This is a genomic window from Algoriphagus jejuensis, from assembly GCF_039523455.1.
Lineage (GTDB): Bacteria > Bacteroidota > Bacteroidia > Cytophagales > Cyclobacteriaceae > Algoriphagus > Algoriphagus jejuensis.
In genome coordinates this window covers 57,672-250,902 of record NZ_BAAAFI010000001.1, presented here as the reverse complement: position 1 = coordinate 250,902, position 193,231 = coordinate 57,672, and the positions used below count along the sequence as shown (strand labels likewise).

The following is a 193,231-nucleotide window of genomic DNA, read 5'->3' as shown; positions in this document are numbered from 1 at the left end:
TGTCGTAAATAAGTTGTGGTAACTCCTTTTACGACTTTCATGGCTGCGGGTGAATTTCCCCTATTCATGAATGTTTTATAGACGGCACACGTCAACTTCGAATTAGGTTTTTAAAAAAAGATGCAAGCGCGGAAAGTGGTGCGCGGGAAGGTTGGCAGGAGGAAAGTTGACAATAGTGGGTGGCAAGGTTTGAAAGCGGGGAGTGATAAAAAGTATGTCGTCAGTTTATCAAGTAATGTAGGGTTCATAGTGATTTGCAGCTATTGATTTTCATAGGTAATCAACCGATAAAAAATGGCCAGTAAATCAGTAGTGCGATGATAAAAGCCGTCAATGCGGCAAAAGCGACGGCACCCGCAGCAATGTCCTTGATGAGCCCGATTTTTTCGTGATGGTCAGGGTGGACGAAATCGCAGACTTTTTCCACTGCAGTGTTGAGACTTTCGACCGAAAGTATCAGACCCAAGGCAAATACCTGCAAAGCCCAATCCACTCTATTGATTTCAAAGTAAAAGCCCAACCCTGTAAAAACCAGAGCTATAGCGCTTTGGGTTTTGATAGAGTTTTCGGTGGAGAGCAAAAGAAAAAATCCCTTAACGGCATATTTGATGCCTTTGATACGACCGATGATAAATCCTGACATGACGTTTGATTTGGTGGCGAAAGTAGCGAAAAATGGGGGATTCAATTCCCAATAAGCTTGTTCTGTGCGATGACTTTGAATAAAAATGGATTGAAAGTCGCTTAGGTAACATACCTCGAAGCCCATTATGAGGAGATAGAAGAGTCTCAACTATTCCAAAGTTTGGAACTTTGGAACAGTTCTTCCGGCACACCTTACCACAACAGCTTCCTCAGGTCAATAACCTTTCTTACTTCGGGAAGAGTTTTGGGAGGCAGTATTTCGGAATCTGAGAACAAGGAGCATTCGGAGAAATTCCCCAAATGTGCCACTACGAACACCTGCTCCAGATAGTGCCTAGGTCTCCGTCCGGTCAGAGAAAAGTCCGTTTTTCCGTTGATACGTATTTCGTAAACTTTGTTGCGAACCAATTCACAGAGTTTCATCGATTGGCGGCTTGGATCTCCAACGTAGAAATAACTCCATTCCAAATGCAGTTCGGGCGGATTGCCTCCCCTAATCTTGAAAATCTCGACTGAATTCAAACTGGCGGAATGCAGAAAAAGAAGTTCCTCCCGCTTTTCAGAGATCACATTGTCCACCAAAATCATCAAATCGGCTTCGGCAAATCCGGTATGTTCTTTGACATTCTCAGGTAGAAAGAGCGCTCCGTTTTCTATAAATCCGACGTTGGAAGACACCTCTTCGGCTGCCAAAAATGCGTTCAGGTCAAACGATTTCTTTTCCTCTTTTCCAAACCGGGATTGCTTCCGGTAGATTTGGATGACCTGTATCGGTCTTGAAAAGGAATGGGGCACTGTTTTCATGTCGACTAATATTGGCAAAAAGCCTGAATGGATGAGCTTGGGTGCCAAAATAAAAGGAGTTGAATCTTTTTTCGATCAGGTAAATCCCACTCGATTGATCGTTGAAACATTTAGATACCCTTTTGCTAACATTTGCATGACCTCTATCGCAGTTTGACGGCCTAGTTTTGGGACAGTAAAATCCCAGCCCATGAATAGCCTGTTGAAATTCCCTTGCTCACTTTTTATCCTTTCCCTGATTTTGACCTCTTGTGGGGAATCTCTGGAGGATGAACCTTCCCAGTTGCAGGGGTCGCTTACCGAAATCGACGTGGCATCGAAAGGCGGAACTCAGACATTGGACGTCAGCGGAAACGTTGCCTGGACGATTTCTTTAAATGCCGATTGGGTTCACGCCGATCCCTCCCAGGGTCAGGGGGACGCTCGGGTCACTTTTACCATCGATTCAAATTCTGCAGAATCTGCCAGAAATACAGAAGCCCGGCTAGTGGGCGGAGGAATTGTCCGTACTGTACGAATCTCGCAGGCAAAGTACGTCCCCGAATTTCCTGCTTATCATATCCCGGCAGATCAGTCCGGTATGCGGGATATCAGCAGTCTGGCGCTTGCCGCTGAGATGGGAGTTGGTTGGAATTTGGGAAACTCGCTGGAGGCGATTGGTGGAGAGTCCGCCTGGGGCAATCCCGTGGTGACCAAGGCTTTTGTAGACGAGGTAAAGGCGGCCGGATTTACTTCGGTAAGAATTCCTGTGGCTTGGAGCAAATTTACCAATGCAACCAACTTCACAATCGATCCGACATGGATGAACCGGGTGCAGGAAGTAGTGGATTATGCGATTGGCAACGGTATGTATGTCCTCCTGAATAACCACTGGGATGAAGGCTGGATGCAGCCAACTTTTGCGCAGCAAGTCTATGTAAATGATCGGCTGGAGAAAATGTGGATTCAGATTGCGCTTCATTTTCGGGATTACGACGATCACCTGCTTTTTGCCGGAAGCAATGAAGTGATGGTAGACGGCGACTATGGTGTGCCGAAGCCGGAGTATTACACAGTTCAGAATTCTTTCAATCAGACCTTTGTAGATGCGGTCCGATCCACGGGCGGGCGAAATGCCTACAGAAATCTGGTTGTGCAGGCTTTCAATACCAATATTGACAATGCAGTGAGCTTTTTTGAAATGCCAAGCGATCCTACCGAAGATCGGTTGATGGTCGAGGTGCACTACTATGACCCCTATGAGTTTGCACTTAAGGAAGATGAGGTAATTACCCAATGGGGAAAGGACGCGACGGACCCGGCAAAAACAGCCTCTTCGGGTGGGGAATCATTTGCCGACGGGCAGTTGCAAAAGATGAAGGTGAATTTCATCGACAAAGGGGTGCCGGTCTTGTTGGGAGAATATTGCGCAACTGACAAGAAGGCTGAAGACAATGACATCTATCGGGAAGACTTTCTCCGATACATCAGCAAAAGTGCCAGAGGACATGGACTGGTTCCGTTTTATTGGGACAATGGCTTTGCGGGAGATTATGGCTCAGCGCTTTTTAATCGCACCACCGGAGAGCAGATTTATCCGGACTTGGTGAAGGCAGTGGTCGAGTGATCAGCCCTTCGCCTTGTCATTTCGACCGCAGGGAGAAATCTTATCATGTGGAGTGGTAATAATTAAAAGACCTCTCCTATCGTCGAGGTGACCGGGAACACCGATCACTACTTTTCAAAAACATCCCGAATCGCTTCCAGATAGTCGAATCCGTGCCCTTCGGTGGGTTCGATGTAGTTGCCTTCGAGGTATTCGTTCCAGCAACAGATCATGACGGTGTTGCCGTTACTGGGTCTGTATTTTCTTGATACCTGTTGGGCCTCTTTCAACTTTGCGGTGAAAGAAGCTTTGTCGCTGTGGACGAGATCCTTATAGGGTTCGGAAGGAAAACCGGTTGGCTGGGGCCAAGTGCCTCCTGCAGGCCGCATATCCCAACCCATGGCCACAGGAACCTGGTACTCGAAATTGGGGTCGTTTTTATATTTTTCTTCCCACATTTTCCAATGACTCCGGTAGGTTTCGCGCATGTCAGCATAGGAGCGGTTGTCCTTTTCCATAAAGTTGTGATAGACGTAAGTCGTCATTCCATGGAAGCCCATTCCTTTCAGCCTCGGTACATATTCCTGCAAAAGCTGCCGCTTCTGATACTCACCGCCCTCCCAGGGTTTTTTGGGATCCTTTGGCTTCCAGGTGGTCGGGAGGCCATACATGCGCTCATGCTCCTGCATAGGACCCGCCATTACGGCAATGAATTTGATCCCTGGCAGCCCTGCTTTTTTGGCAGTTTGCTGTGAAAGCTCAAGAAGATCCTTTAGCGTGAGCCCGTAGTAAGCCGCTCGCGACTCGGCGTCCTGAGGGAAATAGAAATAGATAATCGGTCGACCATCCGAACCGTACAGATAGTCGTCTCGGCTGAAGTATTTGTCTATCCACAGCTGGGTGATTTTTTCGTGGACTTTCAGATAAAGCTCCTTTGTGGGCTTTTCGCCATCGAAATTCGCCTTACGGGCAAGCTCATCAGGGGAGCCGATTTTCAACCAAAGTCTCCAGCGCTCGTCACTGTCATCACACCAGTTAATGGCAAATTTCATCTGCTCAGCTTTTGGTAGTTTTGCATTTTCAGCCAAGAGAATCTCCAACTGATCTCCCCATTCGATCAAACCGGGAACGGCAACCCGTCCAGCGTTGTTGGGGTCATTTTTCCAGCCTTTCGGATAATAAATGTTCGCTTGTGGTGCAAAATTCAGGTGATGGAAATAGTGCCTTCCAAAGAACCAATCGTAGGCGAAAAAATCTATCCCGTAGCTTTTCATGTACTGGAGTTGCTTTTTCGCCACTTCCGCATCGGTCCGGCTGTAAAAACCCTTCAGTTCTGGAATCGGTTTACGGTCGAGGTAGGGGCCTTCATAGGGATACTTGGCATTGTAGATTCTGCCTTTTGGCCCCCAGATCCCCGGATTTAACAAGCTGGAGCAATTGGCGGGGTCCTGCATGCAGGACCAAAAGCTGTCCCGGTCGACCGCAGGATCAGGAGAAGTATTCCAAGAAGGCATGAAGTAGACTCCGACTAGTTCCTCTTCGTCCGGCTGCTGCTTTTGCGCTGGCAAGGCAAGAAATCCTGCAGTTTGGGTGTCTGAGACTGCCTCTTGTTTTTGCTTGCATCCAGGGGCTAGGAATAGGGAAAGAGCAAATAGTGACAAAAAGAAGTTGGAGAGTTTCATAGAAAAAGCGTTTCGACCAATTTAGGCTTTCTATCCAAGATGGAGCCAAAATGGATGAAAACTTAAAGTTTTCGTCTTGCGAAGGACTCGACTTCGTAAAAGACTAGAACAAGGTTTAAGCCAAGAAGGAATCCGCTAATTTGGAAATCAGTCAAAAAGATTGCTTCAGGGTCTTGATGTTTTCGTTGGATTTTGTGCGTTGTCCCACCCTTCGCAATGACGTGGAAATTCGCCGTTGCGAAGGGCTCGACTTCGTAAAAGACTAGAACAAGGTTTACGCCCAGAAGGAATCTGCCAATTTGGAAATCAATCTGTTAAAAAGGAATAATGACTGAAAGATTGCTTCCTCGTTCCTCGTCGCAATGACGAGACCGAACAGCAATGACGGCGATATTCGTCATTGCGAAGGGCTCTTTTTCTTAAAAAAACAAGAGAGAATTATACGCCCTGAAGCAATCTGTCAATTTGGAAATCAATCTGTTAAAAAGGAAAAATGACTGAAAGATTGCTTCCTCGTTCCTCGTCGCAATGACGAGACCGAACAGCAATGACGGCGATATTCGTCATTGCGAAGGGCTCTTTTTCTTAAAAAAACAAGAGAGAATTATACGCCCTGAAGCAATCTGTCAATTTGGAAATCAATCTGTTAAAAAGGAAAAATGACTGAAAGATTGCTTCCTCGTTCCTCGTCGCAATGACGAGACCGAACAGCAATGACGGCGATATTCGTCATTGCGAAGGGCTTCTTTTCGCAAAAAAACAAGATGGTTTCTACGCCCTGAAGCAATCTGTCAATTTGGAAATCAATCTGTTAAAAAGGAAAAATGACTGAAAGATTGCTTCCTCGTTCCTCGTCGCAATGACGAGACCGAACAGCAATGACGGTTCATCCTTTCCGTCTCACACCCCTGACCGCCTCGGCGCTGATCGGATCCTCGGGCCATTCGTGCTTGGGATAGCGTCGCTTCAGTTCTTTTTTCACTTCGAAATAGCCATTTGCCCAAAAGCTCTTGAGATCCTTTGTCAGCTGAACAGGTTTATATCCGGGGGAAAGCAGCTCAATCAAAACCGCGATTCGGCCTTCATTCACTTTGGGGGTTTCGAGCAGTCCAAAGAGTTCCTGCAAACGTACCGAAAGGAGAGGGGTCTCGCCATCTGAGCGATATTCTACTTTGATCTTACTTCCCGAAGGCACACTGATCGTCGCCGGGGCAAGCTGCTCTAGCTGCTTCTGGAGTTCAAAATCCAAACTGCTCATCAGGATCTGAACCAAGTTCAGTTTTTTGAAATCCTCGTTTTTGGTGATGTTTTGCAAGTAAGGAGCGATCCAGTCTTCCGGCTTTTCACAAAGCGAAACGACCGACCAATTTGGCCATTGTTGTTCTGGATTCCAGGTTTTCAAGCTCTGCACCCGTAAGATCAACTGCTCCACTTCTTCATTAAAATCCAACAAGAGATCGGCTTCTTCTCGGATAGCATCCAAAACAGCTTCGGTGACATCCCCGGCCGCATACTTTGCCAATGGTCTTGTGCCCAAAATTATCGAGCCGATTCGAATCTCAGAATGCGCCTGCAAACCGCCCTTTCTCCGATCCCATTTCAGAACTTCTTTGGTCTTGAGCATCGGTGCGAGATCCTTTGGATTGATCGGTGCTGCCATCCAGATCTTGCCCATTCCTTCTCGGGCGTCCACGTGAGCGACGGCTAACCAAGACTCGTGAGCCAGATCATCCCGATGACCGATCTGCGCGATTTTTCCATTCGCCAACTGGAATTGGGCATTATTGCCGGGGCGAGCTGCGGCGATTCGCTCGGGGTAAGCGTAGGCTAGGAGGAGACCGGTCTGCCAGGGATCTACTGGATCATTCACCGGCTGGATCGAAAACATCCGACGATACTGAGCGGCAATCTTTTCTATCTTTTTGATTCGGTCCAAGTTCACACCTCGGCTTCGGAATCGTCTTAGAGCTTCAATTCTCAGGTTTAAATCCACGCCAGAATCTTGAGGAAGTGGATCTCGCTCTTCCAAAATTGCCGCGATGTCCGTGGCCAAACCCAGCTGCTTGGCCTTTTTAGCATATAGGAGCATGTGGGCGATCCGAGGATGACAGGGCACCTGATGGATTTCTCTGCCGTGTTCGGTAAGGTTCCCATCCGACAGCGCTTCGATGGCTTCCAGTGTCTTCTCTGCCAAAGCCAAAGTGCCTGCCGGAGGGGGGGTGAGCCAAGTCATGGAGCGGATATCCTGTTTTCCCCAGGCTTTCATATCCAATACCAAAGCCGTCAAGTCAGCCTCCATCAGCTCAGGAGTACGATATTCTGTAAGCTGGGCTTGGGTGGCTTTGCTCCAAAGGCGATAGGAGTGACCCGCAGTCAATCTGCCGGCCCGTCCGCTTCGCTGGTCGGAGGAGTCCTTGCTGATGCGGTGCAGAACCAGCCTGGAAAGTCCCGAACGCGCATCAAATCGATTGGACTTTGCAAAACCGGAATCGACCACGACTTTGACTCCTTCGATGGTCAACGAGGTCTCGGCAATGTCTGTGGAGAGGACGATTTTTCGCTTTCCTGAAGGGAGGGGAAGGATCGCCCGATTTTGCTCGACAGGGGAAAGTTGGCCATAGAGCGGTACCACCAGATCTTCGGGGAGTGCTCGACGGAGGATTTCCTCGGCTTTTTTGATTTCGCCCTGACCGGGAAGGAAAACAAGAAAATCCCCTGCGTGTTTCCTGGTCAGGGGGATGATCTGCCTCGCCGTATCCTCGCCTATGGCATATTCATCGGTCTCCTGTAGGTAATTGACTTCCACGGGATATTGTCGGCCATCGCTTTGGATGACTTTGGCACCCAAAAGCCCAGATAGCTGCTCCGCGTCGATAGTCGCAGACATGAGCAGAATCCGAAGATCCGGTCTCAACACTTGCTGAACTTCCCGACAGAGTGCCAAAGCAACCTCGGAGTGGAGATTTCGCTCGTGAAATTCATCAAAGATCACCAGACCAACTTCCTGCAGTTCATTGTCCGAATGCATCATGCGGGTGAGGATGCCTTCGGTGATGACTTCCAATCTAGTCTTGGAGGAAATGGCCGACTCGAAGCGGATGCGATAGCCAACCGTGTCTCCTGTGTTTTCTCCGATCATACTGGCCATACGCTGGGCGATGCTTTTGGTCGCCAAGCGGCGAGGTTCGAGCATGATGATTTTCTTGCCTTTCAGCCAGGGTTCTTCCAATAGTGCCAGCGGCAAAAGCGTACTTTTTCCCGCACCAGGTGGCGCTTGGATGATCAGTGAATTATTCGTGGCAAAGTGCTGGATGACTTGTGGGATGATCTCCGCAACGGGAAGGTCAAATGAAAAAGGATTGAAATCGAGCATCGGGGGCAAAAATAGCGGATTCTGGGAGTAGATGGAAATTGAAAGAGAAGTAGTGAAAAGTCAGCACGATAGTGAAATACAGGGTTAGTCATTTTGACATATTTTTCTATTTTTAACTAACACTCAACCTACTCCTATGAATCAAGGGATGAAGCATGTCTTTAATGCTGCAAAAATCGGTCTGTCACTGGGTTCCTTCTTCCTTCCGGGTTATTTGAATCCAGAGAATCCATTGATCGCTGAAATAATAAAAGGACTCTCCACCACTTTTTTAGGGAATATTCTTAACCAGTACGATCCGGTCGAACTGCTAAAAAGTCTGGACAAGAATAACACCAACCAAAACCACGACATTGGAAAGCTGATGACTGCATCAGTTCCAAGAGCAGTAAGGTTAGTGTCAACTAAATTTCAGCAGGAACATAATTGCGACAAAGCCACAAAGAAGTTTCTGGACGAACTTGTGGAACGTGCTGAGGTCAGTGGATGGCAATTTGAAGACGATGCCTCATTTCTGGCTGATAAAAACGAATGGATAGATGAAATTCAAACATACGTATTTGGCAGGCAACAGAACGTAGCTAAAGAAACGATTGAGCGAGTCGATCCTTATTTCAAAGATAATCTGCCAGCCTGCTACGAACTGGTATTTACCGAAGGCCTGAAAAACAAAGAAGATGAAAAGCCGCTCAAGGCTTTTCTGATCAAAACACTGACGGGCTTGGAAGATCAGCTCAAGGGACAAACTAAACTAAGCGAGCAAATCTTGGAGGAGGTACGACTTCTTAAGGAAGACATGCCCTGCCGCTCGTTGGGAATCGCCCAAGATTATTTTAAGGAAGAGTTTGAGAGGGTACATGCCAAGCTGGATCGTATTTTAGACGATCTGGAGGAGCTCAAAAAAGGCCAAGGGGAACTCAGAAAGGGACAGGAAGAGATTCTCGAAGTCCTACAGCGGCCCGGAAAAATCGAGATAGCCCGCCACTTGAGTGAACCTCCCTTCGTAACTGAAACTTTCTTGGGTAGGGAAGCGGAGCTGGAAAGCATCTGGAACAAGTTTCATAGCGCCAGCCATGCGCTCGTGCTGGTCAACGGTGACGGTGGGGTGGGTAAGACTTCCATAGCCTCTACCTACTACCACAAGCACGCTGGCTACTACAGGCATCTGGCTTGGGTATATTCTGAAAAGAACATCGGCAATGCCCTGCTCAGTCTGGCTACCGGCCTGCAAGTGGAGTTTGAAGAGCAAGAACAAATCAAAGAACGTCTGGCTAAAATACTGACGGCACTGGCCAATCTCGAGCCCCCTGTATTGCTGGTGATAGACAACGCAAATGAAGTCGAGGATCTGGACAAATACTATCTGGCGCTGAAGAGACTGCCAGGCTTGCATCTACTTCTGACCTCGAGGCTACGAAATTTCCAACAGGCAGAAATGCTTCCAATCGAGGGTTTGCCGGACGAGCAGGCCATCGAACTGTTTACGAAATACTATAAAAAACACAAACCGGATGAAGATCCGCTTCTTCTGGCGATCTACGAGGCCGTAGGCCGCAACACATTGGGCTAGAGCTCTTGGCCAAGAACCTAAACCTGCTCAACAAGCTCAGCTCCAAATACAGCCTGCAAAACCTCCTGGAAGATCTGCAAACCAAGGGAGTCTTGGGTCTGGTCCAGACCAAAGAAGTGGACTTGGGTTATCAACAGTTTAGAAAGGCCAAACCCGAAGCGGTAGTGGCCGCCATGTATCAATTGGCGGACCTGAGCGAGGGAGAGTTAAGGCTTCTCTCCATGCTGGTGCTTTTGCCAGCTGAGAGCATACCTGCATCTATGCTGACCCTACTCTTCGAGGGAAGCTTGGACGAGTGGGAGGACGTCTTGGTCGAGCAGCTGGCAAAGAAGGGATGGGTGGACTACAACGAGGCGGAGGAAAGCCTCAAGACCAGTCCCGTAATCCAGGAAGTAGTACTGAAACTAAATCCTGAGCTTCGCCGTCAGGCACAGCCTCTGATAGATCGGCTCGCTGATTTAATGAAAACGGATGAGTCAGGCCACCTTAGCGGACTTGCCTTCGAGACTGGCCTGCTACTGTCTCGATATGCCGAGAGTATCGAGTCTGCGCTGGAGCTGAATGATAGCGCTGCGCTTTATTTCCTTCAAAATCTGGGTGATTATTTTTCCCAATATGGAAACCTGGAAAAAGCTGCGATTTACTATGAGAGAATGAAAAGCGCAGCAGAGACAGCGGTGAAAAGCGACGAAAATGAAAGCTATCCGAAAGAATATCTCGCCATTTCCTATTCCAAATTCGGAGACCTCCACCAAAGCCTGGGCAATCTGGACCGGGCGCTCGAATTCTTTGAAAAAAGAAATACGATCGGTGAAGAGCTTTTCCGGGACTTCCCCAACCAGGTCGGATTCAAAAACGGACTCGCCATTTCCTATTCCAAATTGGGGGAGCTTCACCAAAACTTGGGAAATCTGGAAAGGGCACTCGAATTCTTTGAAAAAAGAAATACGATCGGTGAAGAGCTTTTCCGGGACTTCCCCAACCAGGTCGGATTCAAAAACGGACTCGCCATTTCGTATTCCAAATTGGGAGACCTCCACCAAAACTTGGGCAATCTGGACCGGGCACTCGAATTCTTTGAAAAAGAAACCATCCTGTTTGAAGAGCTTTTCCGGGACTTCCCCAACCAGATCGGATTCAAAAACGGACTCGCCATTTCCTATTCCAAATTGGGAGACCTCCACCAAAGCCTGGGCAATCTGGACCGGGCGCTCGAATTCTTCGAAAAATACTTGCAATTGAATGAAGAGCTTTTCCGGGACTTCCCCAACCAGGTCGGATTCAAAAACGGACTCGCCATTTCCTATTCCAAATTGGGAGACCTCCACCAAAGCCTGGGCAATCTGGACCGGGCGCTCGAATTCTTTGAAAAAAGAAATACGATCGGTGAAGAGCTTTTCCGGGACTTCCCCAACCAGGTCGGATTCAAAAACGGACTCGCCATTTCGTATTCCAAATTGGGAGACCTCCACCAAAACTTGGGCAATCTGGACCGGGCACTCGAATTCTTTGAAAAAGAAACCATCCTGTTTGAAGAGCTTTTCCGGGACTTCCCCAACCAGATGGGATTCAAAAACGGACTCGCCATTTCCTATTCCAAATTGGGAGACCTCCACCAAAGCCTGGGCAATCTGGACCGGGCGCTCGAATTCTTCGAAAAATACTTGCAATTGAATGAAGAGCTTTTCCGGGACTTCCCCAACCAGGTCGGATTCAAAAACGGACTCGCCATTTCCTATGAAAAATTGGGATACCTCCAACAAAACTTGGGAAATCTGGACCGGGCGCTCGAATTCTTTGAAAAAAGAAATACTATCGGTGAAGAGCTTTTCCGGGACTTCCCCAACCAGGTCGGATTCAAAAACGGACTCGCCATTTCGTATTCCAAATTGGGAGACCTCCACCAAAGCCTGGGCAATCTGGACCGGGCACTCGAATTCTTTGAAAAAGAAACCATCCTGTTTGAAGAGCTTTTCCGGGACTTCCCCAACCAGGTCGGATTCAAAAACGGACTCGCCATTTCCTATGAAAAATTGGGAGACCTCCACCAAAGCCTGGGCAATCTGGACCGGGCACTCGAATTCTTTGAAAAAGAAACCATCCTGTTTGAAGAGCTTTTCCGGGATTTCCCCAACCAGATCGGATTCAAAAACGGACTCGCCATTTCCTATGAAAAATTGGGAGACCTCCACCAAAGCCTGGGCAATCTGGACCGGGCGCTCGAATTCTTTGAAAAAGATGCCAATATCAGTGAAGAGCTTTTCCGGGACTTCCCCAACCAGGTCGGATTCAAAAACGGTGTCGCTATTTCCTATTTTAAATTGGGAGGACTCCATGAAAGCCTAGGCAATCTCGACCAGGCCCTCGAATTCTTTGAGAAATATAATCAATTCAATGAAGAGCTTTTCAGGGACTTCCCCAACCAGGTCGGATTCAAAAACGGTGTCGCCATTTCCAATTCTAAATTGGGAGACCTCCACCAAAGCCTGGGCAATCTGGACCGGGCGCTCGAATTCTTTGAAAAAAGAAATACGATCGGTGAAGAGCTTTTCCGGGACTTCCCCAACCAGGTCGGATTCAAAAACGGACTCGCCATTTCGTATTCCAAATTGGGAGACCTCCACCAAAACTTGGGAAATCTGGACCGGGCGCTCGAATTCTTTGAAAAATTCTGGCAATTGAATGAAGAGCTTTTCCGGGACTTCCCCAACCAGGTCGGATTCAAAAACGGTGTCGCCATTTCCTATGAAAAATTGGGAGACCTCCACCAAAGCCTGAGCAATCTGGACCGGGCGCTCGAATTCTTTGAAAAAGAAACCATCCTGTTTGAAGAGCTTTTCCGGGACTTCCCCAACCAGGTCGGATTCAAAAACGGACTCGCCATTTCCTATTTTAAATTGGGTCTGTATTACGAAAGACTGTCCGATCTCCAACTAGCCAAGACCTATTTCCGAAAATGTGAGACGCTGTGGGAGGAATTGGTTCGGGATTTTCCAAAGCACGCTGAGTTTGCCAGTAACCTTAAATGGGTTAAGAATAAACTGAAGAACTACTAGGATCCACACAAGACGTTTAATCCACTCGCTTCATCTCTTTCCAGCTTTGATCCTGAAAAACTGAAGATGGATCGAAATTTGGACTGTCGGTCATGAGAAAACTGCTACCGTCTCCTCGACTCCAAGCGTGATTGTATCCAGAGCTCATCTCATAGGTACCGGTCTCATCCTGGAAGTTTTCCACCTCCTTGATCGCCTTTACAAAGTCGGTGTGGATGCGATCTTGAGAAGTTTGGGAAGCCTCCCAAGTCCTCATGCTGGCGTTCATCCTCGCAGCATTTTCCTTGCCTGCTGCAATGGTCTGTCTTCCGATTTCCGCAGTCTGCTCATCGATTTGCTGGATTCTACCTATATGTTGAATATTGCTTTGAGTCCTCACTGCAAGCCAAAAATCATCGACTGTTTTTTTCCAGGCGGTATTTGTCCGAAAGCTTCCCACGATCACCGAGAGCATATTCGTTGCCTTTTCTTTCTCACCGGCAGGATAGCTAAATACTACCCGCTCTGAGGCCGCACTGGTATAGGCTTTACTCATACTTCCATTATAGACGTTCGGGATGAATGTCTCTATGACCACTACACCGCAGAGGACCAATGCTTCCTGACCGTTGTTCCAGTTGATATTGGCACTGATGCCACTGGGATAAAAATTGACTTGGCTGGCCCCGTATTTCATCATTTCCTGCCGGGTCTTTGCCGCACTTTCCTGCAGAGACTGAGTGCCATGCGAGTTCTCTGTCACGCTTAGGATGTTTGGATTTCCGAGATCATAGGGAGCAAAAACTTGCCTAAAGTAAGTTTCGGCATTCAGGGGTTCTCCATAGGAGCAGTACTTTGGAAACTGCTGCTGACGCTGGAATTGCCCAATCTGAGGGTCAGAGGAAAATCCCCAGATGTAATTTGGCATGATCTCAAAACTGTACTTGCCATCCGGAGAGCTGGCTTTCATTCCCATGTTGGTTCCGGCACAGGCAGTTCCGGGTTGATTCCACAGGACACCTCCATCGACTTTCCAGCCCTTTGGCACCAGCACACTGAAGGCCTCAACCGGCTGAGCAAACCCCACCTTGTCCATGATTCTGACTCGGTCAAACTGGATATAATCCTCCTGATTTGCAGAATTGTTCATGACTTTTTGATTTGTTGAATTTGGGAAAACTGAGTTTTCAGGATTGTAGGCCAGTTGGCCGTAAGAGCATGTGAGGATGAAAAGGGAGTTTAGCCCACATAGAAAGACGAGTTTGGAGAGCTGATTCATGGTTTGTCGGTTAAAGATGATTTCTGGAGAATGTATCTGCTGGTATATCGAGGGAAGGCACGACAAGTCATCAATTTTTATTTCCATTTTTTGATTTTGTTATTCGCTTCAGTTCCTTCCTTCTTTTGGAGGGATTTTCGATACCATTCCAATTTTCTACCCCTATGCGAACCCGATAAGTCCATGTTGGACGATTCCGAGTCTATTACTAAAAAGTTCTATCTGAACTGGGGCCTCGTGCCGGTAGGAGAGAAAGAATTGCTGGGAATTAGCCTCGAGCATCTGCAGATGAAAGTCGGTGGCGTAAAACTGATTGTTTGAATGAGCTTCCAATCTAGCTTCAGGAGAAGCAAGACAACCTAGAATTTATAGAGTCCAGCTTCCGCAGAAGCAGGACAACATGGATTGATTAGAAATACACACCGGCTTCCCGAACAAAAAAACTCTGAACAAAAAGTTGATATCTATCTGATGGTAACTGTTTAGAAGCGCTAAATTGGTTGAAAATATAGCCCGGCATGAACTCTCCAGACTACACCGCAACCATTCTTGTCGACCAAGGTCCTTCAACGGTTTTTGACTGTATTAAGAACTTCCGAGCTTGGTGGTCGGAAGAGATAGAGGGCGAAACTGGGACATTGGATAAAACCTTCTTTTATCACTATAAGGATGTTCATCTGTCCAAGATCAAACTGATCGAAAAGATCCCAAACGAGCGATTAGTATACCATATTCTGGACAATCAGTTCAGCTTTACCAAAGACAAAAACGAGTGGACCGGAACCAAACTGATTTTTGAGATTAGCACTAAAGGTGAGAAAACCAAGGTGAAATTCACCCACGAAGGGCTGACGCCGGAGGAGGAGTGTTATGATGTTTGCTTCGAATCTTGGAACAATTACATTAAAACCAGTCTCTACAACTTGATCACCACGGGGAGAGGAAATCCCAATCCAAAAGATAGTGACGGATTTAGTGCTGAGGTCGTAAAGAAGTGGAAATTGAAGTGAGTTCGGGTAGGCTGACAAGTCCGTTGACTGATCATCTGGATTTTTAGAAGACCGCTTTCCCGAATTAACCGGTCAAAGCCTTACCTCGAGAATACCAACCGCATAGCTCAATCCTCCAACGCAAACGCCACATACTGGTCTCCCGATTTTGATTTCAACTTGCCACCACCACAAGCGATCACGATATACTGTTTACCATTGATGCTGTAGGTACTCGGGGTCGCATATCCCGCTGCAGGAAGGTCGTGTTCCCAGACGAGTTCGCCGGTGGACTTTTTGAATGCCCGGATCTTTTCGTCCGGAGTACCAGCCATAAATACCAAACCGCCAGCCGTTAGCAGCGGGCCGCCATAATTGTCCGTGCCGGTGGGAGGAATTCCTTTCTCAGTCAGTTCTTTATACTCACCCAAAGGGACCTGCCAGCGTCTTTCCCCCGTATTTCCATCGATTGCCGTGAGCGTGCCCCAGGGCGGCGTATTCACCGGATAGCCCTTGGTGTCGTACCAGCGATTGTATCCCGTGTGTTGGTAGGGTGAGACGTTTTGTTGTGAGAGTTCTATTTGTTCGTCAATCTCATTATCGCTCAAGAAGTCCACAATCGCATCTTGCTCGGATTGGGAAATATGCGAAAATGAAGGCATCATACCTTTGCCACTCTTCATCACAGCGAGTACTTGATCCCGTGACAGCCGAGCCTTTAGGTTAATCAAGCCAGGATAAGCGCCGTCATGGCTACCATTGAGATCATTGCCATGGCAATTGGAGCAATACACCTTGTAAAGCGAAACTCCACCGGAAATTGCCGGATTGTCTTCCTGTGACCTCAACACCAAAGAGGTATAGACCGGGATTTCTTTTGCAGGGACGTACATCATCCCGTCCGGATCTGTCGCGGCTCCGCCCCATTGACCACCGCCGTCAGTTCCCGGAAAAATAATTGTCATCGTACCGGTAATGGGAGTGTAGGGAGATCCTGTTTTGGCTTGAGCGAGAATCTCCACCAAAGAGTCCCTATCCGCCACAAAAGAATTGAAATCAGCTGCAGTAAAGGTTTGCCGGGTAAATGGCGCTGGTTTGACTGGAATGGGTTGAGTCAGGCTCGGATATTCCCCGGGTGCAGCATCCTGCGGAAAAGCAACATCGTTGATCGGATAGATGGGTTTTCCCGTGACACGGTCAAAGATGAACGTATGACCTTGCTTGGTGATGACCGATACTACATCGACCTTTCTGCCCTCACGGGTGATCGTAAATAAGTTGGGCGGAGCAGGCAAATCGCGATCCCAGATATCATGACGGACGATTTGGTAGTGCCATAGAAGTGCTCCGTCGCTTGCTTTTAGCGCAAGCAGAGAATTTGCGTACAGATTGTCGCCTTTTCTGTTGCCACCATAGAAATCAAATGCGGCTGAACCCGTCGGGACGTAGACGATTCCTCTTTCCCGGTCTATGGCCATCCCCATCCAAGAGTTTGCTCCTCCGAGTCTTTCCCTTGGGTTTGCGGGTGACCAAGTATCATATCCGGGTTCATCGGCTTCTGGAATCGTGTGAAAAGTCCAGGCCAAACTTCCGTCGCGAACATCGTATGCCCGAATGTCACCGAGGAGGGCAGTTTCAGATTCTGAAACCCGTGTTCCGGTGATGATTAAGTTTTTATAGATAGTATTGGGCGTATTTGACGTGACATAATTATCTGCACCCGGACGCTCAATCCCTACTTTAAGATCAATTCGTCCCTCTTCTCCAAAAGTCTCTATCAGTTTTCCTGTAGCTGCGTCGATCGCATATAGCCAGCGACCGACTCCGAAGAAAATGCGCTTGTCACTTTTCTCAGACCAATAGGTTACTCCCCGGCTAGTCGTGCCTTCGTTGTCTGACAGATCGGTTTTCCAAAGCTCTTTGCCCGTTTCTGCGTTTATTGCAAAAGCTTGTGTGTCCGCAGAAACCCCATAAAGCACACCATCGATGATGATGGCGTTGGACTGGATTTGAGAGCGATTACGGAGGGTATCGGCGCCGCCCGAAGCATAAATCCATGCTGTCTTTAGCTTTGCAACATTTGACGTATCGATCTGATCTAGCGTGGAGTAGTGGCTTCGGGTACCGTCACCGTTGTACTCCGGCCAATCGATATTTGAACCAGATGAGCAAAAAGTAAAGAGCGGCGCAAGTGCTAGCAGCGCAACAGTTGGGATACAAGTCTTCATCTACCAGAAATATAAATCGAAAATAGTTGTAACGGGCTATTTTATAAGACAGAATGAAAACTGAATCTTTGTGGAAATTGGTGAGAACAGCTATGTATTCTTAAGTGTATGAATTGTACCCTTTTACCCAGATTTCGAAAGACTTTTACATTAAATAAGTCGTAAAAAAACCACCAAGCTTTCACCTGGTGGCCAATTGTATTTTGAGTTCAGATCAAGAACCGATCTTTGCGCTAGCCATTCCGTACTCCCATCTCACTTCGAAGCTGTCGGCCTTTACTTCATAGACTAAGCGCTCCTCCATGGAAGAACCCTGTCCAGATGGAACATTGACACGAAGCTGATCTTCTTTGGAGTCGTAGTTGAACGCTCCCCACTGCTTGGCAACTTTGTTGAAGATGAAGGTGGATTCAGTTTCGCCAGGGATGATAAAGAAGCTGTAGGTTCCCGCAGGGAGTTTCTTGCCTTGGACGGTGATGTCCTTTGAAGTCGTGAAGGTCGTTGCATCATTGGCGCCCGCTCTCCACACTTGGCCGAGTGGCACGAGGTCTCCCCAGATCACACGTCCTTTGACCGCAGGGGAGGAGTAGTTGATGGTGATCTTGGAACCCGCTACAGTACCTTCTGCCACTTTAGCAGGGCTTGCTTTTTCTTGTGCGAAAGTTGCGATTGACCCAAGTGCCACGAAGGCCATTGCAAATAGTGCTTTTTTAAAGTTCATTGTTTTCATTGATTTGGGATAACGTGTTTAAGGTTTTAATATAGTCTAAATCTGCATACTGATTTTCACAGCCAAAAGTTATAAAATCTAAAAAGCCTTTCCATTTGATTTGAAAAGGCTTTTTAGAAAAACTTAGATCGCAACCCAAGCTTGTTTTTTGTTGCTTTCGACGATTCGCTCACCGATGATCAGCTCCCTCAAGCCGCTGGCAAATGTCGGGTAGCTCGGATTTTCTGGCTGCTTACCCACGGCAACGGCAGCATACACTTCCTTAAACATCTGCTTGGAGGTATCTGGGAAGCCTTCATTGTGCCCTCCGGGAAAGCTGATCAAGGCAGAAGCTTCTGGATGGAAGAGGGAAGGATCTTTCATCAGCTGCTCGTTTGCTTTCTCACGCTTGCCGATCCATAGCTCATTTGGCCGTTCTGAATTGAATTCAAAGTTGGACTTGGAGCCGGAGATCTCGATGTTTAGTCTGTTTTTGCGACCTGCCGCTACTTGGGACACCGTTACTGAACCTTTCGATCCGTTGTCAAAGCGAAGCAATACCGTCGCATGATCTTCCGTGTTGATCGGAACTTCAGCATAGTCCGAAGCTTCGAGCATCTTGCCGGAATAGGTTTCGATTGCCTTCAATGGCTTCAGACGAGTCTTATGTACGGTAGAGAAATCAGCCATCACTTCGATGATCTTCAATCCGGTCACATACTCGGTGATGTCCAGCAAGTGCGATCCGATGTCGGCAATCGCTCTGGAATCGCCCGATTTGTCCGGTTCCAATCTCCAGTTATAATCCGTATTCAGATATAGCCAATCCTGGAGGTAAGAACCCATGATCGAATACACTTCACCCAATTCGCCTTTTTCACGCATGGTCTTCATCTGACGAACCATAGGGTAGTAGCGGAGATTGAAATGGACGGCATTGACCAGTCCGGTGGCAGAAGCGATGTTCACCAGCTCCTCTGCTTCATGGATTTTGACTGCCAAAGGCTTCTCGCAGATCACGTGCTTATCAGCTTCTAGGACTGCTTTTGCTTGCGCAAAGTGCAGGAAGTTGGGCGTACAGATATGGACTACATCGATGTCGTCCTGCTTGAGCATTTCTTCGAAAATGTAGGCTCTGGGAATTCCCAAGGCTTTTGCCTTGTCATTGGCAAGCTCCTGAGTGACTTCGCAAAGGGCTACTACCTCGACATTGGGTAATCGTCTAAGTGCCTCTAAGTGTGCAGGCCCGATAAATCCGGTGCCGACGATGGCAGCTTTGATGGTTTGAGACATAGGTCTATTGATTTATTGTGCTTTGAAATTAGCTAAAATCGCCAAAAATGGAAGAGGTTTGTCAGTGAGTATATGTATAAAATATCCTAAAAGAGCGCTGCAGAATCTGATTTCAGGCTCTTGAACTCGCGACTCAGGGCTTAACCCACCAGGTTTCCTGAGTTTTGAGCTCAGAGGAAAGCTCAATTAACTCTCCAATTTTGGGCACAAAAACCGGTGCGTTAAGTTCCTTCGATTTCTTGATCACCCGCTCCACCGGATCGGTCCAGGAGTGCATCGCCAGCGTAAAGGCTGCCCAGTGGATCGGCATGAAAACCTTCGCATCCAAGTCCACAGCAGCCTGGGCTGTTTCCTCTGGAGCCATGTGGATGTCGGTCCAGTTTTCGTTGTACTGACCACACTCTAGCATGGCAAAGTCGAATGGGCCAAACTTTTCTCCGATTTCCCTGAAATGCGGCCCATAGCCACTGTCACCGCTGAAATAGATGTTCTCTTCCGAAGCCTGTATCACCCAAGATCCCCAGAGTGTCGAAAAGCGATCGCCCAAGCCTCGGCCCGAAAAGTGTCGGGATGGCGTGAAAGCCAAGTGCAGGGAATCGATTTGCGTTTCTTCCCACCAGGCAAATTCCTGAATAGCCGACTTGTCCACGCCCCAGTGCTCGAAATGCGCACCTACTCCCAGAGGCACCAGAAAACGGTCGGTTTTTCCCATCAGCTTTTGGATCGAACCATAGTCCAGGTGATCGTAGTGGTCGTGAGAAATGAGGATGAGGTCAATCTTGGGCAGCTTTTCTATCTCAATAGGCAGCTCCTTCGAGAAACGCTTCTTGCCCAGCAGGGGATTGGGTGCAGGCACATCGCCCAGCATGGGATCGATCAGGATGTTTTTCCCGTCTATCTGAAGGAGAAAAGCAGAATGTCCAAACCACACCAATCGGGTAGCCTCCGGATGGCTTAGCTCCAGACTGTCGCGCTTCTCGATCGGAATCTCAAAATCCGGCTTTCGGGTTGGGTCATTTTTGAAAAACTCCGGAAGCATTCGAATGGCCTTGCCCGTACCCATATCCATATTGGTAGGGATGAGGTTGGAGAATTTTCCGTTGGAATAATAGGGGAGTTGCTGGTATCTTGCTTGGCTGTCTTGGTCTGGTGCCGCCCCAAACTCGGGACTGAACTTGAGGAAAAGAAAAATCAAAACAATGAGCAATACGAGAATGGTCAACAAAGTCATCGTGGTGTATTTGAGGAAACGCAGGAAAATCTTTCCCATGGATTAGGTACTTGGAGGGTTTTTCAAAAGATTCTAACTGATTCAGAGGGAAAAAGGTGCCGCATTTTTCCCATATTGGCGCTTCCTCCAGCTATTCATCAAATTCCCAAGCCGTTAAAAACCTAAAGCTGTGCGGACAAGGCTATTTTTTTTAACTTATACAAAAGCTAATAACCCAATTGACTATGGCAAACTTTAACCTCAAAATCAATGGAAAATCCCATGCCGTCGATGTCGATGACGACACGCCGCTGCTGTGGGTGTTACGAGATCACCTGGGATTGGTCGGAACCAAATTCTCCTGTGGGATCGCCCAATGTGGAGCTTGCACAGTTCATTTAAACGGAAACGCCACTTTCTCTTGCGTCACCCCGATTTCAAGTGTTGGAAATGCTGCGGTGGTGACGATCGAAGGGCTATCAGAAGACGGAAATCATCCCGTTCAAAAAGCCTGGGCTGAAGTCGATGTCGCGCAATGTGGCTATTGCCAAGCCGGTCAGATTATGACTGCGGCAGCTTTTCTGAAAGACAATCCACAGCCAAGCATGGATGAAATAGACAATGCGATGAACCGGAATATCTGCCGCTGTGGAACCTATCATAAGATCCGCGAGGCCGTTTCACTAGCCGCTAACACCAAATAATCATGGGAACTGTCACAAAAGCAAGCAGAAGAGACTTCCTCAAGATTGCGGGAAGTTCGGTCGGGGGATTAGTCATTGGATTCAGTTGGTTTAGCTGCGATTCTCCAAAGATGGAAGTGGTGAGCACCGAAGAGATCCTGGCAAATGCAAAGTCATTTAACAGCTTTTTGTCCATCTCTCCAAGTGGAGACGTGGTGATCTATTCACCGAATCCCGAATTGGGACAAAACATCAAGACCTCCTTCCCAATGGTGGTAGCGGAGGAATTGGAAGCAGACTGGGAGAAAGTCCGAGTAGTTCAAGCAAACTTGGATGTCGAAAAATTCGATCGTCAGTTGACAGGAGGTTCGGGTGCTATGCCGCATAGCTGGGAACGGCTCCGAAAAGCCGGGGCAACTGCCAAGTTTGTATTGGTTGCTGCTGCCGCAAAAACCTGGAACGTGCCCGCCGGAGAGATCACAGTCGAGAAAGGAATTATTTCCCACAAAAGCTCAGGCAAGAGCGGACATTTTGGTGAATTCGTGACAGAAGCTTCGACGATGACGGCGCCTGAGGAAGTGACTCTGAAGGATAAAAAGGACTTCAGGATCATCGGTACGCCGGTCAAGAACGTGGATGCGATGGAGATGTACACCGGCAAGCCGCTATACGGTTTGGACTTCTATAGGGTAGGCATGAAGCACGCGATGGTTCAGCGGGCACCGTTTGGGAAGAAAATCAAGTCTGTCGATGATGCCGCTGCAAGAGCAGTTTCGGGCATCTCGGATGTGGTGACTTTTGGAACCAGCGTCGCGGTTGTCGGTGAATCTACTTGGCCACTGATGAAGGCCAAGAAGCTGCTGAAGGTCGAATATGAAACCGACGGAGCCGTGGAAAGCACTGCAGATCATGACCGGATCTTCGCTGATTTGATGGCTAATGGAAAAGCTGAAGTAAAGAGGGAAGATGGCGATGTAAATCAGTCGTTTAAATCAGCTGCTAAGATCGTGACTGCGGAGTACCAATGCCCTTTCCTAGCTCACTCTCCAATGGAGCCGGAAAACTTTTTCGCTCACGTACAGGCAGACAAGATCGAGCTGATCGGACCTACTCAGACTCCAGATCGAGCCAGAAGCGCAGCTGCTGAGATTACTGGTATTCCAAAAGAAAATATAACAGTCGAAATCACCCGACTGGGTGGGGGATTTGGCAGAAGGCTTCGGGCGGATTATGTCGAGGAGGCGGTTCATATTTCTAAGGCGATCAATGCCCCGGTGAAGGTCAGTTGGAGCCGGGAGGACGAACTCACTGGGGGAGCATATCGTCCTGCAGTGAGGTATCGCTTTGAGGCCGCCTTGGATGCTGGGGGAAATATGATCGGCTACAAACTACGAGGCGTCGGCATGAATACGGGGAACACGACGCGGGAAAACAATTTTCCCTGCGGCGCGGTCGAAAATGCATTGATAGAATCGATCAACTATGAATCCACCATCACCACCAACGCCTGGCGAGCACCGATCACCAACTTCTTGGCTTATGCGGAGCAAAGCTTTCTGGACGAAGTGGCTCTGGAAGCCGGAAAAGACCCGGTTCAATTGCGCTTGGAGTTGTATGAAAAAGCCAAATCTAATCCAATCGGAAAGACAGACTACAATGTCAATCGGATGATTGCAGTAACCAAAGAAGTGGCCGAAAAATCAAACTGGGGTAAAAATCCGAATGTGAAACAGGGTTTGAGCGTGTATTTTTCGCACCGAACCTACGTCGCCCAAGTCGCAGATATTGAGATGGATGGGGGCACGCCGACCTTGAAAAAAATCACTGCGGTGACTGATTGCGGCATGGTAGTCAATCCAATCGGAGCCAATCATCAAGTTAGAGGCGGTATCGTGGACGGCATGGGCCATGCGATGTACACCAATCTTACTTTTGAAAACGGAGTGCCCAAACAAAAAAACTACGATTCGTACCGGCTGATCCGTCTTAAGGAAGTTCCGGAAATCGATACCCATTTCTTGGATTCTGGATTTGATCCAACCGGTTTGGGAGAACCTGCCTTGCCGCCAACCGGAGGCGCTATTGCCAACGCGATCTTTGCGGCAACGGGAAGAAGGCTAAGAAGTCAGCCCTTTATCGAGCAAAAAGAGTTTTCCGATATCAAGTTGGAGATCAGGAGGGCTTAGATGTTGGTCGTCATTGCGACGAGGCACGAGGAAGCAATCTGTCAATTCGTTTTCGGCAGATTACTTCTTTGTGTTAACGTCATTGCGAACGCAGTGAAGCGATCCTTTTGAATCCCTTTCCATTTTTAAAGATTGCTTCAGGGATTCGAGCTTCTTTCAAATATTGATTGGTACCGAACCCTACCAATGACGGCCCATTCGTCATTGCGAAGGGTTTCAACTACGGGTATATGAGGATTAACGTCAAACACCCTGAAGCAATCTGTCTAATAATTTCTCATTTTGTCAATGTAATACTCAGGACGAAACCCGTCAGGTTTTATGAAAATGGGAGGCGCTGTTTATATTATGACCAACAAAAATAATACGACTCTCTACATCGGTGTGACTGAAGAATTAATCAAGCGAGTATATGAACACAAATCGAGGATTGACTCCACCAGTTTTACCTACAAATACAACCTAGATAAACTGGTTTATTATGAGTTCTTTCACAGCGTTGAAGAAGCAATTCCTCGTGAAAAGCAGTTAAAGGCTGGAAATCGAGAAAAGAAGTTGAAATTGATCAATTCCATCAATCCCGGCTGGAAAGATTTGTGGGAAGAAATTCAGAATTGGTAATTTTAGAACCGTCATTGCGCAGGAAGCAATCTGTTCTTTTCCCTTTTAACAGATTGCTTCAGGGTTTTTGGAGCCGATTCTTATTTTTAAGCGGAAAGACACCCTTCGCAATGACGAATCAAATTTCATCCATCCCGCGCTCCGGCCAATACGGGCCGACAAGTTTTAGCTTTTCATCGGATTGATCAATTTCAAAAGTCAATTTCATCTCCTCCCGCTTCTGCTCATGGATCGCCAGGCAGGCATTGAAGTGAACCAAGTCGAAGTCAAGCGTGAGATTGCCTTGGAATTTATCCCCGAACTCAGGGGTTCCTTTGAGCCGGACGTTTTCCGTTACAGCTCCTTCTTTTTTGTAATAGTAGGAGAGGAAAATCCCCAGCTCTTTTTGAGCATTTTGAAGAGTCTGGATGAGTTGGTCTGCCAAGGCATCGGTTTTTGGAAAATCAAGTGTCCAAGTCTCTTGCATCGTTTTTGTTTCAAGTTAAGCATTTCCGAAAGAAGGCGCAGTTTGAATTTAGTAAAGGGAGTTTCTCGGCGATCTGCTATCTTGAAACTATGAATTACCCAATCTACCTCGACTACAACGCCACCACTCCCTGCGCTCCCGAAGTGATCGAAGCAATGCTTCCATATTTCGGAACTCACTTCGGAAATGCAGCCAGCAAAAGCCATCCCTACGGTTGGATGGCCGAGAATGCCGTGGAAGAGGCCCGGGAAAAAGTAGCGCACCTAATAGGGGCCAAGTCGAAGGAAATCATATTCACCTCCGGCGCGACTGAGTCAATCAACTTGGGAATCAAGGGCATCTTCGAAAATTACGCTGGAGAAAGGCAGCACTACATCACCTGTCAGACGGAGCACAAGGCCGTGCTAGACACGTTCGCTGAGCTTGAGAAGAGAGGTGCGGAAGTCACCTATCTGCCTGTCAATTCCAAAGGGGAAATCAGCCTCAGCGATCTGGAAACAGCCATTTATCCGCATACCAAGATGATCTGCCTCATGTGGGCAAACAATGAAACCGGTGTGATTCATCCCATCCCGGAGATCGCCCAGCTCTGCGAAAAGAATTGCATTATCTTCTTTACCGATGCCGTGCAGGCGGCGGGAAAAATCCCTGTTTCTGTGAAAAGTGTTCATCTTATGGCATTGTCTGCCCATAAGTTATATGGGCCAAAAGGCGTCGGAGCTTTATTTGTCCGTCACAATCATGAACTCCCCAAGCCGTTGGCACAGATTCATGGCGGAGGACATGAAAAGGGCATGCGTAGCGGGACCCTCAATGTGCCTGCGATTGTCGGTTTTGGAAAGGCCGCAGAGCTACGGTTGGGAGAAATGACCCAAGACGCCCGGCGCTTGGAACTACTTCGAAACCAACTGGAAAAGGCACTTTTGGAGATTCCTGGAGCTGTTCTGAACGGAAGTCAGGAGAACCGACTTCCCCATGTGACCAACATTGCCTTTGCAGGAGTGGAAGGGGAGGGGCTGTTTCGAAAGGTCAATCTCAAGGTGGCCGTCAGCTCTGGTTCGGCATGTACTTCCATATCTCCCAAACCCAGCCATGTCTTGCAGGCGATGGGGTTAGATCCTGACTTGGGAAGGGCTTCGATTCGGTTTAGCTTGGGGAGAATTACAACTGAAAAGAATATAGAGGATGCGATAGCCTGGGTGAAAAAAGTGGTTGAGGAGGTGATAAATGTCTAGTCTTTTTTCAATCAAAAGGGAGACAATTATTTTGAATTTTAACTCTTATTTTTAGGTATGGAAAGTGAAAAGCCATCCACAGTAAACGAGCCCGATGTCCGCTATGGATATTATTCTTATGCCGACTATTTGACTTGGCAGATGGACGAGGTCGTCGAATTGATCAAAGGAAAGGTATTTAAAAGAGCAGCCGCCGCGCCAAAAAGAATTCACCAGCGAGTGTCAGTGAAATTGGCGTCCCGGCTTTATGTTTTCCTCGAAGGAAAAAAATGCCAGGTTTACGATGCACCCTTTGATGTCAGATTTCCCAAGAAATCTAAAGAAGATCGAAAGATCCACGATGTGGTTCAACCTGACATCTGTGTGATTTGCGATCCTTCGAAATTAGATGAAAGAGGTTGCATTGGCGCTCCTGACCTAATAGTAGAGATTCTTTCTCCAGGCAACAACAAAGTCGAACTCCAAAACAAATTCGAACTCTATGAAGAGAATGGAGTCAAGGAATACTGGGTAATTCATCCAGAACAGCAGACCTTCTTTATTTATACTTTGATAGACAGCAAGTATCAACCTTCACACTTGTTGACTTCTGGCGATGTCGTAGAATCTGTTGCAGTTCCGGGATTTGTATTGGACTTGGAGGAGTTTTTTGGAGATATCGAATAGTCAGAAATCAAATTAGCTACACGTTTCTCAGTTAAAGACAAATCAAAACCAGCCTCGGGTTCGCTCAACAATGTAAAGAAACCAACATCGGTCGTCGGTCGTCGGTCTTCGAGCCCAGTTGACAAAGAGATTACGGCAACTGGCAGAATAGCGCACAACAGAGCTTAAGAATTCAACTCCTTCAAATCCTCCTCCGTATCGATATCTACTTTGCCTTTTGGAAAGGAAATCGTCACCAGATCATCCTCGTGGGCTAGCGCGATTTGCTTGGCTCCTTCATCACCTTTCAACTCCATCAATTCCTTAAAATAAGCGCTTCCAAAGAGAATAGGCACTCCGACCGTCTTGGAATAAGCACATGCAACGATTCCTTTTCCTTCTTTTTCTTGGGTAGCGATTAACTTATTCAGAATCTTCGCGTCCACAAAGGGCTGATCGCAAAGCATGATAATCACCTGATCAGGTCGGTCGAATTTGAGCATATACTCCAAGCCAATCTTTATACTGGAAGACATCCCTTTTGAGAAGTGCGGATTGGGGATGTTTGGGATGCTGGCTCCTGGAAAAGTCTTCTTGATCTCATCACGATTTGCTCCCAAAACCAACACTCGCTTATCGGCTGTTGAGCCGTTGGCAGCGTCAATGGCCAGCTGCAACAATGTTTTTTCCTTGTATTTGGCGATCTGCTTTGGGTAGCCCAGTCTCGATGATTCTCCCGCTGCAAGTATGATGATTCCTGTCTTCATTGGTTCTGTTCGTGTATGGGGCCGTTCTTATCCCGCAGAAAGGTAGCTGGTTTTTTGGCCAAAACAGCTTTCACCTCCGCCAAAATGGCCAATGCGATCTCCTCAGAGCCCTCGGCGCCGATATCCAAACCCATAGGCGCAAAGATATTTTCTGAGCTAATGTGGATTTCCCTGGTTTCCAATCGCTGGATCAACTTTTCCGTTTTTCGTTTTGGTCCCAAAATTCCAATGTATGGTATCATGCAGCTGCTCAACTTTTCTAAGACAATCGCTTCGTACTCGAAATTATGCGTCATAAGCAGCGCAACTGTATGCCCATCAGTCTCTAGCTGACTGATCACTTCTTCGGCTGTGCCGTGGATGATCTGTTTCGCAAAAGGAAAGCGGGTAGGAGTAGCCAGGTTCTTTCTCCCATCTATCAAAACCAGCTCAAAACCCAAGATTTCAGCCATTCTAGCTAAAGGCTGGGTGTCATTTCCAGCGCCGAAAAGCAAGACTCGGATCGCGGGCTTGAGCACTTCAAAAAAGACGGAAATGTCATCCTGGTCAGGATAGCTTTTGATTATACCGATTGAGTCGAATCCGGCAATTTCCTTTTCCAGTAAAGCCTTCAGTTCAGGATCAGCAATTCGTTTTTCCCAATTCCCCAAACGTCGACCGCCTTTCTCAAGAATCACGGTGCCGATTTGCTCAGATTTTGAATTTTTGACAGAAAAAATCGTGAGCAAAAGCCCAGCATCCCGATCAGCGAAAGCGGTCTTGATCAGCTCAACAGGGTTTTGAGAATCTTCAAAATCAATGGGCTCTATCAGAACGTGGATGATGCCGTTACAGCCCAATCCGACGCCAAATTTCTGATCATCTTCATCTGTCGTGTCATAAGTGACGAGCATGGATTTCTGCTGAAAGATCACTGCCTGGGCTTTGCGTAGCGCATCACCTTCCAGACATCCGCCGCTGATCGCGCCGGTCAGCTTGCCTTCCTCGGTTACCAACATGCGAGCTCCGGGACGGCGATAGGCCGAGCCGTCGACCTTTACGACAGTAGCCAAAGCGACTTTTTGATTTTCGGATTTTGCTTGATCGTAGGCTTGGATGATCAACTGAAGTTCTTTCATTTAATAGTTTGTATTTCAGGATACTAACTGGAGTTTTTCTTTTCGAAGAGAAAACCAAATCGAAAGAAAAGCGGAGGTCAGCAGATACCCTGCGAAAATATAGACCGCCCCAGGCAATAACTTACTTAATTCAAACCAATCCCCGGTAGTCACGATGAAATAAACCGCATAAGCAGCCTTCAGAAGATCCCAAGCCCAGGCATTTGAGTTGCGATCCATCAGTTCGGTGAAAGCATAGACCGACAGAAAGATGTAGCCTCCAAAATAGAAAATGCCCGGAGTGCCGATCGCCGCCAAGTTGCCAAACAAATAACTCAACAGCAGCAGCAAAACCATCAACTGGACAAAGCTCCAAACGAGCATCCCCTTGCTCAAAGCGGGATTGTATTTCTCAAAATGGTAGACATCCTGAATCTTCGCGACAGGATACTTCTGTGCGACATCTGCCGGTCTCCAGCCGAGCGGCATAAACCAGATTTTAAGCTTGTCTCCCCACTTTTCCGCTCTCCACGCATCTTGGATCAGCAGCCCTAGATGCTGGAAATTAATCTTGATAGGGTTCCATGTTCGCACCGGCCTCGTGACTCCATATACGGCTGGAATCTCCGGCACTTCTTCTTGAAAAGTACCAAACCAACGATCCCAAAAGATGAAGATCTGTCCGTAGTTTTTGTCCAGATATTCGGGATTGATCGCATGGTGAACTCGATGATGGGAGGGGGTGACGATGATTTTTTCCAAAAAACCCATCTTGCCAATATGCTGGGTGTGGTACCAAAACTGGGCGAAAAGATGCAGCGGAGCCACGATGGCAATCACCTCAGGCGGCACACCCAAAAAAGCCGCCGGAACCAAAAAAACCGCAAAAATCTTCACGATCTGTGAGATACTTTGCCTCAGCGCACAGGCCAGGTTGAATTCCTCCGAACTGTGGTGGATGATGTGATTGTTCCAAAAGATGTTGTACTCATGCGCAATCCGATGCGTCCAATATCCCGCAAAGTCCAAAGCAAAAAATGCAATCGCATAAACTACCCATGTGGCTTCGATATGGAAGAAACCAAGCTTTTCTGAAAGCCAACCGTAGGAAATCACCACCAAACTGAGCCCCAACACGTCCTTGGTGACGTTGGTCATGCCCGAACTCAAGCTGGAAATCATGTCGTTCATCGGGACGGTGTCCTTGCCTTTCCAGATTCCCCAGAACTTTTCGAAGAGCACCAGCACAAAGAAGGCCGGCATGGCGATTAGTAAGATTTGACCGTAAGCTTCCATTTGGGTTTGTTGTTCTGCTTTTAAAATTAGAGATATCCCAACTCTGTTTCAAGTGAAATCATATTGGTAAAGTGGATACGATCAGGTTTTTGATTTGAGTCAGATGCGACTTCAAAAAAATCCAAATAGTTGTACCTTCCACAGACACTCACGTTGCGAAGGAAAATATCCGAATCCAAATAATCTTTCACGCGGCATATGAGCTTGTTTGAGCTTTCACTCCAAAATTTCAAGTGATGCGAACGAATGTCATTTTAAAGAAGACCTATTTTGATCTTGGGATCCTGATTTTGAGAATCTATTTAGGTGTGGTATTGATCTGGATGAGTAGTGGATATCTCTTCGATTCTACGTCAATGGAAGGCCTTCAATCTTTTTTGGAAAGCATGGATTGGCCTGCACCAAAGCTTTTTGCCTACAGTTCGCAGCTTATCGAACTTATAGGAGGAGCTATGCTGATCTTGGGTTTTCGATTCGGTGCCTGGGTATTGGTTGGTGTATTGATGTCTGCGGTGATTTTTGCGCATGGATTTCGCATTTTTGAGGATGCAGCTTTACCTATGCATTTTGCAATCATGGCTTGGGTAATTGCACTCGCCGGGTGTGGAAAATACAGTCTGGATACCTTATTTTTCCAGACTAAAAACCAATAGCATGGAAATCCCCAGTCTCGCCCAACTCAAAAAAGACCTTTCTTTTCTCCCCGAAAAGGAGCTCATCCTGCTCATCACCGATTTGGCCAAATTCAGTCGTGACAATAAAGCCTTTCTATATTTCAAGCTGAACGAGCAATATCAGCCGACTCTTTTTGTCGATTCGGTACGTGAAGAGTTGGACGAAGCTTTTCAGTTGGCAAATACCCGTAGCTATTATTTTGCAAAAAAGTCCGCTCAATCTATCCGAAGAAAACTGAACAAGTCACTCAAACTCAGTAAAAATAAAGCAGATCAGGCGGAATTGATTCTGTATTTCTGCGAGCAAATGAAGGAATTCGGCTATCTGAGTTTCAGGTATCCGGTGATTGATAACCTTTTTCAAGTACAGCTTGGGAAAGCTCAAAAACTCATTGCCACCCTTCATGAAGATCTGCAGGCCGATTTCAATTACAGAATAGAAGCGCTTACCTAAATCCACCCCATGAAAACAGACATTTCTTCCACCCAAGCAGAACTGGGCCAAAAGGCCGGAAAATCTGGAGCCGAACTTATTCGCAAAGCCATTGAAATGCAAGGCTTTGCCAATGTTATCCTCGCCACAGGTACCAGCCAATTTGAAACCTTAAAGCAGCTTTTAGCGGAAGAAGAAATCGATTGGAGCAAAGTGAGGGTGTTTCATCTCGATGAATACATCGGATTGCCGATTACCCATCCCGCGAGTTTTAGGAAGTACCTTTTGGAGCGGGTTTTTAATCACCTTCCAGACCTCAAGGCCTATCATCTCATCGATGGGGAAGAGGATCCAGCAGCCGAATGTGATCGATTGGCCGATCTTATCCGTCAACTTCCTATCGACGTAGCCTTTGTCGGAATCGGTGAAAACGGGCACTTGGCTTTCAATGATCCTCCAGCGGATTTTGAAACCGAACAACCCTATCTCGTCGTCAATTTGGACTTGGATTGCCGAAAACAGCAATTGGGCGAAGGCTGGTTTCCTAACTTGGACGCTGTGCCACGGCAGGCGATCAGCATGTCGATCCAACAGATCCTGAAGTCCAAATCGATCATCTGCTCTGTCCCTGACGCGCGCAAAGCCCAAGCCGTCAAAGACTGCATCGAAGGCTCGGTCAGCAATCTCCACCCTGCTTCCATCCTACAAAGGCACCCGAAATGCGAAATGTACCTCGATGCCGCCTCTTCGTCCTTACTTTCCGGGCATTGATCTGTTTTTCATTTGGAATGATGTGATAATATTTAGTATTTAAGATGGAGTGAAAAACATTCTGTGTAGCAACGAAAGCGTGAGTGTCTCCGCTCACAATTATTCCTACTTTGCCAAGCGGGAATTTTCCACTAAGACCCTAAAACCAACCTATGTCAAGATCCCCTGCTGCAGTGAGAGCAGACTCACTGAACCCAAGAGATACCTGGATTTCACTGGGGATTGTCGGGACACTTTTCTTCATCTTCGGCTTTGTTTCCTGGGTCAATGCCATCCTGATTCCATACTTCAAAATTGCTTTCACCCTCAGCAATTTTGATTCGTATCTGGTCGCCTTCGCTTTCTATATTTCCTATCTGGTGATGTCGGTGCCGTCTTCGTATCTGCTCAAAGCAGTGGGCTTTAAGAAAGGGATGATGTTCGGCTTTTTTGCCATGGCGATTGGTGCATACATCTTCATTCCTGCGGCAATGGGACGCACTTACGAAGTCTTTTTGTTGGGACTGTTTACGCTCGGCACCGGCTTGGCGATCCTGCAGACTGCTGCAAATCCCTACGTAACCATCTTGGGACCCAAAGAGCGAGCAGCGCAGCGGATCAGCATCATGGGGATTTTCAACAAAGGAGCGGGGATTTTGGCGCCGATTATCTTCGCTGCGGTGATCCTACGAGTGGGGGATACCGGTCTTTTCCAGCAACTGGAAACCATGGGAGAAGTGGAGAAAAACGCCGCTTTGGATGAGTTGATCAGTCGGGTGATTGTGCCTTATGCGGTTGTGGGGACGGTTTTGTTGGCTCTTGGAGTCTTGGTAGTGTTCTCGCCTTTACCGGAGATCGACACCGAACATGAGACGCCTGAAGTTGCAATGGCCAATTCTGGCAAGACATCCATTTTTCAGTTTCCACACTTGATTCTGGGTGCGGTTGCTATCTTCCTGCATGTTGGTACCCAAGTGATCGCAATCGACACGGTTATTGCCTATGCCGATTCATTCGGGATCGGTTTGATGGAAGCAAAAGTCTTTCCTTCCTATACGCTTGCCTTTACCATTGTCGGCTATCTGATCGGTATTTCGATGATTCCCAAAGTGATCTCTCAGGTCAATATCCTGAGAATCTGCACGATCTTGGGAACGGTTTTCACCCTGTCGATTATCTTTACCTCCGGTCAGGTGACGATTTTGGGCATCACCTCTGACGTGTCTATTTGGTTTGTGGTTTTGCTCGGTTTGGCCAATTCCTTGGTTTGGGCGGGTATCTGGCCGCTAGCTTTGGATGGCCTTGGCCGCTTCACCAAACTCGGTGCTTCGGTCCTGATCATGGGACTTTGTGGCAATGCCTTTATGCCCTTGATTTATGGATATTTGGCCGATTTATATAACGTGAGGTTGGCCTATTGGATTCTGTTTCCCTGCTACCTGTATCTCGTGTTTTACGCTGCTTATGGCCATAAGATCAAACGATGGACGATCGCCTGACACTTTTTGGAAAGTCCTATCGGGACGGAACTCCGCTGGAAATCCAGATTTCTGGCGGTAAGCTGATTTCTTCAAAAGCCAGTTCGCAACCCGTCGCCGAGGATGTGTTCATAGGCCCTGGATTCCAGGATATTCAGGTCAATGGCTATGCCGGATTGGATTACAATTTCCTTCACGACGATGTTTTGGCTTTGGGTCAAATCTCGAAAGAACTCTTTAAAGTTGGCGTTACGACTCATTTTCCGACGATCATCACTAACAGTGCTGACCAGATTTCAAAGCTGATTCGACAGGTTGTCTCCCTACGGGAAAAAGACAAATCAACCAATCAAAGCATCGGGGGAATCCATATCGAGGGGCCATTTATCTCAGCGGAAGACGGCCCAAGAGGCGCGCATCCAAAGGAGTTTGTGCAAGTACCAGACTGGGATTTGTTTCAAAAATGGATAGAAGAAAGTGAAGGTTTGATCCGCATGGTGACGCTATCTCCGGAATGGAAGGGCTCGGGAGCTTTCATAGAAAAATGTGTGGAAAATGGGATATTAGTTTCCATCGGGCACACGAATGCCACACATGAACAAATCATAAATGCAGTAAAAGCAGGAGCAAGGCTCTCGACTCATTTGGGAAATGGCTCGCACCAGCTTTTGGCGCGGCACCCCAATTACCTCTGGTCGCAGCTTGCCGAAGATCAACTGTCTGCGACGATCATCGCCGATGGATATCATCTTCCTGCCGAAGTGATCCGGGTTTTCAAGAAAGCTAAGGATGAAAAACTTTTGCTCGTCAGCGATTCGGTATCTCTGGCAGGAATGCAGCCGGGAGATTACGAGATGCATATCGGCGGCCAAGTGACTTTAACTCCCGAAGGCAAACTCCACATGCGATCCCACTCCAAGATGTTGGCTGGTTCGGCGATGAACATACTTCAGGGGGTGAATTTCCTATTAAAGAATGAGCTGGCAACGCTGAGCGAAACTTGGGAAATGGCTTCCATTCGACCACTACGGCTGTTTGTTCCAGACGTTGATTCATTTCAAGTCGGAGAAAAAGCCGATTTGATTCTTGCCAAAATGCTACCCAACAATTCACTTGAAATTTTAAAAACCATTAAAAACGGGAGAGAAGTTTATGCTTCTTGACCCGCTTGCAATAAACCCAACAAAACATGACAAATAACTTCAACCGCCGAACCTTCCTGAAAACAGCCGCAACCGGAACGCTTGGACTTAGTGCCGCGTCCTCAGCTTTTTGCTTCAATATTCTTTCTGAATATCCGCTGAAAGACAAGTATCGGGTGGCTGTCATCGGGGTCAACAGCAGGGGTTCGCAGCATATCCAGGCCTTTGCCAAAATCCCCAACGTGGAGATCGCCTATGTCTGTGACGTGGATTCCAGAGCGAGGGAAAAGGGAGTCGAACTATCCAAATCCTCCGGAGCTCAGACTTTGCCGACAGGCCTAGTAGATTTCAGGAAAGCTCTGGAAGACAAAACGCTGGACGCGGTGTCGATCGCGATGCCTGACTTTTGGCACACTCCTGCGGCGATCTTGGCAATGCAAGCGGGAAAACACGTCTATCTAGAAAAGCCCGGTTCCCACAATCCGGCGGAATCCGAACTGCTGGTGGAAGCCACCAAGAACTACGGAAAGATCGTTCAGATGGGCAATCAGCGTCGATCCTGGCCGAGAGTGAAGGAAGCAATGAAGGCGCTGCACTCCGGTGAGATAGGGCGGGTTTACTATGCAAGAGCCTGGTACGCGAATACCCGAGCAAGCATCGGAATAGGCAAAACCGCGCCAATTCCGGATTGGTTGGACTACGAGCTTTGGCAGGGTCCGGCTCCTCGACAAGACTTTAAAGACAATCTGATCCACTACAACTGGCACTGGAAATGGCATTGGGGAACGGGAGAAATTGTAAACAACGGCGTGCATTTTCTGGATCTGGCGCGATGGGGTTTGCAGGAAAACTATCCGACCAAAGCCTACTCCAGTGGCGGACGCTATCAGTATCAGGACGATTGGGAGACACCCGACACGCAGATCGCTTCCTTTGACTTTGCCGACGGGAAAAGTATCCTCTGGGAAGGTAGGAGCTGCAACTCCAGGGAAATCAACGACATGGCTTCAGGGGTGTCTTTTCACGGAGAAAACGGCACGCTCGAGCTGCACAACAACTCCTATAAAATCTTTGACAATAAGTATAAACTCGTCAGATCCGCCGATCCGACAAGTAACACCGTAGTCGATCAAGCGGGAGCTGGATTCGACATGGATATCGCCCATTTTACCAATTTCATCAATGCGATCGACAAAGGAGAATCGTTGATTTCACCCTATCCGGAAATTCAGAAAAGTGTCTTGCTATGCCATTTGGGCAATATTTCTTACCGAACAGGAAGGGCATTGGAGATTGACCAAAATTCAGGAAAGATTCTAAAAGACAAGGATGCGATGAAGTTGTGGGGAAGGGAATATCAAAAAGGTTGGGAACCTAAGCTTTGAATCTAAAAAATCCCCCTGCCCCCTTGTGAAGAGAGTGCCCTAATTTAAGTTTCAATCATTGACAGTCAGTACATTCGAATAGTTAAATGAGTGCGACTATTCTACTTTATTTCAACTACTTATGAAATCATCCCGTAGATTATTTTTGAAGAAATCAGCAGCTCTCGGCACCGTAGCGAGTCTGGGTTCTTTACCAATTTCTTTGCTTGCAAATCAGCCCAATGATCCCATCAAGATCGGAATCATTGGGCTGGACACTTCGCATGCGCCGGCATTCACCAAGCTTTTCAACAGTGAGAGCCCAAAACCGGAACTCGCGGGATTTCGGGTGGTGGCGGCTTATCCTCATGGCAGTCGCGATATCCAATCCAGCTACGAGCGAATCCCCGGATACATCGATCAGGTCAGAGAACTTGGGGTAGAGATCATCGATTCGATCGAGGCTATGCTCGCCAAAGTGGATGTGGTATTGTTGGAGACCAATGATGGAAAGCCTAGATTGGAGCAGGCCAGAAAGGTCATCGCTGCCCGAAAACCATTCTTCATCGACAAACCTGTCGCGGCTAGTTTCGAAGATACAAAAGCCATTTATGAAGAAGCTAAAGCCGCTGGTGTTCCGATTTTTTCCGCATCCTCTTTACGCTATATGGTCAATGCACAGGCGGTGCGGCACGACAATAAAATCGGAAAAGTCCTGGGCTGCGATGCCTTCAGTCCTGCAAAATTGGAATCCGGTCATCCCGATTTGTTTTGGTACGGGATTCATGGGGTTGAGATTCTGTTTACCGTCATGGGAACTGGTTGCGAATCCGTCACGAGGTTTTCGACCGCTGATACCGATGTGGTAGTTGGAACTTGGGAGGATGGGAGGATCGGTACTTTCCGCGGTACCCGAGCAGGCAAACACGAATACGGAGGAACCGCTTTTGGCGAAGAAGGCAATCTGGTCTTAGGCCAATACGAGGGCTACGAACCCTTGGCCGTTCAGATTGCGGCCTTTTTCAAGACGAAGAAGTCTCCCGTCGATGACGCGGAAACGCTGGAAATCTATGCCTTTATGGAAGCTGCGGACGAGAGTAAAAGGAGGGGAGGAGCGAAGGTAAATTTGGCGGAGATTCTAGGCTAAATGAAACGCCGGTGCTGCCGCATGAGTAAATCTTTCTGGCATTCATCGGTTTTTTTAGAATCTTTGAAGCCAATCATTTCTCCAGTACAAGCCATTCCCATGATATCACCGCTACGACTCCTCAGCGTCCTTTGCCTGTCCCTTTTCTCAATCACGGCTTTTTCCCAGCAAAAAGCCACCCGCGCGGATACCCTTCGCGGCAGTATCACGCCAGAGCGGGCTTGGTGGGACTTGGGCTATTACCACCTGTCGGTGGAGATCTTTCCCGAGACCAAGACCATCAAAGGCACCAATCTGGTCAAGTATCGTGTGAAAAGCGAAAACCAGACGCTCCAGATAGACCTACAGGAACCTTTGAAGATCACTTCAGTGGTTCAAGACGGAGAAAAGTTGGACATCAAACGAGAGGGAGCTGCGCATTTTGTTTCCCTGAAAAAGAAGCAAACCCCGGGTCAAGTCGAGGAACTCCTGATTAGCTACGAAGGACAGCCCAAAGAGGCGATCCGCCCGCCCTGGGATGGCGGCATCACTTGGCAGAAGGATAGCAACGACAAGGATTTCATCGCATCCTCCAACCAGGGTATCGGCTCCAGCATCTGGTGGCCAACCAAAGACCATCCCGCCGATGAGGTGGACAGCCTGCTCATCAGCGTGACCGTACCCAGCGAACTGATGGACGTGTCCAACGGCCGTCTGGTAAAAACCGAAAAAAACGGCAAGACTACGACTTATCACTGGGAGGTGAAAAATCCCATCAACGACTATGGGGTCAACATCAACATCGGCGACTATGCGCATTTTGGGGAGAAATATGCCGGAGAAAAAGGCGAACTCGACATGGACTACTACGTGCTCAGGGAGAATCTGGAAAAAGCCAAAGTGCATTTTCAGGATGCTGGCCGCATGATGAAGGCTTTCGAGCATTGGTTTGGGCCGTATCCGTTTTATGAAGACGGCTTCAAGCTCGTCGAAGCGCCCTATCTCGGGATGGAGCACCAGAGCTCCGTCACCTATGGCAACGGCTACCAAAACGGATACCGGGGACGTGATCTCAGCGGTACGGGCTGGGGTCTGAAATTCGACTTTATCATCATCCACGAGGCAGGCCACGAGTGGTTTGCCAATAACATCACGTATCAGGATGTGGCCGATATGTGGATCCACGAGAGCTTTACCAACTATTCGGAGAGCCTTTTTCTGGACTATCACTATGGCAAGGAAGCAGGGCAGGAGTACGTCCGCGGTACCCGGATGGCGATCGCCAATGACATCCCGATCATCGGTAAATACGGGGTAAATCAGCGCGGCTCGGGAGATATGTACTACAAGGGCGGCAACCTGCTGAATATGCTTCGCGAAATCCTGAATGACGACGAGAAGTGGCGGGCAGTCTTACGAGGTTTGAACGAGGAGTTTTACCATCAGACCGTCAGCACCCAGCAAGTAGAAGACTATATCTCTGATGTCTTCGGCATGGATCTCAAACCCGTTTTTGACCAATATTTAAGGGACATAAGAATTCCGATCTTGGAGTATTACTATTCAGACGAAAAGACGCTCAACTATCGCTGGATCAATGCAGTGGACTCTCTTGATATGCCGGTCGATGTAACCTTGGGAGAAAAGAAGATCCGTATCAAACCGACCAGCGAATGGCAACAGCTCTCGTCGGAATCCAAGGCTACCTTGACTGTCGATCCCGACTACTACGTGGGTGTGGAGAGGATGAGGTGATCGGGTTTTGATCTATCCGTTCCGTAAAAAGTTCTCCTTTTCACCCGAACCAGAAATCACTGTTATCCTGCTTCTCCGGAAGCAGGTTTTTTTTTTCAAAGCAACATCTTGGAAGATTGTTTGGTCGGAAAGGAATTCAGAATGGCTCGTGCTGTCTTTCTGCCTTTATGATATAGGTTTGGCTGGCTCAAGTCACGATACATTTTGGGAAGGATAGCAAGCTGTAGCAACAAATTCCTTATCTCCTCCGGAATGGATAAGTGACTGTTTAAGAGTTTTTTAATCCTCTTTTTTTCCCTGAAACATTTATGCTTCTACCAAAATGAAAAATCTATATCGTAGATTTATGACGGAGGCACTCAGTTCAAAAAAGCAGGATCTGCGATTTTTAATTCTCCTTTTACTTTTAAAATTTCTTTTAACCTTTTAAAATCAAATTCTTATGATGTGTAAAGTAAAAACACTTGGTTGTTTGCTGGCTTTGTCTGTCTTTTTTGGATGCGCAGATGATGAAGTCGAACCTGTCCAAGATCCTTCCCAATTCGTTGCCTCAGGCTTTGTAACAGGACTAAAATTGCCTGTGGGAATGAGTATGGACGAAAAAGGCCAGCTGTGGGTAGCTGAAACCGGCACCGGAAATAACGATGCGCAGGTATCGATGGTGACACCGCAAGGCGTCGTACATACCGTGATCACAGAGTTAAACTCGGTTTTTGCAAATGGATCGATCGAAGGCATGGGGCACGTGCTTTACAAAAGCGGCAAACTGTATATTTTAAACGGGAATGCCGGTCGCCTCTATATTGCAGATGTTTCCTCTTTCAAAGCTGGAGATGCGCCTGTGAAAGCGAGCTCGCTGGAGAGTGAAGATATCAGAACATTTGTTCACAGTTTGAACTTGACAGACCCGATAAACTCGAATATTTATCAGCTTACTTTTGGTCCAGGTGATCATTTATACCTGGTAGACGCTGGTGCTAATGCGATCATCAAACGGGACAAAGACAGTAAGGCGCTTTCGCTTTTTGCACAGATTCCGAATATTGCTGCTGGAACGGAGGCGGTACCGACCGGAATCGTGTTCGATGGGTCTAAATTTTTGGTGAGTACACTGAGCGGAGCTCCTTTTATTAAAGGTTCATCCAAGATATTCCAAGTTGACCTGGCAGGAAGCGTGAGCGAATACAAGATAGGTTTTACGACGGCTACAGATATTTTGCTTACAGCAAACGCTAAACCTCTCATCACAGAATTCGCAGAATTTTCATTCAATCCGCCTGGTTTCGTGCCTGCCACCGGCCGCATCTCCAAAGAAGACGGCACAACTCTCCTTGGAGGATTGACCATGCCTACTGATCTAGAACGAAGCGCAGATAACGTTTACTATGTGTTGAGCTATGCCGAGGGAACTATTCAAAAGTTGAGCTATTAGGGCATAAATAAAATCCGGTCCGTGAGTAGGGCAGTTTGTTCAGGAATTAATGGAGGTTAGATGTCGAAAGACCATACTCCGGAAGACATATAAAAAGTTTCTCGACAAATTTCAGAACACGTCATTCACTGGCTTTGTATAACCCTGCTTCTCCAGAAGCAGGATTTTTTTTCTAGTGTTTTACTGCTCTCGCTGTGCCGCATTCTCCAGAAGCTGCACGATTAGTATAGCTGTTTCCGCGGTGCTGCTTCTCCAGAAGCTGCACGAAAAGTTGATGGAGGCCTGAATACTGCTTCTCCAGAAGCAGGATAACGAGTGCGTCTGGAATTGTTTTGTTGCAGCTTTCTAGCTATTCCAAACAAGTCTACTTAATTCGTGTATCGAAATTGCAAATTCCTGAAATAGGGGCTCCGAATTACACATCCTGCCAAGTAGACATTTCACAAAGGTAATAACTATGAAGTTTTACATCTTTAATTTCTGCGCTGTAGCCGCATTTCTGATGTTTTTCTCCAATGCCTCGGCGCAGGAAGAAGGCACACAAATGGTTCGTCTTGCAAAACTCGTCATCGACTCAAGCCAGCTAGAGAGTTACAATCAGTTTCTCAAGGAAGAGATCGAAACCTCGGTTCGCGTCGAACCGGGCGTTTTGACGTTATACGCAGTGGCTGAAAAAGACAATCCCACACATATTACGATCCTGGAGATCTACGCCAGTAAAGAAGCCTATCAGAGCCATATTCTGACTCCCCATTTTCTGAAATACAAAAACGGAACTCAGCACATGGTCAAGTCGCTGACGCTGACAGAGACCGTGCCGTTAATCCCGGGCATGAAGATTAAATAAGGTGTAGTAAATCACGAAGTAGTCGAACTTCTTAATAACCGCGGGTGTGTTTGGTGAGCGAAGTGGAACCAAAACCCCTGGATCGATGAACGCAGGCAGAAATGACAAACCCTGAAAGGGTTGAACCACTTTTTGTTCGACCCTTTCAGGGTCGGATTTATCATTCGAACTTCCAATTATCCATGGGTTATGCCCATGGCTATTGAAAAGTTTGACCGCTTTGCGGTCGTTTGTCCAGCAGGGCAACATCCTAAGCTGTGCAGCTTCTCCAGAAGCTGCCCGAAAGGTTGATGGAGTCCTAAATCCTGCTTCTGGAGAAGCAGGATAACGAGGAGCTTCCCGCTGTGCTGCTTCTCCGGAAGCTGCACGAAAGGTTGATGAAGCCTTGAATCCTGCTTCTGGAGAAGCAGGATAACGAGAACGCTACAAATCCTCCAATTCATACCTCACATAGGCAAACTTGGTGCTCTCAGGGTTCCAAGAGGGCACATTGATCGTGCCCTGACCGCCGTAAAACTCCTCGGTCAGATCCTTCAGCTCTTTCGTCTTTAGGTTGAGGAGTCGGAGTTTTACCTGTCTGCCAAAGGGATGGCCTTCTTTCTGGTTCTCCAGATAGGTAATGATTGTTGCGATTTGGTTATTTGGAGCGACGTGGGCAAACCAGTTGGAATGGTAGTCAAAGGTCATCTGCTCAGGATCGAAGCCATCCGGCTTCATCCGCCAGATCTGCATCATCCCGGATCGGTAGGAATTGAAATAGATGTACTTGCCGTCGGGAGAATACTCCGGTCCATCATCCAAGCCCTCGGCAGTCGTCAGTCTGACTTCTTCGCCGCCGTCCACGCTCATTTTATAGACATCATAATTGCCATTCCTCGGCGCACAGTATACCACGAACTTCCCGTCAGGCGAAACTCCATGCCAGTACGATGGGGAGAGTGGAGTGATTAATTCGGGAACGCCACCCTCAGCGGAAACCTTGTAAATGAACGAGCTATGGGATTGAATTTCATTTTTACCACTGGAGATAAAGAGTGTTTTCCCATCAAAGGAATAGCCGTGATCGTTGTTAGCTTTTTGGACCTCGCCGGTATTCAGGATTCCCAGGTTTTCACCATCCAAACCAATCTTTTCCAGTTTCCCCTTACTGTTGATCAGGAGAAAGCTGCCATCAGGAGACCAGTTGGGTGCTTCGAAATGCCGATTTTCCTTGAGGATCATTTCTGATTTTCCTGTTTGAAGATCGTGGATATAGAGTGAACTGATTACTTTTTTTCCCTCGGGGACTTGGGCAAAAAGAGATTGGCAAAGGAACGCGAGCAAAAACAGGGATTTTTTCATGGCTTTGATAGGTCTTTGGGTTACTGGGTAGGGATGTTTTGATTTCATAAGCTACTGGAAAAGACGAATATATCCAGCCGCCTTTTGTGTAAATCTCACTCTTAACCGATTTGGACTTAGAGTAAATCAAACCAAAAAAGGCAGCCCGAAGACTGCCTTTTCCTTAGTTATAAGCTGTTGATCAAGCCAGATCGAAGCGGTCCAGGTTCATCACCTTGCTCCATGCTGCTACGAAATCCTCGACAAACTTCTTCTTGGAATCCTCGCAGGCATAAACCTCGGCGATGGCGCGAAGCTCTGAGTTGGAACCGAAGACTAAATCCACTCGGGTTCCGGTCCACTTCGGTGAACCGGTCTTGCGGTCCGTGCCATGATACAGGGCAGGATTCTCCGGAGACTTAGCCCAAGCGGTTCCCATATCCAGCAAGTTGACAAAGAAGTCATTGCTCAGCTTGCCTGGCTGTTCGGTGAATACGCCATGCTTCGATTGGTCGAAGTTGGTATCCAACACCCGCAGACCACCCACCAAGACAGTAAGTTCCGGCGCGGTCAGAGTCAAGAGTTGAGCCTTGTCGATGAGCATTTCCTCAGGAGACACGCGGAAATGGTGCTTGGTATAGTTTCTGAATCCGTCAGCCAAGGGCTCCAATACGGCGAAGGACTCGACGTCGGTCTGCTCCATCAGTGCGTCGGCACGGCCAGGAGTGAATGGAACTTTGACCTCAAAGCCAGCATCCTTTGCGGCTTTTTCAACACCTGCGCAACCCGCCAAAACGATCAGGTCAGCCATGGATACTTTGGCACTTGCCGAACTTGAATTGAAGTCATTTTGAATTTTCTCCAAAACACCCAACACTTTGGACAACTGAACAGGGCGATTTACTTCCCAATCTTTTTGCGGAGCAAATCGGATTCTGGCGCCATTGGCACCGCCACGCTTGTCAGAACCCCGGAAAGTAGATGCAGAGGCCCAAGCCGTACTCACGAGTTCGGCGACACTTAGTCCGCTGGCCAAGATTTTGGATTTTAGTGCTTCTACCTGATCTCCTTCGACGAGTGGATGGTTGACTGCCGGAATTGGATCCTGCCAGATCAGGTCTTCAGCTGGTACCTCTGAGCCCAAGTATCTACTTTTTGGCCCCATGTCGCGGTGGGTCAGTTTGAACCATGCTCTTCCAAAAGCGTCCGCAAACTCATCCGGGTTCTCCAGGAAGCGTCTGGAGATCTTCTCAAATCCCGGATCCAGTTTCAGGGAAAGATCGGTGGTGAGCATCGTAGGAAGATGTTTTTTGCTTCCGTCGAAGGCATCCGGAATGATCGCCTCGGCATTTTTGGCCACCCATTGGTGGGCACCTCCTGGGCTTTTGCTCAGCTCCCAGTCGTAGGCAAAAAGGTTTTCGAAGAAGTTGTTGCTCCACTGGGTAGGCGTGGTGGTCCAGGTCACTTCCAGTCCGGAGGTGATGGCGTCTTTGCCCGCGCCGGAGCCGAAGCTATTGCCCCAACCGAAGCCCTGAGATTCAATGTCAGCTGCTTCGGGTTCCGGACCAACGTGTTCTGAAGGAGCGGCTCCGTGGGTTTTGCCGAAGGTATGTCCGCCGGCGATGAGAGCTACAGTTTCATAGTCGTCCATCGCCATACGTCCAAACGTATCGCGGATATCCTTGGCCGCGGCCACGGGATCAGGCTTACCATCTGGACCTTCCGGGTTGACGTAGATCAGACCCATGTGGGCTGCTGCAAGTGGCTCCTCCAGATTACGACCATGAACGCCGCCATCCGGATCATCATCGGAGACGACTACGCCGTGATCTTCGGCCACACCTTCTGAACCACCGGCATAACGGATATCGGCACCGAGCCACTTGTCCTCAGATCCCCAATACACAGACTCATCAGGCTCCCACACGTCCTCACGGCCACCTGCAAAACCGAAAGTTTCGAATCCCATAGATTCCAAGGCAACATTTCCGGTGAGGATCATGAGATCCGCCCAAGAGATCTTTTTACCATACTTCTGCTTGACAGGCCAGAGAAGTCGGCGAGCTTTGTCGAGGCTGACGTTGTCCGGCCAGCTGTTGAGTGGAGCAAAGCGCTGCATGCCTGCACCGGCGCCACCACGTCCGTCGTGGATCCGGTAGGTTCCGGCGCTATGCCATGCCATACGGATAAAAAGTCCCCCATAATGTCCAAAATCTGCCGGCCACCAGTCCTGAGAATCGGTCATGACCTTGTGCAGATCTGCTTTCACGGCTTCCAAATCCAGACTTTTGAACTCCTCGGCATAGTTGAAATCCTTGTCCATGGGGTCGGAAAGGGAAGAGTTTTGTCTAAGAATGCTGACCTTGAGCTGGTTTGGCCACCAGTCCCGGTTCCGGGTTCCACTTCCGGCGGCTTGCTTAGGCTCAACTGCAGCGGGAGCAGAGTGGCCAAAGGGGCATTTCCCATCCCCTGCCTTGCCTGTATTGAGATCTTTCATTTCTGACATGTTGTATTAGTTTAAAATGGTTATTTAAGGTAAATACTTTTAAAACTCCACCCAAGTTAACTCTTCTAATACCGATAAATCAAATTGATAGTTTTTATGATCAAATAGTATTTATCTATAAGATGGTCTGAGTAGGGCATTGACACATCGTATTTCTTTTTCCTGCGGAAAAAATTGCCGATATGAGTGCGTAACCAAATTTGAACCCCCAAACTCATTCGGAATCCTATCCCCGGAGAATTTCGAAGGCCAATCGAAATATGGGCGTGACTTTGGGAATACTGGCCGGACATAAAAAAGTCCCAAAAACCACACGGTTTCGGGACTCGCTCATTAACCCATTTATACTGCGTTTATTCTCTTCCTCCGCCACGCTGAGGACGCGGGGCATTTGCGATTTCTTTTTCTGATAGAAACCCATCCTCGTCCGTGTCGATCTTTGCGAAGTCATTGAGTAAAGGTCCTTTTACTTCCGACTTGGCCAGTTTTCCATCTTTGTTGGCATCCATCTCTGCCAATAGCTGGGCAAAGTTTGGAGCACCACCTTGAGGTCTTCCTTGGCTCTGCGCACCGGCAGGACCACCCTGGGTACGTCCTTGTTGGCTTACGGGTCGCTCGTCTTCCACTCCGGCTTGCTTCTTCTGGGAGCTACATGCATTGAGAGCAATGGCCAGGGCTCCGGCGGCAAGGATTTTAGTTGCTGTATTCATAATGTTTTGGTTTTGTACTTTGGACGGAGAAGGCTTCACCATCCCCCGCGATTTTTCAGATTTATTTTCTTTAGACTTTTCGAAGGAAGCCGGTCGCCAAGGCGGATTTTTTTCCTGCCAGTCTCAGGATTGACAATCCGATCAGCATGAGCGCAAGTGCGGCGAGTCCGGAGAAAAACCAGATTCCACCGTCTTGCCCGGTCTCTACCAACAACACCCGATTGTCCTGCACCTGTAGCGAAAGCCGGAAATCATTGGCTTCGTTTAGGATAAACTGGCTTTTGTCCATCCCATCCTTGATCATGCCGAAGAGGACCTGGCTGCGTCGGATGTCTTCGAAACTCTCATTTTCTACCTCGACAGTTTCGATGTTGCCCGAAAAGTCCGGGAGCTCAAAGGCAACGGTCGTCGCATGTCCCAAACTCACCAACCCCGTTTTCAGGTTTATTTGCTGTCCATTAGTCCGCAGCAGGATCTTGTCACGGAGGAAGTCCAGCAGCAGCTGGTTGAACTCTTCTGCTGACTGAAAGGAACCTTCCCCATACGCTGCGGTGACTACATACTCAAATGCCGTCAAGGAGGCATTTACCTGAAGAATCCACTCTCCGGAATCCTGCTCGATCATCAGCAGGGAAGAGATATCCGGATCGTGGGCCTTTACCGGAAGGACAAAGGCTGCCAGCAAAGCCAGCGTTATTACCAGTCTTTTCATGTTCGTTGTGTTTGCGGTCCTGCTCACTCGTCAAAATACATAAGCTCCGTACAGGCAGTTGATGAAGTTGTTTGCCCCAGCGGCATCCACGTGGTAGTGGTAGCCTCTGACTTCGTCATAGTGCCCTCTGCACCCATCCAAGCCTATGGGCTCGCCGTCCTTGTCATTGAGCTGTGCGTAGATTCCGTGACCGTCCATGGCATAGCCGATCATCCCAGCATGTCCGTCCGGTTGTGCGATGGTAGTGGAGATGCCCGTCGCCGCATGGTAGTGGTAGCCTTGGTGTACATTGATATGTCCTCCGGCGTCGTCAAAAGGTGCAATGGTATAGGCGCTGAGGATATTGTTCAAAGGGGCTGAGGCAGAAAACTCCGTACCGTTGAATGCAATGCCGCGAACCGTCGGGCCCATAGCGCCGGGGCCCATCCCCGCAAAACTTGCAGAGGTATTCAGCTTGACGGGCTTGACAGGAATCAGCCACGTCCGAGTCAGACCGGTGATGTGTTCGGGAACGCATTCGACGCAGTAGTTTTGGTAAGCCCCGCCCACATTGGGATTGGCTGCATTGATGCAGTCATCCAAGGTCCTCGTCTTGTAGATGTTGCCATCCGCATCGTACATCTTCCAGGTATGGTCTTGGTAGAAGCTTGCCAAATTTTCCACAAAATCCCCATCCACGTCATATACTTTCCCCTTGTCCAGCCAGATGCCTCCAGCCTCTGCTCCATCCGCGATATTGTCCGGACACCAAGGCCCGAGCTGATGGTCTGTAGGAATCCCCGCCACGATCTGGTAGCAAGTCGTGCTGATACCATTGGAAAGGGTGCAGGGCACGGTGGTCACGGTGGTGCCGTCGACAAAAAGGGTAGGGGCCACGGCTACGACCGTCCCCACATCGGTATCCAGGTCGAAATCCTCCTTGCAGCTGTTGGCTGAGGCGAAAAAGGCCAACATCAGCAAAATCTTTGTTCTCAAATGTACCGTTCGCATGTCTTTTACCATTTGTCTGTAAAGACGCGGACTAGGCGGTGATCCCTCGCGAGGCTGCGAAAAAGAATTGAAAAAACGCTATTTCACGAAGGGAGTAGGCGGGTTAAGCTGGTTGTTTCCAGCAGGAAAGTAGTAGATGACGGAAATTTAGCCCTATGTGCCGTCGATTTCCCAAGAAAAAATTCTGAGTCCCCTTGACGAGATCGACGAAATTCTTAATTTGCTCACGGCAGCGCCCAAAAAACCTGTGGATATTGGCGATATAGACGCAATAACGTAGCGGGAATGCTGTAAGTACAAGTGTTAGCGGTTATTTTAAAACGACACGACAATGACACCCGCACCAGAATACGACAAGTTTGTTAAGAGTGTATCAAACTTTTCACAAGACATAATAGATCATTCAATTAATTCTTGGAATGGAATTGATTTTAATCTAACAGAACCACAGATAATAAAGCGGTTTTTATTGGACAGAGGTGTAGGTGTTGACTATCTAAACAGAAATCTTGCACCAATATTAAGTCATTCATCATACGAAGTAAAGTTTGCTTCTGTTTTTATTCATCAAAAACCAAGAATAACAAGACACATCTCATCAATAAATTTATGCACAGGGGACACTCCTGGTTGCGAACTTGGTGACTTACTTGTAGTATTTTGCTTGTTAGACAAAAATAAGATACCGCTATTTAGAAGTGCTGTAATATCACAAGCAAAAAAAGACAGGATATTGACTTCGCAATCACAACAATGTTTGTACGACAGCGACATAACCTTTTCAATGCCTGCAAGAGTTTATAATAATTCAATAATCAATACACCAGAAAGAAATTTACCTGACTACAGTCAAGGCCGAACTAAAGCATTGCACTATTTAATTCTTGACAAATTTCCAAACTTGAGGCAAGTTCCTTGGAATTCAAATTTAGAATATAGCTGGACACATTTTCTGAATAGAATTCTCGTTGGAGACTTAGGACTTCCTTTTGAAAATCCTCCTTCCCCACCCAACCCTGACTGGAACTGCATTGTATATGACCTTCTTAACATTGGACAAGGTATTATTCCAAGTAGAATTCAAAGAGGAAATGCTTTAGCTGACATTGTTAATCTATTCAATGACTTTAATGAATACGACAAATATTCTATTGAAATTGAAGACGAGCAAGGTTTGCCGACACTTTTCATTATAGTAAGAGACACCGAATATGAAACGAAAAACAACCGCTAACAACTAGGTTTTCGTGCGGCTTGCAAAGCCAAGCATGAAACCGCTGTTGCACGAAACCGGTGAGGTTCCTGGGGATTGAGTCGGGATTTTCTGGGGGGATTTAGGTTTCCAATTGGATTAAAAAGTAAACTCCCGCTTTGAGATTTAAGATAGCGTCAAAAAAACAGCGCTATTTCGCCCTTCCGAACCTCGGTCAGGAAAAAAGCTTCCCCGATTCGGGCTAGAGGGAGTCGGAAAACAAAAAAGATCCCGCATTCGAGCTGAATGCGGGACCAAACAAAAAATGGGTGACTCACAACTTTTCCCCAAGCTATCGAGGCGGATTTCCTGGTGGGGGGCCTCCAGGCCCTGAGTTGGTCAAGGCAGGAAGGATCCTAGCCAGGGCATCGTCAAACTTGCCCAACTGCTCTTCGGTACAAATCCCCCTCAGCTCTACAAAATGCGAGTAAGTAAATTCGATCTTTTCCCGGTTGATAGCCTGGATCTCGTCCAGGAGCTGTTCCCGCTCTGCCTCCGAATCTTCCTTGGTCAATTGGTCAAAATACGCGTCCATCAGATTCCTTTCCCGGTTTTCCAGCCGACTCACTTTGTCCCGGTGGTCCATCGCCATCTTATCAAATCTTGCCTTTTGCTCTTCCGAAAAACCCAAGTCCATCGCCAGTTGATCTTTGATGCCCGCCTGATTGGGCTGGAGCCGCTGTGGGGGACGTTTTGGCCCAAAATAGAACAGCACCAACAAGGCGATATTGACCACCAAGAGGATGAAGAAACCGATTCGGTAGATGGATTTATTCATGGTCGTATAGGTTAAAGTCAGTAATCAGCTGGGGGTACTCGCTGTAGGTTTCCACATTTGCCGGGGCTGTTTCTGTTGTCCATTGGGTGGAAACGACCCAAATATTGGAACAGAGCACCAAAGCAAGGGATGCGGCGATCCACAACCATCCTCTGCCGGATGACTCCTCCCGGAGGGGAAGTGTGCGTTGCCCGGCCAGTCGCTGCTGGATCTTGGAAAATCCCTCCTTGGGAGCCTCGGCCCGCTGGATTCCGTCCAGGCTGTCTAAGACCCGCTTGACCTGATCTTCTCTCTTCATATTCATCTTGACGTATTCTTTTTGTTTATCCCCCGTTCCGGGAAAAATTTTTCCAATTCCAGTCTCAAATTTGCCTTTGCCCTAGCCAGCAGCGACTCCACGGCCTTGCGGCTTTGGTTCATGATTTCCGCCACTTCCTGCTGGGGCAGTCCTTCGATCTGCGTCAGGATAAATGCCGTCTTCTGATTCTCCGACAGCTGGTCTATCGCCCGAAACAGCAGCTTGGCATCCTCCTGGTTTTCCAGCTTCACTCCCGGATGGACAAAATCCGGAGATTCGTATTTGATCTCTGCGGAATCCCTGACATAGAGGGAGGTAAAGATCCCGAAGCGTTTCTGGCTGTTCTTCTTCCTGAGAAAGTCCAGAGACTTGTTGACCGTGATTCGATAGATCCAAGTGCTGACCGAGGAGTTGAACTCGAAACGGGCCGCCGTGTTGAACACCGTCACGAAGACATCCTGCAGCAATTCCTCCGCGTCTTCGGCATTTTTGGTGTAGCTGATCAAGGTATTGTAAACCCGTCCTGAGTAGAGATGATAAAGCTGTTCCAAGGCCTCTTCGTTTCCTCCGGCAATGGATTGCAAACAGCTTTTCTCGTCTTTCATCAAGGCAAAAGTGGATGGATGAAGTAAGAAATGGGAATAAAGGCTGTTTTCCAAACGCCCTCTTGTATTTCGGGGAAAAACGGGGGAAAAAGACCTGAAACCATTTGTCCCAGGTTTTTCAGCCAGATTGTCTATCTCAAACTATCGCTTTGCAGGTAGTTGACCATCGGCAGGCTCTGCAATAATTCCGTTTCAGCCAAATACTCGATATAGGCATGGTAAATATCCCTTTTGAGTCTTGCCGTTACATTTTTTGATTTTACAAGGCTCCTTCTGAGGCGTAATTCCGCCAGGGGATTGCCGCCCTGAATTGCGTTCAGATTTTCTCCCAAACCTTCCATATCCAAGCTCTCCATCTGCTCTTGAAGGGAGTGATAGCGCTGCGTCAGTGTCCTTACTTTGGTCTTCATCAGCGAAAGCCCCGCTTCCTGTTCATCTTGGGCTTGCGTCAGCTCCCCTTGGGCTTCCAGAATGTCCAGCTTCTTCTCCGCCATCTTTCCCTTGTTGGGATTGAAAAGGGGCAGGCGCACACCCAGCCCAATGCTCCAAGGGCTTCTTTCCTGTTCGAGTCTGTATTGCTGATATTGAGCCTGCACAAAACCGATGTTCAGATTTGATTTTGCCAAAGCCCATTCCGCCGAGGCCAATTCCACCAATTTTTGCCGATAAGCAATTTCACCGTTTTCAGGCCTGGCTTCATGCCGCTGGATCCATTGCTCGATCAACTCTACAGGGACCAAACTAGCCATCGACCATGCTATATCCTGGGACTTTGCCAGGGGGAAAAGCGATTCTATTTCCTTTCTCAGAATCTCTTCCTCAAAGTTCAATTCTTCCAAATCCGCATGCTTTTCCAACAGGTCAATTTTCAAGTCGGCATAATCATCCGCATCAAAAAAGCTGGAAAACCGCTGGGCTTCGAGAATCTGGAGCAGAGACTGGGTAATCTCTTGCTCTTCCTGCTTGAGCTTCTTTTGCTCCTGAAGGTAGCTCCAGCCAATAATCGCCGCATAGTGGCGCGTCAGCAGCTCTTTCAGTTTCCGATCCTGATCGAGACCAATGACTTCCTGATAGGTCTGGAAATATTCATTGTTTCGCTTGATCTCCCAGGGGTTGGCAGGGTTGATCCTCAGGGCAAAATCCTGACGATGCGGATCCAGTTGATTGGTTTCCGTCCTGATTTCCATTCCACGTATCGGGGATAGCTTGTAGGAGTTGGTTTCCAAAAAAGCGTTTTGCTGCATTAGAGTTTGGACTTCCGGAGCCTCCAAAGCTGACCAGAGGAAATCCTCCATCGAGACTTGTCCAAAAACCGACATCGGAAGGCAGATTAATCCAAGGATGAGTCTTTTCATACATTGTTTTTCAAAGGCCATAGAAATCCCGCACGAGCTGCCTTCAAGCAGCGGCGTGGTCTTCTCAGGCTAGTTGGGTGGACTTATCGGATTAGCACTTTCTCCCCGTTGAAAAAGGTGTTCTCCTCCGGGATCTCAATAAACACCTGCTGTCCAAATGCCTGATTGGCAGTGGATTTTTGCAGGATATCAGGCAGTTCGTTGACCGAACCGTAGCCGATCACCTTGCCGGCGACGGTGTTCCTTCTCTGGTCATAGGATGACACACTGACTGGCTTGCCTACCGGAAATTCCACCGTCTTTTTTCCCACCAAATAGGCGACGACCGTGGTGGGATGCAGGGGGTTGATCTCCAGCAGAGGGGAGAAGGAGTCGACCTGCTCTCCAGGTTTGACATAGACATTCTTTACCACGCCCGGAGCGATGGCGTACTTGCTCAGCTTGCTTTTTTCCGTTTGGAGCAGTTTCAACTCACTTTCCAGCAGCTCAATTTGGTTTCTCAGGAGATGCTGCTCGGTCGCACTTTCCTGTGTCACATCCTGAATCCTAATGCCCCTGGCGTCCAAATGCATTTGCTTTTGGAGCTTGAGTGATCTGATCTTGATGGACATCGGGGAGTTTTCGCCTGCCTCTTTTTCGGTAACAAAACTTTTGGTGAGCGCCTCATTCATCTGGAGTTCGCTTTCCAGTTCCAAAATCTCCGCTTCCAGCTCCTCCAACTTGATTTCGCTTTCGGCTTTGATATAGGAGATTTCGGCCGAGGCGAGCTTCGCTTTCTCGGAAAGGTCCGACTGATGGACCGCAATCCTGTTGATGAGCTTGGCAATGTCCATCTCCAGCGCCTCACTGGTCAGCTCCACGAGGAGCTCTCCTTCTTTTACTTCCATCCCGGGCACCACATGGATAGACTTGACCAAGGCCGACTTTTCGGAGTTCACCTTGTATTCGGAGGTTTGCGCAACGCCTATGGAAGCCTCGCCACTTCCTTTGAAGTACCGGCCGCTGATGTACAGCATCGCTACCAGCATCAAGGCTATCAGATTATAAAACCAGTTCGACATAATTACTATGAGTTTGCAAGAAGTTCGTTGGAGGACAGTTTGATCTGGGAGACACCTTCTACTGCATGAAGTAGGGCGACGAGTTGGTCTTTGGCCAAGTCGGGTTTGAAGGTGACCGCATAGTGATACCGGGTGCCTTTTTCTGCACTATGCTGAATGGAAAGCTGCCGATAGTCTTTGCAAAATTCTTTGAGCAAGGAATCCACCTTTTCCAAGACCACCTGCTCCTGAATCGTCAGTATGAGCTGATTGGGATGGGAATAGCTGCGAAAAGGGGAGACATGGAGCAGGCCAGCCACCAGGCAAAACAAGATCGACCCGACAAAGGATATGGTAAAGCCATAGACTCCGATGGCCAAGCCCGTGCTCAAGGCGGCGAAGAGGAAGAGCACATCTCTCGGGTCATCGATCCGGGTTCGGAATCGAATGATGGCCATCGCACCAAAAACTCCCAGGCCTCTCGCAAGGCTATCCCCAATGGCCATCATCACCATGGTGGTCACCACCGCTCCCAATACCAGGGACTGGAAGAAGTTTTTTGGGTAATATTCCCCCGTAAAAGTGACCTTGTGCGTGATGGCGATCATCGATGAAAGCACAAAAGCCCATAGAAAGGAGTAGGTGATATTGATCAGCTGTGGGTACTCGTAGACCGGCTGATCGGGAAATAGTTCGAACATCGATGGATAGGATTTGATAAATGGAAAGGCCAAAGGGAATCCTCCTCATTTCCCGCAGAGGAAATGACCTTAATTACCCATAAAGAAGATTTGGAAAGGTGGCAAGGGTGTACAGCATTGCCACCTTTGGCGACTTGTGTCGGAATGCTAGTTTCCCAGGTAGGATTTCACCGCTGCCGCGCGGCTTGTCGCATGGGATTTCAGCGTATTCACTGCTGACTGGAAGTCAGAAGGGCTGTTCAGAAAGGTATATCCGGACACTTCTGAGATCGCATAGGGCTGTACCAAAGCTCCATACGTGGTATAAAGCTCCTGCATCTTGCCGGTTTCGAAGACGCCCTTGATCACCTCATCGACATAGGAATCATACTTCGCTTTATACACCGGGTCGGCGTAGAGGTAGCCGATCAAAGGCCACTGCGAGGCGGAAAGTCCAGAGAAGTTCAGAGGCAAGGCACCTTGCTGATTTCCTGTTTGAAGGGACTCATTGTTGTCCCAAGGGATCCAGCTCAACTTGCTGTTTTCCGGATTGTTGTAGAGGAAGTAGTTGTGGGTCATTCGTCCATAGGTGTCCCAGTTTTGGATCACCGTATTGACTGCCAGATACTTCAGGAAGACTTCTGTGTCGAATACGGTCTCCAGATCAGTTCTCCACGCTGCTGGGTCGGTAGTTCGGTTGGTGGCATGTACGACGGTAAACAGGTTTTTGATGTCTGTCCAGTCTGCTTCTTCTTCATTGTTTTCTTTGACAAAAACAGACTCGCTGAAGGTGCCTTGTGCGAAGCTTGCACCGTTGCCGTCGGGCTGATAGAGGTTGCCGTCATTGTCTGTGAACTGGGTATCAATGAGGGTATCATCGACTTCTTCCACCAAGGTATAGACGCCGAAGTATTTGGGACCTTCTCCATAGTCCACATAGACCGTGTAGAAAGCTGTGTGGGAAGCCGCCAAACCGAAGTTTCTGAAGGTATCGCCAGCTACCTTTTCGCGAAGCATGGACTTGTCATTAAAGTTGTTTTTCAAGCTCAACTTTTTGAATCCATAAAACCGCTGGTTCTTGATCTGGGGGTAGTCATCTTCAAATTCATCGAAATCCAGCTTGAAGGAAAGTTTCATATTCCCAGTGGCCCAGGTCGACGCCAAACTTGAATTTCCCTTAAATCGAATCCCGACGCGGTACCATTCCTTGCCTTGGTAGAAAACTTCCGCCGGAACAAAGCTGGGGTCTTCCGAGGAAAAGGAATTGCCTCCAGCCCTCGAACCAAATGGACCATAGATGCTGGTCATATTGCTGAGCATGCTTTTCCAGCGGGCATTGGTAATCACCAAGTCGATCCGCTTGACGGTATTGTCCTGGAAGACCTCGCCAAAGTCGGGGTCGGCGTCGTTGCTGTGCGTGGCCGTGGTCCAGTCCGGAATGTCAAAGTCAGTATCTGTGAGGGTTTCGCCGGCTGTTTCTTCCAGAGGATCGGTATCCTCGGGCGAGCATGCCAGGAGGGAAGCGAGGAGAACTAAGGGCAAAAGGAATTTTCTCATGTCTTTTCAGATAAGTTGGTTACCGATAAAGACGCCAAGTGTCTGGCAATCCCTCGCGGACTCTGTGTTTTATTTTAGTGGGTGGAAAAAATTAAAGCCTAGATTTTTAGATCCCGACAGATAGGTATGAACAAATTGACTGGAAGGTCCTTTCGTGGCAGGCAAAAAAGAGCAGGACAGAGGATTCTCAAAACCAAATCGCCTTCCTGCTGTGTGGTTTCATCAAAGACTTACAGGGTCTTTCGGAGCGTTTTTACATCCTCGATCAATTGATTGATGGAAGTCGTGTTTAGTCCGTTGTAGATTCCCCTGATCTGCCTGTTGCCATCAAGCAAAATAAAATTCTCTGTGTGCAGGAAATCGTCTGGACTTTTCATCAGGCCCAAGTCTTCCTCTGCGAAGTATGCATCTCTGCCCAGGGTGTAGATTTCAGCTCTACTTCCGGTGAGTAGGTGCCATTTGCCCGGTACGATTCCTTTCTCCTCCGCATATTCTTTCAAAACAGCGACGCTGTCATAGACCGGAGTGACCGAATGGGAAAGCAAGATTACTTCGTCGTCTTTCAAAAATTCATTTTGGACCAAGGTCATATTTGCTGTCGTTTTGGGACAGATCCCCGGACAGGAAGTGAAGAAAAAATCAACGATTGAAATTTTACCGGTGATGGATTTTTCGGTGATTTCTTCACCTGATTGGTTGATCAGGGAAAACTCCGGGATTTGGTGAAAATCGGCAGGCAGGGAACCTTCCTCATACCAAATGGGAGTAAAAGTCGCTTCTTCGTAGTAGGGCAAAAGACTTGCACTGCCAGTTTCCACTTTTTCAGCTTTGCTACAGGATGTCAGTATCAAGGCTATCATCCAGATTTTCAACAGACTCATTGGTGATTTTTTCATCGCTTAGTGAATAGCACAGGTTGGACCGCTTCATTCCGTAAATCCGGTCATTCTTTACTTCAAAGTTGGCGTAGATCTTCCCGTTCTGAAGCCACGCCTGCTGTATCCCTTCAGGCTTCCCATCCTTGACCGTGGTCAATCTGGCTATTTGTCCCGTAGCGTACCAGGACTTTTGCACACCGGTCACCACCCCATAGTCAAAATAAGCCTCACTGCTCATCACGCCATTGGGCCACCAAGTTCTTTTGCTTCCTTGGATTTTGTTGGCGGAATAGCTCATTTCGCTTCCCATCACGCCATTTTCAAACCATTGTTGGGCTGGACCTTCTTTCTTTCCTTGGTAGTATCCGATTTTTTCTTCCATGCCTCCGTTGTCGTGGTAGGTGATCGCGTAGCCGTTGAAGGGCTCGTTTTCGTAGTACCATTTCCCTTCGTTTGGGTGAAGGACAAGATCCGCTTTGGGTACGTACACCTCAGGAATCGGGGGATCCGCCGTTTTTTCAGAGCAACTGCCCAGCAGTACAAGGAAAGCCCAAAGGATCAAAAGTTTAGTTGATTCGGCTTGGCGTTCCCTGATACCTTCCGGCAAAAAGGAGATAGTATTGGTTGAGATAAAGTTCATTTTCGATGTGGTAGTGATATTCTATGTCAGGGGAGTGTTGGGTGAAAGTCGAGTGACCGCCAGATTCGTCCAGGTCAGTAGGATGATCTCCTGTGGCGTGGCATTTTCTTCCGTATAGAAAGAAACCATCCGCCATTATTCCCACGAGGTTTTCATCGTCGTTTGTCCAGGCTTTGGGCTCCAAATGGTAGTGATATTGCCCAGGGCCAATGTGTCCGCCGGTATAGTCCAATGAAGAGGCTGCCTGGCCCAAAGGCCCATTGCCTTCCTGATCATTGAAGATGTAAGCGCCGCTGATCGCTATCCCGATGGCCCCTAAACTGGTGGAAGTGGTGGAGCTGGCTATTTCCGGATTCGCCGCAACTCTCAATGTCGCTGCTCCATTGAAGTTTGGAATGATAGACGGCGTCAACTGCACATTGGGTTCGGCTTGATAGAGTTCATGGCCTAAACCCCAATAGACCGTCTTGTGGTTGGGAAGGCCATTGGTTTCGACCACGACATTATAACCATCCAAGTATATTTCCGTGTTTTCTGGATCGAATTCTGCAAAGGCCGGGTGGAGCTCAGAGACGATCTCTCCCTCCGCGGACTCTCTATCTTTGCAGGAGTTGGCCATGAGCAAAATGAGGAGTGGAATAGAGGTGAGTTTTATCAGATGATGTTTACGCATGATTGGATCGATTTTATCTTAACCCTTAGACGCGGGAAATAAGTCTATCCCTCGGGCTGGGTAGTTTTTTTTTAGAAAATGGTTTCGGAACTGTGCAAGGCTTAAAGGACGAGGGCGCTTGGGGACTGGGCTTTACACCAATGGATTTTGGGGCAAAGATTTTTGTCCTAACTTCCAGAAAAACATTTTCCTGCTATGAAAAAGCTTTTTCTGATCCCTCTGGCCCTGATCTGGGCATGTTCTCCCAGCCCTGATACGGAAAAGGAATCCAGAACCTTCGTTGAGCTCGACGGCATCGACTCCACCATCCGACCCGGCGACAATTTCTTCATGCACGTCAACGGCAAGTGGTACAACTCCGCCGAAATCGATGCCGACCAGGTAGGAGTGGGCTCTTATTCTTTTCTGAACATCCCCCAGAAAAAGCTGCTCGAAAGCATCCTGGAGGAGGTTTCGGCGGAAGAGCATCCAGCAGGAAGCATTGAGCAGAAAGTCGGCGACTTCTATGCCTCAGGCATGGATACCGAGGCCATCAATGCCAGAGGCTTTGAACCCATCCAGCCCAAACTGGCACAAATCGAGGCGATAGCTTCTTTGGCCGATTTGGAAGAATACCTCGTCTCCGAACTCCAGCACACCAGCGAATCCCTCATCGGGCTTCGCATCTCTCCGGATGACCAGAATAGCACCATCAACATCATCCATCTCAGCCAGACTGGCCTGGGGCTGCCCGATCGGGATTATTATTTCAAAAGTGATTCCTCTACGCTGGGCATCCAAAAGGCCTACCATACCTACCTCGCCACGCTTTTTGAGTTGACAGGCAAAAGTCCGGAGGCCGCCGAAGCCGCGGCATCCAAGGTGTATGGCATCGAGAAGCAGCTGGCGGAATCCCACAAAACACGGATTGAGCGCCGGGTGGTGAAGGAAAACTACCACAAAGTTGCGGTAGCAGACTTGGACAAAAAGCAGGGAAATATTGGCTGGAACGGCATTTTTGAGGGCTTGGGCTTAAAGGCCGACTCCCTGGATATTCGCCAGCCGGCCTATTACGACAAGCTCAACGGGATGTTGAAGACGGTTTCTCTGGAGGACTGGAAGACTTATCTGGCCGCGCACACGCTTACCGAATACGCCAATTACCTGAGTTCGCCCTTTGAAAAAGCCGCTTTCGAATACACCAAGGTGGTTTCTGGTCAGTCCAAGCAGTTGACCCGCGCCCAACAGATGGTGCAGCAGGTAGATCAGCAGCTGGGATTTGATCTCGGCCAGCTGTACGTGAAGCGACACTTTGACGAAGAAGCCAAGCAAAAGGTGCTGGACTTGGTCAACAACCTCCAAAAGGCCTTTGAACAGCGCATCAACAACCTGGACTGGATGAGCGACAGCACCAAGACTCAAGCCAAGGAAAAGCTCTATTCCATCACCAAAAAGATCGGCTACCCTGACAAGTGGCGGGAATATCCCGTGGCTATAGACCGGGGAAAGTACTTCGAAAATGTGCTCGCGCTGCGAAAGGACAATGCGCGCTACCAGTTGGAAAAATTCGGAAAAGCACCGGACAAGACGGAGTGGGGGACTACCCCGAGTACGGTGACCGCTTACTACAATCCTTCGCTGAATGAGATCGTATTTCCGGCAGGCATCCTCCAGTATCCTTATTTTGACCCCAATGCCGACGATGCGATCAACTATGGCGGTATCGGCATGGTGATCGGGCATGAGCTCACGCATGCATTTGATGATCAAGGGGCGCAGTTTGACAAGGAAGGAAACATGAAAAACTGGTGGACAGCGGCGGACTACGAGAAGTTTAAAGCCAAAACCCAACTCTTGATCGATCGCTACGACGGCTTCACGGTCCTGGATTCTGTGCATGTCAAAGGTGCCATGACGATCGGAGAAAATACGGCTGATAACGGCGGGATCTACATCGCCTACGATGCCTTCAAGCTCACCGAACAGGGACAGGATACGACGCGAATCGATGGGCTGACTCCGGACCAGCGGCTTTGCTATTCCATCGCCCGTATCTGGAGAGTCAAAACCAGAGATGAGTTTATGCGGGCCTACGTCAATACCAATTCCCATTCCCCGGCCATGTGGCGTGTGAATGGGCCGCTGATGAACTTTGAACCTTTCTACGCAGCCTACGGAATTCAACCCGGCGACGCCAACTACAAAGCGGAAGAGGAGAGGATTAAAATTTGGTGATAAGCTGGAAGAACGGAGACCGAAGACGGAAGTGCTTCAGTCTCCAATCTTTTAAACCTCCTCATTAAACTTCCTCATCAATTGATAAGTAAACTGAATGATCTCCTTGTAATTATCTTTGGTGATTTTTTCATCGATTCCATGAAAACGGGTCATGGCGTCAGGAGAAATTCGAAGCGGATAGTAGCGATATACGCCGTCGGAAATCCCGTAAAAGTGCCTCGCATCCGTGCCTCCTCCAATCAAACCCGGTACAACCACAGAGTTTGGAAACACCGAGCGGATGGTAGATTCTAACAACTTATAGGCTTCGGAATCAATCGGAGAAGCAGGCGAAGGGTTCGTCAAGTGACCAGCCGGCTCCACGCGGATTTTATCACTGACGATGTTTTCGATATGCGCCTGTACAGATTCGATAGTTTCTCCGGGGAGTATTCTAAAGTTGATTGTCGCTTCGGCAACCGTCGGAATTACGTTGTTTTTCACCCCGCCTCCGATGATCGTCGGTGCGGTGGTCGTGTGTGAATTCAAAGCTTCGAGTATTTGTCCTTTTAACAGCCAAGTATTGGCAAAAGCCATTTTCTGAACAAAGGGCATCTCAGGTCCTAGGTAGTCGATTTGATACTGAACCGGATCGGCCATTCTGTAGGGAAGTTGGTTGTTTTCCAGATCAACAATGGCCTGAGCGAGCATACCGATGGTGTTTTCGCGGGGAGGGGCGGAGCTATGCCCGCCTTTGGTTTCGACAATTAGTCTGAAAGAGGCAAAGCCCTTTTCCGCCACATTGATCATAGAGACAGGCTGATCGATACCGGGAACCATCCCTTCGGCAATCATTCCTCCTTCGTCCAAGGTGAACGCTGCCTGCACACCCTGCTGAGCAAGATATTCAGCAATCTTACCGGCACCTTTTGCTCCACCGACTTCCTCGTCATGCCCAAAAGCAAAATAGATCGTCTGCACGGGAGCAAAACCTTCTTTAAGTAGCATCTCTGCACCTTCGAGAAGTGCCATCAGGGAAGATTTGTCGTCCATTGTACCTCGGCCTACAATGTGGTCTGCGGTGATTTTTCCCTCAAAGGGTGACGCTTCCCACATTTCCAGAGTTGGGACATCCACCGGCACGACATCTTGATGAGACATCAGGATGATTGGTTTTTTGGAGGAGTCTGAGCCGTCCCATTTATACAGCAAGCTGTATTCGTTGATTTTGGTCAGCGTCATTTTCTCGTGCACGAGCGGGAAAGCCTCTGCGAGAAATGCATGGAAGCCGTTGAATGCTGCGGAATCCGGAATCGCTTCTTCACTGAAAGAGATGGTTTGAAACTGCACGGCTTTCGAAAGGTTTAAAAACACCTCGTCCGAAATGGATACAAGTTCAATTGGCTGCGGATCTACCTGCTTCGAATTCAAGCGTAGTGTGTTGAAAAGGACAACGATTACCAGAATTAGGGCTAAAGCGAGAATGGTCAGGAAGATTTTTCGGATCAATTTCATAAAAGGGAGTTTTATCGATTAGGATGGCGGTAAGTGAATATAAAACAGATGAGACAGAAAAATAGAATCCTTGCGGGAAAAACCAAAATTTTAGCTGATGATTGGAATTTGGGTGAAAACCAAGATCTGTGAATGGATCTTTCCCCATATTTGCAGCAAGAAAAACCAAGCACCAGAATGAAGAATCATGTTTGATGGGCCCAATTACCCCAAACCGCTAAGTGAGTCACTTTTTCAATCTTGGCTAGAAGATGGTCGATCGAGTAAGATTGGCTATCATTTTCTGCTGATTGTCTGGAATGTCTATGATGAAAAATACGACCCGGTGTATGTGGAAGAGCGCGCAGCGATTGCCGACTATGAACTCTACCCAAATGCCAAGGGTTCCGAAGCGCTGATTGCGGTGTATGATTTGTATTCGGAGTCGAGGGTTGGGGTGTAGAAAAAAGTGTCTACAGAACTAGGGTCGACTGCAAAATTGTTCGGGGACTAGCGCCTATAGTAGCCCAGAAAATTGTTTTTCAGAAGCTGACTTGGACATCCTCGAAGAATGAAAGAAGGTGAACTAAAAAAAGCCTTTGAGAAAAACTCCATATCGTTCCGTAGTTTTTAATGAAAAAATCGCTCATCGAATGACCCGACGAGCGATTTTTGTTTTTAGCGAATCCTTCGAAGCTCAAGAAAAACCTCGAAGTATTGCGGGGGCACTGAGCCTACCGAAGGGCTGATCACTGAGAGTGAACACTGATCACTGGCATTCGATCACTGAGACTGAGCATTGGAACTCTCTGCTTTAAGCTGCTCATCTTCATCAGCCAAACCAGCCGCGATAAAGGTCTCGATCTCAGGGTTTCTCGCTTGACCTTTGTTCAGCAACACGCCCAAGGTGATCATCGCACCGATCCGGGTTCCGACTTTTTTTGTTGCAGTCTGGAATAGAGGCTCAAGCTCTTCGTAGCTCACTTCCTCCGCCAATCTCGCAATATCCGCTCTGGCCGCTGCGAGCTTGTCACCGGAGAGGTTGGTATATTTCTTGGCGATCTTCTGGATCTCATTTAGCGCACTTCGCTGGCCTTGTTCGGTTCCACCGCCTATATTCACCGGCTTTGACTGACTGGATGAGGTAGTAGGGGAAGGAGCGGGGTTCTGCTTGGCCCAAGAGTCACGCAACCCCACGGTTTTGTTGAAGACCAATTTTTCAGCAGTTGAGTCTTTGTCCACCGTAAAGTAACCCAAACGCTGAAATTGAAACTTATCCCCAACGTTTGCTTCTTTCAGAAAAGGCTCTAAATAAGCTTCTTGGATCACTTTTAGCGAGTCTGGATTGACAAATTCCATGAAGTTTTTGTCCTCATGACTGTCGGGAGCTTCTTCCAAAAACAGTCGGTCGTACTCCCGAACTTCCGCTTTGATGGCATGTTGAATCGAAACCCAGTGAAGCGTGCCTTTTACCTTTCTGGTGCTGGCTTCCGTACCACTTCCCGACTTTGAATCCAGGTCAGCTGTGCAATGAATCTCGGTGATGTTTCCCTCAGCATCCTTTACAAAGGACTCGCCCTTGATGATGTAGGCGCTTTTCAGCCGTACTTCATTTCCCAGAGTCAAGCGGAAAAACTTGTTTCCAGCATCCTCTTTAAAGTCTTCTCGCTCAATGTAGAGTTCTCCTGAAAATGGCAACTCGTGCGTACCTGAGTTCGGATCTTCCGGATTGTTCTCGGCTTCCAGAATCTCTGTTTTTCCCGCAGGGTAATTGGTGATCACCAGCTTCACCGGATCCAAGACACCCATCACACGGGTGGCAGTTTTGTTTAGATCTTCGCGGATGCAATACTCCAAAAGCGAAACGTCCGTCACAGAATCTCGCTTAGAGATCCCGGAGAGCTCACTGAAATGTCGGATTGACTCCGGTGTATAGCCTCGTCGTCTTAAGCCGGAGATCGTCGGCATTCGTGGGTCGTCCCAGCCTGTCACTGTGTTGGTCTGCACGAGTTCGAGCAGCTTGCGCTTGCTCATCACCGTGTAACTCAGGTTTCTGCGCGCAAATTCCCGCTGTTTCGGCCTCAGGAGACTTGGGTCATAGATTTGATCTAAAAACCAATCGTACAATTCACGGTGAGGCTTGAACTCCAAGGTACACAGTGAATGTGAAATCTGCTCGATGTAATCCGACTCGCCGTGCGTCCAGTCGTACATCGGGTAGATCACCCAATCGGTGCCGGTGCGGTGGTGGGCCTTTTTCACGATTCGATACAAGATCGGATCGCGCATCAGCATATTCGGTGAAGCCATATCTATCTTGGCCCGAAGCACATAGCTTCCTTGCTCAAACTCACCGGCTTTCATCCGCTCAAACAGCTCTAAATTCTCTTCCACAGAACGGTCACGGTGTGGGCCAGCCACTCCGGGCGTCGTTGGCGTACCTTTTTGCTCAGCCATCGCTTCGGCGGATTGCTCATCCACATAGGCTTTGCCTTCCTTAATCAGCTGTATCGCCCAGTCGTAGAGCTGCTGGAAATAGTCGGAAGAATAGCATTCGGTCGCCCACTGGAAGCCCAGCCATTGGATGTCGCGCTTGATCGCGTCGACATATTCCTGCTCTTCCTTGGCGGGATTGGTATCGTCAAAGCGAAGGTTGACAGGCGCTTGGTGCTGCTCGCCAAGTCCGAAATTCAGGCAAATGGAGGCCGCATGGCCGATATGTAGGTAGCCGTTTGGCTCTGGAGGAAAACGAAACCGGAGTTTCTCCGACGGAAAGCCAGCGGCGAGATCGTCTGCAACGAGTTGTTCGATAAAATTTAAGGAGGCGGATTCTTCAGTCATAACTCAAAATGGAAGCTCGAAATTAAGGCAAATGGATGTATTTGCAACCCAAAGGCGAAAAAGCCTGATCCTCAAAATTTGCAATCTTCAGGTCCTATCAACAGATTTTCAATCTGCCTTTTACCTATCGGATTAAAAAATCCTAGGATTGTGCACTCGACATTACAATTGTCTAACAACGGATGGTGGCACTCAATCACTTCTCATATGATCCACGGGATTCGCATTTGCTGCGCGAAAGGTCTGGGAGAAAATCGTGGTAAGGCCCAAGACTGCCAACAAAAAAACGCTGATCCCGATTTCTGCAAATCCAACGGAAATGCTGTAGTACTGCATTTGAACCAGAAGGGTTGAGAACAAAAAATAAATCACAGGCACGGTGACCACTGTGGCGATCAACAGAAGCATCAGAAAATCTCTCGAAAGCATAAAAACGACACGTTCGGTTGATGCCCCCATCACTTTTCTGATACTAACTTCCTTCAGTCTATTGCCGATCGTAAACGCAACTGTTCCCAGCAATCCGATGGATGCCACGGTGATAGCCAATAGTCCGAGAAAGCCCCACAGCTTGATCACTACAAAATAAAAACTATAGGCGTCACCGATTTCATCTTCAAAATACTGGGCCTTCACTTTGTGATTGCTGCCAAGGGCTTTCCAGGTGTTTTCTATTTTAGTCAGGTCATCAAATCGATTGGTCAGGGGCATACTGAGATTTGCGTATTGAAACTCATTCGGATCAGAGGTGAAGAAAAATGAACCAATGGGCTTTCGCAGACTCGTATAATGAAAGTTCTTCACCACCCCGATTATCGAAACTTCCTTGTTGTCATTTAGCAGTAAGGTCTTTCCAATAGCAGAAAACGAATCGTCCAGGTCGAAGCTCTTCACCATCTCTTCGTTGATGATGATATGACGCGCATTGCTCGCTTGATCAGCACCGAAGTTCTCGCCTGCAATCAATTGAAGACCAAAATTGCCGATGAAATTTTCATCAATTGAAATCGTAGCGACCGCAACAGAATCCTGCCGCCTATCATCCTTGACAAACTTCTCAGCACTGTAATCCAGCCCCAGAATATTGGACGACATCGAGATCGATTGAACCGTCGCCAACTTCCCGAATTCATTCCTGAACAGTTGGGGCTTAACGTCCTGCAACGCAACATCAAGGATATTCTCCTGGCGAAAGCCGAAATCATAGTTCATTGAATACCGATATTGTTGCAGCATGATCACCACGGCCATAATAAACCCGAGAGACATCGCATATTGAACGGTAAGCATGATCTTGCGGCCCGGCAGACGAAACTTCCGCGTAGGAATCGTCACCGTGGACTTCAGGGCATTGATCGGTTTGATTTTTGAGAAATACAGGGCTGGCACAATTCCGGCCAGCACCCCAACCAACAGTGCAAAAAGCACAAAACAGACAAGGATTACCAAATCCGGAGTCATATCCATCGAGTCAGCTTCTGCCAGCATTTTGTGAAATTCACCTCGGATCAATTCAAAGAAAAAGTAGGAGAAAAACAACGCGATCAACATGCTCAGCGTAGTTTCCATAATGAATTGAAAAAAAATCTGCCGCCGCTGACCACCCATTACTTTGCGAACTCCGATCTCCTTCGTCCTCTTGAGTGATTGGGAAATCGACAGATTTACATAGTTGGAGCAGGCGGGAATCAGGATGACCAAGGTAGTCAGTCCTACCAGCAAGATGGAAAGATGATCCCAGCTGGGGCCGATCGCATTGTAAACCTCTATTCCCGGCACGATGTCATTCAGTGGCTGAATCGAAAAACTCGCCTGGAAACCGTCTTTTGGATAGCGATCATCGGCAACGTGCTTCAGGAAACGATCCACAGCATCCGAAGAAGAGCCCTCGGGCAAGAGAAAATACACGTACGAGTTCAAAAAACTCGTCCAGGATGCGTCGTTGGGCAACTGATTGTTTTTCGCGCTGGATTGCAACGTGGAGTAAGAAGCAAGCGCTCCAAATGTAAGGTGGGAGTTTTTTGGCACATCTTTCAAGACCCCGGTAACGGTCAGCTCTCCAAAAGGCGGTATGGTCAACACTTCCCCGATAGGATCCTTGCTGCCAAAGATCTTTTCAGCCTCTTTTTCGGTGATCAAGATGCTGTTCGGGTCTTTCAAGGCTGTGGCCGAGTTGCCTTTTGCCAGCGGGAAATCGAACACCTCAAAAAATTCCGGTTCGGTGAAATAGCCGTTGATCGGCATTTTCTTCTCCTCATAAGCTGCCTCGCCGTTTAAAGAAGCTCGAATAGAAACCACTTTTTCTATTCCTGAAAACTCATCTTCCAGAATAAACCCGAGATCCGAAGGTGTAGATGCGTAAATGGGATTGTTAACGTCATCATGGACTTGGGTGATGACGCGGTAGATCCGGTCACGTTTGGTATGAAAATTATCATAACGGTAAATAAATACCGTGATGGCGATGAACAGCAGCGACAGCGACATCCCAAGCGCGAGTCCGAAGATGTTTAATCCCGCATAGAACTTGTTTTTTGCGAGGTTGCGGACGGAAGTTTTAAAGTAGTTGGGAAGCATCACGAAGCTTAGGGTACTGGAGTAAGGGTGGTAGGCCGCCCTGCGTTTTCTTTGGCGCAGCGCATAGGAAAAAATCAAGGAGAAGATCCGCTGCCAATACTTCAATTTGGCTCTGACAACAGAATACTTTTCCAGGTCGGAATAGAAGAGCTCTTCGACATCCCCGTGAAGATCCTCGACAGAAGCCCGCTCACAAAACCAGAGGAATAGGCCGTCGGCAAGCCTTGGAGGCTTAATTTCAGGTTTCATATGATTACAAATTCATTTTAAAGGCCATATGGAATCTCGCATTGCTTAATATTCTGCCGGTATGTGAGTTGTTCGCTAAGCTTAACTTCATTTGGTCAGCGACAGATTATGAGAGGCTGCGACCCAAAGGTCATCTCTGAGATTTTTCATTTGGTGAAGTGCAATCTTGCCGGTTTGAGTCACTTCGTAAAAGCGCTTGCTTCTTCCTCCTCGCTCCTGTGTCGGTTCGCCTAGGTGGGAAGACAGGTATCCTTTCTCTTCCAGACGCGTGATCGTTGAGTGAAGCGCACCGATGCTGATCGACCGGGAGGTGCGCTCGTCGATGTAGGTTTTGATGCTTACGCCATAGGCGTTGTCCAGCAGAGATGCGATGGTCAGCAGCACCAATTCCTCAAATTCTCCAAGATATCCTTTCATACGTTTGAATTAATGCTGCAATTAGGGAATAAGTTTTTGATATGTTTCTATTTTTAAGGTTAAATCGTATTGAGATTTTTTGGGAGGAGTGGGGAAGGAGAAAAGATGAATCGATTAAGGTCCGATTTGGATGTGTGGGGGTCGGAATAAAAAAAGGACTTTCGTTTTGGCTATTTAAATTGAAATAAGAAAGCATTTCCAAACACAGGGTCTGATTTGGATGATGACACAGCTTAGCAGTCGGTTTTCATTGATGATAAAAATGATGACGATAACTTTTTTTCTTCTTGGGTGTTCTTAAAACAAACCCAAGCTTATGTTCTCATTTTTCAAAAAAAACCCAATTCACGCCCTCGAAAATAAGCGCAAAAAACTGCTCGAAGAGGCCATGCAGGTGCAGCGATCAGGAGACTTACGATTGTATGCGGTTAAAATGGAAGCGATCAATGAGTTGGAAACCGAACTCGAAACGCTCAGATCGAAAGATTCAAAGATGTAAATGCAGCTGAAAGGAACAATTTGACGGGTCAGTGGTTGTATTGCAATGGCAAACATCCTTATCGTAGGCTGCTCTTCGGGAATCGGTGCAGCACTTTCAAATCAATTAATCGCAGACGGTCATTCGGTTTTTGGGACCTATCACAGCATGTCAATCAGTGAATCTGGCTTCGCCAAGATCCAACAACTCGATGTGCTGGACGAATCCTTGGATTTTAGTTTCGTTCCAGATGAGTTGGATGGCTTGGTGTATTGTCCCGGCGCCCTCAATTTGAAGCCTTTTGCCCGGATCAAGCCGGCGGATTTCATCGCTGACTATCAATTGCAGGTGCTGGGAGCAGTGAAGGCGATCCAAGCCTGCCTGCCGAAGTTGAAAAATGCCTCCAATCCTTCAGTTGTCCTTTTTTCCACGGTCGCAGTGCAGACAGGCTTTAACTTCCACTCGATGGTCGCATCTTCCAAAGGGGCTATTGAAGGATTGACAAAGGCGCTGGCGGCGGAATTTGCACCAAAGATCCGAGTCAACTGCATCGCCCCATCGATTACCGACACACCGCTGACGGCAAGTCTTCTTGGCAGTCAAGAGAAAAAAGACGCCAATGCCCAACGCCATCCCCTCAAAAAAATTGGAAAGCCTGAAGATTTAGCGAATCTGGCTGAATTTCTTTTACTTGAAAAGTCTAGCTGGATGACGGGTCAGATTATCCATTCAGATGGTGGCATATCCAGCTTGAAAGTGTAATCGATTTCTTTATGAAAATCCTACTCACAGGCGCTACAGGTTACATTGGCCGAAGATTACTTCCGGTCTTGGTGGAAGAAGGCCATCAAGTAATCTGTCTTCTGCGCGACAAGCGGAGATTTGACTGGGAAGATTTTTCAGAGGAGTTTCTCAAAAATGTGTCTGTGGTCGAGGCAGATCTCAACGATCTCGGTTCGCTGAAGAAAGTGACCAAAGACGTCGACGTCGCCTACTATCTAGTGCACTCGATGAGTTCATCCGACCCTAATTTCACTGATCTCGAGGCAAAGTCAGCAGAGAACTTTGTGCACTATCTCAACGGCACGACCTGCAAGCACCTCATCTACCTGAGTGGAATCGTCAACGACGCCGATCTATCCGACCACCTGCTTTCCCGCAAAAATGTGGAGGATATCCTGGGAAAAGCCAATGCACCGCTCACCGTCTTGCGGGCGGCAATCATCATCGGATCGGGCAGTGCTTCTTTTGAGATCATTCGGGATCTGGTCGAAAAGCTCCCAATGATGATCGCGCCAAAATGGCTCAACACACGCTGCCAGCCTATTGGCATCCGAAATGTGGTCGAGTATCTGAATGGCATAAAGATGAAGCCCAAAGCCTTTGATCAAACTTTCGACATCGGCGGGACAGAGATCCTCACTTACAAACAAATGCTGATGGGCTTCGCCAAAGTGCGGGGCCTCAAGCGGGTAGTCATCACAGTTCCCGTTTTGACACCGAAACTCTCTTCCTTGTGGCTTTTGCTGGTCACTTCGACCACTTTTTCCCTGGCCAGAAGTTTGGTCAGCAGTATGAAAAATGAAGTCGTCTGCCGAGACAATCGGATTCTGGAGATCGTACCAATCAAGTTAAATGACTACTCAGAAGCATTGCAACTTGCATTTGACAAGATCAGTCAGAAGAACGTCGTTTCGACTTGGAAGGACTCCATCTCGATCTACGGCATCTCGAATTATTTTAAGGAAAACATGCAAGTGCCCTCGCACGGGGTGTTCACGGATCAGCGCTCAGAACCATTTACGCGAGACAGGGAAGAAGTCATCGACAATATTTGGTCCATTGGAGGCAATCGAGGATGGTACTTTGGCAATTGGATGTGGAACATCCGGGGTTCGATTGACATCCTCGTAGGAGGAGTAGGCATTCGCCGGGGACGACGAAGCGACACGGAATTGTGGGCTGGAGAAGCCCTTGATTTCTGGCGCGTGCTGGTTGCGGACCGAGCCAATGGCCGCTTGCTTCTGTATGCCGAGATGAAACTACCGGGCGAAGCCTGGCTGGAATTTAAGATCAAGAAAGAGGGTGGAAAAACTGTCTTATTGCAAACTGCTACGTTTCGGCCCCTTGGGTTATGGGGTCGGGTATATTGGTACTCGGTCTTGCCGTTTCACTGGTTGATCTTTCCCAAAATGATTAAAAATCTAGTGCGCTCGTAAACCTGGCCAAAATCCACCTATCCACATTTCAATTTTAAGATCCTCGAATTTTGATTGAGGGAGTTGAACACAGAATAGAAAAAGTCCCGGGGAGAATAAACCGGACTAAAAATCCTAGTATTGGTCGTTGGATTTTGCAATCGTTCAAAAGAGTACATCACAGCGGTGCGGCATCTTTTAAGAAAGAAAAAAACAACGGATAGCTTTTCCGTTTTGGCTGCAATACGTCCAGCGGGGAATGAATGGACGTGACGCCAAAACAAATGGAAGGGAATTTGTTTAAAGTCTATTTAGTTTTAAACAGATTAATAATCCAATCCCAAGCCTTTCGTTTATCGAATCACATCAGAAATCCTATAATAGAGGATTCGAATTTGAAAAAGTCGAACAGCGGATCAGTTGAATAATTTGCTTAAAATCATTTCTTGTTATTTGATCTCAAGCAAAAACACAGCATTTTTCACTTCTTATAATTTTAAAGAAAAGATCTCAAAACAATGAACGCTCACCTAACTTATTGGCAATGATCACATTTATATGGATTTCACTGGCCCTTTTGACAACCTGGTTTTGCATTGAGCTCACGAGAGATTTTCTAAAGCATAAAAATAGGTTGGAGCCGGTGAGCTGGATCAAAACTACAGTTATTGGGTTCGTGGTCAATTTTTTTGATGTATTGGGCATCGGAGCTTTCGCTCCCCAGACAGCCTTATTGAAATTCACCAAGCAAACCGAGGACAAGGTGATCCCAGGGACGATGAATGTGGCCAATACACTTCCTGTCTTGTTTCAAGCCTTAATCTTTATCACAATTATTGAAGTCGACGCCTTGACGCTTCTGCTCATGCTTGTATCTGCAGCGCTCGGTGCCGTGGTGGGAGCAGGAGTGGTATCGAAACTCTCGGAACGGAAGATCCAATTGACCATGGGATTTGCATTGTTGGTTACGGCAATTTTTATGATAGCCCGTAATCTGGAATGGATTCAAGGTGGGGGTGATGCAATTGGTCTTCAGGGCGGGAAATTGCTCATTGCGGTCGTCGGCAACTTTTTCTTGGGAGCACTCATGACCGCTGGTATCGGACTGTATGCACCATGCATGGCCTTGGTTTTTGCCTTAGGCATGTCACCCCAAGTTGCCTTTCCCATCATGATGGGTTCTTGTGCTTTTTTGATGCCGCCGGCCTCGATTCGTTTTATCCGTGAAGGTGCATACAACAAGAAAGCCGCCATTGCCATGGCTATACCGGGCGTAGTAGCGGTGTTAATTGCAGCATTGTTGGTGAAATCATTGCCTTTGGATATTCTCAAATGGGTCGTAATTGCAGTGATTTTGTATACTGCTGTGGTGATGCTCAGAGCGGGTTTTCCTAAAAGGGATTTGAGATTAGAGGTCGAAGAAATTTGATCTAGGAGTAGCTGAATATTTCATCCGGGTCGCCATACTTTCTTGCCAGGCTAATAGATCACGCTTCTTTAAACGATCTGCGCGACAAGCCAATGATACAGTGACGCCAACGATACAGCGACCGTCTTGGATCTTTTGGGTTTTGTTATATAATTTATATTATGTTAAATACAATTTTTTACCCTTCCCTTTCCCGATTCTTTTTTATCTTTCCCGACAGCAGTCTTCCGGCAACCACCACCTTTTAGTCTATGAACAACTGGCTTCCCCGATTGGGATTATACTTTGGCCCTATAGCTTTTCTTTTGATCTTTTTTTTTGCAGAGTCTCCCGGCTTGAATCCTGAAGCCAAAGCCATGCTGGCGCTCACCGTTTGGATGGCTATCTGGTGGATCACCGAAGCGCTTCCTATTGCTGGCACGGCTCTGCTGCCGTTGATCCTGATGCCTATCCTTGGAATCCTAAACATTGCACCCGTCTCTGCGAACTACATGCATCCCACGGTGATGCTGTATATGGGCGGCTTTCTTCTCGCTACCGGCATCGAGAAATGGGGCCTGCACCGCCGGATCGCACTTAACATAATAAATTTATTAGGAACTGACCTGCGCATGATCGTCATGGGTTTCATCGCTGCCACGGGATTGCTGTCCATGTGGATCTCCAACTCGGCCACTGCCCTGATGATGTTGCCTATTGGCTTGGCTGTGGTCAGTCAATTCAAAAACCAATTGGGCGACAAAAATCACAACCTCGCTGATAGCTTGGGCAAAAATATCATGCTGGGGATTGCCTACTCCGCCTCCATTGGTGGTATGGCTACGCTCATCGGCACGCCGACCAACGCGATTCTTTCCGCCGTCATCAAGCAGCTTTACAACTATGAAATCGCCTTCAATGAGTGGATGCTTTTCGGACTTCCATTCTCTCTTATCCTACTGATTATCTGTTGGTATTACTTGGTGACTTACGGTAATAAATTACCCGAAAATTTCAAGATGGACGGCGGGAAGTCTGTGATCTCAGGTCAGCTAAATGCGCTTGGTAAGATCACTTTCGAAGAGAAGACCGTTCTGATTGTATTTGGACTGGTCTGCTTTTCCTGGATCACCAGAAGCTTTTTGCTGGCTCCTTTTATCCCGGGGCTCGACGATACGATCATCGTCTTAATAGGCGTAGTATTGCTTCTGCTTCTCCCCTCCTCCAAGAAAGGCGAACGCATTTTGGATTGGAAGACAGCCGAAAAAATTCCCTGGGGTGTGCTGATACTTTTTGGTGGTGGTTTGGCACTGGCGGAAGGCTTCAAAGAAACTGGTTTGGCTGAATGGCTTGGACAGAAATTCACACTGATCGACGGTGTCGGTTTCTTTGTGCTGCTGTTGATCATCATCGCCTCGGTCAATTTCCTGACGGAAGTGACTTCAAATGTCGCTACAGCGTCCATGCTGTTGCCGATCCTAGCCTCCGTCGCGATCAAACTTGATCTACATCCATTTGGACTGATGGTTGGTGCTACCTTGGCTGCGAGTTGTGCTTTTATGCTTCCCGTGGCCACGCCACCGAACGCAGTGGTTTTTGGCTCCGGGTATCTTCAGATGAAAGACATGGTAAAGGCCGGCATTTGGTTGAATATCCTTTCCATCTTTATCATTACGGTGATGGTGTATTTTATCCTGCCTTGGCTGTGGGGAATTGAGTTGCAGAAGTATCCGTTTTAGACAAATCACAGCAGAATTTTTTATTACCACTGGAAAAAGCCAGAGTGGTAATACTGGGAGATCCTTTTTGTATCGCAAAGACTAGCAAAGCTTTTTATGCTCTTGGCTTCATAAAACGATTCATCTCAATCGCAGAAATCAAGTTCATAATCAGCCTTTTATAGAGTGATAAGGAAAAGCCAAAGCTTTTCTCCCCCAGGTCAACCTCGATGTGGGGACCAGCTATCGCGAACCATTTCCGATGGACTGGTAATCCATTAAACTTTCCAACACGGATTGTAAATCCCACAATACGACTTCGAAATTGGCAATTTTAAAGAGCGGAGCCCTTTCACCTATCCCGGTCAATTTTTCAATTTTCAAATCTTCCTATTTTTCATTCTCGATCATTCCAGCCCAGAAACCGCCCGTTTCGTCACATTTTTTTGAAGCGGGCTCTTGCGCGCCCTAACCTTGTTAAAACTTTCAGACGAAAACTAAACCAACTCTTTTAAGCCTTCCAGTCCCAAACCCATGCCGGCATCAACAAAAAGAAAACCCGAAAAGACGACCGTATTCTACCTCATCATTGCGGCTGCGTTACTCTACAACCTCTTTTTGCTTTTTGCCTCTGATGAAAAAACCAACGCCAACCTCACCATCGAAAATGAATTCACTACATCAACCCTCACTAAATAGTCTTTACCTTTCACCCATGAAATCCAAAAGCCTCGATTTCCGACAGATCGAATGGTGGATCGTCACCACCGCCTTTCTATCCATCATTCTTTTCAATTTATTTGGTTTCCGGCCCAGTTTCCACGAGTCATCCGGTTATGAGATTTTTAAATATGTCGCACGACTGGCCGTTCCCTTGACCCTATATGTGGCCTTTCATTTAGTCCACATGGTCTTACTTCCAAAGTATGAGCGCGACCAAAAACCAGCTTTGCCGATCACTTTCACTATCCTTATAGCAACCGTTTCCTTACTGATCTGTGCGCTACTTGCCTATAACACTGATCTGACCCGTGCACCCTTTCCTACGTTTTATCTCGGCGTAGTTGGTATCTATGTCTGCTACCTGATCGCCGCTTACATCCTGGAGCAGGCACTCACTCCTCCTAGAATCCGGGATTTTCAGATTTACAACATCCTCCGATTGGTGTTCATTTATCTGTTTACCATCCTGTTTTTGATTCAGTTGCTGATCATTACCAATCCAGGTCCGCTGATCGTGCTTGGAATGGTTGTACCCGGGCTCATCTTTCTGAGCTTGTACTATTTCTATTTGGTGTACCAAAACAGACAAGCCGGCAAGATAAAACGCGCCCGATGGTTCAACTGGGGGCTAATGGCAATGATTCTCTTTGTGTTTTTTGTGATCTCTACTGAAAGTAATAAGGAAGAAATCTTTTTCCTTGGGGGCATTCCGACGGTCGCATTCCTTCAGGTCATCCTATTTCCGCTTGCCAATCTTATTTTCAAGAAATACGATTCCTACATGGGAAAAATCTTCACCCTTACCAACCAGGTGGATCAGGGAACAGCGGGAATGGATTTTCTCCGCTCACAGATCAATCCGCACTTTCTTTTCAATGCGCTGAACACACTATATGCAAGTGCTTTGATAGAAAATGCCGACAAAACGGCCGACGGCATCCAAAAGCTGGGCGACATGATGCGCTTTATGCTTCATGAAAACCAACTGCCGCGAATCCCGCTTTCCCGCGAGATCGATTATCTGAGAAACTACCTGGATCTGCAGATGCTTCGCTTCGGCAATCAGGCCAACCTCGAACTGGACATTCAGATCCAAGACGGAACCTGCCATGGCGAAATCGCCCCGATGTTGCTGATTCCTTTTGTCGAAAATGCCTTTAAACATGGCATCTCTGCCAAAGAAAAATCATGGATCCGTCTGAATTTGAGGTGCATTTCCGGATCGGTTCACCTGGATCTGGTCAACAGTGTGCATCCTGAAAAGCCCGTGGCCGAAAAATCAAGGGAAGAATCAGGAATCGGTCTGGAAAATGTCAAAAGCAGACTAGCGATGCTTTATCCTGAGCAGCATCAACTCAGTATCATTGCCAATGATTCAGATTTCTTTGTCCATCTTTCTGTTCAAATCCACTCCTGATGCTTAAGGCTATTGCCATCGACGACGAATCCTTTGCGCTGGAAGTTATCAAGTCGCACGCGTCCAGAGTGCCTTTTTTGGAGCTTGGAGCCACTTTTACTGATGCAGTTTTGGGTCTGGAGTACCTCAAGTCCAACGCCGTGGATTTGGTTTTCCTGGACATCAACATGCCTGACATTTCGGGAATTGATCTGGCCGCTTTGGTTCCCAAGGAAACTCTCGTTGTTTTTACCACTGCCTATTCCGACTATGCAGTCAAGGGATTTGAGCTAGACGCGCTGGACTATCTACTGAAGCCTTTCAATCTGAGTCGTTTTCTCAAAGCCTGCCAAAAGGCCCAGGAATGGATTGACCTGAAGCCAAAAAACGAAAGCGCCTTCCTCTTTGTCAAAACCAGCGAGGGGCAAATCCGGGTCGATTTCAGCGAGCTGTTGTACTGTGAGTCTCAGGGCAACTACGTCACCTTTCAGCTGGAAGATCAAAAAATCCTGAGTCGAATGACGCTTTCCGAAACCGAGCGCCTACTACCTCCCTACTTTATCCGGACACATCGCTCTTTTCTGGCAAATATCAATAAGGTGTCAAAAGCCGAAAGGCATCAGCTTCATATCAACGGCTTCAAAGTGCCGATCAGTTCATCCTATCTAGATCCGGTGATGGAAAAGCTGAAAGCGGGACAGTGATCGGCACTTCGACAAGCTCAGGGACCCGTTTCAGTGGGTAGTGATCAGTTTCAATTTTAGTCGTGGCAGACTAAGCGGAGTCGAAGGCTTAGTCGCAGCCAATCAAGCCGAAAATGTATTCAAAAACTCCCGTCGGTATTCCACAGGCGTTTTTTTGACCCGTTCCTTGAAGAGCTTGTTGAAATTGGACAGGGTGAAAAAGCCGCATTCATAAGAAATCTCACTGATATTGAGATCCGTTTCATGGAGAAGCTTGCAGGCGTGGGAGATCCGTACTTCCGTCACAAAGTCCGTGAACGACTTGTTCATCCGCGATTTGAAAAACCGACTGAATGAGGACACAGACAGGTTGGACAGTTGGGCGGCTTCTTCGAGACTGACCTTCGCCTGGTAGTTGTGCATCACATATTCATAGACTTGGCCCATCCGATCCTTTTCCGATTCCTTGTTGGTATTGATGTAGGCGGCGTCGGCGATCAGCCTACAGTCTGCCGAGTCGGCGATCGCCTGTAGGATTTTAAGCAGTTGAATGATGCTTTTTACTCCCTTTATATCGAGCAGGTCGACCATCATCTGTCTGACCAGCATATTGGTTTTGCCTTTGATCTCAATCCCCCGCACCGATTTCCTCAGCATGCCGGATATCGACTCAAACTCGTTCAACTGAAATACGGAGTTGTTCAGAAAATTATCCGGAAAGTAAATCACGACCCCATGCGTTTCCATCCCGTTTTCCGGGACATGGTAAGCTTTGTCGTTTTTCCACAGGTGCGGCAGATCCGGCCCGGTCAAGACCATGTCGCCTTCTCGAAAATTCTGCATGTGATCACCGATAAACCGGGTTCCCCTACCCTTCAAGACCACAAACAACTGATACTCTGAGTGAAAATGCCAGTTTACATCAAAAAATGGCGCAATCAATTCCCTGATTTCAAAGGCTTTGCCTTCTGGTATTCTGGATTTTTGCAATGGGTTCTTCACTGCTTTTTGCTCTTTTTTTTTAAAATGAATTTACAAATTGGCAAAAAACAGTCACTAATTAAGGGAATACAGTAAGAAATTCTTCTTCTAAATAGGGAATATTAGGATCGAAAAAATCGCAAGCCCAAAAGCATGACCAATTTGAAAAAACTGGGGAGCTATTGTCTCCCACTCTTCGCCGCGCTGGCTTTCCTATTTTCCTGCGGCAAAAAAGACTCCTTCCTTTCCATGACCGATCCCAGACGCGTAGAGATACTAGTCTTAGGACATGAAAGCGAACATCACAACTCCGAAAAGCTGATGATGTATCTGGAAACACCACTATTCCAAAAAGGCATCAACCTCACTTACACCTCCGATCCCAATGATCTGAACGAAAAGGTGCTGTACAACTATGACGGGATTCTAATCTACGCCAATCACGACTCAATCAGTCCAAGTCAGGAAACTGCGCTTAAGGACTACGTACAGAGCGGCAAGGCGTTGATTCCGATTCACAGCGCGTCTTGGTGCTTCCGCAACTCTGATTGGTTTGTCGGCGCCACCGGTGGGCAATTCAGCACACACGGCACCGGCAGATTCACCGCCGATATCGTTGATTCCGAGCACCCAATCATGCAAGGCATCGAAGAGTTTGAAACCTGGGATGAGACCTATGTCCACTCCCACATCAATCCCGACATGCATGTCTTGATGGAGCGAGTCGAAGGTAATAAAAAAGAGCCTTACACCTGGACCAGAGACGAAGGCAAAGGCCGCGTCTTCTACACCGCCTATGGTCACAACGAAGAAACCTGGAAGCAGCGGGAGTTTCAGGAATTGGTTGCCAACGGCATCCTGTGGGCTGTCGGAGACAAAGTAAACGAGCTGCTTGCCGAGTATAAGATCCCGGAACCACAGTTTCAGGACGCAGAAATTCCCAACTACGAAAAACGCGATCCGGCACCAAGATTCCAACTTCCCCTCTCTCCGGAGGAAAGCATGAAATTGGTTCAAATTCCCGTTGGCTTCGAAATGGAGCTTTTCGCCAGTGAACCGATGATCATCAACCCAATTGCAATGACTTGGGACGAAAGAGGACGCTTGTTTGTAATCGAGACAGTCGACTATCCTAATGAAATCAGAAAAGAAGGTGGTGAGGACAAAATCAAAATTCTGGAGGATACCGACGGAGATGGCAGGGCTGACAAGGTGACCGTCTTTGCAGACAAACTCAATATCCCCACCTCGATCATGGCAGTGAATGGAGGAATCCTGATCTCCATGGCACCTGACTTTGTATTCCTCAAGGATACCGACGGCGATGACGTCGCGGATGTCCGTGAAGTGGTAATGACTGGCTGGGGTAAAAGCGACACCCATGCGGGCCCATCTAACCTGAAATACGGCTTTGACAACAAAGTCTGGGGAGTCTTGGGTTACTCAGGATTCAGAGGTGAAGTCAGTGGGGTTTCCCACTCTTTTGGACAGGGCGTTTATCGTTTTGAGCCAAGCGGGGAAAATCTCGAATACCTGGGAAATACCTCCAACAACACCTGGGGACTGGGCTTTACGGAAGATTTCGAGACCTTCATCTCTACGGCCAACGGGCAGCACAGCGTGTATTTCTCCATGCCAAACAAGTACCTGAAACGGCCTATCTTCCAGGGATCTGCCAATACCGTCCACGGGATAGACACCCACTATGACATGCCCCACATCACTCCTTTCTTGAGACAGGTGGATTGGTTTGGCAGCTACACAGCAGCTGCAGGACACAACTTCTACACCGCAAGAAGCTTCCCCCAAAACTACTGGAACCGAATTGCCTTCGTAGCAGAGCCTACCGGTCGCGTGCTGCACAATGCAATCATCAATACAGAGGGCTCTGGATTCAAGGAGAAAAACGGATTCAACATTCTGGCGAGCTCAGACGAGTGGTTCTCTCCCGTTCACGCGGAAGTTGGACCTGACGGTGCACTTTGGGTAGCTGACTGGTACAATTTTATCATCCAGCACAACCCCACTCCGAGAGGATTTGAAAACGGCGAAGGCAATGCCTACATCAACCCACTCCGTGACGCCAAACATGGCCGTATCTACCGGATCAGCTACAAAGGTGGTGACGACTCTGAGGTGTTTGACCTCAAAGATGCCGATGGCAACGAGCTGGTAAAGGCACTGAAAAGTGAAAACATGTTTTGGAGATTGACTGCACAGCGTCTCATTGTGGAGAAGCAGGACAAATCAATCCTGCCCGAATTGTATGCGATCATCGGCGATCAGACAGTGGATGCGGTCGGTCTAAACGGCCCGGCGATCAATGCCCTCTGGACAGTGCATGGCTTAGAAGAACTAACCGGAACTAACGCAGAGGCAATCCAAGCCGTCGAAAAAGCACTTTCCCACCCATCCTCCGCCGTTCGCAAAAACGCATTGAGAGTCTTGCCTAGAACAGAAACTTCACTCCAGGCTGTATTGTCGTCCAACATCATCAATGATTCAGATTTGCATACTCGTAAAGAAGCCTTCTTGGCGCTTTCTGATATGCCATTCTCCGAAGATGCAGCCAAGGCCCTGGTTGAAGCTGCAAAAGCTGAGGACAACGGAAAAGACGCTTATATACCGCAGTCTATCTTCGCAGCTGTATTGGCACACCCTACCGAGTTTGCCAAGCTGGACAACTCCAATGCGCTTCAGGCGAGCGCCGATGCCGACTTTTCCTTAACTGACCGGATTTCCAGAAGCTTGGTGGCGGAGCAGTATCCTTTGGATCAGCGAAACAGCATCCTTTTCCCACCTGACGTGGCTGGCAAAGAGATTTCTATTCGTATGATCATTTCCAAGGGAGACAATCCATTGGAAGGCGTCCTTGTGGCACACGGCAACAACACCAATGGCTACAGCTTATACATATACCAAGACGCACTTTATTTTGCGGTAGCTCAGGATGAAAAATTGACGCTGCTAAAATCCAAAAAGGCACTTCCTGAGGAGCAATTCACCATCGATGCAAGCTTGGTCGAAGATGGTAGCCTAAGCCTCAAGATCAACGGTGAGGAAATCGATAAAGGAAAAACTAAAGGCCTATTTGCGGAACCGCTCAGTCCAATCAGAGTTCGTGTGGGTCAAAACGACAGCAGAAATGTCGTGGGTAAATACGAGGGAACCTGGTGGTTTGGAGGAAGGCTGAGCAACAAGTCTACCCTTGCGTTGAAGAATCCGGGCGCTGAGATAGACCTGCTAGGAGAATCTGCCCAGACTGTAGGAGCCAACGGAGCGACCATCGTAAAACTTGCGGTGACTCCCCACGAGATGAAATTCAACAAGGCCACCTTCACCGTCAAGGCGGGCTCTCAGGTGACCATAGACTTCGAAAATCCCGACTTCATGCAGCACAACCTGGTCATCGGCCAAAAAGGCTCCATGGAAACCATCGGCTTGGCGGCAGATGAACTGGCCAGAGATCCAAAGGGAGCCGAACAAAACTATGTGCCCAAGATCCCCCAGGTGATAGCTGCTACCAAACTCGTCGATCCAGAAGGACGTGAGTCGCTGGTATTTGTAGCGCCAACGGAGCCGGGTGAGTATCCTTTCGTCTGTACCGTACCCGGCCACTGGAGAATTATGAACGGAATCATGAAAGTAGAATAGTCCATGGCATTAGACGTGAAATTTGCGGTCAGCACCTGGTTGTGGACCTCACCATTCAACAGGGAGACTGTCTCACTTTTTCCTAAAATCAAAAGCTACGGCTACGATGCGGTGGAAATCCCGGTGGAAGATCCGACTTTGATAGAAATAGATTGGGTAAAGAAAGCACTTGCGGATAACGGGCTCCACCCCGTTATCTGCGGAGCTTTCGGGCCAAGTCGAGACCTTACGAACGAGGATCCCTCTTATCACCAGACCTGCTTTGATTACCTGGATGCATGCTTTGAAATCGCCTCGGAACTTGGCGCTGGCTTCGTAGCCGGCCCCATGTATTCAGCCGTGGGCAAAGCAAGACTGGTCTCTCCTGAGCAAAAGAAGATCGAATGGGACAGAGCGGTGACCAATCTTCGTAAAGTGTGTACTACCGCCGGAAAACATGGCCTGGAGATCGCCATCGAGACGCTCAATCGCTTCGAGACTGACCTGATCAATACTGCGGCCGAACTCAAGCAGCTGATCGACGACATCAACGAGCCCCAAGCCAAAGGCCTCTTGGATGGTTTTCACTTGAATATCGAGGAACCGAGCATTGAGGATGCCATCAAGACCGTCGGCGACAAGTTGATCCATGTGCAAGTGTCCGAAAACTACCGAGGTACTCCGGGCACCGGTCAAACCAATTGGGCCGCCTGGAAGCGCGGCTTGGAAGCGGTGGATTACAAAGGCTATGTATCCATCGAGAGCTTCACTCCGGAGATCAAGGAATTGGCCGGGGCAGTCTGCATCTGGAAGCCACTCGCGCCCTCTCAGGATGGCTTTGCCAAAGATGGCTTGGAATTCCTTCGCAAATGGTCGGAGGAATAGAGTAGTTAGTGACAACCATTTTCAGGCATAGTCATAGTATCAAGAAACTAGAACTAAGAACCAAGAAACGAGACCTTAGAACCAAGATCAAGAGAGACGGGCGGTTAAGCATCGGTCACCTGACACCTAACATCGGTCCATCATCTAATCATTTTTAACCCTTAATAAAACCACGCAATGAGCAGTAAACCAATCAACATCGCCATCATCGGACTGGGATTTGGAGCGGAATTTATCCCGATCTACCAAAAACACCCCCTCGCCAACATGTATGCGATCTGCCAGAGAAATAAAGAAAAGGCCGACGAAATAGGTACGGCGTTCGGCATCGAAAAAATCTACACCGACTACTACGAGCTCCTGAAGGACCCCAACGTCGATGCAGTCCATATCAATACGCCCATCCAAAATCACGCGGAGCAGTCGATTAAGGCCCTGAAAGCCGGAAAGCACGTGGCCTGCACCGTTCCCATGGCTACTTCCGTAGAAGACTGCCGTCAGATCGTGGAGCTGACCGAGAAAACGGGCCTGACTTACATGATGATGGAGACGGTGATCTATAGCCGGGAATTTCTTTTCGTAAAGGAAATGTATGAGAAGGGTGAGTTGGGCAAGATCCAGTTTCTACGGGCCTCCCACCAGCAGGAAATGGCTGGATGGCCTGGCTACTGGGAAGGCCTCCCTCCCATGCACTACGCTACACACTGCGTTGGACCTGTCTTGGCTTTACCAAAAGGGCAAGCCGAGTATGTTTCTTGCCTCGGATCAGGCCGGATCGATGAGGAATTGATCCCAAAATACGGTTCTCCCTTTGCCATCGAAACCTGCCATATCAAACTGAGAAACTCAGATTTAGCCGCAGAGGTCACCCGCTCCCTCTTCAACACCGCCCGACAGTACCGGGAGAGCTTTGACGTATATGGTTCCAAAAAGTCCTTTGAGTGGACCCTGATCGAGCATGAGGACTCGGTGATCCATACCGGCGAAACTCCATCCAAGGTGACCATACCGGATTTTGCTCATTTGTTGCCTTCGGAGATTGCAGGATTCACCACCGCTGGCGTGTACGATGGCGACGACAACCAGCACCTGTCATTTATCCAGGGATCGGGACATGGCGGTTCCCACCCGCACCTGGTCAATGAATTCCTGAATGCTTTGACAGAAGAACGAGCTCCCTACCCTGATGCCCGCGAGTCCGCCAACATTACTTGCGTAGGAATCTTGGCTCACGAGTCTGCGATGGAAGGCGGCAAGATCAAGCATTTGCCAGAGTTTACGCTGAAGGGTTAAACATTTTCAATTCTCAATTCTATCCATTTTATCTCCCATTCAACTGCCTGCCGGGTTTCTAAGCCTGGCAGTTTTTTTTGCAAAACGTATCGTTGTCCTCCTTCTCCAGAAGCTGAGCTGATCTTTAGTTTAGCTTTGTCAGGTACAGACCAGTGTGAAGCCCATTGACGGTGCCGAAAAAGACATTCAATCACAATGATTTTCCACCAAACAGACTCCCGATAAGAGCAACTTAATCCCGGATCGGATCCACCTGATATCCCGCTTTGCGAAGCAATGAAATCAAGCCCTGATCGCCTCCCAAATGTCCGGCACCTACAGCAACAAACAGGGATTGGGCCACCATCTCATTGGCAAGAATCGAAACCCAAGCCTTATTACGATTGTCCAGCAAGACTTCCCGATACTCCGCCATCATGGCCTCTGCAACCATCAGGTCATAGAGTGCTTCGGTATCCTCTCGCAGATAAGCCGCTGTCAATTGCCGAAAATCATCCGCGGCGGACTGGTCCTGAATTATCTTGATCAATTCACTGAGTTGGATTTCGGCGGGGATCTGATCGAAGATACCGAGCTGGAATTCCGGTGTTTCCAGCCCTATGATCGGCTTTTGCGACTCCATCGCTTTGGAAGTGAAACTCACCTCATACCCTTCCAACTCCTCACAGGGGAAAGATTTCATCAGCACCATCGTGCTTAGCACAAAAGGCTTGAGGATGCCCAATTGCTCAAGCCCTACACCGTAGGATTCCCTCAGAAAGTCGTTGATCAACTTTACTTCGCTTGCGTCGAGATCCTCGGAGATGTTTTTCATGCCCGGATTCAAGGAAAGGCCTTGCATCTTACTCTGGAGTTTTGGATCACTCATGTCGAGTTCCATCACGATCTTTTCACTCGCTTCAAAGGCCTCCTCAACACGATTTGCTATCCGAAAATCCTCCTTACAGATCAAATGAATTGTTCCGAAAAGGTAGGAAGGCCCCTGCAGGCCATTGCCACTTACCTTCCACAACAGCGAATTGTCCTGACCGAAAGACGGTAACCAGATGAAAAGTAGGACATGAAGTAATAAAACCAATTTCTTTAACAAAACAGTCGGCATGGTTTGGTAGGATTAGCTTGTCAAGATTATGCAAAAAAACGGATTTTCAGCAAGCCCCGGTTCTACTTCCCAAGAGTCAGAGGACAGCTGATGCCCCGTAAATTCACAACATAATTTTGCCAGCTAAACCGCGGAAAATGGACTTAAATCAAAATCAGCAGGATTAAAAAATAAAAAATCATAATTTGAATTTCTACTCTTTCAAACCCATTTTAACCATGAAATCGAGCCTTCACAAACAACCCAAAGCGAGTTGATTATTCGAAGCAAGATTCCATGTGTTTTCAAATAATCAAATTATAAACACATGAAAAACAGAAGAGAATTTCTCCAAAAATCAGCACTCGGCATTGCAGGACTTGCACTCGCACCATCTTGGTTGCAAGGCGCTCCTGCACTGATTAAATCCTTAAATAAACCGAATTCCGAGATCAACGGTGTACAAATCGGATGCATCACCTATTCATTCCGATCGCTGCCGGACCAAAGCGCCGAAGCCACGCTCAAGTACGTCGTGGACTCTGGACTTTCCTCCATCGAGCTGATGGGAGATCCTGCGGAGTCTTTTGCGGGCATGCCCAAGCCTACCTTTGACCGGATGCGCACTTTTCAGCTCGGCGGCAAGCAGCGCAGAGGTGAGACCCTGACCGATGACGAAACCAAAGAACTGACCGAACTCCAGCAGCAAGCACAGGCCTACACCAAGACGGTGGCTGATTGGAGAGCTACGGCCGATATGAAGAAATTTGAGCAGATCCGCAAGATGTATAAGGATGCGGGTGTGACGATCTATGCCTTCAAACCCAGCGCTTTTGGAAAGAATAATTCTGACTTGGAGGTAGCCTACGGAATGAAAGCAGCGAAAGCGCTGGGGGCTAGCCACGTGACCCTGGAGCATCCATCTGACGACGCTCAAACCCTCCGATTGGGAAAACTGGGTGAGAAAAACAAGATGAATGTCGGCTATCATGGACACGAACAGGAGACGTTTACCTTTTGGGATACTGCGCTGACGCAAAGTCCAAACAACGGACTGAACCTAGATGCCGGTCATTACATCGCGGCTGGACACAGCGACCTGCTTCAACTGATTGAAAAGCAGCATGGCAGAATCCTGAGCATGCATACCAAAGACCGCCAGACACCCGCAAATGGTAAAGGCAATGTCGCTTGGGGCAGCGGCGACACCCCCATCGGCGATATGCTCAAGCTCATGCAAAAGAATAAATACAAATTCCCGGCAACCATCGAGCTGGAATATCAGGTTCCCGAAGGGTCCGACGCCGTGAAGGAAGTTCAGAAATGTGTGGAGTTCTGCCGCAAGGCACTTGGCTAAGCCTTTTCAAACCGAGTCAGTATTTGGCTCGGTTTTTTTTTTTAACGGTTTGGACTGCGGTTGACAGGTTTTTTACTTCGACCTCAGATATTCAGCCTTCAGTGTGTTCGATGTCAAGAGCTTGAGAACGGATTTACACACTTCGCTACCGATGGCGGCAACATAGTAGACGATTCGTCATCAGTTTATTAAATGGAGACTTCGGGTTTGTTCGTTCCGCAGGAACGTCTGGTCGGTAGCAAAAAAGGTCGGATCCAGGTTTATTCGTAACATAGGAACGTTAGGCCGAGTTTCATTTACCAAGCTTTCGCCTATCCCTGTGTTTGGAAGGAAAAATGATCTACGACCCAACACTGAAAAAAGTAACAGCACCTGACTAAAACCCAAAGATTCAGTTCTTTGAGACACTAAATCCTACTATCTTGGGAAGCCTAGCGTCCCAGAGAAAATTAGGTTCAAACTCGCGGAAAACATCCCTGTGAAATATCTGATCAATAAAGAGCGAAAACAACGCCCCTCCAAATCCAGAACACAAATGAAGGTCAGCCCCCACCAAGCTGAAAAAAAGGAATGCCCATCGCAGACCATGGCTTCCCCGATCCTGAGAAAAATCCGGTCGGGACAGGCTGTTCAACACCGTATTAATCGTAATCCGGAAAGCCCTCTTCCCGCTAGCTCTCTTTTTTGCGCGGATTGCGTCTAAAACTCTTGACGTTAAACTCCAAAAATATAATTACTATGAAAAAAATTATGCATTTAATTGGTCTTTTTTCCTCTATGAGCATGACCATAGGGTGGTTATTTAAATATTTAAACTGGAAAGCTGGAGGAGACATGTTAACTTTTGGGATGATTTGCTTTTTACTCCTCTTTTTGCCAATGCTAGCTATTAATAGATATAAAATGAACTTGGGTAGAGCTTTATCCGAAAACATCAAATCCATATTGGGCTTCAGTGGTGCAATTGTAACCGGTTTAGGTATCATATTAAGGACAAGCGGAATGCAACACGGCTCTCTATTAGTTGTTATAGGGATATTAATAATTGCGTTCGGATTTTTGCCTTTCCTGTTTTTTAGAATGTACAGAAAATCAATAGAGCAGATTTAATATGAATAAAAATGTACAGGTGTCAACATTGGCTGAAAGCTGGTGGGTGGAAAATGCTAAATTCAAAATTTATTAACTTTATTTATGACGCAGAGTGAAACGGTATTAACTCCCTCCTTCTCTTATCCTTCACCGTTGTATGCAAGCCGACCCGATACAGAAATGAATATTACCATGATATTTGCTGAAAATTAATAGAAAAGAAAGGTGCTTCAATTTGAATATATCATACTTATTTTGACCTACACGGCTTTAACAATTTCTTTGTTTCTTCAGATACTATGTTACAAAAAGAAAATGGAAAACTGGGAAACCATTGGGCTAACAATCTCACTATTACTACTATTAATCTCAATAAGTGTTTCCCCTTTATTTCCAGCGGAAGAAACGTCAACCCTTTCAACGTTGCTTTGCATGATTTTGGTAGCTGTCTTTACCTTTTTGGATACACTAAGCCAACAAAAACATTCGATTCCGGTTAAATTTAAAAAAATTTATGTTGGGATTTCAGTAATGTTGGCCGCTTTTGTAACAACCTCAAAACCATTGGGTAATATAATGTTTGCACAATGGGCGGTAGTTGTATTTTTAATTGTTTCAGTAGTCCTATCAATGCTGATTACGAGGCAAACAAAACCTATTCGACGATTTCAGCATTTTGAGAAATCAAACAACGTTTTTGCTTTAATCTTTTTAACTCTGACGCCCACATACCTGATTTTTCACTTTGCTTTTGAAAATGAGTATCAACAATTTCAAATTGGGTTTCTATTATACATTGCTTTTACGGCATTGGCCATTCGAAAAATTTATGACGACTTACAAAGGCTATCATTGATTAAAAATGATTTGGCACCCGACGAACAGCGGTTTAAGAACTATGCACTTACAGAAAGAGAACAAGAAATTGCCACTCTACTGCGCAAGGGTTTGACTTATCAGAAAATTGCTGACCAGCTTTTCATTTCAACCCCTACAGTAAAAACCCATGCAAGTAACGTCTACAAAAAATGCGGTGTAAAAACCCGAAATGAACTGGCAAACTTACTTAGGTAAAAAAAAAAATACAACTGACTCATTATCAATGCTCATACTTTTGTATGAAATTCTCTTTTTACGCTTGAATCCTACTCTTGCCCGATTGTGAGCTCTTCACATCTCTAATAATTTTGCTTCAAATATTTAGACCATGAAGCACAAATTATTACTTATCGCATTTATTGGGATTTATTCCTTTCGACTAAACGCCAAAGATTTGGCATTCCGTTCCTCAGCGTCTGAAGGACAATTTTTTTTCCAAAATTATTCCTCCAGTTCTTCTACTGATTCAACCCAAAATAAAAAAACGAAGTACTTTATTGCATATGACTTCGGGGAAGCTATGTTCAACCAATTTAAATCCCTAGGTTTCGAGGTTGGTGTTCGATTTAAAAATGACCACCTTTTAAGACTTTCTTACACCAATCTATATTTATCCGAAAAGCATTTGTCAACTGATTTTGCAAAAGCTGTGGATGGTGAAAACGTGACAGGAAAGCAAGTTGGGGTTGAATTGTTTTATGACTTTCCTGTCATTACCAAGGGTCTTTATATAGCCCCTTCTGTAGGGTATTATGATAATGAATATACGCATACAATTCTTAACGAAAAGCTGGAAAAGTCCTCTTTTACAATAGGGACTGCCATCAGCTTTACTGAAACAGAATTTTTTAAGGTAAAAGGTTTGTATTACAGACTTTCTGTTCCACTTAGATTCAATCTTGATCCCATTATAGAAACAAAACTTGGAGATACCACCGTTAACAGCAATCTAATCGATAACAGTATTTGGTTTTTTGTGGGTTTTCAATTTTAGTATGTAGGAATAGTAAAATAGTATTTTATCTCGAAACACTAAAAAAGAGGAAGTAACGTCCATCACCTAAAAAAACCTGAGAAAACATGGGGCGAGACGAACTGAAAGCTAGCTTAGTATTTCATAAGTTAGTTCGCCACGGTTTAGGTAAGAAACGTACTTCGAAATCTCCACGTATCTTAGCTAAAGCGTGTGTCTAAATTAAAAAACCGAATGACAGCAACCTATGACAAATATTATCAGACAGAAAATTTATTCGGAGAACCTTATCCCGAACTAGTCGATTTTTTGGCAGAATACCCTAAAAAAGGAAAGTTACTTGACTTGGGTTGCGGACAAGGTAGAGACGCAATAGTTTCGGCTCGACTTGGATATGAGGTTTTGGGAATTGACAACTCAAAAGTTGGAATTGACCAAATGAACCAAATCGGTCAAACTGAAAACTTAAGTTTAATTGGGCAGGTCGGAGACATTTATGCTTTTGACCAATTTGTCGAATTCGACATTATCCTTCTTGACAGCATGCTTCATTTCACCAAAAAAGACAAGGAAAAGGAAGTGGGATTGATCAAGCGTATTGTTGCAGATTTAAAAAAGGGAAGTCTTCTAATTGTTTGCATCCAAGACATAGGAAATAAGGTCCAAGTTCTCAACCAGTCAATTGACTCTGAAAATACACGAATACGATTAGTCGAAAAGAACTTTAAATACACATTTGAAGACAGTGTAAGCGGACAAAAATCTGAAACAGAATACAGGATGATAGTTGTTGAGAAATAGAAAAACACTATGACAAAAACTAGGTTTTCCTGCGGCCTTCAAAGGTAAACATGAAACCGCAATTCCAACTCTTTCTTGAAATAGAAGATCTATTCAGTTCCTTCTCGGGTTCGGTCGGAACGCAACTGCCTTGCACTTAAGTTTGACTAAATCAACTCTCAATGACCCTCCGGCATCCTCTCTCCCACTTCAATCTCAAAATCCAGGCGGTTTTCTTTCGGAGGAATCGGACAGGTCGCAAACGCGGTGAATGCGCAGGGCGGGTTGTAAGCAAAATTAAAATCGATCGTTGTGTTTCCGCTTTTATCCGGAAAATCCACATAGAGATACCGACCGCTTGGATAGGTTTCCTTTCCGTTGGTCTCATCTGAAAAGATGACAAAAAGCTTTCCTAGGTCCTCCAGGGTAATGAGGGATTGCCTTTTACCATCGATCTCAAAGGTGAGAATTCCCATCACCCGCCATTCAATCACCTGCCCCAGCACATTGGTGATATTGATGAATTCATTGAATCGAGGTTCGAAAAAGGCCTTGAATTTCCAGTTTGAATCGTAGTCATAAGTGGGAATCGGTTCAAAATTCTCCAGAGCAGGATGTTGCAGATCTCTAATCCTGGCCCCATAGCGATCCCCCCGCTTGATCACCGACCATTTCCAGCGGCCTGAGTTGAGGTAGATGTACTGCCCATTTTTCTCCAGCGGATATTGCAGTAGTTCTGCTACTTGCCTCCCCTCGGCGAAGACCTTTTTTCTTTTGGCAGCAATAAACAATACCGTGTCATTGCCAACCTGGAATTTACCGAGTTCCTTTTTTGACGCTTTTTGCGCGAGTGCAAGACTATCCTTCCCTATTGGTATTAAATGCGTGTCTCCCGACTCGAGCCAAAGCAGACCTGCGAGATTCAGCCAACCATCTTCGGCAACTATCTCTGCATTTCGCTCCCGCTTCCATTGCTCAAAATCAGGATTTTGGGCTATTACTGTGGTGCTTTTCACCAGGAGTACCATCAGGGAAATTTGCAATAGGTAGGAAGGCATCGAGCTGGATAACAGGTTGATGAAAAGTTGAAATTCAATTGGAACCTGTGCAAATAACTTGGAAGTGAATTACATTCCAAGTTCCAAAGAGATAAAAATCATATTTTAATGAAGCAAAAAATGGCTATCCGAAATGTCAATTTTCCTATCTTGAAGATATAAAACAACCCCTAAATCATGGATTTATCCTCAGTTTTTTCTTTAGATGGAAAAGTTGCTCTCATCACAGGAGCAAGTAAAGGTATCGGTTTTGGCATTGCGGAGATTTTTGCCGCGGCCGGAGCCAAAGTAGTCATCAGCAGCCGCAGACAGCAAACGCTGGATGAAAGGGCAAATTTTCTTAAATCTCAAGGGTATGAAGCCACCGGTATCGAATGCAACGTCAGCAATATGTCTGAGCTGCCAAGTTTAGTGGAGCAGACCGTGGCAAAATACGGTACCATCGATATTTTGGTTAACAACGCCGCCGTCAATCCGGTTTTCGGCTTAATCCACGAGACGAGTTTGGAGGCATTTGACAAAATCATGGCTGTGAATGTCAAAGCTCCCTATGAATTATGCCGCCTTTGCTACCCGTATTTGAGAAGGTCATCAGGCGCGTCCGTGATCAATATCAGTTCAGTCGGCGGTATCTCACCCGAGGCAAATTTGGGTATTTATTCGGTGTCAAAAGCCGCACTGCTTTCTCTTACAAAGGTTTATGCAAAAGAATGGGGTGATTCAAAAATCCGAGTAAATGCTATTTGCCCGGGCCTGATCGAAACCAAATTTTCAGAAGTTCTCTGGTCCAATGATAAAACCATGACCAAAATTTTGCAACAGCTGGCAATCAAAAGAACGGGGACGACCGCAGAGATCGGCCTGATGGCGCTGTTTCTCGCAGCTTCGGCATCCTCCTACACTACCGGAGGTGTTTTCAGCGCTGATGGAGGATTTACGATCTAGGTTCCAATGCATTCCACCCAAAATTTCCCTCAGGAAAAGTTACCTGTTCTCCTGGATCAATACCGGGATTTCGTCCACGCAAACCTTTTCCCCATAGACCTGGAAATTGTTACCGGGCAATTTCGAACACGCCTTCCTCAACTGGAATCGTTAAGATCCAAGGCCAAAAGCCTTGGACTTTTTGCTCCTCATCTTTCTGAAAAAGACGGCGGTCTCGGTTTGAATCTCGTTCAGTTTGCTCAGGTTTCGGAGATCTTGGGACAAAGCCCCATTGGCCACTACGTGTTCAATTGCCAAGCTCCCGACATCGGAAACATGGAATTGCTTCATCTTTTCGGTTCGGAGCATCAGAAGAAAACTTGGCTCAAACCGCTGCAGGGTGGTAAAATCAGAAGCTGCTTTGCCATGACTGAGCCGGATCATGCAGGAAGCAATCCGGTGAATCTCAGTACTTCTGCTGTCCGAGAGGGCGATTCCTACCGGATCAACGGACACAAATGGTTTACCACCTCTGCCGACGGAGCGGCGTTTGCCGTCGTCATGGCCGTGACCAATCCAGATGCCGGGTCCCCACACCAGCGCGCAAGTATGCTGATCGTACCTTTGGATACTCCGGGTTTCAGGCACATCCGAAACATTCCCATCATGGGAGACGCCGGCGAGGATTACCTTTCCCATGCTGAAATCCGCTTTGAAGATTGCCGCGTGCCCGCCGAAAATCTAATCGGAGTCGAAGGACAAGGATTCTCCTTGGCCCAAGAGCGACTCGGCCCAGGTCGCATCCATCATTGCATGCGCTGGATAGGGATTTGCGAGCGGGTTTTTGAAATGATGTGCGTGCGAGCCGTGAGTCGCCAACTTGACATTGGGAAACCTTTGGCTGAAAAACAGACGATCCAAAACTGGATTGCAGAGAGCCGTGCTGAGATCAAGGCCAGCCGACTGATGGTCATGGATACGGCGGTGAAGATGGAGCAATTCGGCGCCAAAGCCGTTCGGGAAGATATCTCGACGATCAAATTCTTTGTGGCCGATGTCATGATGAAAGTGATCGACCGGGCAGTCCAAGTGCATGGAGCACTGGGAATAACGGACGATACCCTACTCTCCTTTTGGTACCGCCACGAGCGGGGAGCAAGAATCTATGATGGACCGGATGAAGTACACAAATCGGCTTTGGCACGAAGCATACTGAAAAAATATAGGAGCAATGGGTGATGAAGTGGATTTTACGAGACTGAAAGAGCATCTGGAAAAGAGATTCTCCTGGGATCGTAATGCTGTTGAGATCAGTCCGATCTCTGGAGGCTATTCCAACCTGACTTTTTTGCTAAAGACTCCTGAAGGGAAGTTTGCACTTCGGCGGCCGCCTTTTGGTGAGGTCGCCGCCAAAGCCCACGATATGGTCAGGGAAAGCCAGATTTTGGATGGACTCCTGATGGCGGGCTATCGAAAGTCTCCAAAACCCATCCTGCTTTTCGAAGAGGACTATTTAATTGGAGTCCCCTTTTTGATCATGGAGTTTGTGGACGGACTTGTGTTGCGAAACAAGCTACCTCAGGGAATAAAGATCTTGCAGGAAGATTTCGAGACGCTATCCAAAAACACACTCGACAGCTTAATCGAACTCCACTTGCTGGAGCTAAACCGTTCAGGCTTGATTAACTTGGGGAAACCAACGGGCTACGTCAGTCGACAGGTGCATGGCTGGGTGGATCGTTATCAACAAGCGAAAACCGACAAGCTGCCGGAAATGGAAAAAGTTGCCCTTTGGCTGAAAGCAAACCTTCCGCAGAAGGAAAACGTCGGTTTTATCCACAACGATTACAAGTATGACAACCTGGTACTGAACCCGCAGAACCTCTCTGAAATCAGGGCTGTCCTCGATTGGGAAATGGCGACTGTCGGCGATCCGCTGATGGACTTGGGTACTTCCTTGGCATACTGGGCACAGGCCGACGATCCGGAGATTCTCAAGATGTTTAACCTGACGCATCTTCCGGGTAATCTCTCCCGAGCCGAAGTGATCGCCTATTATAATTCTCGTACTCCTTTTGACCTCGGCAACATCTTGTTTTACTACGTTTTCGGCCAATATAAAGTAGCTGTGATTGCGCAGCAGATCTATAAGCGATTTTTGCTCGGCTATACCAATGACCCTCGCTTTGGGGCATTGATTCAGGTCGTGGAAGCTGCTGGGAAAAAAGCCGAAAACGCGATCCTCACCGAAAAAATCTAAGAAATATGGACATTAAAAACATCTGCATCTTAGGAGCCGGCAATTTGGGAACGCGGATAGCCTTACAGGCCGCACTTTCCGGTTTCGACGTGGTGGTGTATGATATTGAGCAAAAGGCGCTGGACTTTTCGCTGACGACAATGCAAAAGATTTTGTCACATCTTCATCGAGCCGGGCAGATTCGGGAAGATATAGATGCTTCATTTCCCGCGAAAATTCGGTTTACACTTGATCCTCAAGAAGCAGTAAGAGACGCCGACGTCATCAGCGAAAGCGTGACGGAGGACTTGGAGGTCAAGAAGAAAGTATGGCGACAGTTTGGAGCGATTGCCCCTGAAAAGACGATTTTCACCACAAACACTTCCTACCTGCTGGCGTCCATGTTTGCAGAGGAAAGTGGCAGACAGGAGAAGTTCTGCGCCTTTCACTTTCATGATGTGTTTTACTCTCGTGTAGTAGATATCATGCCACATTCGGACACTGACCCAGGTATAATTCCGATTTTGGAAGATCTGGGGAGAAAGCTCAATCAGGTGCCCATCATCCTGAAAAAGGAAAATCCCGGCTACTTATTCAATACCCTTCTTTTGGCGCTGCTCGGTGCTGCCGCAAAGCTCTTAAACAGAGAGGTTGCGTCCTTTCAGGATATCGACCGCGCTTGGATGGTCAATTTCCACATGCCCATGGGGCCGTTTGGGATCATGGATTCAGTTGGTCTCGATACCGCCTGGCACATCATCAGCGCCTTGCCTGATCGGCATTCCCAAGCTTTCGCAGCACTTCTGAAGACTTATTTGGACAAGGGTAAATTGGGAGAAAAGGCAGGTGAAGGTTTTTATTCCTACCCCAATCCGGAATTTAAAAAGCCGGAATTCATCATGTAATCTTTCCTCCTCCATTTTTTTGCGGGTGAGTTTTGGGAAAAGTGGATAACGACAATAGACCGCAGTCTGAGGGCAATCACTAAAAAGCCCTTAGGAGTGGCGGCTTAGTAGCCACTCCTCGAACGGGGTTTTAACCTCTGGTCAAAAGATTGGCAACTCAACCAGCGATGGCACAGCAATGTCTTTTGGAAACACAGATTAATTGCCAGCGCAATGAAAATCGTTCTAACCTTATCGAAAAATTGTTTCTAACCCCGTCCCGCTAGGCCGAACGGTCAAACAAACCTGAATTTCAGATATTTGATCTTCTCCCCTTTGTCCGAAAACAACTTTTCGTACTTGGTCTTGATCCCGTGATGATCATCTTTCATCTCGCTCTGATAGAAGTCGTGCGTGAAAGCCAAAACCTCAATATCGGATCTGGATTGAACCAATTCCAGCGAGTAATCGAAAAGCCCAGTATTGTCAGTCTTGAAGTGGACGATGCCTCCTGTCTTGAGCATCGGCTTATACATCTCCAGAAACTTCGGTGAGGTCAAGCGGCGCTTCTCGTCACCATCTCTAGGAAAGGGATCGGGAAACGTAATCCAAAGCTCTGAGATTTCGCCATCGCCAAAAAACTCCGAAAGCTGCTGAATCTGAGTCCTCAAAAAAGCGACATTGGTGATCGCTTCTGCTGTCGCGGTGGAGCTCCCTTTCCAGATGCGGCTTCCTTTGATGTCCACTCCTATGAAGTTCTGTCCGGGATATTCTCTACCCAAACCAACCGTGAATTCCCCCCGTCCACAGGCTAACTCGACTACAATTGGATTCTCGTTTTGGAATTGTGAATCGTTCCAGTGCCCTTTGATGGTTTCAAAAATGGGTTTTCCGGCCTGGATTACATTTGGGTTAACTTCGTTTTCGGCGAAGCGAACCAGCTTTTTTCTGCTCATTTAAAGGTCGTCGATTTCTGCGACCACAAAAGTACTGCCTCCGACAAATATCAGGTCATTCGATCCGGCATTTTTTCGGGCAAAGTTCAGCGCCGCATTGACGTTCGGGATAATTTCACCACTCAGTCCAGAAACGGCGGCTTTTTCAGCCAACAGCGCCGCCGGCAGGGCTCTCGGTAATTCTGCTTGACAAAATACATACCGTGCTTCTTTTGGCAGTAGCCTCAATATCTTAGCGATGTCCTTGTCCTGTACCATGCCCAAAACCATCCAAAGTTGTTTGTAAGAATATTTTTTCAACTGAGCCAGAATCTCCTGGATACCGGGTTCGTTGTGGCCAGTGTCGGCAATGACCAATGGCTTTTTTCCCAAGATTTGCCATCGTCCTTTCAGTCCGGTCAGGGACGTAACCTCTGCAAGCCCGACTTTCAGCGACTCCTCACCAATCTCCCATCCCAAAGCTTTCATTTGGTCAACTGCCTCCAAGATCCCCGGCAGATTAAATCGCTGATAATCCCCCAGTAAACCAAAGTTCAGCTCGGTCTTTTCGTTTTCTTTTTCTACCGAGAAAATGGCTTGGTTATCGGCTGAAGCTATTTTCTCGACGCGGATCTTTTGATCTGCAAATAGAATCGGGGCATTCATCCCTTTTGCCTTCTCAACAAAAACCTCTGTCGTTTCCGCCTGAGTTTGGCTGATCACTACTGGGATTCCGGCTTTGATGATCCCGGCCTTTTCTCCGGCAATTTCTTCTAGCATATTTCCCAAAAACTGAACATGATCCCATCCGATATTGGTGATCACACACAGCTCGGGAAGCAGTACATTGGTGCTGTCGTACTTCCCTCCCATTCCGACTTCCACTATGGCTATGTCTACCTTTTCTCTCACAAAATGCCAAAAGGCCATCCCAACAGTCATTTCGAAGAAACTAGGCTGGAGTTCGTCGAGAATCATTTTGTTTTCAGCTACAAACTGAACGACGGCATCCTCTCCTATTTCCTGACCATCGATGCGGATGCGCTCGGTAAATGACTTGAGATGCGGGGAAGTGTAGAGGCCGGTTTTGTATCCGGCTGCTTGAAAAATAGCGGCCAGAGAATGTGAGGTACTGCCCTTTCCGTTGGTTCCGGCAACGTGGATAGATTTGAATTTTCGCTCAGGATTCCCCAGATGTGCACAAAGCGCGAGGGTATTACCGAGATCCTTTTTGAAAGCTGCTGCCCCGACCCGCTGAAACATCGGCAGGGCATCGAAAAGATAGTCCAGCGTCTCCTGGTAGTTCATTCTTAGTCTACCTTGATCAGAAAGGTAATTTTGCCGGTAGAAAAATCAGCTGCCGCTCCACTCTGCTTTTTGAAATTGATCTGATTGACCACTTGACGGTAATAGGCCAAGACATCATTGGACACATTGTATTCCAGTGGAATGGCCTGTACTACGCGACCGGCATCGTCAATAGTGATTTTGAAAACAATCTTTCCGTTTCGGGTAGAAACTCTGTCATTGATGTTAGGCCTGGCAGCAAAATCCCAGCCGGCCAAATCGAGACTATACCCGGCACCAGAACTGGTTCCTTTACCACTCCCTTCTCCCATTATCGCACGACCGTCGACCGTTCCGGTTGGCTTTCCTTCATCGCCTTTAGCATTGCTGCTTCCCTGCGCACCGCCCGATGCCGGAGTCGTACTTTTTCCCGAAGTTCCGCCTGCACCAAAGATCGCTCTCTGATCTATTTTAGGTTGCTCAGGAGCTTTTTGAGTAGTTTGTTCGGCTTCCGATTTGGCTGGCGTGGTGACAGTTTTGGTAGGTTCAGCCTTTGTCGGCTCGGGCTTTTTATTTTCTACGGCTGCTTTCTCTACTCCTCTAATTGGAGATGGTTGGGTAGTTACAGCTTGATTGGCAGCAGGTTTTGAAGAAGTCTTGGGTTTCGCAGTTTCAGTTTTCGGACTTGGCGCTGGAGTAGCGGGTTGGGTTACCGCTTTGGCCACTTCTCCCGGGGCGGCTTGCTCTACACTTTCCGAAGGGGTTTCAGAAGGTGCATTGGGGCTGTTACGATTACCCGAACCGGTATCCGTAAATCCCAGATTCAACTCCAACCCATAAGTCGGAAGCGGAGGAATCTGCTCCTGCCATACAACGATGAAATAAAACGCCAAAAGCAATAGCGCATTGATCACGACCGTAATTACGGCAGATTTTCGTTTGCTGTCTTTTTCTACTTGTTCGGCGTCCCAGGTCTGCATGGCTTAGTACGGTTGCGTGGCTATGGAAACGTTAGCTTCCAGTCCGGCGGCAATTCCGCCAATCTCCACTAGATATTCAACGGGAACTTCCTTGTCAATGTGCAAAACCACCTGACCTTTTTTTCCCTCCAATAGTGTCGTCAATTCAGATTTGATCTGCTCCCGGCCCACGATCTTGTCATTGACAGAGTAGCGGAGATCTTTGGTCACAGATACCGTCACCTCCTGCATCACGATGTCCGAAGTCTCGCTGGAAGGTAAGTTCACAGGTAGCCCGGATGGGGTGATAAAAGAGGAAGTAAGCATAAAGAAAATCAGCAACAAGAAAATAATGTCCGTCATCGACGACATGCTGAATGCTGATTCTACCTTATTTTTTGCTTGAAGTCCCATACTTATTTATCCTGTAGTAGGTCGATAAATTCCACCGAGGTGTATTCCATGTTGTGCACCAACTTGGAGACCTGGGTTACCAGGTAGTTGTAGCCCAGATATGCGATAATCCCTACCACCAAGCCTGCGGCCGTGGTGATCATGGCTTCGTAGATACCCATCGAGAGCAATTTTGGAGATACCATCCCCTCTTCCTGTGCGATGGAAATAAACGCCTGGATCATCCCTGTCACTGTTCCCAAGAACCCGATCATCGGTGCGGCACCGGACACAGTCGCCAAGAGGCCGAGGTTTTTTTCCAACTTATAGATCTCGATTTTCCCTACGTTTTCAATCGATACTTCGATATTTTTCAAGGGCGAGCCGATTCGATCTACCCCCTTTGCGATCATGTTGGCCACCGGGGTATTTTCTCCGGCGCACATCAACTTGGCCTTTTCGATCTGACCACTTTGTACCAAAACCTTGACCTGATCGAGCAAATGATCCGGTGTTTTTGCAGCTTTGTTGATGGTGATCAGCTTTTGGACAAAGATAAAAATCGCCAAAATAAACAGAAGGTACAGCGGTATCATCATGTATCCGCCTTTGATCAGGAGATCCAGCAGACCGATACTGTCTGGACTGGCCCCTGCTGCGAGGCTGTCCATGGATGCTAGGCTGTCAGTAGTTGAGAGGGTTTGGAGAAGGGTCATATTAATATTTCAAAATCCACAATTCTTCGGTGTACTGGGATTTGATCTCTTCGAGTTTTTGGGCGGCTAAACTAAAACTTCCAAAGCTGTAAAGCGCGAGTCGGTAGTTTCTTCCCCCATCGTATGGCGTAATCAGAAACAGCTCAGCGGATCGTCCAAAATACTGTCCAGCCTCCTCGATTGCCAATCGCTCATTTGGTAAACTCCCCACCACAATAAAGTACTGCGGACGCTCAGCCTTTGACTCCACTCGGATCAAATTCCCAGATGCACTATTGGCAATAGTTGTACCAGTTTCAGTGGGATTGGAAATATTAGGATTTGAATTACTTGGGATCGCTATAGAGTCTTGATTTACAAGGGCTTGATTTTGATCAGTTGCTGTGGTTTGGGCAGAAGAATCAGGAGCCGCTATTGGGGTATTCGGGATAGGCTGTTCGACCACCTCAAAAACAGTTTCTACCTTATCAGTTTTGTTATTTGCAAGGATTTGCCAGACGATTACGGCGACGATTCCCAAACCAATCAGTACGACCACCCAGACCCAAGCATTGGATTTTTTTTTCTCGGCAGGTTTGTCAAACACAACAGTCGCCGGCGCTTTTGTTGGAAGGGGTTGTTCTACTTCCTCTGGCACCGATATCACGTCGATTGGCTTTGGAGCAAGCGGAATTTCGGAATCAATTGCCTCTTCGACTATTTCTGCCAAAGATGGGATCTTACCTTCCTCAATCGCTTCGTCTGGCTCCGTGTGGGACTTAAGCGGTATAATCTCTACAAAAGGCAACCCATAGTCCTTAGGGTCTGACCACTGTTTTTTGTCTGAATCGTTTTCCGGCATGTCTGGATTGGGAAAGCTACGAAACTAACCGAAATGAAGGGAAAGGCCAACCTGAGCACCAAACATTATCAGAATTTAAAGCTAGCGCCACCTATCAGCTGGATTCCTCTGACCGGATAATTCATCCATCTGGTGTTTTGACCGTTTAGGATATTGTTGCCTTCGGCAAAAACCGCGATGCGGTCCGTGATCTTATAATCTGCTTTGAGTTGGAGATCAGCGATGGTTTTGAGCGGAACGTCCAGTCGATTCGGCAATTCAAGAGGATCAAAAATACCGTAGGCTTTGATGCCCCCCATAAAATTCAGGTTTGCCTGAACTAGCAATTTTTCGAAAGGAGTAAACTGGTTATTGATCCTCATTTCCCAAACCGGTCTATGCCAAGCCTCGGCCTGCGTACTCAAATCATATTGGTAGAGATCCAAGCGGCTTCCCAGCGAATACATCTCACTGATCCTGAAACCCAGTTCGGCATTGATGTTGGCCACGGTGGTTTTTTCGTCATAGACTATCGCAAATCGCGAAGTGTCCGCCATCGAATTGACGAAGAAATGCATCTGATTGAAGCGACTGACATTAACTCCAGCGCGGTAGTGAAAAGCCTCTTGAAACTGACCTTCGATCCCCGCCTCGATTTTATAGTTGTTCACCCTGTTCAGCAATTGCTGGCTTGGCCCTAGGAACGGGTTTTCATTCACAAAACTAAAATAGGTGTTTCGCTGAACATCACCGGAGAATTCTGCAAAGAATCCAAATGCATCGGCAAACTGATAGCTGGCTTGGATGACTGGAAAAATGTGGAAGTCACTGGATTTGTCGGCAATGGAGTCGTCTTCGGACACCAGATTCAATCCGGCGGTAAACCGGAACGCTTCGTAAGTATAGGATACCCTCGGACGAACAGAGAAATAATTCCTCTTTGCCTGATAGTTAGAATCTACGGGATTGGTGTGAAAATAGGCCACATCCACTCGTCCTGACCAATCTGATTTTGTGCGAAACTTCCCTCCTGCTTCTACTCCAATCTCGTTCTCAGTAGCGAAATAGCTGTCTTTAAAGTTTCGGAAACTAAGCTGTCCCTCGTAGGAAAAAGGTCCTGTCTTCTCAATATCCCGAATCCCCGCCTTCACCTGCACGTTGTTCAGCACATTATTGGCAGTTTCATAGGGAACATCAGCATTTTCAAAGAGCCGTGGATCTACTCCGTAAAAGGAATACTTGTCCTGACCCCAGTTCAATCCTCCATATACTTCAAACAACTCCGTGAAATAGCTTCCATCGGCGCCAAAGACCGTATGAGACTCCGCACTTTGCTCGTCAGCTACCGGCCCCTTGCGATAACCCTGATGTTTGAATTTCAGCGCATAGTTGAATGGATCCGCTTGGATCGACATATACCTGCCTTCCAAAAGCGGAGAGTCAAAATTGCCATATCCTGCCCGAACATAACCAGGATACAAATCAACCTTAGGCTGTCTGTAGTCCTTCTGCAAAGCGGTCGGTTGGAGATTCAGCGCTGGGAGATTCAAAAAGAACGGCGTTACCGCATAGTTGAAATCACCCAAGCCGCTCGGTTGAGGCAAGATGGGCATCCGCTCAAACGACCGAGGCTGGGTGGGCACGGTAAGGACACGGTCTTTTCTGATCACAAACTCCTGATCCTGCACTTCACCCCTTTTTTGCTGATCCTGTGCGGAAGCAGTGACAAAACCACCGATCAAGGCTCCTGCAAACAATGCAATGTGAGTTAATTTCTTCATGGTCTAGTTCAAAGTTTTGAGTTTGGCCTCGGCCTCTGCTTTGATGTCAGGATTGGTGGAGCGCTCCACGATGGATTCCAGCGTAGCCTTAGCCTGGAAAGCCTCTCCAGACTTTTGGTAGTTATCAGCAAGAAGCAGGAACATCTTTCCGTACCAATAGCCATAGTCGGCGAAGGGACCGGAAAAATCAAAGATGACATCGTTGGATTTGAGGACATCCCCTTTTTCCTGAAGGGTAAATGCCAATAAGTACAGGCCTTCTGCGCCTTGAATGGTCTTATGCGCTTCGACTAGGGATTGAAGCGTAGTTTCTGCCTGTTCCTTTTGATTGATTTCAAGTTGTGCTTTTGCCTTGGTGAGCATCGCGGTCGGAGTCGACTCGGGAAGGATACCATCCAAAGTCATGAGCCTGTCCGCATAGGTGATCGCGGGGCCGAATTTCTTTGTCGCAAAGTTTGCAACCATCAGCCCTTGTACCGCTTCGGCTTCTTCTACCTTACTTCTCGCGGTTTGGGACGCTGTTTCCAAGTAAGGAATGGCTGCAGCAAAATTGCCTCGCTCGAGCTCGATGACACCGATTTTCTGCATTGCACGCACGCGCTGTGGAGAAGAGGGCTCTTTTTCCAATTGCTTGAAATAGCCCAATCCCCGCTCCTGATCCCCTGCTTGAAGGAAGGCGTCGCCGACAAAGTACAGCGCCTCACTTCGTTGGGCGGATTGTGGATAGCTTCGCAAATAGCTTTCCAAGGCCCTGGCTGCCTGCTCATAATTTTTGTTGAAATAGAGGCTTTTTGCAGCTTCGTATTCCAGAGACTGGACATTGCCCGAGCCGGGATTAGAGGTTTTGTATTTGCCCAAATAGTCTCCAAACTCACCGGATCTGCCCTGAATCGCCAGCGTCTCTTGCAAGCCTTTCAGCGCGGTCTCTGCATTGTCTGAGTTTGGATGCTTGTCAAGGATCGCTTTATAGTCTGCGATAGTTTGCTCGTAATTCTGCGTTGAGAAGTTGGAGACTGCTCGCCCCTCCAAGGCATAGGGAACAAAGGGTGAGCTAGGTCGATTGGAGATTAGATCCGAAAAAGCCCCGGCAGCTTCTCTGTATCTGGTTTCTTCCAAAAAGATCTGCCCCTTTTGAAACATGGCGTCCTCGATGTAGAGACTTCCGGGAAAGCCGGTGATGATGCGGTCCAGATTGCCCAAGGCCTCGTTGTTGCGCGATTGGAAGTTTTGTACGACCGCCAGACGGTAATACGCATAATCTACCTGTGAATTGGACTCGGAGATGGCCCGCTGGAAGGTCGCCGCCGCGTCGCTAAACTTCTTCTGCACATAGTAGCTATCGCCTAATCTCAGGAGCGCGTCGTCGTAATTTTGTTTATCCTCTCTCCCTCTAAGCTTCTCAGTATAGAGTCTAAACTGCTCTTCGGCTTTAGGATAGTTTTGCGAATTGAAGTACGAATAGCCCAACCCGTAATGGGTTTTGATCACATAGGGATTGTTAGTCGCAGGATTCATAGTTCGAATCGCCTCATACGTTCGAATGGCCTGTGGTAGGTTGCCATCTGCAGCAAGGATCTCCCCTTTCCATAAATGAGTTTCTATAAGCAAATTCCTGTCAGCCGGAAAGGCCTGGGATTTGTCCAAGAGAGTCAAGGCTTGCTTGTACTTTTGATCCCGGTAATAGACCATCGCCTGATAGTAGGCGACCTTCTGATAAGCCGCCTGAATTCGCGGAGACTTGTTTTTGATTTTATCCATCTGCTCAATTGCCCGGAGGTAATCGTTGGAGTTGATCAGGGCTTCGGAAAGTAGCGTCTCCGCCTCAGCCTTGTTCTTACCCGAAGGGTAGGTTTCCAGATAGTCATCCAAAGCTGTAATTGCTGTAGAAAAGGATCCCTTCTGGAGACTTGTTTTAGCAAAATTGAAATGCGACTCCTCTTGAATCTGCTTGTTGAATGAGGATTTGGAAGCCGCTTGGAAGCTGGTCGTGGCAAACTGGTAGTTGTCAACCTTCAGGTAAGCATGTCCCAAATAATAGCTCGACGACTGACCGATTTCGTCCGTAGCAGAAGCGGAGACTTTCAGGTAATCCGTTGCCCGCTGGTAGTTTCCGATTTCGAAAAAAGATATCCCCGCCTTGTACACTTCTTCTCTGGAGAGGACACCTTTCTTTGCGTTGATAAAAGCGTCGTAATTTTTAGCAGCGTTGGCAAAGTCCTTCTTCGCATAATAAGCCTCAGCGAGATACAGATGAATGGTTTCCTTTCGATCCAGATTTTGACCCGAAGCCAAAAGCGGTTCTGCATAGCTGATTACCTGATCGTATTTCCCGTCCTGATAGTAGAGCGCCGTGAGTAAATATGGAACCTTGGTTGCATAAAAGTTCGTTTTGCCAGCGGCTTGTAGATCTGCGATTGCTTTGGCATTATTGCCAGCTTCCATGGCAATGAAGCCACTGTAATAATATGCGTCCGCGCTAATCGGTTGGTTAAGTGCTTTTGCCTGGTCAAAAAACGGTGCAGCAGCGGGGTTGTTTTTTAATTGAAAATACGAATAACCCTGTTTAAAAAGTACGTCAGCTTTGGTCGCCGCACCGAGGCTATTGGTCTTCACCAGCGAGTAACCGTCAATTGCCTCTTTGTAATTCTTTTTGTAAAAAAAATGATCTCCCATGTACAGCCCCGCGGTTGCGACTGAGGGATGATTTCCGTGATCGTAGATGTAAGTCTTCATTAGACCGGGGCCATCGGGACTCTCGATATTCAGCGCTGCCATGGCGCGGTGAAGCTCGGCTGATTTTTGCTGCTCGCCGTTCAGCTCCTGGCTGATTAGTCGACTGTTGTCGTAGAGCGAGGCCGAAAAGAGCTGTTTGTCAAAAAGCTCCAAATTATAATCCAACGTTTGCTGGGGGCTGGTTTGATAAAGTGTGGATTGAGAAAAAGCATCCCCACCTATCCCAAGGCCTGCGAGCAGCACCAGGTAGTATTTCATGTGATCATTATTGAATTTTGTTGGTCACATGGAATCTCGCAGGGATGACATTCTTCCAAATCGTTGAAGTGTTCGTCATGCTCGATCTCATATGATTATAGTTGGTTTTCAAAGGCCATTCCGATGGTTATCGGGAGAAATCGCGCAGGATTGACGATCTTCCTAAACGTTGAAGTGTTTGTCATGCTTGATTTCATAGTTGGTTTTCGGGTAATCAGTGTAAAATCTTGTACACCAGCTCGCGGAGGATTTCACCATGTTCCATGCTTCCGGAGTCAACTCCTTTGTAACGAAGATCCGCCTCTTTGATGTATCCGAACACCTCAATTACCTTGCCCAATTTAAAGTTGCGAGTGGCGATGGAATATTCTTTCAGTGCGTAAGGATGGACTCCTATTGCCCCTGCCAGCTGGTTTTCGGGCATGGCTCCGGCGCGGTGGATCAGGGCGATTTTGCTGAAGTAGTTGTACAGCAAGGTAAAAATCGGGATAACCGGATGAGCCTTTGGATTTTGGATAAAGTAGTGGATGATCTGGTTGGCCTTTTTGACATCGCGAAACCCAATGGCTTTGCTCAGCTCAAAGTTGTTGTACTCCTTATTGATGCCAATGAATTTGGAGATGTGTTCGGCCGTGAACTTGGTCGGTTCAGAAAAATTGATCAGCATCTTCCCTACTTCATTGGAAATTACCTCCAGATTGTTGCCGATCGAGTCTGCTAAAAGCTGTGCAGCCTTGGGCTCGATCTGATGCCCGAGATCCTTAAAGTAGCCCTCTACCCAATCGTTTAGCTTCCAGTCTTTTACCTTCTCGGAGTTGACATAGACCGTCTTTTTGTCCAACTCCTTTTTTAGTGCACTCCTCCCATCCAGCTTCTTGTGTTTGTGGGAAAACACCAAGATTGTGCTTGGCAAAGGATTGTTGACGTAGCTGATGAGGAGTTTCTGGGCTTCTTCTTTTCCCAGATCGGGAATCGTCTGCGCCTCCTTCACGATCACCACTTGACGCTCTGCCATCATGGGAAACTTGCGGGCATTGCTGAGAATCACATTTACCGGCGATTCCTTGCCGTACATCACCAGCTGATTGAATCCCTTCTCATGTTCGGCGATCGCATTCTTCTCGATAAAGTCTGTGATCAAGTCTATGAAATAGGGTTCGTCCCCGTCCAAAAAATAAATCGGAGCAAACTTTTTCGCTTTCAGGTCTTTAAGAACAGCTTCGGGTGAATGGGCCATGGAGTGGAAAACTAGTGGCTTTAAAGATAACAGGCGGAAGTAAAAGGGAGTAAAATCCAGGAAAATAATCTTCGGCAAAACTATTCTGGGCTTAACTTTGTATCTCTTGTTAAAAAAACGGAATATGAGTTTCGAAAAAGGAATGACGCTGTATAAGGAAGGAAAATTTGAGGAGGCCTTGGAGATTTTCGACCAATTGATTTCCGATGATTCCAGTCAGGCAGCGCTCCATCTACACAGAGGCCGTATCCTGACCCGGATGGGAAAAGGCGAGGCGGCACTCAAAGATTTTGATTTTCTCCTCCAACAAGAGCCCTATAATACCGACTATATCAGTGACCGCGGAGTGGTGTTGCATCTGATGGGAAAGAATGAGGAGGCCCTCAGCGAGCTGGATCGGGCGACAAACTTAGATCCTAAAAACCCCTACCGATACAGTAGCCGGGCATTTTTCAAGGATCGAATCGGGGATTTGGAAGGTGCCATCGCTGACTACGAAAAGGCTATCGAGCTCGATCCGGAGGATGCTGTCTCCTACAACAACAAAGGACTCGTCGAGGAAAAGCTTGGTTATAGCGAGCGGTCTAAAAAGAGCTTCGAAAAATCTGATGGGTTGGTCGGGTATGATCCAAAAAAGTCTTCACAAAATTTGCCGCCAATCGGCGAAAAGAAAAGCCCTGAAAACCCACAAATCGACCCGAGCCCCACGGCTGCCGAAAAACTCAACTCCGGCTACTTCTGGAAAACGCTTAAATCGCTGATCGGTGACCCCAATACCCGAAGGGAATTCGGTAAATTTTTGAAGCATTTGTTCTCAGGAAAAAAGCCTAAAAACCCTTGATCACCCAGAGTGGTTTATTGAGGAAATAGGACATTTTCTTGGATAGGTTTTTGGAAAATATCTGCTCAAAAAACGACTTCTTTTTGCTCAGCGTCACCAGGATATCGCCCTTCGCTACGAGCAGGTAATTTTCCAAGCCCAAAGCCAAATCGTCGCGGTAAGACTTCAGCACAAAGTTGATTTTTTCATAGCGGATAAACGGCTGAATCTCCTCTACCATTGCATGGTGCAGAGACTTATCGATCGCTTTTTGACTGGAGGAGACATGGACGATATCGATCTCTGAGTCGAACAAACTGGCCATTTCCACGACTTTTTGAACTGCGAGCTTGTCCTCCTCGATGTAATCTGAGGCATACACAAACTTGCGGGGAGGCTTGAAAAAGACCTTCCTTGGCACAATCAGGATATCTCGATCGCTTTGTTCCACCATCCTACTCGCCCGGCTGCCGAGGATCTGCGACCGCAGTTCGTTGACCCCCTCGGTGCCGCAGACGATCATGTCGGCTTTGAATTCCTTAGCATATTCTAAAGTTGTTGCTACGATTTTACCTTCGCGAAAGACCACTTCACAGCCACCCAGTCCATTAGGGATTCCTTCGTAGGTTACGGCTTTTTGAAGATTTGTGAGCTTTTCCCTGACAAAATCAACCTGATTTGCCCCGTCTTGATCCATGGGCGAGAGCTTCAGATAGTCTTCGCGGTTGAGCACATGGAAAAGGACCAGTTGCGCATTGAGCTTTTCTCCCAGTCGGGTGGCAAACTCGATGGCATTCAGGGAACATTCAGAAAAATCTGTGGGACAAAGTATCTTAAAAGTGTTTTCCATCAGTAAAAATCAATAGCCTCTTTGGCGGTTAACGAGATTAAAAAGCGGCTGGTTGGCCTTCAGTCTTTTATAATTTTCTATGATTTGGGGAGCAGCGGCTTGCGGATTGGTCACGCTGGCGATATGCGGGGTGAGCTGAATCCGTCTTTCTTCCCAAAACGGATGGCTCTCTGGCAGCGGCTCTGTCCGATACACATCGAGAAGCGCCCCCGACAGATAACCTGCATCCAGGGCTGGGATCAAATCTGCTTCGACCAAATGTTTGCCTCTGGCTACATTGACCAAAAATGTGCCCGGCTTGCATTTTTGAAAAAGCTCCAGGCTTAGGATATTTTCAGTGTCAGGCGTCAGCGGCAGCAGGCAAACCAATACGTTGATCTCATCGAGAAATTCCTGGAGTTTGTTTTTTGAAAAATAAGGAAAGCGAAAGTCCTCCTTGTCTGAAAATCCATATCCAAAAACCCGGAATCCCATGAAGTCCAGCTTGTCCATCACATCTCCACCAAGCGCCCCCACTCCCATCACACCGACTTTTACTGGGATTTCCGGCATGCTCATGTCCCAGACTTTTCGCTGCTGGTCAGCTTGGTACCGGGTGATCTGTCGATGAAAGTTCAACACCCCCATCACCACATAATTGGTCATGGACCAGGTCAGTTTTTCATCGACGATTCGGACGATAGGCAATGACTCCGGTACGGCTGGATCACTCAGAATATGATCCACGCCTGCTCCCAGGGAGCTGATCAGTTTCAAGTTGGGCAATTCTCTCAAGTAGCCGGGAGGATGCTGCCATACCATGGCCATCTCTACCTCGTCAGGTCGGTCAATTGCCGGATAAACTTGGATATCGATCTCAGGATAGTAAAAAGTCAGGGCATCAATCCACACTTTCGGATTTCGCCCGGGGCTGATAATAGCTAAGCTCATTTTCAGTACTATTGGGTTTGGTGTAAAAATAACATGTTCGGAGGCCCGACAAAGCCCATTGGTCAAAAAAAGGCTGGTAAATCACAGAAGCCAGAAAAGAAAAACCTCAAATTGACGTTAAATTCTGAACCATCTTTTGGGGTTTCAGATTGTTATCAAAACTCAATTTAATAAAACATGACTAGAAAATTCTATTTCTCTCTCATGACAATGCTCTTGGCAAGTTTTGTCAGTTTTTCGCAGCAACTTCAAATGCCTCAGGCAAGCCCAAGTTCAAAAATCTCCCAGCAGTTTGGACTTTCGGTGGTGACGGTAGACTACAGTAGGCCGAGCACCAAGGGCCGGAAGATCTTTGGTGAGCTCGTTCCCTACGGCCAAATCTGGCGCACCGGAGCTAACTCAGCAACCCAGATTAATTTCTCCACAGAGGTGTCCATCTCGGGACAAACTGTACCTGCAGGTAACTACGCCCTGTATGCGATCCCGGAAAAAAGCCACTGGACACTCATCCTTAGCAAAAACACCAAACTCTGGGGAGCCATAGGATACGATCAATCCGAGGATCAGTTGAGATTCCAAGTCCCTGTCACCAAGACCAAAAATAAAAGCGAATCCTTTGAGATCGGTTTTAACAACATCACCGACAACAGCGCGGTAGCGTCGGTGGCATGGGAGAATAGCCAAGTGGAGTTCAAGATCGAAACCAAGGTCGATCCCATCGTCATGGCGGAGATTCAGAAGCTGGTCATCGACGCAAAATCTACCGACCCGACATTGCTATTCCAAGCTGCTAACTACTATTTCACGACATCCAAAGACCTGAATCAAGCCTATGCTTGGGTGAAAGAATCCACAGACAAAGACCCGAAATATTGGACGATGTATCTGAGAGCCAAGATCGAAATGGCGTTGGGGATGAAAACCGAAGCACACGATTCCGCTACCAAATCAAAATCCATGGCAGCCGCGGAAGAAAATCCCGACTATGTCTCGCTCAATGAACGGCTGATTAATTCAATAAAATAAGATGTTGGACGCTGGATTTTAGACAGAGCGTAGTACATTCTAGATTCTATGCAAAAACCTCCGGAGCGCAATCCGGAGGTTTTTTTTATCGTAGTCTATTGCTTTAGACCGCTGGGTTTTCAAAACCTGGATGGCCTTTGGAACCTTATTCTCAATCATTGACATCAAAGTCGAAGCATCCGTTTCCTAGCTAACCAACTGAGTGACTGAATACACTTTCTTTAACTCTCCCGTACTTTTCCACCAAGAATCGGCTGCAAAATCAGCGCGAAAAGCATTAACGATAGGCAACCAATCGCATTGTACCAGAGAAAGCCTATATCCCAAGAGAAACCAAATACTCCTGCTCCATTTCTAAAATGAACCAAAAGAATTAAGGCCTGGGAAAGCAGGGCTGAGATGAACGCCGCCCGACCTCCAACCCATTTCATAAAAAATCCTACCAAAAACACACCCAGTATCGTCCCATAAAAAAGGGAGCCAAGTAGATTGATCGCCTGGACGAGATTTTCAAATAGCGACGCATAGGTTGCAAAGAGAATCGCACCCAAGCCCCAAAATGCTGTAAACATCTTCGATGACACGACATAGTGTCGATCGCTAGCGTCCTTTTTGATCGAGCGCTTGTATAGATCGATTGTGCTGGTAGATCCCAGCGCATTCAACTCGGAAGCTGAAGATGACATAGCCCCGCTAAAGATCACTGCAAACAACAATCCTACAATGCCTTTGGGTAGGTAGTCCATCACAAACCGCATGAATACATAGTCGGTGTCTCGCGTCTCGGCTGCAGGATCGTTTTTCAGAATCATTGCTTTTGCCTCGTCACGCAGCGCTCCCTGTTCGACTTTCAGATCCTGAATCCTCTCTTTAATTGATTCCGTTTTCCCCTCCTGTTCTGCTTCAATTGCGACGAGCATTTCCTCGTAAGCCAGTTTGCCCGATTCGAAGTTAGATTGGTAGCGTTGCTCCAGTTCGGTGAATTGAGGGGCGTACTCACTTTCGCGTAGCTTCTCAGTTTGCACCTGATTGAAGATCACCGGTGGCTGGATGAACTGGTAAAACACAAACACCATCACACCGATAAACAGAATGACAAACTGCATAGGGACTTTCAAAAAGCCGTTCATGATCAAGCCCATCCGGCTTTGAGTCAAGGTCTGGCCGGAAAGGTACCGGCCAACCTGACTTTGATCCGTACCGAAATAACTTAAAAAAAGAAACACAGCCGCAGTCATCCCAGACCAAACGTTGTATCTGTCCGCGAGGTTAAACTCAAGGCTCACCACATTGAGTTTGTCCATCTTGCCCGCCACATGAAGCGCTTCCTGAAACGAAATCGGAAGCATCTGAATCACGATAATTCCGGCCAGCAACATCCCCCCCATCATCACGGCCATTTGCTGCTTCTGGGTGATGGAGACTGCTTCAGTACCACCGGAGACGGTATAAACGATGACCAAAGTCCCGATGAAAATATTAGTCCAGGTCAGGTTCCATCCGAGCAAAGTCGATAAAATAATCGCCGGCGCATAGATTGTGATTCCTGCCGCCAATCCGCGCTGAATAATAAACAAAAGAGCAGTCAAGGTTCTGGTTTTGAGATCAAAACGCTGCTCCAGATACTCATAGGCGGTGTAGACTTTGAGCTTGTAGTAAATCGGGACAAAAACCACCGATATGATAATCATGGCCAAGGGAAGCCCAAAATAAAATTGAACGAAGCCCATGCCATCCTCGTAGGCTTGCCCTGGCGTGCTCAAAAAGGTGATCGCTGATGCTTGGGTAGCCATGATCGAGAGCCCGATCGTCCACCAATTCATCGAGTTTCGCCCTCGGATGTAGGAGTCAAGGCTACGCTTTCCTCTGGTTTTGTAAATCCCGTAAATGACAATAGAAAACAAGGTACAAAACAGGACTATCCAATCGAGTATACTCATGCGTAAGCTACCGTTAACCAATAAAACAAGCCAATCATCGCAAATAGATTAGCCATAAGTGCGATGTAAATCAGTTTCCAACGAATCGGTTTTTGCTCCATTTTTATTGCTCGATCAGATTGATGAATAACTTGGTCGGACCGGGAATTCCTGCGGGAAGCTGTCTGAAAAATGATATCCCGGTATAGACAAAATTGCCGTCGCCAAACTTGCCAACCAGCAGCGAGCCGTTGCTGGATGGCTCATCCGGATCTTGCATCACAAACGGAGTTTGGTAAGCCGAGTCTATAGCGGTCGCAAAATATAGCCCACGCTCTTGCACCCAACCTTCTAAGTCTTGTGCATTCATCGGATTGGGACCGGCCAAAACCGGGCTATCCCAATCTGCCGTCACTGGGGATCCCTGCACCGCTACTCGTCCTCTTCCGATCGTAAAGGGATACGGCCCAAGTTGATTGGTCAGGAGTGGAGAACTCGTGTTGTACTGCACGATGAGATTCCCTCCTGCGCGGACGTATCCCATCAGCACGGCTTGATTTGCGGCAAGGATTTCATTGGTATTGTAAGCACGGATTCCCACCACAATGGCTTTGAACTGACTCAAATAGTCCACCGAATAATCCTCTGTTCCTACCATCGTCACTTGATAGCCCAATGCGGTAAGAACACCTGGAACATCATCTCCGGCACCTGGAATGTATCCGACTTTTGCACCCGAGACTTTCCAGTCTTCCTGGATCAAATTCACCGACGACGGCACTAAATAGGTCAGATTAGGAATGTGCTTATAGGAGATGGAACGGACGCTCTGAGTATACTTCTTTCCTGAGGCTGTGGTAAATCGTGCCGTCACTTTCTTGACACCACTTCCATTTTCCAAAAAAGAAACTTGATATATACGGCGCTTTTGGATCACTTCATCTTCTATGCTGTGAATCTTAAACTGCGAAGCATCGAGACCCTCGAAGTCCAATTCCCCTTCCAAAAACTGAGCTTTGAAATTCACCGAAACGGTCAGACCTGGATCTGCACCTGGTATTAGAAAAACGTTTTCTTTTGAAACAGACAGATCCACCTCCGGCACAATCACGAAAGGCTGCTTTACCTCGCCGTCGACTTGATCGTTGTATTTGTATTTAAGCGGAATGGAGATAGCAAACCGCTGATCTCCAACTTCGAAAGCCAAATGACCAAATACATCCGCTTCATTAAACGGCTTGCCGATCAATCTCGGGTCGCTCACCTGATACAAGGCTCCATCTATAGGCTCCTGCAGCCAATATGGCTGGGTATAGGCGGCGGCCTGAGGAATGTTGAAAACGACCGGAAGGGACAAGGTTGCATTTTCCTTCAGAACTGTGACGACAGCTGGAAAATCCATGCCCTTGATGCTGAATCTCTTGAGACTGACTTCGGTGAGAGAGGGATTGTTCACACTGAGTTCAGCTTTGATTTCCTCTCCCGGGAATCCAATTTCCTTTCGAACGTTAAACTCATATTCCAGACCCAAAGCCATCATGATCGTATTATCCAATTTCTGGATTTTATCCTTGATCCAGGTTTGGTTGGATTTGAGCGCAAGAAGAGATGCCCTGATTTTCAACAGAGAGACGATATTTTTTTCTGGATTGACAAAATCAAATTTTGCTGCCAATTGAGAGATTTGATCGGCAATTTCCTTTCCTCCTGGTATGGCTTCCCAACGATCCACAACACCCTCGAAAGCGTCCTGAGAATAGTTTTCACCGGCAATCAGCTGGATATAGTCTTTTGCAGCCCCAATCCCTGCAGTCGCTCCAAAGCCCTGTGACTTGTGCATCGTCCGACTATTGGCAGCGATTTGGTGGTAGGTTGCTCCCAAGATTGGATCGTATCCCCCGACCTCAAATACATGGTATTTCTTTCCGTCTTCGGGTGTAAACTCACCTCCGAAATTATAGGCATTGAAAAAAATTCGTTTGGCTTGCCAAGGATCAACCCACTTTAATTGGTCTGGAAATACATCGGCTTTTCCTGCGAGGTCGAACGCCTCACCAGCCAAAATCGCCGAAGTGGTATGATGCCCGTGTGTGACACCAGGTATCGTGTTGAACCGGGTGATAATGATGTCTGGTTGAAACGTTCGAATGGCCCACACAACGTCAGCTAATACCTTTTGCTTATCCCAGTTTTGAAGCGTCTCCGTAGGATTTTTGCTATAGCCAAAATCCATCGCACGGGTGAAATACTGCCTGCCTCCATCGGTCTCTCTGGCTTTAATTAGCTCTTGAGTACGGATTTGTCCCAGTTCTACTCCCAGTTCTTTACCGATCAGATTTTGCCCACCATCACCGCGAGTCAGGCTCAGATAGGCTACTTCCGCGTGGGCACCGTTGACCAAATATGAAATCAATCGGGTATTTTCATCGTCGGGATGTGCTGCCACATACAGGATTCGCTTGGTCTCTCCGAGTTGGAGTACCTGTTGATAAATCAGGGAAGAAGGGACAGATTGGGCGAAGGATAAGCTGCTAAGCAGGCTGAGTAGGGTGACAAAAAGCGCTTGAATATCCTTTGGTTTGAACATATTGGTTTTTGAATGACACAGAAAGCTATCTCAATCTTTCACGAAAAAAAAACAATTTGTTACCAACGGACACCTTTTGGAAGAGAATCCTACTTTTTTCCCGCAATCGTATAGCCTATCGTAAATTCAAAAAAGTCAGCTTTTGCTTTATGGGCCTTGATCTGCATCCCCGCAAAGAGGTTGTTGTCAAATCGATACCTCGCTCCTATCCGCTCGTAAAACCAACTTATCTCCTGGTTGACTTCATTTCGATAGAGATACGCGGCTAAGCCGATCGGGATATACAGCCGCTCGGTAAGCTGCCACTCCCAAGACCCAACCACAGCCAATGAAGTTTGCTCTTTGAAAGAGAAATTCTCTTCGGGAAACCTTGCCTGCATTCCCTGCGCCCAAAACAAGTCTATGCCTAATCCCATCCGGTATTTATGACTCGGCTCCAAAAGATAATTTACTCCCAATCCACCTCTGAAATACGACGGATCTCCGATTTCATAATTTTTTATACCGGTATACATGGCGATATTCCAATACGTCCGGAGGTTTTTTTTGCCGATCACAGGTGCTTCAGAAGGAATCGCCTTGAGCTCACCAAGCTTGATTTTCATTGCGAGATTAAGCGGAAAAAGATTGATTCCGGAATTCGGCTTTTTGATGGCTCCATTGGAAAAATGTTTCAACCCGAAACTGGCTTGTAGGTCCGTACGGTCGGATATTCTTATTGTAGAATTCACCCCCGCATGTATGTAGGCATTTATATTTGACCCAATATATTTATTGTTTGGATTCATTTGGGGGTCATAGGGTTTGAGGTTAAACCCGACACCCAATTGCAAAAAGTAACCAAAACTCACTCGATTTCTCTGAGCAGAGATAGAAAAAGGGATCTCCATAAAACCATAGATCGTATGAGGCATTCCGATTTCCTTATAATTTTCTAAGACGGAATTAACTCCAATGCCCAAAGTCGGGTATCTGTAGAGATAATTAAACGGTGTGTTGGAAATTTTCCTCCAACCCAGTTTAAAATCCAATGCTTTGAAGTCCACCGCATCCTTTATCTCATCGCCCCAGTCTGTGCCATTGCTGAGCATGGGGCCGGTTTCATACGAGAGGCTGATGATTTTTTGAAATTTGGGATTCTGGGCGAAAACCGAAGTAATCGAAAAAAAATTTAACGACAGAAAAAATCCAATTGTAAACAGTCTAAACATAATTCTACTACCTCTTGGCTTGAGTATAGCAAAAGTATTTAAAATTATCTTCTGAGTTCTAGCCTAGCGCATTGATAATGCAAATTTCCCTACCAAAACTTGTTATTTAATTTTTCCTCAAGCCAGCTCAATTGGCAATAAAGCAAAATAAAAGGCCGACTTTTCAGTCGGCCTCCTGCTGGATTGCAGCTTAGTTTTCTTGCCAGTTGGCACCAAGAAGCTCGGTAAGCTTTTTGTTTAAGGCCTCCGCTTCGGCAGTGTTTTTCAATCTTGTATGTACTTGGAATAGGATGATCATAATATCCGTGTTGTCGGGCTTGATCTCCACTGCTTTTTCGAAATATTTAACCGCCTGGGTATAGTTCTCATCCGCTTTCTTTCCGATTACAGGAGACTGTTTTTCCCATTCAGCATCTGAAAGGTCGTTCAGTGTGTTAAGCATTTTTGTTGCTTGCTCTAGAAGCAATGCACCAGTGTAGTAGTTTCCCTCGAAGAAGTTAGGATCCACTTCCACAGACTTTTTGTAATCTGCAAGTGCACCATCGAGATCACCGGCTTGTTCTTTCAGATAACCAGAACGCAACAATAGTCCCGTGTTATTTGGATCATTTGCAAGCGCGTCTTTTATCTGCGCCATTGCTTCGTCCATCTTATTCAGTTGAAGCAACAATTGGATCTCGTATTCAGCAAGAACTTTGTCAGTCGGATATTCTTCTTTCGCTTTAGAAACCAGTTCAAATGCCGCTTCAGGATTTTTTTCCTCGGTACTCAGAATCTGTACCATGAAGTAATACGCATTCAGCTTGTTGTATCCGGGAAGTTCCAAGAGGTAGCCGAAATGTTTCTTCGCCTCTTCAAATTTTCCCAGATCATTGGCCAAAAAGCCAGCATTGTAGTGAATTGTCGAGTCCGTATGATCAATTTCGCCAGCTAAATTAAAGAATTCGTAGGCCATCTCAAGGTCTTCGACATTGTATCTTTCGATTCCTTTGTCAAAGGAAAGATTCTTCAGAGTGATGATAGAGTACGGTCTCAAGTTGTCCGGAACTCCCTGCATTTCTTCTTCATAAACCTCTTCTCCTACGCCCGAAGTTTTGTCACTTCCAGCCATTTCGAAGGCCTTGTTGTAAGTCTGCAACGCCTCAGCTCCCAATTCCACAGTCTCCATTGTATTGGAGGAGTCCGCGTTAAACAATTTGGTTTCAATTTGAGCTTTTAACAGGAAGGTCGCAGGATCGCCACTCGTCTCCGGGTTTGTCGCTGCGGCGTTGATTGCAGTTAAGGCATCTTCATAGTTTCCGGATTTGTATCCTTTTTCTGCCTCCTTAAGTACTTTTTTTTGTCCAAAGGCTAAGGTTGTAGCACCAACCAGTGCCAAAGAGAGAATCAGCTTTTTCATTAGCGTTATTTATCTTAATTGTTCGGTTATTCAGTTGTTCCTTCTGGATTTTCAGAAGATTCGTTTTCGGGATTTTCCGGTTTTTCATCGACAGCGTCTGCAGAATCAGGGATTTCCAATTCTTCCTCTCTAGAAATTTTCTCTACTGAGGAGATTTCGTCGCCCTCACCTACACGTATCAATTTGACCCCCTGTGTGGCCCGGCCCATCACTCTCAGCTTATCCATTGATATTCTGATCGTAATTCCAGACTTGTTGATGATCATCAGGTCATCTGTATCCACTACTTCTTTGATCGCAACCAATGCACCGGTTTTCTCGGTCACATTCATTGCCTTCACTCCTTTCCCACCGCGATTGGTAATTCGGTATTCGTCAAGTTCGGAGCGTTTTCCGTAGCCTTTTTCGGAAACTACCAACAGCGTAGCTTTTTCCTCTGAGGCACAAACCATGCCAATGACATAATCTTTATCACCATTTAACGTTATCGCCTTCACCCCTGTGGCAGTTCTGCCCATAGGACGAACAGCCGTCTCAGGGAAGTGGATCGCTCTGCCTGACTTCGCTGCGATCACAACGTGCTGGCTACCATTGGTCATGCTGACATTTACCAATTGATCATCTTCCCTTATATTCAAGGCGATGATACCGTTGGATCGTGGACGGCTGTATTGCTCAAGAGTCGTTTTTTTGATGATTCCACGCTTGGTGATCATTACCAGGAAATGATTGTTCAGGTAATCCTGGTCATCCAAACTATCGACCTGAATGATCGATCTGATCTTGTCATCAGACTCGATGTTAATTAGGTTTTGGATCGGACGGCCCTTGGCAGTCTTCGAACCTTCTGGAATGGCGTATGTTTTCAGCCAGAACAATTTGCCTTTGTCTGTGAAGATCAACAGGTAGTTGTGTGTGGACGCCATGAAGATGTATTCGGTCCAATCGTCCACTTTGGTGCTGACGCCTTTGGAACCAACTCCGCCGCGGCCTTGAGTTCTGTACTCGGTCAAAGCGGTACGCTTCACATATCCCTCGTGGGAAACGGTGATTACCACTTCTTCATTAGGGATCATATCCTCGTAGCTGAAGTCCTCAGCATTGTGCTCGATCTCCGTGCGACGGTCATCAGCATATCGATCCCTCACTTCTTGAAGCTCGGTCTTGATGATTTCCATCCGCTTGTCTTCATTGGCCAGGATTTCCTTCAACTCCTCGATCAAGGCCATGATTTCTTTATGTTCTTGAATGATCTTTTCACGCTCCATGCCCGTAAGGCGCTGCAATCTCATGTCTAGAATCGCACGAGCTTGGATCTCGCTCAGCTCAAATCGCTCCATCAAGCCGTTTCTGGCAGTCTCAGGGTCTGGAGAACTTCTTATCAAAGAAATAACTTCATCCAAATGATCCAATGCAATCAGGTAGCCCTGTAGAATGTGGGCTCTTTTCTCGGCTTCCCTCAGCTCATATTCTGTTCTTCTGACGATCACTTCATGTCGGTGAGCGACGTAGTGAACGATCAAATCTTTCAGGTTTAGTGTATACGGTCGTCCTTTGACAAGCGCAACGTTATTGACTGAGAATGAAGTCTGTAAGGCTGTGTGTTTGTAAAGATTATTTAAGACAACGCTTGAGATAGCGTCCCGCTTAAGTTCATAGACAATCCGCATCCCTGAACGGTCCGACTCGTCCCGAATCGCGGAGATTCCTTCGATTTTTTTCTCATTGATCAAGGCGGCAGTTTTCTCCACCATGTTAGCCTTATTGACCATGTAGGGGATTTCGGTGATGACGATCATCTCCTTATTCCCACCGTCCTTGAGCTCGACATTGGCTTTGCCCCGGACGACAACACGGCCTCTACCAGTTTCGAAAGCCGCCTTTACGCCATTGTATCCGTAGATAATCCCCCCAGTCGGGAAATCTGGAGCAATGATGAATTTCATCAGCTCGGCGATGGTGATCTCACGGTTATCGATATAAGCCACAATGCCATCAATGACTTCGCCCAAGTTGTGGGGAGCCATGTTAGTTGCCATACCTACTGCAATACCAGAGGCACCATTTAGCAGCAGCGCAGGAACTTTGGCAGGAAGTACGGTCGGTTCTTTGAGGGAATCATCAAAGTTGAACTGAAAGTCAACGGTCTCTTTGTTGATGTCCACGAGCAGCTCTTCGGCAATTCTTTTCAGTCTTGCTTCGGTGTATCGCATTGCTGCTGGGTTGTCGCCGTCAACGGAACCAAAGTTTCCCTGGCCATCGACCATCGGATACCTCAGGGACCACTCCTGGGCCATACGAACCATCGTTTCGTAAACTGCGGAGTCCCCGTGTGGGTGGTATTTCCCCAAAACCTCACCGACGATTCTGGCTGATTTCTTATAAGGTTTGTTGTGTAGTACGCCAAGTTCCTGCATCCCATAGAGGATACGTCTGTGAACTGGCTTTAGTCCGTCTCGGACATCAGGAAGGGCTCTTGAAACAATGACCGACATCGAATAGTCGATGTAGGCTCCACGCATTTCCTCCTCAATATTGATTGGTATGATGTGCTCGTTCTCTCCTTGGGCCATAAAGTACTTTTTCACGCTTCAAATTAAGTTGCAAGATAGTAAAAACTGCACGGTTTCGAAACTCCACCTGCAAACCTTATCCGCCAATCAAGCACTCAATACCATTGTCCGATCTTTCGGTTTTGCATATTAAAAATAGAACTGCCGCGATATTCCACCCCATCGTGCATGTGCTTCATCACCACTCCACATCCCGAATACTTGCATCGTTTAGTGCCGGGAATTTTAATTGCCATACCGGCCTGAAGCGCGTAAATGTTTTGGTCAATATTCTGAAATTCAGAGAAATCAGCTGCCGCATAGGTGAACTCTCTAAACTCTGCGCCGCCTTTGACAAACAGTTTGGCATATTCCGAAAAATCATATTCTACCCTAAGGGACATTCCAAAATATGGATCTTCAGCCACTGCCAAACGAGGGACATAGGGTGTCGAGCCATTGTCCAAAGCGGGATCGTAGGCCTTTTTCAAATTTAGATTGCCAAACTCACCCTCTAAAATAAATCTCCAGGGGTAATTTGCCCGAGCTCTTTGGCGAAGCTCTGATTGCATGTACAGGTTGTTGTCACTGTATTTTCTGTATTGCCATTTGAGAATGTTCTGTCTGCGCTTAGCATCAAACAAAACTAATCCCACTGTTCCGTAAAATTTGCTGATTTGGTAGGTGGCACCTTCAAATTTAAACTCGTGATCATTACCCCTCATCGGTGAGAGGTTCCCCCACTCGATTCCATAACCACCTCCAATGGTTAGGAGGTTGAAAAGATTCAATCTCACTCCTGTATTGATCAGTGGAAATGTCCAGGCATTGCCGGAAAGTGAAAGCGTATCTTGAAGGGAATACGATGAGTTATCTAGGTTTTGATATTGTGAGATAGGATATAGCGAAGCCTTTTCAGAATAAAACATGGTATTCATCTGATGATAAGCCGCACCTGTAGAAAACTCCAATGCAAACATCTCCACTGCATTTCTAAAAACATTCCCCGCTGCCGACTCACTTTTGGGTTGCTTAGCTCTTTCACTGATACCGAAAATATCCTCATCCTGTCCAAATGCATTCGCCTGAACTACTAGTAAAATAAGAAAAGATGGGAGTAATTTTCTGAAGGTCATGATAGAGTAACGACGGACTACTTAGCTTGGTGTGAAATTAAAAAAAGAAGCCTCCTTTTTGTGGAGACTTCTCTAAATATTTTATCAGAAAAAGAAATTGTTGGATTATACCGCGCCGTCTTCGTCTTCACCTTTCATTTCCTCTACCATCTGATCCAGCTTTTCCTTCATCGCGGGATCTTCTTTGATCGCACCGTTTACTTTGTTGTAAATAGACACCCCAAGCACTTCGTCATCCTTGATCAGTTCAGTCTTATATTCAACCACTGATTCCTGTAGTGAGTCCTGAAAATCCTTGATGGCTTTATACGCCGCTCTCTCTTCCTCTGTCAGCTCAATCTCCGCTTCCTTGGCGGCATCTCCCCAAGCGTCTTTGATCTCATTATATCTCGCACCTCCGCCAATGACCTCATTATTGAGAATCATGTCCTTCAGCTCTCCCGTCTTTTTTTCGACAAATTCAGAAGTCATGAATTCCACATTAGCGAACTTCTTAAGCTCATCGTCTGTAACATCCTCTGCCGCAGGTGCTTCCTGCGAAAATGCGATCAAACTCAATCCTCCAAAAAGGAACAAAAACATCCAAATTTTTTTCATACTAGTATTAGTTATTAGTGATTAATCTCACAATTAAAAGGTCACAGCGGCAAAATCCAAGAAAAAAATGACCTTTTTTTTATATTTTGTAATGAGAGGTCGGCAAAAAAAGCGACAAAATCAGATGCCTTTTAGTCCATTTATGGTTGCTATTGGGTCTGGAGAATTGAATACAAAACTGCCCGCAACCAGGATATCTGCACCCGCTGTGATTAGCTTTGGAGCATTTGACAGATTCACCCCTCCGTCGATTTCAATCTTGGCCGAAGAGCCTTTTTTCAAGATCAGTTCCTTTAATTTTTCGACTTTGGAATACGTGTTTTCGATGAACTTTTGGCCTCCAAATCCAGGGTTGACAGACATCACACAGACGAGGTCGATATCCGCAATAATCTCTTGCAATAGGTCGACTGGTGTATGCGGATTGATCGCAACCCCAGCTTTGGCTCCCAAATGATGGATCGCCTGCACCGTCCGGTGTAGATGCGTGCAGGCTTCGTAGTGAACTGAGATGATTTCCGCTCCCGCTTTTCTGAAAGCTTCCAAGTATTGATCTGGATTGACAATCATCAAGTGGACGTCTAGGAGCTTTTTTGCATGTTTGGAGATCGCTTCCATCACAGGAATCCCAAAGGAAATATTTGGAACAAATACTCCATCCATGATATCGACGTGAATGTAGTCCGCCACCGAAGCGTTGAGCATTTCCACTTCTGCTTGAATATTGGCAAAATCAGCGGCGAGGATCGAGGGGGCAATAAAAGGTGTCATGGGAGTCAATTAGATTTATAAATCAATAGAAATTCAATTCGTGCGACTAAGAGGGACTAGCGTCTCATAAGCTTGGTTTGTTTCAGATAAGAGCCTTCCCGAAGGAGAATCAGATAAAATCCGGGCTTGATGCCCGACATCTGAACCTGATAAGGAGACTGAGAGTCGTATCTGGAGAGTTCTGACTGAATCAGCGGTCTTCCGGTCATGTCGATCAATTCAAAGCTACAAGTTGTACCAGTACCAAAATAAATGGTGACTTCATCTGCAACAAGAGGATTGGGGAAGACCTTCCAGGCAATTGTTTCTTGATCTTCCACGGAAAGGATCTCTCCATACAATGCGTTGTAAAAGTTAGGTACGCCATAGCCAAGTAAGTTGTCGGGATTCCCATACTGGGAGGCACTTCTGAACAAATTTTCCATCAGCTCTGCCTTGGTCAATTCAGGTTTGGCCTCCCAAAGTCCCGCCGCAAGCGCAGCAATCTGTGGAGCGGAAAACGAAGTGCCGTTGGAAGATCCCACGGTACCATTAGCACGAATCAAAACAGGACTATCACCAAACGCGGCCAGTTCGGGCTTGACCCTCCCATCACCCGTAGGTCCGCGCGAGCTAAAGGAAGACACTTCCCCATTGGCATTGACCGAGCCTACGGAGATGATCCCGGCTCCATCGGCCGGAGCGAGTAGGCTGGACTCACCTGCTGAACCATAATTACCGACTGAGTTGACAATGAGAATTCCTTTTTCAGATGCAATAGTCACACCCTGAGTAATGGTTGTGGTCTTTCCGTCCAGATCCTCAACGGTGTAATTCATAGCCGGATCGTCAAAATCCCAATATCCCAACGAACTGCTGATAATGTCCGCTCCCAAGCTGTCTGCAAATTCCGCAGCTCTTACCCAGTTGAATTCCTCCACCCTGTATTCTGTTTCCACTTCCTCGGTAATCACCAAAATAAAGTCCGAGCCATAAGCGCCGGAAACCAACTTTGCGGGTTCATTGGCTGCAATTAAGGAAAGTACGTTGGTGCCGTGCTGATGGCCGGAGAAAACGTCTCTATTCCACGGTCTCACAAAATCACGCTGAGCGACGATTTGACTGTTTGTAAAAAGATGGACAAATGCTGAAACGGTATCGGTACCTGGAAAACCTGCATCAAAAACTGCAATGGTCACTCCCTCACCGGTGAATCCCTCCGCATGCATCACGTCGATTCCAATCAATTTATTTTGAAAATCATAAGAATTCTCGGCAACCGTCAACTCCCGATTATTCAGCTTTGGCAAGTTAGTGTTGTTCTCGTTAAGGGCCGAGGCTCTACTCCTTTCGCCGGTTGATGCAGTAGGATTAGCCAAGAAGTTCTTTGCGACCAGCTCAACTTTCTCCACAAATGGAAAGGTACCTATCTGATCTGCTCGGGACTTATCGGTAACCAAGACTGCGGCATTCATCCATTTACTGGAATAAAGCAGGTAGTCAGACAAGAGGGCCAATTGATCGAGGTATTTGGCGGCGACCGGAAGATCCAGACTATCTGTTCGCACGCCTTCTCGGGTTCTGCGGTCGAGCGCTTTTTGGGTCAAAAATTCCTGCGGGTTGAGCAGGGAAAACTCCGTTTGCGGCTTATACTTAAAATACACCGCATAACGATCTTGTGCGGTTGCAGTAAACCCAAGCAACACCAAAAACACCACTCCTATGCAAGAATTAATCCTTGCCATATTCCACCAATTTCAAATTTGTCTCGCTCCCGCTACTTATTAATTGATCTCCGAGGCAATCATTTCGGGAACAATAGGTTAAGACTTCGCTATGCGACTCGAGGAGTCCTACTCCCTTTCCAAACACTTCATACCGGATGTCTCGTACCGTAACCCTGTCATCGAGGTCTTCCTGAATCACTCTGACTGCCGAAATGCCTTCGAAACCGGGAATAGAGTCGGCGCCGGAAAGATCAATTTCAAAATCGTCGTCTCCTTCGGCTTGGTAGCTTTTTCCATTCCAGATGCGTCCTGCTTCCGGCGGGAATACAAGCGCGGCGATCGGCATATTATAAATTGTTCTAAGCAAAATCTTATCACGATAAATCATCGTGTATTCCAACTCCGGCGTCCAAGCGACCTTATCAGGCGATTTAGAACGCGCTACAATAAAAGTAATCTCGTTTTCTGCATTCACATAAGTGCCACGAATCCGGTCCATGAAATAATACCGGGACGTCTCGGAGTCATTTTCCCCGTAATGGATCGTCTCGTCCACTTGATAGATCCAGAAATTCCCAATCACCAAGGGCTGATAATCATGCTCCAAATCCAGATTGGGTGACTCGATCTTTTCGCTACAAGAAGAAAGCAACAAGACAATTATGAAAATTACCGCGGGGAACCGTAAATGCATGCCGAAAATATACTACTTAAATTAGAATCATTCTCCAGGACACCGACAGAGACCTGAATTTCACCCTATCTCGTTTTAAAACTTTTCTGAGAAAAATGACCTGCTTACCTTCGGCAAAAATCCACTTTCTATTACATGGCGCTAAAGACTTTTGTAAAACTAAACAGCATATCTAACCTAACCGATGCCCGATATGGAGCAGGGATGTATGTCAATCTGCTCGGATTTGATCTCAACAGAGGTTCAGAAAACTTCATCAGCCCCGAAACTTTTAAAGAAATCACCGGATGGGTGTCTGGAGTGGATCTTGTCGGACAATTTACCTATAAATCCGAACCGGATATTCTTCAGGTACTTAGGGAATACCCAGGGATAACCTGGGTGGAATTTGACCGAATCGATGGCCTAAAGGTACTCGCTGGCTCAGGATACAATCTAATCTATAAAATACCACTTCTGGAAATCAGACACATCGAATTGGAAGTAGCTGACGGTATGGCCAATGCCGAAATCATACTTCACGTCACCTCCGACCAGCAGCCCCTATCCTTGGAGGATCTGGAGACGCTGGCCATTCTTTCTAAGAACTGCAAAGTCATACTGGGTAGTGGAATCACTAAAGACAATATCTTGGACTTGATTGAGAACACCGGAATCTATGGAATCTCACTAAGCGGAGGAGAGGAAACGAAACCCGGCCTAAAAGATCTGAATGAACTAGCCGATATTCTCGAAAAATTGGAAATTGAAGAGTAAAAAATCCCGGCTCTGATGAGCCGGGAATTTTTTTAGCTATCCCACAGATCGTTGGACTTGTAGGGACTCTGAGAACCGGTAAAGAAACTTCCATCGATAAAGCGATGGGAAGTTCCAATAGCTGCCAGTTTTTTTAAATCCTCTGAGTCCAAAGTTAGCTCGGTGGACTTCAGGTTTTCGACAATCCGACCCTGATTCACCGACTTAGGAATCACGGCGATGTCTCTGGACATGGACCATGCGATCAGCACCTGCCCTACATTTGCGGAGTGCTTCTGCGCGATTGACTTCAAAACCAGGTTTTCAAGCAATTTGGGGTCGTTTTTATGTCGCTCACCTCTGGAATCAGGCGAACCTAGGGGCGAGTAGGCAGTCATGAGAATGCTATTTTCTTTGCAAAAATTCACCAAGGGCTCCTGCGGCAAAAACGGATGCATTTCCACTTGATTCATTTCCGGCTTTTCACCAGCCATTGCCAAAAGCTCCTTCAACTTGGCTTGATTAAAGTTTGATACACCAATGTGTTTGGCAGACCCAGCGGATTTTTGCTCCTGCATCGCCTCCCAGGTTTGTGTCAAAGGCACATCTTTATAGGTATAATACTCCTCCCGATGTTCCGCAAAACCAACTCCGCGCTTAAATGAGATCGGCCAATGAACCAAGTACAAATCCAAATAGTCCAGTCTAAGGTCGTTCAGAGATTTTTCCAAGGCAGGTTTCACATCCTCATGCCGATGGCTATCGTTCCAGAGTTTGGAGGTGACAAAGATCTCCGCGCGCTTGACGAGTCCATCTCCCATTGCGTCGGAAATACCCTGCCCAACTTCCTTTTCGTTTTGATAAACAGCCGCGCAGTCTATGTGTTGATATCCAGCTTCGATCGCCCAATACACCGCTTTTCTCACTTCCCCAGCCTTACTCTTCCAGGTGCCCAGTCCGAGAATGGGTAGCTTGTCTCCATTTCCAAATTCCAGATTTTTCATTGTGGTTTCTTGTTGGTTTCTCTAAAAATTTCGGTTTTGATTCCCTTTTAAAATGAATTGTACCTGTATAAATCTACTGTTTTTTAGGGTTAAATCCGCCGCTCCGTATTTCCAAGAACGATCCCGACCGATCTCACCTGTATCCTATACGAAAGCACTGAACTTTGGATGGTTTTATCTTTCTTTTTCCAAAAAACCAATACCCCGGCCTTCTTTGGCTAATTCTCAGGCCATACATTTGTGCTAAAACACAAAAAAGGGCTGAGTAGATTTAAACCTACCCAACCCTAAAGTCCTTGTTTTGTTTCGGATTGAAGATCGTCATGTTTTCAACAAAGGCAACAACAGCCACTTTCCTATTTCAGCGCAAATTCCCTCGCTTTCATATTCGTGTAGTACTTAGTGATCATGTTTGGAACTTCCCAGGCAGGCAACTTTCCCGCCTGATAATACTCCAAAAATCGCTCTGTCACTTGCGCGAAATGTGCCTCGTGACCGTTGTGATAAGAATCCGGCACCATTACCTGATACTCCCCTGAGGCCATTTTCTGCAAATCAATCCCCGGATATCTTGCCTGGAGCGTTTCTTTAACGGCTTTCTCCAACTGCGCCAGATCAGAACCAATCAACTCGACATACAAGGCTGCGCGGTAGTTTTCATCTTTTCCCTGACGAATGATCAGGTTGGCTTTGGAGCCTCGCATCATACTATAATGTGTGTCTGCGCTTCCCTCAGGAGCCTGATAGTTCCAGATCACGCTCGCTTTGGCATGTTTACCTTTTAGCGTGTAGTTCATCTCTCCATTGGCAAAGACTTCCAGCTTGCCGTCTTTAACGTCTTTCTGAAGAAAGTCAGGAAACTCGGTCTTGCCCGTTACCTTTTGAAATTCCTCCAGGGTCAAGGGGGTAGTCCACCTCTTGGCCGACAGCATCTGCACATCCGTGGTATCTAGCACTTCCTCAGGAAATGCCTCCCATTGGATCAAATCCACCAGGTGAGTCGTCACATCCACAATACCTTCTCCCTCGATTGCGACATCAAAAAACCAGTCGGGTCGGATCAACGGCGCCCCAGAGACGTATTTGAAGAAATGATGGACCGACTCCTTGGTGATTGCCGGGTTGTCCGGAGTTCCATTTTCCAGCTCGCCAAAGACCTCCGGAATCATAGAAAGCTCACGTTGAAGCAAAGTCGTGATCTCAAACCGTTCCGTCATGATGTCGAAAACCAGAAGTTTTTTGTCCTCGGCCACCTGAAAGGCTTTCACCAGTTTCTTGAATCCTTCAGGATTGATGACTAGCGGTTTGTCGGCATAGACGTGAATTCCGTTTTCAACAGCTGCCAGGATATAGTCCACTTTTTGATTGTTCTTTCCCGCCACCATCATCACGTTGCCAGGCTTTTGCGAGATCATTTTCTGCAAGTAATCTGAACCCGTGTAAACCTCCAGATTCCAGGCAGTTGGATTTTCGGATCGGGTATTATACCCAGCGATCCGATTTAGGTGGTCTTTCAGTTCTGCTCCTTCGGGCGCAAAGATATATACCGTGGAATCCACACTTGGATACATTGACTTGTGAATCAATCCGGCATGGAAATGTCCAGGATCCAAAGTCATGATCCTGACTTTTGAGTCTAATTCAGAAGTTTCGGTTTTCATTTCAGGACTTGAACATGAAACTGAAAAAAGGGCCATAGCGGCGCCTAATTTGATTTTATTGGAAAACATTGATTGATTTGTTATGATCATAGATAGGCCTTTAAGTGGCCTAATACAATTTTAGAAAAAGGGAAGATCGTAGAGAACACCGAAATAACGTTATCCACAGCTTAATTCCAGAAATATCCCCCTACCCCCTTGGGTAAGATACTTTTCCAAAAGTAAAACTAAGGGGGAGTTCGCCCTAGGCTCGTCTCCCATCTTCAACACTACATCTTTACATAGTCTGTTCCCCAAGGCTTTCGCTGCGGACGACTAAGGTGGGCATTCGCTTCTCGGTCATTCACAAACTCCTCTTTCTTTGCGTCCCATTCCAGTTTTCGTCCCATCTTCATGGCGATATGGCTAACCAGACAAACGGAACAGGAGCGGTGCCCAATCTCTACAGGAGACAGCAATTCATTGTTTCCTTGGATCGCTCCCAGCCAGTTGCCATGATGCTCGGTGCTTCGTGTCAAATTGATTTCTTCCGGTCCGATTACCGATTGCAAAATCTTGGGATCTGAGGCATCCAATGCTTTAGCATTATTTCCTTGTGCGACAGGATCAGAAGAGGACGCGACATAGTTTCCTCGGGAAACCCAAATCCAACCTTCGGTACCTTCGTAGCGGATGCCGTTTGGATAGCCTCCGGAGGTGAACATCATGATTCCGTTGTCGTATTCCGCTTTGACCATAAAGTCACCATGAACATTCCAGAGCCCAGAACGAGGGAATTCAGCAACTGCTTCGACATATCTCGGCCCGGTGAGCTCTGTATCCATACCCCAAGCGGCAGAGTCAAAATGGTGTTGCCCCCATCCTGTGATCATTCCAGCACCGTAGTTTTCAATTCTCAACCATCCGGGACGATCATATCCGACCTGCGGGTGAACCCCAATCTCGGTGTAGGGCACTTCTGGAGTAGAGCCCAGCCAAGCCTCAAAATTCAGATTAGACGGAACCGGCATCGCGGGAGCATCTGGACCAGAGGGATCTCCGGGTAGTCCGATACGGACGGTGTGAAGTTTCCCTATCCGACCGTTTCTCACCAATTCTGCCGCTCTTCTAAACTGCTCACTGGATCGTTGTTGCGTGCCCAATTGTAATACTACACCGGTTTTGTTGACCACATCCACCAATTGTCGGCCTTCCTTTATGGTCAACGAAGTAGGTTTTTGGACGTAAACGTGCTTTCCAGCCAAGGCTGCTTCCATGGCTGGCTGAGAGTGCCAATGGTCCGGAGTGGAAATAATGACTGCATCGATCTCTTTGTTAAGGAGCATTTCCCGATAGTCTCCATATTGTTTTACGTCTACGTAGGGACTGCCATTTTTCTTGGTGTAATAGTCCTCAATGTGTTTTTTGCCATCGGCCATGCGATTGCTGTCTAGATCCGACACGGCAACGTATTGCGCAACTTCATGCCGCCAAGTACCGGGCATGTCGTGATCGCGAGCAATTCGACCACAGCCGATTTGGCCAATAGTAATGCGATTGCTTGGGGCATTTTTGCCAAAAACTGAAGCCGGTACTATCGTCGGAAAGCCAAAGGCTGCTGTCGCCAAGGCCGTTGTTTTCATAAAGTCTCTTCTTTGCATAGGTATATATTCTAGGTCGTATGATTTCTGTTATTTGACGAAAGCTCTCCAATACTCCTCGGCTTCTTCCGCTGTTAGCTCTCCATCGAAGACGATCATTCTGTATTTTAATGTATAGCGCTCGTTGGGCTGAATCTCCCAAGATTCATGTCTGATCGGGCAAAATTCGATAAAGACGTTCCCTTCCCCTTTGTATTGCCCCAGCGGCCAAACGCGAAGCGGCTCGGGGTGAGCCTTGTTAGTATTGTGACTGAGGAATAGGATTCCACTTTCACCCGAGGAATCGGCAGTCTTGCCTTTTACGATCACCCACTTAGCATTGGTTCCGTCCGCGTCTTTTCGGGTTTTGCCCTCAGATGTCAAGATGCTGCTGTTTGCATCGCCCCAGAGTTCCGTTGCCCGATAGCCGATGCCCCCGCCATAGCGATAGTCATCAAGCAGGATCCCTCCGGGAATTTTCGTTTCAATTGTGGTGGTGTAGTCGACCATGTACCGACTTTTATCTGCCGGTTTTACTTTGATCCGCAGGTCTTCTTCTATGGCTAGTTTTTCATTTTCAGGAGCTTTGAGATCAAGGTGATTTTGTCTCACATTTAGCTCTGCAGCACCTCCGACCACCTTCTTGGAAAGGACCCTGGCGAAGTCCACACGGCCTTTTTCATCTCCCAGATTCCAAAAATCAACCTCTCTCCCACCAATCGTGGCTCGAGTCCAAGGACCCCAGATTCCGTAGTGATGGTAGTGATCTGTAGGCTGGATGCGGCTGAGTACCTGACCGCTTGGGGAAATAATCGGGTGGATAAAACCGGACTTGCTGAAAGCCTCTTTGATACCCTGGGGAACTGGCTCTTTTGCAGTTTGATAGCTTAAAACGTGTTGATTGTCAATCAGAAAATCAATGCCTTTTGAAGTTTCTTTGAGATCCACTTTTTGCGAAAACGATCCCGTAGAAAAACTCGATAAAACGAGGCATACCAATAATACTCTTTTGAAACGCATGGAAAATTCAGGTTATTGGGCTTGAGATTCCAATTTATCAAAATCTCAAAGAAAGCATTAACCCTGTTATACTAATCAATTATGAAGCGTTCCCTTTTCTACGCAATCGTTTTCTTTTCCACTCTCGGTTTTTCATGTGCGCAAGGCCTCGACAAGGTCACTCTAGATGACGCCTGGAAGAACAAAATCAGGGGTATAGCTCCTGAAAAAGCGACCTTTCCAGCCAAAAAGAAGAACATTTTGGTTTTTTCCCTTCACACCGGCTTCGACCATTGGGTAATCCCCCACACGGAAGAAATGCTCAAAATCGTCGGTGAAAAAAGTGATGCTTTTTACGTAAGTGGCAGCAAGGACATCTACGAATTTGAAGCCAAAAACCTCAAAAAATACGATGCAGTCATCCTCAACAACACCTGTTCGATTGGCGATCACCGAAATCTGTTTTGGGATAAGCTGAAAAAGGATGCCGGCACCGGCTATGATTCTGCTGCATTGATGAAAAAAGCAAATGAATTGGAGGCCAACCTGCTTCGCTATGTGGAAAAAGGCGGTGGGCTGCTGGTCATTCACGGCGGAGTGACCACTCAGAATAATTCTTGGGAATTCAGCAGGTTGCTTGGAGCAAGCTTTGACTATCACCCGCCGCAGCAGCCACACCAAGTGCGAGTAGAGGATCCGAAGCACCCATTGGTTCAGGCGTTTCCGGCGGAGGGATTCAACCATACGGATGAACCTTATTTCTACAAAAATGCCTACGAAGAGCTAGACTTTAAGCCTTTGCTTTATTTCAATAATGCCGAGATCAAGAACCAGCGCAAAGGTCAGGAGCTGACCGAAGGCAAAACTTATGTAGCTTGGATCAGAGCGGAAGGTAAGGGAAAGGTCATGTACATCTCCCCCTCTCACAACGCGCAAAGCTTCGAAAACCCTGACTTGCTGCAGTTCTATCTGGACGGGATGCAATATGTGGCGGGTGACGTGAAGTGTGACGAAACTCCGATTGGGAAATAAGTCCACAACAAGAAATGAAAACGCATTAACTCAAATGTCGCTGAAGGTTAATTTCAGCGACATTTTTTTTGCCCTAAATCTGCAACGCTTACCCTTAAATAATCTCTGGTTGGACAATCAACAAGGGGTCTCGCTCCAGTAAGTTGCCACTTTGCCAGGGACTGGAAACGGCGCATAAATCGCAAGGCAAATTCCATAAAACTGCTGGTCTTTTTCTGGATCGAAATCTCTGACTTGGATATATGAGGTAGTTGACGCAGGTATACCCTCACTCGTAAATACTTTCACCACATTCGAATACATCGTCCCCTGATAGGAAATGATTTCACCCATATTTTCCGGTTTTTTGACGGAGACTAACATCCCACCACCACATGGATCGATCCCTATCTTGGTAACCTCCAAGCATGTAGGATCCGTATCCGACTGACATCCCATGAGGAGACTAATGACAAGAGCAAATGAAAAATGGTAGGATTTCATGTGATAAAAAGAATTCGTTTTAAAGACGGAGCCCGATCGGTGTTCGCTACAGATCTTTAATTAGTTTACTTTCCATCGAAGCTTATAAGTGGATTTCCATTACTTCACTCCAAATCGTTGTGGTCGAAGAAAAACTATCATCAATGCGTCGGCATATAGCTATGCACAATCGCCTCTGCCGCTATCCTTCCCGAAGTCATAGCAGCGTTGATCGAGCCGTTTAGCAGGTAATCCCCAGCCAAATAGACATGGTCGGTTATCTTGCACTCGGTCATCGGGATGCTGTATTTCAAGTCTTCAAGGAAGGGCAAGGCATGGGAAACACAGAACGCTTTCACAAATTGAAAATATTCAGCCGAAACACCGGAAATCCATTCCAGTTCCGACTTCACAGCCTTGATCAAATCTGCTTCCTCCAGTTCAGAAGATAGAATCGACACGGAAAGCAGCGCTCTTCCATTTTTTGAATACGATTTAGATACATCGTCCATGAATGCGATGTTGTTAATCAAATGATTCCCGGTCAGTAAGCCGATCATGGGTTTTCCGATGAAGGATTTTTGAAGTGAAAAATACAGATTAATCACCTGCTGTGGCGCAGAAAACTGCCCCTGCAACTGCCTCATCACCCGATCGGGCTGCACAGCAATGACAATCCGATCAGCCTCGAGGACATCTCCATTTTCCAGGTGAATCGTCTTACCTTTCACCTGATTGACAGGCGTATTGAAGTAAAGCTGCGTCTTGCTGAGTTGACGGCGGATCATTGCGGGAATCTCCCCCATTCCCTTTTCAGGCACAGCAGCATGCCCTATCGAAAACATCTTGAAAACAAACTCAAACATCCTCGAAGAGGTATTCAGGTGCTTTTCTAAAAAAATCCCTCTGAAAAATGGCTTGAAAAAGTTGTGGATGATCTGATCAGAAAAACCGTAGTTCTTCAGATACTGATGTGTCGGCAGAGAGAGGTCGTCAAAGATTTCTTCGTTCGTCTTCTTTTTCAATTCCCTGGCAAGGGTAAAAAGCCTCAGCTTATCTCTCAAGGTCCCAACCTTAGAAAATGCCATCCCAACCAGTTGAAATGGATCTCGCATCGGGTCGGAAATGATGTAGAGCTCGTTTTTATCAAACACTACGGCACCGGGCAGGAATGCTTTCAACTGTAAGGCTGACAGATCCAGATACCTTTTAAGCTCCGGATAGGCGGTGTTCAACACCTGAAAACCATGGTCCAATAAAAACCCGTCCACCTCATCCGTCTTGATTCGCCCGCCAATCCTATTGGAAGACTCTAGAATCACCGGCGAAAATCCAGCTTTTTCAAGCTCCAAGGCTGCTACCAGCCCTGCTAAACCTGCTCCGATGATATATATTTTTTCTTTTTCCATAAGACACCTATCTAATCTGAGCTGAAAATAAAAATCATTCAATATTCAAGTGAAAAGTCACAATCTATCTCCTAACCAACCCTAGGCAATAGTGTTTAAAAGTTTCAGTCAACAGTGGAAAGTTTGATAAAAGGAGGCATTCAATCAATGCAAAATCAGTATCATCGTAGTAAATCACTACCGCATGAAAAAACTTTCCTGGCTTCTATCAATCTGTTTTTTACTCCAGTTTTCTATTCAAGCGCAAACTTATTTTCCAGTTAAGAACAACTGGCTGGTGAAAGAACCTGAAGAACTCGGTATCAATGAAACCAAGCTCGCCGAAGCCATCACCTTTGCCAAAGCGCACGAAAGCTCCCAAAACGCCAACCTTAAGATTGCCCACTACGAGAGTGCGTTTGGGCGTGAACCCTTTGGCTATCCTGTGGGACCGATGAAAAGCCGTGGTTCCGCCGCCGGGCTGATCATCTACAAAGGATACGTGGTCGGTCAATGGGGAGATCCAAGTAGGGTGGATTTGACTTTCAGTGTTGCCAAAAGCTTTCTCTCCACGACCGCTGGACTGGCTGTCGCTGTGGGATTGATCAAAGATGAGATGGACCTAGTCTATCCGTATATGGCTCCGATTTATCCTTTTGATCCCGTTCGATCCGTAATGAATAAAGCGGATCACCTGTACGAGGACGACGTTTTTGAGCTGTTTGACACAGAACACAACCGAAAGATCCGATGGGATGACTTGCTTCGTCAGACCTCGGATTGGGAAGGAAGCCTTTGGGGCAAACCCGACTGGGCAGACCGTCCATCCGGTGAGACAAGCGAATGGAGGTCCCGCGCTCGAAATACCCCGGGGTCGGTTTATGAATACAACGATACGCGGGTCAATGTCCTGGCTTTGGCGCTATTGAATGTTTGGAGAAAACCGCTACCTGTGGTGCTTAAAGAGAAAATAATGGATCCAATCGGAGCAAGCGATACTTGGCGATGGACCGGTTACGAAAACTCCTTCGTAATCCTCGACGGGCAAATCATTCAATCCATCAGTGGCGGCTCGCATTGGGGAGGCGGCATGATGCTTTCCGCTTGGGATCAGGCACGCTTCGGCTATTTGACTTTGAGAAACGGCAACTGGAACGGCACACAGCTAATTGATTCTACTTGGATCGAAAAGTCCCGCACACCTACATCGGCGAACCCGGGTTACGGCATGATGAACTACTTCCTCAACAATGAGTTAAAAGAGGCTCCCGACGCTCCAAAAAGTGCATTTATGCACATCGGAGCCGGTACCAACATGATCTATGTCGATCAGGAAAATGATCTCGTGATCGTGGCTAGATGGATACCAAACGGAGACAAAGCGGAACTCGTCAGGTTGGTATTGGACAGTCTCTCGAAATGAAATGGCATTACCGGAGTTACAACTGTCGAATCGATTTCTTTCTTCTACCTGGAAATCATTAAAATTTCCCCGACTGATTCAGCCTTGGCCAGTGTTATCCTTGATTCTCGTTAGGATTGGGATTGATTGCTCTTCAGCCTGATTTAAAAAAGCCAGCTTATGAACTTTGATCTTTATTCGCGAAACTCATGTTCATTAAAAAAACCCCGGTGTATAGAACCGGGGTTGGGGGTGATTTAGACAACTTTTCTTGCCTCCTTTTTCTTACCAGTCAGGAAACTGGAATTTGACGTACAAAGGACGAATGCACAGAAAATTTTTTGGTGTGCCTTTTCATACAAAGGCTCAAAACATAATTAAACCCTAAGCGAAGTGCTCAATGACCTTTGTTTCTTTTTGCAGCTAACTGAAATAGGATTCCTTCCCAAATAAGGTTTGGATTACCAGAACCATATACTCGTCTTGCATACAAATTTACTTAGATAATTGACCTCCTGTTGCTTGGTCAGATTTTCTTGATAAATGTCAAACCGACACGTTTGTCAGCTGCTTTAAACCAATTATTCCGAAAGATTCCCTCTTTTAATCAGAATACCCAACTTTCAAAACGAATAACAGAAAATGGTAAACAATGTGTCATTTTATCAAAAAAAAAGCTCCGACAATTTGCCGGAGTCTCAATTCAATGGGTAGCGATTAATTTTTGATCTCGATGTAACCGCTGGATACCGACCCGGAGATCGTGGTCGGCGCTCCGTTGTTGATCTTCAAAGTTCCCGAAGACGAACTCTCACCAACGACGACCTTGCCGCTGCCAGCTTCGAAATCATAGTTGTAATCGGACAAATTTGAGTTGGTCCGAATTGAAATCCTTCCTGACGAACTGGCCAATTTGGTCTTTGGTCCCAAACCTACACCCGAACCGGATATGTTGCCTGAGCTCACTTTGAGACTTTCAATTTCCGCGACGTTCGCCAGGTCCAAATTACCCGAATTTAGCGTCACGTTCAATTTGCCAGCCAGATCCCTGACATCAATCGATCCGCTCGATGCTTCTACATTGAAGTTGCCTTCCATTTGCTCGATTTCGATCTGACCGGAAGAAGTCCACGCATCAACATTTCCGATCAGGTTATATCCCTCGATTGATCCCGAATTAACCTGGAGTTGGATCGTTGGTACTTTGAGAGCTTCTACTTGAATTTTTCCAGAGCTTGTATTGATAGCAAGTGTGGGAGATTCGACACCCGAAACTACGGTCTCTCCTGAGCCGGACTCCACATTTAGATCCATATATTTTGGGCCAACTAGGGTGACTACGGCCCGGTGATTGCCCGCCCCGAACATACCGTTTTTATCCAATTCGATGAACAGTGTAGTGCCTTCCTGCCGATAGTCAATACTGAAGTTTCCCGGGCGGCTAGACTCTAGCAGTCCATCCAACTTGACTGTTGTTTGATCAGATTTTCCTGCATAGTTGATTTCCATAAATGAAGCGTCAATCTCGATATGCTCGATTCCGGCAAACTCTTCGTTGATGCTTTGTACTACTTCAAGTTCTCCTTCGCAAGAACTGAGCGCTAGAACGGCTCCGATCAGAAGTCCGATCACTTTTGTTTTTTGAGTTGTGTTACTAAATCTCATAGACGGTTTATTTTTCATTTCTCGATTATTTATGGCCCCATCAAAATTTTGTTTACGATTTGGCTTATTTTGTAGTTTAATATTTTGATTTTCTTGATTTAAGTCAAAGCGGTAGTTTCGCATGAAATCGCCCGAGTAGGTTCGGACTTTTGTCTGATTCTCCTATTTTTACCTAGGACAAGCGAGAGACGTTATACCCCTATTCCCATTTGAAAAAATGATTGCAAATACTCCAAAGCCCCCCTATTACGCCGTGATTTTCTCGAACTATCGCACCGAAGTCGATGAAGGATATGGAGATATGGCTGACGAAATGGTGCGGTTAGCTGCCCTCCAAGAGGGATTCTTAGGTCATGAAAGTGTGCGGGACGGATTGGGAATCACGATTTCATATTGGGAAAATCTGGATGCCATAAAAAAATGGAAAGCGAATACCGATCACCTGATCGCCCAAAAATACGGGAGAGAAAAGTGGTATTCCGCCTACAAAACAAGAATAGCTCTGGTCGAGCGCGATTATGGGTTTGAGGTTTGATATCAGCGCTTTCGTCTATAGTGAAGTTGCGTTAGCCCCGTGTCAAAGGCTTGTGTGCTTAGCAGTTCGAGTTCTTGCTCCGCTCTTCCGTCCTTGAAAAGCCTCGTGCCGCCTCCAACGAGTACCGGAACAATAGAAATAATAAACTCGTCGATCAGATCATTTTTTAAAAGCTCATTGATCAATTCGGCACCGCCGTCGCAATAGATGTTTTTTCCGTCTTTTGCTTTCAGCTGATGTACAAATTCGACGAGATCGCCAGTGTAGAAGGTTGTCCTGCCGCTACTAGGTCGTTCGGTTTTAGTAATTACAAAAACGTCTCTATCACCGTTGTCATAGTGAGACGTACCGATCTCTTCGAGCACCCAATCGTACGTTTTGCGGCCGAGAATGATGGTATCGATCGTGGCCGTGAATGCAGCATAGCCATAGTCCTCGCCTTCTTTTTCGACTAATTTCAAAAAGCTGAGATCGTCGTTCGGCTTTGCAATGTAGCCGTCTAAACTGGCTGCTATATAAATGATGAGTTTTCGCATCGTTCTGCCGGTGAAATCCTTATCCTTTTTTGAGCTCTGCAGCCAAAACCTTTACCCGATCCTTGATCTCCGTCTCAGCCACATTCAGATTTCCCGAAGTGGCTTTGAGAAAATCCTGCACGGCACCGCTGTGGTCGGTGGATTTTCCCTCAGCCAAAGTCACATAACGCATCGTCGACCAAAGTACAGTCTTAAGCTGCGTCTTGGAATCATCGGTCATGTAGTATTCGACTACGATCGTGTTGTGATTGTGCCAAAGAATTCGGCTCATGATCCGCACCCACTCTCCCACCATCGCCGGTTTGACATAGCTGATGTTGTGGTTGTACACGACCCAAGCGGCTTTGTAGGTTTTGATTAAGTCGATGATTTCTAAGCCATAAAGCTTCGGGACTTGATCTTCTCTTGCGTTAAAAAAGTAATCGAAATACTTCGCGTTGTTCAGATGCTGCAACGGATCGCAATCCTGAAAGCGGATGACAACTCTGCTTTCGGTTTCGGTTGGATAGTGTTTTTCCGGATCGTAGTCAAACATGGCTTATAAGTCTTTACTGGTTAAAATCTTTATTCCTTTTTGCTTCATTTCTCCCAGCGCTTTTGATCCATCCCCTGGACTTAGATTGACTGCACGTGTTGCGTCTGAAATGACGAAGGTTTCAAACCCCAGGCTTTCTGCGTCCATCGCTGTGAATTTCACACAATAGTCCAACGCCAATCCGCAGACGAAAACCCGTTCGATTCCCTGCGATCTGAGATACTCGCTCAGTCCGGTATCACCTCGACGAGCATTATCAAAAAATCCGGAGTAGGAATCTACCTCTGGATTTTTTCCTTTTTGAAAAACCTTCATCCTTTGACCCCGGTTCAGGTCAGGATGAAAATCCCCACCCTGACTACCCTGAACGCAATGCACCGGCCATAAAATCTGCGTCAACCCAGCCAGTTCGATGAATTCTCCGGTTTTTTTCCCAGCATGATTTGCTGCGAAACTTCCGTGTTCTGCCGGATGAAAATCCTGTGTGGCGACTACGAGCGGAAACTTTTCTTGTATGTTGTTGATGATCGGGACGATCTGATCGCCTTCGGCAACCGCCAGGGTTCCTCCGGGACAAAAGTCGTTTTGCACATCGACAATCAGCAACGCATCGGACTTTTTAATCTTCTCCATTGTCGAATTTCTTTGCTTTCAAAACCAGTTCCATCCGCAAATGGTGCAGGTTTTCTTCCAAGCCAACCGGATAAAGATGCGGGTTGACCAGACGCTTGTGAGTCTTGTCTAGCGATTCGAGTTGTGAAGTAGCTCGATCTCGAATCTCGGTCAGCGTGGGCAGTTTATAGACTTTCTTGCCCTTGTCAAAGATCGGTTTCAGCAGCACTTCTTCCTGATAGAATGCCGGCATCAGTCGCTTCCTTCTCGTCGCATCCACCGGATCGATGATCACCACGCCCTTTGTGTCAATCGGCTGATCTTCCAAAAAAATCATGTCTGCAACGGCCTTTCCCTTGCTGAAATACCGCTTGGTGTTGTGAATTCCGGGGATGTTTATTTTTAGCGATTGCTGGGAAACTTTTACTTTAGGCTCCCATTCCCCTTCTTCATTTTTGATAGCCGAAAGTTTATAGACCGCTCCCAACGCAGGTTGATCGTAGGCGGTGACCAGTTTGGTACCCACGCCCCACACATTGATATCGGCGTCTTGGGACTTAAGAGATGCAATGATATGCTCGTCCAGATCATTGGAAGCCACGATTTTTGCCTCGGGAAAGCCAGCCCCGTCCAGCATTTGTCTTGCCTTGGAACTGAAATAGGCGAGATCACCGGAGTCGATGCGGATGCCAACCATTTCTTTTCCTTTGCTTCGCAAAATCTCTCCGACCTTGATGGCGTTCTTCACTCCATTAAGTGTGTCGTAGGTATCTACCAAGAAGACGCACTGATCTGGAAATGCCTCGGCATAAGCTTCAAAGGCCTCCAATTCGGTCTCAAACGACAGAATCCAACTATGTGCATGCGTGCCAGCCACCGGGATTCCAAAAAGTTTGCCCGCCATCACGTTGGAAGTAGAAGTACAGCCCCCGATGTAGGCAGCTCGGCTCGCGGCCAGTGCCCCATCTATCCCTTGCGCCCGTCTGAGTCCAAACTCCAGCACCGGTTCGCCTTGTGCGGCAAGGTTGATTCTGGCGGCCTTCGTAGCGATCAGGGTCTGGAAATTGATGATATTCAGCAGCGGTGTCTCCAACAGCTGGCACTGGATCAGCGGGCCTCTCACGCGTACCAAGGGAGAATTGGGGAAGGCGACCGTGCCCTCTTCCACCGCATCGATATCACAGGTGAATTCCAATTGTTGAAGGTATTCAAGAAACGCCGCCTCAAAGACCGGGCTGCCATCCTGGTCCTTCATCACCTCCAAATACTCCAGATCGGCTTTTTCAAATTTGAAATTTTTGCAAAAATCTACCACATAGTCCAATCCTGCCGCCAGAGTAAACCCACCTTGAAAAGGATGCTTGCGGAAGAAAAGGTTGAAAACCGCCTCTTGTTCCCCTTTACCGGCTTTCCAATAGGCATACGCCATCGTGAGTTGATAGAAGTCGGTCAGCAAGACGAGATTGCTTTGGTAGAGGTCTTTGGTGATTTTCATACATGGATTAAAATACAAAACTAAAGGTAAGCGGAAGGCGCGATCTGACAAAAAAGAAGAAGGCGAAGCCATTGACGATTACGAGCTCCCTGCCACCATCAAGCCTATTATTCCAATCTTGGGTTTATGTCTTGTTTCCTGGATCTAGGGTCTAAAGTCTAGGGTCTAATGTCTAGCGTCTTGAATGCTAATGCTTGACCCGCAGATTAAGTAATATTCCCACCAAAACCAGCCCCATTCCGACATATGACATGATTTGAAAGGTCTCGCCAAAGAAGAAAAATCCGAAAATCAAAGCATAGATAATCCCCAAATAGCTCAGGTTGGCCACCTTTGCGACATTTGAATTCTGATAGGCCAAAGTCAGGAAATACTGCGCTGCTTGGGTGCAGATCCCAATCCAAAGTAGCATCAGCCAATCCCAGCCCACCGGTTGCACCCAGCTAAAGTAGCTGACCAATCCCGAGACCGGCAACGCAACGAGAGGAAAATAGAAGATGATTACCAAAGGATGTTCCGTGTTTTTTAGCTTTCGGATGACGATATAGGCCATCCCGGAAAAAATAGCAGAGATCAAACCGATTCCGGCAAACACCCAATCAACCCGCGCATCGAAGCCCTGTAACACGACCACACCGGCAAAGGAGATCGCGAAATATAAAAATTGAATCGCTCTGACCCGTTCTTTTAGGATAAATATCCCCATGACCGAAGTGAAAATGGGCGACAGGTACTGCATCGTCACCGCACTGGCAAGGGGAATATATTGGAGTGTGTAGAAAAAAGAAATCAGTCCCACCGAACCGACGACACCACGAAGGATCAGCATTGGCTTATTGTTCCCAAAAACATAGACCCCCTGCTTTTTCAACACCACGTAGCTGAAAACCAGACTGAAAATCGACCTGAAAAGTATAATCTCGATCGCCGGAATATGGGGTATGAATTTCACCGACACGTTCATGATGGCAAAAAATACAGTGGCCAAAAGCATCGCCTGTACGCTGGTAACTTTCAATTGGTGGCTTTGATTTAAGAGGTGGTACTTCTAGCAAATTCACGCATGCCCTGTAAAGTTCATCTTCCGAAATTTTATTTGGCTGAAACTTTCTGGCTGCAAATCGGCTTTTACTCCAAAACCTCACCTATGGCACACGCACTTGGCACCCAAGCACCGGACTTTCAACTTCCCTCTACCTCAGCGAAAATTTTTAAACTAAAAGATTACTTGGGTAAGCCGTTGATTCTGTTCTTCTACCCCAAAGATTTCACCAAAGGCTGCACCGCGGAAGTCTGTGAGTTCCGCGATCAGTTTACTGAGTTTAAGGACATGGAAGTGCCGGTCTTTGGAATCAGCCGAGACGATATTCCGACTCATGAGAAATTCAAAAAGGTGCATCAGTTGCCGTTTGACCTACTTTCAGACCCTGACGGGAAAGTCTGCAAAAGCTTTGATGCGTTGATTCCTGTGCTCAAAATCCCAAAAAGAGTTACTTATCTCTTGGACGAAAAGCATCAGATTGCAGGGATTTTTGAAGGGATTTTTGAAAACAAAAAGCACGTGAGTGCGATGATCGCCAAGCTGGGAAAAGCCTAACTGGAGACAATCAAACCATCCTGCATCACGACCTGGCGATCTGCCATTCCTGCTAGCTCCTCGTTGTGGGTAACGATGACGAATGCTTGCTTGAGCTCATTTCGAAGTTTGAAGAAAAGCTCATGAAGTCCCTTGGCATTTGCGGTGTCTAGATTTCCGCTGGGCTCATCGGCAAATACAACAGAAGGATTATTGATCAAGGCCCTCGCTACTGCGACACGCTGCTGTTCTCCACCCGAAAGCGTGGACGGTTTGTGGTCCAGTCTGTGGCTGATTCCAAGGATTTCGGCCAGCTCACCGGATTTTTTATGAAGTGCTTTCGGTGAAGTTCCCTTAATATATCCAGGAATCTGGATGTTTTCCTGTGCTGTAAACTCGGGCAGCAGGTTGTGAAACTGAAAAATAAACCCGATCTGTTGATTCCGGAAATCGGCCAACTGATCGCCTTTCAGAGACAGTAGATTTTTACCCTGCATACTGAGCTCCCCTGTTTCAGGCTGATCCAAGGTTCCAAGAATGTGTAACAAGGTACTTTTCCCTGCGCCTGAAGAACCGACGATAGAAACAATCTCAGATTCGGAAATATCAAGATCAACACCTTTTAAAACGTGTAGACTTCCGTAGGATTTATGAATCCCTTTGGCTATCAGCATTGTAGATTTTTTTGAGTTTTTAAAAGTAAAACAAATCCCTCAAATACAGGAATTAAAGCCTTTTCATGAAGAAAAATGAAAAATCCGGGTTTGATTTATCGATCTCATCGCCTTATCTTCGAGCAAAAATTTCCAGGGGATGAAATCGAGCATGGCTACAAAAGCCAGATACTGGAGCAGTGACCAGTCATGCGAGATTCCATGTGGCCTTTGAAAAAAAACACATTCACATGAACATTCACGAATATCAGGCAAAAGAAGTATTAAAAGGTTACGGAGTAAAAATTCAGGAGGGAATCGTTGCCGATTCACCTGAGGCTGCTCACGAAGCTGCTGTAAAACTCAACGCTCAAACCGGTACTTCCTGGTATGTGATCAAAGCTCAGATCCACGCAGGTGGTCGTGGCAAAGGTGAAGTTCAGGAGACAGGTTCCAGAGGTGTGGTGCTTGCCAAGAAGTTGGAGGACGTCAAGGAAAAAGCAGCAGCAATCCTAGGAGGCACCTTGGTGACTATCCAGACAGGAGCTGAAGGCAAAAAAGTAAGCAAAGTCTTGGTCGCCGAGGATGTATACTATCCAGGCGCCTCTGAGCCAAAAGAATATTACATGTCTATCCTCTTGGACAGAGCGACCGGATCCAATGTGATCATGGCCTCTACCGAAGGTGGAATGGATATCGAAGAGGTAGCTGAAAAGCACCCTGAGAAAATCATCAAAGAATGGGTAGATCCAAAGGTTGGTCTTCAAGGCTTCCAGGCTAGAAAAGTCGCATTCAAGTTGGGTCTTACCGGCACTGCGTTTAAAGAGATGGTGAAATTCACCACAGCGCTTTACAATGCATATGTGGGTACCGACTCTTCTCAGTTTGAGATCAACCCGGTGTTGAAAACATCTGATGACAAGATCTTGGCAGTAGATGCCAAAGTGAATATCGACGACAATGCACTCTACCGTCAGCCTAAATTGGCGGAATTGAGAGATCTGGCGGAAGAAGATCCTTTGGAAGTGGAAGCTGGCAAATCTGGCCTGAACTATGTGAAACTTGACGGAAACGTCGGTTGCATGGTGAATGGTGCCGGCCTTGCAATGGCGACCATGGATATGATCAAGCTTGCAGGCGGCGAGCCCGCTAACTTCCTTGACGTGGGAGGAGGAGCCAATGCTACTACTGTCGAGGCTGGTTTCCGAATCATTCTCCAAGATCCCAACGTAAAAGCTATATTGATCAACGTATTCGGCGGCATCGTACGCTGCGACAGAATCGCAAATGGCGTTGTAGAGGCTTACAAATCTATCGGGGATATCCGAGTACCGATTATCGTGAGATTGCAGGGAACCAATGCTGAAGAAGGCGCGAAGATCATCGACGAATCAGGATTGAAGGTGACGTCTGCAATCACACTGAAAGAAGCAGCTGAAAAAGTACAAGCAGTACTTGAAGCTTAAGATAAAAAGAATGCGTGCGTAGTTCAACTGGATAGAATATCAGATTTCGGCTCTGAGGGTTGAGGGTTCGAATCCTTCCGCGCGTACTTCGAGGCTTAGACAAATTGTCTAAGCCTTTTTTGTTTTCTGTCCGTTGCGAAAAACTTCCCAAGCCACAATGGTTAAAATCTGTTGGAAAGGCGGGTAAAAGCTTAAAAAAACTAAACTTAAATTGAAGGTCTCGATTACAAATGCATATTCGCCCAAGGAAAAAAAACTTCGGCTATGGATAGATTCAGAATATTCTATGTGAAAAAAGTAATAAACGGCCCATCAGAGGGAGACATCACGCATATCGGCGGGATCAATGAGCGGGGCGAAAAATGGAGTATATCTATCGATGAGGCGATTGAAGGAATAAACGCCGGTATTTGGGAGTTCTATCTGATAGAGAATTTTGAAGAAATACAAGTGAATATCTGCACGCTAAACGCATCTGAATCCTTTCTTAGTGCCAAAGGTCAGGGCTACCTTCACAATCTCTTGGAAGACTTACCAGAATGCTCCTTGGCTTTTCAGCTGTAGCACATTTTGCCATTTCAGAGAAATTGATTTTGAGGTTAGGGTCGAAATCAGCTTTCGTAATTTTTTTTCTGTGAAAACAGAATCGAATATTTTTTGAGTTGGTGTACAGGCGCCCACTCCCCCCCTTCGCCATTTGACAGTCAGATGCCGTTCTCTTCAGTCAAAAAATCAAAATCTTACGATCGATCTAAAAGATGGAAGGCAGCATGAAAGTCCTAAAAAAAAAATAGAACTATTCTGAGGTGAGTAAATAAAAAAGCAGGAGAAAATCTCCTGCCCTTTATTTGAAAACTAAACCAACTATTATTTAACTACCACAATGAATTCAAAAATAATACAATTCTATTCAAATCAAAACACCAAAGAATAAATTGCTTTCTTTTATTTTTTCTCAGGAAAATTCCCTCGCTTATAAACCAATCCAATACCTAATCCTTGGCTAAATTGTATTTTATCGTCTTGATCCAAATCATACAAAGAGGCCATTGTCAGCGTAACACTCACCAGATTGGAGACTTTTGCTGACAAAACCACATCGAGACGATGATCGATTGCGTTCCAGGCAAGCGTCTCATAGTTGGCATACATACCATAGCGTGCTTTCAGGTTGATGTTTTCGGATAACTGTTTGTTCCAGTCAGCCAAAAGACTCATTGCGAGCCATTCATGACGAACGGTTTCTCCAATCGGCACGCCGTAATTGTCCGGCACATTGAGGTAGAGATCCGTGTCAGTGACAAAGGTAAATCGCGGAGAAAACGGGGAAATCCGGAGGCTAAATTCGTCATTAGGCTTATATTCCATACCGAGAGCCATCGTAAGATAAGCCGGATTGGCAAAATTGGAAATCAACGTACGACCCGTATCATCAAATTCATACCCTTTGGCAAACTGACTCGCAAAGGTCATGGAGGCGAAATAATTCCAATGTTCTCCTGCCTTTAGACCAACTTTGGAATCGATGAGAATTCGGTCATTTGATTTCCTGCTGTCTTCGTCCTGATTTTTCACCACTCCGTAGAAAAGATCGACCGTGTTGTCCCATGACCATCTTTCTTTGGCATAATTTGCTCTGGCAAAAATTCCCGTCGTAAATGCGACCGAGTTGACCCCCCCTCCAGTCCAGTTGCCACTGAACGAGGCCTGATTCAGCGCAAAGGTTCCTTCGACGGATTTCAACCAATAAGTAGTGTCCGCCGGTGCGGTGTTCGTTGAATCTTGCGCTGACGCAACTCCAATTGTGATTAAAAATAGAAAAATTGTAAATAACTTCTTCATACGCTTTTTATTTAGAATTATAGACTTAAAAATAAGAATTAGAATTTATGGAAAAAGACTTTGAACAAGAACTAATCGTCAGAGACTATCTAGCACGGCAGCGCACCACATTGGCTAATGACCGGACGCTGCTGTCTTACATCCGAACTGCTCTCTATTTTTTGGTCTCTGGCACCGCGCTTTTTGAAGTGAATGAGCTTGCACATGTAAGACAATTGGGATATCTCGCTTTTGGTTTAAGTTTTGCGTTTCTGGGGCTAGGAATCTTCAATTACTTTAAGGTAAAGCAACGATTGAAGAAGGGAAATTACCTCACGATGTAAGCGATGACTTTTGAAACCGAGCTTGTCCTTGGAATTATTTCCCTGGCGGTAATCTTATTTTTCACAGAAAAATTCACCGTCGACACCGTCGCTATCGGCGTTATGGTGCTCTTTATGCTATTAGGGATCCTTGACCTCAAGGAAGGCTTGGCTGGCTTCGCAAATTCTGCAACCATCACAGTAGCAGCAATGTTTGTGATTTCTCAGGCCATCTTCAAGACGGGAATACTGGATCAAGTCAGCTTATACCTAGGCAATCAGGCCAAGAAAAGCGATACGAGACTGATCTTAAGCTTGATGCTGACTTCCGGAATCCTTTCTGCATTTATCAACGATACCGCAGTAGTCGCCTTGCTGATGCCTGCGGTCATTCAGATCAGCCAGAAGAACCAAATCCCTCCTTCCAAACTTCTTATGCCGCTTTCTTTTGGGGCGCTGATGGGAGGAATTTGCACACTGTTGGGGACAAGTACCAACATCTTGGTGAGTGGGATTGCCGAGAAAGCCGGATTGCCAGCATTTGGCGTTTTTGAAATGAGCGCCATGGGTTTGGTTTTTCTTGCCGCCGGGATTCTCTACATGGTCACTGTGGGCCGATGGCTACTACCAAGTCGAAATCCCAATGTCGATCTTGGCGACTCCTATGACCTGGGCAGCTACTTGGTAGAAGTGTCAATTACGGAAGATTATGAGCAGCTACATGAGCCAGTTATTAAGCAAAAGATTTTTAAAGATGGAGAGACCAAAGCCTTGCAGATCGTACGTGAAGATGGCTCTCGAATCAAAGTCTATCCCAATACTGTCGTATTGCAGGGTGATGTAATCCGGATCACTGCAGATCAAAAAAACCTGGATCGCTTAAAAAAAATCAATGGGGTGAAGATCAAAGCCGAACTGGACTGGACCCCGGAGACCACCGCTTCCGAGGACGAAAAAATCTTTGAAGCGATCGTAACACCCAATTCTTTTCTTGTAAACGAAAGCATTAAATCCATCAGTTTCAGAAAGTTATTCGAGCAAGTTCTCGTCATAGGAATACGACATCGCAAGGGCCTTTTGGACAAATTAATTGCCAGTTCATCACTGAAGGCGGGTGATGTGCTGTTACTCCGGGCCAACGAGGAATCGATCCAGTCGATTCAGCGGTCTGAGGATCTTTTGCTGATATCCGGCCGGAAAATCGGGAATCTCAACAAACTCCAGGTCATTCTCACACTCGGCATCTTAGCCTTGGTCATCGGTCTGGCGGCGTTTGGAGTTTTTCCTATTACGCTCTCCGCTACCGCTGGCGCCTTAGTCATGGTCATGCTTCGCGCTATCACCCCTGATGAGGCCTATAAAGCCATAGACTGGAAGGTCATTTTCATGCTTGCGGGAGTCTTGTCCATGGGTGCAGCACTGGAGAAAACAGGGGGGGCAACCGTGATCGGCGAGGGGGTATTGCAGCTGTTTGGAGAGTATGGGCCTCAGATCGTGTTGAGTGCCATATTTGGATTGACCTTTCTCCTCACCAACGTCATGTCAAATAATGCCACAGCCGCGCTCCTAGCTCCTATAGCGATCAGCATTGCAGCAACTCTGGATGTCGAAGCGCGACCATTTCTGATGGCCGTTACCTTCGCCGCCAGTCTGAGCTTCATGACTCCGATGGGCTATCAGACGAATACGATGATCTACAATCCGGGAAATTATCGATTTACGGACTACGTGAAAGTGGGGACTCCACTCAACATCCTTTTTTGGATCATAGCCAGCATTTGTATCCCGATATTTTTCCCGTTCTAAAGCGACTAGCCTTCGGGTCAAACAACAACATTGACTACGATGTAGGATAATACTGGTTCGGAGTGATCGGATTAAAACACCTTCGCTCCGTTGACTTCGGGCCAAACTCAAAGAGCCGATTCTCAAAAATCTCAGGGTAGAATTCAACTTCCGAGCATTTTTTTTCCCGTGGAAAAACACACGACTGCCAGTCGCTCTTTGGCTTGACACTGGCGTTTTAAATCCGTCGCGGGCTTACATCTATTCGGGAATCGCTAGAATACTGTCATAAAAATTTTTAAATTATTGATAATCATACACCTGCGAATGCCTTCTGCAATCGCTGTTGATCTTATCTGCTTTAGCGCAGAACTGGAATAGACAAGTGTCTTCGCTTGAGTTTTTCAAATTAGCCCCTAGCCTTATGAATACTTTACTCGCATTTTGGTTCCTATTTTTGATTTCCTTTTGGAGCCCCGCTCAGGAAAACGAGCAACAGTCCCCCATCCTACTGATCTATGATGCCAGCGGATCGATGTGGGCAGCAATGGAGGGCAAAACGAGAGTTGAAATCGCTCGGGAGGTACTTTCCTCAACCGTCTCAAATCTCCCTGAGTCCCAACAGATCGGCTTGATTGCCTACGGACATCGACAAAAAGGCGACTGCAAGGACGTTGAATATTTGGTCGATCTCAGCAACAGTGATAAGACCGAAGTGATCACGACTATTCAAAAGATTATGCCTTTGGGCATGACTCCATTGGCATATTCAGCAAGCTTGGCTGTGGAAGATTTGAAGAAATCAGGTAAAAAAGCTACCATAATCCTGGTGACCGATGGCATTGAATCCTGTGACGGTGACCTCTGCAAAGTCATCAGCGATGCCAAGGCAACCGGCATAGACTTCAAGCTTCACATTATCGGCTTTGGGTTAAAAGACGAAGAAACAGCTCCGTTAAAATGCGCATCCTTAGCCGGAGACGGCCAATACTTTGACGCAAAAGACACCCAAGGATTGATCGGCTCCCTGGAGCAGGCGACGACCGAGACGGTGGATAGACCTGCTGGCAACTATGGCATTAAGGTCACTTTAAACGGAGAGCCTATTGATGCTTTGGTAACCGCATTTGAAGCCGGTACACAGAATAAGGTCAGCATAAAAAGAACCTATCGCGACAGCGTGTTGGTCGCACTACCCCAGGGAAAACATGATTTGATGATAACCGCTTTGGAGAACACTGACTTGAAGCCAATTCTTATTTCGGATGTGTCCGCAGACCCAAATGCCATCACATACAGGCATGTGAGTTTCGACGGAGGTAAAATGCTATGGACGGTTTCTAATAACGGAGAACTATGGGACGCGAGCGTGACGGTCTTTGAAGCCGGCACCAAAACCGGTGCTGCGGTGGGCAGAACCTACAATAGACCCAAAGAATATGAACTCAGCCCTGGGTTATACGATGTCCGAATTTTAGCCCTTATCATTTCGGGAGAAAAGGAATACCTGGTGAAAAACATCGAAGTTAAACCAGGAGAGACGCTGGAGCTGGCTCACGATTTCAAAACCGGCATAGCCAAAATCGGCGCTGTTCATGGATCTGATTTGGTAGATGCAACGGTTTCGATCAGATTGGCTGCTACCAAGGAGAATGTCGCAGGGATGCGTACCTACACCGCAGCTAGCAGCAACCCCCGGGAGTTTATTCTAACGCCGGGCGATTATGAAGTCACCGTAATCGCCGTCCCAAAAGAATATGCCGGCAAAAAAGAGGTATTTCAAATGAAGATCGTCGCCGGCGAGACCTTTGAAAAAACCATCAATTTCTAGCTATGAATAGATACTTCAAAGGATCCGGTCTCGCCTTCTATCTACTGGTAATACTTGTCACCTTCATATTAGGCACAGCTGTAACTGGGGTATCTGGTGTGGATGACAATCAAGGACTTGCTGGAGGAGCGATTATATTGGGTTATGGCCTAATTACGGCATTTGGAGGATTTATAATCGCCATCTTTATTGTATCGAAAGCGAGCGTTTCCAAGCTCATCACAGCAAACTGGATCATCTTGAGCGTTATCGCAGTGCTGATGACTTTTCTGATTCTGCGCGCCAAATTCAAAACTAAGGAAATTAAACCTGATTCAACAATGCCTCAGAAGCAAACCAAGCCTGCCAGCACCGCAGAGCCAAACGTCAATTTTGAAACATTTTTCAGAGAGCTGATTGAGGAAGCCTGAGAAAACTCTCGCCTACAGGTTCGCATTTTTTCCGTCTTTTGCCTGCGGAAAAAATTACAGACAGTTTCAAAAAAAATCCCGCCGAAGCGGGATTAAGTTATCTGCAATATTTGTTGAGCATTTCCTCAGCACCGGGATAGTCTAAAGTTGCTGCTAGAGTAAAGTCCTCGCAGGCCTTTTTATTTCTTTCCAAAGCAACTTTTAGCATCCCCCTGTTGAAATAAGCCTGCCCAAAATTCTTGTCAATCTGAATTGCATTTCCATACGCTTTAAGCGCGTCTTCTGGCATACCCATTTGATGCAAGGCTCTACCCTTGAGTAAAGATGCCATTGCCGGCGCACCTGGAATCTCTTCTGCCTTTGTTGCGTAGAGCAAAGCGCTCCCGTAGTTTTTACTTTCCAACTGAAGTGTCGCCAGACCCAACAAGACTTGGAAATTTTTAGGATCATTATCCAAAGCCGCCTCAAAGTCAGATTTGGCTTCTTCTAAATTCCCCATTTCCTGAAAAGCCCGTCCTCTGCTATAAAGCATCTTGACGTCTGTAGGCTTAAACTTCAAATCTTCAGTATAAGTCTGAACCGCCAGCTCGAACTCTCCTTTTTCGAAATGTCGATCTGCAGGATTTTTTTTGACTTCAGTACAAGCCCAAAGAGATCCCACCAATACGGGCATCAAAAGAGCTTTAGAAAGTAATTTCATGATTATGTTTTTTAGACTGCTACGTTGTTTTCTCGGAGCGCATCATTGAGTGATGTCTTGAGATCGGTAGAAGCCTTGCGCTGACCGATGATCAAAGCGCAGGGAACTTGGAAAGTTCCAGCTGGGAATTTTTTCGACAATGAACCCGGGATAACCACCGAACGCGGAGGTACAAAACCTTTGTACTCGACCGGCTCAGACCCGGTTACATCGATGATTTTTGAACTCGCTGTCAAAGTTACACCAGCGCCAATGACGGCTTCTTTTCCAATGTGTACTCCTTCTACGATGATCGCCCGCGAACCAACAAATGCCCCGTCTTCCACTATCACAGGTGCAGCCTGAACTGGCTCCAACACTCCTCCGATACCAACACCACCACTCAAATGAACGTTTTTGCCGATCTGCGCACAGGAACCGACAGTAGCCCAAGTGTCAACCATCGTGCCACTGTCCACGAACGCACCTATATTCACATAACTCGGCATCATGACTACGCCTGGTGCCAAATAAGCTCCGTACCGAGCCACAGCATGAGGTACCACGCGAACGCCCTGCTGCGCATAATTGGTCTTGAGTGCCATTTTATCATGGAATTCAAAAGGGCCCACCTCAATGGTTTCCATCTTTTGGATCGGGAAATAAAGGATCACAGCCTTCTTAACCCAATCGTTTACCTTCCAGCTTCCATCTTCGGTTGGCTCGGCGCAACGAAGTTGACCTGCGTCCAATTGCGCGATGATGGATTTGATTGCGCTTTGAGTTTCTGTTTCCTTCAGCATTTCGCGGTTTTCCCATGCTGCTTCGATGATAGTCTTCAGTTCCATTATTTTATTTAGTTTCGACAATGAGTCAGTTTCCGGCCCAAAAGATTCCCGTTCTGATCGCTTCTACACTGAAGCCAATCCGGGATGTTCGGGCGTTTGAAAAGCTTGCGCTTTCACTTGGCGAAACAAATACATACGAGCTTAACATCATAGGCTTTTCTCCGAAAAAGCCCAAATCAGCGCCTGGAATCCGATTTTTTTCTTCTATGAGTCATTTCGATTCACGAATAGATCGACTTCTGGCGCAGGGCAGATTTCTAAAATGTTTGTTTCAGGTTCGTCCGAAAATCCTGATTTGCTGCACCTACGAACTCCTACCGATTGCTTCGTTTTTTAAGTCTATTCTTGGCTACAAATTGGTCTATGATGTCCAGGAAAACTATCGTGCAAACCTGAATTTGAACGCCGAACTTTCTAACAAAGAAAAAGAACGAGCAACAAATCTGATCCGAAAAGCAGAGGCTGTAAGCGGCATCGATTTGTTTCTCCATGCGGAAAAATGCTACGCCCAAGAGATGCCGGAAAAAAAACCTTATGTGATTCTTGAAAATAGGTTTCAGGGAGAGCTCCTAAAAACGAAACCAAAGCGCATTGAGAAAAAGACCAAAATCCGGTTTTGCATCTCCGGCACGATCACTCCTGCGTTTGGTATTTGGGATGCTATCTGCTGGTTTCAGGAGACGCTAAAAATCTATCCCGAATCAGAACTGCTGATCATCGGGCATTGTCCGCTGGAATCCTTTTGGGTAAAACTTACCCAAGTTGCTAAGAACAATCCCCAACTTTTCCTTCACATCGACCGCAAGCCAATGGCGCATGAGGAACTGATGGGTGCGTTGAAGAATGCCGACTTTGCACTTTTACCCTACCAAGCCCATCCGGCTATTATAGCCAAGATGCCGACGAAACTTTTTGAATGCGCCGCTTTGGGCATTCCTATGCTTATCAGTCCCAATCCGATTTGGGAAAAATTTTTGGCAGAATTCGGCGGTGGTTGTTCCGTGAACTTTTCTGACATCTCCCAAGCTGTTGCTCAATTAGCACACGCTCTAGCCCAAACATACTTTATTTCCAAACCTCCAGAAAGTATCCTGTGGGAAACTGAAAAGCTTCATTACCAGCAAGCTATCCGAAATCTTCTATCTTAATTACCGCCGGTTTTCCAGGCTAGGGTGGATAACTGTGAAAACTTATCCACCTCCTCCCCTCTTTTTACACTCATTTCCCCAAAACGGAAACTGGGGATTTCATGCCTTTTCACCTCCCCATACCGACATTGATAACAAACAAGTATCTTATTTACAATACTTTATACGAATTATATCGGTTGTCTAATATTATTTTTAGATTAACCTAAAATCGAAAACACATTTGAAAATGGGTTTTCCACACTCGGTTTAGTTCTGATGAAATTTATTTTTAGCTATATCTAAATATATTTTTATATTTGACTTATTAAAAAATCGTGGCTATGGATTTGACAACGGCAGAAGAGAATTACCTCAAGGCGATCTATCACCTCTCCGATGGCGGAAAGAAAAGTGTCTCCACCAACGACATCGCGGCGGAGATGAAAACCAAGCCGGCGTCCGTCAGCGACATGCTGCGAAAACTGGGAGAGAAAGAAGTAATCGAATACCGGAAATACTACGGACTTCAAATCACAGAATCTGGAAAACGACATGCGCTCCAGACCATCCGTAAGCATAGACTTTGGGAAGTTTTTCTGGTCGAGAAGTTGAACTTTGCCTGGGATGAAGTTCATGAAGTCGCGGAGCAACTGGAGCACATCAATTCCGGCCTATTGATCCAGCGGCTGGACTCCTACCTGAATTATCCCAAATTTGACCCGCATGGCGACCCGATTCCAGATGAATTTGGAGATGTGAGAGCAAGGCCACGCGTTCAGTTAAACGAAATGGACATCGACCAGTCCGGACAGATAGTCGCCGTGAAAGACAGCTCAGCGGCTTTCCTTCGTTACCTAGACAAAGTCGGAGCCTACATCGGTGCCAGGATCAAAGTCTTGGACAAAGTAGAATTTGACGGTTCGCTAGAGATCCTGGTAGATCAGAAAAAAACGCTCTTTATGTCCAAGGATGTCGCAGGCAACATTCTAGTCCAACAGTCATGAGGTCGTTTATTATTCTTTTTCTGCTTTGCACTGTGCTCTTTGCCTGCAAATCGGACTCGAAGTCCGAAAGGCTGAAACCGAGGATTGTCGCCACCACCAGCATTTTGGCCGATGGTATACGCAATCTTGTCGGGGATCAGGCCGAAGTCGTCGCCTTGATGCCTGCTGGAGTCGATCCTCACCTATATAAAGCATCCGTCAGAGACCTGGACTTGCTGACCAATGCAGACTTGGTAATTTACCACGGCCTGTACCTGGAGGGAAAAATGACCGAAATTTTTGAAAAATTGGCTCATAGTCAAACACTGATCAACATCGCAGATGGACTGCCCCAAGAACTACTTCTACGATCCGGACCGGAAAGTCATAGCGTCGATCCGCACATCTGGTTTGATGTTAACCTGTGGTCAAAAGCAATGGAGTTCGCAACGACTGAAATTATCAAATGGAAACCTGAATGGAAGTCAAGCCTTGAATTGAATTCAGAAAACTACCTGCAACAACTTGGTAGTCTGGACGCCGAAGTTAGAACAAAGGTCAATGAACTCCGGTCAGCAGGTCAGGTTTTGGTGACAGCACATGACGCCTTTGCGTATTTTGGAAAAGCTTATCGACTTCCGGTCAAATCTCTTCAGGGACTTTCCACGCTCAGCGAACCCGGCCTCCGCGACTTGACCGAATTGATCCAGATTGTCGAAGAAAATAACGTCAAAGCAATTTTTGCGGAGCAGACCATCTCTCCCAAAGCCATCCGAGCAGTAGCAGCCGGAGCCGCCGAGCGAAATCACAAAGTCAAACTCGCCGGCCCACTCTACACCGACAGCCTCGACGCGGAGGGCACTCCGGCCGGCACCTACATCGGGATGGTGCAAACTAACCTACAAGTCATCTACGAAAACCTATTGCCATGATCACTCAAGTAGAAAATGCGATTCTTGAAATTCACGACCTTACGGTCAGCTATGATCAAAATCCCGTGCTGTGGAATGTAGACCTGAGTTTACCGGCAGGAAATCTGGTCGGCATCTTGGGACCCAATGGCGCTGGAAAATCCACGCTGATCAAAGCCATCATGGGTCTGATCACTCCGACTTCAGGCTATGTGAAGGTTTTCGACAAACCGTTAAATGATGTCCGTGCACGCATCAGCTACGTGCCGCAGCGGGAATCAGTCGACTGGAATTTCCCCGCTTCGGTCTTGGATGTGGTCATGATGGGCACTTACGGGAAGTTGGGCCTGTTTCGCCGTCCCGGTAAAAGAGAAAAAACGCTGGCTATGAAATGTCTGGATCAGGTCGGTATGAGCGGATTTGTAGACAGACAGATTTCGCAGCTTTCGGGAGGACAGCAACAGCGAGTCTTCATCGCACGGGCTTTGGCGCAAGAGGCGGATCTGTACCTGATGGATGAACCTTTTGCCGGGGTCGACATGGCGACCGAAACTGCAATTTTCCAGCTGCTTCAAGAAATGACTGCCGCAGGCAAAACGGTCATCGTCGTCCATCATGACATCCACTCCGCCATGAATTTCTTCGATTGGCTGATTATGCTCAACCTGCACCTGGTGGCTTCCGGACCAAAGGAAACCGTGATGAACGAAGAGATGCTCCGCAAAACCTACGGCGGCAAGCTGAATCTCCTCACCCGTGTGACCGACCTGATCCGGCAAAAAGACTTCAATCCATTGAAAAACTGATATGGAAGATTTTGTATACTTCTTCACCTTTCAGGATCCCTCCATCGCTTGGGTGGTATTGGGCATCACGCTTTTGGGAGTTGGATCGGCCTATGTAGGCACGTTTTCTTTTTTGGACAAAAAGGCACTCTTGGGTGACGCCATCTCCCATGCAGTCCTGCCGGGGATTTGTGTGGGGTTTATTTTGGCGGGAGAAAAAAATCCCGTTTACATCGTCACCGGGGCATTTCTGTCAGGAGCAATGGCAACCTTTATGAGTTCTTGGTTGAAACGAAACACCAAACTCAGCGACGACACGATCATTGCTACGATCCTTTCCGTGTTTTTCGGAGTTGGGATCGTGCTGCTCACTGCCCTTCAAAAATCCGGAAACCCCGAAGTAGCAGGTCTGAATTCCTTCATCTTCGGAAATGCCATCGGGATTTCGGAAAATGATCTCATGCTTTACGGAGGGCTTTCATTGGCGATTATCTTGGTACTGACCCTTGCACTGAAGGAATTCAGACTGATGGTCTTCGATCCGGAGTATGGCAAAGCAATAGGTTTTCCGATGAAATCGATCTCCTTCCTATTTAATGTGTTGATGATCTTGGCGGTCGTGATCGGAATCCAAGCCATCGGCGTAGTGCTGATGGCGGCCTTGTTGATCACGCCGGGTGCGGCAGCGAGGTTTTGGACCGATCGGCTAAATCCGCTCTTGATTTTGGCAGCGATTTTTTCGGTGCTTTCAGGTATCCTGGGCACCTACGTTTCTTTTGTGATTCCGCAGATGCCCACCGGGCCTTGGGTGGTTGTTTTTCTCTCTGCTTTTGCGCTGATTTCGTTCTTAATTTCTCCAAAAAGCGGGATTATCTTCCGATACTTTGCCCGTAAAAAATACCTGCGAAAAACCCACCGAGACCACTTGATGAAGGCCTTGTACAAAGCAAGCGAACAAGGCAAGCCGAGACTCAGTATAGAAGAAATCTATGAGCTCTATCCCTTCCAAAAGGCTGAAACAGACCATGCTATCTCTGATTTAGTCAAAGATAATTTTATATCTAGAAATCAATCACTTATAGCACTGACAGAAACCGGGGTCTCCGACTCGATGCGGATCGTCCGACTTCACCGACTTTGGGAATTGTACCTCAATGAGTCCATGAATATTGCCCCAGATCACGTGCATGATTCGGCCGAGCAGCTGGAGCATTTGATCACTCCGGAGCTGGAAGCCTTGCTGGAGCAGCGCCTCAACTTCCCTATTCTTGACCCGCATCATGAACCGATTCCCAGACCTGACAAGCAATGACCAGCTATTCGCCCACCCAAACTCTACATCTTGACTCTCGACTCTCAGTTCTCAATTCTTGCTACTTGATACTCGCTACTACTAGATACTCTACAAAATGGCTTTCGACACCAACGCATTTTTGATCATTTTCACAGGCTCGCTGATCGCTATTTCCTGTGGATTTTTGGGCGTCTTCATGATGCTTCGCAAGATGTCGATGACGGGAGACGCGATTTCCCATGCGGTTCTTCCAGGAATCGTGATCGGTTTCTTTGTTTCTGGCAGTCAGCGGAGCCTGGAAGTGATCATCGGTGCCGGGCTGTTGGGGATCTTGGCAACCTTGATGATAGACTGGCTGCGCAAAAGAGCCCGTGTGCAGCTCGACGCTTCAATCGGAATCACCTTTACGTTGCTTTTCGCCATCGGCATTATCCTGATCAATCTCCTCGCCTACAAAGTCGATCTCGATCAGGAATGTGTCCTGTATGGCGAAATTGCCTACCTGCCGATCGACAGCTGGATCACCAAAAACGGGATGAATCTTGGCCCAAGAATCACCTGGCTGGCCGGCTTGAATTTTCTTTTTGTCGTCGGTTTTATCTATCTATTATTTAAGGAGTTGATTCTAACCAGCTTCGACGAAAACTTCAGCTCGGTGATGGGCATTCCGTCAAAGGGAGTCAACCTCGCTTTAATGAGCATTGTGTCCTATACCACCGTCAGCAGTTTCGAATCGGTTGGCGCGATCCTGGTCGTGGCACTTTTGGTGGTGCCTCCGGCCACGGCATTTCTTTGGACAAAAAGCCTGATGCCGCTCCTGAAACTCACCGCGATATTGGGAGTTTCAATTGCCCTTTTCGGTTACTATCTTGCCTATTGGATCGACAGTTCGATTGCCGGGATGATGGTGACAGTAGCAGGGTTTTTCTTTTTGATTAGCGCCCTGATTCACAGCAAAAAGCCTGCTTGGCTTAAAGGAACTTCCTCAAGTAATCCACCGTTGGAGTTTGAATGATTAGGAATATGAAATATCTGTTGTTGCTCGGTTTGGTGAGTTTGCTGAGTTTTGGTGCCAAAGCCCAGGATCAAATCGAATGGATGAAATTTGAGGAAGCGGTCGCAGCCAACACTCAAAACCCAAAAATGCTGATTATAGATGTATACACCGATTGGTGTGGCTGGTGCAAAAAAATGGATAAGGAAACGTTTACCGATCCGGAAGTCATCGCATACATAAACAAAAGTTTCTATGCGGTCAAGCTCAATGCGGAAGACACCAAGCGAAGCTTTGAATTTATGGGAAAAACGTACAACGAAGCCCAAATGGCCGCTGCAATGCGAGTAAACTCCTACCCCAACTTTGTCGTGATCGAACCCAAACTTCAGAATATCGCCCAGCTTCCGGGCTATCGCCAGCCGGATGAATTTATTGACGGCGTAAATGACCTCATCGACAAAGCTTTTAAACAAAGGAAATGAGTTTTTCGGTTTCTGAGCAAAACGATACCATCATCGCGTTGGCCACTCCACAGGGTGTGGGCGCAATTGCAGTCATCCGACTATCCGGAAAAGATGCTATCCGGCTCACCAATGACGTGTTTTTCGGTAAAAACCTGGAAAATCAGGCTTCCCACACCATACACTTTGGGACAATAAGAGATGGGAAAAAGATCATTGATGAGGTTTTGGTTTCCATCTTCATCGCCCCAAAATCTTTTACCAAGGAAAATGTGGTGGAAATCTCCACTCACGGCTCGTCCTATATCGTTAACCAAGTTATCAAACTCTTCCTCCGCAAGGGCGCGCGTCCGGCAAAGCCCGGAGAATTCACTCAGCGCGCATTCCTAAACGGTCAGTTCGATCTAGCGCAAGCAGAGGCCGTTGCAGATTTGATTCACGCCGATTCGGAAACATCCCATCAAGCTGCTTTGAGTCAGATGCGTGGAGGATTCAGTTCTCAGATCCAACAACTTCGCTCCCGTCTGATCCATTTTGCTTCCATGATTGAGCTGGAATTGGATTTCAGCGAGGAGGACGTAGAATTTGCCAGTCGAACCGAGTTGCGGGAATTGGTGGAGCGCTTGCTGCGTGTCGTAGAAGAGCTGATTCTAAGTTTTGATCTGGGAAATGTGATCAAAAATGGTGTTCCGACCGTCATCGCCGGTAAGCCAAATGCCGGAAAGTCCACCCTGCTCAACGCTTTGCTCAACGAGGAAAAAGCCATTGTCTCCGAGATCGCAGGAACCACCCGTGACTTTATCGAGGACGAAATCAACATCGGCGGGGTGATCTTCCGCTTCATCGATACTGCAGGACTCCGCGAAACTACCGATACCATCGAAGCCATAGGGGTCAGTCGAACTCAGGAAAAGATGAAGACCGCTTCCTTGATCCTGTACCTCTTCGACCTCACCGATACCGACTTGGTTGAAATCAATCGGGACGTAAACAAGCTCGAAAACCAGGGCGTTCCTTTTCTGAAAGTTGCGAATAAGATAGACAAGGCTAATTCATTACTTATTAACGAGTTAAATAAAAAACATCCAGACACAATCTTTATCTCTGCAGGGCAAAAAGACAACCTGGAAGAACTCAAATCCCGCATTCTTGTGCTTGTGAATTTGGATAAATTCCGGACAGGAAATACCGTTGTCACCAACATCCGTCACTACGACTCCTTGGTCAAAACCCGGGAGTCTTTGCTGGACATTCTCACCGGTTTAGACAACGAAGTCACCAATGACTTTGTCGCCATGGACATCCGCCGCTCCCTTCACTTCCTCGGTGAGATCACCGGAGAGATCACGACAGATGATCTGCTGGAGAACATCTTTAGGAATTTTTGTATCGGGAAGTAACTTAATCACTGACAATTTTTTGTCAGCATTTTTTCGCTGTTTGAGATTTGCAATCTCGAAATACCTATTATAGGATTTAGAATCCGCCCTATCTCAGCTGCTTGAGAATCCTAAGCGAAATCTACCACTAACTTTAGTACCCTACCTATCATACTCAGCCCGATAAAAAACATCCTGCAATGCGGGTCGAATATTCAGGTTGTACAAATTTTGGTGGTCTCTGGAGGGATAAACCCGGTTAGATAGAAATATATAAGTGAGCTTTTTGACGGGATCGGCCCAGACGAAAGTCCCCGTAAAACCGGAATGGCCAAAACTTTCAGGGCTTGCCAAAGGGGATGGATAGGCTTCTGCCAAAGGAAGTTCGGAATTATTGAAATAAGGCTTGTCAAAACCTAGCCCGCGACGGTTCTCGTTTTCACGAAATTGCACGGCAGTAAACTCTTTCACGGTTTCGGCTGAAATGAGCTGCCATCCATCTACCCTGCCATAATTTTGAAACAAGAGCATCAATTTGGCCAAGTCATCCGCCGTCCCAAACAAGCCTGCATTACCCGAAATCCCACCTTTTAGCGCAGCGTTTTCGTCGTGCACCCATCCGCTCACCAAGGTTTTCCGAAAGAGAGAATCCACTTCTGTGGGCACAATGTTGTTTTCATAACCTTTCCCCTCAGGTAGATATCCCAAGGTATTTGCACCTATGGGTTTATAAAAATTTTCCTCCAGATAGGTCTGATAGTCGGCCCCTGTTATCTGCTCGATCAAATTGGGAAAAATCAAAAAAGTAAGCCCCGAATACAGATACTTCTTTTCCTCCGAGACTTTAGATCGGTTAATGATTCGGTTCATCTTGCGTTCGAAACGATGGTTAATATAAAGCCCGTCATATACCTGTCCTTGAAATCGTTTGTCGCTTGACTGGTGCACAAATCTTCTTTTGACATTACCATTTTCCCGAAGTATTTCATTCAAAAACACAATGTAGGGGACTAAACCAGCCTGATGTGCCAAAATCTCCCGGAGCGTGAGCTCCCTTTTGTCCTTTTGTTTCCTCCATGGTTTCCAATAGTTGCTGAAAGGTTGGTCCAGATCAAGTTTTCCCTCATCCACCAACTTCATTAAAGCGGGTAAAGGACCGGCGATCTTGGTCACCGAGGCTAAATCATATAAGTCGTTCAATCCAACAGCTTGGATGCTGTCGTAGGTATGATAGCCGTAGGCGTTGTGAAAAATAACCGTATCGTTCTTTGTTACCAATACTTGCGCTCCTGGAAAAGCCAAGCTGTCGATTCCCATTTTCATGATCGAATCCACCTGTTGGTTGATAAATACTTCGTCAAACCCCAATTCGGCAGGTCTGGCATGGATCAGTACCCGCTGAGCAAATCCAAGGTGGATCGCTGAAATCAGGATAAAAAACGAAAAAACTGACTTTTTCATTGGGATTGAGTTTTGTTCATCAATAGGTGAAAATCTTAAAAAAACAATGGGTTAAAGAATCAGTAGTCTGATTGATTGTCAATTGGTGAAGGAAGTGTTCTTTGTAAATTATAAAAAACCACGCAATGCTTGGCCAACAAAGGAAATACGCTGGCCAGCAAAACTGAAATTCCCAAGCTCAGTATCATCATCTCAGATGGCTAACCGACTCAAATCCGCCCTTTCCAGAACTGGTTTGTTTTGAAAACGACTATTCTGGATCTATATAATCTCCGGCAACCGGGTAACTCTCGGTAGTTCTCCTGTCCGGGAATTCTAACCAGTTCAAATCGCCTACCAATACAGTCAACAGTTCCCTATTCCGGCACCAGTACTTTCCATGAAAGGTGGATTTTACAGTCCTACATAATTTTTGTACATTATTTCATCAGATGATCAGACTAATTCAACAATTAAACTACTGAGCGATGGACAAACTGGAAAAACTGGAAATGATGGATAAGATCCTAAGGGAACTTGAAGATTTGAGAAACAGCCAAACCTCCGTGATGAAAAAAGTCTCTAAGATCGAGGCAGACAACATCAACTTAGGAGTCGAAATTCTGGAAAAAAAACTGGTTGACATATTTGTAGCGGTAGACAGCAACCTTACCCTTGTCTCCTCTCTGGAAGAAGAATTCCAAGCCTACCGGGACAAATTCTACACTGACAACAACATCGCTGCGTTACAGGAACCCCGGGAATAGAGGAGTCTTTCCACAGCAGGAATTCAAAAAACGAGTATCTGCGCTGGCGACTAGACAACTCCAGTTCGCCTTGCTATGCAGTAATTACTACTAGCCGGCTCTTATCTGGCAACCCTTCCGAGTACTCTTCTCTAGGGAGAAAAAGTCCGATTGAAAGAATTTTCCACTTCATACAAACTTATCCCCTACCATTTCAATCTTAAACTCAGTGTTTGACAGCCTGATTCGAACTGGAAAACGACTTAAAGTTTATACAAAAAAATAGGCCAGTCTGCCTTCCATTAAGCAAACTGGACCTTTCTATTTTTAAATCAATCTTACACCAGCTTCATTCCTACAGGATCCCATAGAATTGGTTTTTCCTGTGCAATACTGAGGTTACAAGCTAGTGATGGAGCAGCAGCTCTCAGTCCAAACTCTGCATCTTCCAAAATTGGGGAGCCTGTTCTCACGCCGTTGAAGAAGGTAACCATGTGGTCTACGCGATCATCATAGCCTTTAGGCGCTTCAAATTTGGTAGGCTCATTTTTGGTATAACCCCCACCCTTTTCAGACCCATAGGTCGCTACGTACCACTTTTGAAATTCTTTCTTTTGCTCGGCTGAAAAACTGGTGTAGGAATCATATCCGCCAAATCCCGGCGCCGCTTCCCGTTTGAGCGTTTGAACCGTGAAGTCATTCCAACCTATGGTGATTACACCGTTTGTTCCGACGAGCTTCAGTCCAAATTCTCCTTTTCCTTCCCCGTCACAGAGATTTACCCGGGTCGTTACTTGAAAGGAATCATGCTGTTCAGTCTTAGGATAAGTCATCAGGGCATTGATCACATCATAGGCGTCCCGCCCATCCTTCCAATATTTTAAATCCCCGGCGCTGAAGATTTTATTTGGGCCTTTGGAGTCGGTCAGGGTATGAACGGTCGTTAGCAAGTGGACGATCAAATCACCAGCCGCCCCAGTTCCATAGTCGCTGTAGTTTCTCCAGCGGAAAAATCGGGCTGCATCGAAAGGGATTTTGGGTGCATATCCAAGAAAGGTGTCAAAGTCTACTGTGTCCGGACTGGCATCGGTGGGAATGGAATAATTCCAGGCTCCATTGGCCGTGGTTCTGTCGCAATACGCGGACACAAAGGTCAAATCCCCTATCACACCGGATTGCAGCACTTTTTTCGCTTCTAGCACAGCCACAGAGCTCGCCCGCTGACTGCCCACCTGCAGCACTTTTCCAGTTGCCTTTTGCGTATCAATGATCGCCCGCCCGTCTTCGATTCGCTGCACCATCGGTTTTTCACAATAGACATGCTTGCCAGCTTTCATCGCATCGATGGCAATACGCTGATGCCAGTGATCTGGCGTACATACCAACACGGCATCGATATCCGGTCTGGCCAGAACCTCCCTGTAATCTCGGGTCGTGAACAGATCTGTTCCGTATTTTTCCTTGACGTATTCCAGCCTTCCGGTGTACAGATCGCAAGCTGCGACTAACTCTACTCCGTCAATGGTCAGGGCAGCATCGGTGTCGTAGTGCCCGATAATCCCCGCTCCGATCAGACCAATTCTAATCTTGTCATTTGCCTGGGACTTCAATTCTGACTTTAACAGAATGGTTTTTGCGGAAGCGGTGCCTACTAGGCCTGCACCGACTGATGCCAAAGCGAGGCTTCCACCCGCTTTTTTGAGAAATTCTCTGCGCTGATTTTTCATGGTTAGTAAGTTTGATTTATATGTTTTTTCATTGACTATATGCTCATTGTATTTCGAGGATACAATGCTTTTTGTAGTTATTTGAAAAACGAAAACAGCCTTTCTGGAGTCTTAGTGAATATATTTTGGACGAATTCATCCAAGTCCTTTTCCTGCATAAATCCCGGAATCGTCTCGATCAGATAGCTCAAACCCGGGCTTCCTCCATAGCTTTTCCAATAGGAATTTTTGGCCATGTCCATGCCCATGGTGATTTGATCAGGATAGTCCCGAATCAGGGATTCGATCAGTTTCAGGGTGTGATTGGGCTCGTCTTTTTTCCAGCGGAAAGCAGAATCATACTCCACACTTACGCCCACATCCAGAACAGCTCGATTGTAATCCACGTCTTTTGCGCGATCCACATGAGAGAGGACGACATGATCCAACTTCGCTCCCAGCTTCGCAAAAAGCTTCGCCTGCTCCAAGGCGTGCCTCCCAAAATTAGTATGGGTCAAGATCGGCGCTCCGGTCGCCAAATGCGCATTGACTACTGCCCGGAAGATCTTCTCTTGATGAGGCGTGAACGTTTCATCGCCCGTAGCCAATTTGATCAAACCGGCTTTGTGCTCCGTTCGTTTCACAATCGGCGCAGCATAGTCAAACTGATCTATCCCGTCCTCAATATCCGCCACAAACAAATCGGTCAACTGATCCTCCGTATAAGTGTATCGCCAATGGTTCGCGGGATAATAAATCTCCAGATGGATCCCCGTCGGCGCGATGATTTGTACGCCGCTATTGCGACTCACGTCCGCAAGTTTCAGCGGATTTCTACCGCAGTTGGCGGGCATGGTATCGACCACCGTCCTGCCACCCAACGCATAAAATTCGGACAACTCAGTAGTGATTTTCTCGCCATCATTTAATAAAAACTCAGGGTGAGCGGCCGTAGGGTAACTGTCCTCAATGACAATGTGCTCATGGGAATAGGTGAAGCCCATTTGCTCGGAATCCACGTCGCCCAAAATCGATCTGAAGAATTGATTTTTCATACGCCTAATTATTTCCCCAACCGTTCCTAGATGTGTCTGCTACTATGGAGGGAAGCTCCAAGACGGCTCCCACCTCCAGCAACGTAGTTTGCAAATCCGCTATCGCAACACTCTTTGCATCGCAATCTCTTACCAGCGACTGCACCGCCGCAAAGCCTGCCGCCTGCCCCATGCTCATGGTCTGCGCCATGGATCTGCAGGAAGCATGCGCATCGTGAGTTGCTGAAAAACAACGCCCAACCACCCAAGTGTTCAAGCTTTGCTGAGGAATCAAAGTACGATACGGAACGCCATAACTTCCGCCGTTTGGCACGTACTGCCAGAACGTTTCCGAGCTTCCATCTGCACCTTTTCGGTGATCCTCGATAGGGGCTCCGCAAAGAAAAATCTGATCTTCAAATTGCTTTGCTTCCATGCAATCTTCCTTGGTCAGACGATATTCCCCAAAGACTCTTCTCGTCTCACGCACACCGATTTGGTGGGAAAGGCCGATGATCTTGGAGTCCTCATAGCCCGGCACTTCCGCGCGGAAAAAGTCCTCGAAAATAAATGCCTGCTTCCTCCCCTCTATCTCCGCAGCGGTAATTCCGGCCGGATCGAGTGGGTCAAAATCCGCTACCTTCACCGCCACCGTGGAGATACATTTTGCCTGACACATTTCGTGGGCTGAACCTTCCTTGCGCGGCAAAGGGTGAGAGCCGGAATCATAGGCCTCGCCCATTTTGGCTTGTAGCATCTTCTTGCCTCCGGCTTTTTCAAACGCATCCAAGTCCACATTGGACATGCGAAAAGTCGTGGTCATACTCTGTGCCGGTTCGCTTTCTCCCGCCTTTTCGTAAGGCAAACCTGCCCAATGGCAATAGTCCGCATCTCCGGAAGCATCGACCACGCGCTTGGCGGTGATGGTAAAAAAGCCGATTCCCTTGTGGAAAAATACGCAAACTGACACTTCACCCGTCTTTTCCACACCGACCAAGGTACTATGATAAAGTAGCTGAACGCCTTGCTTTAGCAGCAAGCGATCCCAAATTTCCTTCAGCTTTTCAGGATTGTAGTTCACGCCAGTTCCAGCTCCGTAGGTATTGGGTCTTAGAAAAATATCGCCGCTCTTGTTCAATTCATTCACGACCAAATCTGGCAATCCACCGACGATTTTCCGGGGGCTTTCTGAGGGTGTGAAAAATCCGTAAAACGTGTCCAACATCTGAGTCGAAGTTCCTCCCGCAAATCCATATCGCTCCACCAGCGTGACTTTATACTTTCCCTGCGCTGCGGCAATTGCAGCGATCGAACCCGCACTGCCACTGCCGATCACAAGGATATCGGTCTGATAGTTCCGCGAGATTGAAGTTGAAAATCCCATGCTTATGCGTTATGAGGTCCGACGTTTTGATACAGTTTGGCCATGTTGTGCGCATGCTCATCGTATGCGGCTTCAAACAACTCCGCCGCGCGGGCATCTCCGATAATCTTGCCGCTGCTGAGCACTTTCGGCGTCTTTCCATTTTGCTGAAGGATGTTGGCCACTTCGGCCTTGACTGTGTTGATCAGCAAAACTCCCCCCAGTGTAGATCCAGGAGCTACCGGCGTCTCCATCCCATCCACATAGATCATCGCGTCACCCAAAGGAGCGCCAGTGTCGAGGATGAAGTCTGAGAAGTCAGTCAATTTCTTACCGTCGGCTCTTTTGGAAGTGCTTCCTTCGAGGTGCTTGCTGCTGACCAAAGCCACCACACTAACCTTGCGCTTTTGCAGTTCCTCGGCCATTTCAATCGGCACGACATTGCAGCCGCTGGAGGAAATAATCAACGCCGTATCTTCTTTAGCGATGTCAAAATTCCTCAAGATTCGCTGCGCAAAGCCCGGCACATTCTCCAAAAACATGGCTTGCCGCTGTCCATTGCTACCCACGACCAGATTGTGAAAAGAAAGTGACAGCTCCACGATGGGATTGAATCCCGGAAAAGAACCATACCTCGGCCACATTTCCTCGACCATAATCCGACTGTGGCCGGAACCAAAAAGGTGTACCATACGGCCTTTTAGGATGGATTCAGCAAAGAGCTGGGCGACCTGCTGGATCATCGATTCCTGTGCTTCGACGATGTCGATGATCTCCCGGCCTTTTTGTAAGTATTCTCTAGTATAGCTCATTTCAGATTGTTGTTTTGTGTGATTTGACAAACAAAGCCGCGCCGATTGCTCCCGCATATCCCCCGTAATTGGCCTCCACAATCGGGATGGACTTCCCGTCAGGCGACCATTCATATAGTCCCATAAACTCCTGCAATGGTTTAAATAATAGGTTTCCTGCTCCACTGCTGATGCCTCCGCCGAGCACGATCAACTCTGGAGAAAAAGAATTAATCAACGAAGCCAATCCGGTGGCCAGTTTCTGAATGGAGGAAAGCCACCAAAAACTCGCCAAGACATGTCCCTCTACATGGGCTTTTACCAGTTCTTTGACCGATTGGTATTTGCCATTCGTCCGCTCAGCTATCGAGAAATTGCCCACGGCATATTCCAGACTGCCAACCATATTGGTCATCGTTTTGACACCAGAGTGATCCACCACCGTATGTCCAAAATGTCCAGCTCGCTGCATAGCGCCCTGGTACAATTTTCCGTTGATGATCACGCCGCCACCGACCCCTGTACCTAAGGTAAGCACCAGCATATTTTGGACTCCCCTACTTTTGTAAAACGACTCGTACTCAGCCAAGCAGGCCGAATGACCGTCGTTCAAAACGACAATATCCCGGTTCAATTCCTTCGACCAATCCAGGCCTTCGATGCCCTGAAGCCGCTCGGGCATGTGGAGAATCTTGCTATTGGATGAATCCGCTAATCCTGGTGCAGAGATACCACAGCGCAGTTTGGTAAGATTGCCTCCGGCAAATTCCTGTGTTTTTTGGGCAATAGTTTCAATGATTTTTTCCTTCCAAGCCAAACCCGAGAATTCTGAATCATGGGTAGGATAATCGTTTTGCTCGAGCAAATCACCAGCCCCATTGAGCACGACCAGCTTGATCCGAGTGCCGCCGATGTCAATTCCTAGATAATGTGTCTCCATCCGCCTTTATTGATATTGTCCCTCACTGATCGCCCAACCCCCATCGACTGCAAGAACCTGACCTGTGATGAAGTTGGAATCGGGTGCCAACAGCATCAAGACCGCATTTACGATATCCACAGGTCTGCCCGGACGACCGCCGTCGAGCGGTTGCTTGGATTTAAGAAAATGCTTGATGTGCTGATCCTCCATTGCCCGCTGCGCCATCGGTGTCTCAAAAAGACTAGGCGCGATGACGTTAACACAAATATTATTGCTGGCATAATAGCTCGCGATTGACTTCGAAAAGCCGATGACCGCAGACTTTGCGGCAGCATACGCATGGGTGACGAAGTATTTGGAAGATGGGGAAAAGCCCAGGACAGATCCCATATTCAGGATCATGCCCGATTTCTTTTGTTGCAAAAAATACCGCACCATCGCCTGATTTGAAAGCATCATCCCAGTCAGATTTATTTCAAAAGTCTTGTTCCAGCCATCCAGCGTCATTTCGTGCAAGGGCCCATCGCCGAATTTTCTACCACTTCCCCCCGCGACATGAAATAATCCGGTGATGCTTCCAAACTTGTCGTGAGCCTGCAGAATCGCTTTTTCAATTGTGACAGGATCTGTTGCATCACCCGCAAGAACGACGGCAATTGTTCCCAATTTTTGCTTCGCCAGAGGCATACTTTCATCGTCTCGGCCGACAACCACCAGGTTGGCTCCGTGCTTTTGCAAAGCTAGAGCAGCTGCCAATCCCATTCCGGAAGTGCCGCCCATGATGATGTAGCTTGTATTTGTGAAATCCATGGTGCTAAGCTTCAATGGTAAAATCGTCGGTATTGCAATAGGCGAAAGAATAGACATAGAAACCCTCACGGTTGGTGGTCAGCTTTCGGATAATCTCCAAGATCGGAGCGCCTACGGCCAATTGAAGCGAATTCGCCAATTCCACGGTGGCAGGTATTGCCCGAAATTTTTGTACCACTCCGGTCATCTCGATGTCGTGGTTCACGATCAGCGTGTCAAAAAGAGATTGGTTGATAAAGTTATTTTCGCAAAAGCCGGGGAGATTGTGGTTGGCCAGAAAGGTGTTTTCCATCATGATGCCTTTGTCTCCCGCCTTTCGGATTCGGCTCAGGAAGATGGCCCCCGCCTCCATCTCCGTTTCGCCCAGCGGCCAGTAGAAATCAGCGTCCCAGGGAAGTAAAATAGGTGTTTGAAGAAAAACCGTATCTATCTGGCGTTCTTTTCCTTTCATTATCTCGGTGAAACCCTTGATCGAAAGCAGCTCGATGCTTTTTCGCTTCAACTTCACGATACTTCCTTTGCCTTTTTGGCGCTCAATCAGGCCCTCGGACTCGAGGTTGCTCAGCGCATTTCTCACCGTCATCCTAGCGATGCCATAGTGCGCGCAAAGCTCATTTTCTGAAGGAAGCATATCGCCCACGCGATACTTTCCCTCAATGATCGATCGTCGAAGCTCCTTTTGAACGGTGATGTATCTGGCTGTTTCTTTCATCAATTGCTATAAAATTCAGTATGTTTTTGACCTATGTTTTTTCTGCCAAGGATTGAAGTTCCCCTTAGATTAAGGAGGTCAGGGGGCAGATTGTGGCCGGATTATGTCCGGCTCAGTAATTCATGAGAATCTGGTTTCAACCCGTTATCCGTGGCTTACCCTTTGATGCAACTCACCAGAGACTTTATGCTTCAGGATCAGCTTCATGTCTCCGTTTGGAAGTTTTTCTTCCTTGATCAGAAAGTGATCCGCATCGTAGGAAGCCTTCTCATTCGCATAAGTCACGCCTTCGTCACCACGCCAATCCTCCAAAACAACGGGCTCCCAAAGCTTGGTTTTGGCGCTTTTATACGCCGCATCCAAGATCGCATTGACCACATACCCGTCATAGAACGTCTCCAGTGGTTCACGCTTTTCTTCCAAAGCTGAAAACATGTCAGTAAACATATTCGGGTAGCCCAACTCGTGCGCTTCGTCGCCGACCGGGAAAAGCCACCCTTTGTCGACTTCTGCTTTTTCGGCCACATACCCTCCGCCACCGCCTGTGGTGAAGGTCTCAAAACCAGTTCTCAGGAAGTTGTTTATCCAGATCGTGCCCTCTGTCCCCATCACTTCGTCGCGCAGATCCATGCCGCCGCGGAAGCACCAACTCACTTCAAACTGACTGATGGCGCCGTTGGCATATTTGATCAGGCCTATCGCGTGATCCTCCGCATCGATGGGATGCACCTGAGTCGCAGCCCAGCAGCTCACTTCAATTGGCTTAACATGTTTGCCAATGTAGTTTCGGCCGATCTCGATGCAGTGACAGGCGAGGTCGATCATTGCTCCACCACCGGATTTTTCCTTATCCCAAAACCAATCGCTGTGCGGGCCAGGGTGCGTCTCCCGGGATTTTGTCCAGAGGATTCGGCCCAAAGCACCCGCTTTGATACTCTCCATGGACTTGAGAAATTTGGGTGTGTAGCAGAGATCTTCCAAGTATCCCGCGAAAATCCCTGCTTCCTCGACCTGGTTGAGCATTCGCTTGGCCTCTGCTCCAGTCCTCCCCAAAGGCTTGGTACAGAGAACGTGTTTTTTGGCTTTTGCGCAAGCCGCTACTGCTTCCCCGTGCAGGTGATTGGGCAGGGAAATCAGCACCACATCGACCGAAGGATGATTGATCGCCTCGGCCATGTCATCGGTGAAATCCTCAAAACCATAATCGCTAGCAAAGCGCTGCGCATTGGCTTTGTTTCGAGAGTAAACCATCGTCACGCGGTCGATGCGACGCTGAGCATGGAGTGAAGTGGCATAAAATCGGGCGATAAATCCCGATCCTAACATGGCTATTTTCATGATTATTTTGGGTTTAAGTGTTTCTAATATCTACCAACCGAATACCTTATTGACAAATTGTCGGCTCATCTTCCAGTCTTCTCTGAGCGGATTACTTGGGGTAAAATTGTTGGGAAATGCTAACTCAATCGCTGCTTGCCCTTGGAAATTTTGCTTCTGAAGTGCGTCGGCTATTGCCGAGAAATCCGTCGAGCCCTGCCCTACATATTCTGTCCAATCACCATTTTCATATTGATCGCGAATGTGCAGATAGACGATCTGCCTGCCATATGTCTCGATGAACTCCACCGGATCCACTCCCCCACGGATAAGCCAATTTATATCTGGCCCGAGCTTCAAGTCAGGCAGCCTGGCCAGGGTTCCTTTCAGGTCGTGAAGGTCGTTTTCGACTTCGTAGGTATGGTTATGTAGATTGGCCTCAATGCCATGATCGGCACACATCTTCACCAACACTTGGAGGATTTTGGCCTGAGCGTCGAGTTCCGCTTCGGTCTTAGCTCTGCCAGCCCCGCCGACGGACACCCCGAAAGTAGTACCACCTACTTCGGCTAACCGAGGCACGACCAAAGCCAAGTCCTCTGAGATTTTTTGAAACTGACTCGCATCCCACATGTTGAATCCAACACCATAGGAGGACCCCGACACGGCAATGTTGTACTGTTTGGCGTATTTCTTCAATCTGGCCACGCCGTCGGCAGGTCTGAGGATAGACTCCATCAGCTCGATGCCGTCCAGGCCTGCATAGCACATGTCCGAAAACACCGTCTCCAGCACGGGTGACGCGTCCCAGTTGGGCGGGAACTTACTGGCATACACCCAGAGGTGTCCGTTGACTTTTACCTTTTCGAAATTGAAGGATGCTGCATTCGCCAATTCCGACAGCAGAAATGCACCAGAAGTGGCTAGAAAGGACTTTTGGATAAAATCTCTCCGACTCGACTGATGAGATTTGGTCATGGGATAATTGGGTTTGAATGTTAATTCTGATGCCAAGTTAAAAATTTAACTTGTATAGACAAGTTATCAAAAAAGTTTTATATTTCGATTGCTTAAATAAAACCCAACAATAATCTATACAAGAATGGAACGAAGAAATTTTCTGGCTGCCTTACCTCTATTAATGAGTGTTGACTATAAAAACTTAAGATTTAAAGAAACTCCAATCTCAAGTAATGGCTATAACTGGACTACATTCTATAGACGAGAAGGCAAGGTTTGGGGGGCAGAATGGGGGCAGGACATGAAATTGTATGCGCAAACCGGCTTAAAGGCTTTCGAACCTGGAATCGAAAATATTGAAATGCTGAAGAAGTTGATACCTGCGATGCAAGACATCCAAATTGCTCTGCCTTCGCTCTATACAAATTCGGTTCTGCACGAAGAAGCGGAAGTACGCAGCTCTATCCAATCTATCTTGGCTATCGCAGAGACCGCAGTAGAATATGGCTGTGACATTATCGTCACCAATCCAAGTCCGATCGACTGGAACAACCCAAAGAACAAGACAGACGCACAATTGGTGACTCAGTCCAAAGCGATGAATCAATTGGGAAAAGAACTAAAGGATAGAGGAATTAAACTTGCCTACCATACGCATGATATGGAGCTGAAAGCAGGGGCCCGCGAAATCCATCATACCCTGCAAAACACCGATCCTGATTACGTGGGATTTTGCTTTGATACTCATTGGGTTTACAGAGGGTCGGACAACTCCCAACTCCCAGTTTTTGATATTCTGAAAATGTACGCTGACCGAATCATCGAACTTCATCTCCGTCAATCTGCCGGAGGGATCTGGAAGGAGACCTTTACCGCAGCTGGCGATATCGACTACACCGAGTTTTTTGCGAAGCTAAAAGAGACAAAACACAAACCACTGCTGGTCATTGAGCAATGCCTCGAGCAAAATTCACCCAATTCACTGGACGTAGTTACAGCTCATAAAATGGATCTGGAGGCTGTCAGTAAGTTAATCGCATAAGGAGTACTAGGCAAGTTTTCGGAGAAACAACGCCGCAACCGCAAACTGAAGCCCGGGTCTCGCAGCAACCCTCACCGTCACGGAAATTGAAGAGCTAAAGCAGGGGAAAAAATCCTTCATGCCCTACCCATTAGATTTGGGGATGAGTACCCAGGAACTCCCTGATATTTCAGGATATCTGCCGGGATTGCATTAGTCTGATTTTGCTCCGAAATTGCCCCGTTAATCCGATGAATGAACAAGTAAACAAATACCCAATCTATCTTAACCCTTCAAAAAATGAAAATTATCCGAACGCTAAGCCTCCCCATGAGCGCTTTGCTCCTGCTATCCTGCTCAGCCAATGACCAAGCTAAAACTGAGAAAGTATCCACTGAAATCCAGTCTGAAGAATGGACTATGCTGTCCGAAGACAGCACCCTGGCGCAGTGGGAAATGTACGAGGGCAACGAAATCAGAGGCTGGAAATGGGAAAATGGCGAGCTACAAGCTTCCGGAGCCGGATGGGATGCAGGCGAAGATCTGATCACTAAGCAATCCTACAGCAATTTCGAGCTGAACTTGGAATGGAAGATCGCAGAAGCAAACAGCTCTGGGATCTTTTACCTAGTCGAAAAATCGGACAGCATACCTATCTATGAAAGTGCACCAGAATACCAGGTATTGGATGACAAAGGCTGGCCGACCGAGATGAAACCCAACCAACTCACCGCCGGCAGCTATGCAATGTATGCCCCTGAAGGCGCTGAAGTGAAGCCGGTCGGCGAATGGAATACTACAAAAATCATAGTGCACTACCCGCATGTCGAGCACTGGTTGAATGGTAAAAAAGTTGTGGAATATGAATTTGGAAGTGAAGACTGGACAGCTCGCAAAGCTGCTGATAAATGGGCGGAAGTTCCTGGCTATGGCCTTGCAACATCAGGACATATCGGTTTGCAAAACGCCGGTTTAGTGACTTACAGAAATGTAAAGATCAAGGAATTGTAAGTCGCCCTTAGTGCCCTTGGCTTTAAAACGAAACAGCCACATTTGCCAGCAAGTGTGGCTGTTTCGATTTGGTGTTGAAACGTGAACTTTCACTTTCCTATCCGTGCTATAATTGCAAGGTGCATCCTCCGTCAAAAAAGTCCGCACCAAGCGATTGTTTATGCTAGGCTGGATAGCGTCAATTTTCTGTGATTGGGAATCAGGACAGCGCATTGACTTATTTTGAATGGCGGATTGCCTCCCAAAACTATTCTTCGGCCGTCATTTCCTCCTCCATTGACTGCACATCCACACTGACTTTCATCTCCTGTTCGCTGCCACTATATACGATTCCTTTCAGCGGTGTTACGTCGGCAAAGTCTCTTCCGACCGCCACACGAATGTGCTTGTCATTGACCAGCAGATTGTTGGTCGCATCAAACTCCACCCAATCATGACCTGGAATATACACTGCAATCCAAGCATGGGAAGCGTCAGAACCCACCAACTTTGGCTTACCGGGAGGAGGCAATGTCTCTATATACCCACTTACGTACCTGCCGGCCAAACCGAGTATCCGGAGACAAGCGAGGGAGAAATGTGCAAAATCCTGACAAACGCCCTTTTTATGTTCGAATACCTTTTGCAAGGGTGTACTAATGTCGGTGAACCCCGGCGTAAAGGCAAAGTCCCTGAAGATACGCGTATTCAGATCCAGCATCGCTTCCATGATTGGTCGATTTTCTGTAAACGATTTCACTGCATAGTCACGAATTCCACTGATAAATGGGACGTGATCTGACTCCAAATAGTATTGTCGAATCTCGCTGGAAGCGTCTGTGGAATGAAGCCACTTTGCTACCTTCTCCCACGGCAAAGTTGACTTTGGGTCGACCGAAATCCAAGCTGGTTCAGAGAGCTCAAGGACGCTTTTTGAGGCCACGGTAAGCTTTCTGTGCAGCCGCTCTACGGAAAAGTATAGGTAATTATTTCCGAAGAAATCGGTTCGGTTTACTTCAAAACTCGGCTTTGGTACAATCTCACAGGAATAGTCCTTCACCTGTTGGAATGGATGATCTTTCGGGATCTGAAACATCAGGTTGTGGCATAATGTCGCCGGAACCTCATACTTGTATTCGGTCACATGAATTACTTGATACTTCATATTTCAGGAATTACAGAAGTTTGCATCATTCGGTAGCTGCTGCCGGTATGACTGAAATATTTCTCGTAGACCACATCTGACGTATCCTGAAGCAGTTCGATAATCTCGTCGAGAAAGCTGGTCAGGGCCGTAAATTCATGGCTTTCGGTATCCGCGGCAGAGAGTTTATCGATGTCGCAAAGCCTGATCTTGGTGATAGCCTCCAATAGTTTTTTGCGCTCAATGCTGAAAAGCTCCGCTTCATTGTTGACTGGAAGCGCCTTTAAATGATGATCAATTTCCAACAACTGAAAGATCAAAGATCGAGGGTTATCCTCGTGAAGCATCAGCAGCGAAAGTACTCCGTTCATCTCTAAATTTGAGCGATAGCGATAGCGATACGTCACTAAGCTTTCGTTGCAGCGAAGCGTATCCTCCATGAGTTCCTTATTTGATTCTGGATCAAAGTGTTTGCTCAGCATTCCTCGCAGGATGGTGCAGTTATTGACCGCAGACTCGATGAATCGACCGATATTCAACAGGTGCCAGGTTGGTTCCCTGGTCATGTTGTCGAGATTCAGTCCATAGAAAGCCATCAATTTTACCACCATATTATCTAGGCTATGGTAGGCTTGGGTCAAGGTGGTGACAGATTTTCGCATCCGAGTAAGCTCTTCGGAGATGCTGTCGAGAATTCTCCAGGTGTCCAGGCTCAATCTATCTCTGACGGCGTAGGCATTGGCGAGGAAGGACTGAACCGAAAAGGCCAAGCTGCCGGATTTTTTGATATCGTGTACCAAAGCCAACAATTCGGGTTCCGGATTTTTCAAGATGTCTTTTTCAGTAAAACCCGGAAAAGTACAGGTCATAGTCGTCAGTGTCTGGAGTAGCGTATTCAATACCGGATTCTCCTGAATGTGAATATCCTCGTCCGCCTCATTGTAGGACAGCAGCGTCATGCGCATCAGACGGACCGTATAAGCCGATCGCTCAAGGTACCTGCCCAGCCAAAAAAGACGCTCCCCTGTTCTACTCGGCAGTACGTTGTGTACCAAAGGTTGTATTCTGACGGGCTTGATAGGCGACGCGCCGGGTTCTTTTAATTTGCCGAGTACCCAAGTATCCTTGCTGATTCCCCCGGTTTGATTGGAAACCAGAAACGCCCCTTGCTCTGAGGAGCTTCTAGACAATCCGCCCGGCATGACGGTATAATCCTTGTTTTCCGAATCTGCCACTACGTAGCTTCTGAAGACCGCATTTCGCGCTTCCAGTTTTCCATTGATCCAGGAGGGTGTGGTAGAAAACTCCACCATCTCCTGACCTACATACAGAAATGGACTACGGCGGATTTCCCGCTTCAAATTTTCCAATTCAGCTTTAGAAAGATCCCCTCCAAACACTGACTTATGGTTGGTGCCACGATAGATATTCCTAATCACCAGAGATTCCATGCGTTCAAAAACATACGTCATCTCCGAAGGCTGACCACACCACCATGTCGCTACGGATGGAATAGCCAAATCTTCGCCCAGCAAATGCTTACTTAGCTTAGGAAGGAACGCCATCAATCCAGGATTTTCCAAGACGCGGGAACCCAACGGATTGATTACCAACACCTTCCGTTGCCTCACCGCCTCCATGAGTCCTACTACGCCGAGGTGCGAATCATTTCTGAACTCCAAAGGGTCACAAAAAACATCATCCACCCGACGGATGATCACATCAACTTTTTCCAGACCCTTGATGGTTTTTAGCCAAACATAGCCATCGCTGACAGTGAGATCCTCCCCGAATGCCAACGTAAAACCCATAAATGAAGAAATATAGGCGTGCTCGAAAAACGTCTCATTCGTAGGGCCGGGTGAAAGCAAGACCACCCTAGGATTTTCCTTGTTGTTCTTGGTGAGGTTACTGAGGGTGTTTTTGAACGTCTGATAGTACGAAGTGATCTTGCGAACATGATTTTCCCGGATCAGATCGGGGAAAACCCGCGTCATTGCAGCTCTGTTTTCAAACGTATAGCCCGATCCTGAAGGCGCATCGGTCCGATCGTGAAGTACCCACATCTTCCCATCGGGGCCTCTCGCCAAATCGGAGGAATACTGAATCAACTGCTGATCACCGTCTAACTTGACATTGTGGGCTTGCCGAAGAAAACCCTTGTGATTGTACACCAGTTCAAAGGGAATCAAGCCCTCTTTGATCAAAGTTTGAGAACCGTATAAGTCACTTAATATCAGATTCAACAAGTTGGTACGCTGAACCAATCCTTTTTCAATGGCCTCCCATTCTTCGCTGTTGAATACCATGGGAACAGGATCCAAAATCCAAGGCCGGTTCATGCCGTTGGGGTCGCCATAGACATTGTAGGTCACGCCGTTTTCACGCAGCTGTCTGCCGACTTCGTCATGAAACTGCCCCAATCGCTCCTTGCCGATTTGTTCGTAATATCTGGCTAATCTCTCCCAGTGGGGTTGAATTTTGCCTTGGTCCGTCGCCATTTCATCCAGAAACGGCGCATTGTTAAACATCTTCTCGATTAGATAAGACTCTATCATGCCGCAATATTCAGGACAAGACTCTTGAAATTATATTCTTTCATCGTTTTTTATACCGACGGAGATCCATCGTAAAGGGGAATTCTGGGTTTATGATCTCAGCCGTAGCTTCGTAGTTAGTTTGTGCTTCTGTTTTGACGATATATCGCCCCGATTGTTTCTCGTCGGGAGCAGTTTGTACTGTTGGATTTGGAGTACTTGCCGGAGTGATGGTGTGTCCAAAGTCGAAAAACCTGGATATCCTTCGCGCTTCTGCTTCATTTGCATTGATTGGGAAGTTATCATAGCTCCTGCCTCCGGGGTGAACGACGTGGTATTGACAGGCCGCTATCGACTTTCTAGTCCAGGTATCATACAGGTCAATCACCAAAGGCGTATCAATCCCGATGGTTGGATGCAGGGCAGAAAAGGGTTGCCACGCGCGATAGCGAATTCCCGCCACATACTCTCCCTGCACACCGGTATTCTTCAGCGGTATTCTATACCCATTGCACAGCAAGTGATACCGTGAGTCCGTCAATCCGGTGATCTTCACCTGCAATCTTTCCAATGACGAATCTACGTACCGCGCAGTTCCGGAACTGGAAATCTCCTCTCCCAACACATGCCATGGCTCAATTGCCATCTTCATATCGATATGAATGTCATCCGCTTGCAATTCTCCAATGAAAGGAAAACGAAAAGAGAAGTATGGATCAAACCAGGACAAATCAAAATCATATCCTGCGCCTTTCAGATCGTTTACCACTTCTAGCATGTCCTTTTCGCAGTAGTGCGGCAGCAGGAATTTGTCGTGCAGCGAGGTTCCCCATCGGACAAGTTTATGTGTATACGGTTTCTTCCAAAACCAACTCATCAAGGCCCGAATCAGCAGCAGCTGCACCATACTCATACGGTAATGCGGCGGCATATCAAAGCCTCGAAACTCCAAAATACCCAGGCGTCCGCTGCTGGAATCCGGCGAGTAGAGCTTGTCGATGCAAAACTCCGCCCGGTGGGTATTTCCGGTGATGTCGACCAGCAGGTTTCTGAAAATCCGGTCTACCATCCAGAAAGGAATTTCGTTTTCGTTGCCGCTCGGAATCTGCTGAAATGCCAGTTCCAGTTCATAGAGCATATCGTCTCTTCCCTCGTCAACCCGCGGTGCCTGACTTGTCGGTCCTATAAATTGAGTCGAAAACAAATAAGACAAGGCCGGGTGATGCTGCCAATAGGTAATAAAACTCCTCAGCACATCGGGTCTCCTAAGCAACGGGCTGTTTTCGGGAGAAGATCCCCCAAGCGTAATGTGATTGCCCCCGCCTGTACCGGTGTGTTTGCCGTCGACGTTGAATTTTTCACTGGTGAGCCTAGACTCCCGGGCTTTGTCGTAGAGAACGCCATAATTATGTGTGATCTCTTTCCAGGTTTTTGCCGGCTGCACGTTCACCTCGATCACTCCAGGGTCGGGCGTGATCATCATCTTTTCGATCCGCTTGTCTGAAGGTGGGTCGTAGCCCTCGATCAAAATAGGAACTTTAAGCTTCTGTGCGGCACTTTCTACTGCGCCTACAAGATCCAAGTAGTGCTCAATAAAGGACACCGGCGGCAAAAAGACAAACAGTTTTCCCTCTCTGATCTCCACAACGAGCGTAGTCTTGAAAATCCGCTTCGAATTAATCGGCTTCAACTTTTCCCGCTTTCCTCTTTTTCCAGAAGGAAGTGCAGCAACCTCTGCAAACAAATCAGTCTCTGGCTTGATCGGTTCGTCTTTTGGAGGGGTATATTCGATCGAGTCCAGCGGCAATCGCAAACCTGCAGGAGAATTCCCCGGCACGAGATATAATTCCTTGGCGCGGAATTTCCATCGGCAGCTTTGCCACCTGTTTTGGTCGTACTCCCATTCTAGGGGTAGTGCATACCCAACAGGTTTTCCGAGGCCTTTTTTGAGAATTGTCGCAAGTTTCTGCCGCTCCAGCGAAGACTTGAGATTGAGTTTTGTCGGATTGACGTTGATTGGAACTTTGCTTTCCTGCCAAATGAAATAAAAAGGATCCTCGTAGAGTGGAGCAATATTGATCGGATCGACGTTCAGTTCTTTGACCAGCCGAGTCACAAAACTCTTTGATCGACGATGGGTCAGTTTATAGTCTTTGGACAAATCAGCCATCAAGGCATCATTATTCCACATGGGCACGCCGTCCTTTCTCCAGAAGCAAGCCAACTTCCACCTAGGAAGTGGTTCGCCAGGATACCATTTCCCCTGTCCGTATTGCATCAGTGCACCGTTACCAAACTCCCCTTTGAGTTTGTGAAAAAGCGTGTTGGAAAGGCTTCGCTTGTGCTCGCCGTCTGCGTCTGTGTTCCATTCCGGTGAATCTTGATTGTCAATCGACACAAAAGTAGGCTCGCCTCCCATGGTCAATCGCACGTCATTCGCTTCCAGATCTTCATCTACACGGTCTCCCACCGCCAGGATTTTCTCCCATTGTTCATCAGAATAAGGCTTGGTCACCCGGGGAGTTTCTTCGATACGGGTTACTTCATTTTTGAAGAAAAACTCAGTCTCCGTAGGCTCAGACATACCTGAAATCGGCGCGGCATCCTGCGGACTCGGAGTACACGCTAAAGGAATATGGCCTTCCCCGGCAAACAAACCGGAAGTCGAATCCAAGCCTATCCAGCCAGCTCCCGGCACATAGACTTCTGTCCAAGCGTGTAGATCTGTAAAATCCTCCTCAGGGCCTGACGGTCCATCGAGAGACTTTTCGTCAGACTTCAACTGCACCAAATAGCCTGAGGCAAACCTCGAAGCCAGCCCCACGTGGCGCAGCACCTGCACCATCAGCCAGGCAAAATCGCGGCAGGAGCCCGAACCCAGTGTGAGTGATTCCTCGCTGGATTGCACACCCGGCTCCATGCGCAGGTTGTATTTCAGCTCACTATGAATCAGCTGATTGATGGCCACCAGGTAGTCTACAGTGATGATATCTTTTGTGATGCATGCCTTTGCTTTGGCAACCAAAGCCATCAATTTCGGTCCGGATTCGGTGATTTCCAGGTAGGGTCCCAGTTGCTTTTGCACACTTTCGTCGTAGGCAAACGGAAACTTATCGGCGTATTCTTCCACAAAAAAATCAAAAGGATTGATCACGACCATATCGGCGATCACTTCTACATCAATCTCAAAAAACTTTACTTTTTCCGGAAAAACAATCCTAGCCAAGTAGTTGCCAAAAGGATCTTGCTGCCAGTTGATGAAGTGGTTTTCCGGTTTGATATTCAGAGAATAGCCCTTGACGTGTGTACGGGAATGAGGCGCGGGACGCAGCCGAACAACCTGTGGACTAAGACTAATGTGACGATCATACTCGTACTTGGTGTAGTGCCTTACAGCAACTTTGATAGACATAGGTTTGGCAGGTTTTCGAAGAAAGAAAAAGGTCAAGTCTACATACTCCGGAATGCGATTTCACAATCCAACTTGGGCTATTTGGGCGATTCTAAGGCAAGTAATTTAATCGAAAATAGAAATTTCAAACTATATTAAGGTAAAAATAAATCTCGGTGAGAGAAAACGAATTTGGAAACCAAGACCCCGTCTTTACTTGCCTCCGTGGATTAAAGTCCGGCATTTGGTGCAAGACCCACGGGAAAACACCTTATCTAAAGCACGTTGTGGTCAATAGTCCAATTCTCCCGAATCTATGCACGACTATACGGACTGATTTCCCAGAGGAAAGGAGTTTGCTAATCCCTTAAAATCAAAATATCAGCGCCATGCCCAACTATGAACCCACACTCGTCGAAATTCTTGAAGGTCTTCGAAAAGAAGGTTACACTGAAGATTTCAATATTCGGTTTGATAGCTTGATCTGTGACAACGCCTGCCTCCTGCCGTCGCAGTTTGAGGTGGACAAAGTCTTCAGATTCGAAGGGAATACCAACCCTTCGGACGAAGCGATTCTCTACGCGATTTCCTCTAATTCAGGAGATATAAAAGGTGTTTTGGTCAATTCCTATGGAGTTTATGCAGACCAGCTGACCGGGGAGCTTGCCGACAAGTTGAAATAGCCCCTGGCGGTATCTAGCTTTTGGAAGTTTAAAATATCCTTCGTCGAAGGCTACTGGGTTGCGAAGCAAGAGTGCAGACAATCACCGATTTTTTTTCAAATAAGATCCCCCACAGCCAAAGCAGGGTCCTCGTACCTTGATTTTCGGTTTTTTGGATAAATTCGAACCTTGCCAAAAACCTAAACAAACACCCACTTGTTTCAACTTGTCACCCACAAGAACGGTTTTGGTTTCTTTCCTAAGCAGTCCCAAAACAGCATTCCGGAAAAATCACAAATCCTTGGGGCAATTCCCCCACCAAAACCCCTCCGTTTTTATCGTCTTCTGGCTTTCATCCTCTTGCTGCTTGCCAACTTCGATCTACTTGCCCAAACCACCCCCCAACTCAAAAAAACATCCGAGGCAGTTGATAGCGTCCTTGTCCGAAATGTGCAATTGCTGAGCCTGGAAGACACGGTGAACCTGCGGGTGAGCTTGATCATCCTTGATAAAAAGCTGGAACTGGTCACCCGCGATGACATCAAATCCGCTCCGGGAGCCAAGGTGTATGATGGCAAAGGAGGGTTTCTCATGGGCAGAGTAGCTATCGGCGAGGCACCGAGTTTTGTGGTGCTGAAGGAAAACCCACGGGAAAACTTTGACATCTTCCTCAACACCAAGGACTATGTAATCTTCGCAATGGAAGAAGGGTTGATCGTCACCAACATCCTTTCACAGGTCAAACTGGAGACAGAAGAAGAGGCGGTAGCGGAAGAAGAAGAAACCAAGGAAAGAGAACAGAGCAGGAGATTTGCTTGGACTTCCTACAATCCCCCTCCTATGGCAGTGCCCTTCAACTACTATTCTTCGCGAAAATGGAATCGGTTTGAAACCAAGTACATCTCGGGGCTTTTCAACGGTATCATCGCCTTGGATCGCATGAACTGGTTATCTCAGAATGAAAACAGCAGAACACAGGTCGGCGAATTGGAAAACAGCTCGCTGGGAGAGATTCGGGCGATCAGATTTGGGCTCATTGGTACGCTGAACTTCAAGCGTCCATGGGTCTATACCGTTTTTGTCACCAACAACACCTTTGACCGCGACTATACCGACGACGGCAACAAGATGACACTGTACGACTTGCGTCTGGATATTCCCCTACCATCTGGAGTCACCCTGAGTGTGGGGAAGCAAAAAGAACCCATTTCAATGAGCCGCCTCACCACGCTCGTGTTTCTGCCTATGCAAGAGCGACAGGCCGCTGAGGATGCTTTTCTCCCGGCGCGAAACTGGGGTACGGTGCTCAACGGCAGCTATCTCAAGGGCCGAGGTACCTGGGCGGCAGGTCTATTTAAGAATTTTGTCGACAGCGACACTTCCTTCCGGGACACCCCAATACAATTGACTGGGCGAGTGACGGCAATTCCTTTTTTGACCGATGATCAAAGCAACCTGTTGCACATCGGACTTGGATTGCGGTACTCAGATGCCAAGCAGCCTGTGGTGGCCAAGACCGAGTCGGAGTTTTACCTCTCCCCGATCTTTGTCCAAACACCGCAAATGAACGTCGACAATTTTTTCACCAAGGACTTTGAGCTCTACTGGCGCAAAGGTCCCGTACTTGTCGGGGGTGAATACATCACGAACCGGATCAATGCGCCAGACCTCGGCGATCCAACCATGTACGGATTCAATGTCGGAGGTACATGGGCTGTAACCGGTGAGATGCGTCCCTACCGTAAGCGAAGTGGGATATTCGATCCCCTACCGGTGTCCAAGCCTGTAGGACAGGGTGGCACGGGTGCCTTGGAACTGGCCGTTCGCTACTCACTCATCGATCTCAATGAGACAGAAGTTCAGGGTGGTCAGATGCGCACTACCTCCGCGGGACTGACCTGGTGGCCGTCTCCCAGGGTGCAGGTTGGGGCCAACTACCGATTTGTCACGCTGGACCGAGATGAAATTGTAGGAAAAAGCTCAGGAATGAACGTCCGCCTGATGTTGATCCTGGATTGATTTCTTCCCCAAAGCACCGTTTTGAAAAGACATGGAAACGAAGTGAATTTCTCTACCGTCGAACCACCTTTTTACTTGAATAAGGCTTCCAGTATCTTGTAGGTGATGAGGTAGGTAGGCCGTACTCCATCCATCCCCAAGGCTCCGGATGCCAGTGTGCTGCCGGTCTCCAGTGGATTATCTGAGGCGTAGTAGGCATAGAGTACTTTCACATTGGATCGGATGCTCCCCCTGATCTTGGAGGCGGATTGGATGGCTTTCTGGTAGTGGGCTCCTTCCATTTCCAAACCGATGGCTTTCCAGGAGGACTCCATGAAGTAGGTCAGGATGTCCCGGTTTTGAAGGGATGTACCCAATACAGTGATCATCGACCCGTCATAGACCCCCAAACCATAGCCTTCGAAGTCGGACTTTTTCAGCTCGTTGCGAAAAGGATAATTGTCAGCAGTGCCTTCGAAAACATGCGAATTCGGAACCATCAGATCGCCCTTGCCTCCATGGAGAATACCGGCCTTACCCATGATCGAGGTAGATATCACGTTGAGATTGTGTTTTTTTCCATTCCGGGTGTATGCCTTCAGCAATTCGTCAAAACACTCATAAGCCTGCTCTCCGAAGGCATAGTCCATCACCACAAAGACAGGTCGTTTTTCTTTCTCCTCCGGCAGCTCGATTCCCGGGATCAGTGTATTCTTTTCCAACCAAGCCGTGTCTATGATCTGCGCACCGATATTTGTCCCGGACTCATCAGGCAGGTCCGTGAATCCATGCTGAAAGGCATATTCACGAATTGCTTTTCCAGGATTGCCTTTCCCCTTGACCGAAATGTCCATCGCCACCGATTCGATCGCTTCGAAAGAATTCAAGCCCAGCGCCTGATGGCCATAGATCGTATTGACGACCGAATGTAGGTTGGCAGAGATGATATGGATGGGACGCTTGATCAAATCCAGATTCATCAGCGTGTCCTTGATGCGATCCGCCCAAAGCTCCCCATAGACGTGATGCCCTACCCGCTCTCGGAGGGTAGCAGAAAAGCTGATTTCCCGATCCAAGCCATGGTTTGCCTCGTCCAGCGCCAACTTGCCCAAGTGATAGACCACAGAGACCAGACTGTTGGAGTTGGAGCTTCTGGAGAATTTCCCTACCGCATCTACCGTCTCCTCAAAGGTCCGCCCAATGATGTGGCTCAGATACGCACTTGCCGTCTCCTTGTCAAACTCCTCTCCCGCCGCTTCCTTTTTTACAAACTCCTCCAGCATCGTCCAGTTGGAGGAGATTCTCCCCTTGGGATCGGTACTGTTTTTATAGATCTTTTGGGACTCTATATAGAGAAAGGTCAGGTGGGTCAGGATATCGTAGATGTCGGATCGGCCCCGGGTCATCTCCACGTACATGATCTGATCGTCCAGCCGATAGCAGTTGCGCTTCCGCTTGGAAGGGATCAAGGGTTTGAGATGCGAAGTTTCAAAGCCCTCCCGGCTCACCAGTCTCACGAAGCGGCACTCCTCTATACCCTGTGGCAGGCGCTCCATCACATAGAGCAAGCCATCCAGTTCGAGTTTCTCCGGATCCGTCACCGAGCCGTAGATCTCTGGACTGAGCGTCATCAGCGCGTTGACCAGGCCATCACCCGAGATCCCCATCGGCTTGTAGTTGCCCCTGTTAAAAAGATGGCGCATGGTGATATACAATCGCTCGATGGCTCCTCTGGACTCGTGTGCTCTGGTTCGTTTCATAGATTGGAAAAGGTTAAATTCAGCAAAAATAGGTCTTTTTGGACAAAAAAGGCAGAATCCCTCCCCTCAAAAATGCATAAAAGCCTTTGATGGAGTAAGCACCGTCGATTAATTCTTTGTTATCAACTGCTGCGTCAGCTGAATACCAAAAGCATAGCGTATCGGGAAGTCCTCGGTCAGATTTACAGCCGCACCCACTTCGAGCTGGTTCTTTTGGTGGATTCTTTGAAATACGAATCCTACGGACGATCTATCCCCGGACCTCCAGCTCATACTCGCTCACGTGCGACAAGCTCGTCAGTTTCAGAATAATAGCCTAAGACAGTGTTGGCTTGGAAAAGACGGCAAGAATCCGAAGGCAAGGCATTGGAATTTGTAGTAGCTGCGTAAGGGAGGAGGCAATTGCTCATGGCAAAAGAGCTTTCGGTAATCTATCACCCCCCCTAGTACAGAATCTTATACTATTAAATGACTATCCTCTTTTACGCCAGTAGCTACACGTGCCGTCCAAATCAAGGGTACACTCCCGCTTTACCGATCTTTCGCTCTTCTACCATCGGTTTTCCGACCCGACTGGGAAAACGTATTTGATGTATGCAAGATTGCGGATATACATGTATTTCAATCACCCTGCTCAATGAGCTTTCTTGACTCGGTAAGAAAAATACTTCTTCAACTTGTCCACCTTTGGCTTGACCACAAACTGGCAATAGGGCTGCGAACCATTCAGGTTAAAGTATTCCTGATGGTAGTCCTCCGCTGGGTAAAAATTGCTGAACGCAGTAATTTCAGTGACGATCGGGGAATCAAACACCCCGGACCGATCCAGTTCCGCTTTCATTTGCTCGGCTGTTTCTTTTTGCTTTTCATTGAAGTAAAATATCGCCGAACGGTACTGAGGACCGGAATCCCCACCCTGTCGGTTGAGCGTAGTCGGATCGTGAGTCGCCCAGAAAACCTCCAACAGACTTTCCAAGCTTACTTTCTTCGGATCAAAATACACATGGATCACTTCTGCATGTCCCGTGGTCCCCGTACAAATCTGTTTGTAGCTGGGAGATTCAACGATACCTCCAGCGTAACCAGAGACCACTTTCTCTACTCCTTCCAGTCGCTGAAAGACCGCCTCAGTACACCAGAAGCATCCTGCTCCCAGGCTGATCAATTCCAATCCCTCGGGGATTTCCACTGGCGTTTGGGGAAGATTCTTTTCGTTGTTCATAGCGAGATTTTTTGGGCTAACAAGTGCCAGGCTATTTTGGTTTAGCAAATAAGATAATCAAGCGCTGATCCACAGTTTCTTTCTGATTTTCGTTCGGAATGAGGTCGATCAAGTTTTCCTGATGCATCTCCTTCATTACGACTCGAATGTCCTCGGTGAAAAGCTCCCAATCCTGGGGAAACATTTGCTTTAAGACGTCGCTTGGACGAACTGCCCGCCCGTGTCTCCTCCTGCAAAAGTCAAGAATCGCGGTGCGAAGAACCTCCATGGCAGGGGATTTAGTGGCAGATCATCACAAAGGCCGGCGGCAAATTCCTAAAAGTAAACTTAACCTCCATGTGGGAAAAGAATTTTTTGAAAAGCTTCTTAAGATGATAAGAATAAGTCATAATGACCATTTTTCCTTTGGGCGCAAGCGCATCTCTACTCTTGATGAGTATCTTATCGGTGACTAATTTAGGTAAAATGATAAAAGGGAGAGACGAGACGATGTAATCGGCTTTTCTGCCGCCGAGATATTTGTCGATGTTTTCCGCAGAATCACAGATGATCTTAATATTGGCTTGAGGAAACTGTTTTCTCATCGAGTGACAAAAAGACTGGTTGATCTCGAAGATGAGCAACTCCCCCTCAGGAGACAGTCGCTCGATAATGCCTTGCGAAATGCTTCCATCTCCCCCGCCCAGTTCGACGATCAGCTTTGCGTGCTCTATGTCGGTGTAGGTGAGCATTTTATTCACCAGCGCCTTAGAGCTAAAGGTAAGTGCTCCGGTTGTACTCAAATTGGAGTAGAGCTCCAATAACAAATTCGATTTACTCATAAAGTGAAAATGACCGTGGAAGATACCCGATTTTGACTTAATTTTCGATCACGCGTCAAAAACTTACCAGCATACTATGGCCCTAAAGGCTGAAATCCGTTCGACTTTACCCCTTCGTCTACAGACAATCTTTAGAAATTTTTGGGGCATGTCCTTGGTTTTTATGGGGTTGATGATCCTTTCCCGAATTTTTGAAATCATCTTGGTCTTTCGTACTCACGTACTGGATTTTTCCCCTTGGGAAGTGTTTGGATTTAGTTTGTTTCGTGATTTGGGATGGGTACTTTATTTTTTGGGACTGCTATTTATACTCCATTTCATTCTTAGTCTTTTTTCCTCCAAAATCGCCAGGATCCTGCTCCAGGTGACATTAACCGTTTTTATCCTACTCCACCTGGGGCTGGTTTTTTATTTTATGAAAACACTGGTTCCGCTGGGAAAGGATCTTTTTGCCTACAGTTCCGCTGACTTGTTCCGTACAATTTCAGCTTCAGGCCAGCTCAATTCAATAACTATAGGTCTAATGTCGATCCTGGTGCTTTTCATTTTCGGACTGCTGTTTCTAGGAACTCGATTTTTCAACTTTCGATTGAAAACTCTCCTGATCATGACATCGGTTCATTTCGCAGCGCTCCTGGTGGTTACCTTTTGGCCATCTAAGAGGGATTCAGAGGTGAATGAAACGAGAAATAATATACAGCTAAACAAGTCCCGCTTTTTGGCAGAGCAAGCGTTTGAGCACGTGATGTATGGAGGAGAATTTTACTTTGATTTTTATCTCCGAGGCACCAACGAAGACCTACAGGTCCAAAAGGAATATACCAATGATGAATATCCCTTTCTGCATAAAAATGACTACCCGGATGTATTGAGCCCTTTTTTCGACAGTTTAACTCAGGCGCCTGACATCGTCTTTCTATTGATGGAGAGCTTCGGCAAAGCCTATTCTGGAAAGGACGCTTATCTGGGAAGCTTCACTCCCTTCTTAGACTCTCTGGAGCAGCACAGTCTGGTCTGGACCAACGCGCTGTCGTCTACCGGTAGGACTTTCGGCTTGCTTCCGGCAGTTTTCGGAGGACTTCCTTTCGGTGAAAAGGGGTTTCTTGAATTGAATCAGGAATATCCCTATCACAATTCACTACTGAGTGTCTTGAGAGAAAACGGCTATGAGACCCGGTTTTTTATCGGAACCGATTCTAATTTTGACAATGAAGCGGGTTTCCTCAACTACCAGGGAATGGATCAGATCATCGATGAGTCCAGCTTCCCCGCACATTTTATAAAAGCTCCTACCAACAGCGGATTCTCTTGGGGATACACGGACAAGGATCTAATGACCTACGGGATTGAAACACTGCCGGTACCAAGAAATGCTCCACAGGTGAGGATATTCCAGACACTGACCTCCCATGATCCCTATCTAGTGCCGGAAAGAGAAGCCTATCAACAAAAGTTGATGGATCACCTAAGGAAGTACCTTCAACTAGGGTCAGATCAAATACAGGAGCACCTTGCCTACGAAGACATCTACATGACAGTATTGTACGCAGATGACGCTGTCAAATTGTTTTTCGAGGAATATAGGAAGCGGCCGGAGTTTGCCAATACCATCTTCGTCATCACAGGAGATCACCGGCTTCCCGAGATCCCCATGGCATCGAGACTGGATCGTTTTCATGTTCCCTTGATGATCTATTCCCCAATGCTCAAGCGCGGAGATTATTTCAAGGGAGTGACCAGCCATTATGAAATCACGCCTTCTCTCCTTGCGCTGCTTGAAAACCAAAAATTGCTTACCCTTCCAGAGGAAGTTATCTGGCAGGGACAAGTGTTGGACACCGCCCGAAATTTCCAATCTCTGATCGCCATGCCGCTGATGAGAAACAAGAACCAATTGATGGAATACATTCACGGAGAATACTTCCTCTCTGATGGACAGGTTTTCCTGATCTCTGACGGCCTGAATATCGATCCGATCGACGATGGGAATGTTTTAAATCAGCTGAATGGGGAGTTTGAGGAATTCAAAAACAAAAACAGCTACATGGTTCAGACCGGCAAACTGCTACCGGTAAAAAGTAGTCAGTAAGCCTTATTCTTTGTTCGATTAGCGACACTTTTTCAAATCCGTATTAACCCACTCCCATTGATTCTGTGAGTTCAAAATGGGAATTCAATACCACAACTCATTTCCAAAAACAGAATAGGTATAGGAATACAAAATCCTTGAGGAACTAATAATAACGATATATAAGGCCAAGTTGTCCAAGCTTTGAGGCCATGCTTGTCTTCTGCTGTAATCTTACTTTTTTAACAAACTAAATATTTTTTAGGAGGCATTTAATTTTTCAACACAAGGCGAATTCTTTTTAGCATATTTATTTCATATGCATTTATTTATCTATATATTACATTATATAGTCCTTATATATTTTTTACTTCATTTATTTTTTGTTTCGAAAATGAAATGGCAAGTGGAATTTCATTTTAGGTTGTGTTTAGCTGAAGCTGGTCCAGCGGGAGCCATCACCGCGGAAATGCTTGGGCATACGCAAAAAGTCCAGATTTTAGTTTGGACTAGCAGAACGCTGTTTTTCAACTTGAAAATGTGGGCAAGCAAGGATTCTGTCAAAGGCCACCACCAACTAACCCGCTAAACCATGGATCGGAAAGGATTGGTCATATGGATTATCGGAATGTTGCTGTTAGGATCTATGGCCGCTTACCTCTTTGCTCAATCCAAAAGAAACCGGGAAGAACTTGATCTTCAGGCTTCTCGAAATTTACTGATGATGCGGGATGCCCTAAAAAAGTCCATAAGTGATTTGCGCTGGGAAATCAGAAGTTTCATAAGGTATCGCGCGGTGTTGGACATCGGCAACGACGGAAGCGACAAATGGTCGCGCCTTTCCAACGCGATCAAAAGCGACAATGTATCCAACACTGTCAAGAGCAAAAACAAATTCAAGTTTCATTGTGAAACTGACACTGTCCCCACGATTGTTTTTTCGGAATCAATTACCCTGAGTGGATTTTCCTTTATTGATATTTGCAGTGATTTAATTGAGAAAAAATACTACAAAAAGGCGCTTGATAGCCTCGGAATAAAGACTAGCGGCAATATTTCTGAAATCAAGAACGTAAACCTTGCTTCTAGCGTCTCTTACGAATCCATCGTGAGAGAATTTGTAGGCCACAATACATTTTTTGACAAGCTGGTCCTCACAGACGAAAGCGGCGAGGTTCTCTATCCGGAAAACTTGAAAGGGTTCAATTTCAAAGGAGGCTTAGATTCTACCAGTGTGCGATTTTCTGACGGTGAAAAGTCTGAAATCCACCTCAATTCAACCCCCTATCTAGTTTATCTGACTCCCTTAGTAGAAGACAACCAGAAAATTTGGGTATTGGGACTTAAGGATCGGGAGGACTTAGAGAAAGCCGCCTACAAGATCGACTTCACGATGCTGACCATTTTGGGCTTAGCATTGGTTCTCCTCCTCATTCTGACTCCAGTTTTATCTTTTGTCAGTATGGACAAGGGGGATGTCCTGACCCAAAGTAGGATGACCAAGATTGGTTTTTCATTCCTCATTCTTATGATTATTGGTGGCTGGAGCTGTGCGTACTTTATTCATTTGGGTAGTCCTGTAGATAGGGAGCGCAGTTACGAACTAAAAATAAGAACGGAATTAAAAAACGACTTGGATTCAATGCTTTTATACCTAAGGAGCGATCAATTCAATCACACGCATAACAGATACCAAGTCCCGCATTCGGTAAACGAGATTTTTACAGCTTATACATTCGTTAGTTTCATAACTGATGCTAGCGATACAAGAATACCGGATGATAGAAGAGGAACATTGAGCCACTATAGAATAGGAGCTTGTCTCTCCTGCAGCGAAAACGACCGCGACTATTCCTATATCTCGGTACGCCACCGAAACTATTTCAAGCATTTCGAAAACGTTAACAATCTTTCCGATTTTTTTGTAGAAAGGATATTCTCGCAGCTAGACGGGATACCTCGGAATATAATGAGTGTATGGGATTCCGGAGACAAACGAGTAAGGGCAATGTCTTTTACCTTGAATCACCTGCCTTTGGATTCTAATCGAAGCTATCTTTTAGTCAAAGAAGATGGGGAAGTAATCCATGCTAGCAACAAGTTTGAGATCCCGTTTACACAGCTTCAATCGGTTTTGAAAACCGACGACTGGGAAGTTTTTGAAACTTTGGTCAATTATGGTAATAGTAAAAACAACGAGGAGACTTGGGATTTGCCCCTTAGAATAAACGGCCACCAATATAGGGCCTTGATAAGCCCTGTGAAACTAGAAAACCAAGAAAAAACCTTTTGGTTTATCTATCTGGTAGATCCCAACGTGTATCATTTAAAGGCTGGGCTAAGTTCCATGGTGAGTTTGATCCTAGTCGCCTTGTATCTGATCATTGTCTCCTTCTGTTTATACCTCCCATCTCTTTTCTTAAAGAAAAAATACAATTGGACAAAACACTCATTCTGGTGGCTTCTTTTCCGGGAACATAAATCACGGAATTTTGACGGCGTATTGATAGCTCTGACGGTTATGTTGATAGTTTGGATAGCACTAATGCTTTTAAAAACCGCTAGCCTCGCACAAATTCTGCTTTTCAATGGGCTAGCTATGTTATTGGCAATTTCAATTGCGCTTTATTTTTTGCGCTACAGAGCAAAGTCAACTTCTAAGCGAAAATCTCATCACTTTCAGCTTTTTATTCTGATTTGGTTTTTGTGTTTGGGCTTTCTCCCAGGCTATTTTATTAGCAATGCGGTCTTTAGACTGGAGGAAAAAATTTGGGAGAACACGTTGGAAACCACTATTGAAAGTACTGAAGAACATGAAATCACCTCGTTTCAAAGAAACCGATCTAACTTGTTTGAAGGGACAGTAGATTCACCCGATCATCAGTTTGAAACTTATATTTACCCGAGAACTGAAGTAATGAACAACGCATTACGAAATGTGAACGTGGGAATTAAAAAAGAGCTGGTTGAGCTTCCTTTTGCCGCACTATCGCTTGTCGGTATTTTTTCAGTCCTGGGAATTATAGCGTTATGGAGAGTCACCCGCCTTTTGACCAGGCAGCTTTTCTGGATGGATTTCAATATCCGGGAAACAAATTCTTTGGGAAGTATCATTCAATCAGAATTAAGTTCAAGCGGCGGCCTCCGGCTTTTTCTATGTGGCTGTGACAGTCTCGTAAACCGACATTGGGTATATTCCGAATTCCAACTGGAAAAAGATCAACTTGAAATCGTCGATTGCGCCAATTCAGGTTTAATCCTGCCTACCGAAGGCCAACTGAAACGTAGAAAAGCCTTGCTGATAGAGGACGTCCACACGCTAGATCTCACCACTCCGGATGCCATAAACGCTTTCTTGGAAAAAATCCCGGCCCTTCTGCAGCTCACAAGTTCCATACACCTGATTATTAGTTCGGGTAGTAATTGGAAAACGCTCTTTTCAAAAATGCCCAACGAATCGGCAAAGATGAGATTCTCGGAATTAATGAGCGGATTTTATTTTGAATTCGTACCCCTTAGGCCCAACAATATTTCGGTTCCTCTCCCCACTGGTGACAGATTTGACGAAGTCGAGGTCGAGCAGTATTTTTTCAAACAGGGTATGCTGAATAAAAACCAAGAAGATCCAAATGCCCGTCTATTAATCCAGCGGTATGGGAAGGCCTATTTCTACAATATTTGGGTAGAGCTTAGTCTGGAGGAGAAAAACGTCTGCTATTCTTACGCCAAAGAAGGTTTTTTCAGTTACAAAAATCACGATGAGGTTGTCGAACTTTTCCAAAAAGGGATAATCACCAAACATGAATTGGGTGGCAATCTGCAATTGTTCAGCAAGACATTTCGCTATTTCATCTTGTCCAACATCTCCAGAGATCAACTGGCTGAAATAAAAACCTTCCGAAAAAAGTTCAGCAATTCCGGTAACATCCAATGGGCAATCATCTCGTTTCTGATCGTTGCGATAGCTTTGATCGGATATTTCGAACGATCGTTTTTCACCGAAATCCAAGCTGTGGTCACTGGAATATCAGGTTTCATCGCCTTTTTGGTTGGCGAATTCAGGAAATTCTTCGCACCTAAGAGTCTATAAGTCAAAAAGGATCAGTAGCCTATAAAAACATAAAAAGCAAGAAGATTGAAGCTGAAAGTACCTTAACAGCGGCAATCATCACCAACTATTGAGATCACTTCATTCCTCACCAACCTTCTCCAACACCTGACTGATCAGAGGATAGTAATAGTTCCAGTAGAAACTTTGTCTATCTGTATAGTCTGACGCGACGTACAGCCCTCTCCATAGCACCGGTAAACCAAAAAAATGAGCTGCACCAAACGTTCCTTCCATATCCGAAAAATCGCCTGAAAAATAATATTGGCTGCCCTCCCCAAGTTTGCGAACTACTGCTGCCGGAAAAAATCGGGGCAATCCCATACTTCTAAGTTTTTGAACGCCTTCAGCCGTAGGGTTGATGTCGTAATAGGAGATCACCTCGTATTCCCGCTCGATCATCATGATGTCAAACCAATCCGGGTAGGGAACAACTTCAGGAAGGTGAAACCCAAGCTTGTTCATCTTTTGAGTTCGGATCAGAGGCACTTGGTTGTCATACTCTTTCTGGTAAACAAAAGCTTCTATCTCACCGCTTTCTTTGATAAAAATCAATCCTGGGCCAACCAAATTCCATGTCTCGTGCTGACGTTGATATTGCCGAATCATCCAGGTGGGAATATCCCTGTTAATGGCTGTATCCAGTTCATCAAAGTATCGACCGATCCAGCCTGTCCACTTCACACCCATGAGATTTTCAAACTCCGTCCGGATCAACGGCGAAGTGGGCGATGCGATGGAGTTGAACTCAGCCACGACATTTTTTCCCTGCTCAATTGCCATCTTGACCAATCTAAGATCCGAACTGTTCATGCCCCCATAGACCTTCTTACTCATTTCGTCTTTGGCAGTTTGCTCAAAATTGCCCTCATAGACTCCATAGGTATCCGCCAGATAGATGAGGTTGGTCCGGGAGACAAGTTCTCCGATCTCCTGATCCGACCTGCTTGTCAGGTCTTTGACAACACCAAAATCAGCCTTTCCATTTGGAAAAAACCCAAGGTAATCTTGGTCAGCGGAATAAGCCTCACCGGACGACCTTCTATATTTCAAATGATCCAAGGTCCAAAAAAGACCAGCATGCTCCCGATAGGAATTATCTTTGACTGTTTTGTCTATGACCAAAATATCAAGTGACTTGGCGGGAATCAGCAACCAGATGACAAAGCTCAAAAGTGGCAACCCTATCACCAAAACGATAACAGGCCACAGCCGATAGAGATAGATTTTCAGTTCCTCTTTCATGGATTAACTCAGCCTAGAATCGGTATTCAAATCCAAGGGAAAGATTGATGTTGTTTCTGTAATTGTCCGTGCTTAGTTCATCCCTGCTATAGCCGGTGTATCCGTAGATCATAAATTTTGGAGAGATCAGCTGCTGATAACCTACCCTAGCCCGATAGGAATTGAGCAACTGAGACTGATCCCTCGTCTCTTCATCCGGAGAGACCCCTGAGCTCAACTGCAGGCTGAAGAAGTCTTCCGCAGTCTTGAAGTAGTATCTCGCCGTAAACTGGCCGGAAGTACTCGTGCCAGTATCATCCGGAATCACATTAACCCTCATGTTCAGCCACCAGTTGGCTATATACTTGCCCACTGATCCCGTGATGATGTGAGTTGCACTCGAGAATCCGAGGTATCGGTAACCTGCTTCGACCTCCCATGCTTTTTCCAAGTTGTGGTAGTAGGATGCGCCGACTCTCAACTTTGGGAAAAAGGAAGCGCCCGACCCACCAATATTAAGATAGGCATAGCCGTTTTCTCCGATGGAGGGGTAAGCATCCAACTCAACCAAAGTCCCAAAACCGTCATACCTCAGAGACTGAGTTACTCTCGCGATCAATGCTCCCGTTAGCTTTGTCCTTGTTCTACCATATACTGACCAGGTATGCCAGGAATCTATGTCTCCCATGAAGGTATCATAGTCATAGGTTGCACCCACCGCATTTACCATCATCAAGCGCTCAAGATTTCTCATATAGCCGAGCATCCCCTCTTGATTGAAACCTTTGTCAAAAAGTGGCTCTACCAGATCATAGGCCTCATTGTACTGGTCGCGATAGTACAGCAACCGGGATTCGCGGTAGATGATTTCATCCGGAGTTGGACTGCCTAAGTTCGATTTTGCTCGAGCAAGTATTTCATCCGCTTTGGATAGATTTTCCGACCAAAAAAGGTTATCCATGTACGCTACATAGCCATCTGCATAGCCAGGAGAGGCTACTATCGCCCGCTCCAGGTAAATACTTGCTGAGTCATTTTTTCCTTCCCAGGCATAGCTTCTTCCCACCAAAATCAAGATATCGGCATAGTTGGGATATTTGTCCAAAGCGCGGAAAGCGATCTTTCTACCTTCCAAATACTGGTCATCAAATATCAAGTCCCTTGCTTGAACCAAAAGTTCATCCGGGTCAAATGAATCTTGGGCCTTCATGGAAATCACTATCAAAAACGCGGCTATTCCCGTCAAAAAGATCTTTCTGATCATGTGGTTGTTTGTTCAGCTAAATTTTTTCTATCCTCGGCTTTTTTGAAACCCGTTCGAATCA

At 47.0% G+C, this 193,231-nt stretch carries 164 protein-coding genes and 1 tRNA gene (1 of these 165 running past the window's edge); 72 read left to right on the top strand and 93 right to left on the bottom strand.

What is annotated here, in order from left to right; genetic code table 11:
- Positions 1–280 precede the first annotated feature (280 nt).
- Together ABD031_RS01030 and ABD031_RS01025 are read right to left on the bottom strand one after the other, a co-directional pair.
- Complete coding sequence (locus ABD031_RS01030) at positions 281–643, bottom strand: diacylglycerol kinase (RefSeq protein WP_343847931.1); 363 nt, start codon at positions 641–643, stop codon at positions 281–283.
- Positions 644–837: 194 nt separating this feature from the next.
- Positions 838–1,449: a hypothetical protein gene (locus ABD031_RS01025; RefSeq protein ID WP_343847930.1), complete on the bottom strand. Its 612-nt coding sequence runs from the start codon at positions 1,447–1,449 to the stop codon at positions 838–840.
- 190 nt (positions 1,450–1,639) lie between these two features.
- Between ABD031_RS01025 and ABD031_RS01020 the strand changes: the two genes are divergently transcribed.
- Positions 1,640–3,055 carry a cellulase family glycosylhydrolase gene (locus ABD031_RS01020; RefSeq protein ID WP_343847929.1) on the top strand — a complete coding sequence of 472 codons (1,416 nt, stop codon included), beginning with the start codon at positions 1,640–1,642 and terminating at the stop codon, positions 3,053–3,055.
- 107 nt (positions 3,056–3,162) lie between these two features.
- On the opposite strand, the gene ABD031_RS01015 is transcribed toward ABD031_RS01020, so the two are convergent.
- Complete coding sequence (locus ABD031_RS01015) at positions 3,163–4,716, bottom strand: glycoside hydrolase family 99-like domain-containing protein (RefSeq protein WP_343847928.1); 1,554 nt, start codon at positions 4,714–4,716, stop codon at positions 3,163–3,165.
- An 886-nt stretch (positions 4,717–5,602) separates the two neighbouring features.
- Positions 5,603–8,089 (bottom strand): ATP-dependent helicase HrpB, encoded by a 2,487-nt coding sequence (hrpB, locus tag ABD031_RS01010; RefSeq protein WP_343847927.1) that lies wholly within the window; start codon positions 8,087–8,089, stop codon positions 5,603–5,605.
- A 136-nt stretch (positions 8,090–8,225) separates the two neighbouring features.
- On the opposite strand from hrpB, the gene ABD031_RS01005 reads away from it, so the two are divergent.
- Together ABD031_RS01005 and ABD031_RS01000 are read left to right on the top strand one after the other, a co-directional pair.
- Positions 8,226–9,659: an NB-ARC domain-containing protein gene (locus ABD031_RS01005; protein WP_343847926.1), complete on the top strand. Its 1,434-nt coding sequence runs from the start codon at positions 8,226–8,228 to the stop codon at positions 9,657–9,659.
- A gap of 5 nt (positions 9,660–9,664) precedes the next feature.
- Positions 9,665–12,715, top strand: a complete 3,051-nt coding sequence (locus ABD031_RS01000; protein WP_343847925.1) for a tetratricopeptide repeat protein — start codon at positions 9,665–9,667, stop codon at positions 12,713–12,715.
- A 16-nt stretch (positions 12,716–12,731) separates the two neighbouring features.
- On the opposite strand, the gene ABD031_RS00995 is transcribed toward ABD031_RS01000, so the two are convergent.
- Positions 12,732–13,844 (bottom strand): hypothetical protein, encoded by a 1,113-nt coding sequence (locus ABD031_RS00995; protein WP_343847924.1) that lies wholly within the window; start codon positions 13,842–13,844, stop codon positions 12,732–12,734.
- Positions 13,845–14,156: 312 nt separating this feature from the next.
- On the opposite strand from ABD031_RS00995, the gene ABD031_RS00990 reads away from it, so the two are divergent.
- Entirely contained in the window at positions 14,157–14,294 is a 138-nt protein-coding gene (locus ABD031_RS00990) for a hypothetical protein (protein ID WP_343847923.1), read from the top strand.
- Positions 14,295–14,491: 197 nt separating this feature from the next.
- Positions 14,492–14,983, top strand: a complete 492-nt coding sequence (locus ABD031_RS00985; RefSeq protein ID WP_343847922.1) for an SRPBCC family protein — start codon at positions 14,492–14,494, stop codon at positions 14,981–14,983.
- Between the two features lie 107 nt (positions 14,984–15,090).
- Here the strand turns inward: ABD031_RS00985 and ABD031_RS00980 are convergent, their stop codons facing one another.
- From ABD031_RS00980 to ABD031_RS00965, 4 genes are all read right to left on the bottom strand, one after another.
- A complete protein-coding gene (locus ABD031_RS00980; RefSeq protein WP_343847921.1) occupies positions 15,091–17,190 on the bottom strand; it encodes an outer membrane protein assembly factor BamB family protein in 2,100 nt (699 codons plus the stop codon).
- 214 nt (positions 17,191–17,404) lie between these two features.
- The gene (locus ABD031_RS00975; protein WP_343847920.1) at positions 17,405–17,920 is read right to left on the bottom strand and encodes a DUF2911 domain-containing protein; all 516 of its coding nucleotides are present in this window, start codon (positions 17,918–17,920) and stop codon (positions 17,405–17,407) included.
- A 123-nt stretch (positions 17,921–18,043) separates the two neighbouring features.
- The gene (locus tag ABD031_RS00970; RefSeq protein WP_343847919.1) at positions 18,044–19,192 is read right to left on the bottom strand and encodes a Gfo/Idh/MocA family protein; all 1,149 of its coding nucleotides are present in this window, start codon (positions 19,190–19,192) and stop codon (positions 18,044–18,046) included.
- 133 nt (positions 19,193–19,325) lie between these two features.
- Positions 19,326–20,462, bottom strand: coding sequence for an MBL fold metallo-hydrolase (locus tag ABD031_RS00965; RefSeq protein WP_343847918.1), 1,137 nt, complete (start codon positions 20,460–20,462; stop codon positions 19,326–19,328).
- Positions 20,463–20,647: 185 nt separating this feature from the next.
- Here ABD031_RS00965 and ABD031_RS00960 point away from each other — a divergent pair, with 185 nt between their 5' ends.
- The 3 genes from ABD031_RS00960 (at position 20,648) to ABD031_RS00950 (ending at position 23,892) form a co-directional block, all read left to right on the top strand.
- The gene (locus tag ABD031_RS00960; RefSeq protein WP_343847917.1) at positions 20,648–21,106 is read left to right on the top strand and encodes a (2Fe-2S)-binding protein; all 459 of its coding nucleotides are present in this window, start codon (positions 20,648–20,650) and stop codon (positions 21,104–21,106) included.
- A gap of 2 nt (positions 21,107–21,108) precedes the next feature.
- Positions 21,109–23,271, top strand: a complete 2,163-nt coding sequence (locus tag ABD031_RS00955; RefSeq protein ID WP_343847916.1) for a xanthine dehydrogenase family protein molybdopterin-binding subunit — start codon at positions 21,109–21,111, stop codon at positions 23,269–23,271.
- Between the two features lie 321 nt (positions 23,272–23,592).
- Positions 23,593–23,892 carry a GIY-YIG nuclease family protein gene (locus ABD031_RS00950; RefSeq protein ID WP_343847915.1) on the top strand — a complete coding sequence of 100 codons (300 nt, stop codon included), beginning with the start codon at positions 23,593–23,595 and terminating at the stop codon, positions 23,890–23,892.
- 118 nt (positions 23,893–24,010) lie between these two features.
- Here the strand turns inward: ABD031_RS00950 and ABD031_RS00945 are convergent, their stop codons facing one another.
- Entirely contained in the window at positions 24,011–24,358 is a 348-nt protein-coding gene (locus tag ABD031_RS00945) for a hypothetical protein (RefSeq protein WP_343847914.1), read from the bottom strand.
- An 89-nt stretch (positions 24,359–24,447) separates the two neighbouring features.
- On the opposite strand from ABD031_RS00945, the gene ABD031_RS00940 reads away from it, so the two are divergent.
- The gene (locus tag ABD031_RS00940) at positions 24,448–25,593 is read left to right on the top strand and encodes a cysteine desulfurase family protein (protein WP_343847913.1); all 1,146 of its coding nucleotides are present in this window, start codon (positions 24,448–24,450) and stop codon (positions 25,591–25,593) included.
- 57 nt (positions 25,594–25,650) lie between these two features.
- Positions 25,651–26,259: a Uma2 family endonuclease gene (locus ABD031_RS00935; protein ID WP_343847912.1), complete on the top strand. Its 609-nt coding sequence runs from the start codon at positions 25,651–25,653 to the stop codon at positions 26,257–26,259.
- A gap of 164 nt (positions 26,260–26,423) precedes the next feature.
- On the opposite strand, the gene ABD031_RS00930 is transcribed toward ABD031_RS00935, so the two are convergent.
- Genes ABD031_RS00930 through ABD031_RS00920 form a run of 3 tightly spaced genes read right to left on the bottom strand, consistent with a single transcriptional unit; the run spans position 26,424 to position 29,398 of the window.
- Entirely contained in the window at positions 26,424–27,005 is a 582-nt protein-coding gene (locus ABD031_RS00930; protein WP_343847911.1) for a nucleotidyltransferase family protein, read from the bottom strand.
- Positions 27,002–28,123, bottom strand: a complete 1,122-nt coding sequence (locus tag ABD031_RS00925; protein ID WP_343847910.1) for an XdhC family protein — start codon at positions 28,121–28,123, stop codon at positions 27,002–27,004. Before ABD031_RS00925 ends, ABD031_RS00930 begins: the two co-directional genes overlap by 4 nt.
- 15 nt (positions 28,124–28,138) lie before the next feature.
- Positions 28,139–29,398 (bottom strand): sterol desaturase family protein, encoded by a 1,260-nt coding sequence (locus tag ABD031_RS00920; protein WP_343847909.1) that lies wholly within the window; start codon positions 29,396–29,398, stop codon positions 28,139–28,141.
- Between the two features lie 236 nt (positions 29,399–29,634).
- Between ABD031_RS00920 and ABD031_RS00915 the strand changes: the two genes are divergently transcribed.
- From ABD031_RS00915 to ABD031_RS00870, 10 genes are all read left to right on the top strand, one after another.
- Entirely contained in the window at positions 29,635–30,051 is a 417-nt protein-coding gene (locus ABD031_RS00915; protein WP_343847908.1) for a DoxX family protein, read from the top strand.
- A 1-nt stretch (position 30,052) separates the two neighbouring features.
- On the top strand, positions 30,053–30,526 hold the full coding sequence (locus ABD031_RS00910) for a hypothetical protein (RefSeq protein ID WP_343847907.1): 474 nt from the start codon (positions 30,053–30,055) through the stop codon (positions 30,524–30,526).
- A 9-nt stretch (positions 30,527–30,535) separates the two neighbouring features.
- Positions 30,536–31,276 (top strand): glucosamine-6-phosphate deaminase, encoded by a 741-nt coding sequence (locus ABD031_RS00905; protein ID WP_343847906.1) that lies wholly within the window; start codon positions 30,536–30,538, stop codon positions 31,274–31,276.
- A gap of 152 nt (positions 31,277–31,428) precedes the next feature.
- On the top strand, positions 31,429–32,754 hold the full coding sequence (locus ABD031_RS00900; RefSeq protein ID WP_343847905.1) for a sugar MFS transporter: 1,326 nt from the start codon (positions 31,429–31,431) through the stop codon (positions 32,752–32,754).
- Entirely contained in the window at positions 32,739–33,896 is a 1,158-nt protein-coding gene (nagA, locus tag ABD031_RS00895; protein WP_343847904.1) for an N-acetylglucosamine-6-phosphate deacetylase, read from the top strand. The genes ABD031_RS00900 and nagA overlap by 16 nt, the downstream gene beginning before the upstream one ends.
- 26 nt (positions 33,897–33,922) lie before the next feature.
- Positions 33,923–35,260 carry a Gfo/Idh/MocA family protein gene (locus ABD031_RS00890; RefSeq protein WP_343847903.1) on the top strand — a complete coding sequence of 446 codons (1,338 nt, stop codon included), beginning with the start codon at positions 33,923–33,925 and terminating at the stop codon, positions 35,258–35,260.
- A gap of 121 nt (positions 35,261–35,381) precedes the next feature.
- Positions 35,382–36,386, top strand: coding sequence for a Gfo/Idh/MocA family protein (locus ABD031_RS00885; RefSeq protein WP_343847902.1), 1,005 nt, complete (start codon positions 35,382–35,384; stop codon positions 36,384–36,386).
- Positions 36,387–36,485: 99 nt separating this feature from the next.
- Positions 36,486–38,120, top strand: a complete 1,635-nt coding sequence (locus tag ABD031_RS00880; protein WP_343847901.1) for a M1 family metallopeptidase — start codon at positions 36,486–36,488, stop codon at positions 38,118–38,120.
- A 442-nt stretch (positions 38,121–38,562) separates the two neighbouring features.
- A complete protein-coding gene (locus ABD031_RS00875) occupies positions 38,563–39,552 on the top strand; it encodes a ScyD/ScyE family protein (RefSeq protein WP_343847900.1) in 990 nt (329 codons plus the stop codon).
- A gap of 457 nt (positions 39,553–40,009) precedes the next feature.
- Positions 40,010–40,399, top strand: coding sequence for a putative quinol monooxygenase (locus ABD031_RS00870; protein ID WP_343847899.1), 390 nt, complete (start codon positions 40,010–40,012; stop codon positions 40,397–40,399).
- A gap of 423 nt (positions 40,400–40,822) precedes the next feature.
- Here ABD031_RS00870 and ABD031_RS00865 read toward each other — a convergent pair whose 3' ends face one another.
- The 5 genes from ABD031_RS00865 to ABD031_RS00845 form a co-directional block, all read right to left on the bottom strand.
- On the bottom strand, positions 40,823–41,740 hold the full coding sequence (locus ABD031_RS00865) for a TolB family protein (protein ID WP_343847898.1): 918 nt from the start codon (positions 41,738–41,740) through the stop codon (positions 40,823–40,825).
- Positions 41,741–41,921: 181 nt separating this feature from the next.
- Complete coding sequence (gene katG, locus ABD031_RS00860; RefSeq protein WP_343847897.1) at positions 41,922–44,225, bottom strand: catalase/peroxidase HPI; 2,304 nt, start codon at positions 44,223–44,225, stop codon at positions 41,922–41,924.
- A 353-nt stretch (positions 44,226–44,578) separates the two neighbouring features.
- A complete protein-coding gene (locus ABD031_RS00855) occupies positions 44,579–44,935 on the bottom strand; it encodes a hypothetical protein (protein WP_343847896.1) in 357 nt (118 codons plus the stop codon).
- A gap of 70 nt (positions 44,936–45,005) precedes the next feature.
- On the bottom strand, positions 45,006–45,647 hold the full coding sequence (locus tag ABD031_RS00850; RefSeq protein WP_343847895.1) for a DUF6702 family protein: 642 nt from the start codon (positions 45,645–45,647) through the stop codon (positions 45,006–45,008).
- A gap of 30 nt (positions 45,648–45,677) precedes the next feature.
- The gene (locus ABD031_RS00845) at positions 45,678–46,637 is read right to left on the bottom strand and encodes a YHYH protein (protein ID WP_343847894.1); all 960 of its coding nucleotides are present in this window, start codon (positions 46,635–46,637) and stop codon (positions 45,678–45,680) included.
- A 331-nt stretch (positions 46,638–46,968) separates the two neighbouring features.
- On the opposite strand from ABD031_RS00845, the gene ABD031_RS00840 reads away from it, so the two are divergent.
- Positions 46,969–47,871 carry a hypothetical protein gene (locus ABD031_RS00840; protein ID WP_343847893.1) on the top strand — a complete coding sequence of 301 codons (903 nt, stop codon included), beginning with the start codon at positions 46,969–46,971 and terminating at the stop codon, positions 47,869–47,871.
- 310 nt (positions 47,872–48,181) lie between these two features.
- Here the strand turns inward: ABD031_RS00840 and ABD031_RS00835 are convergent, their stop codons facing one another.
- From ABD031_RS00835 to ABD031_RS00790, 10 genes are all read right to left on the bottom strand, one after another.
- Positions 48,182–48,667 (bottom strand): hypothetical protein, encoded by a 486-nt coding sequence (locus tag ABD031_RS00835; RefSeq protein WP_343847892.1) that lies wholly within the window; start codon positions 48,665–48,667, stop codon positions 48,182–48,184.
- On the bottom strand, positions 48,660–48,971 hold the full coding sequence (locus ABD031_RS00830) for a hypothetical protein (protein ID WP_343847891.1): 312 nt from the start codon (positions 48,969–48,971) through the stop codon (positions 48,660–48,662). The genes ABD031_RS00835 and ABD031_RS00830 overlap by 8 nt, the downstream gene beginning before the upstream one ends.
- A complete protein-coding gene (locus ABD031_RS00825) occupies positions 48,968–49,624 on the bottom strand; it encodes an RNA polymerase sigma factor (protein ID WP_343847890.1) in 657 nt (218 codons plus the stop codon). Before ABD031_RS00825 ends, ABD031_RS00830 begins: the two co-directional genes overlap by 4 nt.
- 77 nt (positions 49,625–49,701) lie before the next feature.
- A complete protein-coding gene (locus tag ABD031_RS00820; protein WP_343847889.1) occupies positions 49,702–50,925 on the bottom strand; it encodes a TolC family protein in 1,224 nt (407 codons plus the stop codon).
- Positions 50,926–51,008: 83 nt separating this feature from the next.
- Positions 51,009–51,986: an HlyD family secretion protein gene (locus tag ABD031_RS00815; RefSeq protein WP_343847888.1), complete on the bottom strand. Its 978-nt coding sequence runs from the start codon at positions 51,984–51,986 to the stop codon at positions 51,009–51,011.
- Positions 51,987–51,991: 5 nt separating this feature from the next.
- Positions 51,992–52,666, bottom strand: coding sequence for a DUF4956 domain-containing protein (locus ABD031_RS00810; protein ID WP_343847887.1), 675 nt, complete (start codon positions 52,664–52,666; stop codon positions 51,992–51,994).
- A gap of 147 nt (positions 52,667–52,813) precedes the next feature.
- On the bottom strand, positions 52,814–54,202 hold the full coding sequence (locus ABD031_RS00805) for a CotH kinase family protein (RefSeq protein WP_343847886.1): 1,389 nt from the start codon (positions 54,200–54,202) through the stop codon (positions 52,814–52,816).
- A gap of 230 nt (positions 54,203–54,432) precedes the next feature.
- Positions 54,433–55,098: an SCO family protein gene (locus tag ABD031_RS00800; RefSeq protein ID WP_343847885.1), complete on the bottom strand. Its 666-nt coding sequence runs from the start codon at positions 55,096–55,098 to the stop codon at positions 54,433–54,435.
- Positions 55,034–55,642, bottom strand: a complete 609-nt coding sequence (locus ABD031_RS00795; RefSeq protein ID WP_343847884.1) for a toxin-antitoxin system YwqK family antitoxin — start codon at positions 55,640–55,642, stop codon at positions 55,034–55,036. The genes ABD031_RS00800 and ABD031_RS00795 overlap by 65 nt, the downstream gene beginning before the upstream one ends.
- Positions 55,643–55,646: 4 nt before the next feature.
- Positions 55,647–56,393: a YHYH protein gene (locus tag ABD031_RS00790; protein ID WP_343847883.1), complete on the bottom strand. Its 747-nt coding sequence runs from the start codon at positions 56,391–56,393 to the stop codon at positions 55,647–55,649.
- A gap of 195 nt (positions 56,394–56,588) precedes the next feature.
- On the opposite strand from ABD031_RS00790, the gene ABD031_RS00785 reads away from it, so the two are divergent.
- Positions 56,589–58,607: a M13 family metallopeptidase gene (locus tag ABD031_RS00785; protein ID WP_343847881.1), complete on the top strand. Its 2,019-nt coding sequence runs from the start codon at positions 56,589–56,591 to the stop codon at positions 58,605–58,607.
- A gap of 51 nt (positions 58,608–58,658) precedes the next feature.
- On the opposite strand, the gene ABD031_RS00780 is transcribed toward ABD031_RS00785, so the two are convergent.
- A complete protein-coding gene (locus ABD031_RS00780; protein WP_343847880.1) occupies positions 58,659–60,104 on the bottom strand; it encodes a M20 family peptidase in 1,446 nt (481 codons plus the stop codon).
- A 187-nt stretch (positions 60,105–60,291) separates the two neighbouring features.
- Here ABD031_RS00780 and ABD031_RS00775 point away from each other — a divergent pair, with 187 nt between their 5' ends.
- The gene (locus ABD031_RS00775; protein WP_343847879.1) at positions 60,292–60,546 is read left to right on the top strand and encodes a hypothetical protein; all 255 of its coding nucleotides are present in this window, start codon (positions 60,292–60,294) and stop codon (positions 60,544–60,546) included.
- A gap of 320 nt (positions 60,547–60,866) precedes the next feature.
- On the opposite strand, the gene ABD031_RS00770 is transcribed toward ABD031_RS00775, so the two are convergent.
- From ABD031_RS00770 to ABD031_RS00760, 3 genes are all read right to left on the bottom strand, one after another.
- Positions 60,867–62,924, bottom strand: a complete 2,058-nt coding sequence (locus tag ABD031_RS00770) for a glutamine--tRNA ligase/YqeY domain fusion protein (protein ID WP_343847878.1) — start codon at positions 62,922–62,924, stop codon at positions 60,867–60,869.
- A 192-nt stretch (positions 62,925–63,116) separates the two neighbouring features.
- The gene (locus ABD031_RS00765; protein ID WP_343847877.1) at positions 63,117–65,750 is read right to left on the bottom strand and encodes an ABC transporter permease; all 2,634 of its coding nucleotides are present in this window, start codon (positions 65,748–65,750) and stop codon (positions 63,117–63,119) included.
- Positions 65,751–65,837: 87 nt separating this feature from the next.
- Entirely contained in the window at positions 65,838–66,167 is a 330-nt protein-coding gene (locus ABD031_RS00760) for a PadR family transcriptional regulator (RefSeq protein WP_343847876.1), read from the bottom strand.
- Positions 66,168–66,483: 316 nt separating this feature from the next.
- Here ABD031_RS00760 and ABD031_RS00755 point away from each other — a divergent pair, with 316 nt between their 5' ends.
- The 8 genes from ABD031_RS00755 to ABD031_RS00720 all read left to right on the top strand — a co-directional run bounded on the left by ABD031_RS00755 (position 66,484) and on the right by ABD031_RS00720 (position 74,792).
- Positions 66,484–66,666, top strand: a complete 183-nt coding sequence (locus tag ABD031_RS00755; protein WP_343847875.1) for a DUF6435 family protein — start codon at positions 66,484–66,486, stop codon at positions 66,664–66,666.
- A gap of 45 nt (positions 66,667–66,711) precedes the next feature.
- Entirely contained in the window at positions 66,712–67,407 is a 696-nt protein-coding gene (locus ABD031_RS00750; RefSeq protein ID WP_343847874.1) for an SDR family NAD(P)-dependent oxidoreductase, read from the top strand.
- Positions 67,408–67,418: 11 nt separating this feature from the next.
- Entirely contained in the window at positions 67,419–68,864 is a 1,446-nt protein-coding gene (locus ABD031_RS00745; protein WP_343847873.1) for an SDR family oxidoreductase, read from the top strand.
- Between the two features lie 523 nt (positions 68,865–69,387).
- Entirely contained in the window at positions 69,388–70,272 is an 885-nt protein-coding gene (locus ABD031_RS00740) for a sulfite exporter TauE/SafE family protein (protein ID WP_343847872.1), read from the top strand.
- A gap of 251 nt (positions 70,273–70,523) precedes the next feature.
- Entirely contained in the window at positions 70,524–71,990 is a 1,467-nt protein-coding gene (locus ABD031_RS00735) for an SLC13 family permease (protein WP_343847871.1), read from the top strand.
- 513 nt (positions 71,991–72,503) lie between these two features.
- Entirely contained in the window at positions 72,504–72,668 is a 165-nt protein-coding gene (locus ABD031_RS00730) for a hypothetical protein (protein WP_343847870.1), read from the top strand.
- Positions 72,669–72,684: 16 nt separating this feature from the next.
- Positions 72,685–74,109: a sensor histidine kinase gene (locus ABD031_RS00725; RefSeq protein WP_343847869.1), complete on the top strand. Its 1,425-nt coding sequence runs from the start codon at positions 72,685–72,687 to the stop codon at positions 74,107–74,109.
- Positions 74,109–74,792, top strand: a complete 684-nt coding sequence (locus tag ABD031_RS00720; protein WP_343847867.1) for a LytR/AlgR family response regulator transcription factor — start codon at positions 74,109–74,111, stop codon at positions 74,790–74,792. The genes ABD031_RS00725 and ABD031_RS00720 overlap by 1 nt, the downstream gene beginning before the upstream one ends.
- 102 nt (positions 74,793–74,894) lie before the next feature.
- On the opposite strand, the gene ABD031_RS00715 is transcribed toward ABD031_RS00720, so the two are convergent.
- A complete protein-coding gene (locus ABD031_RS00715) occupies positions 74,895–75,773 on the bottom strand; it encodes an AraC family transcriptional regulator (RefSeq protein ID WP_343847866.1) in 879 nt (292 codons plus the stop codon).
- Between the two features lie 132 nt (positions 75,774–75,905).
- Here ABD031_RS00715 and ABD031_RS00710 point away from each other — a divergent pair, with 132 nt between their 5' ends.
- The 3 genes from ABD031_RS00710 (at position 75,906) to ABD031_RS00700 (ending at position 81,563) form a co-directional block, all read left to right on the top strand.
- Entirely contained in the window at positions 75,906–79,406 is a 3,501-nt protein-coding gene (locus tag ABD031_RS00710; protein ID WP_343847865.1) for a PVC-type heme-binding CxxCH protein, read from the top strand.
- A gap of 3 nt (positions 79,407–79,409) precedes the next feature.
- Positions 79,410–80,270: a sugar phosphate isomerase/epimerase family protein gene (locus ABD031_RS00705; protein ID WP_343847864.1), complete on the top strand. Its 861-nt coding sequence runs from the start codon at positions 79,410–79,412 to the stop codon at positions 80,268–80,270.
- Between the two features lie 177 nt (positions 80,271–80,447).
- A complete protein-coding gene (locus ABD031_RS00700) occupies positions 80,448–81,563 on the top strand; it encodes a Gfo/Idh/MocA family protein (RefSeq protein ID WP_343847863.1) in 1,116 nt (371 codons plus the stop codon).
- A 232-nt stretch (positions 81,564–81,795) separates the two neighbouring features.
- Here the strand turns inward: ABD031_RS00700 and ABD031_RS00695 are convergent, their stop codons facing one another.
- Positions 81,796–82,665, bottom strand: coding sequence for a TraB/GumN family protein (locus ABD031_RS00695; protein ID WP_343847862.1), 870 nt, complete (start codon positions 82,663–82,665; stop codon positions 81,796–81,798).
- A gap of 307 nt (positions 82,666–82,972) precedes the next feature.
- On the opposite strand from ABD031_RS00695, the gene ABD031_RS00690 reads away from it, so the two are divergent.
- The 5 genes from ABD031_RS00690 to ABD031_RS00670 all read left to right on the top strand — a co-directional run bounded on the left by ABD031_RS00690 (position 82,973) and on the right by ABD031_RS00670 (position 87,746).
- The gene (locus ABD031_RS00690; protein ID WP_343847861.1) at positions 82,973–84,001 is read left to right on the top strand and encodes a sugar phosphate isomerase/epimerase family protein; all 1,029 of its coding nucleotides are present in this window, start codon (positions 82,973–82,975) and stop codon (positions 83,999–84,001) included.
- Between the two features lie 738 nt (positions 84,002–84,739).
- Positions 84,740–85,111 carry a hypothetical protein gene (locus ABD031_RS00685; protein ID WP_343847860.1) on the top strand — a complete coding sequence of 124 codons (372 nt, stop codon included), beginning with the start codon at positions 84,740–84,742 and terminating at the stop codon, positions 85,109–85,111.
- Positions 85,112–85,408: 297 nt separating this feature from the next.
- Positions 85,409–86,167, top strand: a complete 759-nt coding sequence (locus ABD031_RS00680; protein WP_343847859.1) for a response regulator transcription factor — start codon at positions 85,409–85,411, stop codon at positions 86,165–86,167.
- Between the two features lie 133 nt (positions 86,168–86,300).
- Positions 86,301–86,966: a hypothetical protein gene (locus tag ABD031_RS00675; RefSeq protein ID WP_343847858.1), complete on the top strand. Its 666-nt coding sequence runs from the start codon at positions 86,301–86,303 to the stop codon at positions 86,964–86,966.
- A 213-nt stretch (positions 86,967–87,179) separates the two neighbouring features.
- On the top strand, positions 87,180–87,746 hold the full coding sequence (locus ABD031_RS00670) for a class I SAM-dependent methyltransferase (protein ID WP_343847857.1): 567 nt from the start codon (positions 87,180–87,182) through the stop codon (positions 87,744–87,746).
- 158 nt (positions 87,747–87,904) lie between these two features.
- Here ABD031_RS00670 and ABD031_RS00665 read toward each other — a convergent pair whose 3' ends face one another.
- Positions 87,905–88,783 carry a DUF1684 domain-containing protein gene (locus ABD031_RS00665; RefSeq protein WP_343847856.1) on the bottom strand — a complete coding sequence of 293 codons (879 nt, stop codon included), beginning with the start codon at positions 88,781–88,783 and terminating at the stop codon, positions 87,905–87,907.
- 177 nt (positions 88,784–88,960) lie between these two features.
- Between ABD031_RS00665 and ABD031_RS00660 the strand changes: the two genes are divergently transcribed.
- From ABD031_RS00660 to ABD031_RS00645, 4 genes are read left to right on the top strand one after another with little or no spacing between them, the layout of a single operon-like run.
- Positions 88,961–89,728 carry an SDR family NAD(P)-dependent oxidoreductase gene (locus ABD031_RS00660; RefSeq protein ID WP_343847855.1) on the top strand — a complete coding sequence of 256 codons (768 nt, stop codon included), beginning with the start codon at positions 88,961–88,963 and terminating at the stop codon, positions 89,726–89,728.
- Between the two features lie 6 nt (positions 89,729–89,734).
- A complete protein-coding gene (locus ABD031_RS00655; protein ID WP_343847854.1) occupies positions 89,735–90,946 on the top strand; it encodes an acyl-CoA dehydrogenase family protein in 1,212 nt (403 codons plus the stop codon).
- A complete protein-coding gene (locus tag ABD031_RS00650) occupies positions 90,939–91,967 on the top strand; it encodes a phosphotransferase family protein (protein WP_343847853.1) in 1,029 nt (342 codons plus the stop codon). The genes ABD031_RS00655 and ABD031_RS00650 overlap by 8 nt, the downstream gene beginning before the upstream one ends.
- 5 nt (positions 91,968–91,972) lie before the next feature.
- Entirely contained in the window at positions 91,973–92,851 is an 879-nt protein-coding gene (locus tag ABD031_RS00645; RefSeq protein ID WP_343847852.1) for a 3-hydroxyacyl-CoA dehydrogenase, read from the top strand.
- 275 nt (positions 92,852–93,126) lie between these two features.
- On the opposite strand, the gene trmB is transcribed toward ABD031_RS00645, so the two are convergent.
- From trmB to holA, 9 genes are all read right to left on the bottom strand, one after another.
- The gene (gene trmB / locus ABD031_RS00640; protein WP_343847851.1) at positions 93,127–93,786 is read right to left on the bottom strand and encodes a tRNA (guanosine(46)-N7)-methyltransferase TrmB; all 660 of its coding nucleotides are present in this window, start codon (positions 93,784–93,786) and stop codon (positions 93,127–93,129) included.
- The gene (locus ABD031_RS00635; RefSeq protein WP_343847850.1) at positions 93,787–95,073 is read right to left on the bottom strand and encodes a bifunctional folylpolyglutamate synthase/dihydrofolate synthase; all 1,287 of its coding nucleotides are present in this window, start codon (positions 95,071–95,073) and stop codon (positions 93,787–93,789) included. It abuts the gene before it with no gap.
- Between the two features lie 2 nt (positions 95,074–95,075).
- Complete coding sequence (locus tag ABD031_RS00630) at positions 95,076–96,032, bottom strand: energy transducer TonB (RefSeq protein WP_343847849.1); 957 nt, start codon at positions 96,030–96,032, stop codon at positions 95,076–95,078.
- A 3-nt stretch (positions 96,033–96,035) separates the two neighbouring features.
- On the bottom strand, positions 96,036–96,425 hold the full coding sequence (locus ABD031_RS00625) for an ExbD/TolR family protein (protein ID WP_343847848.1): 390 nt from the start codon (positions 96,423–96,425) through the stop codon (positions 96,036–96,038).
- Positions 96,426–96,427: 2 nt separating this feature from the next.
- Positions 96,428–97,120, bottom strand: a complete 693-nt coding sequence (locus tag ABD031_RS00620) for a MotA/TolQ/ExbB proton channel family protein (RefSeq protein WP_425542696.1) — start codon at positions 97,118–97,120, stop codon at positions 96,428–96,430.
- Between the two features lies 1 nt (position 97,121).
- Positions 97,122–97,961: a hypothetical protein gene (locus tag ABD031_RS00615; protein ID WP_343847846.1), complete on the bottom strand. Its 840-nt coding sequence runs from the start codon at positions 97,959–97,961 to the stop codon at positions 97,122–97,124.
- Between the two features lie 68 nt (positions 97,962–98,029).
- Positions 98,030–99,721, bottom strand: coding sequence for a TonB-dependent receptor (locus ABD031_RS00610; RefSeq protein WP_343847845.1), 1,692 nt, complete (start codon positions 99,719–99,721; stop codon positions 98,030–98,032).
- 3 nt (positions 99,722–99,724) lie between these two features.
- The gene (locus ABD031_RS00605; RefSeq protein ID WP_343847844.1) at positions 99,725–102,712 is read right to left on the bottom strand and encodes a tetratricopeptide repeat protein; all 2,988 of its coding nucleotides are present in this window, start codon (positions 102,710–102,712) and stop codon (positions 99,725–99,727) included.
- Positions 102,713–102,926: 214 nt separating this feature from the next.
- Positions 102,927–103,949 carry a DNA polymerase III subunit delta gene (holA, locus tag ABD031_RS00600; RefSeq protein WP_343847843.1) on the bottom strand — a complete coding sequence of 341 codons (1,023 nt, stop codon included), beginning with the start codon at positions 103,947–103,949 and terminating at the stop codon, positions 102,927–102,929.
- A gap of 124 nt (positions 103,950–104,073) precedes the next feature.
- Here holA and ABD031_RS00595 point away from each other — a divergent pair, with 124 nt between their 5' ends.
- Positions 104,074–104,790 (top strand): tetratricopeptide repeat protein, encoded by a 717-nt coding sequence (locus tag ABD031_RS00595; RefSeq protein WP_343847842.1) that lies wholly within the window; start codon positions 104,074–104,076, stop codon positions 104,788–104,790.
- Here ABD031_RS00595 and ABD031_RS00590 read toward each other — a convergent pair.
- Positions 104,777–105,619 carry a universal stress protein gene (locus ABD031_RS00590; RefSeq protein ID WP_343847841.1) on the bottom strand — a complete coding sequence of 281 codons (843 nt, stop codon included), beginning with the start codon at positions 105,617–105,619 and terminating at the stop codon, positions 104,777–104,779. The genes ABD031_RS00595 and ABD031_RS00590 overlap by 14 nt on opposite strands.
- 9 nt (positions 105,620–105,628) lie before the next feature.
- Entirely contained in the window at positions 105,629–106,549 is a 921-nt protein-coding gene (locus tag ABD031_RS00585) for a 2-hydroxyacid dehydrogenase (RefSeq protein WP_343847840.1), read from the bottom strand.
- 177 nt (positions 106,550–106,726) lie between these two features.
- On the opposite strand from ABD031_RS00585, the gene ABD031_RS00580 reads away from it, so the two are divergent.
- A complete protein-coding gene (locus ABD031_RS00580) occupies positions 106,727–107,575 on the top strand; it encodes a DUF2911 domain-containing protein (RefSeq protein ID WP_343847839.1) in 849 nt (282 codons plus the stop codon).
- Positions 107,576–107,796: 221 nt separating this feature from the next.
- Here ABD031_RS00580 and ABD031_RS00575 read toward each other — a convergent pair whose 3' ends face one another.
- The 10 genes from ABD031_RS00575 to ABD031_RS00530 form a co-directional block, all read right to left on the bottom strand.
- Positions 107,797–109,515, bottom strand: a complete 1,719-nt coding sequence (locus tag ABD031_RS00575) for a sodium:solute symporter family protein (protein WP_343847838.1) — start codon at positions 109,513–109,515, stop codon at positions 107,797–107,799.
- A 103-nt stretch (positions 109,516–109,618) separates the two neighbouring features.
- Complete coding sequence (locus ABD031_RS00570; protein WP_343847837.1) at positions 109,619–112,081, bottom strand: PIG-L family deacetylase; 2,463 nt, start codon at positions 112,079–112,081, stop codon at positions 109,619–109,621.
- 89 nt (positions 112,082–112,170) lie between these two features.
- Positions 112,171–113,172, bottom strand: coding sequence for an acyloxyacyl hydrolase (locus tag ABD031_RS00565; protein ID WP_343847836.1), 1,002 nt, complete (start codon positions 113,170–113,172; stop codon positions 112,171–112,173).
- A gap of 310 nt (positions 113,173–113,482) precedes the next feature.
- Positions 113,483–114,691: a tetratricopeptide repeat protein gene (locus ABD031_RS00560; RefSeq protein WP_343847835.1), complete on the bottom strand. Its 1,209-nt coding sequence runs from the start codon at positions 114,689–114,691 to the stop codon at positions 113,483–113,485.
- Between the two features lie 26 nt (positions 114,692–114,717).
- Entirely contained in the window at positions 114,718–117,264 is a 2,547-nt protein-coding gene (gene gyrA, locus ABD031_RS00555; protein ID WP_343847933.1) for a DNA gyrase subunit A, read from the bottom strand.
- Positions 117,265–117,359: 95 nt separating this feature from the next.
- Positions 117,360–118,379 carry a hypothetical protein gene (locus ABD031_RS00550; protein WP_343847834.1) on the bottom strand — a complete coding sequence of 340 codons (1,020 nt, stop codon included), beginning with the start codon at positions 118,377–118,379 and terminating at the stop codon, positions 117,360–117,362.
- A gap of 105 nt (positions 118,380–118,484) precedes the next feature.
- Positions 118,485–118,976 (bottom strand): hypothetical protein, encoded by a 492-nt coding sequence (locus ABD031_RS00545; protein WP_343847833.1) that lies wholly within the window; start codon positions 118,974–118,976, stop codon positions 118,485–118,487.
- A 120-nt stretch (positions 118,977–119,096) separates the two neighbouring features.
- Positions 119,097–119,747, bottom strand: coding sequence for a ribulose-phosphate 3-epimerase (gene rpe, locus ABD031_RS00540; RefSeq protein ID WP_343847832.1), 651 nt, complete (start codon positions 119,745–119,747; stop codon positions 119,097–119,099).
- A gap of 56 nt (positions 119,748–119,803) precedes the next feature.
- On the bottom strand, positions 119,804–121,471 hold the full coding sequence (locus tag ABD031_RS00535) for a S8 family serine peptidase (RefSeq protein ID WP_343847831.1): 1,668 nt from the start codon (positions 121,469–121,471) through the stop codon (positions 119,804–119,806).
- Positions 121,458–122,147: a hypothetical protein gene (locus ABD031_RS00530; RefSeq protein WP_343847830.1), complete on the bottom strand. Its 690-nt coding sequence runs from the start codon at positions 122,145–122,147 to the stop codon at positions 121,458–121,460. Before ABD031_RS00530 ends, ABD031_RS00535 begins: the two co-directional genes overlap by 14 nt.
- A gap of 135 nt (positions 122,148–122,282) precedes the next feature.
- On the opposite strand from ABD031_RS00530, the gene trpF reads away from it, so the two are divergent.
- Positions 122,283–122,903, top strand: a complete 621-nt coding sequence (gene trpF / locus ABD031_RS00525) for a phosphoribosylanthranilate isomerase (protein WP_343847829.1) — start codon at positions 122,283–122,285, stop codon at positions 122,901–122,903.
- Between the two features lie 32 nt (positions 122,904–122,935).
- On the opposite strand, the gene ABD031_RS00520 is transcribed toward trpF, so the two are convergent.
- The 4 genes from ABD031_RS00520 to ABD031_RS00505 form a co-directional block, all read right to left on the bottom strand.
- Positions 122,936–123,886: an aldo/keto reductase gene (locus tag ABD031_RS00520; RefSeq protein WP_343847828.1), complete on the bottom strand. Its 951-nt coding sequence runs from the start codon at positions 123,884–123,886 to the stop codon at positions 122,936–122,938.
- 356 nt (positions 123,887–124,242) lie between these two features.
- Positions 124,243–125,547 (bottom strand): putative oxidoreductase C-terminal domain-containing protein, encoded by a 1,305-nt coding sequence (locus ABD031_RS00515; RefSeq protein ID WP_343847827.1) that lies wholly within the window; start codon positions 125,545–125,547, stop codon positions 124,243–124,245.
- Between the two features lie 269 nt (positions 125,548–125,816).
- Positions 125,817–127,187, bottom strand: coding sequence for a Gfo/Idh/MocA family protein (locus ABD031_RS00510; RefSeq protein ID WP_343847826.1), 1,371 nt, complete (start codon positions 127,185–127,187; stop codon positions 125,817–125,819).
- Between the two features lie 30 nt (positions 127,188–127,217).
- The gene (locus ABD031_RS00505) at positions 127,218–128,186 is read right to left on the bottom strand and encodes a DUF6807 domain-containing protein (RefSeq protein ID WP_343847825.1); all 969 of its coding nucleotides are present in this window, start codon (positions 128,184–128,186) and stop codon (positions 127,218–127,220) included.
- Between the two features lie 81 nt (positions 128,187–128,267).
- On the opposite strand from ABD031_RS00505, the gene ABD031_RS00500 reads away from it, so the two are divergent.
- Positions 128,268–129,197, top strand: coding sequence for a ThuA domain-containing protein (locus ABD031_RS00500; RefSeq protein ID WP_343847824.1), 930 nt, complete (start codon positions 128,268–128,270; stop codon positions 129,195–129,197).
- Positions 129,198–129,314: 117 nt separating this feature from the next.
- Here the strand turns inward: ABD031_RS00500 and ABD031_RS00495 are convergent, their stop codons facing one another.
- Positions 129,315–129,680 (bottom strand): hypothetical protein, encoded by a 366-nt coding sequence (locus tag ABD031_RS00495; RefSeq protein WP_343847823.1) that lies wholly within the window; start codon positions 129,678–129,680, stop codon positions 129,315–129,317.
- A gap of 140 nt (positions 129,681–129,820) precedes the next feature.
- On the bottom strand, positions 129,821–131,068 hold the full coding sequence (locus tag ABD031_RS00490; protein ID WP_343847822.1) for an NAD(P)/FAD-dependent oxidoreductase: 1,248 nt from the start codon (positions 131,066–131,068) through the stop codon (positions 129,821–129,823).
- Between the two features lie 184 nt (positions 131,069–131,252).
- On the opposite strand from ABD031_RS00490, the gene ABD031_RS00485 reads away from it, so the two are divergent.
- The gene (locus ABD031_RS00485; RefSeq protein ID WP_343847821.1) at positions 131,253–132,470 is read left to right on the top strand and encodes a serine hydrolase domain-containing protein; all 1,218 of its coding nucleotides are present in this window, start codon (positions 131,253–131,255) and stop codon (positions 132,468–132,470) included.
- Between the two features lie 696 nt (positions 132,471–133,166).
- Here the strand turns inward: ABD031_RS00485 and ABD031_RS00480 are convergent.
- On the bottom strand, positions 133,167–134,114 hold the full coding sequence (locus tag ABD031_RS00480) for a DUF4097 family beta strand repeat-containing protein (RefSeq protein ID WP_343847819.1): 948 nt from the start codon (positions 134,112–134,114) through the stop codon (positions 133,167–133,169).
- Between the two features lie 217 nt (positions 134,115–134,331).
- Here ABD031_RS00480 and ABD031_RS00475 point away from each other — a divergent pair, with 217 nt between their 5' ends.
- Positions 134,332–134,649, top strand: a complete 318-nt coding sequence (locus tag ABD031_RS00475) for an antibiotic biosynthesis monooxygenase family protein (protein WP_343847817.1) — start codon at positions 134,332–134,334, stop codon at positions 134,647–134,649.
- A 2-nt stretch (positions 134,650–134,651) separates the two neighbouring features.
- On the opposite strand, the gene ABD031_RS00470 is transcribed toward ABD031_RS00475, so the two are convergent.
- The 5 genes from ABD031_RS00470 to ABD031_RS00450 form a co-directional block, all read right to left on the bottom strand.
- Positions 134,652–135,185 (bottom strand): dihydrofolate reductase family protein, encoded by a 534-nt coding sequence (locus tag ABD031_RS00470; RefSeq protein ID WP_343847815.1) that lies wholly within the window; start codon positions 135,183–135,185, stop codon positions 134,652–134,654.
- A 19-nt stretch (positions 135,186–135,204) separates the two neighbouring features.
- On the bottom strand, positions 135,205–135,720 hold the full coding sequence (locus ABD031_RS00465) for an acyl-CoA thioesterase (protein ID WP_343847814.1): 516 nt from the start codon (positions 135,718–135,720) through the stop codon (positions 135,205–135,207).
- 3 nt (positions 135,721–135,723) lie between these two features.
- Entirely contained in the window at positions 135,724–136,353 is a 630-nt protein-coding gene (gene pncA / locus ABD031_RS00460; protein WP_343847812.1) for a bifunctional nicotinamidase/pyrazinamidase, read from the bottom strand.
- A complete protein-coding gene (locus ABD031_RS00455; protein WP_343847811.1) occupies positions 136,340–137,827 on the bottom strand; it encodes a nicotinate phosphoribosyltransferase in 1,488 nt (495 codons plus the stop codon). The genes pncA and ABD031_RS00455 overlap by 14 nt, the downstream gene beginning before the upstream one ends.
- Before the next feature lie 187 nt (positions 137,828–138,014).
- Positions 138,015–138,821 carry a DMT family transporter gene (locus tag ABD031_RS00450; protein WP_343847932.1) on the bottom strand — a complete coding sequence of 269 codons (807 nt, stop codon included), beginning with the start codon at positions 138,819–138,821 and terminating at the stop codon, positions 138,015–138,017.
- 153 nt (positions 138,822–138,974) lie between these two features.
- Here ABD031_RS00450 and ABD031_RS00445 point away from each other — a divergent pair, with 153 nt between their 5' ends.
- A complete protein-coding gene (locus ABD031_RS00445) occupies positions 138,975–139,424 on the top strand; it encodes a peroxiredoxin (RefSeq protein ID WP_343847810.1) in 450 nt (149 codons plus the stop codon).
- Here ABD031_RS00445 and ABD031_RS00440 read toward each other — a convergent pair.
- The gene (locus ABD031_RS00440) at positions 139,421–140,077 is read right to left on the bottom strand and encodes an ABC transporter ATP-binding protein (protein WP_343847809.1); all 657 of its coding nucleotides are present in this window, start codon (positions 140,075–140,077) and stop codon (positions 139,421–139,423) included. The two genes, ABD031_RS00445 and ABD031_RS00440, sit on opposite strands and share 4 nt — an antisense overlap.
- A gap of 230 nt (positions 140,078–140,307) precedes the next feature.
- On the opposite strand from ABD031_RS00440, the gene sucC reads away from it, so the two are divergent.
- The 3 genes from sucC to ABD031_RS00425 all read left to right on the top strand — a co-directional run bounded on the left by sucC (position 140,308) and on the right by ABD031_RS00425 (position 142,086).
- Entirely contained in the window at positions 140,308–141,522 is a 1,215-nt protein-coding gene (gene sucC / locus ABD031_RS00435) for an ADP-forming succinate--CoA ligase subunit beta (protein WP_343847807.1), read from the top strand.
- 12 nt (positions 141,523–141,534) lie between these two features.
- Positions 141,535–141,608, top strand: a tRNA-Arg gene (locus tag ABD031_RS00430).
- A gap of 178 nt (positions 141,609–141,786) precedes the next feature.
- The gene (locus ABD031_RS00425; protein WP_343847806.1) at positions 141,787–142,086 is read left to right on the top strand and encodes a DUF3892 domain-containing protein; all 300 of its coding nucleotides are present in this window, start codon (positions 141,787–141,789) and stop codon (positions 142,084–142,086) included.
- Positions 142,087–142,467: 381 nt separating this feature from the next.
- On the opposite strand, the gene ABD031_RS00420 is transcribed toward ABD031_RS00425, so the two are convergent.
- Entirely contained in the window at positions 142,468–143,364 is an 897-nt protein-coding gene (locus tag ABD031_RS00420; protein ID WP_343847805.1) for a DUF3078 domain-containing protein, read from the bottom strand.
- A gap of 47 nt (positions 143,365–143,411) precedes the next feature.
- Here ABD031_RS00420 and ABD031_RS00415 point away from each other — a divergent pair, with 47 nt between their 5' ends.
- The 4 genes from ABD031_RS00415 to ABD031_RS00400 all read left to right on the top strand — a co-directional run bounded on the left by ABD031_RS00415 (position 143,412) and on the right by ABD031_RS00400 (position 147,692).
- Positions 143,412–143,687: a YidH family protein gene (locus tag ABD031_RS00415; RefSeq protein ID WP_343847804.1), complete on the top strand. Its 276-nt coding sequence runs from the start codon at positions 143,412–143,414 to the stop codon at positions 143,685–143,687.
- Between the two features lie 3 nt (positions 143,688–143,690).
- Positions 143,691–145,472, top strand: coding sequence for an SLC13 family permease (locus ABD031_RS00410; RefSeq protein ID WP_343847803.1), 1,782 nt, complete (start codon positions 143,691–143,693; stop codon positions 145,470–145,472).
- A gap of 403 nt (positions 145,473–145,875) precedes the next feature.
- Positions 145,876–147,282, top strand: a complete 1,407-nt coding sequence (locus tag ABD031_RS00405; RefSeq protein WP_343847802.1) for a vWA domain-containing protein — start codon at positions 145,876–145,878, stop codon at positions 147,280–147,282.
- A gap of 2 nt (positions 147,283–147,284) precedes the next feature.
- The gene (locus ABD031_RS00400; RefSeq protein ID WP_343847801.1) at positions 147,285–147,692 is read left to right on the top strand and encodes a hypothetical protein; all 408 of its coding nucleotides are present in this window, start codon (positions 147,285–147,287) and stop codon (positions 147,690–147,692) included.
- Positions 147,693–147,789: 97 nt separating this feature from the next.
- On the opposite strand, the gene ABD031_RS00395 is transcribed toward ABD031_RS00400, so the two are convergent.
- On the bottom strand, positions 147,790–148,392 hold the full coding sequence (locus ABD031_RS00395) for a tetratricopeptide repeat protein (RefSeq protein ID WP_343847799.1): 603 nt from the start codon (positions 148,390–148,392) through the stop codon (positions 147,790–147,792).
- An 11-nt stretch (positions 148,393–148,403) separates the two neighbouring features.
- Complete coding sequence (locus tag ABD031_RS00390) at positions 148,404–149,219, bottom strand: 2,3,4,5-tetrahydropyridine-2,6-dicarboxylate N-succinyltransferase (RefSeq protein ID WP_343847798.1); 816 nt, start codon at positions 149,217–149,219, stop codon at positions 148,404–148,406.
- A gap of 20 nt (positions 149,220–149,239) precedes the next feature.
- Here ABD031_RS00390 and ABD031_RS00385 point away from each other — a divergent pair, with 20 nt between their 5' ends.
- From ABD031_RS00385 to mnmE, 8 genes are all read left to right on the top strand, one after another.
- On the top strand, positions 149,240–150,367 hold the full coding sequence (locus ABD031_RS00385; RefSeq protein ID WP_343847797.1) for a glycosyltransferase family protein: 1,128 nt from the start codon (positions 149,240–149,242) through the stop codon (positions 150,365–150,367).
- Positions 150,368–150,690: 323 nt separating this feature from the next.
- Positions 150,691–151,353, top strand: coding sequence for a metal-dependent transcriptional regulator (locus ABD031_RS00380; RefSeq protein ID WP_343847796.1), 663 nt, complete (start codon positions 150,691–150,693; stop codon positions 151,351–151,353).
- A complete protein-coding gene (locus ABD031_RS00375) occupies positions 151,350–152,264 on the top strand; it encodes a metal ABC transporter solute-binding protein, Zn/Mn family (RefSeq protein WP_343847795.1) in 915 nt (304 codons plus the stop codon). Before ABD031_RS00380 ends, ABD031_RS00375 begins: the two co-directional genes overlap by 4 nt.
- Positions 152,261–153,049 carry a metal ABC transporter ATP-binding protein gene (locus ABD031_RS00370; protein ID WP_343847794.1) on the top strand — a complete coding sequence of 263 codons (789 nt, stop codon included), beginning with the start codon at positions 152,261–152,263 and terminating at the stop codon, positions 153,047–153,049. Before ABD031_RS00375 ends, ABD031_RS00370 begins: the two co-directional genes overlap by 4 nt.
- 1 nt (position 153,050) lies before the next feature.
- Complete coding sequence (locus ABD031_RS00365; RefSeq protein WP_343847793.1) at positions 153,051–154,340, top strand: metal ABC transporter permease; 1,290 nt, start codon at positions 153,051–153,053, stop codon at positions 154,338–154,340.
- A gap of 97 nt (positions 154,341–154,437) precedes the next feature.
- Positions 154,438–155,337 (top strand): metal ABC transporter permease, encoded by a 900-nt coding sequence (locus ABD031_RS00360; RefSeq protein ID WP_343847792.1) that lies wholly within the window; start codon positions 154,438–154,440, stop codon positions 155,335–155,337.
- A gap of 8 nt (positions 155,338–155,345) precedes the next feature.
- Positions 155,346–155,801, top strand: coding sequence for a thioredoxin family protein (locus ABD031_RS00355; RefSeq protein ID WP_343847791.1), 456 nt, complete (start codon positions 155,346–155,348; stop codon positions 155,799–155,801).
- A complete protein-coding gene (gene mnmE, locus ABD031_RS00350) occupies positions 155,798–157,180 on the top strand; it encodes a tRNA uridine-5-carboxymethylaminomethyl(34) synthesis GTPase MnmE (protein ID WP_343847790.1) in 1,383 nt (460 codons plus the stop codon). The genes ABD031_RS00355 and mnmE overlap by 4 nt, the downstream gene beginning before the upstream one ends.
- Before the next feature lie 141 nt (positions 157,181–157,321).
- On the opposite strand, the gene ABD031_RS00345 is transcribed toward mnmE, so the two are convergent.
- Positions 157,322–158,620: a serine hydrolase domain-containing protein gene (locus ABD031_RS00345; RefSeq protein WP_343847789.1), complete on the bottom strand. Its 1,299-nt coding sequence runs from the start codon at positions 158,618–158,620 to the stop codon at positions 157,322–157,324.
- A 467-nt stretch (positions 158,621–159,087) separates the two neighbouring features.
- On the opposite strand from ABD031_RS00345, the gene ABD031_RS00340 reads away from it, so the two are divergent.
- On the top strand, positions 159,088–159,366 hold the full coding sequence (locus ABD031_RS00340; protein ID WP_343847788.1) for a hypothetical protein: 279 nt from the start codon (positions 159,088–159,090) through the stop codon (positions 159,364–159,366).
- A gap of 317 nt (positions 159,367–159,683) precedes the next feature.
- Here ABD031_RS00340 and ABD031_RS00335 read toward each other — a convergent pair whose 3' ends face one another.
- The 9 genes from ABD031_RS00335 to ABD031_RS00295 form a co-directional block, all read right to left on the bottom strand.
- On the bottom strand, positions 159,684–161,072 hold the full coding sequence (locus ABD031_RS00335) for a Gfo/Idh/MocA family protein (RefSeq protein WP_343847787.1): 1,389 nt from the start codon (positions 161,070–161,072) through the stop codon (positions 159,684–159,686).
- Between the two features lie 77 nt (positions 161,073–161,149).
- Positions 161,150–162,106, bottom strand: a complete 957-nt coding sequence (locus ABD031_RS00330) for a phosphotriesterase family protein (RefSeq protein WP_343847786.1) — start codon at positions 162,104–162,106, stop codon at positions 161,150–161,152.
- A 4-nt stretch (positions 162,107–162,110) separates the two neighbouring features.
- Positions 162,111–163,469 (bottom strand): FAD-dependent oxidoreductase, encoded by a 1,359-nt coding sequence (locus ABD031_RS00325; protein ID WP_343847785.1) that lies wholly within the window; start codon positions 163,467–163,469, stop codon positions 162,111–162,113.
- Positions 163,470–163,471: 2 nt separating this feature from the next.
- On the bottom strand, positions 163,472–164,260 hold the full coding sequence (locus ABD031_RS00320; protein ID WP_343847784.1) for a sugar isomerase domain-containing protein: 789 nt from the start codon (positions 164,258–164,260) through the stop codon (positions 163,472–163,474).
- Position 164,261: 1 nt separating this feature from the next.
- Positions 164,262–165,179 (bottom strand): ROK family protein, encoded by a 918-nt coding sequence (locus ABD031_RS00315; protein ID WP_343847783.1) that lies wholly within the window; start codon positions 165,177–165,179, stop codon positions 164,262–164,264.
- 6 nt (positions 165,180–165,185) lie between these two features.
- Complete coding sequence (locus tag ABD031_RS00310) at positions 165,186–165,971, bottom strand: SDR family NAD(P)-dependent oxidoreductase (RefSeq protein ID WP_343847782.1); 786 nt, start codon at positions 165,969–165,971, stop codon at positions 165,186–165,188.
- A gap of 4 nt (positions 165,972–165,975) precedes the next feature.
- Complete coding sequence (locus tag ABD031_RS00305) at positions 165,976–166,683, bottom strand: GntR family transcriptional regulator (RefSeq protein ID WP_343847781.1); 708 nt, start codon at positions 166,681–166,683, stop codon at positions 165,976–165,978.
- A 144-nt stretch (positions 166,684–166,827) separates the two neighbouring features.
- The gene (locus ABD031_RS00300) at positions 166,828–168,021 is read right to left on the bottom strand and encodes a Gfo/Idh/MocA family protein (RefSeq protein ID WP_343847780.1); all 1,194 of its coding nucleotides are present in this window, start codon (positions 168,019–168,021) and stop codon (positions 166,828–166,830) included.
- 30 nt (positions 168,022–168,051) lie between these two features.
- Positions 168,052–168,978, bottom strand: coding sequence for a sugar phosphate isomerase/epimerase family protein (locus tag ABD031_RS00295; RefSeq protein ID WP_343847779.1), 927 nt, complete (start codon positions 168,976–168,978; stop codon positions 168,052–168,054).
- Positions 168,979–169,141: 163 nt separating this feature from the next.
- Here ABD031_RS00295 and ABD031_RS00290 point away from each other — a divergent pair, with 163 nt between their 5' ends.
- Together ABD031_RS00290 and ABD031_RS00285 are read left to right on the top strand one after the other, a co-directional pair.
- Complete coding sequence (locus ABD031_RS00290; RefSeq protein WP_343847778.1) at positions 169,142–170,002, top strand: sugar phosphate isomerase/epimerase family protein; 861 nt, start codon at positions 169,142–169,144, stop codon at positions 170,000–170,002.
- A 279-nt stretch (positions 170,003–170,281) separates the two neighbouring features.
- Positions 170,282–170,992, top strand: coding sequence for a 3-keto-disaccharide hydrolase (locus tag ABD031_RS00285; RefSeq protein ID WP_343847777.1), 711 nt, complete (start codon positions 170,282–170,284; stop codon positions 170,990–170,992).
- 247 nt (positions 170,993–171,239) lie between these two features.
- Here the strand turns inward: ABD031_RS00285 and ABD031_RS00280 are convergent, their stop codons facing one another.
- The 3 genes from ABD031_RS00280 to ABD031_RS00270 are packed head-to-tail and all read right to left on the bottom strand — an operon-like array spanning position 171,240 to position 178,064.
- Positions 171,240–172,136, bottom strand: coding sequence for a transglutaminase family protein (locus ABD031_RS00280; protein ID WP_343847776.1), 897 nt, complete (start codon positions 172,134–172,136; stop codon positions 171,240–171,242).
- Positions 172,133–174,673: a circularly permuted type 2 ATP-grasp protein gene (locus ABD031_RS00275; RefSeq protein ID WP_343847775.1), complete on the bottom strand. Its 2,541-nt coding sequence runs from the start codon at positions 174,671–174,673 to the stop codon at positions 172,133–172,135. Before ABD031_RS00275 ends, ABD031_RS00280 begins: the two co-directional genes overlap by 4 nt.
- Before the next feature lie 40 nt (positions 174,674–174,713).
- A complete protein-coding gene (locus ABD031_RS00270) occupies positions 174,714–178,064 on the bottom strand; it encodes a transglutaminase family protein (RefSeq protein WP_343847774.1) in 3,351 nt (1,116 codons plus the stop codon).
- Positions 178,065–178,432: 368 nt separating this feature from the next.
- Here ABD031_RS00270 and ABD031_RS00265 point away from each other — a divergent pair, with 368 nt between their 5' ends.
- Together ABD031_RS00265 and ABD031_RS00260 are read left to right on the top strand one after the other, a co-directional pair.
- Complete coding sequence (locus ABD031_RS00265; protein ID WP_343847773.1) at positions 178,433–178,726, top strand: phosphoribosylpyrophosphate synthetase; 294 nt, start codon at positions 178,433–178,435, stop codon at positions 178,724–178,726.
- 195 nt (positions 178,727–178,921) lie between these two features.
- Positions 178,922–180,724 carry an OprO/OprP family phosphate-selective porin gene (locus tag ABD031_RS00260; RefSeq protein ID WP_343847772.1) on the top strand — a complete coding sequence of 601 codons (1,803 nt, stop codon included), beginning with the start codon at positions 178,922–178,924 and terminating at the stop codon, positions 180,722–180,724.
- Positions 180,725–180,795: 71 nt separating this feature from the next.
- Here the strand turns inward: ABD031_RS00260 and ABD031_RS00255 are convergent, their stop codons facing one another.
- From ABD031_RS00255 to ABD031_RS00235, 5 genes are all read right to left on the bottom strand, one after another.
- Positions 180,796–182,463 (bottom strand): DUF6909 family protein, encoded by a 1,668-nt coding sequence (locus ABD031_RS00255; protein ID WP_343847771.1) that lies wholly within the window; start codon positions 182,461–182,463, stop codon positions 180,796–180,798.
- Positions 182,464–182,732: 269 nt separating this feature from the next.
- Complete coding sequence (locus ABD031_RS00250; RefSeq protein ID WP_343847770.1) at positions 182,733–182,873, bottom strand: hypothetical protein; 141 nt, start codon at positions 182,871–182,873, stop codon at positions 182,733–182,735.
- 224 nt (positions 182,874–183,097) lie between these two features.
- Positions 183,098–183,685: a peptide-methionine (S)-S-oxide reductase MsrA gene (msrA, locus tag ABD031_RS00245; RefSeq protein WP_343847769.1), complete on the bottom strand. Its 588-nt coding sequence runs from the start codon at positions 183,683–183,685 to the stop codon at positions 183,098–183,100.
- 31 nt (positions 183,686–183,716) lie between these two features.
- Positions 183,717–183,953 (bottom strand): hypothetical protein, encoded by a 237-nt coding sequence (locus ABD031_RS00240; RefSeq protein ID WP_343847768.1) that lies wholly within the window; start codon positions 183,951–183,953, stop codon positions 183,717–183,719.
- A gap of 10 nt (positions 183,954–183,963) precedes the next feature.
- On the bottom strand, positions 183,964–184,506 hold the full coding sequence (locus ABD031_RS00235) for a class I SAM-dependent methyltransferase (RefSeq protein ID WP_343847767.1): 543 nt from the start codon (positions 184,504–184,506) through the stop codon (positions 183,964–183,966).
- A 148-nt stretch (positions 184,507–184,654) separates the two neighbouring features.
- Between ABD031_RS00235 and ABD031_RS00230 the strand changes: the two genes are divergently transcribed.
- Both ABD031_RS00230 and ABD031_RS00225 read left to right on the top strand, forming a co-directional pair.
- Positions 184,655–186,595, top strand: coding sequence for an LTA synthase family protein (locus ABD031_RS00230; RefSeq protein ID WP_343847766.1), 1,941 nt, complete (start codon positions 184,655–184,657; stop codon positions 186,593–186,595).
- Positions 186,596–187,166: 571 nt separating this feature from the next.
- Positions 187,167–190,664 (top strand): hypothetical protein, encoded by a 3,498-nt coding sequence (locus ABD031_RS00225; RefSeq protein ID WP_343847765.1) that lies wholly within the window; start codon positions 187,167–187,169, stop codon positions 190,662–190,664.
- A gap of 99 nt (positions 190,665–190,763) precedes the next feature.
- Here the strand turns inward: ABD031_RS00225 and ABD031_RS00220 are convergent, their stop codons facing one another.
- The 3 genes in view from ABD031_RS00220 to ABD031_RS00210 are tightly spaced (at most 13 nt apart) and all read right to left on the bottom strand, a layout consistent with a single transcriptional unit that may run on beyond the window.
- Positions 190,764–191,927: a hypothetical protein gene (locus ABD031_RS00220; protein ID WP_343847764.1), complete on the bottom strand. Its 1,164-nt coding sequence runs from the start codon at positions 191,925–191,927 to the stop codon at positions 190,764–190,766.
- Between the two features lie 13 nt (positions 191,928–191,940).
- Positions 191,941–193,170: a YaiO family outer membrane beta-barrel protein gene (locus ABD031_RS00215; RefSeq protein ID WP_343847763.1), complete on the bottom strand. Its 1,230-nt coding sequence runs from the start codon at positions 193,168–193,170 to the stop codon at positions 191,941–191,943.
- Positions 193,167–193,231: the end of a glycosyltransferase family 2 protein gene (locus tag ABD031_RS00210; protein ID WP_343847762.1), read on the bottom strand. It continues 1,396 nt past the right edge of the window; 65 of the gene's 1,461 nt are visible here — the last part of the coding sequence; its start codon lies off the right edge, out of view — the gene reads right to left on this strand; its stop codon occupies positions 193,167–193,169. The genes ABD031_RS00215 and ABD031_RS00210 overlap by 4 nt, the downstream gene beginning before the upstream one ends.

Bases quoted from the DNA above. Each gene is read 5' to 3' on its own strand.
- ABD031_RS00320 (WP_343847784.1), bottom strand. From the start codon at position 164,260: ATGAGCTATACTAGAGAATACTTACAAAAAGGCCGGGAGATCATCGAC.
- ABD031_RS00930 (WP_343847911.1), bottom strand. From the start codon at position 27,005: ATGAAGACAGGAATCATCATACTTGCAGCGGGAGAATCATCGAGACTG.
- ABD031_RS00465 (WP_343847814.1), bottom strand. From the start codon at position 135,720: ATGTTTGACTACGATCCGGAAAAACACTATCCAACCGAAACCGAAAGC.
- ABD031_RS00595 (WP_343847842.1), top strand. From the start codon at position 104,074: ATGAGTTTCGAAAAAGGAATGACGCTGTATAAGGAAGGAAAATTTGAG.
- gyrA (WP_343847933.1), bottom strand. From the start codon at position 117,264: ATGGCCCAAGGAGAGAACGAGCACATCATACCAATCAATATTGAGGAG.
- ABD031_RS00945 (WP_343847914.1), bottom strand. From the start codon at position 24,358: ATGCAAGAGACTTGGACACTTGATTTTCCAAAAACCGATGCCTTGGCA.
- ABD031_RS00355 (WP_343847791.1), top strand. From the start codon at position 155,346: ATGAAATATCTGTTGTTGCTCGGTTTGGTGAGTTTGCTGAGTTTTGGT.
- ABD031_RS00335 (WP_343847787.1), bottom strand. From the start codon at position 161,072: ATGAAAAATCAGCGCAGAGAATTTCTCAAAAAAGCGGGTGGAAGCCTC.
- mnmE (WP_343847790.1), top strand. From the start codon at position 155,798: ATGAGTTTTTCGGTTTCTGAGCAAAACGATACCATCATCGCGTTGGCC.
- ABD031_RS00500 (WP_343847824.1), top strand. From the start codon at position 128,268: ATGAAGCGTTCCCTTTTCTACGCAATCGTTTTCTTTTCCACTCTCGGT.
- ABD031_RS00605 (WP_343847844.1), bottom strand. From the start codon at position 102,712: ATGAAATACTACCTGGTGCTGCTCGCAGGCCTTGGGATAGGTGGGGAT.
- ABD031_RS00900 (WP_343847905.1), top strand. From the start codon at position 31,429: ATGTCAAGATCCCCTGCTGCAGTGAGAGCAGACTCACTGAACCCAAGA.
- ABD031_RS00665 (WP_343847856.1), bottom strand. From the start codon at position 88,783: ATGCCTTCCTACCTATTGCAAATTTCCCTGATGGTACTCCTGGTGAAA.
- ABD031_RS00575 (WP_343847838.1), bottom strand. From the start codon at position 109,515: ATGAGTATACTCGATTGGATAGTCCTGTTTTGTACCTTGTTTTCTATT.
- ABD031_RS00425 (WP_343847806.1), top strand. From the start codon at position 141,787: ATGGATAGATTCAGAATATTCTATGTGAAAAAAGTAATAAACGGCCCA.
- ABD031_RS00230 (WP_343847766.1), top strand. From the start codon at position 184,655: ATGTCCTTGGTTTTTATGGGGTTGATGATCCTTTCCCGAATTTTTGAA.
- ABD031_RS00655 (WP_343847854.1), top strand. From the start codon at position 89,735: ATGCATTCCACCCAAAATTTCCCTCAGGAAAAGTTACCTGTTCTCCTG.
- ABD031_RS00745 (WP_343847873.1), top strand. From the start codon at position 67,419: ATGAAAATCCTACTCACAGGCGCTACAGGTTACATTGGCCGAAGATTA.
- ABD031_RS00950 (WP_343847915.1), top strand. From the start codon at position 23,593: ATGAAAATGGGAGGCGCTGTTTATATTATGACCAACAAAAATAATACG.
- sucC (WP_343847807.1), top strand. From the start codon at position 140,308: ATGAACATTCACGAATATCAGGCAAAAGAAGTATTAAAAGGTTACGGA.
- ABD031_RS00785 (WP_343847881.1), top strand. From the start codon at position 56,589: ATGAAAAAGCTTTTTCTGATCCCTCTGGCCCTGATCTGGGCATGTTCT.
- ABD031_RS00615 (WP_343847846.1), bottom strand. From the start codon at position 97,961: ATGCCGGAAAACGATTCAGACAAAAAACAGTGGTCAGACCCTAAGGAC.
- ABD031_RS00870 (WP_343847899.1), top strand. From the start codon at position 40,010: ATGAAGTTTTACATCTTTAATTTCTGCGCTGTAGCCGCATTTCTGATG.
- ABD031_RS00965 (WP_343847918.1), bottom strand. From the start codon at position 20,462: ATGGGAAAGATTTTCCTGCGTTTCCTCAAATACACCACGATGACTTTG.
- ABD031_RS00635 (WP_343847850.1), bottom strand. From the start codon at position 95,073: ATGAACTACCAGGAGACGCTGGACTATCTTTTCGATGCCCTGCCGATG.
- ABD031_RS00960 (WP_343847917.1), top strand. From the start codon at position 20,648: ATGGCAAACTTTAACCTCAAAATCAATGGAAAATCCCATGCCGTCGAT.
- holA (WP_343847843.1), bottom strand. From the start codon at position 103,949: ATGGCCCATTCACCCGAAGCTGTTCTTAAAGACCTGAAAGCGAAAAAG.
- ABD031_RS00510 (WP_343847826.1), bottom strand. From the start codon at position 127,187: ATGCAAAGAAGAGACTTTATGAAAACAACGGCCTTGGCGACAGCAGCC.
- ABD031_RS00970 (WP_343847919.1), bottom strand. From the start codon at position 19,192: ATGTCTCAAACCATCAAAGCTGCCATCGTCGGCACCGGATTTATCGGG.
- ABD031_RS00565 (WP_343847836.1), bottom strand. From the start codon at position 113,172: ATGCTCAGCAATGGCACAGACTGGGGCGATGAGATAAAGGATGCGGTG.
- ABD031_RS00750 (WP_343847874.1), top strand. From the start codon at position 66,712: ATGGCAAACATCCTTATCGTAGGCTGCTCTTCGGGAATCGGTGCAGCA.
- ABD031_RS00330 (WP_343847786.1), bottom strand. From the start codon at position 162,106: ATGAAAAATCAATTCTTCAGATCGATTTTGGGCGACGTGGATTCCGAG.
- ABD031_RS00315 (WP_343847783.1), bottom strand. From the start codon at position 165,179: ATGGAGACACATTATCTAGGAATTGACATCGGCGGCACTCGGATCAAG.
- ABD031_RS00235 (WP_343847767.1), bottom strand. From the start codon at position 184,506: ATGAGTAAATCGAATTTGTTATTGGAGCTCTACTCCAATTTGAGTACA.
- ABD031_RS00385 (WP_343847797.1), top strand. From the start codon at position 149,240: ATGAGTCAGTTTCCGGCCCAAAAGATTCCCGTTCTGATCGCTTCTACA.
- ABD031_RS00935 (WP_343847912.1), top strand. From the start codon at position 25,651: ATGGAAAGTGAAAAGCCATCCACAGTAAACGAGCCCGATGTCCGCTAT.
- ABD031_RS00885 (WP_343847902.1), top strand. From the start codon at position 35,382: ATGAAATCATCCCGTAGATTATTTTTGAAGAAATCAGCAGCTCTCGGC.
- ABD031_RS00770 (WP_343847878.1), bottom strand. From the start codon at position 62,924: ATGACTGAAGAATCCGCCTCCTTAAATTTTATCGAACAACTCGTTGCA.
- ABD031_RS00610 (WP_343847845.1), bottom strand. From the start codon at position 99,721: ATGAAGAAATTAACTCACATTGCATTGTTTGCAGGAGCCTTGATCGGT.
- ABD031_RS00590 (WP_343847841.1), bottom strand. From the start codon at position 105,619: ATGGAAAACACTTTTAAGATACTTTGTCCCACAGATTTTTCTGAATGT.
- ABD031_RS00995 (WP_343847924.1), bottom strand. From the start codon at position 13,844: ATGAACAATTCTGCAAATCAGGAGGATTATATCCAGTTTGACCGAGTC.
- ABD031_RS00305 (WP_343847781.1), bottom strand. From the start codon at position 166,683: ATGAAAGAAACAGCCAGATACATCACCGTTCAAAAGGAGCTTCGACGA.
- ABD031_RS00920 (WP_343847909.1), bottom strand. From the start codon at position 29,398: ATGGAAGCTTACGGTCAAATCTTACTAATCGCCATGCCGGCCTTCTTT.
- ABD031_RS00520 (WP_343847828.1), bottom strand. From the start codon at position 123,886: ATGAAAAATCTGGAATTTGGAAATGGAGACAAGCTACCCATTCTCGGA.
- ABD031_RS00395 (WP_343847799.1), bottom strand. From the start codon at position 148,392: ATGAAATTACTTTCTAAAGCTCTTTTGATGCCCGTATTGGTGGGATCT.
- ABD031_RS00400 (WP_343847801.1), top strand. From the start codon at position 147,285: ATGAATAGATACTTCAAAGGATCCGGTCTCGCCTTCTATCTACTGGTA.
- ABD031_RS00980 (WP_343847921.1), bottom strand. From the start codon at position 17,190: ATGAAGACTTGTATCCCAACTGTTGCGCTGCTAGCACTTGCGCCGCTC.
- ABD031_RS00440 (WP_343847809.1), bottom strand. From the start codon at position 140,077: ATGCTGATAGCCAAAGGGATTCATAAATCCTACGGAAGTCTACACGTT.
- ABD031_RS00480 (WP_343847819.1), bottom strand. From the start codon at position 134,114: ATGAGATTTAGTAACACAACTCAAAAAACAAAAGTGATCGGACTTCTG.
- ABD031_RS00300 (WP_343847780.1), bottom strand. From the start codon at position 168,021: ATGAAAATAGCCATGTTAGGATCGGGATTTATCGCCCGATTTTATGCC.
- ABD031_RS00670 (WP_343847857.1), top strand. From the start codon at position 87,180: ATGACAGCAACCTATGACAAATATTATCAGACAGAAAATTTATTCGGA.
- ABD031_RS00855 (WP_343847896.1), bottom strand. From the start codon at position 44,935: ATGAATACAGCAACTAAAATCCTTGCCGCCGGAGCCCTGGCCATTGCT.
- ABD031_RS00805 (WP_343847886.1), bottom strand. From the start codon at position 54,202: ATGAGAAAATTCCTTTTGCCCTTAGTTCTCCTCGCTTCCCTCCTGGCA.
- ABD031_RS01015 (WP_343847928.1), bottom strand. From the start codon at position 4,716: ATGAAACTCTCCAACTTCTTTTTGTCACTATTTGCTCTTTCCCTATTC.
- ABD031_RS00830 (WP_343847891.1), bottom strand. From the start codon at position 48,971: ATGAATATGAAGAGAGAAGATCAGGTCAAGCGGGTCTTAGACAGCCTG.
- ABD031_RS00445 (WP_343847810.1), top strand. From the start codon at position 138,975: ATGGCACACGCACTTGGCACCCAAGCACCGGACTTTCAACTTCCCTCT.
- ABD031_RS00985 (WP_343847922.1), top strand. From the start codon at position 14,492: ATGAACTCTCCAGACTACACCGCAACCATTCTTGTCGACCAAGGTCCT.
- ABD031_RS00765 (WP_343847877.1), bottom strand. From the start codon at position 65,750: ATGAAACCTGAAATTAAGCCTCCAAGGCTTGCCGACGGCCTATTCCTC.
- ABD031_RS01030 (WP_343847931.1), bottom strand. From the start codon at position 643: ATGTCAGGATTTATCATCGGTCGTATCAAAGGCATCAAATATGCCGTT.
- ABD031_RS00775 (WP_343847879.1), top strand. From the start codon at position 60,292: ATGTTTGATGGGCCCAATTACCCCAAACCGCTAAGTGAGTCACTTTTT.
- ABD031_RS00375 (WP_343847795.1), top strand. From the start codon at position 151,350: ATGAGGTCGTTTATTATTCTTTTTCTGCTTTGCACTGTGCTCTTTGCC.
- ABD031_RS00240 (WP_343847768.1), bottom strand. From the start codon at position 183,953: ATGGAGGTTCTTCGCACCGCGATTCTTGACTTTTGCAGGAGGAGACAC.
- ABD031_RS00290 (WP_343847778.1), top strand. From the start codon at position 169,142: ATGAGTGTTGACTATAAAAACTTAAGATTTAAAGAAACTCCAATCTCA.
- ABD031_RS00675 (WP_343847858.1), top strand. From the start codon at position 86,301: ATGAAGCACAAATTATTACTTATCGCATTTATTGGGATTTATTCCTTT.
- nagA (WP_343847904.1), top strand. From the start codon at position 32,739: ATGGACGATCGCCTGACACTTTTTGGAAAGTCCTATCGGGACGGAACT.
- ABD031_RS00790 (WP_343847883.1), bottom strand. From the start codon at position 56,393: ATGCGTAAACATCATCTGATAAAACTCACCTCTATTCCACTCCTCATT.
- ABD031_RS00625 (WP_343847848.1), bottom strand. From the start codon at position 96,425: ATGGGACTTCAAGCAAAAAATAAGGTAGAATCAGCATTCAGCATGTCG.
- ABD031_RS00620 (WP_425542696.1), bottom strand. From the start codon at position 97,120: ATGACCCTTCTCCAAACCCTCTCAACTACTGACAGCCTAGCATCCATG.
- ABD031_RS00710 (WP_343847865.1), top strand. From the start codon at position 75,906: ATGACCAATTTGAAAAAACTGGGGAGCTATTGTCTCCCACTCTTCGCC.
- ABD031_RS00755 (WP_343847875.1), top strand. From the start codon at position 66,484: ATGTTCTCATTTTTCAAAAAAAACCCAATTCACGCCCTCGAAAATAAG.
- ABD031_RS00215 (WP_343847763.1), bottom strand. From the start codon at position 193,170: ATGATCAGAAAGATCTTTTTGACGGGAATAGCCGCGTTTTTGATAGTG.
- hrpB (WP_343847927.1), bottom strand. From the start codon at position 8,089: ATGCTCGATTTCAATCCTTTTTCATTTGACCTTCCCGTTGCGGAGATC.
- ABD031_RS00815 (WP_343847888.1), bottom strand. From the start codon at position 51,986: ATGTCGAACTGGTTTTATAATCTGATAGCCTTGATGCTGGTAGCGATG.
- ABD031_RS00585 (WP_343847840.1), bottom strand. From the start codon at position 106,549: ATGAGCTTAGCTATTATCAGCCCCGGGCGAAATCCGAAAGTGTGGATT.
- msrA (WP_343847769.1), bottom strand. From the start codon at position 183,685: ATGAACAACGAAAAGAATCTTCCCCAAACGCCAGTGGAAATCCCCGAG.
- ABD031_RS00225 (WP_343847765.1), top strand. From the start codon at position 187,167: ATGGATCGGAAAGGATTGGTCATATGGATTATCGGAATGTTGCTGTTA.
- pncA (WP_343847812.1), bottom strand. From the start codon at position 136,353: ATGGAGAAGATTAAAAAGTCCGATGCGTTGCTGATTGTCGATGTGCAA.
- ABD031_RS00690 (WP_343847861.1), top strand. From the start codon at position 82,973: ATGAAAAACAGAAGAGAATTTCTCCAAAAATCAGCACTCGGCATTGCA.
- ABD031_RS00285 (WP_343847777.1), top strand. From the start codon at position 170,282: ATGAAAATTATCCGAACGCTAAGCCTCCCCATGAGCGCTTTGCTCCTG.
- ABD031_RS00735 (WP_343847871.1), top strand. From the start codon at position 70,524: ATGAACAACTGGCTTCCCCGATTGGGATTATACTTTGGCCCTATAGCT.
- ABD031_RS00975 (WP_343847920.1), bottom strand. From the start codon at position 17,920: ATGAAAACAATGAACTTTAAAAAAGCACTATTTGCAATGGCCTTCGTG.
- ABD031_RS00365 (WP_343847793.1), top strand. From the start codon at position 153,051: ATGGAAGATTTTGTATACTTCTTCACCTTTCAGGATCCCTCCATCGCT.
- ABD031_RS01005 (WP_343847926.1), top strand. From the start codon at position 8,226: ATGAATCAAGGGATGAAGCATGTCTTTAATGCTGCAAAAATCGGTCTG.
- ABD031_RS00580 (WP_343847839.1), top strand. From the start codon at position 106,727: ATGACTAGAAAATTCTATTTCTCTCTCATGACAATGCTCTTGGCAAGT.
- ABD031_RS00990 (WP_343847923.1), top strand. From the start codon at position 14,157: ATGTTGGACGATTCCGAGTCTATTACTAAAAAGTTCTATCTGAACTGG.
- ABD031_RS00450 (WP_343847932.1), bottom strand. From the start codon at position 138,821: ATGCTTTTGGCCACTGTATTTTTTGCCATCATGAACGTGTCGGTGAAA.
- ABD031_RS00760 (WP_343847876.1), bottom strand. From the start codon at position 66,167: ATGAAAGGATATCTTGGAGAATTTGAGGAATTGGTGCTGCTGACCATC.
- ABD031_RS00685 (WP_343847860.1), top strand. From the start codon at position 84,740: ATGAAAAAAATTATGCATTTAATTGGTCTTTTTTCCTCTATGAGCATG.
- ABD031_RS00630 (WP_343847849.1), bottom strand. From the start codon at position 96,032: ATGCAGACCTGGGACGCCGAACAAGTAGAAAAAGACAGCAAACGAAAA.
- ABD031_RS01020 (WP_343847929.1), top strand. From the start codon at position 1,640: ATGAATAGCCTGTTGAAATTCCCTTGCTCACTTTTTATCCTTTCCCTG.
- ABD031_RS00800 (WP_343847885.1), bottom strand. From the start codon at position 55,098: ATGAAAAAATCACCAATGAGTCTGTTGAAAATCTGGATGATAGCCTTG.
- ABD031_RS00660 (WP_343847855.1), top strand. From the start codon at position 88,961: ATGGATTTATCCTCAGTTTTTTCTTTAGATGGAAAAGTTGCTCTCATC.
- ABD031_RS00490 (WP_343847822.1), bottom strand. From the start codon at position 131,068: ATGGAAAAAGAAAAAATATATATCATCGGAGCAGGTTTAGCAGGGCTG.
- ABD031_RS00220 (WP_343847764.1), bottom strand. From the start codon at position 191,927: ATGAAAGAGGAACTGAAAATCTATCTCTATCGGCTGTGGCCTGTTATC.
- ABD031_RS00380 (WP_343847796.1), top strand. From the start codon at position 150,691: ATGGATTTGACAACGGCAGAAGAGAATTACCTCAAGGCGATCTATCAC.
- ABD031_RS00250 (WP_343847770.1), bottom strand. From the start codon at position 182,873: ATGAGCAATTGCCTCCTCCCTTACGCAGCTACTACAAATTCCAATGCC.
- ABD031_RS00310 (WP_343847782.1), bottom strand. From the start codon at position 165,971: ATGGATTTCACAAATACAAGCTACATCATCATGGGCGGCACTTCCGGA.
- ABD031_RS00495 (WP_343847823.1), bottom strand. From the start codon at position 129,680: ATGAAATCCTACCATTTTTCATTTGCTCTTGTCATTAGTCTCCTCATG.
- ABD031_RS00780 (WP_343847880.1), bottom strand. From the start codon at position 60,104: ATGAAATTGATCCGAAAAATCTTCCTGACCATTCTCGCTTTAGCCCTA.
- ABD031_RS00265 (WP_343847773.1), top strand. From the start codon at position 178,433: ATGCCCAACTATGAACCCACACTCGTCGAAATTCTTGAAGGTCTTCGA.
- ABD031_RS00570 (WP_343847837.1), bottom strand. From the start codon at position 112,081: ATGTTCAAACCAAAGGATATTCAAGCGCTTTTTGTCACCCTACTCAGC.
- ABD031_RS00925 (WP_343847910.1), bottom strand. From the start codon at position 28,123: ATGAAAGAACTTCAGTTGATCATCCAAGCCTACGATCAAGCAAAATCC.
- ABD031_RS00700 (WP_343847863.1), top strand. From the start codon at position 80,448: ATGAGCAGTAAACCAATCAACATCGCCATCATCGGACTGGGATTTGGA.
- ABD031_RS00420 (WP_343847805.1), bottom strand. From the start codon at position 143,364: ATGAAGAAGTTATTTACAATTTTTCTATTTTTAATCACAATTGGAGTT.
- rpe (WP_343847832.1), bottom strand. From the start codon at position 119,747: ATGACACCTTTTATTGCCCCCTCGATCCTCGCCGCTGATTTTGCCAAT.
- ABD031_RS00680 (WP_343847859.1), top strand. From the start codon at position 85,409: ATGGAAAACTGGGAAACCATTGGGCTAACAATCTCACTATTACTACTA.
- ABD031_RS00835 (WP_343847892.1), bottom strand. From the start codon at position 48,667: ATGAATAAATCCATCTACCGAATCGGTTTCTTCATCCTCTTGGTGGTC.
- ABD031_RS00810 (WP_343847887.1), bottom strand. From the start codon at position 52,666: ATGTTCGAACTATTTCCCGATCAGCCGGTCTACGAGTACCCACAGCTG.
- ABD031_RS00955 (WP_343847916.1), top strand. From the start codon at position 21,109: ATGGGAACTGTCACAAAAGCAAGCAGAAGAGACTTCCTCAAGATTGCG.
- ABD031_RS00705 (WP_343847864.1), top strand. From the start codon at position 79,410: ATGGCATTAGACGTGAAATTTGCGGTCAGCACCTGGTTGTGGACCTCA.
- ABD031_RS00340 (WP_343847788.1), top strand. From the start codon at position 159,088: ATGGACAAACTGGAAAAACTGGAAATGATGGATAAGATCCTAAGGGAA.
- katG (WP_343847897.1), bottom strand. From the start codon at position 44,225: ATGTCAGAAATGAAAGATCTCAATACAGGCAAGGCAGGGGATGGGAAA.
- ABD031_RS00865 (WP_343847898.1), bottom strand. From the start codon at position 41,740: ATGAAAAAATCCCTGTTTTTGCTCGCGTTCCTTTGCCAATCTCTTTTT.
- ABD031_RS00415 (WP_343847804.1), top strand. From the start codon at position 143,412: ATGGAAAAAGACTTTGAACAAGAACTAATCGTCAGAGACTATCTAGCA.
- ABD031_RS00470 (WP_343847815.1), bottom strand. From the start codon at position 135,185: ATGCGAAAACTCATCATTTATATAGCAGCCAGTTTAGACGGCTACATT.
- ABD031_RS00485 (WP_343847821.1), top strand. From the start codon at position 131,253: ATGAAAAAACTTTCCTGGCTTCTATCAATCTGTTTTTTACTCCAGTTT.
- ABD031_RS00880 (WP_343847901.1), top strand. From the start codon at position 36,486: ATGATATCACCGCTACGACTCCTCAGCGTCCTTTGCCTGTCCCTTTTC.
- ABD031_RS00325 (WP_343847785.1), bottom strand. From the start codon at position 163,469: ATGGGATTTTCAACTTCAATCTCGCGGAACTATCAGACCGATATCCTT.
- ABD031_RS00545 (WP_343847833.1), bottom strand. From the start codon at position 118,976: ATGAAAAAAATTTGGATGTTTTTGTTCCTTTTTGGAGGATTGAGTTTG.
- ABD031_RS00890 (WP_343847903.1), top strand. From the start codon at position 33,923: ATGACAAATAACTTCAACCGCCGAACCTTCCTGAAAACAGCCGCAACC.
- ABD031_RS00360 (WP_343847792.1), top strand. From the start codon at position 154,438: ATGGCTTTCGACACCAACGCATTTTTGATCATTTTCACAGGCTCGCTG.
- ABD031_RS00505 (WP_343847825.1), bottom strand. From the start codon at position 128,186: ATGCGTTTCAAAAGAGTATTATTGGTATGCCTCGTTTTATCGAGTTTT.
- ABD031_RS00840 (WP_343847893.1), top strand. From the start codon at position 46,969: ATGACACCCGCACCAGAATACGACAAGTTTGTTAAGAGTGTATCAAAC.
- ABD031_RS00730 (WP_343847870.1), top strand. From the start codon at position 72,504: ATGCCGGCATCAACAAAAAGAAAACCCGAAAAGACGACCGTATTCTAC.
- ABD031_RS00535 (WP_343847831.1), bottom strand. From the start codon at position 121,471: ATGGCAAGGATTAATTCTTGCATAGGAGTGGTGTTTTTGGTGTTGCTT.
- ABD031_RS00940 (WP_343847913.1), top strand. From the start codon at position 24,448: ATGAATTACCCAATCTACCTCGACTACAACGCCACCACTCCCTGCGCT.
- ABD031_RS01025 (WP_343847930.1), bottom strand. From the start codon at position 1,449: ATGAAAACAGTGCCCCATTCCTTTTCAAGACCGATACAGGTCATCCAA.
- ABD031_RS00275 (WP_343847775.1), bottom strand. From the start codon at position 174,673: ATGATAGAGTCTTATCTAATCGAGAAGATGTTTAACAATGCGCCGTTT.
- ABD031_RS00295 (WP_343847779.1), bottom strand. From the start codon at position 168,978: ATGACCAAATCTCATCAGTCGAGTCGGAGAGATTTTATCCAAAAGTCC.
- ABD031_RS00345 (WP_343847789.1), bottom strand. From the start codon at position 158,620: ATGAAAAAGTCAGTTTTTTCGTTTTTTATCCTGATTTCAGCGATCCAC.
- ABD031_RS00255 (WP_343847771.1), bottom strand. From the start codon at position 182,463: ATGAAACGAACCAGAGCACACGAGTCCAGAGGAGCCATCGAGCGATTG.
- ABD031_RS00850 (WP_343847895.1), bottom strand. From the start codon at position 45,647: ATGAAAAGACTGGTAATAACGCTGGCTTTGCTGGCAGCCTTTGTCCTT.
- ABD031_RS00270 (WP_343847774.1), bottom strand. From the start codon at position 178,064: ATGTCTATCAAAGTTGCTGTAAGGCACTACACCAAGTACGAGTATGAT.
- ABD031_RS00550 (WP_343847834.1), bottom strand. From the start codon at position 118,379: ATGACCTTCAGAAAATTACTCCCATCTTTTCTTATTTTACTAGTAGTT.
- ABD031_RS00915 (WP_343847908.1), top strand. From the start codon at position 29,635: ATGCGAACGAATGTCATTTTAAAGAAGACCTATTTTGATCTTGGGATC.
- ABD031_RS00515 (WP_343847827.1), bottom strand. From the start codon at position 125,547: ATGAAAACCGAAACTTCTGAATTAGACTCAAAAGTCAGGATCATGACT.
- ABD031_RS00370 (WP_343847794.1), top strand. From the start codon at position 152,261: ATGATCACTCAAGTAGAAAATGCGATTCTTGAAATTCACGACCTTACG.
- ABD031_RS00530 (WP_343847830.1), bottom strand. From the start codon at position 122,147: ATGCATTTACGGTTCCCCGCGGTAATTTTCATAATTGTCTTGTTGCTT.
- trmB (WP_343847851.1), bottom strand. From the start codon at position 93,786: ATGAGCAGAAAAAAGCTGGTTCGCTTCGCCGAAAACGAAGTTAACCCA.
- ABD031_RS00720 (WP_343847867.1), top strand. From the start codon at position 74,109: ATGCTTAAGGCTATTGCCATCGACGACGAATCCTTTGCGCTGGAAGTT.
- ABD031_RS00475 (WP_343847817.1), top strand. From the start codon at position 134,332: ATGATTGCAAATACTCCAAAGCCCCCCTATTACGCCGTGATTTTCTCG.
- ABD031_RS00725 (WP_343847869.1), top strand. From the start codon at position 72,685: ATGAAATCCAAAAGCCTCGATTTCCGACAGATCGAATGGTGGATCGTC.
- ABD031_RS00405 (WP_343847802.1), top strand. From the start codon at position 145,876: ATGAATACTTTACTCGCATTTTGGTTCCTATTTTTGATTTCCTTTTGG.
- ABD031_RS00410 (WP_343847803.1), top strand. From the start codon at position 143,691: ATGACTTTTGAAACCGAGCTTGTCCTTGGAATTATTTCCCTGGCGGTA.
- ABD031_RS00875 (WP_343847900.1), top strand. From the start codon at position 38,563: ATGATGTGTAAAGTAAAAACACTTGGTTGTTTGCTGGCTTTGTCTGTC.
- ABD031_RS00455 (WP_343847811.1), bottom strand. From the start codon at position 137,827: ATGAAAATCACCAAAGACCTCTACCAAAGCAATCTCGTCTTGCTGACC.
- ABD031_RS00905 (WP_343847906.1), top strand. From the start codon at position 30,536: ATGAAAACAGACATTTCTTCCACCCAAGCAGAACTGGGCCAAAAGGCC.
- ABD031_RS00645 (WP_343847852.1), top strand. From the start codon at position 91,973: ATGGACATTAAAAACATCTGCATCTTAGGAGCCGGCAATTTGGGAACG.
- ABD031_RS00820 (WP_343847889.1), bottom strand. From the start codon at position 50,925: ATGAAAAGACTCATCCTTGGATTAATCTGCCTTCCGATGTCGGTTTTT.
- trpF (WP_343847829.1), top strand. From the start codon at position 122,283: ATGGCGCTAAAGACTTTTGTAAAACTAAACAGCATATCTAACCTAACC.
- ABD031_RS00740 (WP_343847872.1), top strand. From the start codon at position 69,388: ATGATCACATTTATATGGATTTCACTGGCCCTTTTGACAACCTGGTTT.
- ABD031_RS00695 (WP_343847862.1), bottom strand. From the start codon at position 82,665: ATGCCGACTGTTTTGTTAAAGAAATTGGTTTTATTACTTCATGTCCTA.
- ABD031_RS00280 (WP_343847776.1), bottom strand. From the start codon at position 172,136: ATGAAGTATCAAGTAATTCATGTGACCGAATACAAGTATGAGGTTCCG.
- ABD031_RS00910 (WP_343847907.1), top strand. From the start codon at position 30,053: ATGGAAATCCCCAGTCTCGCCCAACTCAAAAAAGACCTTTCTTTTCTC.
- ABD031_RS00560 (WP_343847835.1), bottom strand. From the start codon at position 114,691: ATGAAAAAGCTGATTCTCTCTTTGGCACTGGTTGGTGCTACAACCTTA.
- ABD031_RS00390 (WP_343847798.1), bottom strand. From the start codon at position 149,219: ATGGAACTGAAGACTATCATCGAAGCAGCATGGGAAAACCGCGAAATG.
- ABD031_RS00845 (WP_343847894.1), bottom strand. From the start codon at position 46,637: ATGCGAACGGTACATTTGAGAACAAAGATTTTGCTGATGTTGGCCTTT.
- ABD031_RS00650 (WP_343847853.1), top strand. From the start codon at position 90,939: ATGGGTGATGAAGTGGATTTTACGAGACTGAAAGAGCATCTGGAAAAG.